This is a genomic window from Actinopolymorpha pittospori (genome assembly GCF_014873875.1).
Lineage (GTDB): Bacteria > Actinomycetota > Actinomycetes > Propionibacteriales > Actinopolymorphaceae > Actinopolymorpha > Actinopolymorpha pittospori.
The window spans coordinates 2,512,620-2,743,305 of the sequence record NZ_JADBEM010000001.1; the positions used below are offsets into that span (position 1 = coordinate 2,512,620).

The following is a 230,686-nucleotide window of genomic DNA, read 5'->3' on the forward strand; positions in this document are numbered from 1 at the left end:
TAATGCGTCCCTCGTTGCTAACGCGATTGCTAACAGAAGAGCTGGACGATCATGGACGGCGGGGGACCGAACTGCAATGAACTGAGCCTGCGCCGAGTCGCCATTGGACCCCCATGGATGGCCCGCCCCGGATTTTGGGTCTGAGGACGTTCGTCTGCGCCCCTGCAACTCATGGATGTTAGCCGCGTGGAGGTCGTGACGCTCACCAGCGTCGATTCCGGAGCCAGTGTACCGGGCATGCTTCGACGCACTGGTCAGGCACCGGGTGAGTTGATCGGCTTGAGTGATGCCTGGATCTGATCGGCGCGTGCCTCTGCCTCGGCCGCGGAGTGTGAGGCAACGGCGATCGCCACACCGGCGTCACCTACATCAACCACGAGCATCACCTCGTGAGCCTCAACGTTGACAGTCTTGATCGTAACCGTGTATGGCACGCGGGTAACCTCTCCAGCAGGGCTGGACACGTGCTCGAATTCTCCGATGCTGCCGCCAAGAGTAGCGAGCTGCAGCTTGAGCTGGTCGTCGTTGAAGTTCCCCGGCATCCCAACACTGTTGACGTTGTCCAAGAACCCCTCAACGGCCCCCTGGTCGGTGACCGAGAAAGTTTGGAGAGACGAACCCACGGTCTTCAAGAACTGCTCAGGTGTAGTGCCCATCCGGCCAGCGATCTCCTTGACCACAGGGTTGGAGGAGTCCACCACGTTCTTGAGATTGAGCGTCGTCCAGCCCTTCGGAAGCTCGAAGGAGATTCCGTACTTCTCGACCTTGATCACCTGGGCGTCTGGGCTGCTCGGACCGCCTTCCACCGGCTCGACTGATGCCGATGCCGATGCCGTGGGGGCTGGCTGGTGAGCGTCGGGACGGGCGGCGTCGCTGCCGCAACCGGTCAGTGTGAGTCCGGTGATGAACAACAGCGACAACGTGCACAGCGCGCCCGAGAACCGGCCAATGGTCATTGCGGAGACTATAGGCCCGGGGCTCCGGACGGGTCCGCGTGGTCATGTTCGTCTCTGCTTGGTCCGTCGCCGCCGCAAGACCCGGGGCCATGCGCCGCGTCGGTGGCGCACGTCGGCGGTCGCCGGCTTCTGTGGCACAGGACGTGTGTGACAGTCGGCGCCTGCCTGTCTGAATGTCACCTGTCACTCTGTCGCTCGACCTGCTCTGATCTACGGAAACGTGAGCGATAGGGGTGTGACCGTGAGCAGGCAGAGCACTACCCGCCTGGTCGGCCACATCTCCGCAACGAACGAGATGCCGTCAACACCGACTGTCGCGAGCGCGCTCTGCACTCGCTGCGTCACGCCTGGCCTGCATGTGCTCGACGTAGAGAGCTCGCTCTGGGGGAGGGAACCGCGGCGGCAGAGGCAGGCTCCACCCGCCGCCGCGGTCGATCCGTCTCGCCAGGTGGCCGCCCGGGGCAGCGAGACTCTGCGCGTTGCCCGCCCGCAAAAGCCTCAGCAACGGTTCCCACGTCGCGAACTCATGGAGCAATGGCACAGCGCCTCCAGCAATTCGGGAACCTGCTGAGGGTGGGTATCACGGTCGGCTCGCCGGACGGTACCTCGGGTGAGGTCCGGCGGCTGGCGAGCAAGTCAGGCGTCCAGCCGGGGTTGCCCTGTTGGGCGAGGCGTGGTCTACAAGCGGTCCGTGCACCTCCCCCTCCTCATGTCAGACGCGGATTCGGGCACTCGAGTCGTGTCCAGACTCGGACACCGAGACGCCGCGTAACCAAATCAGCTCGGGCGCCGTTACTCCACCCGGGCCTTCTCCGGTTCGCGTGCCTTCGGTTGGGGTGGGGAGTCGTATGTCTGCCTGGGTTCGTCGTGCTCGAAGTGCCCGGTTCGGCGGTGCCGCCACGGTGCGGAGGCCGTGGTCGTTGCCGCGGCGGATGCTGGTGGTGACGTCTGCGCTGGGGTTGTTGCTGGGGTTGCTGGTGCCGCCGGGGTCGGTTTCGGCGTGGGCCGGTACGACGGCTTCGGCTCAGGCGGGCGCGTCAGTGCGTTCCGGTGGGTCCGTCTACAGCGGCGGAGCCGCGAGGGCGGGCGCGCCGTCCCAAGTGGTGACGTCGAAGCGTGCGAGGGCTGGGGTCTCTGAGACTGGGGTTCAGGCGGGTGCTCCGTCGGCGTCTTCTGGGACGGAGGCGGCTGGTGGGGAGTATGTGCCGCTGCCGCCGACCAGGATTGTGGACACACGAAGCGGTCTGGGGACCGCGAAGGCGCCGTTGGGGGAGTCGGCGTCCCGTACCTTCCACATCACCGGTGCGGCTGGTGTCCCGCTGTCGGGGGTGTCTGCGGTGGTGTTGTCGGTGACGGCCACCGACGCCTCGACGGACACGTGGTTGACGGTTTGGCCATCCGGTGAGTCGCGCCCGACTGTGTCCCAGCTTTCGGTTACTGCGGGGAACATGGAGGCGAACACCGTCATCGCGAAGATCGGCGCCGGCGGTGACATCGAGGTGTTCAACCGGTTCGGCCGGGTGAACGTGATCTTCGATGTGCAGGGGTATTTCACCGACTCCACGGTCACCACCTCGGGTGGAACGTTCGTGGCGGTGTCGCCGAGGCGGATCTACGACACCAACCTTTCTGGGCGCGCCCCGCTGGTAGGTGGCGAAATCCGCGACATCCAGGCAACAGGGCTGGGCGGCGTTCCCACGAGTGGGGTGTCGGCTGTCGCGGTGAACCTGACAGTCTACGACCCGACCGTCAACACCTCCTTGCAGACGTTCCCTTCGGGCGGCTCCCAGCCGGGCGTGTCGACGCTGCAGGCCTCGGCTGGGCAGATCGCGTCTGCTCTGGCGCAGGTGAAGCTTGGCGCGGGCGGGAAGATCAGTGTGCGGGCGAACTCGGGTCAGATGCGTCTGATCGTGGATGTCGAGGGTTACTACCTAGACTCCGCTCAGGGCGGCCGGGATCTGTATGTGCCGCTCAGCCCACGCCGGATCTACACCAGCAGCACGGATCTGGCCGCGGGAGAGACGCGCGCGATTCAGATCTCTGGTGCCAAGGACGTGAGCGGCAACGTGGTCGTTCCCTCCACTGGGGTGACGTCGGTCGTGGTGTCGGTGACGGCGGTGCAGCCGGCGGCGAGGGGGATCATGATCGGCTGGCCGGCGGGCCAGCCGAAACCGGTTGCTCAGATGCTGAGTTACAACGTGGCGGACAACAACGTCACCGGCACCGCGATCCTGGCGTTGGGGACTGGCGGGAAGCTCAACATCTACTCCTCGGCCGCATCGGGGCTGTTGATCGATGTGCAGGGCTACTTCGAGTCCGCCCACACCCCGGACCTCGCCTTCTCGTTCGAGGGAGGCGGCGGGGAGATCTCCTACCTGGGCGGCAACGGCGCGCGTGGCTGGGAACAGGCCCGAGCGACCAACATCGGCACCGCCACGGCGCACGGCGCACGTTTCACCTTCCAGATGCCGCCAGACGCCTTTCCTGGCGCCTCGACAGATTCCGACCCAGCCTGGGACTGTGACTTTTCCACCTCGACCTGGGTCTGTGAGACTGACCGGGACATCCCACCTGGCGGGTCGGCCTTCTTCAACCTCTACCCCTACTTCCCGGCCGGGACCGTGGGCGATACCAGGACGGTGACCGGTTCGGTGTCGACCTCGACCCTCGAGCGGTCGCTGGCGAACAACGGCGGTACCACCACCTTCACCTACGTGGTGCCGCCCCCAGGCGACATCCGCCTCTACGGTATTGGCGTGGTCGGCGGTGTCACGCAGTTGAGGGCGAACTTCGAGTTCGACCTGGCCGCCGCCGTCGATATCTATGGCGGCAGCCCAATGGAGAACGTCAGCGTCCGAGTTCCGCTCCCAGCGACAGTCGAGCCGATCTCCATCCACCCTGTATCGGTCCAGGATGGCAGCGAGGACGCCAACTGGACCTGCCGATTCAACGACGCAGCGCACGACCGCTTCGCCGAATGCACCCGTCCTTTCTGGGATGTCGGCACACACGGCATGTCCATGCGGATGAAACTCAAAGTCAATGCGGGCACCCCGGACGGTCCGTTGTCCTTCACCGCGACCGCGTCCTCGTCCACCCCTGATGCATCGGTGGAAAACAGCACCGCTACGACCGCCGTCGCCTACGTCGCCCAGGGCACCATCACTGGTCACGTCTGGCTCGATGTAGACCGAGACGGACAACGTGACGCCGACGAACCGATCGCCATGGACTCGGTCGGCAAGATCAACGTCGTGCCAGAGTCGGGCCAGCTGCCGTGGGGCCAGGACCTCCTCTCCACTAACACATTCACCGGAAGGTACTGGGGCGACCTGCCGCCGGGCCGGTACACGGTAGTGGTCTACCTGGATTCGGGCAGCACTGTCCAATTCACCACACCCGACCAGGGAGACGATGCCACCGACTCCGACATCATCACCAGGATCAGCGACTACTGGAACCCCCGCGGGCTCAGCGCCGTGGTGGAGGTCCGTGACGGCGCAGAGCCTGCGGTCGACGTCGGACTGCTGCCGCAGTCCTGATCCGATATCCGGCCCCTGCCGAAGAGGATGAAGGTCCTGCCGGGCAAGGGCACGCTGACTGGGGACCCGCGAGTGTTCGTTCAGCGCGCGGGGACCGGGACGCCGCTCGGCAATGTGGCCCGCGGTGAGCCGGGGTCGGTGAGTCGGGGTTCAAGGAACGGATCAACTTCGGCGAGGTGATCGGGCAGTCCGCCGAGCGGGATACGGGCGAGCTGATCCCGACGACGGTGGGCATCCTGCACCACGGATCTCGTGGCGTTCACATCGTTGCGGCTCGTCCGTTAGGGTGGCGGCGATGGATTTCCGTGTATCGGTCCTGCTGTCGGTGCAGCGCGGACTTTGGGACATCGTGACCCCGAATCTAAGGGGCGTGGCCGTCCTAGCGAGATATCCCGACGTCGTTGTCCGGTTCCTTTTCGAGGATGATCCAGGCGAGGAGGATCGGGAGAACGTGTCAGAGGCGGAGACCTATGTCATGGCGGACTTCCTGGATGAGGTCTCTGTTGCGGCACAAGCGGAGTGGGTTCCAGCGTCCCTGCCACGGGAGTTGAAGTCGGGCGAGGAGTGGGTCTATCTCCGCAAGGAGTCTGCGTGACAGCCGGGGATCGACGCTGAGCCTGTCGACCTGAGCCCGTGAGTTCACCAAGGTCGACTCACGGGGCTCCCTTGCCATCCGTGGCCGATCAGCTGGCTTGGCCGGTGAGGCTTGGTGAGTGTGGTGGCGTAGGAGTGCGCCTTCGATACATGCTGACAGGACCCCTCCGAGAACTCGATCTTGGGATTATCCCTTCTCCGTCCGGTGCGGGTGCGCTCGTGCTGCACGGGGAGGAAGAGGTGGATTGCCTTGTCGTGTTCATGGCCTTCAGACCGGCAGACCACAGCGACACAGCCGCGCTCGCCACGTTCAGCGACTGTCCTCGACTCCGACTGGGCCCATCGACGGACGCAGTTCAACCGACTCCGGTTCCCTGACACCGAACCCGACAGACACAGCCGCCACCAGGCGAAGGGCGCGCCGACACGGCTGACTCGCGTGGACGCGAAGATGCGGGATGCGAACGGGCGAGCCGCGTTGCGTGGCCAGTCGCCGGCGCCTGCTGGGCAGTCGCTGGACGAGTGTCGCTTTGCCTGCTCGGCTCAGGGCGGCTGCGGTTCGTTCGCTCGCTCGGTTCCTAATAGTACTTTGTTAGGTGTGTCGTTTCGTGTTCTGTGGTTGATGTTCTGACATGGTCGGTGCATGACTCCTGATCAGATAGCGGAGTTGCGGCCGAGGCTTGGCGAGTTCGCAGCCGACATGCTGGGTTGTCTTGCGCGTTCGGATCAGCGTGCCACGGGTGAGTTGTATCTGCGTGGCCTGTTGACTGATGGTCGGCGTAAGTCGATGCAGCCGATGGCGGAGCGGCTGGGTGTGGATCATCAGCGGTTGCAGCAGTTCGTCACCTCCTCGACATGGGATTTCACCGCGGTGCGGCGCAGGTTGAGCTCGTGGGCTGCGCAGGCGATTGGGCCGCGGGCATACGTGATCGACGACACCGGATTCCCCAAGGACGGGCCTGCCTCGGCGTGTGTGGCCTGGCAGTATTCCGGGACGTTGGGCAAGACCGCCAACTGCCAGATCGGGGTGAGTGTTCACGCGGTCAACGACACCTGCTCGGCGGCGGTTGACTGGCGGTTGTTCTGCCCGGAAAGCTGGGACGACAAGGCCTGGGATGATCCCGAGCAGGCCGAGAAGGTCCGCCGGAAGCGAGCCGAATCCAAAGTCCCTGACGACGTGAGGCATATCGAGAAGTGGCGGCTCGCGCTGGACATGCTTGATGAGCAGACCGAATGGGGGTCGCCGAGGCTTCCCGTCGTTGCCGATGCCGGATATGGGGATTGCACCAGGTTCCGGCTCGGCGTGGAAGAACGTGGTCTGGACTATGTGGTCGCACTCAAAGCCGGCACCAGCGCCCACCCCGGCGAAGCGGAGCCGGTGAGACCGCCACGTAACGGTGGTCGTGGCAGACGTCCCAAGCCCCACTACCCGAAGCCGGCATCGAGTCTGCGCGAGATCGCCATGGCGGCCGGCCGCGATGCCTACCAGGAGGTGGCGTGGCGGCAGGGGACCAGAAAAACGAAAGGTAATCCGAGTGCTGCCATGACCTCGAAGTTCGCGGTGTTCGTGGTACGTCCGGCCAACCGCGACATCCCTCGCGCAGACGATGGGACCTTGCCGGCGAAGCTGCTGCTGGTCGAATGGCCCGATGAGGCGAACGAGCCTACCGACTACTGGCTTTCTAACCTGCCTGCCGACACACCGATCGATCAGCTCGTCGACCTGGCAAAGATCCGGTGGCGGATCGAACATGACTACCGCGAACTGAAAACCGGGCTCGGACTCGACCACTTCGAAGGACGCTCCTGGACCGGCTGGAACCGCCACGTCACACTCGTCGCGATCGCCCAAGCTTTCTGCACCATGGTCAGACTCGACCCAAAACAGGATGCGCCGGCCTGAGCTTGTACGCAGTCGTACACGAGCTACAAATCGTGCTCGCCCTCATCGCCGGCGCATGCCCCACCTGCCGACAAGAAGTCACCATCGACCACATCGAAGCACTCGCCCCACCATGATCGACATGACAAAGTCCTACTAAGGGGACGTCCAAGTATTACTTGGTCGTTCCGTGGCGGGCTTCGTTGTTTTGAAGGGCTTCCGGGATTGGTCGAGAGTGGATGGTGTAGTTCCATTCGCCGTGGAAGTCGTTGTGGGTGATCGGGACGGTCTTCATCTGGGCGTTGGTGATCTTTTCTCCGGTCGGGTATGTGTTGGTGTCCAGGATCGCCTCGACTCTGAACCCGGTCTTGGTGGTTGTGGCACCGATCGTCTCCACGATGACCTGATAGTCGGTCAACGGCCGGCCACGCCAGTTGATCGAGATGAACGAGAACAGCCGATGGTGAAAGTCGGCCGGGGGCGCGGTTGCGGTCTTTCGACCGCCCCGTTTCCCCAGGCCGCATTCCCGCACCCGGCGTGCCAGTCTCCCGGCACCGGGCGCTCCGCAGGCCCCGTTGCACGGCCGTGTTTCTGCCTCACCCGACTGGCCAGGGCGATGGGATCTTCGTTCCCCGGTATTGGTAGCGCGTGGTGCGTACCTTGCCTGGGTCGAACAGCTCCCGTTCGTTGCTGGCTGGCCACCACCGGCCGCCGCAGTAGCGGCGACGCAGTTCCTTCCAGGAGGTTCTGCGGTGTTTGCGCTTGAGCCACTTCATGACCCGCTTCCACACGTAGGAACTTAGGTACTGGAAGGTCGCGCTGGACACGCCGGGGCGAAAGTACTCGCACCAGCCCCGCACCATCTGGTTGATCTCGATGAGCAGGGTGTCCAGCGGCAGGCTGGTGCCTGTCTTGCGGCACTGCGTCTTGACCTTGGCCATCACGGCCGTGAGGGCCTTATGTGAGGGGTAGGTGTAGACGTAGTACCGGCTGGTGCCTCGCTTCCGGCGGCGCTGGATCCGCCACCCGAGGAAGACGAGACCCTCGTCGATGTGGGTGATCAGGGTCTTCTCCGGCGACAGGCGTAGGCCCATCGTGGTGAGGACCCTGGCGATCTCCTCGCGGAGCGCTTCGGCGTCGGCCTTGGTGCCGTTGACCATCAGGCACCAGTCGTCTGCGAACCTGACCAAGCGGTAGGTGGGCAGACCGTGCCGTCGCCGCTTAACGCGCTCCCACCTGCTGGCCGCCGGACCCCCGGGTGCCTGGGCGATGTGTTCGTCCAGGACCGACAGGGCCACGTTACTGAGCAGCGGTGAGAGGATCGACCCCTGCGGGGTGCCGGTGTTGTTCTCCCGCAGCAGGCGATCCTCGCCGAGGATGCCCGCTTTGAGGAACGCCTTCACCAGGGCCAGGACGCGCTTGTCTCCAACACGTCGCCGCACCCGGTCCAGAAGGGCCGAGTGCGAGATTTCGTCGAAGCAGGCTTTGATGTCGCCTTCCACGATCCACTCATACGACTTGGATGCCAGGAAGCGCACCTCGGCCACCGCGTCATGGGTCCGGTGGTTCGGGCGGAACCCGTAACTGCACGGGTGGAAGTCCGCCTCGAAGATCGGCTCCAACACCAGCTTCAAGGATGCCTGGACCACCCGGTCGGTGATGGTGGCGATCCCGAGGCGACGCAGCTTGCCGTTCGCCTTCGGGATCATCCGTTCCCGCACCGGTAGCGGGCGGAAGCTCCGGTCCTTCAACGAGGTCCGCAGCTCGTCGAGGAACTCCTCGACGCCCTGCCCGACCTGGATGGACACAGCGGTGTGCCCGTCCACCCCGGCCGTGCGGGCACCCTTGTTGCCCCGCACCCGATCCCACGCCACCAACAAGAACGCGGGATCGGCGACAAGATTGAACAGATCATCAAACCTGCGGTGAGGCTCGTCACGAGCCCAACGGTGCAGCTTCGTCTGGATCTCCAGTACCCTTCGCTCGGCCCGGAACAGTGCCGACTCCAGCTCGTCGGTATTCACCGGCGACATCCTCCTGGTCCTCCAGTTCCTCGACTGCCGACTTGCTGGTCCCCTTCGCCATGTACGTGCCTCTCGCACGCTCGGACTACTACGGGACCTCCGCCACGACCCGCCGCCATCGGCGGACGACACACCTACCCACCACCGCAGCGGGAGGGAACGACGGGTCGCTTCCCACGTTCATCACCGTTCGGTCGACCGGTGAGGCGGCCAGCTCTACCCCGGCAGCATCGCCACGCCTACGCCGCAGACTTTCAGCGTGGCCTTCCCACCGGCATCGAAAGACCGGCTTCGAAGTCGCCGCCCGCAGGCGGCGTGCGCTGCATCCCGGCCCACATCCGTCAGATTCGAGCCGGTGGAACACTTACGAGGCTTCAAACACTGGTTTCTCTCGTCCACCTTCCGGTCTTGCTCGCCGGACCCGGGCCATCTGACAGTGCTGGCCCGCCCCGGCTTTGTCAGGGCTGCTCCCACCCCGCCGCGTGTCTCCGCGCCGTGGCTGCCCTCAGCTTCCCCACGCTGCTGCGACAACACAGGGGAAGGGGTCTTGCACCCCCTCCCGAACCGGTGACGCCTCGTGGCGCACTTCGACCTTGTTCCACTTCGACGTGCCGGGCGGGAAGTGGCACACCCAGATGTCCAAGCCGATCTCGGCCGCCAGTTTCACCAGCTCGACTTTCCACCCTCGCAGCCGGTAGCCGTTGGAACCGCCCGCGTCAGCGGTCAGCATCAGCCTGCTGGCCTTGGGGTAGCGTTCGCGGCCGACGTGTTCCCACCAGGTGCGGATTGCGTTGACTGCGAACCCTGCCGTGTCATGGTCAACGCCCACGGACACGAAACCGTCGTCTGCGCCGAGGTCGTAGATACCGTAGGGGATCGCTTTGGGCACACCGGTGGGAAAGTCATGACCGTTGACCTTCACGGGTTGTCCGGGCGGGGCCCACTCCCGACCGTTGTTGGCATACTCACCCACCAACTCCTTCTTCTTGGTGTCCACACTGATGACCGGGTCACCAGCAGCCAGAGACTCGGCCGCGGTGTCATTGATGTGCCGGAACTGGGCATCCCGGTCCGGATGCGAGGCGCCTTCTTTGGTTTTGAACGTCGACTGCAGCCGGTACCCGGCTTTTTTGAGCAGCCTGGTCACGGTCGTCTTGCCCACCGTGAAACCGTTGGCGGTCAAGCCTTTCACCAACTGGGCTGCCGACTTCGTCGTCCACCGCAGCACAGAGGAAGGATCCCCACGGGTCTCCGGCGCGACAAGCTCCTCCAACGCCTCGGCAACGCCAGGCTGGGCATCCTCAGTCGCCGGGCGCCCCGCACCAGGCGCACGCACACGCGCATCAGGCTCGGCACCGGCACGGACCTCGTTCACCCCAGCCTGAACCGTCGAACGCGACGCACCAGAAAGCCGCGCCACCAACGCGATCCCGCCCCAACCGATCGCCTCCGCCTCAGCCCCCAGCAGCAACCGCCACTGCCGCTCGTCCAGGTGCGGCTTGAGCACGGCAAGCTTCTCGGCAAGACCCCGTTCTGTAACCATGCCCTCACAACGAGTAGATCATGAAAGAGTCACGCCCATGTAATTTACGGACGCCCCCTAAGGGTGAGCAGAGCTACCAGGGTGGCGTCCTGAGTCGGTTCTTCCAGAACTATGGTCTGCAACCAGACGATCCCTTCAACGTGATGTTTGGACCGTGATGACTGACGCCTTCCCCATGCCTCTCGCTGCCATCGAGACGGCGCTGCAGCGCTTCGATCGGCAAGTTCTCCTACATTCGCTGCAGGCGGGGCTTCCGGCCGAGGTGGTGCGGTCGTCTCTTGGGGCTGCAGGCCTCACTTCCTCCGCTGGGCTTGAGTCGCTCTACGGTTGGCGGAACGGGACGTCGACGGCGGGAGGCGTGGCACTCGACGACATCCACATCGTTCCCGGCTTCTACCTGCTTTCGATCCAGGACGCGATCGCGAACTGCCGCGCTTTCGCGACCGACTCCCGCTGGACGCCAGGGTGGCTTCCGCTCTTCGCCAACGGCGGCGGGGACTTCTACGTTCTCGACCTGAGTTCGCCGTCTGGGAGCCCGGTACGCCATTTCCGGATCGAGGAGCCTGAGCATCCGATTGAGTTCGGCTCACTGCGGGCGCTGCTGACGACGCTTGCTGAGGCCTTCGAGCGAGGAGTCTTCTTCGTCGACCCCAACGGCTACCTGGAGATGGATGACGTCGTGTTCGGAGAGCTTGCCACCGAGTTGAATCCCGACGTTGGCTGGTGGCGCGACTAGGGGCTCTGCCGTCAGCGGTCTGAGGTGGGACTCAGGTCCGACGGCAGCTCGCGGGCTTGGGCGCGGACCTGGAGGTTCCACCGAACCACGTCGGCGATGTCGGACGTTGTGTTGGGCTAGTCGCGCGGACCGGCGTGAGGTCGGGAAGGTCCGGACGCGTCTGCTTGCGAAGGTCGACCAGCAGCGGACGGGCTCGACGAAGGTGACGCTGGGCTACACCATCGACGCGTGGCTGCAGGTGCACGAGGCTGACGAGCGGACGCTGGAGGGGTACCGGGGGTATGCCGAGCGCACCATTAAGCTGGCTTGGGCGACGTCTCCATCGCGAAGGTCAGCGCTCGGGTGTTGGAGCAGTTTTACGCGCAGTTGCGGCGCTGCCGGGCCCCGGTGTAACGGCAGGGGCTTCGTGGAGCACTTCACGGATGAGGCGCACGAGTGCGACCAGGTCGTTCGCGCCGACGACTTTGGAACGAAGGTCCACAGACAAGCAGCTCGTGATCACAGTGCCCGTCGCCGCGAAGGAGCACCCCCGAGCTGACCCACGGTCTTCCCGCCGTCCTGGCCGGTCCGCAGTAGGGTCCAGACAGTTGGCCGCATCCGCCCCTTGTCCCAGGTGTAGCCCCGTTGCCGCCACCTTTCCCTCGAGTTGCGAACGGCCTCCAAGGTGGCATCCTGATAGCCGAACTCGACCCGTTTCAGGCGAGGATGTGCGCATGAGCGTCCGGATGCCTGATGGCTATGCGAGCCTTCCGCTGATCCAGCGTTACGTCGTCTGGACCGTCGATCGGCCTGGTGGACAGCGGTACCTGCGACTCCTGGGCAGCGCTTTGCGGGAGGACGTACCGGACCGCGACGCATTTGAACGTGCGCTGGCTGAGGACGCGCGCGAAGTCACGGACGAGGACCTGGGCGAGCTGTTGGAGTTCGAATGGCGAGGACGCCTCACCGCCGCCTGGCTGATCGGGCTCGACCAGCGAACCCAGTTCCGGCGGGCCATCGGTCGCCTCCTGCTGGCAAGTGAGCTTGCCTACGCCGGGCAGGGATACTGCTTCGCGCTGGCTCGCTTCGGACGGCCCGAGGACGCTGAAATTCTCGTGGCATACCTGGACAAGTACCTGCAGAGGACGGACTGCCACTGCGACCAGGACCGCGCCATCGGTGCGCTGCTCCACATAGACAACAAGCTCGGCACCAACCATGCCAACCGGTTCCTCGCTCGGTCAGGAGTCTGGGGCCAGTCCGCGTTCGCTAACCGCGACCCGCTCGAATGTCGGGACAGGATGGCAGAACTCTGCAGCTTCGCTGATCGACTCATGAGCGGCCGCTGAGCGGCTAATCCTGGAAGATCTCTCCAGCCACCTAGGTCCGGCGGCGCCAAGCATGTGGTGGCACGGATCCGTCGCGCATCACCTGGCACACGACAAGAGGTCAGGCCCGGTGTCCTCCGTCGACTGATGCGCGACACTCGTCCGCCGGGTGATCTGCGACAGTGCGAAGCCCGGATCGCGGCAGATGAGTGCGCCTGAGCTACCAGATCCAGTGGGCGTTCGGGATGTCGAGTTCAACCTGGCCCGGTCGGAACAACCGCACCGACTCAGGACCCTTGGCCGAAGGACCGCCGATTGGGAATGCCAGACGGTTGTCGCCCGAGTCGATGGCGACGTACTCACCCTCGACGACGGTGAGGTGGTCGACCGGCTTGCCGATGAGGCGCACCAGTGACGCTGGCCCGATCCCCTGGCAGCCGATCACCCCGAATGGCCGCGTGTATCCAGTCAGCGTCACGTCGCCGATGTGCACCTCGATGAAGTCATGCATGAAAGAGACGCCGATGATCTTCAGCCCCCGTACGGCTGCTTCTGCGTCCTGCCGCGTCGTCATGATTGAAGTATTGCCGAGGGTGTCCGATCCGCTGATGTACGTCACTGGGCCATGCGCGCGCGCCACAATCGGCGTGTGGACATTTGGCCCGAGCATGACCGGTGGACGGCGATCGAGGGCGAGCACGGGTACATCCGGGCACGATTGTGGCTGCTCAGCACAGAGGATGGTGGACGCAAAGGCCCGATCGCCTCTGGCTACCGCTCGTGCTGGGCGTTCCCTCCCGAGGTCCACGACGAGATGCATGACGCCCCGCTGACTCTCGAATCGGGGGTTGGAGAATGGCTCGCCCCCGGAGCGGAGGCCATCGTCCGACTTCATCCCTTGGCTCCAGACCTCTGGCCGCCAATCACGCCGGGTATTCGACTCACGATGGTTGAGGGTGCCCGAGTCGTTGGCATGGCCGACGTGCTCGAGGCGGTTCCGCCGGCCATCTGACCGAGTTCCCGAGCGCGCGATCATCAGCATGATCTCGCGCTTCACTCTCCGCGGCATGTGCGTGCGCTCCTGAGAACGACCCATCACGCATGGTCACCTCTTAGGCTTGCGATTCGTGGAATGGGTGACGGTGTACGACCTACGGCGGGACAGGCAGCGCATCGATGCTGTTCAGGAGGCCACGCTGCACCGCCCGGGCTACGGTTTGGATCCCAATCCTGCCGTGCTCGGCACGGACGAGTGGTGGCGTGCCGTAGCCGATGGGCGGATACCTAGCCGGGTCGATGAAGGCGTCGTCGGGCATGTCCGGTGGGGCAGCATGGGCGACTGGCCCGAGTGGACTCTCCGTCGTGACGACGGGCAGGAGCGGACGTGGACACGGGAGGGCGACCACACTCGATACGTCGATGGGCTCAGAGCGCGGATTCGGGTGATCACAGTCCGCTGGAAGCCGGACTCGCCGTCGGTCCTCCAACTCGGGCAGGATCCCGAGCACGACATGCTGATTGCCGTCGAACTCGAGGCGAGCGACCATCGCTCGGACCGCCTAGGACCCGGACCCTTCCCCGGCGCGTACGACGATCTGGCGCCACGGCGCACGCTCATCGGCTACCACGACCGCGCGCGGATCGCGGCATGTGCGCGCACCAGCCGCGAATCAGTCCCCGACGAACCACAGATAGCGGTGGACTCTTTCTGTGGCCAGCGCCATGAGGCGTTCTAGCTCGTCAAGCATCTCGACTGCGCCTGCGTGGCTCAACTGCTGTCGCAAGTAGGTGACTTCGCGAGGAAGTTGACGCTCGATCTGGAAACGGTTGAACACGGTGTCGCCATACGGGTCCACAGCTACCAGCAGCGGCGTGTCCCGAAAGTTGAGAACGCCATCGGGGACCTCCCAAGGGACGGATCCCTCGTCTAGCCGGTCTCCTCGCGCGGGCATCTCCTTGCGAACCCACATGCTGATTGGCACGGGCCGATTCTCACATGGCAGGGGCGACCTCACATCGGCATGATCGCGCGGACAGCGGCATGGCTACGGATTGCTGAAAGACGCCACGGCGCCGTCGGCGCCGCCCTCGAACGGGGGATCGCGGCATGAGCGTAGGACGGTGCCGGCGAGTCAGTCCTAGGCTGTCGGCGTGACCTTCGTGCCACCGGCTGTGATGAAACTGGCGGATCGTCTTGCCGAGCTCGGATGGGTGCTCGACCTTTTCGTGGCCGGGTCCTTGGCGACCGGGGACTACATCCAGGGTGTCAGCGACCTCGACCTCGTTGCTTTGACCGATGGCCCGGTCGACGAAGCGCGTCAAGCGGTCCTGAGGGATTCCCACCAAGATCTGGACCGCAGTGTCGCGGCCGGGTTCGACCTGGGGTGTGTGTACGTCGACGTGAACGAGCTACCCAACGGTGACGCACCGCATCCGACCTGGACTCACGGCTCACTCGTGCACCGCATCCTTTCTGGAGTGACGCGTGCGGAGCTGGTACGGCATGGCTTCGCGATCATTGGGCGTCCTCCGGCCACCGTGTTGCCGGACGTGACAGACGACGATGTTCGCCGCGCCGCGCGTGCCGAGCTTTGCGGGTATTGGGCGTGGGCCTCGCGTCGGCCGCTGATGTGGCTGGATCCGGTGATCGCAGACCTGGGGCTGACGTCGATGGCCCGTGGTCGCCACGCCTTGGCGACCGGACAGCTCCTTACCAAGACCCAGGCCATCGAGCGAGCGCACGCACCAGCGTGGCTGAGACAGCAACTTGGCGCCCGTCGACGGGGAGAACTGGTCGTGTCCCCTCGTACCCGGACAGCGTTCATCGCCTGGCGCGACGCACGACGAACTGTGGTTCGGGCCGGCCGCAGCACGACGGTCCCGCCGAGCTGACTGCCACGCACGCTCATCGGCATGACCGCGCATGGACAGCGGCATGTGCGTGACCAGAGCCGGAACTCACCGGGCACCGCCAGAAGATCACCGACCCGCCGGACGCCGCCGCGATGGTGTTGGAGGCAACGAAGCTGGCCGTCTACCGGTACGAGGCACGCATCCTGCTCGACGTCGAGTACGAGACGGCCGTGCAGGCATTCCGTGGCCGCATCGTCGAGCCGGCGCCGGACGGTCGGGCCATCTTGCGGGTGGCCGCCAACGATCTGGCGGGACTTGCGTCCTACGCCGCCGGCCTGTCCTACGACTTTGAGGTGCTCGACCCGCCCGAACTACGGGCCGAGTTGCGACGCCGGGCGCTGGAGATAGCCGCCCGCCACGCCGCCGCAGCGAGCTTCACCGATGGCGGCGCATTGACCAACCCGTTCGACCAAGCCGCGCCAACGTTGAGCAACGACGCGGCCGCGACCATGTGTGACGACGATATGGCTTCCGCTGCGTCGCACCAGCAGACGACCTCGAGCGGCTGCTGAACGACACACCTCGACACCCAGCTCGCTTGTCGCACATCAACTGTCGGACGCGTGTTGCACAGCAGCCGACGGAGCACAAGGTCGATGTCGCGCCAGCTGCTGTACTTGCCTCTTTAGTAGTCAAGGCGCCGCTGACGCAGCGCAACGCCCGGCCGCCCTGCGGGCGGTGCGGGGGCGCCGTCCTCGGGCTCACCGGGCGGCCACGAAGTCAGGGTGCCGTGGCTGAGGTGGTCGCTGGACCGTCCGGCTTTACCCACCTCCCTCGGGTCGGGTCCCTAAGACCGGGGGGCCGCCTCGGGCCACAACGGGCAGGCCAGAAACCCGCCCGAGCCGCGGAAGCTTACGGCCCCCGGTCTCCGTCTCCGCGACCCGATGCAGGACACCGGGCAAACCCTGCCGCTCCTCGACGGCTCGCCCATGCGATAAGCGGTCGCGCAGGAGTCATCCGTCAGGGGAGGAAGGCGAAGGAAATCGACTTCGCAGAAGCGATTGTGGAAGGTCAGCCGCGCACCTTCGCAAGGAGTAAACGGGCCACCCCAGCTGGCGTGATCAGCGTCCGGGAAGCAGGCGACCAGGCCGGCCTCCAACTCGCCCGAGTGTCCGACGACCAGGGCGGCGTCTTGGTCAGGCAGTGGGGTGAGCAGGTCTCGCCACAATGCGGCCAGTGAGTGGGCATACCTGTAGTAGGCGCCGCCAGTGTTGATAAGAGACGCCAGTGCGGCAAAGGGATGGTCAGCGAGCCACCACTGTGACGCATCCGACTCCGCATAGATGTCCGCGTCTGAGGCCAGCGTGACGACCTCCTGGTCGACAGCGAAGCCCATCGCGAGCGCGGTCTCACGAGCCCTTGGAACGACGGATGTAGCCACAACCGCGAACGGCCCCATCGAATCGCCCAGCTTGCGAGCCAGCTCCACGCCGGCCTGAGAGAGCTGCGAGCCGCCCGTGTCCTTACGAAGGCTGTGCCGCCGGATCTCAAGAGTCGCCACGAGTGGTGAGGGTACCTGGGCCGGGGTTGCGGTCGAACGGCGTCGACGTACGCGCCATCGAGTAGCTGGGCTACCGCTCTGGTCCGCTCAGCAGTCGGTCCCGGCCGGCTTCGACGCCGGGGGGAAAACCCGTCACGTGGTAGTGGCGCAAATACCAGAGCCCGTGGAGGAGCCAGAGCGCACGGTAGGTGCGGTCGTTCGAGGGCTCGAACAACGAGTGGTCGCCATAGCCGGCCTGTATCCACTCGACCGGGAAGCGCGCCCCTTCTCGGAAGTCCCACTCGGCGAAGTCGTTCGCCGCGGGTTCGGCTGCGACCACACCGAAGTCGATGATCCCCGACAGCCTCCCCTCGTGCACCAGGACGTGAACGGCCAAGAGATCGTTGTGGCTCATCGTCACCCGAGGCGGGGCTACCCGGAACGAGTCGACGATCTCACGGAGCCATCCTCGGATCGTCGCCGGCTCGAGTCCGACGGAGCGGCCAGCTTCCTCGAACGCATGCGCCTCCGTGGCCACGTTGGCCAGCCAGTCATCCAGCGTCTCGAACTTGCCGACGCCGGAGCCGTCGAGGCTGCCGAAGCCTCGCACCGGGATGGCGTGGAGCTGCTTCAGCCATGCTCCAACCTCTTCCAGCACGCGGCGAACGTCGAGTTCGTCGGGATCGAGGTCGCTGAGTCGCTCACCCGGCAGCTTCTCCATCACCATGACGGACCGGAGCTCGCTCCCGACCTCGACGCGACGAAGGGCGTGAACCCGAGGCACCCGAATGCCCCGCGACGCGCACTCGCCGATGACCCACGCCTCCCGGTCGTGCCCCTCGGGTCCGTCATGCGAGATGCGCACGATCAAGGACGAGCCCTGCTCCAAAGTGACGTCGTAGACCTCGCACTGCTCGCCGTCAACGATGCGGCGGAAGTCCACGACCGGCGCCTTCGCCACCTCGCCGACCACAGCCGCCACGACGTCCAGCGGCGTCGACCACGCGCTGTGCAGCGCGGCGAGGTGCTGACTGCTGTCGACCTCGGATGGTGACCTGACTTCGCGCTCCGGCATCCCCCGACCTTAACGTCGGACCACAGAAGCATCGTCGTCGCTCGGACGGAGATCCGCCCGCTGTCCGTGCAATCCACGTGCAACAGCGGGCGGTCAAAGAGGGTGATCAACGGGCTTTGGCGGGCAGTCGCGTTCCGCCATATTGCCTGGTCAGGGTGGTGGGCAGGGCGGGGTCGAACCGCCGACCTTCCGCTTTTCACTCGGAGTTGCCCGCGGTCGGAACTCCGCCATCCGGTAACGAGTAGCGGTGAAGAGTGAGCCCCGGTGGAGCGAGGCTGTTGAGGTCATCGACCGTTAGAACCTGGTGAGGGCTGAGCCATTCTTGCCCTGGCTTGTGCAGTACCCAGCCGCCACCAAGAGTGACCGCCGCATGCGTGATGTTACCTTCCGCGTCGCGCGATACCAGCACGGTGCCGGGCAGGTCGTCGGTGCCACCCGCCGTGCAGTTGGCGGCTAGCCAATCCTCGAACAGCTGATCGTCGGCGTCGGGGGCACCTGCTGCCGCCATGACGGTGGCGAAGCAGTTTGCTGCGCTTCCCCGGGCGAAGACGCTTCCTCTGCTCCCGGGAGCGTAGGTTCCGCTGAGTTCTCGGGCACGAGGAAGTACGGATGCGGCCGCACGCCAGATCTCCTCCGGTACCAACATGCGCTGACATGGCAGCTGCCACTCGCCGAAGACGCGCTGGAAGACGGTCTCGAGATGATGCTCCACAAGGGTCGGCCACCATACGAACCGATTCCCGTCGGCCTGCTCGCGCAGCACCTGCGCATCAAAGATGTCCGTCCAATCGGTGACGGAGGGCACTGCTCCTCGCCCGTGTCTGACCTGCGCGAGTACGAGCTTGGCGCGAACCTCTTGCGGCTGAGCATGGAACGCGTGTTCGTCAAGCCACACGGTTTTCAGGTCCTTGGCGAGGTTCCACGTCTCGTAGGTGTCGCGAAGTTCCGGCGAGAGGGCGTCTAGGAGACCACCCTCCGAGGTGAGTCCGAGTTCGGCTGCTTCGGCGGCGGTCAAGAAGAACGGCTGACAGGCTGGCGCCAACCAGGCAGCCCACCGTCGCACCAGTGCCGTCTCGACCTCGATCCCCAATATGTCCACCGCCGCATGGTACGAGCCTGTCGACTCCGAGTGCGACACAGTTAAGCGGCTGTCGCGAACGGAGACCATGCCCCTGACGTGCCCCGAACAGCCGTCACCAGCCATCAACAAACCCAAACCTGCCAGGACGAGTCCACGGTCAGCCATGCCCGGATCGAGCGGTGACCCGCGCACGGGAACCGGGTCTGTCCCAAATTCCGTGAGGCGGCGGGCGCGGTGGATGCACGTTAAGCGACCCCGACAGTTTTTGTAATAACCAACTCTTGACTATGTCGGCGCGTGTTAGTCGGGATAAGAAGAGCCCTTCTTGTGCAGGTTCGGTTTCGACCAAGAAACCCGTCTCCACAAGAAGGGCGACCTTGAGTGTACCTTTCGTTGCCGCTGCTGCTACCGCATCTGACCAATGTCATCGCTACTGGCGTCGAACTCACATCCGCACTGGAGGTATCCGCGCGAACCCGAAGCACAGGTGCCGCGTGCCCACGGTGTGGATCCGTATCGCGGCGGGTGCACAGCCGCTACTTACGCCAGCTCGCCGACACGGCGATGGGTGGCCGGCCGGTCCTGATCAAGCTGCAGGTGCGTCGCCTCTTCTGCGCAACTGCCACCTGTCCCGCGGTGACGTTCGCCGAACAGGTCCCAGGACTGACATCCCGCTATGCGCGTCGCACCCCGTTACTGCGCACACTGTTGGAGAGAATCGGTGTCGCGCTGGCCGGTCGCGCAGGTGCCCGACTAGCCGCACACCTGGGCATAGCCGTCAGCCGCTCCAGCCTGCTACGCCTGGTGCGAGCCTTACCCGACCCGCAGATCGGCTCCCTCAAAGTCCTCGGCGTCGACGACTTCGCGCTGCGTCGTGGGCACGCCTACGGCACGGTCCTGGTCGACATCGACACCCACACACCGGTCGACCTGCTTGCTGATCGCAGCGCCGACACGTTCGCCGCATGGTTAGACGAACACCCGGGCATCGAGGTCGTCTGCCGGGACCGAGCCACCACCTACGCCGAGGCCACCCGCAAGGCAGCCCCGAACGCGATCCAGGTCGCCGACCGCTGGCACCTCTGGCACAACCTCGCCGAACACGTCGAGAAGACCGTCGCCGCACACCACAGCTGCCTCCGCCACCACAACGACATCCCATCGAAGCCGCCTGGCGGATCAGGCCCGGCCGCTGACCTCATCCAGGCAGCCAACCTCGCCCAAGCCAGCCGAAGGGAGAACTCCACACTGGTCACGCGCACCAAGGCCCGCTATCAGGCAGTCCACGCCTTGAAGACCCAAGGCAAGGGCATCAAAGCCATCATGGGGGAACTCGGGCTGTCCAAGGACACCGTTCGGCGCTTCTACCGCGCCGGCACCGCCGAAGAACTGCTGGCCATCCCCGCGCCGGCCGGCCCAGCGCCCTGGACCCCTGCAAGGCCTACCTCAACCAACGATGGAACACCGGACTCACCAACGCGAGCAAGCTCTACCGAGAAATCACCGAGCAGGGATACCGGGGCAACCGGGCCACCGTCGCCCGCTACCTCGCACCATTCCGTCCACTCCGCGCCGCACCACCGCCAACACCCCCAATACCAAAGGTCCGCCACATCACCTCCTGGATACTCCGCCACCCCGACAACCTCGACAACGACGACCAAGACAAGCTGAAACACGCCCTGGCAGCCTGCCCACACCTGGCCGCCACCGCGACCCACGTCACCGCGTTCGCCGAGATGATGACCGGCCTACACGGCAACCGCCTAACAGCATGGATGAACACCGTCGACGCCGACGAACTACCCCACCTGCACTCCTTCACCACCGGACTCCGCCGAGACCTGCAAGCCGTCATCAACGGCCTCACCCTGCCCCACAGCTCCGGCCCTGTCGAAGGCATCGTCAACAAAATCAAATACCTCAAACGTCAAATGTTCGGCCGCGCAAACTTCGACCTCCTCCGGAAACGAGTACTACTCACATGACACCACCACCAACAATCACCGACCGTCCCCACCGCCTCACGGAACTTGGGACAGACCCCGAGAACCCACTCGTAATGCGGAGCTCGCTGGCTCACAATCAGCGAGTGGCGGCTCGCACCGACGGGCCGTTTGACGCATAGCGACCGAGGTCGCATCCTCGTTGCCATGTCCGTAGCCGCCGCGCAAGCGAGTGCCTTCTACGAAGAGTTCCTGACCAACGGGCAGGTCTTCGCACTGAGAGACGACGCAGGATTCCCAGCTCCGCTCAACAGCGAAGGTGTTCGTGCCATGCCGTTCTGGTCGAAGCGGAGCCGAGCCGAGAAGATCATCGCCAACGTTCCGGCCTACTCCGGAATGGAGCCAGTCGAGATCCCTGGGCAGGACTGGCTGGAGAAGTGGCTGCCCGGCCTGGAGAAGGATGGGCTCCTCGTCGGACTCAACTGGAGTGGAGTACGCGCCATCGGATACGACCTGACCGTAGCGGACGTGCAGAGGAACCTCGATGCCCGCCGTCGGCTGAGATCCGCCAGGCACCACCCGAACGCGGAGTAGTGGTGTCGAGCAGACAACGAGATCGGCGTGCCCGCTACGTGCCCGATCGTGCGGCGAGCAGGGGCCAGTCGCGGTCACCAACGGTCGATTGTGCCGGACCGTAGAGCGCCGACTCCTCAGGCGAACAGCCCGCGTGACGCGATTCGGCGGACGTTGACAGAACCTTACGGCCCCCGGTCGCCGCGACCCGATGGCAGGTGACTTGCCAAGGCTCGGCGCTCCTTCGACGCTCTGGTCGCGCGCCCTTACGGCGGGATTTGGTACACCCGACCAAGCTGGTTGAGATCGAGGTTGATCACTCTGTCCGGAATCGGGTGACCGGGCGATGCCGGCCCGGAGTGGCCACGGGCTTGGAATGCCGGCGTGACGTAGATCGCCAGCCAGGTGCCGCTTTTCTGGTCAGGCCTCCTACGAAAGTCGCCGTCGACTACGACGAGGTAGACAGGGCGAGGATCGGGTAGGAATCTCAGTTCTCCGAGTCCGCCTTGGATGGCCGCCCTGGCGGCGTGGTGAGTGGTGAGGACCACGCGCATGCTGCGTAGGGAGCCTGAAGTGCTGTCGAAAGTGATCTTCGACTGCTCGGTGAACGCGGTCGAGGTCGTCCGGGAAATTACGACCCTTGGGACTCCGATCATGTGTCTGATCTCCCATCGAGATCAATGCTGTGCACGCGACCAAGCTCGTTGAGGTCGAGGTTCACGATTCTCTCGGCCTCGGGTGGTGCGAGCCGATACCCCAGTACGCCGAACGCGGGTGTGACGTCGACTGCTAGCCAGCATCCGCGTCGACCAGAAGTCCGCGTTCGAAAGTCACCTTCGAAGACGACCACGTAGACGGGGCGTTCGTCGGGTGGGTCGAGAGTCGGTGCGCCGGGTCCGCCCGAGATGACCGTTCTCGCGATCTCGTGGGTGGTGAAGACCACGCGGATGCTGCTTGGAGATCCGTCGATGTTGGAACGAAGGTAGTCCTCGGCAGCCTGGCGGACCCGGGCAAGGTCCTCGGGCGGAATGTCCTTCCTCGGCACCTGGGCCATGAGATGAACCTACCCGGCCGGGCGATGATGCCAAGGTCTTCCCGTAGCCCAGGCGACCGCCTATGCCGACGACATGCTCGGGCGGCCACTATCAAGCATCGCCCGAGGCACGAAGTGACTCTTGTGATCAACACAATGTGATCCGACAGTTGATGCGCGACACATTTCCGCCACCTGATGTGCGACACGTCTAGAAGCCTGGCCCAACATTGCCGGCGGGCAACGCACGGATCTGCTGATGACAGTGCGCGCATGCGGAGGCCCACCGAATCTCCTGGCAGGGGTTGTCGGATCCGGAACGTAGTGTTCGTAGAACAGGTGAATGGTGGCCAGTCGAGGGCGCCACAGGGCAAGACAAGGAGTCAGGCGATGACGCGTCCGCGGTGCCTATGTCACACGAGTCCGTCGCACTCAACTCGGGAGGCGTTGTGAAGCTCCTTCTCACATCCGGAGGCGTTACGAACGAGAACATCCGCGATGCGCTGGTCGATCTGCTGGGCAAGCCGATCTCCGAGTCCCGTGCGCTCTGCATCCCCACAGCGCAGTGGGGCCATCCGATGCTCGGGCCCGCCTCGGTGCGAAGCTCCGTCGCCGGCGAGCCTCCGTTTCACATGATGACCAGCCTGGGCTGGGCGTCCTTGGGCGTCCTGGAGCTCACCGCGCTGCCCAGCATCGGCGAGGAGCGGTGGGTGCCGTGGGTCCGAGAGGCCGACGTGCTGCTGGTGGACGGCGGCGAGGCGACGTACCTGTGCCACTGGATGCGGGAGTCAGGGCTGTCGGAGGTCATGGCGTCGCTACCCGAGACGGTCTGGGTGGGGCTCAGTGCTGGCAGCATGGTGATGACACCGCGGATCGGTCACGACTTCGTCAATTGGCCTTCTGCGCCGGACGACTGCACGCTCGGGGTCGTCGACTTCTCGATCTATCCGCACCTGGACCACGAGCTCATGCCGGGGAACACCATGGCCGACGCGGAACGATGGGCCGCCGACATCGCAGGTCCGGCCTACGCCATCGACGACCAGACCGCCATCAAGGTGACCGACGGCACTGTCGAGGTCGTCTCCGAAGGACACTGGAAGGCCTTCCACGCATAGCCGCCGACTGCTATCGGAGTGTCCCAGCGCCCCTCCTGTGCGTCGTGCTGGGTCATGCCGCCGACCGACGGCATAGCCTGACCGCTCATGCCGCGTTCCGCGTGGTCATGCCGATGAGCGGCCGGGCGTCGGAGGCTTAGGATCCTGTTGTGGCGGACGTCGAGCGCAGGCTTTGTGGACAGCTTTTGGGACCTCCGTGACGACGCTCATGACCATCCCGGCCGCTGGCAGGGAGTCACGGCCGAGGTCCTCTTTCAACGGCTCGCCGAGTACGTGGAGCATGCGGAGGAGCGCGGGGAGCCGATGGACTGGCGCGGTGTCGCGGATCGCATGATCGCTTGGCGGGCCAGCAAGGGGGAGCGCTGACGCGAGTCGGCTCGACGCGACGGACCGCAGAAGTGAACTCGTTTATGAGTCGGAACCATCAAACGAAGGCCGTCCGCTCATGCCGCGATCCGGGCTTCGCACTGTCGCAGATCACCTGGCGGACGACTGTCGCAGATCACCTGGCGGACGACTGTCGCACATCACCAGACGGAGCACACCGGGCCTGATCTCTTGTCGTGTGCCAGGTGATGCTTGACACCTGGCACAGGTAACTGAGGGGTCCGTCCGCGGTCGGTGGGGTTGGATGCTAGGCGCTTAGGAGATCGATCCGGACCTTCGCTGCGATCTCGGAGTAGGCGGCTGCAAGTTCACGGTCGATCATGCGGGACTCGGCCGGGTCGAGTACGAGTTCGGCAGCCTCGCTTTCGCGGGCGCCGGCGAACCTCAACCGTAGGTGCGTAGGCGGATGTGTGGCGTCCACGCGGAGGGACTCCCGTTCGGCAACTCGGGCGAGACGTTCGAGCTCGGTCCGCGGAATTCCGGCCACGAACTCGCGTTCGACCTGCCAGATGCCTCCCGTATCCCTGCTGCGCTGAGCCGCGAAGGTCAGGGCTCTCATGCACCCCGGACCCAGCATGGTGGCCCGCAGCACTCCGGCCGATGCCTGACTGGACGCCAGCCGAACGGCCAACGCGTCTGCGAGGTACTCCGCCCGTTGCCCCGCTCGCAGGGTCAGCAACGCGAGCGTGATGAGGAGCGTCGCGGGAAGCATGCTGAGTAGGCGGAGTGGTACGCGCACGAGGAATGTGAATCCTCCGAGGATCTCGTCGCCTCTCATGTCCGCGGCTTGGCGTAGCAGCAAGTGGAGTTCTCCGACGGCGTTAAGCGCCGTGCCGACCACGAGCCCTCGCCTCAGGTCGCCGTTGACGAAGTGGCCGATCTCGTGGCCGAGAAGGGCGAGCCGCTCCGCGGGCGACAAGACGTTCCACAGTGGCAGACCGAGGGTGAGCACCCGGCGCTGGCGAAGGCCGACCCAACCAGCAGACGCGTTGAAGTGCTGATCGACCACGATGGCGTCGAGCGGGCGGCCGCCGAGCGCGTTCGAGACTCGGTCGAGCAGTCCGTACAGGGTGGGCGCCTCGGCGCGTCTCAACACTCGGCTCCCAGCCGGAAGCTTTGGGAACCGTGGTCGCATCTGGACTGCGAGGGCGATGACCAGCAGTCCAATGACGATGCCGACGGGAGATGGCCAGGTCGCCACCACCAGCCATCCGCCGAGGACCGCCACGGCCAGAGTTGTGAGATGGATGAATGCCGCGACAACATACGCCGCGACGGCGGCAAGGTCAGGTTGGCGCGCCCGCTGCGAGTCCTGTCCGGAGACCTCCTCGAATAGCGACATCACCAGGCGGTGTTCCACCCGCCGTCGGAGCCGTCGCAACGGGCCGGACCGACCGGTCCGGTCGGCGGTTGGATCAAGGTTCCACTCACATGCGCCGCACCACGCTACGAACTTCGGATCGATCGCAGCGATGGCAACGCCACACTGAGGACACCGGGAGGGCCTCTGAGTGCCGGAGGTCGGGGGCACGGACACTGACACGCCGCACATCATGGCATCGTGCCGACAAGACGACCAGTGCCAATCCCGGTCTCCCCCGAGTCTCTGGCGCCCCACGGCGACGTCGGGCTCAGCGTGCCCGAGCCGGTCAGTGTCAAGCATGTGGTGGCACACGAGTGTCAAGCATCACCACAGACGAACGACCGTCGAAGGATGCGGGGGTCGGCCTGGCAGGGACGCTGACCGCCCCGCCTTCCTCGCGCGCCGCCTCCGGCCTCCACTCCACGCGTCAAGGGCGCCTTCGGCGTCACTACGTGATCGGCTCCGCCGACGCTTGACCCGCTCCGCTCCGACCTTCAATCTGGCTGGCTGCGAGGGCGACGGGGAAGAGTGGTCCGCGACCGCCCAGATCGGCGCGCGGCCCCTCAGCGTTGTGAGCGTCATCCCCGCCGCATGAGTCGACTCGCGGCCTCTAGTACGTCGTGGCCTCGTCGCCGCCGATGTCAGGCTCCCCGGGCGGGAGTTCCCCGGTCATGTACGAGAACAGGAAGGTCGCAGCTCGCCGCTCGGCGTACTTCTCGTTCGTCGGCTCACCCTCTTCGTCAAGCTCAAGGTTGTTCACGAAGACCGCGAAGAGAGTCTCCAGCGAACTCGCCTCAGAGCTCAACGTCTCCCAATAGCCATCCACGTCGGAGCGCCCCTGAGGCTTATACTGATCGAACAATGGGTACCCGACCGACCCTCGACCCACCCATCCGGCAAAGCGACGAATCGCGCCCGAGGCGCCGTGGCTGACCTGTGTCGTCATGGCTGAAACCTAGAACAAAGCCTTGCGGTGCAGGCGGCAAGGAACCGGACAGTGGCGTATGGACCGCTGGGTGGAGCACCATCGATTTGTGCCTACACCAGCAATGCAGCCCGATGCTCCCAGTCTGTGCTTCGTCTGCGGGGTCGAGTTCGGCTATCAGGATGCCACCCTGGAGGCCGTTCACAGGTCGAGGGAAAGGTGGCGGCTACAGGGCTACACCTGGCACGACGAGCGCATGCGGCCAACTGTCTGGGGCCCGGAGGCCCAAGCTCAGCCGGCTGCCGCGCCGCGCGAGGTGATGCGCGCCCCCTGACACCAACGACCGGCACCGCCAGCCGATGGTAAGCACCAGGACCGACGACCAGCGGAGCGCAGACGAGCAGGTCGCGATCGAGTTGCCTGCCTCTACGGATCTAGAGGTCGGCCGGTTCCGGCGCGTCGTCGTGCAACTCGCGTGCAATTAGGCACGGCCCTCGGCGGTCATGAACGGTCTGTCAGGAGTAGCCGCCAGGCGAGACGGGAGGCGCGACCAGGGGTCCGCGTCAGCCTTCCAATCTCATCCTTCCGTGGCGAGCTTGCAGGGCGTCTGCCACCGTCCGGTGATTGATCAGACGCAGGCCTGGCCGCGGTCGAGAACGGCGGCGAGATCGTCGAGGGTCGTGGCGAACTCCGCGACCTCCATGTCGATCTCGAAGACTGTTCCCGCATGTTCGGGATGCTTCACCAGGTGCTCTTCACGCCAGAACTGGAACGTGATCGCCAGGCGCGTCCCTTGGCGAAAACCGAGGGCCGAGATGTTGTCGGTCGTGGGTCCCCACTGGAGGATCCAGAACTCCTCGCGCAGCCCGTCGTCCTCCTCCGGGTCGATCGCGAACCCGGCGAGCAGCCGCCGATGCGTGGCTGCGACAGGTAGGCCGGCGAAGGGCGGAGGCGAGCCCTGGCCGGACCGCACCCAGGCAGCGGTGTCGCTCACAGAGCTGCGGAACTGGCGGACGAAGACCGTGTTGTCGTCACAGGTCAACCACTGATCGGCGGCCCACAGGTCTACTCGACACAGGTTCGGACTGACCCAGTCGCCGATCTCGGCGGCGAACTTGTGCTTGTCCCCCAGCAATGCCTCCACTCGGGCAGCGTGGCAGAAGCAATGTCGAGGGCACAACCAGGGCCACGCACAGCGTCGGGCCTGCTAACGCCGTTGCCTAACACAAGACCTGGACAACCATGGACGGCGATCGCTCGCGCGGGCCGCTCACACCCTGGATGCTCGCGCAATATGGACGATCATGGACCGGGCTGGCAGGTCGTCGGCCTGCTTGTAATCGGGTGACTGCTGAACCGATCTCTCTTGAGGTCAAGAGCAACTGAGACCATGACGTCCATGGCTACTGACCCGCCGCATTTGCGAGCTATCCCTGGGGCTGGTCCACTGTGGGATGACCCGTCCGAGGACCTGATCTTCGAGCTCTTCATCACGTCTCGCTCCGCGGGACCAGGTGCGTGGCTGGTGCCGGGCCGGAGGCGTTAGCCACCTCGCTTGGTCCGGGACCCTACGAGCGGCGGCCCACGGCGGGCGGTTACGGGCGGGCAGCCAGCTGCCCGCCTGCGCCGGGACAGGCTACGAGCCGCCACTCTCCCGGACCAAACGAGGACACCGGCCAAACCCTCCGGCCCGGCTGCGACAGCTGGCGCTTACACGTCGAGGCAATGGCCACTACCTGCGCGTGGGCGACGTTACTCGGCCTCGCCTTGGTTGTCTCTTGAGGCGAGTAGCCGGCGGAGTCGTTTGATTTCGGCGATCAGGCGGGGGATGTCTTGGCGGGCGTTCGCGATGAACAGGGCGTTTTCGTCCCAGCATTCGTCCGCGACGTCGACGTAACGGTGAGGGCCTTGGACGAGCGTTGCGGCCACGATCTCGCGGTGATCGAAGTCCGGCCATCGTTCACCGTGACCGCTGTCAGGGACAGTGCTGATGGCCACGAGGTTCATAGCTAGGTCGTCATCGAGAGCGCGGACGAACCATGGCCCCGGAGTTGCAGCCTCGGCGAGTTCTTCGATCGCGGTCAGTTCCTCATCGGTCAGCGGCTCAGGAGTGGTCATCATCAGGCTCCCGCTCCTCACGTTCGACCATACGTCCCTCTTCGAAGCTGGCCCCGGTACGGACCCGTAGGACGAGCTACCGACCTGCCCAAGATCACCCGGAACCGTGCTGCACGAACCGTCACTTCGTCCATGCGGCCTGAAGTGTAGACGGCAAGCTGAGCCCGAAGCTGCTTCCCCAGCGCTGCTTCGTAATGCGTAGGTCCTGGGCGTGACTCCCACTGCCCGGTCCACCTGACACGGGGCTTGACCTGCTGAAACGCTGGGATGGGTTCGCTGCCCGCCGAGCCCGGACAGGCTACGGGCCCCCGGTCTCCCGGACCAAGCCGGGCCACCGGCCAACCGCCGCCCCTTCGCGAGCAGTTGGAGCTAGATGACCGTGACTGCTGCAGCCATCAGGAAGGTAGCAGCCGATGACACCAACGCAACCGAGGCTGCGGCGGCCACACGCCGACTTCTCGAAGTTCCTCGGGCTGCCAGAATGGCCACGGCGATGACCCAGGGCGCGGCGGCGATGCAGAGGTCGATGGCGGTGGCTGCGGCGAAGCCCGTCCCGCCCTGTACTTGGTTGTAAACGAAAGTGGCCCAGATCGCGGACGCGTACACGCTGACCGCGACTGCGATGACCGTCAACGCAACGACTCCGACAGTCTTTGCACTCATCGCCATCATCGTCTCCGCCTTGCGCATCTTCGGGAACCCAGGCGCATGGTCCCACCCCAGCGGCGAGCTCCGGTATGAGATCTTGCTGACAGGCGAGCTCCATCGGGCATCGCTTGTGGTTCGCTCGTGCAATTAGCGTGCTATTACCCCGCCTGAAGTTGGCCGCAGCCGGCCAACCCGGCGTTCCGATCCGGCCGGCAGCGTGTCGTGCGAGCTGTACCGTCCACACATGCTGCTGGTCCTGCTGACCATCGTCCTCATCGGCGTCGCCTACCAGCAGCAGGCTGGCGACTAGGCCAACCTCGGGCGGCAGGGCAGCGGCGAGAACTAGACGACGTCGCATTCCACCGACGTCGGGTGCGTGGTCCTGTGATCGGCTGCTCAGCGGAGATCTGGCGGGCGACTCTCAACACGCGCCCTGCGCCACTCGCGATAGGTCCGGCGCTCGGTGCCTTGCTGTCTTGTTGGCCTATGCCTACTGCGTGGGGATCCTCTCGCGATCCCTGACGGTGACCTTCGACGCGTCTGGGCCGGCATGCTCGGCCGGGAGGTCGTCGAGGACGCCGGTGGCGGCTCCTGCCCGGCGACGACACCCAGCTCAGCCTCCGGTCCGTCCCGAGCTGCTCGGAACAGGCGGGGGCGAACCGCGTGCACCTGACCAGCCCAGCCCTGCCGACCAGCAGCACACAGTGGCGACGGCGCTGAAGCTCGGCGGCGATCACTTCGACGTCGGGCAGCGCCCCGAGGAGAAGCACGTCGTCCTGGCCGACCCTGAGGGCAACGAGTTCTGCGTGAAAGGGAACTGACCACAGCGCGGTCGGGTTGCCCAGGCACGGCGGCCTGCTGCCGGACCGCCTCCCTCCGCGTCCGGGTCGCCGCCTTCGTCCCACCACCAGTCGGATACTTCATCACCCAGGCACCGTAGAACCCATCGACCCAGAGCACGCGCCGACTGACGTCAGACAGTTAACCTCTGTAGCCAGCCGTCCAGGACCTATGTGGTGATCCCGGTGCCGGGGGTTCGGGGCAACAGGCCCGGTGGCACACGAGCCGCCGCCCAACCTCGCTGCGGTGCCTGACGAGGCCGTACCACTTCGCTTGTAGCGGCCAAATGGCCTGATCGTTAATTGAGTTCCTGTTCGACCTCGCGAAGCAAACGCCCCAATGCAATGCCAAACGTAGCACGGCCATTCTGGAGCAACTCGATCACTTCATCTGGCGACGTGGCCTCGTAGACACTCTGGCCGTCACTCACAAGTGTAGTCTCCCGCAAGGCATTGGTTGGACGTTCCTTCAGATGCACGATCACCGTTCGGATCTGCGGCAAGGAAACGCCTGCGTCGAGGAGACGCTTGATTACCTTAAGGAGGAGCACGTCTCTGAAGCTGTACCGCGCGTGTTGAACGCTGGCACCCAGAGTCACACTTGGTTCCACCAATCCTGTGTGCGCCCAATAATCCAGCTGCCGCTGAGTTATGCCAACTACCGCGGCCGTCGCCATCGCGTCGTAACTTATCGCATGCGCCGCTTGTGAAGTCCGCTTAGCGTTCCGATCGTCGCCCTCGTTCGACGCTGGGACGCCGCCCTCGTTTTGTTGCGCAGTCAACATGTCGAATGGTTGCGAGCCGCGCGACCAACGTCCTAGTCGCATCTCTATCTCGCGCCAGAGCTCGTCGAGGAGTTCCGTCTTCGCATCTCCTCTTTCAACTGAACTTCGGACTTCCTCAACTGCGACTTCAAGACCCTCGCGGACTCCCGCATCTCGCCCTGCGTCGAACGCCATGTCTATCTCATAGGTGGCATCCACCTTTGTGCCAGCAACCTCAAAGCGAAGTGGTATACGACGCATCAGAGCCACAAGTATTAGCAGTCCACCAACGAGGACCAAGGCGGCAGTTCCAGCCTGATTGTCTCGCATAAACGTCGAGACTACGCCTCCTCCGAGTACGAGCAGGCCCACTGCCCAGCACGCCAACACGCTGCCCTGAGACAGGCTGAGTGAAGTTACAAGGCGCGATGCCTCGCTGGCTGTCGTCCCTTCGTTATCCGGCATCTGAGTACTGTAGCTACCGCGGTGCACAGCTTGAACCAGCCCTTGGTCGGCGCACCAGTCTGCCGAGCGTGAGAACGCGGTGCACGCGTTCGGTCGCGCGGTAAGGGTGTGGACGACCAAACCTACAATCCGTCCGGCGCCGGCGCCGGCGCACAGAGGTGCAGGTCGTCCACCAGACCTCCTCTGGCTCGTAGTAGTCGGAGAGCCGGCAGTCCCGTACGGGACCGGCCGCCGCAAGGCGAGAACGAACGGTGTCGTCGGGCGGAGTGGGCCAAAAGACGCCAGTCTCCAGCGATCCGCGGCGTGGGCCAACGTCGTCAGCTGATGGCCTAGGCAGCAGTGCAGCAATGCAGTAGCCCAGTACGGGTCCCCGCTGTCCTCGGTTGGCGGGGACCTTCCACCCCGCGGGGTGGAAGAGCCTCATGCGATCTCGACGGCCGGGGCTCCGAGCAGACCGAGCTGGTGGTGCGCTTGGCGGGACCCCGACCCCCTGCCCAGGACTATCGGCGCCAGGCGCACCGGCACGCGCATCGCTGAGACCACCCCCAGCGTCGAGCCCGAGATGCGCTCACGATGGCTCTCGGACAAAGAAGCCCCCGATATGGAGGCCCTCTGAGAGCGCGATTGGTGCTGGCTTCTCAGCCGAGCTCGGCCCGGTGCTGCAGGATGAAGGATCTGGTGCGCTTGTCAACGGCCCGGAATGCCGCACGCGTTGTCAGCGGTCGATCCGCAGAAGAGGTGCGCCTCGCGGACGCACAGCGGCTCGTCGCAGCTGCGCATGACCTCGACCCCGGCCTCGATCGGGTCGTGGTGTGCCGCGTACGCGAACCGGTGAGGTCGCTAGGGCTTGGCAGGCTCCGTCCCCCGGGCTGCAGGGATGATGGTGGCCGCGGATCGCGGCGGGGTCTGCCCAGAACTGTTCGTCCCCGTCGTCTCGTGAGCGGGGCCACCACAGCATGCACCTGTGCGCCACGACGTCGGTCTTGGCGACGAAACGCGCCCATGCCTGGGGCTCGGCGTACGGGGCCGCAGTGACATGTTGGGCTTGACTCGTTTTGACGGAATCCAAGATCTGGGGCTTGACCCCGGGGAGGATGTTCATCGCGGAGAGTACGGGGAGTAAGAAGCGGCCTCGGCCGCGTCGGTCGTTCACGGCCGAGTTCAAACGTGCGTGTGAGCTGTTGAAGGTCTCCCGTGCCGCCTACTACACCCACCGCGCCGCCAGGCCTTCGAGCCGTGCACGGATCGATGCGCAGCTGACGGCCAAGATCGCCAGCATCTACCGCGACTCCCGTGGCACCTACGGCTGCCCGCGCGTCCACGCCGAACTGGCCGCCCACGGCCACTACCATTCCCGCAAGCGGGTCGCCCGGCTGATGCGCACCGCCGGCCTGGCCGGGCGGTCGCCGAGGCGGTGGGTGGCCACCGCGATCGCTGATCCGGCCGCGACCAGGCGGGCGGACCTGATCCGCCGGGATTTCACCACCGACGCCGCCGCCGTCAACACCCGCTGGTGCGGCGACATCACCTACATCCCGACCTGGCAGGGCTGGCTGTACCTGGCCACCGTCATCGACCTGGCCTCCCGCCGGATCGTGGGCTGGGCCACCGCCGACCATCTGCGCACCGAGCTGGTCACCCAGGCACTGACCAACGCCTGCACCAGCCGCCACCCCGACCCCGGGCTGATCTTCCACTCCGATCGCGGCTGCCAAGGCGGATTCAACTGGTCGTCGCAACACCTCGATCCTGGAGGGGTTGATGGGCAGGCCGGCTGGCTGGATGAAGGAGTTGACGGGCAGAGCGCCGATGAAGTCGCCGGGGAAGCCATCGCTTCGTCGCGAAGTGGAGCGGTTGTTCTGGCGTGAGATCGCAAAAGGACTGACCAGTGAGGACGCCGCCGTGGCGGTCGGCGTGTCGCAGGCGGCGGGCGCTCGTTGGTTCCGCAAACGTGGCGGCATGCCGACGTTCATGCGCGCCCCCGTATCGGGGCGGTATCTGTCGTTTGAGGAACGAGAAGAGATCGCCGTGCTGAGGGCACGTGGTCTCGGCGTTCGAGGGATCGCCCGCCAACTCGGCCGGAATCCATCAACCGTCTCGCGAGAGCTGCGCCGCAACGCCGCCACTCGAGGCGGGAAGCTGGACTACCGGGCCTCGGTCGCGCAGTGGAAGGCCGAGCTGATAGCCCGACGCCCTAAGACTAAGACCGCGAAACTCCTGGCAAACGGACGACTCCGCGAGTACGTGCAGGACCGGCTTTCGGGCCAGGTGCGTCGCTCTGACGGGACACCGGTGCCGGGAGCACAGACGGCGCCCTGGAAGGGGCGCAACAAGCCGCGGCGCCAACACCGCAGGTGGGCGACGGCGTGGAGCCCGGAGCAGATTTCGAACCGGCTGAAGGTCGACTTCCCCGATGATGAATCCGTGCGTATCTCGCACGAGGCGATCTACCAGGCGCTCTACGTCCAAGGCCGCGGCGCGCTCAAACGCGATCTCGTCGCGTGCCTGCGCACCGGCCGCGCGCTGCGAGTTCCTCGCGCACGTGCACGGCGCCGCGCGAGTGGTCACGTCACTCCCGAGGTGATGATCACCCTGCGCGCCTACACCGCGTGGATTGCCGAATCGGGACAGAGGCGCAGAGGCCCCCTCCGCAGCGGTTAGTCGCCATGTAGGCAAATCGCGTCCACGCAGGATATCTTAAGCGACAGAGGCGAATGCTCTAACGTCACACGAGGTATCGCCTCGCAGCCGGGCTACTGTGCAACCACGTATAAGTATTGTAATGGGTGAATCCAAGCGGACTCGGTGAGGCTCCGACTGAGAAACCGAAGGAGTGCGTCCATGACCCCGTGGGACTGGTATCTCTGCCTAGAGTAAAGGGGCCAAGCGAGAGGTCAGTGCTGCTATTCCATCCTACGAGGTCGGCCACTTTTCCGGACTGGCTCACAATTACCTCGAAGCTGACGCCCAGATCGACTGATGCGCCATATGACAGATCGTTCCCAGAGCCGACAAGGACCAGGACGGGCACGTCGAGAGCGGCCAGTTGGTCCATCAGGGGCACCGGACGCGAAGGTTGGTTGGCCAGGCCGGCGGACAACGACCAGGCCGACGATTCGCCAAGCAGCATTGCTTCAGGGTTGCCAGAGACGTCATCTGTGGGGAGCGCCGCGGATGACTGGGGTTATCTCGTCGGCGATGAGACTCCGGTATGTCTCGACGTCGAGAACTCTGGCGCGGAGGCGATGGTGCAGTCGACGCGTGCGCACCAGTTGCGGCCCGGCTGCGAAGAACTGAAGCGCCGCTTCGGTGTCGCGGCGCAGCGCCGGCTGCATGTACTCCGGTCGATGGGACGCGGCGTGGAGCAGTTCGTGGGCCAGTCGAGGTCTTGTTCCGGACAGGAACCGGTGCAGGCCGTCCTGAAGGGCTGACGGGGCTGGCACCGTGAACGACGGGGGCGCCGATCTGGTGATCGAGGCGGGCACGTGGGTGCCGGTGCCTGCGGCCGCCCACAGGAGACGCAGGAGTGCGGTGTAGCCGTCGCTGCACGCGATTCCAAGACGGGTCCCAAGGCCTTTGCCCAGGTGGGGGAAGCATCCGTAGGCCCGTCCAGTCGGGGGGAGATCGGGTTCCAGGCTGAAGCTGAGCGTCCCGGCTGCTACCTCGGCGACGATGATGTAGGGGACGTGCGCGTCCTTCCCGACCAGATCAGGTGCGCGGTCGTCCAGATTGCCGTTGAACGCGGGGCGAAGCGCGAAGATCAGATCCTCTTCTCGCCAGGCCGCCGCCTCCTCGCCAGCAGCGATCTCCCGCACAACGCGACGTACGAGGTCGTACTTGTGGTGCCGGGGTGACTCGTGATGCTTCGTCGCCGCGTGTTGGCGCAGACGCTGGCGCAGGTTGGCGGCCTTCCCGACGTAGAGGACTTCGTTGTTCTCGTCGAGGAAGAGGTAGACGCCGGCCTGGCGGGGGGCGTCGGAGGCCGCGGCGGCCAGCACGCTGAGACCGACCTCGCCCCATCCATTCGCTTCACCCATGAGCGGCGCTCTCCCAACCGGCTACGCGACAGCTATGCCGACGGGGGTAGCCAGCACAGGCAGAAGGGGTGGCCGGCGGGATCGGCGTAGATCTGGACACCGTGGTCGGCAGTACGGTCGTTAGCGGCTTTCAGCAGGCGCCCGCCCAGGCTGATCACCTCATCGTGGGCGGCGTCGAGGGCCTGGATGTTTTCGACGTAGAAGTCGAGATGGATCTGCTGGGGAGCGCCGCCGGGCCACTCCGGCGGCACGTGGTCCGGCGCATGTTGGACTCCGAGCTGCCAGTCCGCATCGATCCAGATGTTGCGCCACCTGTCGCCACCCTCGATCTTGCCGCCCAAGAGCCCCGCCCAAAATGCGCTTTCCGCCTCGACGTCGGCGGCATCGAAGACGATCATCCGGTTCCCCAACTTCACGAGGTCTCACTCCTCAGGTCTGCGTTGTGTTCGTCTGGTCGACAGGACGATAGACGGCTTCGCGGTCAGATCCCGGCCGCGAAGCGGGAGAGGATGGCCTCATGGATCCTGCTGTCCGTCTGCTCCGGCTGCTGTCGCTGCTGCCGTCCCGGCCCTGGTGGTCGGGGCAGGAGCTGGCGTCCCGCATGGACGTCTCGTCCCGCACCCTGCGCCGCGACGTGACACGGCTGCGTGAGCTGGGCTATCCCGTCCAGGCCAGCGGTGGCCACGCTGGCGGTTACACGCTCGGCGCTGGTGGCCGGCTGCCCCCGCTGCTTCTCGACGACGATGAAGCGGTCGCGACCACGGTGGGGCTTCAGATGACTGCGGCGAGCGCGGTCGCTGGCATCGAGACCGCCGCCGTCGCGGCGCTGGCCAAACTCGGCCAGGTGCTGCCGTCGCGGCTGCGTGAGCGGGTGCGGGCGCTGCAGGAGGCGACGGTCCAACTGGCGGCCGAGCCGGTGCTACCGGCTGTCGACCCGACCGTGCTCACCGCGTTGGCCACGGCATGCTGGCGTACCGAAGCACTCCGGTTCTCCTACACAGACCACGCCGGGCGGATCAGCGTGCGCATTGTGGAGCCGTACCAGGTCGTGCGGGCGGGTGGGCGGTGGTACCTGGTCGCCCGGGACCGCGACCGGCAGGCATGGCGGACGTTTCGGATCGACCGGATCGCCGAGCCGGCACTGACTGGGCACCGCCAGCAGATCACAGACCCGCCGGACGCCGCCTCGATGGTGTTGGAGGCAACGAAGCTGGCCGTCTTCCGGTACGAGGCACGCATCCTGCTCGACGTGGAGTACGAGACGGCCGTGCAGGCATTCCGCGGTCGCATCGTCGAGCCGGCGCCGGACGGTCGGGCCATCTTGCGGGTGGCCGCCAACGATCTGGCGGGACTTGCGTCCTACGCCGCCGGCCTGTCCTACGACTTTGAGGTGCTCGACCCGCCCGAACTACGGGCCGAGTTGCGAGGCCGGGCGCTGGAGATAGCCGCCCGCCACGCCGCTGCGAGGAGCTCCACCAGTGCGTAGCCTGTGCACCACTTCCGGCCGCACCATCCACGGCTCCACGACGCCCGCCGTGACCAGCCGACGGCGAGCTTTGGCCAGGACTCGCCTGCCGCGACCATGCCTTGCCGAAGCAGCCGTGTCCCTCGCACCGGTGCGACCGTATCGCTGAAGTGCTCCGCGCCGGGATCGGCGCCGGACTGTGCGAGCCTGTCCCGGCCATCAACGTCGACCGGCGCTCACCTGTGCGGGTCGATGGCTAGTGTCATGTAATTGAATTCACTTTACTTTCAATGGTGCTTGTGAAACAATTTTGGTATGCAGCAGCTTACGGAGGAGCGGCGTAGCGAGTTGGAGTCGGTTGTGTCTGTCGGGTACGACGGCTCGGAGTCGATGCGGGCACAGATGGTGCTGGCGTGGTTCGATGGTGAGAGTGCCGCGGATATTGCGAGGCGCTTCGGAGCGTCGAAGCCGACGGTGTATAAGTGGGTGGACCGGTTCGAAGAGGCCGGCGTAGCGGGGTTAGAGGACCGTACGTCGACTGGCAGGCCTCGTTCTGTGTCTGATTCGGTGCGGTCGCGGATTGTGGCGTTAACGAAGCTCGGCCCGCCGAAAGAAACGGGGCTGACGCACTGGTCGAGCTATGAGATGGCCAAGTATCTGAGACGCCGTGAAGGTATCAGCGTCTCGCACAACTTCGTCGCCGAATTGTGGCGTGAGCACGGCTTGAAGCCACATCGGCAGGGCACGTTCAAGACCTCCACCGACCCGGAGTTCGCGACCAAAGTGGTCGACGTCGTAGGCCTTTACCTCGATCCGCCCGAGGGTGCGGTGGTGCTCAGCTTCGACGAGAAGACGCAGGTCCAGGCTCTGGACCGGACCCAGCCGCTACTGCCGATCAGCTTCGACAAGACCGAGAAGCGCACCCACGACTACGTCCGCCACGGCACCACGAACCTGTTCGCCGCCCTTGAGGTGCTCACCGGAAAAATCACCGGACAAACCTTCCACCGAAAGCGGACCAAAGAGTTCCTACGCTTCATGGAACGACTGGTCAAACGGTACCCGGCAGAGCAAGAAATCCACGTAGTCCTCGACAACCTCAAAACTCACAACAACGGCGACGTCAACGAATGGCTGGCCAAACACCCCAACGTGAAGTTCCACTTCACGCCGAAAGGTAGCTCCTGGATCAACCAGATCGAAACATGGTTCGGCATCATCACCCGGCAATCCATCCGCCGCGGCTCCTTCAAATCCCTCGCCGAGCTGATCCGCCATATCGAGAACTACATCGACCACTGGAACGAAGACGCCGAGCCGTTCGAGTGGACAGCGACAGCCGATCAGATCCTTGAGAAAGTAGCCATGCTCGACCGCGACTACGTGAAGCTGGTCGCCAACAACTACAACCCCAAGTAAAGCACTTTTAATTACGACACACTAGTTGTTGGCCACGGCGATTCCGAGGTCACGCAGCTGGATCCGTGATCACGCCTTCTCAGCTCGACGAGCTGTAGCCGTTCGTTGCGTCACGGGTCGTTCGCAGGCGTGCGTAGTAGACCATGCCTTCCCAGTCGGGCTGATCGTTTAGGGGGCGGTAGCCCGCCTTCGAGAGGCACCGGATCGAGGCTGCGTTCCTCCGGTCGACGCCGGCGACAAAGAGCCGGATCTCGTGCAGCTCAGGAGCCTTCGTCACTATGTCCAGCAGGGCGGTGCCGTACCCCTGGTGCCGGAGTTCTGGACGGATCACGTACCCCAGGCTTGCGGTTGGCAGAGGAAGGGTGTCGATGACGCCCCGGCCGTTTTCGCCGCCCTCCCACTCAGTGAAGCGATCGAACGTTCCGCAGTCGATGTACTCGACAGGGCACTGACCCTGCCACGCTAGCCATCGGTGCCTGCCCGTTTGGGTCTTCCCGCGGAAGGTCCCAAGCGGAAGGTCGGCGAGGTCGAGCATCTCCCGTGGCCACGCAGGTCCGCCGAGCCATCGTTGGGTGTCGGCGTCGTGGAACCAAGGCTCTACCAGGTGTAGCTGCTCTCGTTCGAACGTCTTGAGCACGACCTTCGACATTCCTTGATCATAGGAAAGCACACCCGAAGGCCGCCGTGACCAGCCCGCACTAAGCAGCCATGAACGGCGCCTCCCGTAGGCTGGCGGCGCCGGCCTTGGTGGGTCCTCCGCGACGGCCGTTAACGCCGGAGGAGCTGAAGGAGCGGATCCCGGCGGGCGGGGCGAAGCGGTTCGGGTCGCCGAGACGGCCGGGGATGTGTCTTCCCAGGACGGGTCTGCCGACCACGCCCGCCGCGCCGACCTATCCCTTACCGCGAAGTACCACCGCCTGATGACCCAGGCTGGCAAGCACCACACCTCCGCGCTCTGCCACCTCGCGGCCGTCGTAACCACTGCGGCCGGCTGCCGATGACTGAGCCGCCTACTTGGAGCGAAGTTCCTGGCTGAAGGCGGTTGTCCTGCTTGCCCCAAGCCCCCGCGCGCCGCGGAGGTGCGGCGTCGTGGACGGGAGGCCGCAACTTCTTCGACGGCGAGTACGCACTCGGCACGGAGATCCAGCTGGGCACTCATGGCGGTCGCCGGCAGCGGCTGGCTGGTCGCCGGCGGCGACCCAGGCCCCTCGGCAAAGGGGGGATCCGGCCAGCTCGTCGTTCACGTCGTCATCGGCGGGGCGGCTTTTGGTCGTCTGGTCGCGCACTTGGAGTCGTGCTGGCAATGAAGTGAAGAGGGACCGGAGTTGCACGCTCCCGTCCCTCCACGGCTCGGCAAGCACTAGGATTAACCTCAATGTTCCGAACCCTAGGTTGAACACTAGAAACGTACCTCAGGTCGGCTCAGCGCTCGCGCTCGACACGGGTGCGTGCGGTGTGGGGTGACGTAATTCAGGTCCGGTCGCTTCTCGTGCCGCTACACGTCGGTTACGCGACAGGAAGGGAATTACAGCCAAGATGCGCAACACAGATCCGACACGGGCCGTCGCGCTCGTCGGAGCGGTAGCCGCGGCGGTAGCCAGTGGGAACCCATGGGTGTCCCTGCTCACTGGGGTGATCCTGGGCTTGGTGGTTAAGGATGACAACGATCGCGGCCACCTGACCACCTAACCGGAGTGCGGCCTGTGTTCTCGCGAGCATGAGGCGGGGACACAGGCCGCCTGTTCGCGGCATGTCAGACTCCGCTCCGTCCTTGGGGGCGGGCGACGTCCAGACGTTGATTGTCGCTGACGAGGCACACACCAAGGCCATGGCGCGGTACCGGAAGGCAGACGAGGATCGGCGTGCGAAGGACGAGGCCGCGTACGAGGAGGCTCAACTTCGTCGTGCGCTGGACATGAAGGTCCAATGCACGTTCTGCGGGTCCGAGTTCGGGAAGGTGTGCCGCGCCACAGGGAAGGGCCCGGGCCGTCTACACACCAGGCGTGTCGCCCGCTGACCGTAGTTCCCGACGAGCCCGTTCCGCCTCCGCGCGACGATCCGGCTCGACCCGGATATTCAGTCGCCCAAAGTGACCTCGTAGTCTTTCCCTATGACTCCGCAGCTGTGGGCAACGATCGCGGTGGCTGTGATCGGCGTTGCTGGCACGTTGGCTGCCGCTCTGCTCACCCAGACGAAGGCAGCAAATCTCGAACAACAACGGTGGAGCCGGGAAAGGGATCGCGAAGAAGCGCGGTATGAGATGGAACGTGCTCGGGATCACGAACTCTGGCTTCGCAATAATCGTCAGGAGATATACGCGGAACTAGTTCGTGCGAGTTCTCAATTCTTCGTCAGCCTTCCGGGGCCAGGTTTATTGGCGGATCGTTGCGAGGATACGACGTCTGAGATATACGTGGGGCGCGAAACATTCTTTGAGGTGCTGTACCGCGCAAGATTTATCGCGGGGCCCGCATTGCAAACGGTCATTCGTAGAGCGCTAGATAACGCGGAGAATGTAGGGCATGACCCATACTTCGGTGATCCGCCCAGGCAGCGCACATTCCAGTCCGAGATGATTCATGAGGCGTATGCCGTGACAAGGGAGCTTGAGGTCGCCGCCCGTGCCGAGTTGGGATTGCCTCCACCCGTTCAGGACAGCGAATAGTGGTCGACTAATCCTTGGCACTATTCGAATCGGAACTGAAGTGCAAGGAAGGGGTTCCGTAGCGGCTGATGAGCCTCTTCCTTGGCTCTCGAAGCGCAGGCTACCAAGGTGACCCTTTCAAAGGGTACTGGAAACCGTCTAGGGTGAACGCTAGCCGGTGGCACCCGAAGTGGGCCCTGATCTGCGAAGACGCTGGGTCCGGTTCGCAGTCCACCGAGGCGACCGAGGCTGCCGACATCCGGTCCCCTGGGCCGAGCCTGGCCAGCGGTCATCGCGGCCGGCCATCGTATGCCGGCCGGTGCAAGGGTCTAGTGCCAGTCCGTGGTCTGTTTCAGCGCAACATCGACGATCTTCGTGTGCGCATAGCGGGTGAGTTGGTCACGTGACACCCATGCGGCCATGTCCGAGGTGCCATCGACTTCGTAGCGCAGCTCGCCATCGACAATCTCGACGCGGTACATCACGTTCACGCTGTGGACCCGCTGTCCGGCAAGGGTGGTCCAGGTGTTGGAGTGGATGCCGATCAGGTTGCGTACCCGGGCCGCGTAGCCGGTCTCCTCCGCGAGCTCCCGGATGACGGCCTCTTCAGGGTGCTCGCCGTGCTCGACGCCGCCGCCGGGAAGAGTCCATGTCCCAGACGTGTAACGAGACAACAGAATCGAGCCACCGTCGGCGAGGCACACGGCGTAGGCACCGATTCGTTGGATGCGCGGGCCTGATGATGTTTCGCCGGAAGATGGCATGATCAGGACCATACTGTGGTTGCTGGCGCTCCCGCGAGGCAGACGAACCAAACCTTCTCATCGGTAGGAACATGCGCCGTGATCACGACATGCTCGTCAGTGCTCCGCAGGTCGCTGGGCTCGGTCGTGCACGAGAACGGGTCCCGTACGAAGCGAGCCGGCTTCGACGGCGTGGAGGTGCCTGTCTACGGCGACCTGTTCAACGCAAAGCACATGGTCACTACCAGTCGAACTCGTAGCCGATCAGGTCGGTCACTTTGTCGTAGGCCCACGAAGCGCCCTGGCCAATCTTTTTGCCGCCCCAGACCACGGGCTCTACGACCACCACGCCGACCGACGTCACGACTATGCCGGCCGTGTAGCCAGCGCCCGTGCGAATGATGCCGGGGTCGTCGCCCATGATGAAGTTTGTGACGCTGGCGCCGGCATGCCCGGAGGCTTGCCCCCAGCCGGTCTCCTTGGCGATCCAGCGGCTGGCGTTGTAGGAGACGGCGAACGTCCCGGTGGCCACCAGCGCGTAGGGGTTTGACGTCACCAGCATCGTGACGCCGGTGGCGGTGTTCCCGCCGCTGCCGATCGCGTCGCGGGCATTGCCTTGCGACACGTCGTGTACGAATGTGTATCCGGAGACCACGGTCAGGCCAAGCCCACCGCTGTAGCGCGCGACCGTGCCTCCAAGCGCCATCATCGACGTCTCGGTGGTGAGCGCCCCGCCCAGGTACAGGGTTCCGCCGAAGGCCTCGGCTGTGCCGGCAGCCAACCCGACGCCCTTCACGTAGGGGTTGTCCACGTGCGCGGCCGCCCACAGGTTCAGTAGTGCGCCCGCTTTCATACCCAGCGCGGAGACGGTCCCCCAGGTCTGCACTGTCGGGATCTCGTGCTGGAACTGCACCGTCCCACCGGGGTTGGGATGGGTGTCCAGACCCCATGACTTGACGGGCATCCCGGCGAGCGAGGCCTGGCGCGCAAGGGTACGGGACCGCCCGACCCAGATGTCCTCGAAGACGTCGCGCGGCATGTTCTGGCCGGGGTTCTTGGCGTGCCACGCCTTTTCCAGGTCCTCGGCGTCGACGTGTAGCTTCGTCTGCTCCATGACCCAGCCCGGCGCCTGTTTCGCCTGCCCAAGCCCGACCTGACCGGACCACAGGTTGTACTGACCCTGCAGCGGTCGTCCGCTCAAGTCCACCGGAGTGCTCGCCGCTCGGGCTGTGTAGAGCCCGGAGTTGACGGTCTGCTCAGGACGGCTTTCCAACCCGTCCGGGTCGCGGAACAGTAGCGGGTTGTTCCTCGCGTAGGAGTAGAGGTTGCTGCCGTCGACGTATCCGCTGGGGTCGCGCTGCATGAACCTGCCGAGCGTCGGGCGGTAGGTACGGAACACGAAGTCGTAGTCGTCGGTGTCGCCGAGCAGGCGCTTGCCCGCAAACCGGAAGGGGTTGTCGTCGCCGGCGGAGTGCTCGCTCTCGACGTTCCCGTACTCGTCGTAGCCGTAGAAGCTGCTCGGGGTCGGCCCATTGAAGGTGTAGCGGATCGAGCCGTCGGGGTCGGGTAGCAGGTAGAGGTCCTGGCCGCCGCCAGAGGAGGCCACGATCCCGTCCCGAGTGGTGTCGGTGACCACGCTGCGCACCAGCCCTGAGGCTGAGTACTCCTCAAGCGGGTTGTGCCCGTCGCCGATCGTGATCGCGAGTGCTGAACCCGATCGTCGTGCGCAGCGTCTGCCGAAGTAGTCCATGAACCACTCGTCCTCGTGGCCGTCTGCCTTGCGGATCACCTTTGTCAGCTGGTCGCGGTGGTCGTAGCCGAACTGGAAGGCGGCGTCCTCGGTCAGGTTGCCGTTGGCGTCATAGGTCAACGCGTCCCCGCCGACCTCTTCGTACTGGTCCACCGGATTGGGCTGGTACGTCGTCGTGATGCCGCCGGTCGAGGTGACGAGCCGGTTGCCGGCAGGGTCCAGGTCGTAACCCGTCCCGGCGCCGGTCGGCACGGCCGCCATCAGAGCGTCGACCTCGGGCTGCCGATCGGGCAGCGGATCGGGCGGTGCGACGGGAGGCGGTGCGATACCGGACAGGTCGACCAGAGCCGGGGTGTTGGAGGCGCGGGTCTCGACCAGACGGGACAGAGTATCGTAGCGGTAGCTGCGCATGCCTGCGAAGTTGGCTCCTGTCTCGGTCCGCTGGCGCATCTGTCCGGCACCGTCGTACAGCATCTGGCTGGTGAGCAGCGGTACGCCGCCGGCCTGGTGCTCGACCTGGACGATCCTGCCGCTGACGTCGTACGCGAAGGAAGTCGACGTCCCGTTGCCGCGGGTCATGCGGCCCAGTTGGAGGCCCTCGAATTCGAAGCCGGCGATGACGCCGGAGTCCGGGGACTGGGAGTCGCCCGGATAGTCGGCGCCGCGGGCCAGCTGCCGAATCTCCTCGACCCGGTCCAGGCGGTCCCGTGCGTAGACAATGTCCCGGCCGTTGGGATAGATCATCCGGGTGAGGGCACCGGTTGCGGAGTACTCCCGCCGCAGCACAAACTGCCGTGCCGGATCGGCTCCGGTGGCCGCGGTGACTCGGGTGGACTCCTCTAGCACGCGGTCTATGGAGTCGTAGCCGAACTCGCGGACGATGAAATCGTTCTCCGCACGTCGGAACCTGCCGAGCCCGTCGTAGTCGGCCCGGTAGCTCGTCGCACCAGCGAAGTCCGCTTCCGGCCCTAGGCCCGTCGAATCGACCTCCATCCGCGTGGGTCGTCCGAGCAGGTCCCACTCCAGCGCGCGCCGCAGCCCGTTGCGGTCCGTGTGGCCGACCAGGTTCCCTGCCCGGTCGTAGATCGACGAGTCCGACGTGCCGTCGGGTAGCACGGTGCCGACTGGGCGACCAGCCGAGTCGTAGCGGTAGCTGGTGACCCGGCCAAGCGCATCGATGTGGCGGGTCCGGCGGTCGTCGAGGTCGTACTCGAAAGAAGTGACCACGGGCTGCGGCTGGTCACCAGGCTGCGGTGGCGGCAGTAGCTGCCGGCTCCCCACGAGTCGACCGAATACGTCGTAGGTGTTGTGGCTCTCGTTGCCGAGCTGGTCGATCACCGTGACCGGGTGGCCGCGGCTGTCGTATCGATAGCGCACGCGGCCCGTAGACGTACGATGCTCGGCCACACGGTTCAGCTCGTCGTAGTCGATGACCTCGGCGAAGTGTCGAGAGGCCACGACAGCACCGGCGGCGTCCAGCGTCACCTCCCGCCGGTCGACGCGCAGGACGTTGCCCTCCTTGTCGTGACGGAACCTCAGCTCGTTCCCGTGCGGATCAACCGTACGCACGAGCCTGCCGAGCAGATCGTGCTCCGCGAGGGACTCGCGGCCGGCCTGGTCGACCACCTTGGTCAGGTTGCCGACGTTGTCATAGAAGTACTGGACGGTTAGCAGGTCACCCGGCCCACTAGTCACGAAGGCGTCTTCGAGCTCCGCCTCGCTCACGGTTGGCGGGGGCTCGGCGAACCTGTTCACCCCCGCGACAACCAGTCGGCCGAGCTCGTCGTAGCCGAACTCCCTGCGGGCCAGCAGCACGAACCGGTCGGCGCCCGCCCGCTCGTAGCGGCACTCGACGACGAGGTTTCCTATCTTGTCGAAACGGCGGCGGACGCGATTGCCCAGCGCGTCGCGGGTATCTACCAGACGCCCGAGCGCGTCGTATCCCAGGTCGGTCGCCGCACCGCGTGGGTCGACCAGCCGCACCAAGCGGGCATCGGCGTCGAAGAAGCTCCGGGTCACGGCGTGCACGCCGCCGACGTCGTCGACAGTTCGCGCGACCTGTGATCGCTCGTTGAAGTACATCTTCTGCTTGCGGCCGGTCGGATCGATCGTGAAGTACGCCCTGCCCGCGCGGTCGAAGAGTACGAAGGACCGCTTGAGAGTCCCACCGGCAGCAGCGCCGACCGTCTGGGCGGTCTGGTGCAGCTCCTCGTCGTAACGGTTGGCGATCACGGCGGACCCGTCGAGGGCGTTCGACTCGTTCTTGAGCTGCGTCTCCACCTTCTTGACGGCGCCGGTTCGGAAGTATTCGTAGCGCGTCTCGACGGAGAACGGTGCCGTGCTGGTGGACCGCACCACGCGTCCGAGTCTGTCGTACGCATACGCCGTGAAGAAGCGGTCGTCTCCGATGTCGAAGAACGGTGGACGGAACACTCGCGTGGCGCGGCCGAGAGGATCCCGCTCGTAGCCCTTGCTGATGGCGAGACCGGCCGCGTCGAACGTTGTCCTGGTGAGGAAGCCCTCCAGGACCCCGTCCGCTTGGCCGGCATAGGTGTTGACAACCTCGAGCCCGTTCGGCGCCACCATCCGAAGCCGCCGGCCGTGGTCGTCATGGTCGGGGAACCGGGTCAGCACCGGCAGCGACGCGGTCCCGTCCGGGAGGGTCGGCGTCGGCATCTCGATCGACTCGAGGAGCGACCGGGGGCCCGTCGAGCCTGCGTCGGTGTAACCGAACCGGGTCAGCCTGCGCTCGTACTCCGCCCCCTCCGCGAACCCCGGGTCGGCGCTGCTGGTCACTCGCGGGTCCGAGAGGGTAACCGCCTGGGTGAACTCCGGTTCGTAGGTCATCTTCTGGATAACGTCGTCTGCGTCGGTCTGCACGATGTCGGGGAACACGCTCTGGGACCAAAGTCCCGCGGCGGCGCTGAGGTCGAGGATGTCGTGGTAGCTGCCGCGCTTCACCACCGCCAGGAGGTTGTCGAACTGGCGGCGCTCCCGCTCGGTCAGCTCGGGATCGGTCTCGGGCCGGTAGCCGTCGTCGGCTGGGAAGCGTCGCTCGTACAGCTCGCGTCCGTAGAGCATCTGGGTGACTACCCCGAGCGGGCTGACCATGCCGACGAGGTTGCCGTCCGCGTTGTATCGGTAGTGGGAGGACACCAGCCGAGGAATACCGCCGATCCGTACGTACTCCTCTCGGAAGAGCATGTGTCCGAACCGGTTGAACAGGTAGCGGATCTGGCTCCCGTCCCGTTCGGTCACAACTGTCTGATGGGTGGGGCGCTCGTGCGAGGCGTAGGGAAACGGGAACTCCTCGAGAACGTCCTCGTAGTCGAACAGGACCTCGCCACCGCCCTGGCGTTGGCGCACGACGCGGCGGTAGCTGACCAGGCTGGGTACATCGCCGTACTCGTTCTCAAGATAGAGACGCCCGTCGGCGTCGAGTATCGAGACCAGCTGGTGCTGCTGGTCAGGGTCTCCGGTCAGCTCGGAGCTGTACTCATAGCGCGTCGTTGGCCCGGACACGGCCTCCTGCGGAGCCGGCGCTGTGACAGCGACGAGGTCGCCGAGGTCGTCGTACTCGTAACGCCACTGGCGGCCGGTGTGGTCGCGCACGGCAACGATCCGGTCCTCCGTGTCGTAGCCGATGTCCACGACTCTCTGGGGGTGGTTGACCTCGACCCGGGTGAGGAGCCCGTCCGTGTAGCGCAGGCCGATGCGGTTGCCGAAGCGATCCGCCAGGCTCGCCGCAACGTGGACGAAGGGACCGAGCGTCGGATGTGGCTGGTAGTTGACCAGGTGACCGTCGGGCAACCGGTGCACGAAGGAGGCCCCGGCTTCCAGCAGCACACCGGCGGCGCCGTCCACGGGCAGCCAGTACGCGTGTTGCTCGTGCCGACGGTAGGTCTCCTCGTGTACTCGGCCGTTGGATCGGCGGATGACCAGGCCGTCGCCGGACACCCGCAGCCAGAGGTTGTAGTTGTGGTCCCAGTTGGACCCGAGCGGCCCGCGGTAGGCGCACATCTGTGAGTAAGTCCTCGTGAGCGCGAAGTCCATTCCCGCGCCAGCGATCTGCATGTCGGTCGCTGCGTAGACGAAGTCGCCGTCGAACAGGTTCACCGGATCCGCGCCCTGCGCCACGTTGGCACCGACGCTGCTGGTGGCCGGCTCCGGACGGTTCAGCTGGTAGGAGTCCTGTGCCGCCGCGGCCGGGTTCGCCTGGATCTCCGCGAGGTGGTCGGACATGATCGTGTTGACCCGGTCGGCGAACTGGGTGTCACCGGTTGGCGAGCTGTACGGCAGCACGTCCGCGCCCTGAGCGACGAGGTTGTCGACGACCTCGCGCCACTGCGCCGCCAGCCGCTCATCGTCGTACGACTTCATCTCCTGCTCATCGGCCGGAGACACGCCGTACACGTTGCCGTTCTGGTCCGGGCTGGTGCTCGGATGTTCGTTCTCCTGGTCCGGCATGTCGCATCACCCCGCGGCGGCTCGGCGTTTCACCCGACCTGCGGTATCGCCGTGAGGCTGGCGATCGCACGGCTTCGAATGTCCGCCGTCGCCGCGGAATCGGCATCACTCATCTCCATGGCGAACAGCTCGCTCATCGTGCGGACCTTGCGAGACTCCAGGTCGCGCAGATCCCGGTCAGTGAGGTGCCCGGCACGAACCAGCTCGGCGACGGGGGTGGGGTCCTCGCGGGCCGCATTGGCGACAAGGGACCTGAAGGTGTCGGTGTCCGCAAGGTCCCGTGGCTCGTAACCCACGGCGGTGTGCCGGTCCATCATCAGCCGAGTGACCTGGGTCTGTACCGCATTCAACGCGTTCGCAACCCCGGCTCGGTTCGCCGTGGACGGATCGCTGGCCAGCCGTGCGTACGCCACCTGTGTCGCCACGTCGACGATGCCGATCTCACCGTGCACGATCGGCCGGGGCGGTGGCGGTTCGCTGAGCTGGTTGATCTGCAGCAGACCGTTCTCGTCGAACGTGCCACAGCTCTGCACCACCCTGCGAGTCACCACCAGCTGCCGGATCGGCGTCGCCGGCGGCGGCGTTGGCGGGTTCGGCGGAGGTACCGGGGGCACCCCGCCTCCGTTGGGGAGCGGTGGTCCACCGTCATCGATCCGGCGCGCCATCAGCGAGTGGTAGGGCACCAGGGTGGTCACCTGGTGACCTGTGTCCAGACCCGCCTGCAGACAGAAGCCGGGCAGGTCTTTGGGCATGTGCACGACGACGAAGACCTCCTGGATGCCCTCCAGCTTCCGAGCGCCGTCGATGAGGTTGAACTCGGTCTGGCTCTGGTCGGAGACCGTGTGCGGCCGGGGTGCGACGACGAACAGTGCCCGGTTGCTGCCAAGGTGGTAGCCGTTGAACAGCTGGTACATCTGGCTGCTCTGCGTAGTGCGACTGAGTGTCTCGCGGGCCTCGCGTGAGGTGTCGGTCGTCTTCTGGTTGATATTCGTGTCCGACGACGTATGTGTCACCGACCCGCTGGCGCCGAACCCGCCGATGCTGAAGCCCGCGCTGCCGCCGATCTCGAGTCCGCTGACGCTGGTGCTGCCCTTGGTGATCTCCGTCTTGTCCTGCGACCCCGACAGGAATTCCGAGCCTTCGCTCACCGACTCGTACATCTCCCGCTTCTTTGGCTCGAAGTCGAGGATGTACGGGTAGTCGTCGGGGTCAACATCCCCGCCGCCATTGGGGTACACGGCCAGCTGCATGATCGCGCCCAGGCATGGCCAGTACTTGGCGGACCAGCCGCTCGCGGTAACGACTTCCCACGTCGATCGCTGCAGGTCGTCGAGCGCCCCGGACTCCTCGGCGATCTGCTTGGCGCCGGCCAGTCCCTCGGAGGGGTTGAAGCCGGTGATGCTGCAGGTGAGTTTGAGGTAGACGATCCTGGAGTTCGGGTACGCGTCGGCGGTCTCTTCGTCGGGGACGACGTAGTAGTAGACCGCAAGCGACGAGCGCCACTTGGGCCCGAACGTGGCATCGCCGAAGTTCGTGTCGATCATGTCCCGGGAGAACGCGATGCGCGTCCAGGTGATGTCCAGCGGCGGCGTCAAACTCAGCACCGACATGGCAGCCTCCTTGCGGCGCGAAGCCCGCACGCCGAGCGGGAGCGCCTGGTTGTGGCGTCCGGGCGGATCGGCCTCGTTCGTTCCGTCACGCCTGCGAACCTCCAAAGTCGTCTTCGCGGCGCGGACAGTCAAGAGGAAGACTTCCTCGCCACCGGTTGATCGAAGACATCGCCTGCGACGGCTTCGTACGCTTCATGAGTCCCGATGCGAACCGGGGTCGTGGGTGGTGGGGAGGCGGTCTGAGTAACGTCGCAGATCGATCCGTCGTTCTGCACGTACCGTCACGGAGTCGTGCCTGGAGGATTCGGAGCGTCGACAGAGGCTGCTCAGCATCGACTTCATTGATGGTGCCCGCGATCGTCGGTCGGCGATGAGTGCCGCGATGTTCCCGAGGGCGCTCGTGGCCGGGTGTGACCGGCTTCAGTGCGAGGTTTCACTGGATGAGCTTCGACCAGATCTCGCGATGCTTGAGCAGCACGACACGGACGAGACGCACGTGCGTCGGCGCGACCGCTTCGTGTAGCTCATCCTGTCGGGGGTGCCGATCCTTCCGCTGATCGTGCTTGGGCCTGGGTCGAGCCTCGTGGACGGCTACGCGAGGTACAGGGCGCTGCGGGTTCTCGGCGTCGACCAGGCCGAGGTCCTGCGAGGACGCACGGCGCCATCGAGGGCTTGAGACGGCCGCCGCCCTTGCTGTCGCCAAGGCGTTGGCGCTGGAAGGTCTGTCAATGGTTTTGTCAATGAAACGCCGTCGTCGGGTGCCATCTGTGACAGGTCAGACAGGCAAATGGCCCGATCAGCAGGCTTGGGACGGCTCCCTCGAGGGTGGTCGGCCCTCTTTTAATCCGCGGGTTCTGGGTTCGATCCCCAGGCGGCCCACCGCACCTGACCTGCGCAAACGCTGCCGTCGGAGGCATGACCGGCCGACCGTCTGTCAATGGTTCTGTCGGTTGCCCCGGGGGCTGAAGGTGCCTCGGGCGGTGTATGCGTGGCTTCGTCCGCCAGCGCGGCAGCTCGTTCCGGGCCCTCGTCTACGCCGGACCCGACCTGCTGACCGGCAAGGACACCTACCTCACCGCGTCCACGCGCGACCGTCGCCAGGTTGAGCCGATCCGCACCCGGCTGCTCGCCAAAGTCGACCAGCAGCGCACCGGCTCGACGAAGGGCAACCCTCGGATACACCCTCGACGCGTGGCTGCAGGTGCACGAAGCAGACGACCGGAGGGGTATCGCGGCTACGCCGAGCGCACCATCAAGCCGGCGCTGGGCGACGTCTCCATCGCGAAGGGCAGCGCGCGTGTGTTGGAGCAGTTCTATGCGCAGCTGCAGCGCTGCCGGGCGCGGTGTACCGGCAAGGCCTTTCTAGAGCACTTCACGGATGAGGCGCACGAGTGCGGCCAGGTCGTTCACCGTCGGGTGCGGGACCACGACTGCGCCGCGGCGAGGTGCCGGGTGCTGGCGTGCAAGCCGCAGGTGTGCAAGCCGATGAGTGCCTCAACCGTCCGCCAGAGCCAAGAGGGTCGGGCGGTGGTCAGTTTGCTTTCGACTGAGTACGCCGGGCGTAGGCGCGGGCGGCGCGGGCGCGGTCGCCGCAGCGGGTGGAGCACCAGTGGCGGCGGCCTCGGCGCAGGAGGTAGCGATTGCAGGGAGTGGAATCGCAGGCGATCAGGATTTCGGCGTCGGGGCCGGTGAGCAGGTCGGCCGCATTGGCCGCGATGACCGCCAGAGCGTGGTCGAGGATCTCGTTGGTGGGGCACGCTGCCGCCCGGTGGGGACCCCTCTTCTCGTCCCAGAGCAGTAGGGCGGTCGTGGGGACCCTGCTCAGCGCATCGTTGACGGCGGACAGTGCTGCGGGCAAGGCGGGAAGCCCGGCAGTGTGGGCGGCGAACAATGCCCTGACGTGTTCGCGCAGCGAGCGCAGTTGGGTCACACACATCTCCTGCACTCCCGCACCGACCGGAGCGAGGCTGCGTTCCCTGAGCCAGTGGCTCGCTGCTTCAGGCGTGCCGAGGAGATCGATGAGTTGCCCACCGGTTAGCGAGATGGCGCTGTTGACGAAGTCGAGAGCGAGGTATTGCTCCGCCCCCGGCGCGGACGGCAGCACAGGCTCGGCGGTCAGGCTTTCGCTCATGCTTCTCATGGTACGACTTGCATTCATCCGTGAGGACGAGCTAGTGTCACCTCACGGATAGGCAGGTTCTCATCCGTGAGGAGTTTTTCGTGACGTTTGCGGACAAAAACATTGAGAAGATCTTCGTTCGTGTCTTCGGCGGCCCGACCGCCCTCTTCGAATACGGTGGACTGAGGTTCCTTACCGACCCGACCTTCGATGCTCCTGGCGACTATCAGCACGGGGTTCGTCTGACCAAGACCGCGCCTCCGTCTGGCAGTTCCGCAGACCTCGGCCGCATCGACGTGGTCCTGCTCTCCCATGACGAGCACCCGGACAACCTCGACAACTCGGGCCGCGCCCTACTCGCCGACGTCCCACTCACTCTCACCACTCCCGGGGGCGGGCAGCGCCTGGGAGGCAGCGCCAAGGGGCTGGCCGACTGGGAGTCGATCGAGCTGGACCGCCCCGGCGGCGGCACCATCACCGTGACGGGTGTGCCCGCCATCCACGGACCCGGCGCACGGGAGGACGTCGAACCGTTCACCGGCCAGGTCGTCGGATTCGTCTTGACCGGACAGGACCTTCCCACCCTCTACGTCAGCGGCGACAACGCCTCGCTCGACCCCGTAAGGGAGATCGCGGAGCGCTTCGGACCGCTGGACACCGCCATCCTCTTCGCCGGTGCTCCCCGCTTCCCCGGCGCTCTCTTCGACGGTGCGCTCCTCGTCCTCGACAGCGCCCAGGCCGCCGAGGCCGCCAAGATCCTCGGTGCTCGCCAGGTGGTTCCCGTCCACTACGACAGTTGGGCCCACTTCACCGAGGGCCGCGAACAACTCATCTGCGCATTCGACGCGGCTGGGCTGCTTGACCGGCTGGATCTGGGCGACCCACGCTGACCGGAGACGATCCGGCGGGCCCGACTCCGGCAGGCCGAAGCCGCCCTCGGAGACCGGACGGGTGATCAACTCCCACCCCAGCTCGATCGCGCGTTTCTTGAAGTAGTCGCTGCTGTTTCTCGCCGCGGCGACGCGTCCCTGACGCGCAAGAGGCGGAGCGTCAGACGACTATCGCGCCCGCCAGTGGCATCCATCCCCACCGTGGGGCGCGAACACGGCCGTGGCGAGGCCCTGGAAGCTGGTGTTCGCACGAGCTGCGGTCCCAGGCCCAGCGGAAGGAAGCCCGATGGTTGAACGACCGCGCCGCGCGGGCAGGTTCGCCATCCAGAGCGGACGGATCCAAGTCTCTCACCGAAGTGGGCGTGCTCACGGACGGCCGGGGCGAGGAGGTGCCGCCCCGGCCGGTCGGTGTTATCGGTGTTCTGACTGCACGATGGCGTTGGGCGCTGGTGTGTCGGTGCCGGGTCGGGAACCTCGCAGCGTGGCGGCTGCGATGAGGCCGCCGGCTAGCGCGATGCCGGCGGCGCCGAGGAATGCAGCGGAGAATCCGTTCGTGAGTTGAGTGGGGTCGTCGAGTTGGCCGGCGCCGCTGCTGGCGGCCACGGCGGTCATCGCGGCTAGTCCGAGGGCAGAGCCGACCTGGTAGCTGGTGTTGACGATTCCCGATGCCAGACCGCCTTCCTGCGGGGGTGCGCTGGAGATGGCGGTGCCCAGGGACGGGATGAAGGCCAACGACATGCCGAGGGCTGCTACCAGGGAGGCCGGTAGGACGTCGACCCAGAAGTTGCCGTTGGGGCGGACAAGGGACAGCCAGCCCATACCGACGGCCAGGACAACGAGCCCGGTGACGATCATCGCCTTCGGCCCGTACCTGGCTATCGCCTTCGGTGCGACCGCGATCATGCCGATCATGATGAGGGCCGTCATCGGCAGCAGCGCCGCTCCGCTGGGGAAGGCCGCGTAGCCCAGGACCTGCTGCAGGTAGAGGTTGAGGAAGAACCACATTGGGATCCACGCGCCGCCGAGCAGCACCTGCGCGATGTTGGCCGCCGCCAGGTTCGGTGTACGGAAGATCGCGAGCCTGACAAGGGGTTCTTGGCGGGCTGCTTGAACGACGAGGAAAGCTGCAAGTAGGACGACGGCCGCCCCGAGGCCGCCGAGGGTCTGCGCTGAGGCCCAGCCGACCTCAGGAGCACGGACGATCGCATATACGGCCGCACCCAAGCCGAGTGTGACTGTCAGTGCCCCGATCAGGTCGAGTGACCCTCTGCGGGCGCCGCCGGCCGGCATCAGCGCCGGGGTGGCGATGAGCGCGACGAGAGCGATCGGGATGTTGAGGTAGAACACCCAGGGCCAGCTGATGTACTCGGTGATGACGCCTCCGAGGAAGACTCCTGCCGTCCCGCCAGCTGGGGCCGCCGCACCGTACAGCGCGAGGGCCTTGGTGAGCTCGCGTGGCTCGGAACCGAAGAGCATCATCAGCAACGTCAGCGCCGATGGTGCAATCAACGCCGCTCCGACGCCCTGGACCGCGCGACCGGTCAGCTCCACGCCGACCGAGCCGGCTGCACCGGCCACCACGGACCCGGCGAGCAGGACCAGCCAACCGGTGGCGAACACACGGCGGGCGCCGAGGAGGTCGGACAGACGACCTCCGAGCAGCAGCAGGCCGCCGAACGCGACCACGTAGGCGTTGAAGACCCACGACAGGTTTTGTTGGGAGAACCCGAGGTCTTCCTGGATGCGTGGCAATGCCACTCCGATGATCGAGGTGTCCGTGATCACCATGAACTGGGCTGCCGCGATCAGTGACAGCGCCCACCAGCGTCGTCTGGACGTCGATGGACTTGTTGACTGGCTCACTGTTCCACTCCTTACAGGTACTGGATGTCGCACTCCGCCGAGGCGGGCCTCTGAGGTGTGTGTCTCGCATCGGACCGGCAGGGATTCCCGTGCCGAAGGAATCCAACAGCTCGATACCCTAGGGGGGTAGGGCATCCGTAGGCAAGTGTCGCCTCGACCAGGCTCCTACCGGTAGGGGGTGGGGGTATAGCGGCGTGGGCGATGGGGGAGTGTGCCAACCATGAGACAGAACGACGCGGCAGGGCACGGCTACATCGCAAACAAGGACGACTACCTCAGGCGGCTGCGCCGCATCGAGGGCCAGGCGCGCGGTTTGCAGCGGATGGTCGACTCGGATGAGTACTGCATCGACATCCTGACCCAGGTGTCGGCGATGACGAAGGCGTTGCAGTCGGTCGCCCTGGGTCTGCTCGACGAGCACCTGAGGCACTGCGTCGTCCAGGCCGCTGCCGGGGGTGGGCCTGAGGCTGACGAGAAGGTGAAGGAGGCATCCGAGGCCATCGCCCGCCTCGTACGCTCCTGATCGCCGATCCAACGCAAAGCGCCGTCGCTCGCCATGGGGCCGCGTCTACGGATACCGGTAGGGGGTAGGGGTTGACTTTCCGGGCCGGCTCCTGCAGGGTGGGTCGCGGAGGTACCCCCCCGGGGTACCGGAACAGGGAGGTCCCCCGATGAGCACCAGCACCTACGTCGTGGCCGGCATGACCTGCAGCGGCTGCGCCGGGAGAGTCAGGTCCGCGGTCGGAAAGGTGGCCGGGGTCACCGATGTCGGCGTGGACCCGGTGACCGGACAGGTGACCATCGCAAGCGACGGCACGCTCGATGACTCGAAGGTCCGCGACGCTGTCAAAGCGGCCGGCTACGAAGTGAAGGACTGAGGCATGAACACCGCGACCAAGCTGGGGGCGTTCGCCTTGGGCCTGGCCGTCGTTTTCGGCGGCGCTGTCGGGCTCGGCCGGATGGTCGGTCCCGTCGGCGCCACGGCCGAGTCCAGCGCGCATGCCGGCGGCGTACAGGGAGGACACGACAAGACCATGGTGCCGAGCACGACGCCCGCGAACACCAATGTCCCAGGCGGGCTGCAGATCTCTCAGGACGGCTACACCCTGACCCCTCAGACGACCACCGTGACGCCGGGGCGGCGCACCGACTTCCGGTTCACGGTGACCGGGCCCGACGGCCGGCCGGTCACCCGGTACGCCACGCTGCACGAGAAGGAGCTGCACTTCATCGTGGTGCGGCGGGACCTTTCCGGTTTCCAGCACCTGCACCCGGTCCACGCCGGGAACGGAGTTTGGTCGGTACCGCTCACATTGCCCGCGGCGGGCAACTACCGGGCGTTCGCCGACTTCCAGGCCTACGGCGTCAAAGACGGCGTGACATTGGGGATGGACCTGTCCGCGCCCGGCGACTTCTCACCCAAAGCCCTACCGCGTCGCACCACGACCGCCAGCGTCGACGGCTATGCAGTCGCGCTCAAGGGCAACCTGGTAGCCGGCAGGACCAGCAAACTCACCCTCACCGTGAGTAGAGACGGAAAGCCGGTCACCGACCTGCAGCCCTACCTCGGCGCCTACGGGCACCTGGTCGCACTGCGGGCCGGGGACTTGGCCTACCTCCACGTCCATCCGGACGGCGAGCCCGGCGACGGGAAAACCAAACCAGGTCCCGCCATCACGTTCTACGCGGAGGTTCCCAGCGCCGGCTCCTACCGCCTCTACCTCGACTTCCAGCATCGACGGGCCGTGCGTACCGCAGAGTTCACCGCCATCGCCCACGCCGCCGGCACCGAGGCCACATCCACCCCCTCGTCACCGTCCCCCTCGGACGGGGACGACGAGCACGGCCACTGAGGAGGAGTCATGGTATCCGTCACCGGCGAGCAGTCCGGGCAGATCGAACTCGCGATCGGTGGGATGACCTGCGCCTCCTGCGCGGCCCGGGTCGAGAAGAAGCTCAACAGGATCGAAGGCGTGACCGCCACGGTCAACTACGCGACCGAGAAGGCGAAAGTCAGCTTTCCAGTCGGGGTCACCCCCGCGGACCTGATCGCCACAGTCGAGAAGACGGGCTACACCGCCGAGGTGCCCCCGCTCCCCAAGACGCGGGCGTCGGCGGGGGAGCACCCCGCGGCGGCCGGGGTCGACGAGCTGCGTCCACTACGCACCAGGCTGATTGCCGCCCTGGTCCTGTCGGTCCCCGTGGTCGCGATGGCGATGGTCCCTGCCTGGCAGTTCACCAACTGGCAGTGGCTGTCGCTCACGTTGGCCGCGCCGGTCGTGACCTACGCGGGTTGGCCGTTCCACAAAGCGGCCTGGACCAATCTGCGGCACGGCGCTGCGACGATGGACACGCTGATCTCGGTCGGAACCCTCGCGGCGTTCGGCTGGTCGCTGTGGGCGCTGTTCTTCGGTACGGCGGGGATGCCGGGCATGCGGCACGCCTTCGAGTTCACGATCAACCGCTCCGACGGCTCGGTAAACATCTATCTCGAGGCGGCTGCCGCGGTGATCACGTTCATCTTGGCCGGGCGCTACTTCGAGGCCCGGGCCAAGAGACGAGCCGGCGCAGCGCTGCGGGCCCTGCTCGAACTCGGGGCCAAGGACGTCGCGGTACTGCGGAACGGACGGGAGGAGCGCATCCCGACCGACGAGCTCGTGGTCGGGGACGTCTTCGTCGTCAGGCCGGGAGAGAAGATCGCCACCGACGGTGTGGTGGAGGAAGGCTCCTCCGCGGTCGACGCGTCCCTGCTGACCGGTGAGTCGGTTCCGGTCGAAGTGGGGCCGGGCGAGGCTGTGGTGGGCGCGACGGTCAACGCCGGCGGCCGGTTGCTGATCCGAGCGACCCGCGTCGGTGCCGACACCCAGCTGGCGCAGATGGCCAAGCTGGTGGAAGACGCGCAGACCGGCAAGGCGCAGGTCCAACGCCTCGCCGACCGGATCTCCGGGATCTTCGTACCCATCGTGATTGCCCTGTCGCTGGCGACACTGGGGTTCTGGATCGGGACAGGCGCGGGCCTGACGGCGGCGTTCGCGGCAGCGGTGGCGGTCCTGATCATCGCCTGCCCGTGCGCGCTGGGCCTGGCCACACCGACCGCGCTGATGGTCGGCACTGGGCGCGGCGCGCAACTCGGGATCCTCATCAAGGGCCCAGAAGTCCTCGAGTCCACCCAGACGATCGACACCGTCGTACTGGACAAGACAGGTACCGTGACGACCGGGAAGATGGCTCTTGTCGACGTCGTCACCGCCGACGGAACATCAGAGGATGAGGTGCTCCGCCTCGCCGGTGCACTGGAGGACGCCTCCGAGCACCCGATCGCTTCCGCCATCGCCAAGGGCGCGACCGAACGCGTCGGCGAGCTGGGAACCGTCGAGGACTTCGCCAACGTCGAGGGCCTCGGTGTGCAGGGCGTCGTTGACGGGCATGCGGTGCTGGTCGGCAGGCCGCAACTCCTTGCGGACTGGTCCCAGCACCTCTCACCGGAGCTGGAGCGGGCAATGTCGGCCGCACAGGCGCGAGGCGAAACGGCCGTCGCAGTCGGCATCGACGGTCAGGCTCGCGCGGTGCTTACCGTGGCCGACCAGATCAAGCCGACATCCGCCGACGCCATCACCCAGCTGAAAGCGCTTGGACTACGGCCGGTGCTCCTCACCGGCGACAACGAGACCGTGGCCCGCACCGTCGCCGCGTCCGTCGGGATCGACGACGTGATCGCCGAGGTCCTGCCCAAGGACAAGGTCGATGTCGTCAAGCAGCTCCAGGTCGACGGGCGGACGGTTGCGATGGTCGGAGACGGGGTCAACGACGCCGCCGCACTCGCCCAAGCCGACCTCGGTCTGGCCATGGGCACCGGCACCGACGTGGCGATCGAAGCGTCCGACCTGACCCTGGTCCGAGGCGACCTGCGGGCAGCGGCCGATGCCATCCGCCTGTCCCGGCGTACATTGCGGACTATCAAGGGCAACCTGTTCTGGGCGTTCGCCTACAACGTGGCGGCGATTCCGCTGGCCGCGGCCGGGTTGCTCAATCCGATGATCGCTGGCGCGGCGATGGCCTTCTCGTCCGTCTTTGTGGTGAGCAACAGCCTTCGTCTGCGCCGGTTCAAGACGCTCAACAGCAACGACAGCGCCGTCCCGGTCGCTGACAGCACCACGCCCGAGACAGTCCCTGCCGGGAGCTGAACCTTGCAATGAAGTCGCGCTGAAAAGGGGAGTTGATGATCGCCGACAGTTATCTCGCACGCGAGAGCGCGAGGATCGCCTACCAGTTCGAAGGTCGCGGAGCGCCGGTCAGATTCGCCCATGGCGTCTCCCTCGGCCGGGCCGCCGTCCGACGCATACACCTGGCGGACTCCTCGGGACAGAGCGAACGTGCTACTTCGTAGGGGTGAGCCGGAGGATGTGGACGTCATCGCCGAGATCTGGCATCTCGGATGGCGAGACGGACACCTTGGCTTCGTTCCGCAAGAACTGGTCGAAGCCCGAACGGAGGAATCGTTCCGAGTTCGAGCGTCGGAGCGAGTCCGCAGGGCTACGGTGGCCGTTGTACGCGAAGCGGTCGCAGGCTTCATCATCGTCGTTGGCAACGAGGTCGAGCAGGTCTATGTCTCGGCCCCGCACCGAGGGACCGGCGTCGCCGACACACTGTTGAAGGAGGCCGAGCGGCAGGTCCGGGAAAACGAACACTCCAAGGGCTGGCTTGCGGTCGCTGCAGGCAACGCGCGAGCTCGCGCCTTCTACCAGCGAGCCGGGTGGCTCGATGAAGGGCCGTTCGAGTACGCCGCCGCCAGCGAGAACGGACCGATCATGGTGCCTTGCCATCGGTACACGAAGCACCTTTAGGTAGATCCTGAGCCGCGTCAAGCGGTCCACCCGCCACCCGTGACTGCCGCAACCGGTCTTCCACAGCTCGACTGCCGCCGTAGTCGGCAAGCCGTCCACGATCAACGGCCACAGGCGCCAGATCGATTGCTGTCAACGGTCCTTTGAATGGGCGTCCTTGACGTCCGGTCGCAGCCCGGCGACGGTGAGCGTGGCAAGTCGCTCTGCCGCTGACGGATTGAGCCCCGGGACCAAGCTGGTGCTCGGTCCCGGGGCTCTTCGGATCACGCTTGCGGCCCGGCCTTACCCGGTCGTTTCGATGTGACTGCACTGCGTTGGACGGCCTGGGATCAGCCGAAGCAGTTCGGCACCTCGCCGGTGCTGCCTTCGCAGTTGGTCGGCCGGTTCTTGACGATCTCCGACTCGTCGTCGACGGTGACCTCGTCGTTGTTGGTGAAGATTCCGCCGGGCGGGTTGGTCGCGAAGTTCTCGACCACCCGGGTGTTGGTCAGGCTTAGGGTTCCGTCCTCGTTGGAGATTCCACCGCCGACCGAGTCCGGACCGACAGCCCTGTTCCGGCTGACGCTGGAGTCGCGAAGCACGACCGTGCCGTCTTCGTTGTCGATGCCGCCACCATTCCCGAAGGTGGTGTTCTCGTCAACCTTGCTGTCCTCGACCACTGTGATGCTGTCGTCGTTGTCGATACCGCCACCGTCCTCGGAGGCAGTGTTGCCCTTGACCACGGTGTCCCGCACGAAGGCCTGGGACCCGCCCTGTTCATACAGACCGCCGCCCTCGCCGCCACTGGTGTTGTCGGTCACCCAGCTGTCCTTCAGCCGCGTGATCCCGCCCTCGTTGGTGTCGATGCCGCCGGCGTCGCTCACCGAGTCGTTGTTGTCGACGCGGGTCTTGGTGAAGGTCGCGACCCCGATGTTTTCGACCGCGCCACCGAAGTTGCCGGCCGCGTTGCGAGTCAGGCGTGCGTTCTCCACGGTGAGGCTGCCCTCGTTGAAGACCGCACCACCGTTGTCTTCAGCGCTGTTGTTCTTGAGCAGCATGGACTCTTCCTTGCCGTCCTTGCCGTCCTTGCCGTCCTTGCCGTCGTCCTTCTCGCCGATGAGCTTGGTGACGCCGAAGTTGGAGACGGCGCCACCGTCGGAGTCGGAGCGGTTCAGCTTGAGAGTCGAGTCCTCGACGGTCGCTCGGCCACCCTCCTGGACCAACAGCGCACCGCCACCACCCTCGGTGCGGGCGTCGCCACCCTTGAGGGTCACGTCGTCCAGCTTCAGGTTCCCGCCGACGCCGACATTGAAGATCCGGAATGGTTCGGCGTTGGCGGCCCGCACGATGGTCGCACCGTTGCCGTCGATGCTGACCCGCTGGGTGATCACCGGGAGACCGTTGCCATCCTGGAACGCCGTGAGGGTGTAGGTGCAATCGCGAGCAAGCTCGAGCCTCGCCCCGTTGTCGGCGTTCGCACGCACCAACGCCGCGATCAGCTCGTCCGCGTCACACTCCACCTCCTTGACCTTCTTGCCGTCCTCCCTCTTGCCGTCCTCCTTTCTGTCCTTCTTGTCGCCCCCGTCCTTGGAACCGTCAAGGCTGGCTTGGTTCACCTGCCCTGCAGCCGATCCGGTCGGCGCGCTCTGACTTGCCACGGACGCCTGGCTCGTGAGAAGACTCACCGCGGCTACGCCGGTGACGCCGACCAGGCCGCCGGCCGCTGCCACGTACCAGCGCCGTCTTTTACGACTTGCACTGAACTGCATTATCGACCCCCGATTTCGAAAATTGCAGACAGCAAAAGGCTACGGAACATTAAGCGATTCACTCAAAGAGAGTCGGCTCATCGATGAATCTGGGTTAATCTTTGCCACGACGAAAATCGTGGCTGCCCAATTCGAACCACTGATTACTGGGCGCAGTTCGACCTTCGGCGTCAATGCGACTCCTCCAGGCCCACTGAATACACATGGGCGAATTCGTGCTTCTGGAATCGTCGTGCAGATGGCCGACAGTTCAGCGGGACGCTTGTATTTGTGTCCGCACACCGATGGTCGTGCGCAACCTGTGACGGCCAAGCCGACAGCCGGAAAAGCGTGATGCAGGCGACGGGGCGAGCCGTGGAGATCGCCCTTCGCGGGCACAACACCGGAGACACCCGTCGTCGGTGAGATGTGGGATCAGGGGCAGGGGAGCCCTCGCCACATGCCCGGTCAGGGCTCCTCCGTAGGCGCGGGTGCCCGAGGTCCCGTTCACTCACCCTCGGAGGTTTCTCCGTCGTCTCACCCACCCACCACGGTTCGTGGTCCGAATGGACGAGTGAGGCGAGCGATCGGGAGGCGGGGATGGATGGTGCAGCGGGTTGAGTCAACCGAAGTCGGGGCAGACGCCTCCTTGTCGGAAGCCTCCTGCGTTCTGTCAGGCCTGGACCTCGCGCAGCTGCGCGGTCACGACGTCGTAGACGAAGCCCCGGACCGACTCAGTGTGCGGGATGAAGGGGTCGCTCCTGATCCGCCCTATGGACTGGGCGACGTCCTCGGCCGGATCGGTGGAGGCCTCGGCCGCCCAGTCGGGCTTGATTCCGACCTCCTCCTCGATCTGACGTTTGAACACGTCGTCGGTGAAGGTGGCCAGTCCGCAGTCCGCGTGATGGATGAGAATGATCTCTGTGGTGCCCAGGATGCGCTGGCTGATGGTGATGCTGCGCCGCTGGTCGGCGGTCACGACGCCGCCGGCGTTGCGGATGACGTGCGCGTCGCCCCCGCTGAGCCCGAGCAGCCCGTATGGATTGAGGCGTGCGTTCATGCAGGTTAGTACGACCACGCCGCGTGCGGGTGGCATGGGCAGAGCACCCTTGTCGAAGGTTTCCGCGTAATGCTCGGCGTTGGCGAGCATTCCGTGACGCCGTCAGGGGGTGGGCTCGAGGTACGAGCCCCGCACTCGGCGGTGCAGCTCGTGGAGCGAGCCGACATCAGGCTCGCCGCGCTCCAGGAGTACGCAGGGCCTCAGTCGTTGCACAGATGACGTGCCTGTCGCCTGACCGCAGTGGCGGTGCTCGACCAGATAGAGCATCCGCGAGTTGGTCGACGCGGTGCATCTGAAGCCCCAAGACGGCCGCCACCTGCCACCGATCTCGCTGACCACCTGGGTCTCCAGGTGCTGTGGTGCACCAGCGCGGTACGCCCAACTGCGGAGGTTCGAGCCGTCGGTCGAACGATGAAGCTGGCCGCGGCCCGCATGGGCCGCAGCGCCGGCTTCCGGGAGCATTGGATTGACTGCGGGTTGCGGACGCATCTATCCCGCTCCGCGCTGGCGTTCGCTGATGTTCGTGTACCGGCTTCCATGAGAAGTCCTAGACGACCCCAGGAGCGATGCCGGCGCGCCAAGGCCTGTCAATGGTTCTGTCAATGAAACACCGTCGTCGACCAGCATCCGTGACAGGCCAGACAGGTAAACGGTCAGGTCAGCGTGGGTGGCGTCGACCTATGAGGATGACAGTTGCTTACGCATCACTGTGATCATCGTTTCGTAGCGGGTAATGGTTCCGTCCGGGGCTTCCTCATCCCACGCACCGGGTTGGCGGCCTACGGCGATGTAGCCGAGCCGCTCATACAGTGCTCGGGGCCGTGACTTGTTCTCGTCCACGCCCAGCTCGACGCAGGTCAGGCCGCGGGCGCGGATCCGGTGCTCCAAAGCCTCGATGAGGATCGTGCCGATCCCGCACGACCGCAGCGCCGCATCAACTGACAGTTGCTCCAGCGATCCGCCGCCGGGTGGCCTCGTGTAGTCGACCGCGCCAGTCGCCACTGGCACGCCAGAGGGTGGGCAGACCGCGAGGAAGTCGATCTCGCCGCGCCGGGCACGTTCCAACGCCTCGGCAGTGCCCGCGACGTGGGTGGCAGACCACCCCCAGGTGCCGGCATGCAGGTGGAGGTCCTCGACGGTCAGGTCTCGAACTGTCAGCGGTAGAACAACCTCGGGCATGCGCATCACCTTCTCAGGATGGGTCGGCCAGCGCGAAGGGGTTTCGACGCGTCGGTCTAGGGAGCCGAACCGGTCGACGTCTGCCGCACTGACGCTGGGTCCTTCTTGGATCAGGTCGATCACACCGTGGGTGATAACCGTGAGGGGACAGGACATCGGCCGGGTCGCCACCTTGACGAACTCGCAAGCTTCGAGGATCCGGTCGAAGAGCCCTGGGGGACTGAGCTCGCGGACGTGCCTGAGACGAGCGGGCGTTCCAGTCGTCGTCCAGCCGCTCTGGTTGCGCGTCGACCAGCACGAGGCCAGCTACTTCCTCAGGATGCCGGGCAGCGAAGGTCCGGGCGCTGTGGCCACCGATCGAGTAAACCTGCCGCTCCTTCGTGGTGGGTGACCACGGCCATTGCGCCGCAAGCGATGGCTTCAGCACTCGTCTTGACGTCGTTTCCGGCCCGCGACAACTGCCCAGCCTGCATCCAGCTGAGCGAGGGCCCCGAACAGTTGGCGCGGCCGGTGACTTCGTACGTCAGCGAGATCGGGGTGGTTGGGGTTTGGGCGTCGATCCAGTCCTCGAACGCAAGCATCATCTGCGAGTGATACCGGTCCCAGTCGTCGTGGGATGCGACGGTCATGCCGACGGGCGTCAAGCCGAGTCCAACCATCGTCGTGAGCATGCCTCGGAGGGTGAGGGCGGCACCCTCTTGATCGGGCCGCGGTTCGCTCGGTTCGAACACATCGCCTATGACGACATGGCCGCCCAGAGGGACAGCGGCCCGAAGTGCCTCGGCTGTCCCGGCAAAGCCGCCAAGGATCCATGCCGCTCCGAAGCAGACAGCCGCGTCGTATGCTCCTCGCTCGATCGAGAACTCAGTCACGTCGGAGATGACGTACTCGATGAGATCGGAAACGCCGGCCGCCCGAGCGCGCTCCCGTCCCGCTTCGGCGAAGCTTGAGGAGTTCTCGACGGCCGTCACGCGGCACCGGAAGTGCTTGGCCAGGACCACCGCCGGTCCGCCGGTTCCGGCGCCCAGATCGAGCACCTCTTGACCAGGCCTTAGCTTGTCGTTTAACCTCTGGTCCTTTCGTCATGAGGTTGGTTGGTGTGTTTGCCGACGTTGTGGCGTGGTGCTTGTTGGCGGTTTTTGCGGCCTGGTGGGCGTCCTGGGCCTGGCCGGCTGGGTTTTGGTGCGCGGGCGGGGACGGGTAGTTTCCGGTGGATGTTCCGATAGCCGCGGTGTACTTGTGCCGGTGTGAGCGGGCGGCCTGCTGGTTGGCGGGGTTCCCAGGGGCGACGGATGTGGTCAGTGCGATCGCGGGCAAGTCGTAGCTGGGTGTAGGCGACGACGATGAGCCAGGTCCAGCGGTCGGCCGCTTCGGGGTGGCGGATCTTCGGTTTGGTCCAGCCGAGGGTTTGTTTGAGCATGCGGAAGGTGTGTTCGAGATCGAATCGGCGCAGGAATGCCCGCCAGGCTCGGTCAACGGTTTCAGCGCTCAGGTTGGTGGATGATGTCCATAGCCACAGCGGTTTCGGGTCACGCTCGCCGGGCAGATGGTCGACGGACAACCGGATCAAGCTGCCCTCGGTGACCGGGAGTTCGCCTTCGTGGCCGGTCCAGGCCGCGCGGCGGGTGAGCCGCGGGTGTAGCCGGTTCCAGCAGCTCGCGGTTGCGGTGCCATACCGGGGTGTGTCGTTGGCTGTTGCCACATCGGGGGGCGTCCAGGTGTCGGGGTCGGGCAGTGAGAACTCGGGTCCGTGTTTGGGTGGGCGGCCGCCAGCGCCTGGTGTGCGTGGTGGTTTCGGGTGTCGCAGTACGCGGTCTGAGCGCAGCCGGCCCACCAGCTGCACGGGCAGGTCGTCCAGCAGATAAGCCAAACGCGTCACGTCGTAGCCGGCGTCGAACACGATGAGAATGTCTGGATCACCGGGCTGCCACTGTCTGGCTTGCACGAGCCGGGTGACGACGTCACGGACCTGGCGTGCGGTGGCCTCGGTTTCATCGTCGGTAGGTCCAAGCCGCACCACATCGAGGATCTGTGTCCAGGAGCTGGGTCCGCTCTCCAACACTGCGACGAAGGAGTACGGCCAGCCCGGGATCATCTGTGCCTGGTTCTTGCCGCGGCCGTAGGTGTGGCAGAACAGTCGTTCCGCACTGGTGTCGGCGTCCGGGCGTAGCCAGTTACTGACATCGACGGCCAGCACGATCCGCCCATCCCGGTCACGGGGAAGCGGCAGCCCACTCAGCGAGTAGCTCAGCCTGGTGATGTCGATCCGTCCGGCATTCAACCCGTCATACAGCGCGCCATGCCCGCGCCGGTGCTGTGCAGCAAGGCACAACTCGACCAGCGTGTTCACCGGTCCCTGCTCACACAACACGGCGTCGGCCAGCTCGAACAAGGCATCCGCACGCGCGGTCAAACAGTCATAGAACACGACCCGGAACCGGGAAAGATCCACAACAGTGTTGGTGTCCTGCTCGCCTGGACACGGTACATGAGGCACACTGATCTGCGCGGCCATCGCTTGCCACCTTCGGACGTTCTTTGGTCGGAACCCGAAGAGCATCAGGCGATGGCCGTTCCATCACCACAACGACACGCCGAACAAGGTCAGACCCGCACCCCGAGCAGGACTCGGGAGGTTAAACGACAAGCTTAGGCGAAGACTCTCCCCGATTGCGCGGATCTTCTCAACGGTGATCGGACTCTGGATGCCGTCATGGTGCTCGCAGACCTCACGGATATCGATCATGCGGCGCGAGGCTAGTGCTGCCAGGTAAGGCTGGCGACCGGATTTCAGTCGTCCATCACCACAGCCGGGATCATCCCGACCAAGCCCGCTGGCGGATCCTGCAGGGGAAGAAGTGCGCCCAAACCGGCGGGCCTGGGCCGGGGCCTTGCGGGCCGGGGCCCTCGACTTGACCCCAGCGTGACCCAACGGGCGGCAACACCGGGCGACGATGTGCGCTAGGTCGACGGTGACCTCCGCACAAGTGTCGTGCTCGTGATCAAGATGCCCGTGTCTACGGATCTGATGGTCGCCGGGTCTTGACGCCAAGTCCGGTGGGAGTTCTGCGGCAGGGGTGCCGGGCTCCTCTGCCTCATCTCCGACCCGGCTCAGGGGCGCGGTGCCTTAGGTGGGTTTGAGGTGCTGACGCAGGCGCTCAGCGATCTCATCGGTCTCGCCGATCGATAGCTTCGGGACCCTTCCCCAATCGGTTCCGCCTCCGGGCAACGTCCCAGTCACGTGGAAGTGCAGGTGAGGTACGGATTGGTGCGCCGGCACCCCGTTGTTCTGCCACACGGCTACACCTTCGACATCGAAGGCTCCTACGATCGCGGCCGCGGCACGCTGCGTCAGTTCCAGCAGAGGCGCCAGCTCATCCGGTTGGAGGTCAAGCAGAGTGGGCCGATGGGCAGTCGGAATCGCGAGCACATGCCCAACACCCCGCTGTTCCCGGGTGACGAGCAGAGCAACCTTGGCCAGGCGCTCCAGCACGGTGTATGGGCGGCGCCCACGTAGGTAAGCGCAGAACGAACAGTCATCCTCGACAGGAAGGATCAATGTCACCGGAAGAGTGTGACCGGACCGCTCCGGGATGTCCACCAGTATGGCGACCGCGCGAGCAAGCGACTGCAACATGAAGCGACGCCAGCCAGGTTAGCGGGCTGCCGGTTTCCTGTCGCCTATCCGCGGACCTGGCACCATGTCTCCATGACCACCGAACGGATCACCACGCCGCTACGGCCAAGTGGCGCCATGGTCGCGGTCATCAGCCAATCACCAGATGGTCCGCGCTATCTACTACTGCACTCTGCCGAGTACGTGCCAGGGAAAGCCGGCGACTGGGAATGGGGACCTCCGTCAGGGTGTATCGAGCCCGACGAAGACATCGCGACTTGCGCAACTCGTGAGCTGTTCGAGGAGACAGGCATTCGCGGTGAACCTCAGCCGGTCGCGACCGAGGACATCGGATGGGCGCTCTTCTTCCTCAACGTGCCGTGGGGTACCGCCGTCCGTCTGGATGCCGCGGAGCACAACGACTTCGCATGGGTCACATTCGAGGACGCGTGCAGAATGTGCCGGCCGGAACGGGTCGCGGAAGGCTTCCGGATCGCCGTGGAAGCTGCCCGCATGTCACACCGTGGGCCGTCCATCTGACCGCGCGACGGTGTGCCGTGCCACAAGGGTGCCACACCGGGCGCCGCCGTCCGCGATCCGTTCGAGCACCACGTCGACGGGCCCGTCCTACTGGTGGGCTCGCGTAATCGACCGTCGAGTATTTCCTGCGAGTGAGGCTTCGTGGGCACCGTGAGTGGTCACCGGTCGAGTTCAGCCAAGGTTCCGCCCGGGACCTTCGCCCCGTGGCGAGCGGTGACCCAATTCACACGGGGCGAAGCCGGCCCGCCAGACTTGACAGGGTGGATCGCCATCTGGTCCGCCCTCGTCCCAGCAGCCGGCCGTGAAGAAGGTCCCCGTGAACGAGAGCATCCTGCGCTTCGGTATCTACCTTCCGCCGTTCGGACCGTTCGGCGACCCAAAGGTCCTCGTCGAACTGGCGGTCCGCGCGGAGGCCGCCGGGTGGGACGGTGTGTTCTTGTGGGATCACGTCGTCACCGACATGATGCCGATCGCTGATCCCTGGACCACGTTGGCCGCGATCGCGCACGCCACCGAGACTCTGCTGCTCGGCCCGACGATCACGCCGTTGGCCCGGCGCCGGCCCTGGATCGTCGCCCGCCACGCGTCTACCGTGAGCAGGCTGTCCAACGGACGGCTCATCGTCGGCACCGGACTGGGCGTGGACGAGTCCGGTGATTTCAGCAGCTTCGGGGAGCCCACGGACCTGGCGACCCGCTCGGCGATGCTGACTGAAGGACTCACGTTGATGCGGGCGATGTGGGCTGGCGAGGCCATCCAGCACGTCGGCCCGCACTATCAGGTGAACCTGACCGCCGCGGAACCAGAACCGCACCGCATCCCGGTCTGGATGGCCAGCTCCACCAACAACCCGCAGGTGATCCACCGTGCCGCCGGCTGCGACGGGATCTTCCCCAACCCGGACGACCAGGAGCTGACCCCGGAGGAGATCGCCAGTATCCGCCAGGACCTGCACCGTGCCGGTCTGCCCACCGACCGGCCATTCGACGTCGCCGTGCGCGGCAACGCAAGCCCCGCCTGGCAGGAAGACAAGGACGTGGACCTCAAGGGACTCGCCCAGGCCGGCATGACCTGGTGGATGGAGTCACTGATCCACTTCGACCCGCTGGCGCTGTCGATGGCGGTCGTCGACGCCGGTCCGCCTCCCGTGTGACGGGAGTCGGCACTGATGACGTCTTGCATTTCGCGATGACCGCCTCGCCCGTGAGCGCGAGGTTCACCATCGCGTCGACGCCATCCGGGTGGAGATAGCACCGACACAGCCTGTACCAGTAGGGGACCTGACCAGTCAGGTCGAAGGTGTGGACATGCTGCTCGTCCTCGAAGTCATGTCGTCGCCGTCTACCGACCCGCTGCTGCTGGTTGGGCAAGGGTGCGGCGTCGTAGCCAGATCCAGCCGACCGCCGCGGTCACGGCCGCAGCGGCAACGGTGAATGCCCATGCGGCACCTGCGCGGTCGGCCACGAGGCCGGCGACCGCGTTGCCGGCGGCGTTGGCGACCAGACCAATGCCGACCATCAGGGTGTAGGCGGTGGTCAGAGAGCTCGCTGGCGCCACGTCGTCGAGTAACGCAGAGCACGCGACGGAGATCGCGGCACTGGCAGCCCCGCCGATGAGGAGTACGCAGAACAAGGCGGGAAGCGAGCCGGTAACCGGTGCCGCGAACCACGACGCACCCGTGGCGGCCGCCAACGAGACGATCAGCTGCCTGACCTTGGTCGAGCGCCACCGGATGACGCCATAGGCCAGGCCGCCGGCCAGGTCGCCGACGGACCGAGCGGCGAACCCGATGCCGGCAACGGCACCTGCACCCTGCGCGAGCGCGGCCGCAGGGAGTGCGACCGCGACGACGCCGCCCGAGAATCCGAGGGCAATGTTGGCGACGACGAGCGTGGACAACCCTGCTGGTACGCCGAGGCGGTTGCCTTCCGGGGCGGCTCCAGGCTGCCAGCCGCGCGAGGCGGGAGTCAAGGCAAACCCCAGGCCACCCGCGCCGACGACGAGAGCGGCCACCAGAACGGCAGTCGCTGGAGTCGATACCGCGATCAGAGCGGACGCGAGCAGTGGACCGGCGACCATCGCCAGACCGAAGGAGACGGCGAGCAGCGCATAGCCGCTCATCCGCAACTGCGGGTCGGTGATGAGATCCGCTGTCAGCACCCGCATGCTGCTGATCGTGGCCGGGAAGGCGACACCGGCGAGCAACGCGGATCCGGCAAGCGCGAAGGTGTCCTGCCAGACTGGCAGCACACCGGCCGCCATGGTGATGGAGCAGAGCAGGCTCGCGGGAATGAGGACGCGGGCTTGGCCGAACTGGTCGATCAACCGCCCTTGGAGGAGCAGACCCATGGCGTTCCCCAGACCGAACGCGGCCGGGATCAGGCCGGCCTGAGCGATCGAGCCCGAACGCTGCTGAGCCGTGAGCAGCAGGGCAAGCCCGACCATGCCGATCGGTAGGGCTGCCGAGAGGCCAAGGAGGAACGAGGCGCGGTAGCCAGGAGTACGCAGAACACGCAGGTATGGGCCGAGCACCGGGCACACCTTTCGATGGGCCCACCCACCCGGGATTCGCGGCTCAGAAGTGAGCCACGGCCCAAACGACGCCGATCCCAGACCAGGACCAGCGACAAGACGCTAACACAGCTTGTCCTTACGACTCGCTCGTGCCCTTCGAACGGGAAGACGTCACCGCACTGCTCTACTTCGGTTCTGCGGGCGGCTTCAACCCGGCATAGATCAGCACGATCGGCGCAAGGACTACGGCGGATGTGACGAGGGCCGTGGAGACAGCGGTTCGATTCGCGAGTCCGCCCAGTTGTGGGCCTCCTGTACCGGCAGATCGATCCGGCCGTACCTGGCGGTGGCACGTGGTCAGGTCTGGCGGTGAATCCGGAAGCGGTTCGTCCGGAACGGGGCCTAACATCTGGCCATGGATCAGGAGTTCACCGGCGAGGTCATCGAGTGGCGTGGTCCGGCGCCGTACTACTTCGTCTCCGTGCCGGAGCAGGAAAGTGTCGCGCTGCGGGCCGCTGCCTCGGCCGCCAGCTACGGCTGGGGGATGCTCCCGATCCGCGCTCGGATCGGCAGCACCGAGTGGAAGACGTCGCTGTGGCCAAAGGACGGTGGCTACCTGCTCCCGCTGAAGGACGCCGTGCGCAAGCCCAAAGGGCTGGACGCAGGCGACGCTGTGGACGTTCGGCTCACGTTGGACGCGCTGCCCCGCAAAGAGAAGCAGCAGAAGCTGCCTCCGCCCAAGCGGGTGCCCGTTCCCCGCGCGACGGGCTCGCGGGAGCCGGTCACCGCCGAGCAGCTCACGATCGTTCCGGCCAACCAGGCCGCTTGGGAGGACCTGCGGGCGGTCTTCGGCACGACCGGCGACACCGCACGGTGCTGGTGCCAGCGGTTCCGGATGCTGCCCAAAGAGTCCTGGGCGTCTGAAGGTCCCGAAGAGCTCTCCGCCCGCCTCCGCGACCAGACCGCCTGCGGGGACCGAAAGGCACGGGCGACGAGCGGCCTAGTCGCGTACCTCGACGGCGAGCCCGTCGGCTGGTGCGCCGTCGCGCCGCGGGCGGACCACCCGCGGCTGCTACGCGACTGCCGCGTCCCCTGGTTGGGCCGCAACCAGAACAAGGCCGACACCACTGTCTGGGCGGTGACCTGCTTCGTCACCCGCGTCGGCTACCGGCGCCGAGAAGTCAGCCGCGCACTCGCCCGCGCCGCCGTCGGGTTCGCCCGTGAACGCGGCGCCTGCGCCTTGGAGGGCTACCCGGACTTAGTGGACGGCGGGTCCGTCGGCACTCTCGCCATGTTCGCCGATGCCGGGTTCGCCGAGGTGAGCCGGCCGGGCAAACGCCGCGCCGTCATGCGTATCGACTTCTGAGCCTTCTGGGCCCTGTTCGTCCAAGACCCCCCAGGGGGCAGGCGTTGCTCCCGGAGCGGGTTCCCGCACTCTGCACCAGCCCGTGACAGGGGCGAATCCTCCTTGGCGAGGCGATCGGTCCGGCGTGCCAGACATGACCTGGCTGGCACCGTAGGCACGCTGGAAGGTGGGGTCTGCTGAGTTGCACCGCCGCTTGCTCGCACGACTGGACGGGCTACGGGCGTCCGGGGGAGTGGCCTGCGAGAAGTCGTCCGAACCGGTGCAGCGCGGCCTCGGCCTGGTCGAGCATCTCCTCGGCGTGCGTTGGGCTGAACCGCTCGGCGACGGCGCCAACGAACATCGCATTACTTATGGCCCTCGCCCAGGCGTGACCAGCTTCGGCCTGCCACGGGTCGAAGGGACAGCCAGCCACGTCCTCCCAGGCCCGCAGGTAGGCGGAAAAGCCGGCCGAAGACCTCTCCGCGGACATGGCCACGTCGAGCATAATCGGGCCGACCCGTGCACCTCCCCAGTCGATCAGACGAGGCGGCAAGCTCTTCTCATGTGCAACGACCACGTTGAGCCCGTACGCGTCGCCGTGGAGAAGGGTGGCCGGTAGCACGTCCAGCCCGGCGTAGATCCGCTCATCATCGGACCATCGGTTGAGCAGGCTCAGGGCACGGTCGTGCATCGGATGAGGATCCTTGCGCTGGGACTTACGAAGCCACGATGGGGCAAAGTCCGTCAACGCCCGTCGACAGTACGTCTCGTCGACCCGGGGAAGGTCTGCAGGCAGCGAGCCTGCAGACCCGAGATGTCGAAAGTGCAGCCGCGCCAAGCTAGCGAACACCGCCTCCGGAGCCTCCGCATCCCACGGCATCGTCGAGCCCGGATAGAACGGCATCACCACCCACGGCCCGAACTCATCAGTACCCGCGTCAATCAGCTCCGGGAGGGCATCAGCGCCAGGTATCGCCGCGATCTCACGCAGGGCGACCACTTCAGCCGACGATGCACGCTTCGCGACGACCTCGAACCGAGCTCGCAGACCGCCCGACCCTACGGGGGTGACTTCGACCCGCTCGACGAGGGGTGAGCCCACCCCACCGGCCAAGCGATGCCGCCGGCCAATCTCAACAGCAGCGAGATCGGGGTGAGTGGGCCTGAGCCATTGGGCGATGGCGACCGACCGAATCGGAACGGTCATGTCGACCGGCGCCGTCATGTGCAGGAGACCCCTTTTCTTGCAGGGGTGAGACGTCTGCCTCGGACTCACTCACCTGCCAGCACAGTAGCCCTGACGTCGGTTCGCAACGCAACGATTTTCGTCCGAGGGTAGGCGAGCGCCGCCTGGGCATGTCCCCCAGGTGCCCCCGAGCGACCCGCATCAGCCCTCAAACGTGAAGTTCGCCAGGTCAAAGAGGTGCACGACTCCGAGCTTCGAGGCCAGGCGGCGAGACGGCTGGTTGTCTTCGAGGTGGCTGTAGAAGGCCACCCAGGTCAGCACCCCTACGTGGCCAAAGCGTCGCATTGCTCTCCCGTCGCGTTCCAGGCATGCTCCCACCTGACGCGCAGTACACCAAGCGTGACGTCCCTGGTTGGATAGCGCTCTCCGGGCAGACGGGCAATCCGTCTCTCTAGTTGACTGGCGATGGTGGTCGGATGTTCGCGTTGGCGCGGTTCTCGATAGCGGTGGCACCGTGGGTTGGTGGCGGGCTGCTGACGGTTGCGATCCTGAGCGCGGTGACGAGCCTTGTCGTGACCGTTCTGGTCGGTCAGGTAGTGGGCGCGGCGCCGGACTTCGTGGCCGGAGGTCCGGATGCGCCGTCCCTGATCGCGTTCTCGCTCATGGTGGGCGCGCTGGTCCTGATGTTCACGGTCGATGGCGTGCTGACCGTGGTGTCGAACATGGCGACGACGCGGCTGACGTACGACTCCGACCTGGTTATCAATCGCGCGATCTCCGCGACGATGACGGCATCGTCCAGAATCGGCCATCTGGAGTCACCGGCGGTGTCGGACGAGTCCCGCCGGGCCCGGGGTATCGGGAACCGCGCGATCTGGGTGGGCTTGGTTTCGCTGGCCGACCTTGTGCGATCGCGGCTGATGGCGATCGGTTCCGCCGTGCTCGTGGGGGTCTTGTTCTCATGGCCGATCGCCGTCCTGCTGCTGGCGACGTCGGGCCTGGTCGAGTGGTGGTCTGCGCGGATGTCGGCGGTGGAGGGCGTGTCGTGGCGCAGCGGCACCAAGAGCGGTCGGGAAGCTGACTATGCGTACGAGCTGGGCATGGAGACGGCGGCCAAGGAACTGCGCGTGTTCGGCTTCGGCCCATGGCTGATGGACCGTTACGTGCGCGACTGGCGGGCTGGGATGGTGCCGCTGTGGCGGGTTCGTCGGGTGGCGGCGTTGCGGACCATGGCGGTCTACGCGGCTCATCTCGCCGCGTTGGCGATCGCCGTCTGGGTCCTGGTGCGGGATGTGAACACCGGAGCGCTGGGGTTGACCGCCGTCGCGACCAGCTTGGCGGCACTGTTGCGACTCGCGATGTCGGCGAACGGGGTCGCCGCGGCGTCCGTGGAGCGCGCAATGTCGCCTTTGCAGGCCTTGCGCTCGTTGCCGGAGACAGCGCTGGCCGCACGGGAGAGCGGCCACGGGAATGACACACCACAGGTGAGCGGGGCTAAATCGTTCTTCGTGGATCCGCCTCGCCCGCTGTCGGGTCCGCCAGAGGTGCGGTTTGAGGGCGTGTGGTTCCGCTACCCGGGCTCAGACGTCGATGTCCTCCGCGGCCTGGACCTTCGCATGGGCGCGGGCGAGGCGATCGGCCTTGTCGGATTGAACGGTGCGGGTAAGTCGACGCTGGTGCACCTGCTCGCGGGTGCCTACCGCCCGTCCGCAGGGCGGATCGTGGTGGACGGGGTGGACCTGGCCGACTTGGACGACCAGGAGTTGGCGGCGTGGCAGCGGCGGTTGGCGCCCGTCACCCAGGACTTTCTACGGCTACCGCTCACCGCGGCGGAGAACGTGACCCTCGCTGAACCCGTGAACCAGGAGCGCTTGGCCACGGTGGCGGCGACCGCGGGAGTCGATGCGGCGGTAGGGAACCTGCCGCGCGGTTGGGACACGATCCTCGACCGCTCGGTCAGCAATAGCGGGGAACTGTCCGGTGGCCAGTGGCAGCGGCTCGCGTTGACGCGTGCCCTGTACGCCGTCGAGGGCGGCGCGGGATTGCTGGTCCTCGACGAGCCCGCGGCTGCGTTGGATGTCCGGTCCGAGGCGGAACTCGTGGACCGCTACCTACGCCTCGCCACGGGCGTGACGTCGCTCCTGATCTCCCACCGGTTCTCCGTGGTACGCAACGCGGACCGGATCTGCGTACTGGAGCACGGCGTGATCGCCGAGCAGGGGTCACACGACGAACTACTGAAGATGGACGGCCGCTACGCGCGGATGTTCGAACTGCAGGCGGCGCGATATGTGGACGGAGGCGCGGATGCGTGAGCGGTGGGACTCACTGGTGGCCCTGGTACGCATCACCGTCGCGGCGTCCCCCTGGTTGGCCGCGACCGAGTTGCTGCTCGTGGTGGTGATGGCAGTCGCGGGGCCGCTGCAGGCCTACGGCGTCGCCCGAATCGTGAACGCCGTGACCGGACAGGGCTCGGTCACGGCGGGTGCGATCATCCTGTTCGGAGCGCTGGCAGTCGCGTTCGGTGGCCTGGTGCTCTCCGATGCCGTACGGCATCGACTCGAGGACGGGATCGAAATCGGGCTCCAGAGCGAACTACTGGACCTGGCCACCAAGCCGCCAGGGATCGGCCACCACGAGCAACCTGAGATCGCCGACCGGCTCGGCGCTGCCCGGGAGGAGTTCCGCCGGCTGAAGGGCACCGCGGGCACCATCGGCAGCGGACTGGCCGTCCTGATCACTACCGCTACCGTCCTCGTCCTCCTCGCGGGCATCCACCCGCTGCTGTTGACGCTGCCTCTGCTGGGAGTCTTGCGGCTGTGGGCGTCTGCCTATGGTGCTCGCCAGTTTCGGCACGCGATCACCGTGACCATGGAGTACAACCGGCGCCAGGCCAAACTGTTGGATGTCGTCAGCCATCCGGGTCATGGTCTGGAAGTCCGCGCGTTCGGTTTGCGTGGAATGCTCACCGACAAGATCGCGGAACAGTTCCGTCTTCAGAACGGTCCGCGTTGGCGGGCCCGACGCCAGGGCCACCTCCTGGAGATCGCCGCCCGCGTACTCTTCGGCCTCGCCTACGGTGCCGCGATCGTCTTCGTCCTCTGGCTGGCACGAGCAGGACGTGCGACGCCGGGAGACGTGACGATGGTGATGCTTCTCGCTCCGCAGACCGACCAGGCCGCACAACGCCTGTCCGACTCCGTACGCGTGCTCATCGCGATGCTCGACGTCGCCGGCCACATCCAGTGGCTACGGCGACACCTCGGCCACCAGGTCGCGTGGGCAGGCGCCGAGGAACCCCCGACCACCCTGCGACACGGCATCGAACTGCGCAACGTCTCATTCGCCTACCCAGCTGCGGAACGCCCCGTGCTTCGTGATCTCAGCGTCTATCTTCCGGCCGGCAGCACGGTGGCACTGGTGGGAGACAACGGCGCCGGCAAGACCACCATGGTCAAACTCCTCGCTCGCCTCTACGACCCCACCGACGGCAGCATCCTCGTGGACGGCGCCGACCTACGCGCCATCAACCACCAGGCCTGGCGCAGCCGGATCTCCGCCGGGTTCCAGGACTTCGTACGCTACGAATACACCGCTCGAGAAGCCATCGGACTCGGAGAACCAAGCCGCCTCGGCGGGCCGACCCAACCCCGGGCGGGAGCCGAATCGGAAGTCCGTACAAGCGGCGACGCCTTCACTGACGACAGCTATGACGCGGCAATCGACGCCGGCGACGCCCGTGCCGTGATCGACCGGCTCCCCGACGGCCTTGACACTCGCCTGGGCAAACGCTTCGGCGGCACCCAGCTCTCCGGTGGCCAGTGGCAACGACTCGCACTCGCACGCGCGTTCATGCGCGAACGGCCACTGCTCGTTCTGCTCGACGAACCCGCAGCCGCCCTCGACCCGGAGACCGAACACGCCCTCCTGGACCGCTTCAACGCCGCCTCCACCGCCACCCGTGAGACCGGCGGCATCACCCTCCTGGTCTCACACCGCCTCTCCACCGTACGGATGGCAGACCTCATCCTCGTCTTCGAAAACGGCGAGCTCACCGAGTCCGGCAGCCACGAGGACCTCATGGCCACCGGAGGCTCCTACGCCGAACTCTTCGAACTCCAAGCCAGCGCCTACCGATGAGCAACGCACTCCCGTCGCGCACCCTGATCCCGCCCATGCAGACGTCGAAGCGTTCCTTCGAGCTGGACACGCGCTCGTGATCGACAGTGCGTCATCTCCTCGTCAGGAGGCTTCGGTCATAGGCGGTCCGGTCGACTCGCGGAATTCGATCCGCGTGAGCGGGGTCGTCGGCCCTGCGGGTTCGGGTCGACCCTCGACGGCCGCGATCAGTCGCCGCATGGCGTGCCGACCGGCAGTCTCTCGATCGACAATCACGGTCGACAAAGCAGGAGCCGCGTAGCGTGCAAGTAGACGGTCATCCCAGCCGGTGACGCTGAGTCGGCCGGGCACGGCCCAGCCCCGACTGTGCGCTGCACCGAGGACCCCGACGCCGATGTCATCGCTGGCGGCGACCACCGCCGTGACGGGAGTGTCGTCCGGCAACGCGAGTATCCCCTGTCTTCCCGTCTCCGGGTGCCAGGGTCCGGACGGCTCGCCGTGGGTGCGAAGGCCATATCGCCGACACGCCTCGAGGTAGCCCGCCATCCGCAGACGTGCCGACGGCCAGCCCTGCGGTCCCCCGACGTGCAGCAGGTCCCGGTGTCCGAGTTCGGACAGCCTTCGCACGATCTCGATCATGGTTTCCTGATCCTCGGCCACGGCATCGACTGCACGGAGCCGATGGTCGTACTCATCGACCTGCACCACCATGCCGGCAGGAGCGAGGTCCGCCGGATCCATCGGCGACACCGAGAGCACCCCCTCGACCTGCCCGCTCGCCAACAGTTCCTCGACGCGCGCCCACAACGACTCCGGACCTTCATCCAGTCCGATGACGATCTCCACCCGATAGCCCGAACTGCGGGCTTCCTCGCAGGCAGCAGCGACAGTTCGTTCCGGGCCAACCCAGCCCGGCAGAACAACGCCGAGCATGCCGCTCCGCCGTGTCCGCATGGAACGAGCGACCAGGTTCGGCCGATATCCCAGGGTCTCCACGGCAGCCCTCACCCGCTCCGCCGTTTCCGGAAGCAGGCCGCTGTTCGGGCGGAAGTACCGCGACACGGTCTGGTGCGAGACCCCCGCCAGATCGGCCACCTGGCGCAGGGTCGGGCGGCGCTCAGTGTTCATGCCGCAAATGCTACTTGCGAATCGAGTGAACGATCACTTAAAGTCCCGCGTGATCGTTCACTCTCGAACGCTGCGACCGTCCGGTTCGCACTTAGTGACGCATCACAGGAGAAGACATGCCGCGCCCCCGTACGCCTCAGCCCGTCGCTTCGATGAGTCGCCGCACAGTGCTGGCTGCCTCGGGGGGTGCTGCTGCGCTGACGGTCATCGGCAGAACCGCGTACGCCGCGCCGCGCCGCGGATATCAGAACCCCGTCGAGTCGACGAGCCATGCGGACCCTGCCGTTCTGCACGCCGACGGGGCCTTCTATCTGTACTCGACGAACGGCAGCATGGGGACGATGCCCGTGCTGACGTCACCCGATCTGGTCAGTTGGACCGAGGTTGGGAACGGCATGCCGGTGATCGCTGACTGGTCGGTGTCAGGCCGGCACTGGGCCCCGGAAGTGATCAGGGTAGGGCGCGACCGCTACCTCTCCTACTACACGGCGCGGCGCGCTGACATCGCGCAGCAGGCCGTGTCAGTGGCCGTGTCGGACTCGCCCCTCGGACCGTTCTCGGATGACCGCTCCACACCGCTGGTTGGTCAAAGCGACGAAGGCGGCAGTATCGATTCGTCGCCGTTCCGTGATCACGACGGCTCGCTGTGGTTGCTGTGGAAGAACGACGGCAACGCAGCGGGACTGCCGTCCTATATCTATCTGCAGCGACTCTCCGACGACGGCCTCGAACTGCAGGGCGAGCCGCAGCGGATCATCGGCATGGACCAGTCGTACGAGACCTACACCATCGAGGGTCCGTCGGTGATCATGCATCGCGGCACCTACTACTGCTTCTACTCGACCGGTCAGTACTGGAACGACAGCTACGGAGTCTGCTGGGCGACGGCGCCGCGTATCACCGGACCATGGACCAAGCCAGGCGACGGGCCGATCATGATCAGTAACGATGTGGCCACCGGCCCCGGACACGGGATGCCGATCAAGGTCGGACCGCACTGGTGGTACGTCTATCACGCGTGGGAGCCGGACGGTGAGCCCGAGGGCCGGCTGATCTGGCTGTCCCGGTTGACGTTCGGCGGCGACGGACCAGTCATCGACGGGCCGCACGTGGACAACCCGTTCAGGCCCATCGTCTGAGGCGCCCTCAACTCGGTGACTCACCCTCGACTGCGATTCGGGCGAGTTCCGACGCATGTCGTTGCCGGTGATCAGCGCTCCGTAACGGAGCGCGCGTCTCACATGTCCAGCTCAGCCAGGAGACACCGATGGTGATTCAAGAGGTCTCGGAAGGTTCGTCGGGGAGCCAGGTCTCGCAGACGGCCTCCACACCCGGACCCGGTAAACGCCGGCAGCGGAAGGTCTCACTTGTCACGCGGTTGCGGCGTGACTACCCGGTCCTGCTGTTGGCGATCCCGGGAATGTTGATCATTCTCGCCTTCCAGTACTACCCGCTGTACGGCAACGTCATCGCCTTCCAGGACTTCCAGCCCTATCTAGGGGTCAGCAGGAGCCTCTGGAACGGCGTTGAGAACTTCGATGTCATCATCAACGGTGATCCGGAGTTTCTGAACGCGGTCAAGAACACCCTGATCCTCACCCTGATCCAGACCGTGATCGTGTTCCCGGCGCCCATCGTCGTCGCGATCACCCTGCACACACTGCTGTCGAACAAGCTCCGTCAGCTGGTTCAGTCGATCCTCTATCTCCCGCACTTCATGTCCTGGGTAATCGTGGTCGCCGTCTTCCAACAGGTGCTCGGTGGCACTGGAATGATCAACAACTGGCTCCGGAGCCACGGCTACGACGCGCTGCACATCATCGGAAATGCCGAGGCGTTCCGCGCTCTGCTCACCTCCCAGGTGATGTGGAAGGACACCGGTTGGGCCACGATTCTCTTCCTCGCAGTGCTGTCACAGATCGATCGTTCGCTGTACGAGGCATCTGCCGTCGACGGTTCGACCCGCTGGCAGCAAATCCTGCACGTCACCCTGCCGGGCTTGAAACCGATCATCATCCTGCTGCTCATCCTCCGACTCGGGGACTCCCTGTCGGTCGGTTTCGAGCAAATCATCCTGCAGCAACCCGCGGTCGGCAAGGAAGCCAGCGAAGTGCTCGACACCTACGTCTACAACAACGGAATCCTCGGCGGCGCCTGGGGAGTCTCCGCGGCCGTCGGGCTGGTCAAGGGCATCATCGGACTCGCCCTCGTGCTGACCGCGAACAAGCTCGCCCATCGACTCGGCGAGGAAGGGATCTACCGAGGGTGACCAAGCGTCGATATGCAGTGATTGACGGCATGCCAATGCCGAGCTGGACAGAAAGGATCACCAAGGGGATATTCCTGACCGTCATCTGCGCCCTCGTCGTACTCCCGTTCGTCGGCGTAATCTCGACCAGTCTGGCCACGCCCGACGAAGTGAACCGGGCCGGCGGATTCGTGATGTTCCCGACGCACGGCATCGACCTGTCGGCCTACCGATCCATCTTCGCCGGCGGAACGGTTACGCAGGCCCTGCTGGTGAGCGGATTCATCACCGTCGTCGGCACCGGTATCGCGCTGACCCTGACCTGCACACTCGGCTGGGCCCTCAGCAGACGCGCAACCCTCGGCAACAAGCCCTTGCTGATGCTGGTCCTGATCAGCCTCCTGTTCAACCCTGGTCTCATTCCGACCTATCTGGTGGTCCAGCAGTTCGGTCTGCTGGACAGCCTGTGGTCGGTGATCATCCCGACAAGTGTCAGCGCGTTCAACGTGATCGTCGTGCGTGCGTACTTCACCGGGTTGCCGGCTGAGATCATGGACGCCGCGCGAATCGACGGCGCATCGGAGTGGAAGATGTTCCGGCACATCGGACTTCCACTGTCGAAAGCGGTCATCGCTGTCATCGGACTCTTCTACGGCGTCGGCTACTGGAACAGCTTCCTCAACGCCATGCTCTACATCAACGACGCCAGCAAATGGCCGCTGCAACTCGTGCTACGCACCTACGTCGTCAACGGCGTCGAGCTCGGTGGCCAGGACCTCGGCGTGGGAGCCGAGGCCGTCCCGCCGCAGACGACGATCCAGATGGCGATCCTGATGATCTCCGTACTCCCGATTCTGTGTGTCTATCCATTCATCCAGCGCCACTTCGCCAAAGGCGTACTCACTGGCGCCGTCAAGGGTTGATCGAAGAGTTCAATGCCACCTGCGAGAGGTTTCACGACAATGACGATGTTCGAATCCCGGCCTCTGTCCCGACGAGCTGTGCTTGCAGCTGTCGGGGCCGTCGGATTGTCCGGAGCCTTGGCCGGATGCTCCAACGCAGGCCGCGGCGGAGCCACCGGAGCCAACGACGCGGCCTCGAAGTCGAAGGTGCGGCCGGCCTACATCCGGTACCAGGGTGTCGAGCCTGACATGTCCGGCGCGGAGTACAACATCCCGGACGCGTTCAACCGGTACCCTGCCCAACCGGTGCAGGCGATCGCCGATGCGCCCGGGGACGGCAGGCCGATCCAGGTCATGACCTTCACCAACACGCCGATCCCGCCGAAGCTGTCGGGGAACCAGTTCTGGCAGGAGTTCAACAAGCAGGTTGGCTCACCGGTGCAGGTCAACCTCACCCCCTCGGTCGACTACGACCAGAAGTTTGCCACGGCGGTGGCCGGCGACAAGCTCGGCGAGCTCTTCATGATCGGTGGCGTCCCGCAGAAGCCGCAGATGCTGGAGGCCAAGGCGGTTGACCTCACCTCTCACCTGTCCGGCGACAGGATCAAGAAGTATCCGTTCCTGGCCAATCTGCCCGAGACCAGCTGGAACTCCGCGATCTTCGACGGCAAGATCTACGGAGTCCCCATCCCCCGGGGAGCAATTCAGTCTCAGGCGCTGTATGCGCGCAAGGACATGCTGGAGGGGGCCGGACTCCCGGTCGAGGTGAAGAGCGCAGACGAGTTCATCGAACTCTGCAAGGCCCTCACCGACAAGCGCAAGAACCGGTTCGCGCTAGCCGCCGTGCCAACGCAGTACGTCCGCAACATGTTCGCCATACCCAACGGCTGGAGCGAGGAAGGCGGCAAGCTGGTCAGCAACCTGGAGGACCCGGCACAGGAGGACGCCCTGCAGATCCTCCAGAAGCTGTGGAAGGCAGGCTACATCCACCCCGACGCGTTCACCGGACAGAACCAGGATCTGAAGACGCGATTCGGCAACGGGACAAGCCCCCTGGTGTTCGACACCTTCAGCGGCTGGCCGACCTACCTGCAGACGATGGACAAGGAAGCGGAGATCGCGATCATCGCCCCGCCGGCACACGACGGCTCCGGGGTCGGCAGGACCTGGCTGGGTCCACCGACAATCTCCGTCACCGCCATCAGCAAGAAGGCTGAGGACCGGGTCGAGACACTGCTGGCCTACCTGAACTTCCTCGCGACACCGTTCGGGACCAAGGAGTACCTGTTCCGTAAGTACGGCATCGACGGCGTCGACTACAAGACCACCGACGGCAGCCCGGTGCTCACCGACAAGGGCTTCAGCGAGGTCCAGCTCGGCCTGCAGTACCAGGCCGACGGCCCGTGGACGATCTTCCTTCCCGAACGGCAGGGCAGCGCCGAAGCGTGTTTCAACGCGATGAAGGAGCTATGCCCCCAGTCGATTCAGAATCCAGTTGCGGGCATGTACTCCGAGACCGACAACCGCAAAGGTGGGCAGATCGGCGGGGACATCAATGACGTCACCAACGACATCATCCAGGGCCGCAAACCGGTGTCCGCCTGGGCTCCGGCAGTAAAGAAGTGGAAGCGCGACGGCGGAGACAAGATCGCCGAGGAGCTGTACGGCGCACTCAAGGTCTCGCGCTGATCACACGAGTGGCTGACGCCCTCGCCGACGTCATGGGGCCAGCAGTGCGTGACGCGGTGCGGGAGGGGTTGGCGGATGCGGTGGTAGACGTGAACGTCGCCGGCGAAGCGGTGCCCGTCGACGGGCCGAACTAGGGCGCACACCACAGCCGACAAACGCCGGTCTGGCCGCGCCTGCGGCGCTTGTCGGCTACGCCTTCCGTCGTCGAAGCCTCGGTTGGCCCTTGGGCGGGTGAATTCGCCAGGGACTCGACAGCGCGCCCATCATCCAGGTCATGGCCCGACCCGGGCGAGGTCGTCGCCTAGCGGATGGAGTCGATGGATTACGGTCACGGCCCCGTCGGCCCCCTTGTCGTCGGTGCCATCGATAGCCATGGGAGACCAAGCTACCCGCCTGCCACTGGGCACAGGTGTTCCCGCGGATTGGTCGTCATAGATCCATGTAGAAGAGCACCTCGTGCTGCCTTCCGTGCGAGGGGGGCGGAGCGCTCGGGTAAGAGGGGGAGTCGCCCGTACTTGATGAAGCCGAGCTTGCGCATGGCCGCGGCGGCAGCGGGGTTCTCGGTCGAGGTCTCGAGGCGGACCAGACCCCACGCCTGGGCCTCGGCGATGACGGCGCGGCCGAGGGCGGAGCCGACTCCCTGACGTTGGTGATCGCCGGCAACCACCCAGTCGTCCAGCCGTCCGACATGCGGGTCGACGCGTTTGCGGCAGAGGTCGATCTGCCCACCGGCTTCGACCGAGGCGTGCGCCCCCTTCAGCATCAGCATCGCTGTCCCGACCACCTGGCCGTCGACTTCGGCAACCAGATGTTCGAGCACTCCTGGCCCCCGATCGGGGGCCGTCCAGCGGACCTGCTGGTCAACCTGTTCCAGTGTGCCGCCCTTGCACCCGCGAACCCCAGCCTGGTCGCCTGTACGGATGGGGCGGACGACGATCGCTTGGCCGAGCCTGGTGCGCTCACCGCTCACGATGTGACCTGCCGACCAAGGAAGCACGCGCGCATTCGGCCTTCTTTCCCGTTCGGTCCGAGCTGATCGGCCCTCGGCTGACCTCATACTTGCGGAACATGCCTCTGTGATGATCATGCCCCGCGGACAGCACATGAATCGCGCTAACTAACCGGGTATGTACTTCACAAGAAACGTGCATGGGTCCTCGACAACGTGCCTGACGCCGGCATCGTCCTTGTAGCTCCACACGTCGACATAGCGGATGCCGGTGCTTTAACTGAGCCTCTCGTACAACGCCATGGCACTGGGATTGTCGTCGCCTGCGCCGACGCCGATCCACTCAACGCCACGATCTCGAGCGCGGTCTTCGGCGGTGCGGATGAGCGCCGTTCCGATGCCTCGGCCCCGCATCTCGGCGCGGTAGACGAGCAGCCCATTGATCTCCGGACAGCCTGGGTAGGCGTTCCGGACCTCCGCGCTCTTGCACTCCTGCCAGAGAACCTCGCAGTGCCCGAGCGGAACATCGCCATTCCACGCCACCAGGTAGGTGTACTCACCCATCCGCTGCCGCTCCACCTTCAGCGCGTGGTGGCGGTTCGGACCAGTCGGCGACGCCTGCTCCAACGCCTCCACATCCTCGGCGGTGCACTCCCGTATCAGCCCGCCCCAGCACGCTACAAACCAACGATCCGAGGTCGCCAGTCAATAACCGAGGGGTGGCCGGGTGCACGCCCGCCCTCCTCGCACGACGGTCCCCGGCCTCCACCTCGGCCCTCAAGGGTGGCGCCTTCGGCGTCACTGCGTGATCGGCTCCGCCGACCCTTGACCGCCTCCGCTCTGATCTTCAATCTGGCTGGTTGCGAGGACGCGGTGGCAGTGCCATTGGCACGTGTTCATCACACGCACTCGCCTGCGAGCACTGCTGTTTTGGCTGGACTGCTCGGTTCCCGGTTCCGGGCCGCCTCTGCCGGCTGTCCCCATCCCAGGGGCGACCTTTGATCGTCGATGGCTGGTGAGGGCCATTCGGGGGCGCGTCACGGGCACGCTCCCAGCGGCCGGCGGCGTCGCTAGGGTTTGTAGATCTTATGCCGCACATTAGGTGGCGCGAACCATCACCAGTCAGGCGGACTCGAGTCCGCGCTTCAGCAATTTCCTGGCGCGGTGATAGCGGCTGCGGATCGTTCCCTGCCGTCGGCCCAGGACTCCGGCCACCTCGACCAGGCTTAGCCCTTCCCAGTGCACCAGGCGGACGATCTCCTGGTCGAGATCCGGGAGCCTCGTGAGGGCTGTGTGGAGGTGGTCCAGGGGTCCGATCTTGTCGTCATCTATGCGTCCCGGCTGGATGGCGAGCTCGTGGCGCAATCGGTCTGCGAGCGCGCTGCGGCGGTTGGACGCACGCCGGTGGGTGGCAAGAACGCGGCGTGCCACCCCGTACGTCCACATCCGCGCGGCCGCGTGGTCCTGCGGAACCGCGTCGGCGCGGCGCCACAGGACAAGAAATGTCTCCGCGAGGAGGTCTGCAGCGTCCTCGATGGGGCTGACGCGTCTCATGAAGTAGGCAAGCAACCCCGCCGTCTCGCGCTCGATGACTCCCTCAACTAGGAACGCCGTGTCGACGCACGCAGCACGCTCCGTAGCGCTCCCCACCGTCACTTCCCGACCTCCTGGCACGAGGCCCCGTGGCCGGTGAACGTCGGCTTCTCTCCGTCTTCGCGGTCGAGTAGGCCAGGTACGACTCCAGCCGCGAACTCGTAGAGACGTGTATCCAGCGCCCTGGTCAAGACCTCGGACTGGCTGCGGGGGACTCCGGTTTCTGCCGCGCGGCCTACGAGCAGGCGTTGTCGCTCGGGGGACCAATCCAGGTTCGCGACAGCGTTGTCGATCCGTTGCAGCTGCTCCCGGCTCAGGTTCTCGAACTCCATGAAGACCTGGCATCGGACCGGGGCCCCATTGGCTCGCTCTTAGTCGAGCGGGATCGGGGAATCGACGCGCTGGAGACCGGGCGGGAGGGACTGGAACGGCGGGATGCTCATCTGGTATGCCGCCACACTCGCGCCCGCAGACAACACAGCGACACCTGCGAGTACGCCCCCGGCGAGCACGAGCCGCCGCGACCACGGGCGTTGCTTGACAGGTCGAGAGTTCACCAGCGGCGCGTCAGCATGGGCTCTCGTCCGCTCGGCCAGCTCGGTCGCTGCAGCGGTCGCCGCGGCGGAGGGTCGCGCTGCGCCGAGACGTAGCAGTTCGTCGAACTCGTGGTCCTGCATCGGAGTCTCCCCCTGGTCGGCCGGTGTCATCCTTCCCATGGCCGGACAGCTCCGGATCGTCGCACGCTGACACCGGCGTTTGTGCGGTTTGTTCTGGCGTGTCAGTTCGCCTTGGCGGCGCGCCCGAGGCGGATGGCCGAGATGAGGAAGAAGATGCCGCCGGGGATGGCGTAGCCGATCGCGTTGGTCAGCACGGGGTTGTCCGCGGCGGCACTGGCGATGAACGATCCGCCGGCGAGCACGGAGATGCCACCGCTGATGATCATCGGCCACTGGCCGCCCATCTTGCGGCGCTTGACACCCACGATCAGCTGCACCAGCCCGGCCACGACCGCCCAGGCACCCCACACGCGCAGGACCGCCGGGATGCCGGACGTGCCGGCGACGGCCAGGCCAGCCGCGGCGAGCAGGCTGACCACGACGTTCACGTACAGCAGGGTGGGCGATCCGGTGGCGCGTGACGCGCGGGCGTCGATGGCGGCCGCTGCCACGTCGAACAGCGGGTAGATCACGAGCAGTGCCACGGCGAGCGGCCCGAGGTGCGTGGCGGTGGAGAACATCGCGAGGGCCCAGACGATGGCGAACACGAAGCGGACGAAGTACAGCCGCCGCAGGGTGGACGCCGTCGTCGAGATGCCGGGTGCGGTGACGGTGGTCATGGTGATCCTTTCGGTGGTTATTGAGGGGGACCGCGACGAGCGGGTGCGGTCGGAACACCATCTTGAAGAACGAACGTTCTGTCTCGCCAAAGGTAGCGATCGTGCGTCGACCCGTCAAGATAGAACGTTCTACCCACCTCGTGCGACCACCTTGCACTGCCGGCCGTCGTGCCGGAGGGTAAGCGCGTCCGTCGCGCCACCGACAAGGCGTGGCCGGACCCGATGGCCCGAAGGTCGAGACCGAACGTTCTGTTCGCTACCATGGGCTCATGGCGGGTAGCGAGACTGGCGTCCGGCCGTCCGAGGCGCGACAACGGCTCCTCAACGCGGCGACCAGGATTTTCTACGGAGAGGGAATCCACTCGGTCGGCGTCGACCGGATCATCGCCGAGGCGAAAGTGACCCGGGCCACTTTCTATCGGCACTTCCCCGGCAAGGAGGATCTCGTCCTCGCTTATCTGCAGGCGGCCGACCAAGCCATCCGCGACCAAGTGGGCACGGCCTTCGCGGCCGGCCTACCGGCGCCCGATGACGTCCTCCGGGCCGTTGCGGAGTCGATTGCCCGGAACATCCAGTCCGCCGGCTTTCGCGGCTGCGCCTTCCTGAACGCCGTGGCCGAGTATCCCGACCCCGACCACCCCGTGCACCAAGCCGTCCTCGCGCACCGTCAGTGGTTCCTCGACACGATCAACACCTTGCTGGCGAGCATCCAGGAAGCCGAGGCCGAGCCCGCCGCGCAGCACTTCGTCATGCTCCGCGATGGCGCCATGGCGGCCGGCTGCCTCTTCGACCCTGTACTGATCTGCGAGACCTTCCTCCGGGGCGTCGAGGGACTCATCCGGACTCACGCCGCACGCCAGCCATCTTGAGCTGCGATGAGCCTGCGTGGCCGGGCGATCTCTTTCACCCCGGCGTCGGCCACACCGGATGCGCTCGACAGAGTTTGTGGCCGTAGGTTTTGATCCCACCCCTCGCCGGGGGAACTCTGTAGGCGTGTAGTCGGGACCCGGCTCCGGCGAGGATTCAGTCGTCCTAGAGGCCGGCTGAGTGCGCCCTCGTCGCGCCGTGGCGCAGGCCGTCGAAGAGGATCGCGGTGATTTGCTGAGCCTCCTCCTGCCAGCCGTTGGTGGCGCGCATCTCGCAGACGCCGCCCATCGCGCGCAACAGTGTGCGCCCGGTGACGTCACCGCGGATCGCTGCCGCTGCCGCACCCGCGGCGAGCAACTGATCGAGTGACTGCTCCATCCGCGTCCGGCCGTCGTCGAAGACTGGAGAGTCCGTCGTCATGATGCTCTCCAACGCCTCGGCCATGCCTTTGCCGATGGCGGCGTGGTCGACGAGCAGCAGCATGAAGCGACGCAGGGCCTCGTCCGGAGTGTGCTGGGCGAGGAGTTCCGCGGGGGCGGCGCACAGTTCGTCGACCTCCTGGCGGTAGACCGCCTCGATGAGGGCCTCGCGCGTGTCGAAGTGGCGGTAGAGCGTTCCGACCGAGACTCCGGCCTGCCGCGCGATCTCCTCCACCCCAGTGTCGGCCTCGCCGCCGAGGAACATCGCCCGCGCCGTGGTCAGCAGCGCCTCGCGATTGCGGCGGGCGTCGGCGCGCAGCGGCCGTGACGTCGGCAACAGAACCTCCAGAAGCCCATAAGGTGAGTCGGACTCCGGTTGTGCTAGCTTTCCGGAGTCCGATTCACCTTACTGCAGAGGTTTGACCATGACGATCTCGGAAGAGGGCCTCAGCGGCCTTCGGGTGCTGGTCACCGGCGGCAGCCGCGGCTTGGGCGAGGCGACCGTCCGCCGGTTCGCTGCCGCAGGAGCGACGGTTTTGACCGCCTCGCGGGGCACGCCCCCGGCGGACCTGCCGGCCACCCACATCCCTGCGGACCTCGCGACCGAGGAAGGGGTGGCCGAACTCGGCTGGCAGGTCATCGACCGCGTCGGCGGGGTGGACGTGCTGGTCAACAACGCGGCCGCCGCGAGCGCGCCCGCGCCGACACTCCAACGGACCGACAAGTCGTGGTACGCGGACTTGGAGATGAACCTGCTCAGCGCCGTCCGGCTCGACCGGGCGCTGGTTCCGGGCATGGTGGAACAGGGCTCCGGCGTCGTCGTGCACGTCTCCTCGATCGCCAGCCGGCTGCCGCAACGCGCCGAGGCGTCGTATGCGGCGGCGAAGGCGGCACTCAACGTCTACAGCCGCGAACTTGCCACCGAGGTGGGCGGGCACGGAGTCCGTGTGGTGTGTGTCCTGCCGGGCTTCGTGGCCACCGCCGGCGCCACCGAGCACCTGACCCGCATCGCCGACCAGCAGGGTATCGGCGTGGACGCGGTCAAGCAGCAGATCGTGGACCACCTGAACGTGCCGATGGGCCGGCCCGGCGACCCTGAGGACGTGGCCGAGATGATTGCGTTCCTCGCGTCCCGGCGTGCGAAGTGGCTCACCGGCGCCGAGTTCCGCGTCGACGGCGGCATCATTCCGGTGGTGTGACCATGACCGTCAACCTTGCCGCCATCATCATCGACGCCGCCGACCTGGACGCCGAAAGCGCCTTCTGGCACCGGCTGCTCGGCGGCTCGATCACGAAAACCGAGAACCACCACTTCCTACGCGTCGACCGGTTCCCCGCCTTCGTGATCGAGCGAGCTCCAGGACACATTCCACCGGCATGGCCACAAGTCGGCGCCCAGCAGATGCACGTCGACCTGACCACCGACGACCTCGCATCAGCCGACAGAGCAGCACTCGAAGCCGGCGCGCTCCGGCTAAGGCCCGCCGATGACGCCGAGCTCGCCAACCATCAGGGCGCGCGGGTCTACGCCAGCCCCGCCGGACACCCCTTCTGCCTGCGGCCCGCCTGACACCCTCCGCCGCAGCGTGTTGACCTGCGAGCGCCGTTGACGGCTGCGCGCCTGGGGCCCTACTAGTCGTACAAACGCCGCCGTCGGAGGCAAGCGACGCGGTGTGATCTCCGTCGGCCGGGATGAGCGTGGAGAAGATCTTGCCCGCCCCGTTGGGGCCGAGGAGCGCGTAGGTCCTGCCTTCGTCGACATGCATGTCGAGGCCGTCGAGGACGACTTGTTCGCCGTAGGACTTGCGCAGTCCGGTCGCCGCGATCGCCTGGTTGGTCATGATCGGGCCCTTCGAAGTCATGTGGTCTTCTAGGCGGCGAGTGTCGACGTCAACCCCGACTTGCTCATCCGCGATTCGCCGTCCTGTGGCCCGCTGAACAGTCGCGGGTCGGACGGGGTTGCGGATGAACAAGGTGTTCAGTGGGCGGCCAACTGGCGGGGCTCGGCGGTTTCGGCAGCCACGGACGGAACGCGTTGGGCTCTGATGATCACCAGCGCGGTGGTGACGGTCGTGACCAGCAGCACGGCGGCGAAGGCGACGAGAGTCATGGCGTCCGGGTGGATCAGGGACTGGCCGCGCCCGGCTTGCCAGGTCACCACTGCGACCAGCCCGGAGTAGCCGAGGGCGGCGCTGCCCACCAGACGAGCACGTACCTGCTCGTCGCGCAGCCACGCGTGCTTGGTGGAAAGGGCGGCCAGCGCGGCGGTGATCAGGAGTAGCGCCTGGATGCCATGGAGGGCGAAGAAGTGGGGTACTCGGAAGTCGCCGCCGGTCACGCTCCATTTGGTGATGGGCATGCCGTGGCCGTCGGGGTCGCCGATGCCATGGCCCTGGTACATCGGCACGCTGTTGCCGTTGGCGTCGGTGACGGTGCGGGGGTGGATCTCGGTGAGCATCCAGTAGAGCGGGATGAGCATGCCGGCGGTGGCCAACCCGAGCCCGGCGCGGATGGCTCGGTTCAGGGCCGGGCCACCGGTGCGCTGGATGAGTACGACGATCGCGATGATCAGCTGCGCGATGACGATGATCATGACGCCGTAGGTGAGGATCGGTTCCACGGCCAGGGTGACCGGATCGGTCTGGTCGGCGTTGAAGTGGCTGAAGGTGCCCCGCGCCGCCTGGAGTGTGATGACGCCGACTTCGGCGATGGCGGCCAGCGCGAAGACGGTGCCGACCCACCAGCCCAGACGCCTTCCCTTGGTCAGCTTGGTGAGGAGCCATGCCAGCGTCCCGGCGTAGAGGGCGAAGGCGAAGCCGAACTTCATCGGCTTGACCCATACCGACTCGTCCAGCAGGGTCCGGCTGTCGACGATCAGCCCGACAGCGCAGATGACCAGGAGACCCAGCATGAGGGCGGCACAGACCGCCAGCGGGCGATGCCATGTGCGCCAGGGGGTGAGCAGGGATGTCATGAGGCTCCAATCAGAGGTGACGACACCAGGGCCGCTCCCGTAGTCACGATCGCGACGCGCAACGTTCAGCGCGAATCAAAAGCTAACTTGCATTCACAGATTCGTCATGAATAGAAGGCGTCTCTCAGGCGGAAAACTGCCAACTACTTGCAATGACAATGAGATCGAATGCAAGTGAAGGGCCGACCTGTACTTGCAATGAAGTGCTGGAGAACGAAAGACTGTCCCCGGACTCGAAGATCAGCGGAGCGCAGCGACAGGAGGCGACGCCCATGCCCGGAGGCAGGCTGACCTACCAGGACCGACAGCGGATCGCCGAGGGACTTGCCGAAGGGCTCACCCCGACCGAGATCGCCGCTCGCCTGGAAAGGCCACTGTCGACCATCACCCGGGAGGTCAGCCGCAACGGCGGTCCCGACGGCTACGAGGCTGACAAGGCACACCGGGCCACCAGCGAACGCGCGCACCGGCGCCGGCCGACGGCCGTGCCACCGGCCCGCGCCGAAGCATCAGGACATAACCCCGAGGCGATGCATGACCTGGAGGAGAAATTCACCGCGATAATGATCAACACGGGGCTGCCGCGGATGACCGCCCGCGTGCTCACCTGCCTGTATCTCACAGACAGCGGCAGCATGTCGGCGGCCGAGCTCGTCCAGCGGCTCCAGGTCAGCCCCGCCTCCATCTCCAAGGCCATCGGCGAGCTCGAACAACAGGAACTGATCCGTCGTGAACGTGCCCCCCGCCGACGGCACGACCGGTACGTCATTGACGCCGACGCCTGGTTCCGCGGCTGGATGGCCAGCGCCCGCCAGAACGCTGCGTTGGCCGATTTCGCCCGCCAGGGAGCCGAAACTCTCGGCGCGACCTCACCCGCCGGCGCCCGGCTGCAGGACATCGGCGAGTTCTTCGAGCACGTTGGCCACGCCATGCTCCAGGCGGCCGAACAATGGCGGCAGGCCTACGTCGCGCGACCAACGCCCGACGGCGACGCGGCGTAGGTGCCGATCGAGGCTGAGTGCCACCACGGGGAGGCCTCTTCACACATGCAGAAGGGATGCCCAACCGGGTCGGCGAAGATGTCGATGGGGTAGACGTCGCCCTTGTCCGCAAGCTTGGTCCCGCCCAACCTGAGTACGGTCCGGGCCGCGACTTCGAGGCCGTCCACGATGAGATCGAGGTGGGCTTGCTGGGGATATGCTGCGTCTGGCCAGCGGGGCGCTCGGTAGTCCTTCACTCCCGTGAATGCGAGGTAGGGGAGGATGCCCTCCTCCCTGCCGATCATCACCCAGTCCTCGTAGGCCTCCCCTATGCGTTTCATGTCTAGAAGTTCGATGTAGAAGGAGGACAGGGCGGCGGGGTCAGGACCGTCCAGTACGAAGTTGGAGACGACTGCACGCACTCCAACCTCATCTCTCCGGCTTTCGTGGGTGCCTGTGACGCTACTGAGGCTCTATGACAGGTGACGTCCTATTCCCTTCGCGTCGACGAGGAACCCGAAGGAGCGTCGGGCTTTGACCGGTGTCCTGCATCGGGTCGCGGAGACCGAGGGCCGTAAGCTTCCGCGGCTCGGGCGGCCTCTTGGCCGGGTCTTCCTCCAGTCAGGGGCGGCGCGCAGCCTGGACGCGTCGAGCAGATGGTGGCTGAGAGCACCGATCCGGCAACACACGAAAGTCGTTTGCTGGGGCGTTGCGGGGTTTGTTAGCGTCCCGGAGTCAGGTCTGGAAAGGGGGTGACGCTCATGTCTCATCAAGTGACGGCGTCGCCTGAGAGCTGCCTCTAGTCTGACAAGTGCCGGGGCCTCGCTGCTGAGTTCACAGTGGAGGCTCCTTCATGCGTCTTTCTCTCTTGTTTCGCCTGCGCCTGTTCCTGTCCCGGCAGCGGTCGAGGGTCGCTGCCTACATCGGATTGCTGCTGATCGCGGCGCTGCTCGCCGTCCTGGTCCCGCTGGCGTTCCAGCGCGCCGTTGACGACGGGCTGACGGTCGGCGCCACGAAGACCGCGCTGACCTGGACCGGCGTCGCGCTGGCGCTCGGCCTCTTTGCCACCGGAGCGGGCGCCGTCGCGAACGCCATGGGCGCCGAGATCGGTGCCAGGGTCTCTGAGGCCCTGCGGCGGTCGCAGTTCGACACGATCACGGCCCAGCCGTACGCCTTCCACGCGCAGTCCAAGGCGGGCGCGGTAATTTCCCGGCTGACCCGCAGCCCCTCGGCGGCCCAGAACCTCATCCAGTCGGTCTTCGGCACGCTGGTCGGGCAGGGAGTACTGCTGATTCTGGCCGTTGCCATGTTGGCCAGGTTCAGCGTGACCGCGTTCGTGTTCGTGCTGGCGATGGCGCCGCTTTTTATGATCCCGTTTCGTGTGTTCAACAAGCGGCTGTTCGCCGCGGGACGCGAACAGACCGCCGCGACCAGTGAGGCCGAACACTTCCTCACCGAACGGCTCAACGTCGAGGGCGCGGTGACCCGCCACCTGCTCCACTCACACCCGGCGGAGTCCACGGCCTTCGCTGCCCACGCGGCCAGGATTCGGGCAGCCCTGGTTCACCGCAACGGCAGCTTCTACGGATCCCAGTTCGTCACCTCCGCCCTCGCCGCCCTCGGTGTGGCCGGCGCCTACGCCGCGGGCGCTCTGCAGGGCGCATCGGTGGGACAGGTCGTGGCGATGGCCGCCCTGGTCAAGCTCGTCTATGACCCCCTTGTCCTGATCAGCATCCAGGGGCTCGGCCTGAGCGGCGGCATCATCGAACTGGAACGGATCTTCGCGGTGCTGGACCTGCCGCGCCACCAACTGGCGGGGCGTCGGGAGCTGGACGCGGCGGCCAGGCGACTCAGGTTCGAGCAAGTGTGGTTTCGTCATCCGGCTCCCGGAACGGCGACCCTGCCCGACCTCGCCGCCGACGCCCCCACCGTCGGCGAGGACGACTGGGCGGTTGCCGACCTCACGTTCGCACTCGTGCCGGGCAGGACGACAGCGCTGGTCGGCCCCAGCGGCGCGGGCAAGACCACCACGGCGCTGCTCGCCGTCGGCGTCCACCAGCCGACCGAAGGCCGGATCACGATCAACGACGTCGACCTGGCCGACCTGTCCCCGGCCGCACGGCACCGGGCTGTCGGCATGGTGACCCAGGACGTCTTCGTCCTGCATGCCAGCCTCCGCGACAACCTCAGGCTGGCCCGACCTGAGGCGACCGACGCGCACATCGTGGAAGCCCTGCGCCACGCCCAACTCGCCACCCTGATCGACACGCTGCCGCAGGGACTCGACACCACGGTCGGTGACCGTGGCTTCCGGCTGTCCGGCGGAGAACGTCAGCGCCTCAGTCTGGCCCGCCTCTTCCTGGCCGACCCCGACATCGTGATCCTCGACGAGGCCACCGCCCACCTGGACACGCTGACCGAAGCCGCGCTCCACGAGGCGATGACTCGCCACCTCACCGGGCGCACCATGCTGGTCATCGCCCATCGGACCAGCACGATCGAGAACGCCGACCAAACCATCCGCCTCGACCACGGCCGCATCGCCGTCATTCACCACAACCGCTGGGCGCGCAGCCAGCAGAACCTGGTCTAACCCGCGGCTGAAAGCTGAGCTGTTCTTCACATCCCAGGGGACGGACACCGAAACAGCACGCGGCGGTGAGGCCGGCACGCGTCCATGACCGCGCGCAGGTTGCCGCAGCCGTCGGTGCTGTTTCGGTCTCCGGTCCATGCTCCGCGACCGGATTCGGCTGGTCGGGATCTCGAGCTGTTGCGACCGTCCTCCGGGGCGAGACGGGGTGAACCGTGATGAACCTACCTAGCGGGGCGACGGGGGAGGCGCCCTCAAGCTCGATTCGAGACGGTGCGCTAGTCAGCGTCAGGCGCGGGCCAGTCCAGGTGCTGGACTGCGGAGCGGGCAGTGGCCAGCTCCGCGCTGGTCAGTAGCGCTTCGGCGTGTGGTGCCGCGCCAGCCTTAGCCTGGATCCGTGGACCGGGTGGGTTGGTGATCTTGGTTGTGGGTTTGGTGGTGTGGGCTGCGGCTGGGCAGGTCGGGCTCGCTGGTCTGCCCAGCTTTCCTTTGGTTTCTGGTCGGGCCTTGACGGCGGGTGGGCAGGTTTCAGGCGAGGCGTGGTGGCCCGGTCGCAGGGCGGAACACGTTGTTCCACAGGGTTTTCCAGTGTTGGGCCCAGGGCCAGTGCTCGGGCAGGTGCAGCACGGTCCGGCGCCCGGGGCGGGCCAGTCGTGCAGGGACGGTGACGATGTGACGGCGAAGCGTCGCGCCGCGGGCGAGGGCGTGGCGGGGGCTGGTGAGGGTTCCGGCGGCGCGGAGCAGGTTGTGGCAGATGGCGGCGCAGATCGCCCACGCGCTGTTCGCGGCGAACCGGCCTGAGGGCAGGTGCGCCAACGGCCCGTCGATCAGGTCAGCGAACACCGTTTCGATGATCGCGTGCCGGCGGTGGGTGATGTCAGCATCGGCGGTGGGTTCGGTGTTGTTGGTGAAGAACGGGTGATGACGCCATACCGGGAACAACTCCTCCTCGCGGGCGCAGTCACGGACCCGGCGCACGACCAGCCGGGCGGTGACCGGGTGCCTGGTCGAGGCGAACGCCGTGAACTCCACCTCCGCGACCTCAGCATCCGAAATCAACTCACCGGTATCGTCATCGACGACCGCACCGGGGTAGTGCACCGGTGTCCAGGCGTCTTCGGCGATGCTGGCGATCGCGGCGGTGACCGCCGGGTTCTTGGTGAGCACCACCGAGAACCGCACGCCTGCCTTCACACACGCGCCGACCACGGCGTGGTTGCCATACGCCGAATCGCCCCTCACCAGGATCTGCCCGCTGGCGCCGGCGGCGCGGGCGGTGGCGATCGCCTCCTTTGCCATGCTCGCCGCTCCTTTGCCGGAGCCGGCCCGTCCGGCGCGCAGCCGGATCCCGGCCACCACCGGCGCCCCCCTGGATCGTGCTGATCGTGGTCGCCAGCGGCGACAGGCCCCGGCGCAACACCTGCCGGCCGCCGATCTTGGTGTGCCCGAAACTCCCGCCCTGCTTGGCGTGCCCATAGACCGGGCGCAACAGCGAGTCGATATCGATGAACGCCTGGGTCTCGATGCCGGGCAGCAGCCCGCTGGCCTGGACAAGGTTGACCAGATGAGCCCGCGCGACCGACGCCAACTGCATGCAGTGGCCGTGGGTGAACTCCCGCAGAAACTGGCCAAGCGTCGCCGGCGCATACACCCCGCCGAACAGCCGGCGCATCCCACCAGACCGGATCACATCCAGATCATCGATACAGTCCGCGCCGGCAGCCATCCCGGCAATGATCGAGGTGAGCTTGCCCGCCGGGTTGGCCGCCGCCGAAGCCACCGTCGTGGTCCGGATCGCGACCCGCTCCTCCACCAGCTCCGACAGGCCCGCCCGCTCGGCCAACGCCATCACCGGCACCAGCCCCGCACACGACACCAGGTTCTGCTCATCGAACACCGGCGTGGCCCGCGACCACCCATACGGTAGTTTCACTCTCAGTGCCTTTTGGATCGGGTTGGATCAGGACCTAGACACTCCAGATTCTCCCGATCCAGAAGGCACTTCCTCTGCTACCACGCCGAAGGACCACTCACCCGGTCCACGGATCCAGGCTTAGAGGCTGGAGCTCTGGCGGTGAGCCCAGGGGCATAGCCCGCGAGGTCCGTGCCAACAATCAGGGGTCCTGGGCCGCGTCCCGATAGGCATCTGGCAGCGGTGGACTGCCTTTGTGTACCCGGTCGTGAGCGATCATCACAGTGTCGATCTCCCGACCCGATGACAGCCGGACGACGGGGTGCCCATTCGGCCAGACCTGCCACATTGCGCCCGGCAGTGTGTTCACCAGGACGCTCCCGAGGTAGGTCCCGGCCTCGTTACCCAGCCACGCGCTGATCACGTTGCCGTGCGACTGGCCGATGAGTCGATCAAGGCGAGCAAGCGACTGCTCGCTGCCATCGAGGTCAACACCGATCGTGGCGGCCAGGTCCCGCAGTTGGCGGCACTGCGCCAGGTGTCCGGCGAGCTGCTCAGGATCCTCAGTGCTGGGACCGTAGACCGCGAGTCCCCGCGCCATTCCATGGCGGTGCCGCCGTCGGCGGATGAAGTCCAGGCCTCTCATGCATCGACCATAAGCGTCCCGACTCATGGCCACCCAGCTTTGCTAACGGCACGGGGCCGCAGGCAACGCCCGTCCGACACTGGATGGTCAAGCAGGGTGATCACGGGCATTGGCGGGCAGTCATGCTCCGTCTGATTCGGGCCAGAGTTGGATGCTTTGGTCCGCTGCGTCCAGGATCAACTGAGCGTCGATCTCGGCTCTGCTCTCTGTGAAGCGCCCCGGGTCTGGTGGAGGCTCTCAATCCATGGAGGATGAGAGTCATGGCGGCACCGAGGAAGTACGGCGACGAGCTGCGTGAGCGGGCCACCCGGATGGCGGTGGAGGCGCGTAAGGACCCGGCGAGTCGGCCGGGTGCGATCGCTCGGATCGCGGAGCAGTTGGGGATGCATCCGGAGACGTTGCGTGGATGGGTGCGCCAAGCCGAGATCGACGGCGGGGTCCGGCCCGGCACGAGCAGCGACGAGTCCAAGCGGATCGCGGACCTGGAGCGAGAGAACCGTGAGCTGAAGCGAGCCAATGAGATCCTGCGAACGGCGTCGGCGTTTTTCGCGGCCGCGGAGCTCGACCGCAAGATCAAGTAAGCGTGCCGACAGCGGTGCTGGTCGACTACATCGACGCCCACCGCGACAGGTTCGGGGTCGAGCCGATCTGTGAAGTCCTGTCCTCTGGCGGGACCAAGATTGCCCCGAGCACCTACTACGCAGCCAAGACCAGACCGGCCTCGGCCAGAGCGATCCGAGACGCCGAACTGGTGCCCGTGATCCGTCAGGTCCACACCGACAACCTCGGTGTCTACGGCGCCCGCAAGGTCCACGCCGAGGTCAACCGGCAGGGCACCCTGGTCGCCCGGTGCACCGTCGAACGCCTGATGAAAGCCGAGGGGCTGGCCGGGATCAGGCGGGACAAGACCCGCAAGACCACGCTGAGCGAGGGCGCCGAGACCAAGCGTCCCGAGGATCTGGTCAAGCGTCAGTTCCTCGCCCAGGCTCCCAACCAGCTCTGGGTGGCGGACCTGACCTATGTCCGCACCCACTCGGGCTGGGTCTACGCCGCGTTCGTGCTCGACGTGTTCTCCCGCATGGTCCTGGGGTGGCAGGTGTCTACCTCACTGCGCACCGACCTGGCCCTGGATGGGCTCGACATGGGTCTGTGGGCCCGGCAGCGAGCCGGGCAGGACGTCACCGGGCTCACCCACCATTCAGACCGCGGAGTTCAATATCGAGCCATCCGCTACACCCAGCGGCTGGCCGAGGCCGAGGCCGTCGCCTCGGTTGGTTCCAAGGGCGATTCGTATGACAACGCGATGGCTGAGGCGTTCAACTCGCTGTTCAAGGCCGAGTGCATCCGCAACCCGGCCATGCGCCCCAGCGGGGGCTGGAAGTCCGTCGGTGACGTCGAGATCGCCGTCGCCGAGTACATCGACTGGTTCAACCACCGACGCCTCCACGGCGAGATCGGACTGATCCCGCCGGCAGAGTTCGAGGCCAACCACTGGGCCAGCCTCACGACCGAGCACTACCCTGAAACACCCGTCCCCGCAGCGGTCGGATCCAAGTAACCGAGTCTCCACGAAACCCGGGGCGCTTCACTGGTATGTCGAAGGCGGGCCACTGGCACACGAACGTCAGCGGGCCCGGTGGTGGAAGCGGCCAGACCCACAGGCGCCAGTCGGCGAAACGGCGACCGCCGCCGGTCGTCATCATCTGAAGGGTCGGGTCGTGAGGCTCGGTGTCCCTCATCCGTGGCCCGCCGACGGTCAGGTTGGTGCAGCGGCGGCCGTCGGCGAACTGGATCCCGAACCGTAGGAACTCCGGCCGGACCTCCTGGCTCTCTTCGGTGTCGCTGAGGAGCATGGTGGTGCCCAACGGACGCTGCTTGGATCTCAGGGTCGCGACGAGCCAGAGGTCGAACCCGTTCGGGTAGCCAGATAGGCCACTGATCGCTACCGCAGCCTCGTCGGTACGGGCCAGGACGATCCCGGAAGTCGCGACCGCAGCTGGGATCGCGGACTCGGGACGCTCCCATGCCATGCGGGGCCGAAGGCGCGGAAACTCGGGCTGTACGTCGTCGAAGAACCCCACGTCATCGACCCTAGATCCCAAACGAGATCTCCGTGGCACGCCGGGTGCTGATTCCAACAAGCTGCGAGGCAGGACAACGATGGGCACCTAACCTCAACTATTCACGGAAATTGATCTAGTGGTGATGGATTCTTGTTTGGGCTTGCGTGGTTGTGAAAGCTGCTTGCGGGTAGGCTGGCGCGCCCGGCGGCTGGGCGCCGGTTGTTGTTGTTCAGTGGGGGTTTGCGGGTCTCCGTTTCTGCGGCTCGCGAGGTGGTCAGGGACGGCGGGTGTTAGCCGAAGGCCGTACGGATGCGCGTCCAGCCTTTCTCGATCGCGGGGCTGGGGGTCCAGGAAGAGTCCAGTTTCAGATACAGCTGTCGGGCGGTGGAGACGATTTTTCCGGCGACGTGTAGGACTTTGTAGCGGAAGGTTTCGGGTGTGGCTTTGGCGATCCCGGGGTGGTCTTTGAAGCCGAGCAGTTTCGCCCAGCTGATCAGATCCGCGGCGGCGAGCGCTATCTCGAACCAGGCCTGGTTGTGGCAGAACGCGTCCAGCGGCAGGTTGCCCAGGCCGAGGTGGCCGGAGTCTTTGATCCGTGCTTCGACGTGGGCGTGCTGGCGGTGTCGTAGCTCCAGTCCCTGGATCTGGTGGGGGACTACACGGGCCGGGGTGTCGGTGATGAACGCGGTCAGCCGCATCCCGTCACTGGTGGTGTTGTGCAGTTGGAGTTGGGCGCCCGGATGCGGGCGTTCCTTGCGTAGGATCAGCCGGGTGCCTTGCGGCCACTTCGACAGATCCACACAGTGTGTGGCTTCGAACACCATGGCACCGTCACGGATCCCGTCGTCTTCGATCGCGGTCGCCCACAGCTGCTCGTCCACCGCGTCGGCGATCCCCACATAGGTGGGGGTCGACTCGGTGGAGAAGCTGAACTCGCAGTGTTTCTGCCGGCAGTAGGCGGCGAAGTCGTAGGTCGCCCCGGCCGCATCGGCCCGGATCAGGATCTCCGGCGCACCGTCGACGCCAGGCCGGTAGGACTCCGGGAGCGCTTCAAGGGTCAGGTCCAGCAGTGTCTTGTGGTCGGCGATGGTGTTCGACCCGGCGTTTCCGGGCCGAAGGATCCCAGCCAGCGACTCCCCGCCGGAGATCTCGGGCCGGTCCAGATAGGAGTGCAGCGGATGGAACCCGAAGCTCTTCTTCCAGGTCGGTGCAGCGCCGGACTTCTCGCTGTGAGCGATGGTGATCGTGGCATCGAAGTCGATGTGCAGATACCCACCGGTGGCCTCCAGGTCCGGGGCCGCTCCCGCCTGCCAGGCCCGCTCACGCGCCTTCGCCCGCGCCTGGCGCACCAGCCCCAGATGCTGTTCATCGATCCTGTCGACCAGCCGCCACACGGTCGGCTGACTGGCCACCGCCCCGTGCAGTTGCGGGCGGTCCCGCAACACCGCGATCCCCGACGTCGACGTCGCCCCATCGGCGATCGCACACGCCTGATCAGCGAACACCTGCCCCGGGGAGTGAAGCCACGGGCCCCGATACGTGTCAGCCAACGCCTGGGTGACGAACCTGGTCAGACCCACGAACTCAGCGAGCTCGCGCAGCATCGACACACCCGCATGCGAGGCCAACCCGTGCCCATCCGAGCTGACCCGAAGCCGCGGCCCAGCCACGCCACCCCTGCCGCCAGCCGAACCATCCTTGCCTCGGCGTGCCTTCTTCCCACCCGACGAACCCTTGCTACGCTTCACCTACGGAGTGCCTTTCTGCGAGAAAGATCGTTGTCCTCAAACACCGATTCTTCCTTACAGGCAAGGCACTCCGCCGCATTTAGACCCCGTGCCGCCGACCCACGTGAATAGCCGAGGCTAAGCGACGACCCTACTGACAGCGCGACCTTGAAGCTCACCGCATGGTCGACTCCGAGGCTGGTCGCTGGAGCGACGGCCGCCACCATCATCGCCAGTCTCAGTCCAGGCACACCGGTAGGTACCCGCCCTCAACCACGACCCCATCACCGTAGCGCTCCGCTACCCGGGCACGAATCTCATTCGCGTCCTCGGCAATGCCAAGGACCACCACTCCGCGAGTCACATCGGGCCCACTTCGACGGGGGGTGACCCCGTTGGCGCGCCACAGATCCCAGTCGCCGCTGACTCGCTCCGCCAAGGCGAACAGGTCAGCCCCGTTCCGAGGGGAGTCGACGAACCTGACACGTACGGCGGGGAAGCGCTCAGTCACCGCCGGGTCCAAGTCTGGCGCGGCGTGCGACGTTCGGTGGACCACGACACTGTCGTGATCCACCACTACAGCAGTGAACGAGGAGGGGAACGCCGTTCTGGCGAACGCCTCAATCTCATGCGCGGCCTCGCTAGTCGCGGCGCTGGCGCGCAGCTTGGACATAGCGTCGTCGCTGATTGCCCCGGGTGCGGATGCGCCTGGCGGTGGCGGCTTTAGTCGACCGATGGACGTGAGAGGGCCACCACATCCGTTGGCCATGCCTGGCTGCCCGGCGGCGTCACCGACAGTTCCTCCCAGGAGCAGAGCCGGCATGATCATCGCGAGCAAGACTCGGGACCTCCTGGCCGCGAACAGCCGCATGACTCCATGCTAGGGCAAGGCCCGCAGCATTCTTGGGCGGTACCTCAGACGTTTCACACGAGAGGCGAGCCGCGCCTAGTGTCCGCCAGCCTTCCAAGGTGTCAGCTGTGAGGGTTGGCCATCAGATACCCCCAATGCCGTTGGGGGTCGAGTTGCAGGACGGTCTGTGGAAAGAGTCGCTCACTCGGAAAGGAGGCTGGTGCGTTGTGTGGTAAGCCAGGCTGCTTCCTCTTCCAGTTCTGCAAGGTCGCCCCGGGCAAGGAAGTCTTGGAAGGGGGCGATGCCTGCCGCTCCGAGTGTCGCGACTCGATGGTGTTCTGTGGTCTGGAGCTCGACGAGTGCGTCGAGAACTGCTTCCCGTTCGGCTCCGTAGGCCTCGCATAGTGTGGCGAACCGGCGGCGGTGGTCGGGCTTGGCTGTGAAACCGCAGGGCTGCCAGCCGGCTTCGCCTCGGTAGAAGGGAACCGCGTACCACGCCGCTTGGGCGAGGTCCCACAGAGGCGGCGCGGGTTCGGCGAAGTCCCAGTCGATGAGTCCGACGAGCCGGTCCCCGTCCCAGATCGTGTTCCACATTCCTACGTCGCCGTGGCGAATGCTTCCACCTGGCAGGGGAGGGCCTGCCGGGCTGGTACGCCAGACCGCCTCGGTCGGGGGAACGAAGTGCTGGAGGGCATCGGTCAGATCCCGCAGCATCCGGCCAAGGGCGTGCAGGCCCTCCTCGGAGCGCAGCGCGGGCGGCCACGGGCGCATCGCCGGCGTGCCCTCGATGTAGGTCAAGATCTCACGGCCGTGCTCGTCGATGCCTAGTACTACAGCCGTAATTCGTGATCTCGGCTGGTCGGCGGAGTTTCGATGCTCGGCGTGTTGCTGTGACAGCGCGCGGCCGCCGCGACATTGTCTGCGTTTGTGAAGACGATAGACATTGAGGCGGCGGCCGCTGCTCTCAGCGTAGAGGTCGCTGGGTGGGAGCGGGAGTTGGACGCGCTGATGCGTCGGGTTGGGTCGTGCTTTGTCCGGCCGGAGACCGCTCGGACGGCGCGGGACGTGGTCGACGGTCTGCTTGCGGGCCTGCCCAGGGCTAACTGCTGGACGCTGGCTGAGCATGCCGGGCACCGCAGCCCGGATCGGATCCAGTATCTGCTCGGCCGTGCGGTCTGGGACGACGCGGCGGTGCGAAGTGAGTTGGCCGAGTACGTGGCGGCGAACCTGACCGACGGCGTGGATCCGGATCGGGTGGTGCTGGTGTTCGATGAGACAGGGGATCAGAAGAAGGGCAGCCACACGGTGGGGGTGCAGCGGCAGTACTCAGGCACGTGTGGTCGGATCGAGAACTGCCAGGTCGCGGTGTTCGCCACCCTGGCCAGCCCGCGCGGGCACGCGTTCATCGACGTCGGCCTGTACCTGCCCCAGTCCTGGACAACCGATCCGGGCCGGCTGGCGGAGGCCGGCGTGCCTGAAGATGTGGAGTTTCAGACCAAACCGCAACTGGCGCTGGCCATGACCGACCGGGCGTTGGCCGCCGGCATCCTGCCCGGGTGGGTCAGCGCCGATGAGGCCTACGGCGACAATCCCCGACTGCGACAAGCCTTCGAGGAACGACACCTGAACTACGTCATGGCAGTCTCATGCGACACCCAGATCCCCACTCCAGCAGACACGAGCACCGGCACAGGCACCGGCAGAATGCGAGCCGATGAGTTCGCCGCGCAGTTACCGGCAACCGACTGGCACCTGGCCTCGGCCGGCAAAGGCAGCAAAGGCGAACGGCTCTACCACTGGGCCCTCACCCGTCTGGCAAACCTCAGCCGAGCTGGCTACCGGTGGCTGCTGGTCCGCCGCCATCCGGCCACCGGCGAACAGGCCTACTTCCTGTGCCATGCCACCACCGACGTCAGCCTGGCAAGACTGGCCACGGTCGCTGGAACTCGCTGGCGAATCGAGGAGAACATCCAAGTCGGCAAAGGGTGCGCCGCACTGGACGAGCACCAAGTCCGTACCTGGACCTCCTGGCACCGCTGGACCACCCTGGCCATGCTCGCCCACGCCTTCCTCGCCGTCCAAGCAGGCCCAGACAGCCATCCCGACCCCAGCAGAGCAATGGTTCCCCTAACCTGCAACGAGATCCGGCACCTCAGAGCCACCATCACCCACCCAAGCCACCCCCTAACCCACACCATCCGATGGAGCCGATTCCGCCGCCACCACCAACACCACGCCCGACTCTGCCACTACCGACGACGAAACCAAGATTACGAATTACGGCTGTAGTACTAGTAGGACTTTGTCATGTCGATCATGGTGGGGCGAGTGCTTCGATGTGGTCGATGGTGACTTCTTGTCGGCAGGTGGGGCATGCGCCGGCGATGAGGGCGAGCACGATTTGTAGCTCGTGTACGACTGCGTACAAGCTCAGGCCGGCGCATCCTGTTTTGGGTCGAGTCTGACCATGGTGCAGAAAGCTTGGGCGATCGCGACGAGTGTGACGTGGCGGTTCCAGCCGGTCCAGGAGCGTCCTTCGAAGTGGTCGAGTCCGAGCCCGGTTTTCAGTTCGCGGTAGTCATGTTCGATCCGCCACCGGATCTTTGCCAGGTCGACGAGCTGATCGATCGGTGTGTCGGCAGGCAGGTTAGAAAGCCAGTAGTCGGTAGGCTCGTTCGCCTCATCGGGCCATTCGACCAGCAGCAGCTTCGCCGGCAAGGTCCCATCGTCTGCGCGAGGGATGTCGCGGTTGGCCGGACGTACCACGAACACCGCGAACTTCGAGGTCATGGCAGCACTCGGATTACCTTTCGTTTTTCTGGTCCCCTGCCGCCACGCCACCTCCTGGTAGGCATCGCGGCCGGCCGCCATGGCGATCTCGCGCAGACTCGATGCCGGCTTCGGGTAGTGGGGCTTGGGACGTCTGCCACAACCACCGTTACGTGGCGGTCTCACCGGCTCCGCTTCGCCGGGGTGGGCGCTGGTGCCGGCTTTGAGTGCGACCACATAGTCCAGACCACGTTCTTCCACGCCGAGCCGGAACCTGGTGCAATCCCCATATCCGGCATCGGCAACGACGGGAAGCCTCGGCGACCCCCATTCGGTCTGCTCATCAAGCATGTCCAGCGCGAGCCGCCACTTCTCGATATGCCTCACGTCGTCAGGGACTTTGGATTCGGCTCGCTTCCGGCGGACCTTCTCGGCCTGCTCGGGATCATCACAGGCCTTGTCGTCCCAGCTTTCCGGGCAGAACAACCGCCAGTCAACCGCCGCCGAGCAGGTGTCGTTGACCGCGTGAACACTCACCCCGATCTGGCAGTTGGCGGTCTTGCCCAACGTCCCGGAATACTGCCAGGCCACACACGCCGAGGCAGGCCCGTCCTTGGGGAATCCGGTGTCGTCGATCACGTATGCCCGCGGCCCAATCGCCTGCGCAGCCCACGAGCTCAACCTGCGCCGCACCGCGGTGAAATCCCATGTCGAGGAAGTGACGAACTGCTGCAACCGCTGATGATCCACACCCAGCCGCTCCGCCATCGGCTGCATCGACTTACGCCGACCATCAGTCAACAGGCCACGCAGATACAACTCACCCGTGGCACGCTGATCCGAACGCGCAAGACAACCCAGCATGTCGGCTGCGAACTCGCCAAGCCTCGGCCGCAACTCCGCTATCTGATCAGGAGTCATGCACCGACCATGTCAGAACATCAACCACAGAACACGAAACGACACACCTAACAAAGTACTACTAGCACCCGTGGAGAGTAAGGAAAGCCGACGACTTCCAGGTGGTCTAGTAGCGAATGGATAGCAGGCGTCCAGGGCCCGGTCGTGCGACGCACGGTCTGCCCGACTCGCACGACCGTGTTGACCACACCTCCCGTCAGGTTCTCCTCAAAGCTGTCAGCCACGTCCGTCACCTTGCCCGGGGAACCGAAGACGTGCAAGCCGCTGGCTGTGGGCTGCACCTCGTGTGTGGGCTGTTGATGGCTCGTGAGCGCCGTCCAGGGGCACGTCAGGAGCGTGGTCGCCTGGACGATGCCGGACCGCGATATCCCGTGGCCTTCCCGGACGCGGCATCACTAACCTGCCATGGCCGGTGTAGGCGCGACCTTCGAGAGGAGATCCGCATGAACGCAGATGCTGTAGCCGCGGACGGGCGTAAACCCGCGTCACGGCATAGGCCCGTGGGTGGGCTGCTGCGCACGCGGAACTTCGGCCTGCTGTGGGTCGGGGAGTCCACCAGTGCGGTTGGCTCCTCGATCACGTCGGTGGCGCTTCCGCTGGTGGCCGTCTCGACCCTGCAGGCCAGTCCGGCCATGGTCGCCATGCTCACGGCCTCCACCTGGCTGCCGTGGCTGCTGATTGGGCTTCCGGCTGGTGTCTGGGTCGACCGATGGCCGCGCCGACGCACACTTCTGGTCGCCAACCTCGTTTCGGCGGCGGTACTCCTCCTCATCCCGATCGCGGCTTGGACCAACGTACTGACCATGCCCATGCTGCTTGTCGCCGCGCTGCTCGCCGGGACCGCCGGCATCTTCTTGAACGTCGCGTTCAACGCCTTCCTGCCTCATCTTGTCTCCAGGGAAGACCTCATGGAAGGCAACTCCAAACTCCAGACGAGTTCCTCGGTCGCCCGAGTTGTCGGTCCGGGTCTTGGAGGGCTGGTGGCCCAGGCGGCCGGCGCAGTGAACGGGATCGTCATCGACTCCTTCACCTTCCTGGTGTCGGCAGCCTGTCTGCTCGGCCTGCGGCCCGAGCCGGAGCCGCGCCCCTCCCCGGGCGATCGCCCCGGCATGCTGCGCCAGATCGCCGACGGGATCCGGTTCATCCTGCGCGGACGCTTGCTGCAGGCCATGTTGGTGGTGGCGGCGGTGACCAACTTCGCGATGCTGGGCATCACGGCACTGCGTGTTGTCTTCCTGGTTCGCACCGAGGGTGCTGGGCCGGGGACTGTGGGCTTCGTGATCGGCGCGGCCAGCCTCGGCGCTGCACTCGCCTCGGGTGCGTCCCGGCGTTTCGGTAGCGCCCGCACCTACCTGGTGGCGAACGCCGCGACCGCCCCTTTCGTGCTCCTGCTGCCGGTCGGCGGGGACGGCTTGGGCCTGACGCTGTTCGCGGTGGGCTCATTCGTCGTCCTGGCCGGATCCACGATGGCGAACGTGATGACCATGACGTTCCGCGGCAACTTCGTTCCCGCACATCTGCTCGGACGTGTCACGGCAGCATCGAGGATCTTCGTGTTCGGAAGCATCCCACTCGGCGCGGCGACCGGCGGCTTCCTGGCCTCGGCGTTCGGGACGCGGGCTGCCATGTGGGCACTCGCCGTCCTCTACGTCATCACCCCTGTGTCCCTGCTCGCCACATCGGTCCGCACACTGCGCGACTTCCCGGCCCAAGCCGCCCAGGACGCTGCACCGTGACTCACCGCCGGCCTCACCCTGGGCGAGACATCTTCGCTGCACCAGGACTCTGGCTGATCACTCGACCGCGCTGTGCCGAGCACCTGGTATCCCATGGTCCGCTGACTCCCGTCGACCCGCCCGGGGTCAGCGGACCATGGCCTACACCTCCGACGGTGACCTCCTGCACGGTGACCGCGGTGTCGATCGGCTCGCCGGCCGCAACGCGCGCGGGAGGCTACATCCCGGCCACGTTTGCGGCCTCCTTCGCCAGGTGGGCGACCTGGGCCGTGCTCACATCGTCGGTGACGTCGATGACGCCGACCCGGGGGCCCACGGAGAAGACGACGTATCCACCGGCGGCCGCATCGGAGTCGTAGGCGGGGAAGTAGACGACCTTTCGACTCGAGTTCGACTGCACGGTGACCGGTGCGCCGTATCCGAAGTCGCCCCCGGCGATGCCGGCACACTTGTCGACCAGCGACACGATCTCGTCCGCGGTGGCTCTCGCCTCGCCTGTGGCCCGCGTCTGGGCCACCTGTTCGACGACGTTCGGACCGCCGTCTCCGACGAGCTTCGAGCCGATCGTCTTCACGCCTCGGCGCGGCAGGACGTCGGTGAAGGTTGTTTCACCCGTGCACGGGCCCAGGGTCTGCGCGGGGTCCGGGGCGACTCGGGTGAACGAGTGTCCGGTCACGTCGAAGTAGAGGCGTTCGCGGATGACGTTCTCCTCGGAGAGAGGGTCGTGGGGCGTTTGCGTGGCCGAGAGCGTCGGCTGGGCCGCGGGCTCGTAGTGGCCGTTCGTGGCCTGGGCCGCAGCGGCACCTCCGCCGACGCCGGTGACCACAGCGGCGAGCACGGCGAGAGCCGCACTGGTGAGCTTCATGTCGTTCCCCCTGGGGGAGTCGGGCGGTCCATTTCCGCCGTTCACTCATCCCGATGCACGCGCGACGCATTTCGTCGGTGCTCAGGGTGTGTGAGCTGGTCATAGTTTGGTTATCAGTGCGGACCGCATGAACTTCCGTGCCACGTGGATGCGCTCACGGACCGTGGCGAGCGAGGTGCCGGTGATCACAGCGATCTCGTCGTAGGGCAGCGAACCGAGGTCCCGCAGCACGAAGGGCTCCACGACCTGAGGCTTGCTCCGCTCCAGTTCGGTGAGCGCCTCCATCAGGTCAAGGCGAGTTCCGGCCACCACGCTCGTGGTGCGCGGGTCGGCCGTCTCGGGAAGTTCGGCCGCGCCGCTCTCGACCGCACGTCGACGCAGCCGTCGGTAGGTCATCCGGGCACGGTTCGAGGCGATCACGGTGACCCAGCCCTCGAACGAGCCGCTGCCGGTGTAGCCGTTGAGATTCCGCGCGATCGCGACCAGCGCGTCCTGGGCAGCCTCCTCGGCATCGTCGATGTGGGGCAGAAAGCGTGAGCAGCGCCGAACGAGCAGCGGACGGATGACGCCGAGCAGGTCCTCGAGAGCGTCGCGATCGCCCGAACGGGCGCGCGCGACCAGTTCAGGGAGCGACATAGGGTCTGAGGAGGAGCACATAGGACAATCATGTCCTCATGAGGCAGGTCGGGCGTTACCGAATGCAGCGCGTGCTCGGCTCCGGTGCCTTCGCGACGGTGTGGCTGGGCGAGGATCCAGCCCTCGAGGCGCACGTCGCGATCAAGGTGCTCGCCGAGAACTGGGCGAACAACGCGGACGTGCGGGAGCGGTTCCTGGCGGAGGCGCGGCTGCTGCGTCGCGTCGACGACCCCCGCCTGGTGCGGGTCTTCGACGTCGGAGTGAGCAACGACGATGAAGCGCGCCCCTACTTCGTGATGGAGTACATCCCCGGCGGCGCGCTCGCCGACAGGATCAGCTCGCTGAGTACCCGGGAGGCGCTGGCGTACGGCGTGGCGGCCGCCGAAGCCGTCCAGGTGCTCCATGACGCCGGCGTTGTCCATCGCGACGTGAAACCGAGCAACCTGCTGATCGACGACCGCAGCACGCCGCCTCGGCTCCTGGTCTCGGATCTGGGGAGCGCCAAGGTGCTCGCCGAGGCCTCCGGCGTCACGGTCACGACCGGCACCCCGAGCTACATGGCCCCCGAGCAGATCCACCAGACCGACGGCTTCGACGGCCGAGTCGACGTGTACGCCGTGGCCGCCGTCACCTATCACCTGCTCAACGGGGAGCCGGCCTTCCAGGACCGCACCGCGGCAGCGGTGCTGGACCGCCGGACCGACAGCAGGCCGCCGCCCCTGGCGGCACGCCTGGGCCAGCCCGCGGCGCTCGACCGACTGCTCACCCGCTCGCTGAGCTGGGACCCGGCGAAACGGCCGGCCACCGCGGCGGAGTTCGCCCGGGAACTCGAGCGCTTCCTGACCGACACCCCGCACCGCCCACGACGCGAGGTGCCGACCGGGCCGACGTTGGTCTTCTGCGTCGTCCTTGCAGTGGTGCTGTTCGCCGCCACCTACCTGTGGTTGTCTCGGTGATCGAGCGCCTGAGCGCGACGTCTCACCGCAGCAGGGAACCTTTCGGCCGGCGCTCGCCGTCGTCGCGGCTGGAAGGGTCCTTCGGCATCGTGGTCGCCGCCCGGCGGCGTCGCAGTTCCGAACCGCACCACAGACCAAACCCGATGATCGACAAGGCGACTCCGAGCGTGGTGACACCGGCCCAGCCGGAGTCGTCGTACAGCAACCCCGACAGCGCCGATCCGACTGCGCCACCGACGAAGACACTCCCGATGAAGACCGTGTTGATCCGGGACCGGGCGTCGGGCCTGAGCTGATAGATCTCCTGCTGGCTGAGGACCAGGTTGCCCTGGACGGCGAGGTCGAGCAGGACGCCGGCGATCGCCAGGACGACGAGGTTGTGCGAGCCAATCCCGGCGACCGCCATCGCGACCGCGGCCAACGCGAAGACCACACCAGTAGCCGGTCGGCCGAGACCGCGGTCGCCCAGGCGCCCGGCGATGGGTGCGGCCGCGGCGCCGGCGGCGCCCACCAGGGCGAAGATCGCGATCTGGGTCTGGGAGAGGTGGTGCTCGTTGATCAGCTCGTACGCGATCGACGTCCAGAACGCGGAGAACGTCGCGAACATCAGAGCCTGCAGCGCGGCGCGGCGACGCAACGCCGGCTCGGTCCGGATCAGATGCCCGATCGAGACCATCAGGCTGCGGTAACCGTCAGTGTGGTCCGGCTTGCGCTTGGGCAGGGCTGTCGCCAGCACCACCGCCATGATCAGCATCAACCCTGCCGAGACGACGTAGACCGAGCGCCAGCCCCAGAGGTCGGCGAGCAGGCTGGAGACGGTGCGAGCCAGCATGATTCCCAGCAGTAGGCCGCTCATGACCTGCCCGACGAACCGCCCGCGCTTTGCTTCGGGCGCCAGGTGCGCCGCGAACGGGACCACGATCTGCGCGACGACGGAAGTGAAACCGAGCAGCACGGAGAAGACGAGGAAGATCGACAGGCGCGGGGCGATCGCGGCAAGCCCGGCCGCAACCGCCGTCACGATCAGAACCCGCGACGCCAGGGCGCGGTTCTCGATCAGGTCCCCGAGGGGCATCAGCACGATGATCCCGGCCGCGTAGCCGAGCTGGGTCACCGTCACCACGATCGCGGTCGAGCTCGCGGTGGTGTGGAACTCCTGGGCGATCAGATCGAGGAGCGGTTGCGCGTAGAAGATGTTGGCCACCGACAGCCCGGACGCGGTGGCGAGGATGAACGTGAGCACGCGAAGGCGGCGCGCGCTGATGACCGAACCTGGCGGGGCGGGGTGGCTCTGAGAGCTCATGCGTGTGGGTCCTACCGATCGATGTGACTCGTGCGCCGTGGATGGACGAGCTCACGACTGGCATCCAAAGCGAGAATGCTCATTCTCGCCGCTGGTCTGTAGCCTAGAGAATGGTTGTTCTCATCGCCAACTGAGGAGGTACGTACGGTGGCAACGGCGACCCCCGCCCAGGAGGCCCTGCGCGGGCAACTGCTCGACGCTGCCGAGCAGGTCTTCTACGCGCGCGGCATACAGGCGGTGAACATGAACGAGCTCCGGACCGTCGCCGAGTTGCCGCTGAGGCGCATATATCAGCTGTTCCCCAGCAAGGACGAGCTCGTCGTCGCGTTCCTCCGACGGCGCCACGACCGCATGATGGGCGCGATCGAGGACCACGTTGCCGACATCCAGGAACCGCAGGCCCGGGTGCTGGCGATCTTCGACTACCTCGACGAGTGGTTTCGCGAGCCCGACTTCCGCGGCTGTCCGTGGATGAACGCATACGGTGAGCTCGGTCCCACCAACCCGGCCGTGGCGGCTGAGGTCCATCACCATCAGCGGGCGTTCCGCACGCTCGTCACCGGCATCGTCACCGAGGCCGGCTATCCGCACGAGGTCGCGAACGCCATCTACCTGTTGGTCGAGGGATCCGTGGCGACGTCAGCGGTCCAGCACACCGCCGGCCCAGCCGGCGAGGCTCGTCGCGGGGCGGAGATGTTGCTGACAAGCGACCGGTGACCGGTCTCCCAATCGCCGCGCGCGCACGCGGTGACCGCCGCATGTCCCCGCTCTCGTCCCTCGTAAGCCGGACCTCACGACAGCACCCGCTCGATGAGGTCCTTCTGCTCGCGTGCGTGTCGCTTGGACGAGCCTGTGGCGGGGGCGGCTGAGGCAGGTCGAGAGACCAGCTGGAGAGGCTTGGGCAGGCTTGGCACGAGCTCGGAGAGCAGGAACGTCCATGCTCCCTGGTTCTTGGGCTCCTCCTGAGCCCACACGATCTCGGCGTTCGGGTAGGCCTCGAGGCGCCGGTTGAGTTCGTCGATCGGAAGCGGGTACAGCTGCTCGATGCGCAGGAGGACGATGCCCGGGTCGGGCTGCTTCGCCAGCCGTGCGGAGAGGTCGTAGTAGAGCTTGCCCGAGACGAGGACCACCCGTCGCACCGAGTCGGTGTCTCCCGAACGCCGGTCATCGAGGACCGGCTCGAACCGACCGCTGGTGAACTCGTCCAGGTCGCTGGTCGCGGCGCGCATCCGCAGCATCGACTTCGGCGTCACCACGACAAGCGGTCGACGGGGTCGCGCGTGAGCCTGCCGACGCAGGAGGTGGAAGTACGACGCGGGACTCGACGGCTGAGCGACCGTCATGTTGTCCTCCGCGCAGAGCTGCAGGAAACGCTCGAGTCGCGCGGAGGAGTGATCCGGCCCCTGACCTTCATGTCCGTGGGGGAGGAGGAGCACGACGCCCGAACGCTGACCCCACTTCTGTTCCGCGCTCGAGACGAACTCGTCGATCACGATCTGCGCACCGTTGACGAAGTCTCCGAACTGCGCCTCCCACAGAACGAGGGCGTCATCCCGCTCGGCGGAGTACCCGTACTCGAACGCGAGCGCCGCGTACTCGCTGAGGAGAGAGTCGTACACCGAGAACTTCGCCTGGTCAGGCGTGAGATTCGCCAGCGGTGACCATTCGTTGCCGGTGGCGCGGTCGTGAAGTACGGCGTGACGCTGGGCGAAGGTGCCGCGCCGCGTGTCCTGTCCGGCCATTCGCACCGGAGTACCCTCGGCCAGCAGCGAGCCGAGTGCGAGGACCTCGGCGAAGGCCCAGTCGACCGAACCCGAACGGCTCATCTCGCGGCGCTTCTCGAGCAGCGTCTGCAGCTTCGGATGGACCGTGGACTCCTCGGGCTCGTTCACGAACGTGTCGCCGATCAGCTCGATCATCGCGGCCGGGACACCGGTCGTCTCGGGTTCGCCTGCGGCCTCCTGCTCGCGTGCCATCATGCGTTCGAGCTCTGCGACGCTCGCGGCGCCCTCCGCAAGCACGGGAATCCTTCCGGCCTCAGCCGCCTTGGTCTCCGCGAAAGCGCGCTCCAGCCGACCCTGAAAGTCGCGGTTGGACGCCTCGCACTCATCCGCGCTGATGTCACCGCGCCCAAGCAGCGCATCGGCGTAGAGCCCACGCACCGAATGCTTGGCCTCGATGAGTTCGTACATCCGAGGCTGGGTCATCGACGGCTCGTCGGCTTCGTTGTGGCCGCGCCTGCGGTAGCAGACCAGGTCGATGACGACATCTCGATGGAATCTCTGGCGATAGGCGAAGGCCAGCTCGGCGACTCGCACAACTGCCTCCGGGTCCTCGCCGTTCACATGGAAGACGGGCGCCTGCACCGTCTTGGCCACGTCCGTGGAGTACGTCGAACTGCGGCCCGCCTCGGGCAGCGTCGTGAACCCGACCTGATTGTTGATGTTGATCCGGACCGTACCGCCCGTGCGGTAGGCAGGGAGCTGCGACATCTGCAGCGTCTCCACCACGACGCCCTGACCCGCCAGTGCGGCGTCGCCATGAATCAGGATGGGAAGAACGCCGAAGCTGCCCTCGACTCCACGATCCTGCTTCCCGCGCACGATTCCCTCGAGCACGCCGTCGACGGCTTCGAGATGGGAGGGGTTCGCCGCGAGGGACACCGGGATCTCCCCGCCTTCGACGCCGCGGTAGGTGCCTTCGCTGCCGAGGTGGTACTTGACGTCGCCGGAGCCTTCCTCTCCGCCGTTCAGTCCTTCGAACTCGCGGAACAGTTGCCCGTATGTCATCCCGGCGATGTTGGTGAGCACGTTGAGCCGGCCGCGGTGGGCCATGCCGATCGCCACCTCCTCCAGGCCGGCACGCAGCGACTGCCTCATGATCGTGTCCAGCAGCGGAATGAGGGATTCCGCACCCTCCAGGCTGAAGCGCGTCTGCCCGACGTACTTCGTCTGCAGGAACGTCTCGAACGCCTCGGCCTCGTTGAGCTTGCCGAGAACCCGAAGCTGTTCGGCCTTCGAGGGTTTGGCGTAGGGGCGCTCCACCTGCTCCTGAATCCAGCGCCGTTGCACTGGATCCGCGATGTGCATGTACTCGATGCCGATGGTGCGGCAGTAGGACTCGTGGAGCACCCCGAGGATCTCGCGAAGCGACGCCGAGGCTGTCCCGCCGAACCCGCCGGTCGCGAACTCACGATCGAGATCCCAGAAGCTCAGGCCGTGGCTGGCGAGCTCCAGGTCCGGATGGGACCGCTGGTGATACTCCAGCGGATCCATGTCCGCCATGAGGTGGCCGCGCACCCGGAAGGAGTTGATGAGTTCCTGCACCCGGGCCGTTTTGTCAAGGCCGTTCTCGGCCTCGGCTCCGTAGTCGGTGTCCCAACGAACCGGTCCGTACGGAATGCGAAGCGCAGCGAAGATCTCGTCGTAGAAACCGTGGCCGCCGGTCAGGCGCTCGTCGATCAGCTTGAGGAACTCACCGGACCCGGCGCCGTGGATGACGCGATGATCGTAGGTGCTGGTGAGCGTCAGGGTCCTCCCGACGCCCAGGTCGGCGAGCGTCTTCGGCGACGCTCCTCGAAACTCGGCCGGGAACTCCAGTGCCCCGACGCCGATGATCGAACCCTGGCCGCGCATCAGTCGGGGCACGGAGTGCTCCGTCCCTGTTCCGCCCGGGTTGGTCAACGAGATCGTGACCCTCGCGAAGTCCTCCGCCGTGAGCTGGTTCGCGCGGGCCCTGAACACCAGCTCCTCATAGGCCGCGACGAACTCGTCGAAGCTCATGGCGTCGGCCCGCTTGAGGGCGGGGACGACGAGTGCACGGTCACCGCCCGGTTTCGCGACGTCGATGGCGATGCCGAGGTTGATGTGAGCGGGCGTGAGGACCGAGGGCTGCCCGTCGATCTCCTGGTAGTAGACGTTCTGGCTCGGGAACTCCTTGAGCGACTGCACCAGCGCCCACGCGATCAGATGGGTGACCGAGACCCTGCCTCCACGCGTCCTGTGTAGATGGTCGTTGACGACCCTGCGGTTGTCGGCCATCAGGGTGGCCGGGACTCTCCGGACGCTTGTCGCGGTCGGCACCGAGAGGCTGGCGTCCATGGTGCGCGCCAGGCTCTTCGCCGTGGCCCTCAACGGAGTCGCGGCATCCTGCACCTCGGCGGTCGCTTCGGTGGGCGTGCTTCGCGGCTGGGGCGGGTCAGCGGGAACGCGCTGTGATCTGACCGGTGTGGATGTCGTCTGCGAAGCTTCACCGTCCGCGGCTGCCGGCGAAGGGTCGTCATGTTCCTGGTTCGCCACCCCTGGCTTGTAGGCCTCGAGAATCGGCCACCAGGACCGTTCGACCGAGTCGGGATCGAGCAGATACTTCTCGTACATCTCATCGACAAGCCACTCGTTGACGCCATATTCGGTGGACGGCTCGCCTGCTGGTTCGGTCGTGCTCATCGACACGATTGGTCGCTCTCTTTTCACTACTTTTCCGCGTGGCAGCCCGCACGGACGCCAGATTTGGTGTGTGAGTCGGGTAGATGGCTCGCAGGCCACTAAAGACCCTCGATCGTCGCGTCGATGCTGCGGAGCACTCGCTCGTGATCGGTCCGGGCCTTCAGCAGGAGGCTCGTCCCGATCACCATTGTCAGCAGGGCGCATGCGTCTGCTGCGGCATCACGTGCCGCGTTCAACTCCCCGTCGCGTTGTCCACGCTGGATCGCCTCACGGAAGGCGTCCTCAACGCGGGCGAACAAGCTGCCGGCGACTTCCGCCACCGCTTGGTCGGTGCATCCCAACTCAGCTGAGGCGTTGACGAGAAGGCACCCTCGATCGTGGTCGCCGTACCCCGTGAGAACCCTCACCGCCTCTCGCAACTGGAGGCGCACCGGCGCGATGCTCGAGAAGTTCTCCGAAAGGAACTCCGTGCGCCACCCGCTGTATCTCGCCATCGAGAGGACGAACAGGTTGTGCTTGCTCCCGAACGTGTTGTAGAGGCTTCCCTTGCCGATTCCGAGTTCGGTCGTCAACGCCTGCGGCGTCGTGGCGGCGTACCCGTTGCGCCAGAAGACTCCCATCGCCGTCTCGACCGCGACTTCCGCATCGAACTGCATGGGTCTTCCCATGCAATGGAGTCTACGTCGTTCTGTACCTAGGGGTCAACTATGGTCTCGTCGGGGCTCGGTCACTGCGAAGTCGGAGTGATCGTGACGCGCGAGACCAGGGAGCGTTGGGATTTGAGGAAGGCGACATCCTCACGGTGGGAGGGTGTCTCGACCAGCATCGGCACGCTCGCCAGTTCGGGACTGAGGAACAGGCCCGCGAATGCCTCCACGCCGATCTGTCCGTTCCCGAGGGATTCGTGTCGATCGCGCCGAGAACCGCTCGCGTCGCGGCTGTCGTTGACGTGAATCAGCCCGACGCGTTCCGCGCCGATGCTGGCGGCCACTCTGCCCACGGTGTGTTGGACTCCCGTGGCCGTGGTCATCGGTTCGCCGGCCGCGTGCAGGTGGCAGGTGTCGAGGCAGACTCCCACCCGCTCGTCGTCCAGGGCCGCGAGGTATTCGATCGTGCTGTCCACGGTGGAGGCGAGTGCCTCCCCTCCGCCTGCCGTTGGTTCGATCAGCAGTTGTACCTGTTCGCGAACTTCGTCCAGAAGGCGCCCGACGAGGTCGTGGAGTGCCCCCAGTGCGACCTCTCGACGCCCGCGGGAGACGGAGGTTCCGGCGTGGACGACGACCCCGCGGGCTCCGAGATCCGCGGCGCGTCGAAGTGTGTGCGCGAGCAAGGTGATGGAGCTCTCGCGCGTCTGCGCGGAGGGGGATCCGAGGTTGATGAGGTGGGATGCGTGGACGAAGACCGGAACGGAGAGCTCCGCGCAGCGCTCACGAAACAGCACGTCCAGGCGCGGATCGACCCGCGACGGCCTCCACGCCCGAGGATTGCTGGCGAAGATCTGGATGACTTCGGCCTCGACCTCTTCGGCCTCGCGCAGTCCCACGCGAACGAGACCGCCACCCACGGCGACGTGCGAACCGATCGCCGGTCGGGACCGCTCCACCGGCATCGACACGATCCCCGCGTTCCCGCTCATTAGAGGACCATCCCTTCTGCAGCCCTCACGGGTAGGGTTGTGACCTCTCGGTCCCGGTGGGTGCATGGCCAGTAATGCGAGCTGTTCGACGGCCAGCATGAGTTCCGCCAGCCCCGCCGGGCCGAGGTCGTCTGATCGGCTTCAGGGACACGCCCCGCAGAGGGCCGATTAATGAGCTCCCGGCAGACGACCTCACCACCGGGCAGGTGCTCCTCGAACCGCCTTGGAGTACGACGCAGGTGTTCATCGGATGGGATTGGGCGAGCGAAACCCATGACGTGACCGTCATGGACGACACCGGCAAGCGCATCGACCGGTGGGAACTGGCCCACACCGAGGAAGGGTTCGCCAAGACCCTGGCCCGACTGCGCAAGCACGGCAACCCGGCCGGCCTGCCCGTGGCCATTGAGACCACCCGGGGCCTGGCCGTCGACCGGCTGCTGGCCGCCGGGCACCCGGTCGTGCCGGTCCACCCGAACGCCTTCCACGCGATGCGGGCGCGCTGGGGCGCTTCGAAGGCCAAGACAGATGCCGGCGACAGCATGAAGCTCGCCGATTACCTGCGCACCGACGGCCACTTGCTGCCGAGGCTGGAGCCCACCGAGCAGGCCACCCTCGACCTGCAGGCCCTCGCGCGTCAGCGGGCCGACCACGTCGAGGCCAAGGTCGCCGCCGTCAACCAGCTCGCCGCGCTGCTGGACGAGCATTGGCCCGGCGGCAAGACGGTCTTCGCCAGCCTGGACAGCGACATCGCCATGGCCTTCCTGGAGCGGTACCCCACCCCGGCCTCGGCCGCCAGGCTCACCGCGGGGCGCCTGGAAGCCTGGTGCAAGCGCCGCGGCTACTCCGGCAAGAAGCCCGGAAGCGTCCTGATCGAACGTCTGCGCGCCACGCCGAAGGCGGCCTCGCGTCTCAGCGAGGCGATAACCGGGCAGCTGGTCCGCGTTCAGGTCCAGCTCGTGCAGGGCATCCGCGGAACCATCCGCACACTGGACAAGGCCATCGCCGAGGCCACCAAAGCCCACCCCTACGCGCCGCTGTTCGCCACCATGCCGCGCATCGGCAAGGTCAGCCTCGGGCAGGTCATCGAGGAGATCGGCCCGATCCTGGAACGCGCTCAGACCTGCGAACAGCTCATCGCCGAGGCCGGTGTCGTCCCCCTCACCCGCGCCTCGGGCAAGTCCCGCACGGTCGCCTTCCGCTTCGCGACGAACCGCCGAGCCCGCGTCGCGCTGACCACCTTCGCCGACAACAGCCGCCACGGCAGTACCTGGGCAGCGAAGATCTACAACGACGCCAGAGCCCGCAAGAAGCGACACCCCCACGCGATCCGCATCCTGGCCCGCACCTGGCTGCGGGTGATGTGGGCCTGCTGGCGCGACGGCACCTGCTACGACCCCGCCACCCACCAGGCCAACAGGAAGATCAACACGCCCGCGGATAAGCCTCTCGCGACATAGGGGTTGACTCAGGAAACTCATGCGTCCACCTCGGCCGGCGACACGTTCTCTCCCCAACTGCTTATTTGACCCGTGAGTACAAAACTGTAGCCTCGGCGATCGCGGTATGCCAGGCCTTCGCCGCCGGCGTGAGATCAGCCCAGCGGCGGCGGAACGAATCCGCCGTAGCTCTGCTCGAGGAGTTGGGCGAAGTGGATGGGGGTGAGGTCTTCGTACCTGGGCCCGATGATCTGGACGCCGATCGGGAGCCCGTCGCTCGCATGCGCAATCGGTGCGACGGTGGCCGGCAGCCCGGGGGCACTGGCGATGCCGGCCCAGACGAGCTGGTCGGGGTAGTCGTAGCTCATGCCGTCGATCAAGACGGTGCGCGCCCACTGGTCGGCACTCTGGTCATGCCCGAACGCGGGCGTCGGTGCGGGCGGGCAGAGGACGATGTCGAACTCGGCGAAGAGCTTGGCCCATGCAGCTCGTTGGCGGACGCGGATCGCATCCGTCTCGATCCAATCGCGGTAGCTCAGGATCGCACCGCGTGCCCGCTCCGCCGCGAGGCTCGTGTCCTCGGGGTCGACGCGTGCCGCGGCGACGCGAGCTTGTTCGTATGCCGCGGGCGGGTAGGACGCCGCGATGGAGGCGAGCAGCAGCCGCATGTAGACCCGGGCCGTCTCGACCGGATCGGGGAGTAGGTCGCTGTGCCGGCTCACCGGGACGCCGGCGGCCCGAAGCTTCTCGGCGAGCTCGCCCAGCGCCATCCGCACGTCGGTCGAGGTCGGGATGAGTGGATGGTCGTCGACGACGAGCACCCGGAAGGCGGCCAGGTTGTCGTGCCGCGGGGGCCTCATCGCCGTCCGGTGCGCGATGCCGATGCCCGTCTCGTCGGCGTCGGAGAGGACACCGAACAGCAGGGCAAGGTCTCGTGCGCTGCGCGCCATCGGGCCGATGGTGGTGAGGTCGCGGCTGTACTCCAGCGGTGCGCTCGGCGGTGCGGTGTGCCCCCGGGACGGCAGCAGTCCGAAGGAGGACTTGTGCGCGTAGATGCCGGTGAAGTGCGCAGGTACTCGAAGGGATCCGGCGATGTCGGATCCGATGGAAGCGGCCCCGAACCCGGCGGCGACGGCTGCCGCCGACCCTCCTGAGGATCCCCCCGGGGTCCGACCGAGGTCCCAGGGATTGTTGGTGGTCCCGTAGATCGGGTTGTAGGTCTGCAGATCCCCGAGGGCAACGGGCACGTTCGTCTTCCCCAGGATCACCGCGCCGGCCGTCTTCAACCGCGCGACCACGAGGGCGTCCTCGGCCGGCACGAAGCCGGCGAACGGCGGGATACCCCAGGTGGTCGGCAGACCGGCGACGTTGAAGGACTCCTTGACGGTCATCGGGATGCCCAGAAGGGGACCCCTCTCACCACGGGCGCGCGCGGCATCCGCGGCGTGGGCCGCCTGGAGCGCGCGGTCGAAGTCGTGCACGACAACCGCGTTGATCTTCGGGTCGAGACGCTCGATCCGCTCGATCGCCTCCTCGGCGAGCTCGACCGCCGACACCTCGCCCCGATCGAGGAGCGCCGTCAGTGCGGTCACTGTGCGATAAGCGTCGTCACCGTCGTTCATGGCGTCCTCTCGAGCGGAAGCACTCTCGGCCCGCTCCTGGCTGACTTGATGAACGGATAGTCAGAAGTTAGCATCTGACTACTCGTTCGCATAGTCAGGGAGGGTGCATGCCGGTCACGTTCGAGGGCGCGCTCGCAGACCGCAGCACCTGGCGCGTGAACCACTGCTCGATCGCGATGGCGATGGAAGTGATCGGCTCGCGCACGGCGATGCTCGTCCTTCGTGAGGCGCTGTACGGCACGACGCGCTTCGATGACTTCGTGCGCCGCACGCAGAGCACGGATGCGGTGGTGGCATCCCGGCTGAAGCAGCTCACCGCGCTCGGTGCGCTTGCGAAACAGCCCTATCGAGAGGCCGGCAAACGGACCCGCGACGAGTACCACCTGACCGCGAAGGGGCGCGACCTCCTGCCGGTGGTCTTCGGACTCATGCAGTGGGGCAGCCGGCACCTGCAGCCCGACGGGCACGGACCTCTGACCCTTGTCGAGCGCGGCACCGGTGCCCGTGTCGTCATCGAAGCCCGGTCCGAAGACGGCAGGTCCCTCGATCTGGACGATCTGGCGATCGTCGCGAATTTCGACGCGGGCGAGGAAACCGAGGATCTCGACGTCCTCGACTGATTCGTCCCTGTCCACGACATCATCCGAGCGCACGCCACCTGCCTCCCCGGCAGGCCTGGCGTTCGTGGGCGTTGCGATCCATCGGCTGCACCCAGGCGTGCCCTTGACACGGCAAATGGCGGGTCAGAGAGTTGATTACTGAGCGTAGCAATGAAGCTCGTCAGCTCACGGCTCGCCTCAACCCGGTGAGCCGCATTCGCAACGGGGGCCACCAAATGAGTTTGCTCACGACTTCTGCGGCATCCATCCACCAGTTAGGCGCGGCCGCCGCGCTGGTCGGCGATCCACAGTCCCCTGGCACCATCACGACAGGTCGTGACGGTGCCAGGGGACTGTTCAGCAGGTACGACGTCGCGGCGAACACGATGCTTGCCGGGGGCTGGCTGGTCGAGCAGCACACCCTGAGGACACAACACCACCTCGACCAAGCGACTGACGACGCGGTCAGGCTGAAGGATCTCGCCGTCATCGGATCCGCGCTCACGAACGTCGCCACCATCGCCGCGGGTCAACTCGTCAAGCGTGAGTTTCCAGACGGACCGCCGCTGGACGCGGAGGGCCACCTCACCTCCGACGCCTCCGAACGCGGCAAACGTTACTACCGCTGCCTCACGATGATGAAGATGCTGAACCGCGCCTTCGCGGCCGGCGCGATCGGGCTCACTCCTCAAGTGAACTTCAACATATTGCGCTCGTACCGACCCGGAACGATCTTCCGGCTGTTCACCTGACGAAACGGCGGTGACGATGATGACGATCGTGCAGACCGCGGCCGCTTCGGTCGGTCGCCTTGGCTTGGCCGCCGCCGCGTTCGGCGGACCCGCGCTCGCCCGTGCCGCCCAGCGGCCCGGAGCCGGTGAGTCCGCGGAGTCGGGTACCGATGCTCGGCTCAGCACGAGCGGCACCGTGTACGAACTACTCGTCAACGCCGCGATCGCGGCCGGTTGGCTGAGTGAGCGAAGAACTCTTCGGGGCCGGTCCCTCGACAAGGACGCGAAGGTCATGGTGACCACCAAGGACGTTCTTGTCGCGGGCACGGTTCTCACCGGCGCAGCGACCTTGGTCGGCAAGGTGGTCACGCGACACGAACCCCCCGCCGACCGACCTGGCTCCGGGGAGGAAGAGCCATCGCCCGACGCGGCCGTCGACGCCGATGGCAATCACCGTCGCCTGCACACGATGACCGAGCTCAACCACACCTTCGCCCTGCTCGGAGTGGCCGTTACCCCCTTCATCAACTTCGCGCTGTTCGACTCCTACCATCCCCACCCACTACGCAGCTTCTTCTCGCTCTGGTAGGAGGACAACGCATACGCACGGTCCTACGTTCCAGGCGCCAAGATCGACGCTGTCTTCGATGTGCTGGCCGACATGGGACCGCAGCTGGTGGTGTGCCGGCACGAGCAGAACGCGGCGTTCATGGCCGCGGCGATCGGTCGGTTGACCGGAGGGCCGGGGGTGGTGCTGGTCACGTCCGGGCCGGGCACCGCCAACCTGGCTACCGGTCTGCTCACGGCCAACACCGAGCAGGATTCAGTGGTCGCACTGTGCGGCGCGGTGCAGCGCGGGGACCGGCTCAAGCGCACGCACCAGTCGATGGACGCCGCCGCTCTGTTGAAGGCGGTGACCAAGTTCACCGGTGAGGTCGATGATCCGGACAACGTGCCCGAGACGGTGGCGAACGCGTTCCGTGCCGCGATGGCGGAGCCATGTGGAGCGAGCGCGGTGGTGCTGCCCGCGGATGTCCAGGCAGCCACGACCTCCGCCGGGGTGGCCCGGCCCGTGCGGGTGCCGCCGCTGGGTCCGGCACCGGCGGAGGAGATCTGGCGTGCGGCGCAACTCGTTCATGGAGCCGAGCGACCAGTACTGCTGGTCGGGGCACGCGGAGCTGACCCCGAGTCCTGTCTGGCGCTTCGCGCCCTGATCGCCGACACGGATCTTCCGGTGGTCGAGACCTTCCAGGCCGCCGGCGTGGTGTCGCGAGACCTGGAGGCTCGTTACGTCGGCCGGGTCGGGCTGTTCCGCAACCAGCCCGGCGATGTCATCGTGGGCCGGGCGGATGTGGTGATCGCCGTTGGCTATGACGCGGTGGAGTACGACCCGGGGCTGTGGAACGCCGATGTCGCTCGCACGATCCTCCACATCGACTCGGTTCCCGCGGACATCGACAACCACTACCAACCTGCGCTCGAACTGCGCGGTGACGTGGCTGCCACCCTCACCGAACTGGCGAAGCAGCTGTCCGGCCATCGCCTCGCCGACGGGTTCAAGTCCGAGATCACCCGGCAGCAGCGGGTGCTGGCCGAGATCGACGAGACGGCCAGGACCGTCGGGCATTCGTCTGTCGGGCTCAACCCGGTCGCGGTAGTGCTGAAGCTCCGCGAGATCCTCGACGACGACGCGACGATCGCCTGCGACATCGGTTCCAACTACATCTACATGGCCCGTCACTTCCGGGTGTATGAGCCACCTGCTGTTCTCCAACGGTCAGCAGACCCTGGGCGTCAGCCTGCCGTGGGCCATGGCAGCGAGCATGGTGCGCCCTGGCACGCAGGTGGTCTCGGTCTCGGGTGATGGTGGGTTCCTGTTCTCCGCGCAGGAGCTGGAGACCGCGACCCGGCTCGGCCTGACCTTCACGCACGTGATCATGCGCGACGACACCTACGACATGGTCGGCTTTCAGGAAAGTACTCAAGTACGGGCGGAAGTCCGGCGTCCAGCTCGGTGACTACGACATCGTCAAGTACGCCGAGTGCTTCGGAGCCCACGGCCACCGGGTCAGGACGGAAGAGGAGTTCGTTGCGGCGCTGGAACAGTCACTGGCCGAGGAGGGTCCGTCCATCATCGACGTGCCGGTCGACTACAGCCGCAACACCGACCTCGGCGCCCACCTGCACGAGGACGTCTTCGAGTAGGAGCGCCTGCACCGAGAGACACGAAAGCTGGAAAACATGAGCACAACCGAGACCGCCAGTGACCGCTTCCGCCGGTGGGCGCGGACGATGCTGGCCCATCGGTCTGGTGCCGGTGACGTCCAGCACAGCGCCGACCGGGCCCGGGAGGTCTACCAGTCATCCACGATGGGAGCCCTGCTCGACGGCGTTTACGACGGCGACGTCACGATCGCCGAACTGCTGACCCACGGTGACTTCGGCCTGGGTACGTTCAACCACCTCGACGGCGAGATGGTCATCCTCGACGGCACCTGCTACCACCTGCGTTCGGACGGCAGCGCGAGCCTCGCCGCCGGTACCGATCTCACCCCCTTCGCCGCCGTCACGTGGTTCACGACCGACACGACCATCCCAGTTCCCTCGGGCACGAGCCGGGCGGAGGTGATCGCGCTCATCGACGAGGCGATCCCCAGTAAAAACCTCATCTATGGCATCCGGGTCACCGGAACGTTCAGCACGATCAAGACCCGGACCGTCATGGAGCAACGGCCCCCTTATCCGCCGCTGACCCAGGCCACTGCCGGCCAGGCGGAGAGTGAATTCTCCGGGGTGGCAGGTACGTTGGCCGGATTCCGCACGCACGAATACGAGCAGGGGATCTCCGTGCCCGGCTATCACCTGCAGTTCCTCGACGAAGCGCGTACACGCGGCGGACACTCGCTGGACTTCCGAGTGGAGCAGGGCGAGATCGCGATCAGCGCCGCCTCCGAATTCCACCTGAGCCTGCCCAGGTCGGGCAGTTCCTCGACTCGGACCTGTCGCCGGCCAACGTCGTGGATCAGATCCACAAAGCAGAAGGCGACTGAGGACCAGGCCGTGTGCCGCCAGCGCTGGCCACTGGGAGGATCTCGCGTGTCGACGTTCGTGCTGATTCCCGGCGCCTGGCATGCCGGGTGGGCGTGGCGGCCCGTGGCCCGCCGGTTGCGAGACGCGGGTCACCAGGCGCTGGCGCTCACCATGCCCGGCCTTGCCGACGGTGACGATCCGACGGGTCTACGTCTCCAGGCCGCTGTCGACCATGTCGTCGCCGAGGTCGAACGCCGGGACCTCGCCGACGTGGTCCTGGTCGCCCACAGCTGGGGCGGGTACCCGCTGACCGGTGCCGCCCACAGCCTGGCGGAGCGCCTGTCGAAGGTCGTCTACTACAGCGCGTTCGTTCCTGCTCGTGGTCGCAGCGCGTTGGACGAGTTGCCGCCCGAGTTCGCGGCGACCGTGCGTACAGCCATCCGGTCCTCGTCCGACTGGACCTGGGCGCCGACGTTCGAGATCGTCCAGCGTGCGTTGATGCAGGGGGAGCCGGAACAGCTTCAGCGGTTCCTCTTCGAGACGCTCGTTCCCCAGCCGGGTAACTACCATCTCGACGCGCTGGACGTACCGGAGGTGACGAGCCTCGGCGTACCGGTCGCGTACGTCCTCAGCGCGGACGACCACGGACTGGGCCGGCCCGACGCCGCGGCGGACTTCATCGGACGACTCGGCGTCGAGCCGATCGTGGTTCCGGGCCCGCACGAGTCCCTCCTGACGAATCCGGAAGGTGTCACGCACGGACTGTTGCGGGACTGATCGGGGGACTGGGCTCCCACTGCCCCCCCGGGGTTGCATGGTCACGGTCGTCGCTGTCAGTGCTGTTTGAGATGGTGCTCGACGTGCGCTATCCAACGACGTATCCCGCTGCCGCCGCCGACCAGCACGCAACTGACCTCGCCGGACGGCCCTGCCCGCGCCTGACCGGTCCGCTCGAGCTCGCTCGCCGACTGGCTGAGCTGGACGAGCAGTACATCCGCGCCCAGTTCGTCGAGCTTGACAAACTGGGCGCTTCACGGGACGGCGGGACGCAAGCCGTCCGGAAGCTGATGGCCGACGGCCGACTGCCCCAGCCCGCCTACCGGCTGGTCGACGGTACGGACATGGTCGCCGGCGACTTCTTCGCTCCGCTGGATGCCGCAGGTGGCGCGGAGGCTCTGCCGGAGTGGTTCCGCAGCCGCTACCTGAGCGCCGCGCGTCGGCTTGGGCTGTCCGACAGCCCTGCCGAAGCCGACGGGCAGTGGACCGAATACCACTCCGGTGGTTACGGGGTGTGCCTGAAGCAGGCCACGCCGGAGGCGATAGCCGAGAAGGCGCTGTACGTCACGACGATCGAGCGCCTCCTCCTCAGCCCTCAGCCAGATGACGCGTCCTGGGCCGAGCAGCTTCGTACCGCAGTGGACTCACTGGCCGCGATCGAGCGGCCGGGCGCGGCACTGGACCCTCCGCGCTGGGGCGGCCCTATGTCGCCACAGTGGTATGGCGCCTACCTGCGTGCGTACTTCCCGCAGGTGTTCACCTCACCCATCGGAGTGGCAAGCTGACCGCGGCCGAGCACGTCGGAACGCAGGGGCACCTCGAACGCTGATCAACAATTCCCGCCATATCGCGAGGAACGCGGTGCCGCATCACCCGAGGTCCCCGCGGTGTGTATCGACGTGTCCATGAGGAGCTTGCTGGGGGGTGCAAGGATGTGGGGATGGCTGCGTTCTTGGTGCTCCCCACGGGCTCGGGTCTCACCCTGGCTGACGTCGAGGCTTGGGTCTCACGGGCGCGCACGCTCGGTGCCTCCGCGGTCTCCCAGGTCCGTGTTGGCGATTCGCCGCTTGCCGCAGGGCATGACGGTGGCATGACACTGAGCGTTCCCGTCACTGCGAGCCGCAGGGTCCTGCCGGAGACGGCTGGGCCGTACGAGGCCTCGGCCGGGACCGGGACTGGGACCGACCACGATCGCGTTCCCGAGACGGAGGCCGACGGCGATCGCGTTCCTGAGTCGGAGGCCGACGGCGAGCGCGTTCCTGAGACGGAGGCCGACAGCGATCGCGTCTCCGAGACGGAGGCCGACGCCGGGAGCGTCGCCGACGGCGCGGGCCACACTGCTGTCGAGGAGAGTCCCGCTCCGCGCGAGGCGCCTGCCCTCCCGCGGCCGCCCCTGCCAGTCTTCTCCCACCCCTCGTAGGGGCGACCGGCTCGGCTCCTGTCCCGCCGGAGGCCACCGCGCGCGGCGTACGCGGAACTTGTGCGGACAAGCTGTCCGACCGCCGGGAGGGAAGCGCTCAGTCCCGAGGTATGGCAGATGCCGCGCTCACCGATTGCGAAGGCGTCCAGCCGGTCTCCCTCGCCCATCGCTCCGCAGCGGCCATCAGTACATCGGTGGCCGGGTCTTTGATCTGGCCGTACGTAGAAAGGTCGGCGGGCACCGCGCGTGCTAGCCGTCGCTTGAACTCTGCCCAGGCCTCGCGGGCCGCTTCGTCCTCGGTCAGGAAGTCGCGGAAGAGCAGGGCATACCGCTCGTTGGGGCGGCCGGCAATACGGACGTGAACATTGCCCGTCCGGGTGCCTGCGGGTGGGCGGAACACGAGCTTGTCCCAGGCAGCCGGATCTCCGTCCCAACGTTCCGGGACGTGATCCCGATATTCCCCGGCGCCGGGCGACCTCGTGAATCCCGCGCTCAGCAAACCCTGGGTGAGCTGCTCGTCAGAGAGGCTGCGCACGATTGCCTGTACATCGATGCAGTCCTTGGCCACCATGCCCGGCACAGACGTCGAGCCGATGTGGTCGACCCGCACCACCGAGGAACCGGCTGCCTGTCGGATGCGAGCAGCCAGGACGTCGAAGTCCTTCGCCCAGTCGGGCTGCCATTCGATGAGTTCGACGAGCTGCACGGTGAATCCTCCCGACCGCTGAGTCCTGCCTCTTCTGGCCCAGCAGCAGTGCGTCGCTCGGGCCGACCCCATCCTGTTTCCTCGCGGGCCGCAGGAGGTCGCACAACCCGTCCGGGAGCTGGCCGACTTCGGACCTTGAACGCTAGCGGCAGACATGTCCGCGTGGCTTCGGCCTTCCCTCTCCAGAGTCCAATTGTCCACTTTGGTCCCTATCTCAGGGCCGGTCAAGATCCCCCGACCTGGCCTGAAGCACGCAAACCGGACATGGCAACAGTTCCTGTCGGTAGGCGCGCAGTTTGTGTGAACTTTTGTCGGATGGCCTCCGTGGCCGCCTCTCCTTCGTGTAGACATAGCGCCGTTTTGGATCTCTGTGAGTGGGTGGGGGAATGGCCTGATGGCGTGGTCGGGGTGTGCCCGGAGGGGCGGGCTCGTTGGTGGCGTCAAGCGTTGGTCTCGTGGCCGAGCGGTCCTGACCGGGTTGGCGGTCGCGGTCGTCTCTCCGCTTCTGGCGGTGGTGCCGTCGGCGGCGGGAACGGCGTCAGCAGCTCCGGTTGGGGCGGCGACCCCCGTGCGGACGGCTCCGGCTGGACCTGTGGAGGTTCCGGAGCTCACGACGGAGACCCGTCGGGTCCTCGCGAATCCGGACGGGACCTTCACGGCCGAGGTTTCGGCGGGGCCGGCTCGTGTCCGCAGGGACGACGGATGGGTGAAGGTCGACCCGACGTTGGTCCGGCGGTCTGATGGGTCGGTGGGGCCGAAGGCCGTCCCGGTCGGGCTGACGTTCTCGGGTGGCGGTTCTGGACCGCTGGCCTCGATCGCTGACGAGGGCAAGTCGCTCGGCCTGGGGTGGCGCCGAGCGTTGCCGGAGCCGGTCCTGTCGGGGCCGACGGCGACCTACCCGGCCGTCCTACCCGATGTCGATCTGGTGCTCCAGGCCGGTGTCGAGGGGTTCTCGACGTACATCGTGGTCAAGACGCCCGAAGCTGCGGTGAATCCGGAGTTGGCCGAGCTGAGCTTCGCCCTGTCGGCGTCTGGTGTATCGGCCACGGAGAACGCCGATGGCGAGTTCGAAGCCAAGGACGGACAGGGGCGGCTGATCTTCGCCGGACCTCAGGCGCGGATGTGGGACTCCTCAGGACGAGACAGCGCTCGGGCGCAGCCGAGCGCAGCTGACCGCTCGCCGAGCCCGTCACCGACCGCGATGTCGCAGAAGAAGACTTCGTCGCCCGAAGTCGCGCTGGACATCGATCCGGGGGACGTGATCGAGGAGCCGATGGAGTCGCGTTCGGCGGAGATGCCCGTCGAGGTGTCTGGTTCGCAGCTGAGTGTGACGCCGGACCACGAGCTGCTGCACGGGTCGGAGACGGTCTACCCGGTTGTCATCGACCCGGGCATCTCGAAGGCGGTCCGCCGCACCTACTGGACGATGGTGTGGTCGAACGGCATGAAGTTCCCGAACCACGCCACCGAGCACGCCAGGGTCGGGTACGACGATTGGGAGGACGACAAGAAGTCCCGGGTGTTCTATCGCTTCGACACGACGGCGTTCGCGGGTAAGCACATCCTTTCGGCGGTGTTCACCCACAAGCAGATCCACAGTCCTCAGTTCGCGTGTGGTGGCACGGCGGCGCCAGCTGTGCAGTTGGGACGGACCGCGGCGATCTCCTCTTCCACGGCCTGGCCCGGTCCGACGTGGTACGCGACGCTCGACTCGAACTCCACCATCCATGGACACCGGGATACTTGCGCTGGTTACACCCTGCAGGAGTGGAACGCCGAAGCTGGGGTGGAGCAGGCGGCGGCGGCGAAGTCGTCGCAGCTCACGCTGGGGCTTCGTTCGGCGGATGAGACAGACAAGTGGGGTTGGCGCAACTACGACAACGACGCCTCGTATCCGGTGTTGTCGGTCGTGTACAACTCCATTCCGAACAAGCCCTCGAGCGTGAAGATCTCCGAACCGTCGACGTCGTGTGTGGCGTCGGCGGCCAACGCACCCGTGATCAGTGATGCGACGCCCACTTTCCAGGGCTACCTGACCGATGCCGATGGCGCCAGTGCGGATATGAAGGCGCGGTTCGAGGTGTTCACCTCGAGCGGCACCTCACCAATCTGGCAGGTCATGCATCCGACAGCGGTGGCCTCGGGGACCACTGTCCGCGTGACGATTCCTACGGGGGAACTGGCCAACAACACGGTCTACAAGTTCCGGGTGCGGGCGGAGAAGTCGATCGCGACGACGCCTGCGGAGGCCACGGACTTCGGGCCCTATTCGGGCTACTGCTACTTCAAGGTGGACACGAGCCGGCCGGCGCCGCCGAAGATCACTTCGACTACCTATCCTCCCCTCGACCCCGACAACGCGGTCGGCTACGGCGGGGTCGGCATCCTGGGAAGTTTCACCTTCGATGGCGATGCCGATGTGATTGCCTATCAGTACCGGGTCAATGACCGGGCGCTGCAGTCGGCGACTCCCGCGACGCCGGGTGCCCCGGCCACAGTGTCGATCTGGCCCGACAAGTTCGGCGTCAACGTGCTCCATGTTTACTCCAAGGACGCAGCAGGCAACATCAGCACCACGTTGGACTACGGATTCAAGGTCGCTCGTGGCTCGGCCCCGGTCGGGGTGTGGAAGTTCGACGAAACCGAGGGTTCCAGTGCTGCAGACATGGCAGGCGGGCCAAATCCTCGCCCGATGACAGTGGCGGGTGGACCCGCGGGATGGTCGCCGCAAGGACGCCTCGCGGGTTCGTTGCAGCTGGACGGTGTGGACGACTACGCCTCGACCGCGGCGGCGGCGGTGAGCACGCACAACAGCTTCACGGTCGCGGCGTGGGTGCGGCTGGATTCCACCGAGAGCTACGCCGCAGTGGCACGTCAAGCCCACAACGGCCACCACGCGTTCCTGCTGTACTACTCCAAGAGCGCGAACCGGTGGGGGTTCCAGCGGCAGGATCCTGATGATCCGGCCAAGTCGTCGACCGCGATGTCGACCTCACCGCCCGCTGTGGGGGCGTGGACGCATCTGGCTGGGGTCTACGACGGTGCGTCTGGCCGGTTGTCGTTGTACGTGAACGGCGTGCCTGAGGGCACCGCGGCGTACGCGAAGTCCTTTCATGTGACCGATCCGTTCGAGATCGGCAGGTGGAGCTACCCGGGTGTCGCTGGGGCGCCGTTCAAGGGCCGGATCGATCAGGTGCAGCTATGGAACCGCTATGTGGCTGCTGAGGAGTTCGCCAGCGTCATTGACCTGAACGACGCAGATGACAAGGAGCAGCCGGCGCTTGTCGGCCACTGGAAGTTCGACGAAACAGCTGGGACCTCCGCGGCCGACTCCTCCGGGTACGGGGCAACGGCAACCTTGGGCTCGGGTGCGTCGTGGGTGTCGGATCCGGTCCGTGGCCGGGTGCTGCGGGTTGACTCGAGCTGGAACGGCTACGCCAGGACGGCCATCAACGTGCCGGTGATCGACGGCGAGGGAAGTTTCACCATCACTGCCTGGGTGAAACCGACCAGCCCCACCGCCCGGGGAGCCGTCGTCGCGCAGGGCTCGCACAGCCCGGTACCTGGTGGGGCGCGGGAGAGCTACGGGCTGCGGCTGAGTCGTGAGAATCCGACCCGATGGCGTTTCGACCGGCTCGACTCGAAGTGGACGAGTACGGCCAGCCTCAGTTCGGATCGTGTGCTGGAGCCTGAGGACTACGGCGAGTGGGTGCATCTGGCGGCGGTCTACGACCGGGTGCAGGGTCGCATGTTCCTTTACGTCGACAGCGTTCGCCAAGGCGATCCGGAGGGATATGAGTTCTCTGAGCCATGGCACGGTGCGACCGGTCCGGTGTGGTTCGGCAGCGAGCTACCGGGGACGGACGCGGCCACCACGTTCGCCGGCGAGCTCGATGACGTCCGGATGTACACCGGCGTGATGTCCCGAGAAGAAATCTTCCTGCAGTGGATGAACGGTTGAGAGGGGCTTCGGTGAGCGGACGTCGGTCGCGCGGGTCGATGACGCGGATGGGCACGATGGCGCGGCTGGTCGCGGTCGCTACCGCGATCGTTCTGACAGCCACGACGATGCAGGCGGCTCCGGCGATGTCGGACACCGGCGACTGGACACCGCCTCCTACGCAGCCGGTCAAGTCGGTGCCGGTGCGTCCGGTGCACGCCAAGCTTGACACCACGCCTGACCCGGCGAAGCGTGCCACGGTGCGTTCGGTACCGAAGGCGACCTGGCCAAGCGGCGCGGCTTCGGTAGAGCTGCCATCGGCCGCACGGACGGCGATCACCGGCTCAGCCGGTGCCATCCGTGCCGGCTTGCTGCCCGTCTGGATCCAGGCGGCTCCATCCGACAGCGCAAGCACTGCGAAGAAGCCCTCCGCGGGTCTCGCTCCTCCGTCCAGCGTGGACCGGGTGCGGGTCGAGGTCGCCGGACGGTCCGCCACCGACCGCGTCGGTGTGACCGGAGTCCTGCTTCGGCTCGAACCGGAAGAGGCCGGCGAGATCGGGAGCGAGGTCGCGACGCCGGAGAAGCGCGAGACGGCAGCGCGGAAGGGCGGCGCTGCCAGCCAAGGCGTGAGGCTGACTCTCGACTACTCGATGTACCAAACGGCTTTCGGGGCCGACTGGTCACGCCGGTTGCGGCTGGTCCAACTGCCCGAATGCGCGTGGTCGACTCCGGAGCAGGCGGCATGCCAGCAGGTGACGCCGCTCACGTCGGAGAACGACGAGTCCAGTCGACGGCTTTCTGGCAAGGTCGAGCTCACGACTGCTGGTGGGCCGACGGTCATCGCGGCGTTGGCGGGGTCGTCGAGTGACGCGGGGGACTTCGCCGCAACGTCGTTGACGGCGTCGTCGACGTGGGCGGCTGGTGGATCGAGTGGAGACTTCACGTGGTCGTATCCGTTCCGGGTGCCCCCGGCCGTCGGCGGGCCGGAGCCGTCGGTGGCACTGTCGTACTCCGCCCAGAGCGTTGACGGGCGTCAGGGATCGACGAACAACCAACCGTCCTGGATTGGTGAGGGCTTCGACCTGGGCATGTCCTACGTCGAGCGGAAGTACGGCTCATGCGCGGACGACGGACACGCCGGCAAGGGCGACCTGTGCTGGAAGTACGACAACGCGACCTTGTCTCTGAACGGCAAGTCGACCGAGCTGGTCAAGGACGACAAGACCGGCGCGTGGCGGCTGAAGGATGACGACGGCTCCCGGGTGCAGCGGTTGACGAACCCGATCGACAACGGCGACAACGACCGGGAGTACTGGAAGGTCACCACGACCGACGGCACGCAATACCACTTCGGGTTGTATCAGCTGCCGGGCTGGACGTCGGGTAAGCCGACCACGAACTCGGTGCTGTGGGCGCCGGTCGCCGGTGACGACGCGGACGCCGGCGACGGCAAGAGCGAGCCGTGCTACAGCTCGTCGGGCTTCGCGTCGTCGTTCTGCAACCAGGCTTGGCGGTGGATGCTCGACTACGTTGTCGACCCGAACGGCAACGTGATGAGCTACTACTACGGGCGGGAGGGGAACTTCTACGCCAAGAACGGCGTCGCGACCCCCGGCACGCAGTACATGCGGGGTGCGATCCTTTCGCGGATCGAGTACGGCCAGCGGTCGAACACCATCTATTCGACGCCTACGCCGTTCCGGGTGCTGTTCGGTACGGCTCAGCGGTGCGTGCCAACCTCGACCGAGCCATGCACGACACTGACGAGCACGAATCAGGGTGCCTGGCCCGACGTCCCGTTCGACCAGCTCTGTGCCTCCGGTCAGGCATGCACCGGCAAGACGTCGCCGACGTTCTTCTCCCAGCTGCGGCTGTCGACGATCAGGACACAGGTGTGGGTGTCGGGCACGACCTACCGTGACGTCGACACCTGGACGTTGACCCAATCGTTCCCCTCACCAGGTGACGGAACGAGCGCCGCACTGTGGTTGACCTCGATCGCACAGACCGGCAAGGTGGGCGAGGCGGCCGACGCGATCACGTTGCCGAAGGTCGTCTTCGGCGGAACGCAGCTGACGAACCGCGTGGACGCGCTGGAGGGCATCGCTCCGCTGCGGAAGTGGCGGGTCCGCACGATCACTTCGGAGACCGGCGGTCGGCTTCAGGTCAACTACACGGCCACCGAATGCAGCCGGTCCGCGCTCCCGGCCGTCGACACAAACACCAAGCGGTGCTTCCCGTCGTACTGGACCCCGCCGGGCAAGACGCAGCCGGAGCTTGACTGGTTCCACAAGTACCTCGCGGCGCAAGTGCTACAGATTGACCAGACTGGCGGCGCGCCGACCGTCCAAACCGGCTACAGCTACCCGGCCAACGGTGCAGCCTGGCACTACGACGACACCGACGGCATCACGCCGAACAAGTACCGCACCTGGTCGCAGTGGCGTGGTTACACGCTGGTTACGACGACGCTCGGCGACTCGCTGACTGCCACGAGGTCACAGTCGACGGCGCGGTACTTCCGGGGCATGGACGGTGACCGGCTCTCCGGGGGCGGGACGAAGAACGCCGTGGTGACCGACTCCGAAGGTGTATCGGTCGACGATGCCAACCACCTGGCCGGCATCGTTCGGGAGACGAGGGTTCTCAACGGAGTTGGTGGCGCGGAGGTGTCCGGGGAGATCTCGGACCCCTGGGTGCGGCAGACCGCCTTCCGGGACCAGCCGTCAGGCGACATTGCGGCGCACATTGTCCGGGTCGGCAAGAGCCGCACGCGGACGACGCTGGACGGCGACCGGGGAGTGCGCGGGACCACGTCTGTCAGCACGTTCACCGACGACGGGTTGATCGCCACTGTCGACGACCAGGGTGACGACGCCACGACCGGCGACGATCAGTGCACGCGGACGACCTACGCCCAGGACACCGACACCTGGATGCTGGACTACCCGTCCCGGGTGGAGACGGTCAGCGTGAAGTGTGCCGGAACGCCTTCACGGCCCGACGATGTGATCTCGGACGTTCGGACCGCCTATGACACTCAGGCGGTGGGTGCGGCGCCGACCAAGGGCGACGCCACGAGGTCGGAGCGGGTGGCGTCGTACTCCGGGGGGTCGCCGGTCTACCAGACGGTCTCGACGTCCACCTACGACGCGCACGGCCGCGTGCGCACGGTCACAGACGCGGACGACAAGACCACTACGACGACGTACACGCCGGCCACCGGTGGCCCGTTGACGCAGACGGTGGAGAAGAACCCGCTCGGCCACACGCTGACGACGAAGCTCGAGGCGGCGTGGGGGTCCGCGACGTCGATCGTGGACACCAACGGTGAGAACACCGACCTTGCCTACGACGCATTGGGACGGCTGAAGTCGGTGTGGCTGGCGAACAGAACCCAGGAGCAGCAGCCCAACCTGAGGTTCGCCTATAGCGTGACCGCGACCGCACCGCCGGCAGTTGCGACGTCGACGCTGCGTCACGACGGAACCACCTTCAACACCAGCTATGACATCTTCGACTCCTGGTTGCGGCCTCGGCAGACGCAGCGCCCGGGGGCCAATGGTGGTCGGGTGGTCGCGGACACCATCTACGACAAGCGCGGTCTGGTGGAGAAGACCAGGGCCGACTTCTACAACTCCGCGGTGCCAGGCGCTGGTTTGGTATCGGTGACCGACGCGGGCACGCCGGCGTTGACGTCGTTCACCTACGACGGCGTCGGCCGTGAAAGTGCGCAGACACTGACAACGAGCGGACAACAGCGCTGGCAGACGACCACGCGCTACGGGGGTGACCGGACCTACGTCGACCCGCCGACAGGCGCCCCTGGCGTGACCACAATCACCGATGCTCGCGGAAACGTGGTTGAGCGGCGGGAGCACCCCGGTGGTGCGCCGTCGGGAAGCTTCACCGCCACGACGTACTCCTATGACCACGCCGACCGGCTGGCCGGCATCAGTGACGTGGCCGGGAACGACTGGACGTACACCTACGACCTGCGTGGCCGTCAGACCAGCACGTCGGACCCGGACAAGGGCACGACGGTCTCAACGTATGACGACCTCGATCGCGTGGCCACGTCGACCGATGCCCGAGGGGAGAAGCTCGCCTACTCCTACGATGCGCTGGGCCGCAAGACCGGGCTGTTCGCGGGCTCGACCGCCGGGACGAAGCTCGCGGAGTGGACCTTCGACACCATCCCCGGTGCGGAGGGGATGCCTGTCGCCTCCACGCGCTACATCGACGGTGCGGCCTACACCAACAAGGTCGTCACCTACGACGAGCTGTATCGGCCCACCCGCGAGGAGACAGTCATCCCCGCGGCTGAGGAGGGCCTGGGCGGCACCTACCGGAAGGACTACACCTACAACCTGGACGGAACGCTGGACACCGCGATCCTGCCCCAGGCCGGTGGACTCCCGTTGGAAATCTTGACTCAGAGCTACAACGACCTGGGAATGCCTACGACGCTGGAAGGCAGGTCCAGCTATGTGAAGGACACGGTGTACTCGCCGCTGGGCGACCCAGAGCAATACATCCTGGCTCGGGCGCTCGATTCAAAGCACGTGTCTCTGACGATGGAGTACGAGGACGGGACACGGCGGCTGAAGCGCGCGTACGCCGATGACCAGACCAACACGGAGTTGCCCACCGACCGGTCGTTCACCTACGACGCGGCTGGGAACGTGCTGTCCGCGACGGAGGTGGCGGGGACTCCAGACGAGGTGGAGTGTTACAGGTACGACGGCTACCAGCGGCTGGCTGATTCGTGGACGCAGGCATCTGGCGGATGCTCGGCCGGGCCGAGCGGGGCAGTGCTGGGTGGGCCGGCGCCGTATTGGACGTCGTGGACGTATACCTCGACGGGTCAGCGGAAGACTCAGACCGCGCACCTGAGCTCGGGCGATGTGACGTCGACGTTCGTGTATCCGGCGGCTGGCAAGCCGCAGCCGCATGCGGTGCAGTCGATCACGAACGGTTCGACGGTGAAGAAGTACGTCTACGACGAGGCGGGCAACACGACCTCGCGGGTGAACCACTCCACGGGTGCGACGCAGACGCTGGACTGGGACGGCGAAGGGCGTCTGGAGTCGGTGACCGAGGGCGGGGACGTTTCCGGGTTGGTGTATGACGCGGACGGCACCCTGTTGTTGCGTCGTGATGCGGCGGAGACGGTGTTGTATGTGGGGGAGACGGAGGTTCACGAGTCGGCCGCCGGTGCGATCTCGGCGCAGCGTCACTACAGCCACAACGGGCAGACGGTTGCTGTGCGGGCCACTGATGGTGCGGGTGGCACCAAGATCTCGTGGCTGGTCGGGGACCCGCAGAACACTGCGCTGGTCGCGATCGATGAGGGGACTCAGCAGGCCAGCCGGCGTCGGCAGAATCCATTCGGTGTGTTGCGGTCGAACCCGACCTGGCCCTCCACCCGCGGCTTCGTGGGTGGGGTGCCGCACAAAGAGACGGGTTTGACGCACCTGGGTGCGCGTGAGTACGACCCAGCCACAGGCAACTTCCTGTCGGCGGACCCGGTGCTGGACCCGACCAGTCCGCAGTCGTTGAACGCGTACTCCTACGCGGGGAACAACCCGGTCACCTTGTCTGACCCGTCTGGGTTGTATCCGATCGATGAGTGGGGTGACCCGTATCCCGCGCCGCCGCGGGTTCCGGCTGGTGACGGCGCGCCTTATGACGGCGGGCAGTCCAGGGCTCACCGCGAGCAGGTTCGGGAGGTTCAGCACGCGAACCAGCAGGTGACGCGCGCCCGTGGTGCGAAGGAAGTCGCGCGCAAACAGCTTGTGAAGGCCGCGCAGGCGGTGGTCACGTTGATGGCGGACGAGCTGGGGATCACCGATGCGGTGGACTGTTTCACTACGGGTGACACCGGGTCGTGTCTGTCGACTGCGGGCACGGTGTTGTTGTCGTTCGTTGGTGGTGTGGCGGGCAAGCTGGTCGTGAAGTACGGGGCGCCGTGGAAGTGGCGTCGTGCTGCAAGGGTGGCCGGGGAGCTGGGTCGGCTTAGTGGTGACCTGGCGAGTGGGCTTCGTGCGTATGCGAAGCATTCGGATGAGTTGGCCAATGCGGAGCGGAACCTTGCCCGGGTCGCGTCGGCGTGTGGGATGCGAAGTTTCGCTGGTTCGACGTTGGTGTTGATGGCCGGCGGGAAACTCAAACCGATCGCTGACGTCAAGGTCGGGGACCGGGTGGTCGCCACCGACCCGCAGACAGGTGAGCAGCGGGTGGAGCCGGTCACCGCGGTGTGGGTGCATCAGGACAAGCTCGTCGACCTGCGCGTCGACGCCGGGGTGGTGACGACCACCGAGGACCACCCGTTCTGGAACGCCACCGACCGGGAGTGGCAGGACGCGGCGAACATCGACCCCGGCGACCAACTCCTCGCCGCCAACGGCGACAAGACCCGCCTCGGTGGGATCGCCTGGGCCACCCAACACACCGACACCGCCTACAACCTCACCATCGCCAACATCCACACGTACCATGTACTAGCGGGCACCGCACCGGTACTCGTCCACAACACGACGTGTCCGTGGACTTCTTACCGGAAGTTCGATGGCGATGGTCATCCGGTTGATGGAACCCAGCTACCGACAAACGAAGCTCTTGACGCGGCGGAGAGATGGGTTGGCCCAGACTACTCCGAACCCGTGGCGGGCAGTGGGCGATATGTCTCACAGGACGGCGCCCGTGTTGCTAGGATGGGCGACTCCGATATTACAGGTAGGCACGGGGGTGGTCCGCACATGAACTTTGAGAGGTTAGGGCCGAACCCTAGGAAGCCTGGGAAGTCGATGGTTATCGAGAATCGACACGTCTATCTGCAATAGAGTTACACGGGCGGGGAGTCTTGTAGGAGTGCTTCCTACAAGACTCCCCGCTAACTTTGTCGGTGTAGAGGATGGCGGTGTGAGTGGTGGATCAGATCATCAATGTTCCTGAGTATCGGACCGATGAGGGAATTCGTTTCGTCTGGGATGATGATTTCGAAATCGAATTACAGATCGATTTAAGGGAGGTTGTCATCAAGGCAAATCGGACCGGATTGACCTCGCTGGCGCGTCATCTATTGACTCTCGCGCAAGAAGGAGTTCGCGAAGGGGCCCATATTCATTTGACGGCGGACCAAGAGATCGAATCGTCCTACGATCTCATAGTTGAACGCAGAGCTTAGGACTGGATGGACAGACTCGTGTCCACCACGCGTCCCTTACGGAAACGCGAGTACTTAGGGGGTCCAGCAGTGCTCCCTGATGCCGTGTCAACCGACGGTATAATGCCGGGGAGAGGTCGGTGGGCATTGAACTGGCACGCACGCCAAGACGGCTTGATACCGCTGCTCCGTCGTCTTCGTCTCTCCGCAATACTTGGCAGAGTGTCGTGCACGATCGGATTCCCTTCAGTCGCGCAGGTGGCAGTCCACACGCTCCCGGCTCACATCCCACCAAAGCGCGTAGCCGTTCTCGACGGAGTCGCCTGAATAATGATTAACTCGACCGACCCCGACTTCCGCGTGTGTCAGATCAGTTTCGATACGCTGCTCGAGATCCAGTCGGAGGCGGAGGACCGGGGCTTGGCCACTCGGTGGACCTCGGTGGATGCACTACGCGGCCAGGTCAAGGAGGAAGTCGTCGTCCTCGAGTCGTTGATGCGCGAGATCCAGGGAGGCTCTGTGCGAGCCTACCGATGCCTCCTGTTGTTCTCGAAAGTGGATGGCAGGGACGCGGGCGGAGTTGCCACGATCGATCCGGAGCCTAATGAGAGTTACCGGGTCAGCCGCTGGCAGACTCGGTGCCCGGTAGCCGTCGGCAGGTGAGCACTCTCGGAGCCAGGACATGAAGTCCTATTGACAGATCGTGCCCCTGCCGGTGGTCGGGAGGATGGACCGCTGATGGGATGTCGTGCCCGCCGTCGTGTGGCGTGAGCACTTGATCATTAGGTTGCGGAGGTTCTCCCGCGGGCTGCTGATGGTGGCTGTCGAGGACGGGAGAACAGGTGCTGTTCGTCGGGGACGACTGGGCTGAGGATCATCACGACGTCGAATTGCAGGACGTGCAGGGGCGACGGCTGGCCAAGGCCCGGCTGGAGGAGGGCATTGCTGGGATCGCACGGCTGCACGAGTTGATCGGGCGGCAGTTGGATGAGAACGCCGAGGCCGACCAGGTCGTGATCGGGATCGAGACCGACAGGGGCCCGTGGGTGCAGGCGCTGATCGCGGCCGGCTACCGGGTTTATGCGATCAACCCGCTGCAGGTTGCCCGGTTCCGGGAGAGTACGTCGGTGTCGGGGGCCAAGAGCGATCCCGCCGATGCCCACACCATCGCCGACATGGTGCGCCTGCAGCATCACCAGCTACGGCCGGTTGCCGGGGACACCGCTGAGGCCGAGGCGATCAAGGTGGTCGCCCGGGCGCACAAGACGTTGATCTGGGAACGTAACCGTCACATGCTGCGGCTGCGGCACGCGCTGCGGGAGTTCTTTCCCTCTGCCCTGGCCGCGTTCGGTGATCTGGCCGGAGCTGATGCTCTCGAACTGCTGGCCAAGGCGCCCGACCCGGACTCGGCGGCCCGGTTGACGACCGCCCAGATCACCGCGGCGCTCAAGCGGGCCCGTCGCCACCATGTGGCCGACAAGGCCCAGAAGATCCGGGCGGCGCTGCGCGCCGAGCAGCTCGGTCAGCCGGCCATCGTGACGTCGGCCTACTCAGCCACCGTCCGCGCCCAAGCGGCCATCCTGACCACGCTGAATGAGCAGATCAAGAGCATGCAGGAGCAGGTGGAAGCACATTTTGGGCGGCACCCGGACGCTGAGATCATCGTGTCTCAGCCCGGTCTGGGCATGATCCTCGGTGCCCGGGTGCTTGCCGAGTTCGGTGACGACCCCGACCGCTACGCCAGCGCCAAAGCCCGCAAGAACTGTGAGGATCATGGCGTGTCGTCCCAGGCCGTGGCCTGACCCGCGCAAGAACTGGCCGTGATGCCTTCGTGTAGATCTGTCGGCCACGGCCTGGGACGGTGCGTGCGGCCGCCGGACCGGCGGGGCGTGTCCCGATAGGGGCCTTGCCGTGAACAGGGCACCATCACAGTTCTGACCGCCCACGCCTGGACCGGCGGTGGCCTTCCGTCCCCATGGCGATCAGGAGTCAGACGACCATGCCCAGCATGTCCCAACCCGTGCGGCGCGACCAGGATGAGACCAACCTAGACGACGTCGTCGTCGGCGTGGATACACACAAGAACACGCACACCGCGGCGGTGGTCACGCTTCTGGGTGCGCTGCTGGCCACCGCGACGTTCCCCGCGACCACCGCTGGCTACCGGGAGCTGGTGGCCTGGACGCGTGGTTTCGGGACGCTGCGGCGGGCCGGCATCGAGGGCACCGGCTCCTACGGCGCAGCGCTGGCCCGGTACTTGCGCTGCAAGGGTGTCGAGGTGATCGAGGTAAATCAGCCTGACAAGGCCACCCGCCGCCGGCGGGGCAAGACCGACGTCATCGACGCCGAGTCGGCCGCCCGCGCGCTGCTGTCGGGCCGGGCCACGGCCGCGGCGAAGACCGGGGACGGGCCCGTGGAGATGCTGCGGATGTTCAAGCTGGCCAAAGCATCCGCCCTCAAGGCTCGCACCCAGACGATCAACCAGCTCAAAGCCGTGCTCGTCGCCGCCGACCCGGCTCTGCGGGAGGCGATGTCCGGACTGAGCAACACCGCCCTGGTCCGGCACTGCGCAGCGCTGGAGGCCAGCACGCCCGACGATGTCGTCAGCGCCGCGGCCTACACGCTGCGCATCCTGGCCCGCCGGATCCTCGCGTTGACCACCGAGATCAGCGACCTGGAGCAACGCATCACCGAGGCGGTCAAAACCCGAGCACCCAGGCTGCTGGACCGGCCCGGCATCGGCCCCGACAACGCCGCGACCCTGCTGATCACGGTCGGCGACAACCCCGAACGGCTGCGCAGCGAGGGATCCTTCGCGTCGCTGTGCGGTGTCAGCCCGGTCGAGGCGTCCTCCGGGCAGACCACCCGCCACCGCCTCAACCGTGGCGGCGACCGCAACGCCAACGCCGCGCTCTACCGCATCGCCCTGTCTCGCCTGCGCTGGGATCCGGCCACCCGCGACTACATGCAACGCCGCATCAGCGAAGGCAAGACCCGACGCGAGGTTCTGCGCTGCCTCAAACGCTACATCGCCCGCGAAGTCCACCAGATCATCACCAAGTCCACACCAGACACAACCGCCAGTCCCGCAGCGGGCCGCCTCATCGACGCGCTCGGCCGCCAGGCCTACGCCGCGATGATCTGCTCGCCCGGTTCCCGCGCCTACTACGACCAGCAGCGAGCCCGCGGCCTCGGCCACCACGCCGCCGTCCGCCAGCTCGCCAACCGGCTGGTCGGCATCCTGCACGGCTGCCTCAGGACCGGCACCACGTACGACGAAGCGACCGCATGGTCACATCGCACGGAACAAGTCGCTGCTTGACAACTTTCGACTTGGGATGTCTGTCAACCTTTCTGAGACACGTTCTTGAAGCTATTACTGAGTCGGTTCTTCCTTGTCCTGGGGTTTGTTGATCCATGCCGCGGCGGGCAGCTTCGGTGACTGGGGTGGCTTGCGGACGAACCGTTCGGGGTGTGCTGCGTGGGCGGCGTCCAGGACGCGGCCGCGGGCCTCGCTGACGGTGTGAGCGCGCCCGTAGTGGACGTCTGCGGGGGTATGTAGACCGATTCCGGAGTGCCGGTGGTCGTGGGCGTACCAGGCGAAGAACCGGTCACAGAACACGCGGGCGTCCTCGATGCAGCCGAACCGGTCGGGGAAGTCGGGCCGGTACTTCAGGGTCTTGAATTGCGCTTCGGAGTACGGATTGTCGTTCGAGCAGTGCGGCCGGCTGTGGCTCTTGGTGACTCCCAGGTCGGCGAGCAGGAACGCGACCGGCTTGGAGGCCATCGAGGAGCCCCGGTCGGCGTGCAAGGTGAGCTGGTTGCGGTCGGCCTGCTGCTTGCGGACCGTCTCGGCGATCAGCCGCTCGGCCAGGGTCGCGGATTCTCGGGAGGCCACCATCCAGCCGACCGGGTAGCGGGAGAAGATGTCGAGGATCAGATACAGGTAGTAGTAGGTCCACTTCGCCGGGCCTGCCAGCTTGGTGATGTCCCAACTCCAGACCTGGTTGGGGCTGGCCGCGACGAGCTCGGGTTTCACCTTCGCCGGATGGGTGGCGTGCCGACGCCGATCCCCGGTTTCGCCCCGCTCGCGCAGCAGCCGGTACATCGTCGACTCACTGGCCAGGTAGGTCCCCTCGTCCAGCAGCGTGGCGTAGACGGTGGCCGGTGCGGCGTCGGCGAACCGCTTGGAGTGCAACACCTCCAACACCGCGGCCCGCTCCGCCTCCGACAGCGCACGCGGCTGCACCTGTGGCTTCCGCTCGGGTTCCGGACTCGGCGCAGCCGTGGCCTTACCAGCCGGGCGAGCTCGGTAGAAGGACGCCCGCGCCACACCGACCGCCGCACAGCCTGCCTTGGCGCCGACCAGGGGCACCAACTCGCCCACCGCATCATCGACCGCGGCCGCGATCGCCGTGCTCATCTCGCCGGGTCCTCCTCGGCCCCGCTGCCAGTGGCGAGCTGTTCCAGCAGCGCGGAGAGCTTTCCCTGCACCTCGATTACCCGCCGAGACGTCTCCAGCTCGGCCTGCAACTTGGCGACCTGGGCGCGCAGCGCCGCGTTGTCTGCCTCCACCGGGTCGACCGCAGGCCGACCCCGAGTCTTCCCCAGCGCTTCCAGCGCGCCCTTGTCACGCTGCTTGCGCCACTCACTGATCAGCGAGGAGTACAAGCCCTCCCGGCGCATCAACGCGCCCCGGCCATCACGGTCCAGCCGGTCGTACTCCGCCAGGATCCCGGCCTTGTACTTCGCCGTGTACGTCCTACGCGTGGCCCGCTCGGGCACCTGCGGATCAGGCACTTCCTCCACCCGCACAGCATGGCGCACTGGCGGCACCGCCGTCGTGACCGTCATCGAACCTCTCTCCAGATCTCGCCCTCATCAGTCAGTAATTCCTACCGGATGGGGTGTCTCAGGAGAGGTTGGCAGAGAGGGATCTTGATCCGGCGAGGTTCGAATCCCTGGAACGCCTCGATCGAGATCCGGAGGTTCGGAAGGTGCTCACCCGGATATTTTCCCTTGCGCTGGGCGGGATTTCAATGGTCTCGAAGAAGTAGTGAGCTGTGCTGACGTCTGCAGCAGGTTTGCGGGAGCAACACCATAACGGCGCTACAACGACAACGCTGCATGCGCCGACAGGGTTCCCCATAGTGTGGGTTGTGGTGCGAATCGGCGGCGGTTGGTGTGGTTCCGTTGGCTGTGGGCATGAGATTTGGCGAGGTTGCTGGTGAATGCCCTGGCGGGCTTTGGCAGGGCATCTCGTAACGCGTAGGTCGTGGGTTCGATTCCCACAGGCGGCTCCAATGTGATCTCTCAGGGAATGACCCCGAACCCTCTTTGGCTTCGGGGTCGCCTGCGTTTGAGCCTGGTGGGTGGCCAGTGGGTTGGAGTTTCTCGGTGGGGTCCAGGACGAGCTCGCGGAGGAGCTCGTCGGTGGTGTGGCGGGCAAGCTCGTCGTGAAGTACGGGGCGCCGTGGAAGTGGCGGCGTGCGGCAAGGGTGGCCGGTGAACTGGGCCGGCTCAGTGGGAATCTGTCGAAGGCGCTTCGAGCCTACGCGAAGCAATCCGATGAGTTGTCGGCTGCGGAGCGGAACCTCGCCAGAGCCGAGTCCGCCTGTGGCATGCGAAGTTTCGTTGGTCCGACGTTGGTGTTGATGGCCGGCGGGAAACTCAAACCGATCAGTGACATCGAGGTCGGGGACCGGGTGGTCGCGACCGACCCGCAGACCGGTGAGCAGCAGGTGGAGCCGGTCAGCGCGGTGTGGGTGCACCAGGACAAGCTCGTCGACTTGCGCGTGGCTGCCGGGGTTGTGACCACTACCGAGGACCACCCGTTCTGGAACGCCACCGACCGCGCCTGGCAGGACGCGGCGGACATCGACCCCAGCGACCAACTCCTCACCGCCGACGGCGATGGGACCAGCGTCGGAGGTATCGCCTGGGCCACCCAACACACCGACACCGCCTACAACCTCACCATCGCCAACATCCACACGTACTATGTGCTGGCTGGGCGCACGGCAGTCCTCGTGCACAATGACGGCGGATTCGACTGGGAGAAAGGGCTCGAGGACCTCAAGAAGGGCTGGGACCCAGGCGATCTCGATGATGACGGCTACCACGCGCCGCGAGGAAACCAAGCAGAGAACAAGGAATTCAAAGGTGCGATGCGCGAGGTCGAACGAAGCCTCGGCCGGCAGATAACGCCGGCGGAGCGCCGGTCGCTACACGACAGAATCACCGGACAGGGGTACGACTTTCACCGAATCGTAGAAGAGGGCAAAGGAATGTTCGGTGGCTGCTAACGATGAGATGACTGAGATCCGACAACTCCTCCAGGGTGCGACAGTTCGCTCCGTCGGCAGGGCGGCCGACATGAGTGTGGTTGAGTTCATCAGCCTTCGTGGCGAGGCGGTCAATGCCCATATGCAATGTCCTTTCCGCATCGTGCAGCAAGGCACGATCATTATGGGGTCTCGTGACATGACGTACCCGCAGCGGGGAGCGGGGGTGGAAGCATTTGACCAGTTCAAGACCATTTATGATTCGCGGGCTGCGACATTGAATGGGATCCTTGAACAGCTTCGGCCGGCCGTGGCAGGGGTCATCTTTGGCGACGCCGGATACGTTGCCCTAGAGTGGGACCCCGGCTTTCGGGCGGAGATATTTCCTGACTGTTCCGGCACAGTGGAAGCCTGGCGAGTTTCGGTGCGGGGTGGTCTACATTATGGGTTCCCCCAAGGCTCCGTCTGATCTGTGATGGACCGGAAGGATCTCCGAAGGTGTTACTCCGGCGCAGGCGCTGACGGTTAATCGTGCAACGCCAGTAAGCTTCGCGAGCCTTTGTTGGCGAGCTTCTGCCGCTCTTGAAGGCAACGGTGACGGCAATGCCGACGGACGGCCGCTGCGGCTGGTGGGTCGCAAGGGTCGTTCTCGGCGCCGCCAGCGCTTCGTTTAGGATCTCAGGGTGTCCATGGCCATGTCCATGGCCTTGACATTGGGGGCGGAGTCGGGTTGGCGTAGCCCTGGTGACAGCATCGGGAACATTTTCGACTATCTCCAGGGGAGCGATGACGGAAGAGTTGGAGGATCGCTGGATCCTTGGACTGCGAGGTAGCACAGTTGTTTCCGTTGCTGAGACTTCTGAGCATCAAGGGCTTGTGCTGAGGTTGAACTGCGGGGCAGAGGTGACAATCAGAGGCCCGGTGCTTCTGACCTATGGGTCAGCAGTTGCCCCGAGCGTAGTTCCGTTATCCGGTGAAGAGTGGCAGAGACTGGTGGGTACTGCTGTTTTGTCAGCGGTAGCATTCAAGTCCGGTGCGTTGCGGGCAGTGTTCAGCACGGGACACCATCTGAATGTTCGAGGAGGGGGGCCCGAGATAGTGGTGCATGTTCGCAAGCCAGAGGAATTCGATTGGTTACATGAGGGTGGAGTGGGGGTCATGAGATTGTTTGGCGCCACTACTCCGTAGCGGCTCGGCAACTGGCCGTGGTAATGGGGTTCGACGCTTCAGAAACTCCGCCAAAAGTTCGCCAGTGGTGCTTCTGAGGCGTCTGACTGACGTCGTTGACGGTAACCTCGGCGGACGGAGGACCGTGTTCAGGGATTCGTCTGCCCCGTAGAGGTCCATCGTCATGGACGCGGTGGAGCCCCAATGACCGTGACGGGGTCGCCCATGCCGCCGGCACTCCAAGGTCTGCAGATGGTTCTGTCAGTAGAACCCGTCGTCGAGGGCATCTGTGACGGCCAGTCAGGTAAGTGGCGAGGTCAGCATGCATGAGACTCCACACGCACGGGCCACTGGACGGGCGCCCATAAGCCGCCGAATAGGCTGAATCCAAATGGTCCCTGGACGCTCTATCCTCACTGCAGAGATTGTTCACGCCGACAGGGTGGAGTGGTTAACGGATCCTTAAGGAGTGGTGTGACTTTTAATTTATCAAATGTGGCCTTGCTGGCGGATAGCTTTTACGGCGCTGGCATGGTCAGGTTTGCGCACGGCCTCCTTGTTGCATCGGCTCCCACCAGCACGGACGCTCATAACGAATGGGACCCGGGTGTCGCACCTATTCACGCTGGACCGGATTCGCTCTACATCTCGGTGCGGCAGGCAGCTAGCGGGCATGTTGGCGTAGTCTGCATCGAGGGGCCGTATTCCCCCCCAGGCCTCGACAAACTCTTCGCAGGAGAGATCAGCCTTCCGGACGCCAGCCTGGCGATCTATGATCCGAATGGCGCAATGGGCCTTCGCCTTCCCGTAGCTGGAAAACGGAATAGGATTGAGGTGTATGGCGACGATCCAGAGGAGTCCTCACAGGTCTGCATCGTCCTCACTGAGATAGCTTGATCCTCAAGCTCGTCCATGCAGCAGTTTTAGCTGGGCCGCAGCATTGAAGGCTCTGGACATCGCCGCATCGCCCCGTCACTGTCTCCGGTGTGTGGCCGATCTGCCTGTTGACGTGAACGTCTCGGGTCCGGTAGCGGCTGATCGTGGCCGAGGAGACCCTGAGGTGATGACAGTGTTGCAGGTGCCGGGCGATGGTCGCAGGGCCGGCGTCCAGGCCTTGTTCGGATAGTTCCTTGCGGATCCGGACGATCAGCTCAACGGTCGCGTCCTTGACGGCGGTTGGTGAGGTGTTCGGGCGCCGTGACCGGGGCTCGAACGCGGCCTGTCCCTCGGCCCGGTATCGGGCCAGCAGCCGGCTGACCCGGCCCTGGGACACCCCGTACTCCCGGGCCACCGCACTTTGGCTACGGCCTCGACAACAACAGCCGTGATCACAAGACGCACCTTCGACATCGACAGACGGTGACGGACCACCTATTCGCATGTCTTGCGGCACGCCATTCCGATGTCCTGAAACAGAACCCCCGCCAGCCCACCGCACCTGACCTGCAGAAACGCGGTGATAGGCGGCCGGAGGCCTCAGCCATCTGTCAGTGGTGTTGCTGGTCGCCCCTCCACCCCGTCGAAGTGCGTCGACTGGCGTTCGACGGATATCGCCGCCGCGTCGCGGTCCCTGTGAGAAGCATCGTCATCGATCACGGTGTCACGGAGCCCCTATCGGGACCATCCGCTGGCGCGAATGCCGCCAGGAGCGTCGCCCTGATGTATCGCGGAGCTTCCTCGGGGTTCAGGCGGCCAACGGCGATCTCGTCTGCGGCGCCGTGCATGACGACGTGCGTGGTGGCGAGGAGCCAGCTCACCGGCAGGTCGGTGCGGAATGCGCCCTCACGCTGGCCGCGTTCGAGGAGCCCACGTACGTGGGCTTCGGCCTTCTGGTGGAGTTCGCGGATCCGTGTCGGCGGCAGTTCCTTCTGAGCCGCTGTGAGCAGTGCACGTGACTGGTCGACCAGCATCCAGCTGGACTCGATCAGTGCAGCGAAGGCCTTGCGGGGGTCGCCGCCGAGTTCCAGCCGGCTGAGGACCTCGTCGCCGCGGTCAAGTGCGTCGAGGAGGGCAGCTTCAACGAGTTCGGCGCGCGTCTTGAAATGTCCGTAGAGCGTCATTCGTCCGACCCCGGCGGCGGCTGCGATGTCGGCCACCGAGGCGTCGGAGTTGTTTCCCAGCGATTCGACGGTCGCGCGGACGATCGCTGTCCGGTTGCGCTGGGCGTCCGCGCGCACGTTGGCACCGAGCCGCCGTTCTGAGGTCGAAGAGGCGCCGGCTTTCGGCGTGGTCGTGCGCTGCCTCTTCGGCATCTCGTCCAACCCCCTAACTCGTACGGGAACGTACGAGTTAGTATAGCCGTTGCAACTCGTACACGAGTGCTTGAGTTAAGGAGGAGGAAGGCCATGAGCAGCTACCCCAGACGTTGGCAGGTGCTGGCGTTGCTCGGGATCGCGCAGTTCATGCTGATCTTGGATGTCACCGTGGTGGCGATCGCGCTGCCACTGATGGGTGCCGATCTGGGGCTGGAACGGCAGACGCTGACCTGGGTGGTCAGCGCGTACACGCTCACCTTCGGTGGCCTGATGCTGCTTGGCGGGCGGATCGCCGACCTGATCGGGCCGCGGATGATGGTGATGCTCGGTTTGGCGCTGTTCACGATCGCGTCGTTCGCCACCGGCGCCGCACAGGACGGCGTCGTCGTGCTGGCCGGCCGCGTGGGACAGGGCCTCGGCGCAGCGATGCTGTCGCCGTCTGCGTTGTCGATGGTGGTGCGGATGTTCGAGGGTGACGAGCGCAACCGTGCGCTGGGCATCTGGTCGGCCCTCGGTGGCGGTGGTGCCGCGGTCGGCGTACTGATCGGTGGCCTGCTGGCTGCGGGCCCCGGCTGGCCGTGGGTGTTCTTCGTCAACGTTCCCATCGGTGTGGTCGTGTTCATCGTGCTCAGCAAAGTGCTTCCCTCGCTGCCTCCGGTGGAGACCGGCCAGCGGCTGGGCGTCGACGTGCTCGGGGCGCTTCTTGTGACGGCGGCGACCGGCTCGGTGATCTACGCGATGATCGGAGCCGGGGAGGTCGGCTGGCTGGCCCCGCGGACCTGGATCCTCTTTGCCGTTGGCGTCGGGCTCTACCTGCTGTTCGGGTGGCGCCAGCGGGCGACGGTATCTCCACTGATGGACCTGGGCCTGCTGTTTCGGCGTCCGGTGCTCGCGGGCACGTTCGTGATCGCGATCGGCACGGCGCTGATGGTGGCGGTGTTCTTTCTCGGCTCGTTCTACCTGCAAGGACATGCGCAGCTCGGGCCGCTGGTCACCGGGGTGCTGTTCTTGCCCGTCGCCGTGGCGACGATGATCGGTGCGCAGCTCGGCGGGCGGATCATCGGACGGGTGGGCGGCCGCACCCTCGCGACCATCGGCCTGGTTGTCGCCGCCGCCGGGCTCGCCGTGCCAGCCTTCACGCCCACCATGGTTGGCGTGGTCATTGGGGTCAGTGTCGCCGCGGCCGGAATCGGGACCCTGTTCGTGGTCGCCTCGGTCACCGCGCTCGGGCAGGTCGCCCCGCACGAGGCCGGCGTGGCCTCGGGCATCGTGAGCACCTTCCATGAGTTCGGCGCCTCGATCGGCGCTGCCGTGACCTCCAGCGTCGCCGCGGCCAGCCTGGCCACCCAGGCCGAGGGCGGCTACACCGCCGCGTTCACCGTCGCTGCCGTCGCCGCCCTGGTGGGGGCGCTCATCTCCGGTGGCCTGATTCCAGGACGCCAGCCCGCCCCGGCGGCCATGACGCCAGCTCGCTGACCGACCCGCGGCCCGGCACGCGGCTCGGTCTTGGGCCGACCAGGCCCTTGAATGTCGCCCTTCATCCGGTCGGGACAGGTATGACCGCTTCTGTGTCGCTGACTTTCTCGCACGCTGACGTACTCATCGTTGTTCGCCGGTGGACACGCGAGTCTCTGAGGAGCCTTCCGTACCATGGTGCCGGTGAACCTCCGGCAGATGACGCGACTACGGGGTGGTCCGTGTCTGCTGATGCTCCTCCTCGTGGTGGCCGGGGTAGTCGCCATGCATGGGCTTGGCCCTGCGGTCATGCCTGACGATGAGAGCGCCATCTCCGCTCACGCGATGCCTGCCCATGCGAACGCCACGACTGGTGAGTTCGAGCATGTACGTACCGCTGGCGGCTGCGAGGTCCCTCAACACGGCGGCGGCCATGCCGACCATGTTGACGCCATGTGTTCGGCGGCTGGGGTAGCGGGCGCCCCTGCGTTGCCCGCACTCGTCCCGATCGTGATCGACGCCGTGAGCCCGCGGCCCTTGACGGCATGGCCAGTTGGTCCCGAGAACGCCGGACGGGCCCCGCCGTCCCTGTCTGAGTTACAGCTCCTGCGCATATAGGCACACCGCACCGGCGGCGCCTGCTTCACGACGTCGCTCGCCTCGGCATGCCCAGTACCAGATCAACAGCACAGGGAGCAGTATCACCATGAGCACCAACCAAGGGATGTCCAAGCGAACCTCCATTCGCTGGCTGGCCTCGGCTGCGGCCGCCGCCACTACCGTCACGGTCCTCGCGGCCTGCGGCGGTAACTCCGAGCAGCCCGACTCCGAGAGCGCCACGCCCTCAGCCTCCACGACCGCCTCGGTGACTGCTGGCGCGCACAACGCGACCGACGTCTCCTTTGCCGAGGACATGATTCCGCACCACCGCCAGGCGGTGCAGATGGCGGACCTCGCCCCGACGCGCGCTTCCTCACCCGAAGTGAAGGCACTCGCCGCAACCATCAAGCAGGAGCAGGGCCCTGAGATCAAAACCATGTCGGCATGGCTGACATCCTGGGGCGAGCAGGTTCCTGAGGACTCGGAACCGGGGATGGATCACTCCGGAATGGACCATTCGGGCATGGACTCCGGCATGGCGGAGATGCCGGGGATGATGACCGCGGAGGAGATGAAGAAACTCGAGGGAGCCACTGGTCCGGCCTTCGACGCGGCCTTCCTCAAGATGATGATCAAGCACCACCAGGGCGCTGTAGAGATGGCAAAGAACGAGACGGCCAAGGGCTCCTATCGGCCAGCCGTCATACTGGCCAGCAGCATCGTCACCTCCCAAACCGCCGAGATCGAGCAGATGACCAAGCTCCTCGACAAGTAGCTATCCGTAGCAGGGGCGTTGCCGTCGGCAGGCGCCTGGTTCGCCTTTGCCAGCTAGGGTGCGTCTCCCGAATCGAGCCGGTGAAGCGAGCGGTGCATCCGCGCCGCGGTGGCGAGGCGGAGGAGGAGCGCGTAGCGGTGTTCTACGCGCGACTAGGACAACGTGGCCAGCGTGGATGCGGGGGCATCGCGCCAGGCAGGATTTGGGAGACGCACCCTAGTACTACAGCCGTAATTCGTGATCTCGGCTGGTCGGCGGAGTTTTGATGCTCGGCGTGTTGCTGTGACAGCGCGCGGCCGCCGCGACATTGTCTGCGTTTGTGAAGACGATAGACATTGAGGCGGCGGCCGCTGCTCTCAGCGTAGAGGTCGCTGGGTGGGAGCGGGAGTTGGACGCGCTGATGCGTCGGGTTGGGTCGTGCTTTGTCCGGCCGGAGACCGCTCGGACGGCGCGGGACGTGGTCGACGGTCTGCTTGCGGGCCTGCCCAGGGCTAACTGCTGGACGCTGGCTGAGCATGCCGGGCACCGCAGCCCGGATCGGATCCAGTATCTGCTCGGCCGTGCGGTCTGGGACGACGCGGCGGTGCGAAGTGAGTTGGCCGAGTACGTGGCGGCGAACCTGACCGACGGCGTGGATCCGGATCGGGTGGTGCTGGTGTTCGATGAGACAGGGGATCAGAAGAAGGGCAGCCACACGGTGGGGGTGCAGCGGCAGTACTCAGGCACGTGTGGTCGGATCGAGAACTGCCAGGTCGCGGTGTTCGCCACCCTGGCCAGCCCGCGCGGGCACGCGTTCATCGACGTCGGCCTGTACCTGCCCCAGTCCTGGACAACCGATCCGGGCCGGCTGGCGGAGGCCGGCGTGCCTGAAGATGTGGAGTTTCAGACCAAACCGCAGCTGGCGCTGGCCATGACCGACCGGGCGTTGGCCGCCGGCATCCTGCCCGGGTGGGTCAGCGCCGATGAGGCCTACGGCGACAATCCCCGACTGCGACAAGCCTTCGAGGAACGACACCTGAACTACGTCATGGCAGTCTCATGCGACACCCAGATCCCCACTCCAGCAGACACGAGCACCGGCACAGGCACCGGCAGAATGCGAGCCGATGAGTTCGCCGCGCAGTTACCGGCAACCGACTGGCACCTTGCCTCGGCCGGCAAAGGCAGCAAAGGCGAACGGCTCTACCACTGGGCCCTCACCCGTCTGGCAAACCTCAGCCGAGCTGGCTACCGGTGGCTGCTGGTCCGCCGCCATCCGGCCACCGGCGAACAGGCCTACTTCCTGTGCCATGCCACCACCGACGTCAGCCTGGCAAGACTGGCCACGGTCGCTGGAACTCGCTGGCGAATCGAGGAGAACATCCAAGTCGGCAAAGGGTGCGCCGCACTGGACGAGCACCAAGTCCGTACCTGGACCTCCTGGCACCGCTGGACCACCCTGGCCATGCTCGCCCACGCCTTCCTCGCCGTCCAAGCAGGCCCAGACAGCCATCCCGACCCCAGCAGAGCAATGGTTCCCCTAACCTGCAACGAGATCCGGCACCTCAGAGCCACCATCACCCACCCAAGCCACCCCCTAACCCACACCATCCGATGGAGCCGATTCCGCCGCCACCACCAACACCACGCCCGACTCTGCCACTACCGACGACGAAACCAAGATTACGAATTACGGCTGTAGTACTAGGTACGCTCACGTCAACGCGGTGTTCGGATCTCCTGCGAGGAGCTGCTCGACGAGGGCATCAGGATCGCAATCCTCGCTGTACAGGACACGCTTGGCCAGGCGCCGGTTCTGATCGTCGGTGACCCAATACTCAATGAAGTCGACGTCTTCGTGGATCCACTCGTGGCCGCGCTGTTGGCACCGTTCGCGCAGGATGCTGACGGATCTTGCCGTGTCTCGAGACGGGAGGAGCAGCACGACGCTTTCGAACGGGCTCAGGGCGGTCGCGACCCGTGCGTGCAGCTGTCGATCGAGGAACGAGGTGTGCCCGGCGCCGAGGTCGAACACGCAGTCGTGGTGGTCGGCTACTACACGCTCGACCGCGTAGGCGAGAGACGGCTCCCAGTAGCGATAGGCGGCAACGAACGACTTGGCCATCAAGGAGTTGTACGTGGGGGCGTCGAAGTCTGGCGCAGCGCGGTAGTACTCGTTCGCGATGGAGTCGAGTTGGACATGCGGAAGCCCGAGGCGCTCGGCAAGCCGTGAGCCGAGCGTGGTCTTCCCTGCGCCCACTGGTCCGATGAGGACATGCTCCGGGCGGCGTGGCTCAACCATGGTCGGTGAGGCTAGCGCAGGCATCCTCGCGGATCTACCCGAACGACCGGTCACACGAGGTCGTACCGGATTCGGCCGACCGTGCAACTGGCGCGCAACTGGCCACGGCACGTGACGGTCCTGAGCGGTCTCTCGCCGGCAGTCAGTTCGAGCGAGCAGCGAGGCTCTCGCGGACACAGGTCGCCGACCTGGCCGGGAGTCTCACGCCTTCGCGCCATACAAGACACAGGATGTCCTATACAGCTGCGATTCTTGACCCACGCCGGGACCAGATCGATGCTCAGTCACCGTCTGCGGTCTGGCACGAGCGCCCGAACGCGGGTCGCGAACGGCAGCAGCAAGAGTCGGCACGAACGACGGAGGTGGCTCCGATGGTCACGGGCGAGATGCGGTTCACGACGAAGGAGTTGTCGAAGCGTACCTGGCCAGACTTCGAGAGGTTCTTCTCCCAGGTCCACGGCTGCGCGTGCACGCTCTATCTGCACGGGCGGCATCTACCCTCGGTGGCCCGTACGGCAACGGAGAGAGCTGAGCGCTTCGGAGTTCCCGACCGATCGCGGAGCGTCTTTCCCGCCAGGGCGTTCGGGCGGGCCCAAGAGCTCTCGGCTGTGAAGGAACTGGTGTGGCAGGGGCGCGCACACGGGATCCTGGTGTACGGCAGGGGAGAGCCCGTGGGATGGTGCCACTTCGGCCGCGCGAGCGCGCTACCGGTTGTGCGGGACGACCGGACTCCGCCAGAGATGGTCGCCAGGCATCCCTCTTCGGACTGGCGGATAACGTGTTTCACCACGCGGATGGACTATCGGCGGCGGGGTGTCGCAACGACCGCGCTGGCGGCGGCGCTCGAGGCGATTCGTCAACGCGGCGGCGGGTGGATCGAGGCAACCCCCATCGCGTTTCCGCACAATGACCCGACGGTGCGTAAGCTCCGGAAGACCTATCGGTGGCGTTCGCAAGAGGTCATCGACTACCTGGAAGAGAACTGGCCGCACAAGGAAGTCCCAGGTGTCGGCAGCGTCAACGCATGCCTGACTACCGCCAAGTCAATGAGTCACGCGGGCACGATGTCGATGTTCGAACGCTTTGGCTTCCAGCCAACCAAGCGCGACGAGTACCGAAGCTCAGACCGTTCGTGGGACCCAGGCGACTCCGTCGTCATGCGCCTGCAGATCTAGGACCGTCTGCCGGCTCCGACGGAAAGAGAAACTTCAGGTCCGCGGCAGGGGACACGCGAACCTCGACCGTCAGGCCCGATCTGCGAAGAGATCGGTGGTCGTGGGGTTTGTCGCGAGGTCGAGATAAGCCCGGCCGCTGTCGATCGCCTCTACAGGTCGTGGTTTCCTCGCCCCTCGCCACCACCAAGTGATCTTTCCGATGGCGTCGCCAGCGATGTAGGAGGCAAACAGTGGTGCTAGTAGGTGGCGTTCGTCCGCTGTCAACTCCCGAACAGCCGAGTAGGCATCGATCAGGTTTCTGATTCGCGTCCCGTCGAGGTCGCCACCAGCTGAACGGCCCCAGTACCAAAGGATCGAAGCCAGATCGTAGATGACGTAGGAGTACAGGCAGTCGTCAAAGTCGAGCAGCGCGGCGACAGTGCCCGCGCTGTCCAGGACCAGGTTGTTGGGTCCGACGTCTCCATGCACCAAGCCAACCCACACGTTGCCTCTCTGGTCCAGCTCGGAATCGAGGGTATGCAGCAGCCGCTTCAGATGATGCAGGAACGCGGGTCCACCTGGTATGTCCAGGAACTCGGGGTCGGCGCCGTCGCCGCTGACCCATCGCGCGAGACGCGTGATCGGGTCGCTGTGCTCGGTTCGAGACCCAGGGAAGGTTCGGCCTTGAGTCACCAGGTGCATCTGAGCCAAGAGGCGGGCTGCGGTGACACCGGAGGTCAGGTCGGCGCAACCTGTTTCCCCCGGACTCTCCCCGGCCGTCCCGTCCACGTAGGTGAACAGGGCGCACGGGCGACCCTCGATGTAGTCGAAGCGTGTTCCGTCCCTTGCCTCGACGACATCTGCGACCGGAAACGTCTGCTCAGCCAGGTATCGCACCGCCGCTAGCCTCGGCTATTCACGTGGGTCGGCGGCACGGGGTCTAAATGCGGCGGAGTGCCTTGTCTGTAAGGAAGAATCGGTGTTTGAGGACAACGATCTTTCTCGTAGAAAGGCACTCCGTAGGTGAAGCGTAGCAAGGGTTCGTCGGGTGGGAAGAAGGCACGCCGAGGCAAGGATGGTTCGGCTGGCGGCAGGGGTGGCGTGGCTGGGCCGCGGTTTCGGGTCAGCTCGGATGGGCACGGGTTGGCCTCGCATGCGGGTGTGTCGATGCTGCGCGAGCTCGCTGAGTTCGTGGGTCTGACCAGGTTCGTCACCCAGGCGTTGGCTGACACGTATCGGGGCCCGTGGCTTCACTCCCCGGGGCAGGTGTTCGCTGATCAGGCGTGTGCGATCGCCGATGGGGCGACGTCGACGTCGGGGATCGCGGTGTTGCGGGACCGCCCGCAACTGCACGGGGCGGTGGCCAGTCAGCCGACCGTGTGGCGGCTGGTCGACAGGATCGATGAACGGCATCTGGGGCTGGTGCGTCAGGCGCGGGCGAAGGCGCGTGAGCGGGCCTGGCAGGCGGGAGCGGCCCCGGACCTGGAGGCCACCGGTGGGTATCTGCACATCGACTTCGATGCCACGATCACCATCGCTCACAGCGAGAAGTCCGGCGCTGCACCGACCTGGAAGAAGAGCTTCGGGTTCCATCCGCTGCACTCCTATCTGGACCGGCCCGAGATCTCCGGCGGGGAGTCGCTGGCTGGGATCCTTCGGCCCGGAAACGCCGGGTCGAACACCATCGCCGACCACAAGACACTGCTGGACCTGACCCTTGAAGCGCTCCCGGAGTCCTACCGGCCTGGCGTCGACGGTGCGCCGGAGATCCTGATCCGGGCCGATGCGGCCGGGGCGACCTACGACTTCGCCGCCTACTGCCGGCAGAAACACTGCGAGTTCAGCTTCTCCACCGAGTCGACCCCCACCTATGTGGGGATCGCCGACGCGGTGGACGAGCAGCTGTGGGCGACCGCGATCGAAGACGACGGGATCCGTGACGGTGCCATGGTGTTCGAAGCCACACACTGTGTGGATCTGTCGAAGTGGCCGCAAGGCACCCGGCTGATCCTACGCAAGGAACGCCCGCATCCGGGCGCCCAACTCCAACTGCACAACACCACCAGTGACGGGATGCGGCTGACCGCGTTCATCACCGACACCCCGGCCCGTGTAGTCCCCCACCAGATCCAGGGACTGGAGCTACGACACCGCCAGCACGCCCACGTCGAAGCACGGATCAAAGACTCCGGCCACCTCGGCCTGGGCAACCTGCCGCTGGACGCGTTCTGCCACAACCAGGCCTGGTTCGAGATAGCGCTCGCCGCCGCGGATCTGATCAGCTGGGCGAAACTGCTCGGCTTCAAAGACCACCCCGGGATCGCCAAAGCCACACCCGAAACCTTCCGCTACAAAGTCCTACACGTCGCCGGAAAAATCGTCTCCACCGCCCGACAGCTGTATCTGAAACTGGACTCTTCCTGGACCCCCAGCCCCGCGATCGAGAAAGGCTGGACGCGCATCCGTACGGCCTTCGGCTAACACCCGCCGTCCCTGACCACCTCGCGAGCCGCAGAAACGGAGACCCGCAAACCCCCACTGAACAACAACAACCGGCGCCCAGCCGCCGGGCGCGCCAGCCTACCCGCAAGCAGCTTTCACAACCACGCAAGCCCAAACAAGAATCCATCACCACTAGATCAATTTCCGTGAATAGTTGAGGCTAGCTCGAAGGCAAGTTCGGCCGCACCTTGCGTGCGTCGATAGTGTCGAGCGACGTAGCTTGCGTTGGTCTTCCCCAGATCCGCTGGCGTCAGCTTCCACGTATCGTTCGTGACGCCGTTGAGTCGCTCCGCCTGCCAATCCGAGACGCCAGCGATCCGGCGATCAAGAAACGCACGCCACTCGCCCTCGGACGTCGAGTTCCACGGGGACTGGTCAGCTGCCATGGCCAGGCATCGTAGATCACCTACCGCGACGGCCGCGACATCCGCCCTGCACGCCTCAAACCTTCTTGTATGGGGACGCGCGTCTGATCGGTAAAGCGATGTACCTCAGCGGCGTGCGGAGGCAGGATCGGCGGATGGTCGACCCTAACCATCCGAGCGAGCCGATAACAAAGCTGCTGGCCCGCTGGGGTGTCCCGGCTGGTGCAGCGGTGACACCTACCGGGCACGGCACGAACAACCGCACCCTGCGGGTGAGCGCCGGGGATCGACGCTGGTCCCTGCGGATCAGCAAGAACCTGACCTCGGCCCAGGTGCGGTCCGAGCACCGGCTGCTGGCCCAGTGGCCCAGGCTGGCCTGCCCTTCGCTGTGCCCGCGCCCGTTCCGTTGCCGGACGGCAGCACCTTCGCCGACACTCCTGGCGGGCCGGCAACCCTGTGCGACTGGATCCCGGGCGTCCGGCCCGACCTCAGCCAGGAGGTGGCGCTGGAGAGGTTCGGCCAGGCCGCGGCGGAGTTGAGCGCTGCGCTGGCCGACGTTGCGCCGCAGGACACGCCGAACGACTGGCAGGGCGGCCCGCTGGAGGTGCTCCCCGACGTGGCCGCGCTGGCCCGGGACCTGACCGCGGCTGGGCTGGACGCCCGGCGGGCCGGGACGCTGCGGGACGGCGCGAACCAAGCGATCGCGGCCTGGGAGGGGATAGCCGGTCGGCTGCCGACCCAGGTGGTGCACGCCGACCTGGACGCGTCCAACGTGCTGGTCAGCCCGGACACCGGGGCCGTGACCGGGGTGCTGGACTTCGAGATGGCTGGCGACTGGATCCGGGCCATAGAGCTGACCGTGGCCCTGGCTCTGTCTGGTGCGGCGCACGGGCCGGACTGGCCGCGCCGGGCGGCGGCCGTGGCCCGAGGCGGTGCTTGGGGTGAGCGGCTGACCGCCGCCGAACTGTCTGCCCTGCCCGACCTGATCCTGGTCCGCGCCATGGGTTCGACGCTGTGGCGCGCGGACCGGTGGCGGCGCGGCCAGTCCAGCCTGGCCGAGGTCGCCAACCGGCTGGACGTTCTGGCCGAGACCCTGCATTGGAGGACCGCCGAGGGCGGCGACCTGGGACACATTGTGGCGGCCGCCGGCCGGTAAAGCAGATCGTCCTCGTTCTCGAACAGTTCGACGTCCGCCCGGCTTCGCCACGGCGATATCGAGGTCACGCAGCTGGATCCGTGATCACGCCGTCTCAGCTCGACGAGCTGTAGCCGTTCGTTGCGTCACGGGCCGTTCGCAGGCGTGCGTAGTAGACCATGCCTTCCCAGTCGGGCTGATCGTTCAGGGGCTGGTAGCCCGCCTTCAAGAGGCATCCGATCGAGGCTGCATTCCTCCGGTCGACGCCAGCGACAAAGAGCCGGATCTCGTGCAGCTCAGGAGCCCTCGTCACTATGTCCAGCATGGCGGCGCCGTACCCCTGGTGCCGGAGTTCTGGACGGATCACGTACCCCAGGCTTGCGGTTGGCAGAGGAAGGGTGTCGATGACGCCCCGGCCGTTCTCGCCGCCCTCCCACTCAGTAAAGCGATCGAACGTCCCGCAGTCGATGTACCCGACAGGACACCGGCCCTGCCACGCTAGCCATCGGTGCCTGTCCGTTTGGGTCTTCCCGCGGAACGTCCCAAGTGGAAGGTCGGTGAGGTCGAGCATCTCCCGTGGCCACTCCGGTCCGCCAAGCCATCGTTGGGTGTCGGCGTCGTGGAACCAAGGCTCTACCAGGGGTAGCTGCTCTCGTTCGAACGTCTTGAGCACGACCTTCGCCATTCGTTGATCATAGAAAAGTACACCCAGAGGTCGCCGTGACCAGCCCGCACGGGGGAGCCGGCGACCTGCACACCGGACGATGATGAGCACCAGGCCGACGACCTTCCGAGCGCGGAAGAGCAACTCGTGGTGGCGACGGGCGGCATTGCCTGCGAGCTGGCGGTGCGGATACCCAGTCGGTCGAGGTGGGTCCTCTGCGTGCACGCAACTTCGCGGAGTCGATTGAGAGCGGGTCGGGTCATGCACGCGTGAAGGACGCGACGGCTGCGTCGTGGTGCTCGTACCACCAGGACAACAGGGCCGATGCGGCGAGGAAGAACTGGTCGCAGGAGGTGTCACCGTGGTCGTAGTGCCAGTCCAAGGGCCAGAGCCCGCAGAGGTAGTCCCACCACCAGCGGTGCGCGGCGTCGACCAATTGCGCGTCGGTAACGGGCCTGGCCGCACGGTAACCGGCGATGAACGCCGGCACCCGGTCCAGATCGACGTTACCTCGCTCGCGGTTCATGAACAGGAAGACCGCCGCGCGTACAACTTCACCGAGTAGTGAGCCGAAACAGAGCCGGTCCCAGTCCAGAACGGCGCTGATGCGCCCGTGCTCCCACAACAAGTTGAACTGCTGGAAGTCGCCATGCATCCAGCCGTACGGGCCCAGCCAGGTACTGCCGACGGGCCGTCGATGCGATTGCGCGGTGATGTGCTCGCGCCGAGTCCGGAGGAACCGGCGGGCCTGCTCGTCGAACTCGTCGGGTGCCGGCCGGTCCTCAATCAGGCTTGCGTAGTGGTCGATGGCGTCCAGCGCCGTGCGTGGATCCGTGGCGGGTACGCGGTGGTGGGATACGGTCGTGTCCGGCTCAGGCGGGAGCACGGCGGCCAGGTGGTGGTGCAGCTCACCGAGTAGTTCGCCGGCCGCAGTGCACTCGGCTGGCGCGAGGTCGACACCCTCGCGGAGTACCCCTGGCATCCATGGGGTGAGGGTGAAACTGCCGCACGCATGGTCGAGCAAGGTGTCACCGTCGGGCAGGGCCAGCGGGCCGGTGCCGGAAACCCCCGCGCTGCCAGGGCATCGAGGACGGCGTGCTGGCGCCTTGCCTGGCCGGGGCTGTGGTCGAGGATCTGCTTGACCGCGAACGTGCCTGCCGATGTCGTGGCCTTCCAGCTGCGATTCATGAAGCCAGTGGTCAGTGGCTTCAGGCTCGAGGGGATGCCCAATCCAAACGCGTTCGTGACGTCGGCTACCAGCTGTTCGTCCGGTAGGACCGGACTCGTCAGCCGCCTCATGCGCTCGCTCTGCGACGTGTCGCCCAACTATGCATCATTTTCGCTATACCCCGAGGTTCCCCGGGTTTCGAAGTCTGGTCACAGGTACTCAGAGCTCGATCACGAACGGTCCGCCCCAAACGCGCTCGTCACCCGTGACGCTCGATCGTGCTCGCAACCCGCTCGAGCATCCAGTGTTCGCGGCTGAACCCATCTCGCGGCGACTGCTCGACGTTGAGCAGCTCCCCGCCCGCCCGCCCAGCCAACGCTCGCGGGTGGCCAGCGTCGTCGGCTCAGTACGCTCGTCGTTCCGCCAAAGGACCCGATGCGGGCTCACTGCGTGGCTGCCCGCTCCAGTAGCGGTATCGCGGATTCGGCCCGGGAAGCGTGGCTGTCTCGCGCTGGATGGCTTCGGCCGCACGGCCGTAGCGCGGATCGGTCAGCATTGCTGACGCTGCCGTCCGCACGATCTCCGCAGTGGCCGAAACCGGATTGAGCACCACTCCGACGCCAAGGGCGGCGCACCGCTCGGCGTTGTGTGGCTGATCGGCTCCGAGCGGAATCAGCAGGGAAGGCACGCCGTGGGCGAGGGCGCCGATGACGGTGCCCGACCCTCCGTGCGAGACGACCAGATCGCAGCTTGGCAAGATCTCGTCTTGCGGGACGTACTGGTGTACGCGGATGTTTGGCGGTTGCGGGCCCAACTCGGCTGGATCGATGTGTTCGCCCACGGTGGCCACCGTGGTGATAGGCAGCTGGCTGAGTCCGGCAAGCACGCGCGAGTAGAGGTCGCCGGACTCCGTGTTGAACTCCGTGCCGAGCGTGAAGTAGACGGTCGGGACCCTTGTCCGCGCAGCAGGTAGCGGCGGCGTGGCCAGGGGACGGATCGAACGAGCGGTAGCCGGCAACGGAAAGCCCGGATGGCGGAAGCTGGGCGGAACCGGTGACAGCACGAGGTGCCTGCTGAGCATCTCCAGTTCTGGATCCGGTGGCAGACCGTACTCGTCTCGCAGTACCCGCAGCGCGTCCCCGACAATCTCCTTGCGTAGGAACGAACCCGCGGCCAGGACGAGCACGCTGGCGTGGGGAATCCCCAGGCGCTCCGCCGCGATCATGCTGCCGAAGTCCATCTCGTCGCACACGAGGATGTCCGGCATCCACTCGCGGCCTAGCTCGTACGTCGCCTCAGCGTGCTTGCGCGCTTCGGATCGGGCGAAGATCTCCCTCGCCTCCTGCTCAGCGCGTTCCTGGTCAGGCTCGAGCAACGGCAGTCGCGGTCGTACACCGTCGTAAGCAGGCTCAGTGGCGTAAGCAGGGAAGCCGGCGGTCTCGATCGCCTTCACCATCGAGCCGCTCCCCGCGATGGCGACGGTGTGACCCGCGGCCGCCGCCGACCGCGCGATCGGGACCAGCGGTTGGAAGTGGCCGTTGCCGCCAACGAACGTGAACAGCACGCGCACACCGGGATGCTACCGGCGGTTCAGGCCCCTCCTGCGCCTTCGAGCACGATTGCGTCAGCGTCCAAACGCCCAGGCCACCATCAGCGGGAACTCGGCCTGCCAGAACGGGTCGCCGTGGGTCCCGACCCGCTCGGTCATCACGACGTCCGCATCGGCATCGCGCAGCGCGTCCGCCCACCGGGCCGCATTCTCGAGGAAGAACGGCTCCTGCGTGCCGGCGACGAGGTAGGTACGCGGAAGCGGGCTCGGCATCACGGCAGGCGGCCGGTAGCCGCCGCCCGGCGAGGCGGAGAAGACCGCACCGTAGACGTCTGGATGCCGAAGCCCCATGGCGAGCGCGAGCTCTCCACTCGCCGACACGCCGCACACCGCGGTGCGTTCGGCCGGCAACGCGACGCCGAAGCGCGACCTCACCCAGCCACGAACGTCCTCGACGAAGAAGCGCTCGTGGGCCGCGAACCGTTCCTCGTCAAACGTCGGTGAGTACTCCTGGATGCGCACCATCTCATCCTCATCGGCCGTCCGGTGGGCACCGACGATCATCGTGGGCGGTACGTCGGCCGCCTCGAGGTACCCGCCCCACTGCGAGATCAGCTGACCGTCACCAGCGAACACGACTGCCTCCGGCGAATCCGGCGGTACGTAGACCGTGACCTGCCGCCCGCCGTCGTACTTGAACGTCTCGATGACGAGCTGTCCCGCAATCGGATCTGCACGAGCGGGTTCCGGCGTCGCTTCCGCACCATCGGAGCCGACGGCTGCTTGGTCATCCATGGGTCGCACCTCGAGCTTTCAGGATCGCGTCAGTGTGATCGCCGGCGCGAGGATGGCACGAACCGTCGGCACGGTCCAGAGGCGCTGGCGGCGGCGAGGCGCGGCTGGTACCGCTCCCGGCCAGACGATCAAGGTCGCCCTGGCTTGCGGGCGAACACGATCTCGGTGTCGCCGGGCCAGTCCCAGAACACGCCGTCCGCCGACCGGGACGCGAGCAGGGCACGCATCTCCTCGGCGAACGCTTCCGCGTGCTCACCGAACAGATGCGGTGCCGCCCAGGAGAAGGAGAAGTACCCGGCCAGGACGCTGTCGATGGTGCGGAGCAGGTCCGGGACGCCCGGAAGAAAGGCCGAACGCGATCCGCCGAAGCGCGTGTGGGCCAGCACGTCCTCGAAGCGATGGTTCCTCACCTGCGATGTGCCCTGCCCGGCACGCCGAGTGGACCCGAGGTACTTCTCCACCAGCGCCCTGATCTCGGGATGAGGGATCGGCGTTCCAGCGGGCGCCGGCCGTGGCCGTCCATCCACGGTGTGGACGATCAGGCCCAACATGCCGCCGGGCTCGAGCATGTCGTAAACGGTCTCGGCGACCTGCTGCTCCTCGGTCCAGTGGAACGACTGCCCGAACGTCACCAGCCGGTACGGCCCTGGTGCGGCGTCGGGCAGGTCCTCGGCGCGGGCCTGGACCCATCGGATGTCCGACAAGCCGAGTTGCTCGGCAGCGCGACGGCCCTCTGCCAACATGTCGGCGTCCGGGTCAAGGCCGACTGTCTCCGCGAACAGCGGAGCGAGCCGCGTGGTCAGAATCCCGGGTCCGCACCCAGCGTCCAACAGCCGTGCGGTGCCGTCCAGGCTCAGCTCCCGGGCGAGAAAGTTCTCGAACTCCGGCGAGTAGGGCGGCCGCCCGAAGCGATAGTGGGTGGCCGCACCAAGGTAGATCGTCGGGTCGTAGGTCACTGGCCCAGCATTGTTGGTCTCCGTGAGCGTGCCAACACGGGGGTGCGCGCCGTGTCGATTCCGGGGCGGGCCAGTTCGCCGATCGCGATGGGGTTCCAGGGGATGAAGGCGAGTCCGTGGCGGTCGCAGTAGTCGAGTTCGGCTTCGGCGTCCCGCTTGACCAGGTTGTAGAGGTTCTGCACGGACACGATCTCGGTGATCCCGCGGGCCTCCTCGATCTGTGCGATCGAGAAGTTGGAGACGCCGATGTGGCGGTTCTTGCCCTGCTCGCGGAGTTCGACGAGCGCGCCGATCTGGTCCGGGAGCGGGATCTGTGGGTCGGGCCGGTGCAGCTGGAAGAGGTCGATCCGCTCCACACCGAGGTGACGCAGGCTCAGCTCGGCCTGCTGTTGAAGATAGGCCGGCCGGCCAATCGGTACCCAGGTCCCGGGGCCGGGCCGGGTGAGCCCCGCTTTGGTGGCGATCACCAAACCCTCCGGGTAGGGGTGGAGGGCCTCACGGATCAGCTCCTCGCTGATCTCCGGGCCGTAGGAGTCGGCCGTGTCGATGAGGTCGACACCCAGGTCGACCGCACGGCGTAGGACCCGGATGGCCTCGTCGTGGTCGGCGGGCGGACCCCAGATGGCTGCCCGTTCGAACGCGTCAACTTGACCTTGCGGCTCGGCGAGATCCCACGCCATCGCTCGACTCGACGACATCGGCAGCGGGTTCCTACGATCCGCCGGACAGATACCTGTGGAAGAACGGAACCACGTCGGCAAGGACGGCCGCGCGCACCGGCGCACCGGGCTCGTGCCAACCACTGAACTCGAAGTGCCCCACGTGCTCGCCCACCGAGTGCCCGTTCGCATCCGGAATCAGTCGCGTGTAACGGCGACCGTTGTCAACCGGCGCCTCCACCTCGTCGTTGTCACCCCAGCGGACGAGAACGGGCCGCCGGATCGCCGCAAGGCTCGCGCCGTCGAGAATCGGGCAGATCGCCGGCGCCAGCAGAACGCCGGCCATGAACCGCTCGTCCCGGTAGTCGGCGAGAGCGCTTGTTTCCACGGTCTCCCTGCCGTATCCGGAGACCAGCTCGGCCGTCTCGGCCGCGATGTTCGGGCGGTCGGGAGGGATCGGCAGGACGGGCTCTCCGGCGTAGAGACGGTGAAGCTTGCCCGCGTCGATCCGAGCACCGAGTACCGCTGCCGCGGTGTACCCGCCGAGCGAGTATCCAACGACGCCGGCCGCTCCAACGTGCTCGGCACTCTGGAGATGGTCGACCACAACGGTGAGGTCGCGGGGCCGCTCCCACCAGAACGAGAATCCCTCGGGCAGCAGGTCGTCCGGGTGGGTGTTGCCGTGATGGTCGACGGCCGCGACCATGAGCCCCTCGCCGGAAAGAGCCTCAGCGAGCCAGGACAGGTCGGCCGCGGCACCGCCGGAGCCGTGCGACACCACGATCAGCGGCGGCGGTACGGCACCTTTCCGCGCCGGTCGCCACAGGTGCGTCCGCACCGGACGCGGACCGGCGCCTCGCCAGGCCGGGCGGGTTTCGTCGTACAGGTCGAGGATCTCAGCGGCACCCATGCCGGGTCAGACTAGGTCACCCACCCCAGACAGGTCACCGACGACGACCTCGCCGGCCTGCGGTGTGACGTCGCGCTTCCTTGACCGTGGTGCGTGCGCGGACTACCTTCCCCTTTAAACCGATCGGTTGAAACAAGGAGGATGGTGCCGGCCGACGTCCTGTCAAAAGTCTTCACCGCCCTGGCCGACCCGACCCGGCGCGACATGGTGGCCCGGCTCGCGGTCACCGACGCCACGGTGAACCAGCTCGCCGAGCCGTACCAGATCAGCGTGCAGGCCGTGTACAAACATCTGCGGGTGCTGGAGCAGGCAGGCCTGGTGACCCGGTTGCGCGGCCCCCAGCCACGGCCGGTGCACCTAGAGACCGGGGCGCTCGACCTGCTGAACGACTGGATCGAGCGGTACCGCCGACAGGCCGAGCAGCGTTACCAGCGCCTGGACCGCGTGCTGGCCGAGATGAACGAGGCCGACAAACACAAGGAGCACGAGGCATGACCACGATCCAGGCGGACCGCACGGTCCCCATCATCCGCATCGCGCGCGAGTTCCAGGCCACACCTGGGCAACTGTTCCGGGCACACGTCGACGCGGAGTTGTTCAAGCAATGGGTCGGCCCGGACGCCATGCGCACACGCATCGACCACTGGGACGCGCGCTCCGGCGGCAGCTTCCGGTACGTCTCGGTCGCCGGTGACGGAGCCGAGTACGCGTTCCGCGGCTGCTTCCACGAGGTACGCCCGGACCGGATCGTGCAGACGTTCACCTATGAGGGCGAGCCCGATGGGGTGGCCCTGGAGACACTGTGGTTCGACGACATCGGCAACGGCCGGAGCGGCCTGCGCACCCAGTCGCTGGTGGACAGCTTCGAGGCACGCGACGCCTGGCTGAAGAGCGGTATGGAGACCGGCGTGGAAGACGGCTACGCCAAACTCGAGAGGATGCTGACCGATGGCACTGTCTGACCTGAACCCCGCTGAGCGGCACCGCCGGATCGCCGCCGGGTTCACCGATAGCGTCCGCGGTGCCAAGCGCTGGGACGCCCCTGCGCCGGTCGCCGGCTGGACCGCTCGCGACGTCGTACGCCACCTCGTCGAATGGTTCCCACCCTTCCTTGCCGCCGGCACCGGCATCGAGTTACCCGCCGGACCTGGCGCGGACGACGACCCGGTGGCGGCCTGGGAGACACAGTGCGCCGCGGTGCAGAAGCTGCTGGATGACCCTGAGACCCCGCAGCGGTTGTTGGTCAACCCGCACATCGGTGAGGTCCCCCTGGACCAGGCGATCGATCGGTTCTACACCTCCGACGTGTTCATGCACACCTGGGACCTGGCCCGCGCAACCGGGCAGGACGACCAGCTCGAAGCCGAGTTCTGTGCGGCGCTGCTGGCAGGTATGGAGCCCATGGAGGACCTGCTCCGCTCCTCAGGGCAGTACGGTCCGGCCGTACCTACTCCCGACGACGCGGACGCCCAGACCCGGATGCTCGGCTTCATCGGCCGCGACCCCTCCTGGACACCGCGCTGACGTGCTGTGCATGGGCCTCGATGGGCACTACCCCAGCTGGTCGCGGCGGCGGGTCAGGTAGGCGGTCTCGGCGGTGTTGCCCGCCAGCTCGATGGCTGTGTCGTACGCCGCGCGCGACTCCTGGCTGCGGCCCAGCCGGCGCAGCAGGTCGGCGCGGGTCGCGTGGTAGGCGTGATAGCCGGCCAGCCTGTCCTCGAGCCGGTCGACGGTCGCCAGCGATACCTCCGGGCCGTCAAGCTCGGCGACCGCGATGGCCCGGTTGAGGGCGATGATCGGCGAGGGGTCGACGCGGACGAGCTGGTCGTAGAGGGCGACGATCTGCGACCAGTCGGTGTCGCGTATGTCGCGGGCGGAGGTGTGCACGGCGTTGATCGCCGCGAGGATCTGGTAGCGACCCGGAGCCACCCCGGCGGCCAGGCGCTCGCGCACCAGCCGATGCCCCTCGGCGATCAGCGCCGCGTCCCAGGCTCCACGGTCCTGCTCGTCGAGGGTGACCAGTTCGCCGCTCGCGGAAACCCGGGCGGGGCGGCGGGCCTCGGTGAGGAGCATCAGCGCCAGCAGCCCGGCCACCTCACCGTCCTCCGGCATGAGGGCACGGATCAGGCGAGTGAGCCGGATCGCCTCGGCGGTCAGGTCGTGGCGTACGGGATCGGTGTCGGAGCCGGTGGCGAGGTAGCCCTCGTTGAAGACGAGGAAGAGGACGGCGAGTACGCCGGAGACGCGTGCCGGGAGATCCTCCGCGGACGGCACCCGATAAGGGATACGAGCCGCCTTGATCTTGGCCTTCGCACGGGTGATCCGCTGGCCCATGGTGGCTTCCTGCACCAGGAACGCACGGGCGATCTCGGGCATGGTCAGACCGCCGACCATGCGGAGCGTCAGCGCCATGCGGGTCTCCATGGCGAGCGCCGGGTGACAGCAGGTGAAGATCAGCCGGAGCCGCTCGTCGTCGATGGCTCCGAGGGGCTCGGGCGGCTCGTCGTCGTAGACCATCTGAGCCTCCCTCTGCTTACCGTCGCGCTTGCTCTCGCGCCGGATCCGGTCGATGGCCTTGCGGTTGGCGGTGGTGGTCAGCCAGGCGCCGGGGTTGGGGGGTACGCCGTCGGCCGGCCACCGCTCGACGGCGGTCGCGAACGCCTCGGCAGTCGCCTCCTCGGCGATGTCGAGGTCACCGAAACGCCTGGTCAGGGCGGCGACCACGCGCGCCCACTCCTCGTGGTGGGCCTGAGTTATCGTCTCCCGGACGTCGACCACGCTCACAGGAACGGCCGCACCTCGACCCTCCGGTTGCAGTGCTTCGAGCCCTCGGCGGCGAGCTTGAGCGCCACGTCGAGGTCGGGTGCCTCGAAGATCCAGAAGCCGGCGAGGTACTCCTTCGTCTCCACGAAGGGCCCGTCGGTGAACACCGCCTCCCCACCGCGGTTGTCGATGACGGTGGCCGAGCTGGGGTCCGCGAGGCCGCCGGCGAAGACCCAGTGGCCCTCGGCCCGGACCCGGTCGTTGAACGCTTTGACGGCCGTCATCTCGTCCGGGGTGGCCGAGCCGGCCTTGTCGTCGATCACGGAAACCAGGTACTGCATCTCGGATCATCTCCTGTGGCTTTGGCCCGCCCCTCGTGGCGGCCACTCACCCCTGCTACGAACACCTCTGCCCCGATCCGACACTGCCTCCCGGACTTCTTTCGAGGGCTGTCCGATGCGTCGGTCGTGAGCGGTCCGACAGCGACGCTATCGCGTCCGGTGATTCGGGGCGGTCATGCCACGGTGGTGGGTCGGTAGACCGGGATCGTCACTTTCGTCCGGAACGATCTTCCGCCGCGCTTTCGTCGCTAGGATCGTCGACCCGACGGTGAGAGGAGCCCGTGCCGGTGAACGAGGACGCCACGATCAGCCGACGGATGGCCGAGGTTGCCCACGAGGTGATGGCGAAGCTTCCAGACGACGACGTGCGCGCCGCGTTCGTGTTCGGCTCGGTGGCGTGGGGCGACGCCGACGAGGCCAGCGACATTGATCTCATGTTGTGTCTGGACCGACCCGCGGACTACCGCGAGGTGACGCGCGTGCGGGTGGCCGATCTCCTCGGCCGTACCGACCCGGGCACGCTGACGTCACCGGTGTTCGCCGACATCGACCGGATCTCTGCCGAACGTTTCGCGAAGGCCGTGACCGACGGCGTCTGGCACGCGCGGGTGGCTCACTCGCTGGTCCTCACCGACACCGACGGGTGGTTCGCCGACCTGCGGGCCCAGGTCTCCGCCACCTTCCATGCCCCGGAGTCAGGTGCCCGGCGAGCCCAACCCTGGTACGACGCGAGCCTCGCGCATCTGGACGCCGCCCGCCACGCGCTCGCGGACGACCTCACCCTGGCGACCTTGCGCGCCCGACTGGCCTTGGAGAACGCCGCCGTCGGACTGCTCGAGGCCTGTGGGCTGCGGAACTCCACCACCCACTTCCTGGACAGCGCCCGCCGCGCGTTGGAGCTGACCGAGCAGACCGACCTCTACCAGCCTCTGTTGCGGGGTCTCGGCGTCGACGTCGACCTCGCCACCGCGGCCCGCGGGGTCGAGACGTTCCACGTGCTGGCCGAGGCGTTGCGGGGATGGATGGCCGATCCGGAGGTCGCAGGTCAACTGAGGCCGGAGGACGTGGCCTGGGCGGCGTTCACCTACGCCGACGAAACGTATGAGGAGGTCGCGCACAAGGTGGCCGCCATGCGCGGCGCCGGACGCTCGGCCGCCCTGGCGGCCTACGTCGACGGGCTGCTGAAGACACCCCTCCGGATGAACCTGGGCAAGGTCCTCAACCTGCGGCTGACCGGCTCGTCGCAGATCCTGTCGATCACCGAATTCCACCTCGCCCTTCGCCGTGAGACCGAGCTGTTCGAGCACTGGTGCCGTGGACTGCGGCTACCCGCCAACCGGGCCGAGATCGCCGCGGCACTCGAGCTGGCAACCCACCTGCGGGACTGCATCCCTTCGGCAAGCAACTCCCTTTGAACGAGTTGCGGCCTGGGTCACGTGGTCCCTGACTCGGGTTCCCTGCCCGTGATGTGCACGAGCATCATTCGCGGGGCGTCGAGGACGTTCGGTGCCGGGGCGTGGAGTAGCCGCGAGTTCATGAGGACGACGTCGCCCGGATCGCCGGTGAGTTCCACGACGTGAAGCGGGACACCGTCGACGACGGCGCCATCGTGGAGGAACCTCCGGGTTCTGTCGCCTGCTGAACTCCGCGTCCAAAGGTCGCGAAGCCACACGTGCCGGGACGCCAGTCGAGCTTTCAGTTCCGATGAGTGCAGGGGAGTATCCGCTGGAGACGCGGCGATACTTTGCCGAACGAGGTGGTGCGACCCAGTGACGACGACCGTCCCGCCTCCACCGGGCGCCGTTGGCGCCAGGAAGGCGAACGCGGTAACCGCATGCAGGTCCTCCTCGCCGCCAACCCCGTCGGTGTGCCAGCTCGTGGATGGGACCTCCCACGCGGCATTCACCTCGGGAAACGTCACCAACGGGCGACCCCAGACCTTCGGCCGGCGCCAGTTTTCCGTCCCCAGCAGCTCGTCAAGGGCGGTGGTCACCGGGCTCGAACCCATCGCGTTGAACACTCCAGCCCGGCTGAGGGTCTGGAAATGCCACGGCTTCTCAACTGTCCAACTCATCGGATCGTCGCGCTTGATCCCATGCGTACCGGACAGGAGCTCCCACACCTGGTCGCACATCGCTGTGACATCAGGCAGCGCGATCGCCTGGGGGAGACGCACGATGCTGAGTCGGTCGAATTGTTGGCGTTGGGCGTTCGAGAGCACGACGCCTCCTTCATCGAGCCAGGGAGAAGTGCACCAATGGGGGCCCGTAGACATCGAGTTGCCCGACGTGACGGTAGCAACGGGCCGGATCCGTGTCACCGCAGTTTCTTGCCGGCGCCTCGGGGGATGCTCGCGGGCGTGGTGATGTTGTGGCTAGCGAAACCGATGAGTTCCGCGCCGCGCGGCGGTCTGTACACACAGACTCCAACCAGGACGTGAGCGAAGGGAATCGAGATGGGCAAGACGGTCATGGGTGCGGCGGCGGTCTCGCTGGACGGCTTCATCGCCGACGACCACGACGGTGTCGGGCCGATGTTCGACTGGCTCGGCAACGGTGCCGTGGCCTGGGCCTTCGAAGGCACCGACGTCCAGGTCCACACCACGCGGGCCTCCGCCGACTTCATGCAAACCCACTACGCCGGCGTCGCCGCGAACGTCATCGGTCGCCGGGTGTTCGACATGACCAACGGCTGGGACGGCAAGCCCGCCGCCGGCGAGCACGTGTTCGTGGTCACCCACGAGCCGCCGACGGACTGGGAGTACGCCGCCACGGCGCCGTTCACGTTCGTCGACAGTGTCGAGGCGGGCATCAAGGCGGCTCAGGAGTACGCCGGCGACCGGCTGGTGGACGTGGCTGCCGGGCAGATCGGAGGCCAGGCACTACGGCTCGGCCTGATCGACCAGATCGTCGTCAATCTGGTTCCCGTGGTGCTCGGCTCGGGCCGCCCGTTCTTCGCGACGGGCACTCTGTCCGATCCGATCCCGTTCGGCAACCCCTCCCGGGTCGTCCAGGGCGACCGGGTGATGCATCTCGTGTACGACGTGATCAAGTAGCGCTCGACGGATCCGTACGTTCGGCCCACGTCCGCCTGTCTCCGGGTGAGCCCGGCCCGGGGAGCCTAGGCTGGCTCCGCTACGGAAGGGCGGTGCCATGGATGCTGACTCCCGGACCAGGGCCGCGATCGAGGAGCACTGGCTGGCCTCGGAACGCGGGGACACCGAAGCCGAGCACGCCATCTATGCCACGGACGCGATCCTGGACTACCCGCAGTCAGGTGAGCGGTTCCGGGGTCGCGCGAAGATCTCGGCGCAACGCGGTGGGCACCCGGCCGACCGGCACTTCACCGTCCAGCGGATCACCGGTCACGCGAATCTGTGGGTGAGCGAATGCACCATCACCTATGACGGTGTGTCTTCGCACTCGGTGAGCATCATGGAATTCGCCGACCAGCATGTGGTGCACGAGACGCAGTACTTCGCCGACCCGTTCGGCGCGCCGGCCTGGCGGGCCGCGCTCGCGGAGCCGATGCCGGGCCGATCCATCGCTGAAGGCTGATCCTTGGCCTCACGCCGGTCTGCCGGCTGACCAGCCAACTCCGTAGGCGGCCGATGCAGGTGACGCCAACGAGAAATGCGGATGCAACGGATGGCTGACGGCGGGTACCGTCTGCCGCGGCGTCCGACGTCCGGTCGATCCCTGGGTCGACCGGCGATCCTGGAGAGGGGTTCACGGCGAGCGATGGGTGAGCTGACGGCGACTCAACTGTATGCGTCCCGTGTCATCTCCCGGTCCTGCGGTGAGCCTGCTGAGGTGTGGCCACATGAGACGTATCGCCCCGAGTCAGTTGTGGTCGGGGCGCGGCTCGCGGACGGTGAGGAGGTCGTCCTGAAGGCGAGCGGGCACAGGTCGGGCGGCGCGGAGGCCAACACGCTCCGCCTGGCTGCCGCCGCCGGTGTCCCGGTGCCGCCGGTGCTTGATGAGGGCGAAGACCCTCGGCTGCCCGGTGGCCGTTGGATGCTCATCCGCAAGGCTCGGGGGCGGCCATGGGCGCTCCCCGCCCCCAACGTGCGCGCATCTGCTCGCACGCAGGCAGACCTCGGCCGCGTCTTTGCGCTTTTGCACGCATGCAAGCTCCCTGGCTATGGCCCGCTCAACGAGAAGGGCGAGGGCAGCTACACGCGATGGTCTGACTTTCTTCGCCAGTCCTTGACCGAGCCGTTGCGGTTTCTGCACACGGGTGGACACTTCGACCGCGAGCTTGTCACCCGCGTCGAGAACCTCTTCTCCAGCCACGCACCGATGCTGGACAGCAGGCCCGGAGTCCTCGTCCACGGCGACCTGGGAAACATGGAGATCTTCGTGGATCGCAGGAACCGAGTCGTCGACATCGTCGACTTCGGAGATGCCGTGGTCGGCGACCCGCTCTACGACTTCGCTCACTTCGTTCGCGGCGGCCCATCCGATGACCCGCGCTCGGCTGCGATCCTCCCGGGAGTACGTAGGTCCTACGCAGCCCACGGAGGCGCGGAGCCGAGAAACTGGGACCAGCTGTTCTGGATCTACGACATCTTCAACGCCGTTCGCAACGCCGAGTTCTCCGTTCGGGTGGACCTTCCTTGGGTTTCAGGCCTTCGGAACAAGGTCGATCAACTGCTCGACCAAACAGACGATTGCCCATCGCTGCGCTGAATCGACGCGGCGCGCCACCGCCACGGTGCTCCTTCGAGGATCCCGAGGGACAGGTGTGGCTCCCGGCGAGGGGCGGCGACCACGCTTAGCGACCTGGCCGCCGCCATCGGTGTGACCACCGCGTGACCGGTCCACCTTAGGCCGCCTACCCGGGAACCGGCCGCGCGGTGGAGGTCCTACTGTCGAGGGTGTGTTCGCGCCCTACGCCAGTCTGCTTCGCCAACCCGGCGCTCTGAAATTCTCCGTCAGCGGACTGCTCGCGCGGCTGCCGATCTCGATGGTGTCGCTGGGGCTCGTCGTCCTGGTCTCAGCGAAGACGAGTTCGTACGGCCTGGCCGGGACCGTTTCCGCGGCCTACGTCGTCCTCCGGGCGGTCGGCTCGCCACTGCAGGCGCGGCTGGTCGACCGGCACGGCCAGCACCGGACCCTGCCCTGGATCGCGGGGCTGAACGCGGTGGCGCTTGGCGGGGTGGTCGTCGCGGTCGAGGTGGACACGCCGCTGGTGGTGCCGATCGTTCTGGCCGGTGTGGCCGGGGCGAGCTCGCCGTCGATCGGCTCGTACGTTCGCGCGCGGTGGAGCCACATGCTGGGACGGCGGCCAGAACTGCAGACCGCGTTCGCGTTGGAGGCGGTGGCGGACGAGCTGCTCTTCATGGTGGGGCCACCGGTGGTGACGTTCCTGGCCACCGGGATCAGTCCGAACGCTGGCATCCTGGTCGCCCTCGGCTGCGGCCTGGTCGGCACCCTGGTCCTGGCCGCCCTGCGGGACACCGAACCACCCGCCCACGGCCGCGGCGGGGGCGGCGCGGCGCTGACGCCGCTGGGGTGGTCGGCGCTGCTTCCGGTGATCGCCGCGAGCGTGGGGATCGGAACCCTCTTCGGCGCGTTCGACATCTCGGTCATCGCCCTCGCCACCGAGGCGGGTGCCACGGCGTGGTCCGGCGTCCTGCTCGCGATCACCGCGACCGGTTCGATGATCTCCGCCGCGGTCCTCGGCACCCGGACGCTGCGCAAGCCGCCGTTGACGCGATTCCGGATCGGCGCGGTGGCGATCACGGCGGCGATGGTGCCGTTGCCGTTCGTCTCTCACCTGGGCCTGCTGGTGCCGATCGTGTTCCTCACCGGGCTGACGATCTCGCCGACCATGATCGCGAGCGTGGCCCGGGTGGAGGAGGTCGTGCCCAACAATCGGCTCAGCGAAGGCATCGCCTGGTCGACGAGCGCGCTGGTCAGCGGAATCGCCCTCGGTGGAGCCGTCGCCGGCCAGGTGATCGACGGCCACGGGGCGAACGCGGGGTTCTTCGTGTCGCTGACCGCGGGCGCGCTGGCGATGATGCTGGCGTGGTCCGGCGGCCTGCGGGCGGTGGCTCCGCGCGGGTCGACTCCTTGACTCCCGAGCGGTCGTTGAGCGCGTACGACGGGTCGGTGTCACCACGGCGGCGGCCACGTCGATGCCGCCCGGCGGCGCTGGTCAGTCGCCGGTGCCGGCCGCGTCGAGGCGTTCCAGGTGGGCGGCGTCGAGTACCAGGTCCAGGGCGCCGAGCTGCTCCTCCAGCTGCTCGACCGTGCCGGCCGCGGTGACCGGGATGATGGCCGGGTCGCCCTGCATCATCCAGGCGAGGACGACCTGGTTCGCGGTGGCACCCAACTCCTTCGCCACGGCGTTCAGGACGTCGAGTCGGGCGAGGTTGCTCGGGTGCTCGTAGGCCAGCTCGAACGGCCTCCGATCTGCCCGGGTGTAGCCGCCGCGCAGCAGCGGCTTGTAGCCCAGCACCGCGAAGTCCGGCTCGGTCCGGGCGTAGTCGACCAGCTCCGGCGTGACCACGCTCCCGTCGGCCCGGTCCGGGCGCGGCCAGAGGTAGGTGTGCAGCTGCTGCACACAGGAGTACGGCGGGAGCCCGGCGGCGCGGGCCAGGGCCCGGGCGCGCTCGATCCGCCAGACCGGCGTGTTGCTGCATCCGATGACGGAGGCAAACCCTTCCCTGGCGAGTTGGCCGAACGTCTCGACCGTTTCCGCCAGGTCCGGAGCCCGGTCGTCCCAGTGCGCGTAGTAGAGGTCGATCCGGTCGACCCCCAGCCGCTTCAGGCTGCCCTCGACGCCCGCCCGTACGGCCTTGGCCGACAGGCCCTCCCAGTTCTCGAACGCCGGGTCGCCGGGCGACTTGGTAGAAAGCGCACCGACCTTGGTCGCGACCACCATCTGGTCGCGGACGCCACGGCTGCGCATCCAGCGGCCGATGACCTGCTCGCTCTCTCCGCCCACGCCGTTGTCGGCCCACTGGTCGTAGTTGTTGGCCGTGTCGAGGAACGTGCCGCCGGCGGCATGGAAGCGGTCGAGCAACGCGAACGAGGTCTCCTCGTCGGTGCTGGTCCCGAACGGAATGGTTCCCAGACACATCTCGCTCACCGCGATCGTGCCGTGCTCGTCTCCCAGCTTTCGCTGCCGCACATCCGCCTCCTCGTAGCCGGCTCCGGTATAGGCAACCAGTCGGCCGAACGGTGTGAGCGTACGGGCGAGTCGGCGCGTTTCCGCGAGCCAATCGACGGCGCTGGTCCCGAACCAATCGGCCTGGGTCCGGCGCCGGCGAAGACGCTCGCCCTTCGCGAGGACGGCACCCGCCACCTGGATGTCGGGTGAACGAGGCAGGACTCAGGAGGTGGCGGCGGCGGAGCCTCGGACTACGAGGCTGGTTGCCAGTTCGACGTGATGGGAGTCGACCTTCTCGCCGGCGGCGAGTTGGAGCGCGGTGCGGAGAGCCACGGCGCCCATGTCTTGGAGCGGCTGCTTCACCGTCGTCAGCGGTGGAGACGCGAGCCGGGCCACCTGGGTGTCGTCGAAGCCGACGACGCTGAGATCCTCCGGCACGCGCAGCCCCCGGGCACGCGCCGCCTCGATGACTCCGAGCGCGGCTTCGTCGGTTCCGGCGAAGATCGCGGTCGGCGGATCGGGCAGGTCGAGCAGGATTGCCCCGCCTGCCAGGCCGTCGTCGTACCGGGAGTCCTGAAGTCGGACGTACTCCTTGGGTACGGCCGCGCCCACGGCCTCCATCGCGCTGCGGAAACCACTCATCCGCGCCTTGGCGCAGCCTGAGGTCGCTGGACCGCCGAGGTAGGCGATGCGCCGGTGCCCGAGCGACAGCAGGTGCTGGGTGGCTGCCATCCCACCGGCGAAGTTCGTCGACCCCACACTCGTCACGCCCGGCGCAGGGGTGTTGGCCGGGTCGACGACCACGAAGGGCAGCCGGGCTCGGGACAGCGCCGCCAGGTCGGCGTCGCTCAGCTCGCTGGAGATGCCGATGGCTGCGCGGCGGCCGGACGCGATCAGGTCCTGGATCCAGCGCGCCGCCCGGGCCGTGCTGGACGTCTGCGGGTGCGGGCGCGGCGGCCGCGTGGTCAGTACGACGTCCACCCCGGCGAGCTGGCCGGCTTCGACGACTCCCTGGATCACCTCGAGCGAGTAGCTGTTCACGACACCCTGGTAGAACAGCTCGACCGAACCCCGCTCCGCCGGCTCAGTCCGCCGTCCGACGTACCCGTGCTTCTGGAGTACGTCCTGCACTCGTCTGCGGGTCGCGAGCGAGACATCGCTCCGTCCGTTCAGCACCTTGGAGACGGTGGCGATCGACACCCCTGCGGAGGTGGCGACGGTGGCCAGGGTGACCGGGCGCTTCACACGCGGCACCTGCTCACCCTCCTCCTGCTACTCCACGTCGCCGGTGATGGGCGTCAGGTCGACCGGGGTCGTCATTCTACGGTCGTGCTCCACCGCTCCTCACGTCTCCCGTGATCCACGGCAGGCGGCGTCGGTCGCCGCGTGCGGCTCCGGTGTCACCCCGGCGGTGGGCCGCACCCGGGCGTTCGGAGGGGCTGCGGCAGAGCTGGGAGTGATCAACAAGGAGTTGCCGAACTTCGGCTGATGCCATGACAAATTTCGAAAAGTTTCGAGGTTTCTGTGCTGGGTTGTCGTAGTCGTCACGGCTACCCAGAAAAGAGTAGTTTCCTACATCACTAATTGGCTATTCCACGATGTAGGCGGCTATTCCGTGGTGCCAACTGTGACCCGGAACTAGGTCTAGTTCAAGTCTTGACAGCGAAACAATGCGAAACCTAGGTTACGAAACATTGTCTTGACCGGCAGGTGCTTCGGCTACCTCGTGGGCAGCCGGCACGGGCGTTCCCGTGCCGACGACCCCCGCACCTGGAAACCACACGCCGTGGAGTGGTCCTGCGGCATCGAGCACGGAGAGCACTGTGGAGTCCTGGACGACATCTCGGCGTACCTTTCTTCGCCTGACCGCCGGAGGCGCTCTCGCCGCCGGTCTGGCAGCCTGCGGCACCTCTGGCCCGAAGACGTTCGGCACCACCACCGGCGGCGGCACCGGTGCTGGCGACGCTACGTACTGGTTCCTCACCGGCCAGCCCCAGCAGGCCATCCTCGAGGCCCAGGTCAAGCGGTTCAACGCCGCGAACCCGGACACCCAGATCACCTCGACCGAGTTCCAGAACGACGCGTTCAAGCAGAAAATCAAGACGGCCATCGGCGCCGGCCAGGGCCCGACGCTGATCTGGGGCTGGGGAGGCGGCGGCCTCAGGTCCTACGTCGATGCCGGCCAAGTCGAGGACCTGACCGGCTGGTTCGGCCAGAACGCCAAGCTGAAGAACTCCATCTTCCCGTCCTCCTTCGGCGCGGCCACCGTGAACGGCAAGATCTACGCGATGCCGGTCGAGACCACAACTCCGATCGTGCTGTTCTGGAACAAGCGCGTCTTCGAGAAGGTTGGCGTGCGGCCCCCGAAGTCGTGGGGCGACATCATGGACCTGGTGCCGAAGTTCAACCGACACGGCATCGCGCCGTTCTCGCTCGGCGGCCAGTCGCGCTGGACCAACATGATGTGGCTGGAGTTCCTCTTCGACCGGATCGGCGGCACCGAGGTCTTCCAGGCCATCTTCGAGGGCAAGGCGAACGGGTGGTCCCACCCGTCGGCCCTCAAGGCGCTCGGCGAGATGCAGAAGCTGATCAAGGCAAACGGCTTCATCAAGGGCTTCTCCTCCATCACCGCCGACTCCAACGCCGACCAGGCGCTGCTCTACACCGGCAAGGCCGCGATGATGCTGCACGGTTCCTGGACGTACGGCAGCATGAAGGACGCCGGCGGCGACTTCGTTACCGGCGGCCACCTGGGCTACATGAACTTCCCACCGGTCGAGGGCGGGAAGGGCGACCCGAGTAACACCGTCGGCAACCCGGGCCAGTACCTCTCGATCTCCTCCAAGGCGAGCCAGGCGGAGAAGGACACCGCGAAGAAGTTCCTGTCGACGTCGACGCTGGACGACGCGTCCGTCGAAGCCTGGGTGAAGTCCGGCAACATCCCGGTGGTCACGAGCGCCAAGGACAAGTTGACGTCGGTGAGCGACAAGAACGACGCCCACTGGCTCAGGTTCGTCTACGACACCTCGGCCAACGCGAAGGTGTTCGCCCAGTCCTGGGACCAGGCGCTCAGCCCGACCCAGGCCGAGATCCTGCTCGACAACATCGCGAAGCTGTTCCAGCTGTCGATCTCACCGCGGCAGTTCGCGGACAACATGAACGCGGAGATCGGGAAGTGACCGCGACCGCACCGCCCGTCTCACCGACAGCCGCCCGTCCCGCCCCTTCCGGTGCGGGGCGGCGCGGACCCGTCGCCTGGATGGTGATTCCGGCGCTGGTGATCTTCCTCGTCTTCGGTGTCGTCCCGCTGGTCGGCGTCGTGCTGTTGAGCTTCACCCGGTGGGACGGCCTCGGCGCCATCCACGCCGCCGGCCTGTCCAGCTGGCGCTCGGTGCTCACCGATCCCGACCTTCCCCACAGCATCTGGGTGACGTTCGAGATCATGATCTTCTCCTGGGCGGTGCAGACACCGCTCAGCCTGCTGCTCGGGACATTCCTGGCGGGACGCCAGCGCTACCGCGGAGTGCTCGCGGTGATCTTCTTCGTCCCGCTGCTGCTGAGCTCGGCCGCCATCGCCATCACCTACAAGGCGCTGCTCGACCCGAACTTCGGTCTCGGCGCCGGCCTGCACATCGGTTTCCTGACCCAGGACTGGCTGGGCCAGGGCAACCTCGCCCTCGGCGTCGTCATCTTCGTGGTCTCCTGGCAGTTCATCCCGTTCCACTCGCTGATCTACCAAGGCGGCGTACGGCAGATCCCCACCTCGATGTACGAGGCGGCCTCGATCGATGGTGCTGGCCGGGTGCGGCAGTTCTTCAGCATCACCGTTCCGCAGCTGAAGTACACGATCATCATGTCGTCCACCCTGATGGTGGTGGGCTCGCTGACCTTCTTCGACCTGATCTTCGTCCTCACCGCGGGCGGTCCCGGCGATGCCACCAGTGTGCTCGCGCTGGACATGTACAAGCGCGGCTTCCAGGCCAACCTGATGGGCCCCGCCAGCGTGATCGCCGTACTCCTCGTGTTGCTCGGTCTGGCTCTGGCCCTGTTGCTGCGCCGGCTCGGCGGCAGTACGACGGCCAGCCAGCAGGAAGGTGCGTGACATGGCGGTGACGACCAGCGGCACGAGTACGGGTGCAGGTACGGCTTCGGCCAAGGCGGCGGCGCACGCGCACAGCGGCGAACTCCACGCCCGCAAGCTGCTCCGGCTGAACTGGTTCGGCGGTTCGGCGAGCTGGCTGTGGCTGGTGATCGTGATGGTGCCGCTGTACTGGATCGTCGTCACCAGCTTCAAGGACCAGACGGCGTACTTCACCCAGAACCCGTTCGCGCTGCCGTCCGCGCCGACGATCGAGAACTACCGGCTCGTGATCGAGTCCGATTTCCCGCGGTACTTCCTCAACAGCGTGATCGTCACCGTCGGCACGATCGTGCCGGCCGTCGCGATCGCGTTCATGGCGGCGTACGCGATCGTCCGCGGCGCCGGCAGCAGGTTCCTGGCCGGCGTCAACGGCCTCTTCCTGATGGGGTTGGCGATCCCACTGCAGGCGACCATCATCCCGGTCTACCTGCTGATCATCCGGATGCACCTGTACGACAGCCTGCTGGCGATCATCCTGCCGTCGATCGCGTTCGCGATCCCGCTGTCGGTGCTGGTGCTGGCGAACTTCATCCGGGACGTGCCCAAGGAACTCTTCGAGTCGATGCGCGTCGACGGCGCCACCGAGTGGGGCATGCTGCGCCGCCTCGCGCTGCCGTTGACCAGGCCCGCGTTGGTGACCGTCAGCATCTACAACGGCCTCAGCGTCTGGAACGGGTTCCTGCTCCCGCTGATCCTGACGCAGAGCCCGGACATGCGTACGCTGCCGCTGGCGTTGTGGACCTTCCAGGGGCAGTACAGCATCAACGTCCCGGCTGTCCTCGCGTCGGTCGTCCTCACCACCCTGCCCATCGTTCTTCTCTACGCCATCGGCCGCCGCCAACTCCTCAGCGGCCTCACCGCCGGCTTCAGCAGGTGATCGCGTCCGGAGCCGGCGCGCGAGGCCCGCGCGCGAGGCTCGCGTGACGCCCGCGCGCCGGGGATACTTCGACGTTCCCCACCATCGGCGATCTTGGCGATTTAGTCTCAGGGCATGATCGGACGTCCCGCCCAGGAGGTAGCCCGATGCCGCCCATCAACGCACTGACCGCCGCCCAGTTCTCGATCATCGTCGATGGCTACTCCGTCGGTTCGTTCTCAGAGCTGGTCGGCATCACGACCGAGGTGGAGCCGTTCGACTTCGACTCCACCGACCAGGTGGTCGGCCCCAGGAAGCTGCTGGGCAAGCCCAAGCCGCCGACCGTGGTCCTCAAGCGTGGCCAGACGCCCAGCATGGAGTTGTGGAACTGGCACGAGGCGGTGGTGTCGGGAAACATGGCGGCCGCCCGCAAGGACTGCACGCTGGTCATGTACGCCGTCGACGGCAAGCCGGTGGCCCGCTACCAGCTCTTCAAGGCGTGGCCGTCCAAGCTGGAGATAGTGACGCTGAAGGGCGGCCCGACCGAGGCGCTGTTCGAGACGGTCACGCTTGTCTGCGAGCGTCTCCAACGCCTGGCGGTCTAGCGACAACAATCGAGCGCCGGCCCGGCCTATGCAGGCCCGGGCCAATCGTGTCTCGCTACGGTGTCGCTGTGACCACTACAGAGTCGAGCCAAGCGGACTTCGGAGCGTCACTCCCTCGCAAGCAGATGGCAGCAGGGGCGCTTCTTTTCGACGCAGCTGGCCGAATCCTTCTCGTCCAGCCTACGTACAAGCAGGTGTGGGACCTTCCTGGTGGGGTGGTCGAGGCCGACGAGTCGCCGCACACGGCTGTCTGTCGGGAGTTGAAGGAAGAGCTTGGCCTGCACCGCGCGTGGCTCGATCTGCTCACTGTCGATTGGCAGTCGCCACAGGACGGAATGCTTGAGGGCATGAGGTTTGTGTTCGACGGTGGCGTGGTCCAGCCCGATGAGATCTCGGCGATCACTCTGCCCGCGGACGAGCTGCGCGGCTGGGCGTTCTGCACTCCGGAGGAGGCAAAGGGGCTCGTGTCGCCGCGGCTTGCGCGCCGGATCAGCGCTTCACTTGACGCACGGTCTGCTGGCAGAGCCGCCTACTTGGAGAATGGGTATCCGCTCGATCGGCCATGGCATGACGAGTAGTGCGCACGATGTCTCTTCAACGGCGGAGATTCCGCCCGCGTTGGCAGGTGCCGTTGAAGCCGAGATTCGAGGACGTCGTACCAAGCGAGCACAGGAGGCGATGCGCATCGACGCCAGCAAGTTCGACCAGCTACTCGCTACAGCGACACCGCTGATCCTGGCTGGCGGGCATCGACGTGACACCCCGCCGGTCGAGGGTGGTCGCTGGCCTGTGAGCGCTGTGTTTCGGCCGCGCCCACGCAGCGTGGTCGGGCAACGGCTTGATGAGCTGACTGCCGAGGCCGCTCGGCTCGCCGGCGCTGGCCATTGGCAGACCGGCCAGGCTGGCTCGGCCCATCTCACCATCCGAGCTCTGGAGTGGTACCGCAAGCACGTCCCGGCATCCGATCAAGCCGTCCACCGCTACCAGGCCGCCCTGGAGACTACGGCAGCCAAGGTCGGTCCGGTCGGATTCGAGGTCACCGGCCTCACGTTGACTCCAGGCACGGTGATGGCTTGCGCTCAACCGCTCGACGACCGGCCGGAGCAATTTCTCGACCTGTTCGCGGAGGTGCTCGGCAACGACGCCTGGCTGGAACGTGACCACTTCTCTCGCCGCGACATCTGGTACATCAACCTGCTGCACTTCACCACGAGGATCGAGCAGCCTGATGCATTGGTCGACTGGGTGGCAGCGCGGCGCACACAAGCCGTCGGGCGCATTGATGTCACGTGCGCCGAACTGATCCGGTTCCGACTTCGTGCCAACGATCGGCCTGCCATGTGGCCGGAGGTGCTGGGAACTGCTCGGCTCGGCCAAACCGTAGCCGCCAACCCGTGAGCGCTCACGGGTCTTCCCGCGCGCTGCGTCACTGCGGCCCCGGTATCGGCGTCCGGTGCGAAGCCGGACGCCGATACCGGGCAGGTCAGGTCAGGAAGGTGACACGCCGACCCGGCCGAGATGCCGGGCCAGGAACTCGTCGTCGAGCCCGAACCAGCGCACGTTGCGATGATCGCCCGGGTTGGCGTGCAGCGTCTTCTCCTTCGAGGCGAAGGCGTCGAACAGTGCGAGCGAGGATTGACGGTCGACGTGCTCGTCGTCCCAGGGGAGCAGGAACTGGATCGGGACGGTGATCCGTCTCGCCGCCTCGATCAGTTCCTGGCGCACGACAAACCCGCCACCGAAGATGGCGGCGGTGATCCTGGGTTCGACCGCCGTCAGCGGCATCCCGATCGCGGTGCCCAACGTGATGCCACCGCCGTAGCCGATCGGTGCTTCGGTGCCGATCTCGGGAAGTTGCTGCAGGGCGTCCAGAGTCGCCTGCCATTCCGGTACGGCACGCTCGGCCAGTGAGGTGCCGTAGCGGACGCTGACCGCTTTGACGCGCTCGGTATCGCCCGCCACCATGGCCTGTCGCAGGTCGGCACGTGCTTGCTCGTCCTCCGCCGTGAGCGGGCGGTCGCCGTGTCCGGGCGCATCGATGGCGACCACGGTGAAACCCCAGGTGCTCACGGCGTCATGTGCGCGGGCCATGAGTGCTGGTGTCTTCTTGTGCAGGCCGCCACCATGACCCATCAGCACCAGGGGCGCGTGATCGGAGCCGGATACGGGCGACCAGAGCACACCTGGGACCTCGCCCACGATGAAGTCGCGTTCGACGACACCGTTCGACGATGTCTCCGCAGTGAAGTGCACAGAATGCATAGGTTGTTGCCTTTCGGGAGTGCCTTGTTGGTGAGGCGCTCCCGGTGACACCTACGTCAACCGCCAGACCGTAACGAAGCAGGGGAGCGCCCACGTGCGTGCAGCGTTCATGGGTCTCACCTCCTCGCGTGATGTCACGGCGTCCGCACGTTATCAACCCAAACCCGGCGGCGTCGCACAGCCCCCGATCGCCTCGACGTGCCAGATCTACAGGGTTCGACCCAGCGCAATGATCTGCTCGAAAATGTCGTGTGCAGCCGAGCCGGTATCCGCCAGCAGGAGGCAGGTCTCGCGGGTTGAGTGTTCCCTCATTGCTACCGGGAGGCTGTGGTTGAGGCTGTCCCGGACCTGTGTAGCGATGTAGCCGAGGGCATCCGGAAGGCCGCCGTAGGCCTCCGCCTCACCGATCATTGCGTGGCCGCCGGCCGCACGGTACGCGCGGAGGGTCTGGCGTGCGCCCTCGGTGTCGAAGCGGTCGTCCCGGACGTGCCAGGTGTAGAGCCGGCTCGCGAGCTCCCGACCGGGGTCGATCGGTCCAGCGCCATCCCAGTCCAGCAGGACGAACTGCATGGTCGTTGGGTCGAAGAGCACGTTGGACGGCTGGACGTCGTGGTGGCTGAACACCAGCCGACCCCTGTCCACCGGATGGGTCTTGGCTCCGAGCCTGGCCAGCTCTGGCGCGGCGCGAGCGAGGTCGGCCGCCCACGGTCGTCCGGCCGCTTCGCCCTGCACCGCGAGGTCCAGCCACAGGGCCAGATCAGGGATGGGTGGATCACTGAGCGCGTGGTCGGGATCGACCGGGTGCTCGAGTGTGTGGAGCGTGGCGAGGGTTCGACCCAACCACTCAGAAACCCCCGGATCCTCGGGACGAGGTTCACGACCGTTGACCCAGGACGACACTCGAACGACAGCGCCGCCCACCTCGGCCAGGTACCGTCCGTCGACTGTCCGCAGGTTCTGCGGTGCACGGATTCCCGCCGCCACCGCCAGGTCCCGGAACTCGACTTCGGCGGCGATTCGCTGCTCGTCACCGCCGGCGAACAGTTCCTTCACCGCAACCGAACGTGGAGGTCCGTCGAGATCAAGCCGCCACACCTGCCCCTGACCCCCGCGCGAGATCCGGGTGAGCCGGCGTGGAACTCCCTCGAGCCCAAACACCTCGACGAGACAGGCCAGCGTGTCTTCACCAGGTTGGAGCAGCTGCACGAGCACCTCTCATGACCTCGCGATGGTCAACGCGTGATCCACCTTGTGACGTTCGCACGTTCGCACGTTCGCACGAGCCTGCCGAGGAACAGTGAAGGCCCTCCGGGTCACGCCGGCGTCATTCAACCGCATGCGCTTCTACGGGTTGCCGCAGAATCGTCCTGAGCTTGGCGGGGCCGGTCCTGCGTGGGTCGCTGAGGTAGATCTCGTGGTGCAGCCCCGTCTCCCGCAGGTTGTTGGCGGGGAGGTACTCCTGGTGCAGCCTGGTCAGGGTCGGTGTCTCGTCGTCGTAGGAGCCTATGTGGAGGACCTGGGCGCTGGTGCCCTCGTGCAGGGTCGTGGACCGAACGTCTGGAATGGCGGGAAGGCTCTTCTTGGTGAGAGCGGTGTGCTTGGCGTCTTCGATCATGTCCCCAGTGATCCAGTCGGGGACGTTGATGAGCAGTCTCCATTGCCAGTTGTCCTTGAGCCTGGCCAGGAAGTCGTCCAGGTCGTCCGCCCACCACAGTCCCTCGAGTGGGCCCACCACGAAGTCCTTGCCGAGGTCGCCTTCGCTCGCGAACTTGACGGTGTAGGCGACCGCGTAGAGCGCCTCGACCGTGTGGCGGTACGCGGCGCTGGTGTTCGGGTCGCCGTGCCCGTCGATGGCAAGGAAGCGGAGCTCGGGGACGTCGACGAGCTCCCAGTCGGTGTTCTTGGGTGCGTAGCACTTCCTGAGCTCGCGCTTGACGTCGTACTTGGCGGTCACGCCGAGGCTCCTCCCTGGTGCATGCGGCTCAAGCCTTTCGAGTTGATCCCGCCTCGCGGTGACGTGCCCGCCAAGGTCTTCCGCGGTCGTAGCCCGCATGCACCGCCCGATCGTCTGGGTCGAGGTCGGCGAACACGACCTGAGGGGTTCCATCGGCTCGGCCACGTGCCAGCCATCGATCTGGGGCGGCGACGCCTGAGGTCACGGATTCCGGGGCAGTACCGGGTACGGCGAACGCGATCCACATGTCGGTCAACAGCGCGTGGGCCAACGGCCGGCGATCATCCAGTGACTCTGCTGCTGGTCCGTCACTGTAGCTGGCCAGCAGTACGCAGTCCGCGCCCAGCGACTCGTACTCGACGAACACTTCCGGCAAACGTGCTTCGATGCAAAGGGCGCATCCGAAGCGCATCCCATCGACCGAGAAGATCGTCGTGTGGTCACCGGCCGCGTACATGAACGATGACTCGGTGTTGGAGAGATACCGCTTGTCGTACCTGGCTTCCACGACTCCGACGTCACTGATCACATACAAGCTGTTGAACGGCCGTCCAGAGTCGGACTCGCGGTGCACCGAACCGACCACGGTCCACAGTCCAAGCTGTCCGGCTCGCTCGATCGTCTGCTGCCGCTCAGCGGCGAGTACCTGCCAGTCCACTCGTGACCAGTCCGACTCGGCCAGCCGATCCGGATCGCTCGACATGAGCCGCTTGCCGGGATACCCCGACAGCGCCCCCTCCGTGAACAACAGGAGCCGAGCACCGCCCTCGGCGGCCAACCCCATCAGCTCCCGAACCCGACGCCCTTGCTCCCGAATCGATTCCGCATCCGGAGAGTTCGTTCCGACACCCTGCGCCACCGCGATCCTCAACACCGCCACAGCACCCGATCATCGCGCACACTCGCAGTCAGGCACCAACCGGCACAGCGTCTTCGACGCTACTTCTGCAATCCACCCGCAGGCGGTGTCAAGCCAGAAGTTCGGCCACCTGCTCATACCCCGTGACGATCCAGGTTTGCTTGGCTGCCTTACGGCTGTGATGGGCCCCCATCGCCGCCTGAGCCTGCGCCCAACGGACGGCCCGTTCACGGTCTATCTCGGCGGCGTCGGCAAAAATGGCCAACCGCCGCCGCAGTTCGACCTCCGGGTCGTCGGCTTGGAGCAGGCTGTCGGCACCGCGGAGGAGCACCTGGAGTGCGTCGGAGGCGAGGTCTCCGGCCAGTCCGGAGGGGTCGATCACCAACCATGGCTCGCGTTGGGCGCGTACGACGTTTCCGAAGTGCAGATCGCCGTGGAGCATGGTGTCAGGTTGCTTGCGGGCGAGGTCCTGAATGGTGGCGAGCGCCGCGCCCAGCGCACGCTGCGACAGGGGATGGCCCAGCAGGTCGGCACTCTCACGAAGCGACTGCTCCCACCCCTCGGCCCGATCGGCCAACCGGGGAATCCCAGGCGGGGCGGGGACTGCGAGTCGTCGGGCGAGCTGTCCTGTCACGGCGGTCGCCTGGTCGACGTCGCCGAGGTCCTCCAGCGTCTGCCATTCGCCCTGCTCCAGCAGCATGGCGAACCTCGCGTCGTCCCGTTCGTACATCAGCACAGCACCACGCCCACCCCAGACGGCATAGGCGTGAGGTTCGTACACGTTGGCTGGATGGGTGAAGGAGATCTTCAGGACCGCGGGGGTGCCGTCGTGACGCCGCACGGGCAGGATGATCCCGAGATGGCCACGTGTGATCGGCTCGGGCTGCCTGCAGTGCCAGCGCTGCAGCAGTTCCTCCACCAAGCCTGGCAGGGACGCCAACCAGGTTCGGCCGGGATCGCCCTCACGATGGATGAGTTGCCTCGCGAAATCCTCCGGGATCTCGATCATCGCGGCAGGATAGTCGTCTACCCTGCGCCTCCGGCATAGCAGCGACGGTTGCAGGCCGTTCCGTCCAAGAGCGGTTCACTGCTGGTCCCGCGGCGATTCGTCCGCAGGGGGTCGCTTGCGCGCGGCGCGCCACCGGAACAGCCACGCCGATCCGACTCCGATGATGAGCAGGAGGCCCAGGACCTGGCCGCCTGGCGCGTCATCGATCCCCCCGAGCACGATGGCGGCCAGACCGATCGCGATGGTGAAGACGGCGAGAAAGGGCTTCATCGGGCTTCCTTCCACCGGTCGGACCCGCCGCCGCCAAGGGGCGTCAGCAGTCAGGCCGCGAACCATCCGCCACAGGATGGCGAGGGCGATCCGCCGGTCGCTGGTCCCATGGGCCCGTGCGTGGGCGATGTGGTCGTGGAGGTCCGCGTCGATCTCGCTGATCCGACGTTCGGCGATGGGAGTGGGCAGGCCCTGCGTGTAGGACCGCGCCCACCAGGCAACCAGCTTGGCGACGCGCTCCGGTGTCATGCGGGCTCCTAGGAGACGCGGGGGACACGTCTGCCAGCCTGACCGGTGTTGTCGGCATGGGCTCGCTCCGCCACCTGGGCCCCCTTCCCGGTGAGTTCGTACAGTCGTCGGCGGGGTCGTCCCTCAGCCGCGGCCGCGTCCTCCCACCGAGAACTGAGCAGACCGAACTCCTCCAGCCGGCTCAGGGCCTTGTACAGCGTTCCGTGGGCCGTCAAGGAACGTGACCCGCGCTGCTCCCGCATGGTCTGGGCGAGGCCGAATCCGTGGAAGGTGGTTTGGCCCGACCGCGACATCACCAGCGCCGTCACGAGGACCTCTTCCTCGAGGCGGAGCAGGGTTCCAGGCTTGCGTCGCGGCATGGGCCCGGTAATAGGAAGATATCTTCCTATTGGTCAAGCGCGACGACCCCAAGGCCCGCGGGTACGGTGCCGCGGCCCATCCTAGGCCGGGTCAGTTAGCGGCCGATCATGGAAAGGCTGCTACCGATCAGCGCTCTGCTTTGGTGTGCGTTGCCTCTCGAGGCGGGTGCGCAACAGCGCCTTGCGGTGTGCGTTTCCGTGGAGTTCCAGGTAACGGGTCCCGAAGATGGCCAGGAGCGCGTCGTCGAGCCTGCGGACAGCGCCGGGAGGATATTGGTAGCCCATTCGGGCGTTGATCGCGGAACTGTCGACAGAGGTGAGAAGCTCGGCGAGCTCCTCCAGCGACGTGATACCCAGCTCGAGCAGCAGGCCGGAAACCCATGCGTAGTGATCGGTTCGGGACCATCCGGCATCGGCGTACTGGCCGGCGAGGAAGGTCGCGAGGTTCTGCGGACTGATGCGTGGGTCGGCGACGTCGGGTTCGGGACTCTGGTCCACGGCCGAGGCCTGGAGGCGGTCCTGGATCACCGAGAACTCGTGATCAGCGAGCTCCAGGAGTCCGGCGGCCAGGGCGAATCTCCGGTCAAGGTCTGGCACATGCTCCTGCGGGATCGTCCCCTTGTAGCGGATGGCGTGCTCGAACTCCGCCCAGGCGTGCTGAAGCACTGTCCGCACCTGGACCTGGGCGCGCCGCTGCAGGAGGGTCTCGTACGCAGGAGGCGTGCTCCGCGCGGGATCAAGGGCGACGAGCAGATGCCTGCTGGCGTAGCCGAAGCGCCCTTCCCGTGCCGTCTCCATCCCCATGTCCCGGTCGTCGAGAAGCACGAGCTGGTCGCGCAGGAGGTCCGCCACTGCTGTGACGTCGCTGCGGAGGTAGGTGATGACGCGTACGCCGATCTGGTCCGTGATCTCCACGAGCGGATCCGAGTACGCCGGTGTGCCGGCGGCGCGCCGCTCGGCCTTGGCGGCGAATGACGCCACGCTCTTCGCCCGCCCGGTCACGCTCAGGTAGTTGATCCCTGCGTCGTCGAGGAGCGTGGTGACCAGGGCGACGAACCGGTCGGTCGCGTCGCGTAGCTCGGGCTGCATCGAGGCGTAGGTTTGCACCGCCTGACGGACGTGATCGTTCTGATCGGTGGTCGGCTCAGGAGGCTGTTCGAGGAGCCGTGGTGCTCGTGGTGACGGTCGGTGCCCCTCCGGGAGAGTCGGCGTGACGATGTAGCCGGAGGTGAAGTCGCCGTAGGTGGTGGTCATGGCTGGCCGCCGTTCGGCGAACATCGCGACGTAGGCACACACGACCGCGTCGACCTGGTCCTCGGTTCGGCGCAGGTCGCTCTTGCGTTCCGCGGATTCGATCTGGGCCACAAGGGCCTTCCACGCTTCGTGCTCGTCGAGGAGCAGAGGGAGAGGCGAGTCCCTGAGCCCTTCCAGCAGTCGGGTGAGTTCCAGGAGCTCCGACCTCAGCAGCGACAGGGGACGGCCAGACTTGTTCTTGTACTTCAACGTCCGCCCGAGGCGGAACAGAGCCACCGTCGCGGGATGGGGGTAGACCTCGATGGCGCGCCGACGCGAACGGGACGCCGGATCCATGTCGAGGCCGAGCGTGGTGGCCAAGCGCGCCCCTCGCGGGGGACTCGAGAGCTCGCGCTTGCCGGTGTTGGAGGGATGCGCGCCGGCGTCGAAGCGCGCGAAGTCGCGGTTGAGCGCGGTCTCGCAGGGTCGGTTGCCCGTGGCGTTCTTCACCACGAGGGGGGCGTCGATCGCGACGAGGCAGTCGCCGTCGACGTAGGGCGTCAGCGAGGCCACGATCGCGTCGTCGTGGACCTGTGCGGACACGTGCACCAGCCGTCCGTCGGCATTCAGGACCGCCAGACCGCTCTGCTTCTCGTGACCCCACGCGAGATCGACGCCGACGTAGTACATGCGCATAGCCTGCCTGCTTCAGGCGTCCGATGCACCCCAGATCCCGGCTACGACCACCGCGGCCCCAGGGCGTTCATCCCGAGCCTGCCAGCGGCGGCATGGGGCCAGCCGCGCCCACGCAAGATGACCAGATCACCCGACACGTCGCTCCGCCCTCCAGCGTGAACGCCGCCAACTGGGCGACGCTGATCAGGCGGCCACGCGGACGGCGACCTCCCTGCCGCGCCGGCCAACAAGGCGACGCAGGCCTGACCACACAACGACTACGGCCGCCGAGGCCAGGGCGAGGTTCACCGCGAACACTCCCACCGACACGTGCGTTGGATTCTCCTGCGGGAGACTGAACCGTAGATCGAGCGCGGCGCCGGCCGGTGGATCCATCGACGAGTGGTCCTGGTGCACCCACTCGAACGGGAGTCCCAGGCGGACATCGGCCAACTCGCCCGCGGTGCCGACTCGGCTGGAGTCGACCAGGAGCCCGAGGACGACCAGAACGCACGCCAGCGCCGCCACAGCGAGCGCCTTCCAGACCAACCGCCCAGAGTTCCGCACCGTCGCCATCCCTCCGTCGTTCGCAGCAGATCACGACTGTATGACCATGCCTGGGTCGCCGCTGATCTTTGGCCCAAGCGGGTGCAGTTGGCCTGCGCCGATGCTGCGGGGGTGCCCTATGCCATGAAGCCTCCGTCGACGTTCAGGGTCGCGCCCGTCAGGAAGGTCGCGTCGGGGCCGACGAGGAAGGAGATCGTCCCCGCGATCTCCTCGGGACGTCCGTACCGGCCCAGCGCGTTCATCGACCGTTGGGTGTCGGCGAACGGTCCGGTGTCGGGGTTCATGTCGGTGCTGACGGAGCTGACCTGCACGGCGTTGACGGTGATGCCGCGAGGTCCGAGGTCGCGGGCCCAGCCGCGGGTGTATGCGGCCACCGCGGCCTTCGTCGCCGAGTAGTCGCCGAGTCCGGGGAACGGCGTCCGGTCGGCGGCCGTCGAGCTCATCGACACGATCCGCCCGCCATCGCTCATCACCCGCACCGCGGCACGCGTGGTGGCGGCGACGCCCCACACGTTGGTGGCGAGCTGGCGGTCGAACGCGTCCAGGTCGGTGTCCTTGGCGTCGACCGGGCCGGTCACGAACACGGCGGCGTTGTTGATGAGGATGTCGAGCCGGCCGAACGAGTCCATCACCAGGTCGACCAGGTGCGCGGCCTGTTCCGGGTCGGACTGATCCGCCGCGAAGGCCGCGCCTCGTACTCCGAACTTCTCGATCGCCTTCACTACGTCCTCCGCCTGCTGGGCGGCGGACCGGTAGCTGATGGCGACGTCAGCGCCCTCGCGGGCGAGCCGGATCGCCGTGGCCGCGCCGATGCCGCGGGATCCGCCCGTGACCAGTGCGGCCTTGCCGGCCAGTGCTCGCTCGGTCATGAGTCCTCCAGTCTTGTGGCCGCACCATCCGGGCCAATAATTGAATGTGCGTTCTTATTGAATGTACACTCAACATTGAAGCGCTCCGACCGAGACCTGTCAACCAGGTGGACATTTCGGGCGAGAGGGCGATTTCGAAGCGCCGCGCATGCGCCGTCCAGGGCGCACTCGGTCACCGGCTGACGCGGGGAGCCAGGCACGGCGTGGTGGTCGCCTTCGGTGTCGCCACCTCCGGACGCGGGGGTGTGGGGACGTCGGCGCGCCGAGGGCGTGGGATCGCTCCTCGGGTGGCTCATGCCTCCCAGGGCAGGCGTCGAACGGCGAGATCGACGAGGTTCAGCAGCGCTTCGCGGCTGGCGCCCGACGCGGCCTCCACGGCGATACCTTCCGCGAGGGCGACCACGTACCGTGCGGCAATGCGGGGTTCGACATCCGCGGAAAGGTCACCGCTCTCCTGCGCCTGGGCAAAGCGCTCGGTGAGCATGACCCGGGCGGCCTTGCGGCGATCGGTCAGGTCCTGACCGACCTCCCGGGCCGCGTCTCCGGTGACGAGCGCGCCCTGCACCAGAAGGCAGCCGGCAGGGGTCGTCTCTCCCGTGGCGCTCTCCGAGGCTCCGGTGAGCCAGCGACGGATGACCTCCCGGACGCTGTCCGCTTCGACGCTGTGTGAGCCGTAGGAGAAGGCGGTGGCGACGTATCGGTCGACGACCTGCTTGAACAGTCCGGCCTTGGAACCGAAGGCGGCGTAGATACTGCCGGGGTTGAGGCCGGTCGCTTCACTGAGGTCGGCCATGGTCGTGCCCTCATAGCCCTTGCCCCAGAAGACGTTCAGTGCCGCCTGGAGGACCTGGTCGAGGTCGAACTCGCGGGGACGCCCCCTCGCCATCGCGCACCTCCGATTTGCGAAGTGTTCATTCAATATAACGCTCTGTCCCGGCTGGTCGGCCGGCAGGCCAGGCCGCTGACGGGTCGACGTGCTGTTCGCCGTCGCGGCCACGGGCGTCAACCCGATTGATGTCTCAACCTCGCGGTTGGCATGGTGAGGTCATGCTGAGGATTGTGACGCTCACCTCGCCCCGCGACGTGGCCTTCGGTCGCTGGCATGAAATCTCGGTCGCCGTGCGCCGTCACGACGAGGTTGACCCGCCACTCCTGGGCTTGGATCGCCAGCGGGACCTCTTCGAAACCGATAGCAGCGCGCAGAGGCGAGAACTACTCCTCGCCATGCAGGATGAATGCCCGGTCGGGGCCGGTGAGATCCTCCTGAGCCTGAAGGACCACGCACATCCCGTCGAGTTTGCGATCTGGGTGCTCCCTGACCTGAGAAGACGGGGCATCGGCTCCGAACTTCTCGACCACATCAGGCGACGAGCTACAGAGGAGGCCCAGACGAGGATGCTCACAACGGTGATCGGTCCGCCAGATCGCGTCCTTGCGGACGCGAAGTTCCTGGAGCGAAGCACGTTCACGCTCGCCAACACCATGGTCGGTCGGACCCTGCGACTCCCGGTGGGCGACGCGATGTTGAACGAGCTTGCGACGAAGGCGAACGCTCGAGCCGGGTCGTACCACATCGCCAGCTGGGTTGGGCCTTGCCCAGGCGCGTATGCCGAGCGCTACGCGCGGCTACGGGGCCTCCACCTCAATGACGCCCAGACCGGCGCAGTCGATGTCGACCGAAAACGTTGGGACGTCGCACGCCTACGTGAAGAGGAAGAACAGTTCTTTCGGAGCGGCCTCAGGGTCTACACGACCGCCGCACTCGACGCGACGAGCAATCTCGTTGCCTACACCCGCGTCTTCGTACGCACCGACGAACTGAGTCTGGCCTCTCAGGGCCAAACCCTTGTCGTGCGTGAGCACCGCGGCAATCGTCTCGGTCTCGCCGTCAAGGTCGCAAACCTTCGCGCCGTCCAGGCTGCAGAGCCGATGGTGAACCGTATCGGCACAGCGACCGCCGAGCACAACTCCGCCATGATCGCCATCAACCAAGAACTCGGCTTTCAGGTCCACGACGGTCAGTCAGGAGTGGCAGCGCACGGTTGTGTGAACCCGGCTGAGGCCAACGAGTTGCACCCAAGCTGAGCGTCAACGGAAACTGCGGCACGCACCCGGTGAACGGCGGGCTCGTCCGTACTGCCTATTGCCTCGTCGGCTCTGTGCCGGCCAGCCGGATCAGGGTCCTGTCATCGCCTTGGCCGATGACGATACCGATCCAGACTCTTGTGGGGCCAGGCCACCTTGTGGGGCCGGGGGGCTTCTGTGGTCCAGGGACGAGTTGCACTCGCCAGTTTGCCCAGTCGAGCACCTCAGGCACGTCCACGACGGTGACGTCGTAGGAGTCCAACTCCCACTTCATCTGATCCTGTGGGATCTCGGGTAGGGCTGCTTGCTGGCGCCAGAGATTGACTCGGTAAACGGGATGGTCGTCCTCGTGGGCAACATCTGGAGGATCGACCTTCATGGCGACAAACGCTGGTCCCTTTCCCGCGTTCTCGATGATGGAGGAGATCCGGGCGGCCAGGTGTTGTTCCCGCGTCGCGTGGCGACCTTCGACCGTCGAGGCCTGTCGCCCCCACGGCGGGACGTGCGCGGCGGGATTCGCGAACACGTCCTCGCAGAACTCCATGACCTCTCGCAGCAGGGCCTCGGCGCGGTTGGCGCGCGCCTCCCAGTCTTCACTCATGTTGCTGCCCTCTTCGTGGCCAGGCGACAGGTCCGCTATCGGCGACCATCATCGCCCTCCGTGCCTGATGGGCGCAGGCTTGCCAAACACCACCAACGGGCAAAATCGCCAGCTTTCGCCGCTGTGAAAAGGGTGTCCAACCCTCGACTCGGCCGCTAAGTCTACGAGTGTTGACATCCTCGAAAGCCGATGTCTACACTCGTAGACATCCGGCGGGTTCGCTGCCGGGATTCGAGAACTTCGAGGCGAAATCATGGATCTTCAACTGGCAGGCAAGCGCGCTCTCGTGACGGGGTCGAGCTCAGGGCTCGGCAAGGCCATCGCCGAGCGTCTCGCGGCCGAAGGCGTCGGGGTGGTGGTGCACGGCCGCGACGTGGCAAGGACGGAGAAGGTCGCCGCGGAAATCCGTGGCGCCGGCGGACGGGCCGCCGTCGCGATCGGGGATCTCAGCACCGACGAGGGCGCTGAACTCGTGGTGGGCGCGGCACTGGCAGACGCGCCGATCGACATTCTGGTCAACAACGCTGGTGCGTACGCGCAGCTGTCATGGGCCGAGGCCACCCCGGAGACGTGGCGAGCGACGTATGAGGGCAACGTGATCTCCGGCGTGCGGATGATCCAGCGCCTGGTGCCGCAGATGCGGCGCCGCGGATGGGGCAGGGTGATCACCATCGGGGGCGGGTTGGCGACCCAGCCGATGGCCTCGCACCCGCAGTACAACGCCACTTTGGCCGCGCGTCACAACCTCGCCGTCTCGCTGGCGCGCGAACTGAAGGACACGGGTGTGACCTCCAACGTCGTCGCGCCCGGGGCCATCCTGGTGGACCACGTCAAGGAACTCCTGACCGGAATCGCGCCAGCCCGAGGGTGGGGCGAGACCTGGGAGGAGATCGAACGCGGCGCCGTGCGGGACACCATCCCCAACGACACCGGCCGGTTCGGCAGGCCGGAAGAGATCGCCGCGGCCGTCGCGTACCTCAGCAGCCCGCTGGCCGACTACGTCAGCGGCGCCAACCTGAGGGTGGACGGCGGGACGATCCGCAACGTCGCCTGACCACGGCCGCGTCCTGCTGTGGCGCGCGGAGCCCAAGCGAGTAGGGGAGGACGTCGATGTCGCCTCCGTACATAACAGCATCGCCAACCCCGACCTCGTTGAGCGCTACCGCAACGGTTGGACTCTCACCCGTCCGGATCCAGACACCTACTACAGCCAGGGCGGGGAAGGGCATGTCGACTACCCGCGCTTCGCCGACACCGACCCCGCTACGCAGGTCTCGCCCGACCGACCATGATCCGCAGGGCGACCTAGTCCAGGAGCACCTGGAAGAGTCGCTCGAGTATCCGGGTCAACTCCGCCTCGTCGGCCTCGTTCAGCGCTGTACTGCCGACCACCTTGCGCATCATCCAGAACCCGTTGATCAACGCGAGGGCGATCGCTGCCCGGCCGCTCTCGCGGGTGGCGGGGGCAATGTTGAGCAGGTGCTGTTCGACGTGCTTCTCGATGCCCGCACGGAGGATCTCCGCGGCGCGGGGGACGTGGGCTGAACGCAGGAGGAGGAGGAACGGGTCCAGGGTGTCCGCATCCGCCGCGGTACGGCGGACCAGGGTGGCCGCGGCGTCGTGGGCCAGTGTGGCCGGGTCACCGCTCAGCACGGTGCGCTCGGTCAGCGACACCTCCACCACCTCGGCGAAGAGCCCTTCCTTCGAGCCGAAGTAGCGGTTCACCAGCATGGCGGTGACGCCGGCGCGCTGCGCGATCTCGCGGACGCCGACGCCGTCGTATCCCGCGCGGGTGAACGCCTCGACGCCCGCGCGCAGAATCGCCTCTCGGGTGGCGGCTGCGTCTCGGCGGCGTGGTTCAGTCATGTATACGAGTGTAAACATGATCGGCTCGGTTGACCCGCCCGGACCTGCCCGAGGGGGACGAGGGGCGACGCGGCTACAACCGGCGCCCGAGGCCCCGGAACTGGTACTGCATCACGCGGTAGACGCTGTTGTCGCCGGTGTTCCACTGGCTGACCGTGAGGTGCAGGTCGTCCAGCGTCGACCCGGGAATGACGTAGCTGCCGTACAGCTGTGCGACGTGGTTGGTGTCCTGCGCGTCCCAACTCGTCCCGTGGAGGAGTGTGACCCGCTCGGTCTGGCGCAGGTCCTGGGTGGGATGGTCGAGCACCATCGCGTCGATCCGGTAGTTGTCCCGGTCGAACCAGGTGAAGACCCACCGCTTGCCGAGCTGACGCAGAGACATCTCGCCGATGATGTCGTCGATCACGGTGTCCGGTCCGGCGCCCCATCGCCAGGTGTCGCCGTCCCGTCCCCAGGGCTCCCACGCGTCGGGGTTGGTGAGGTCCTGCGGACGTACGCGATGCAGGATCATCGGGCTCTCGCGCAGGAACTCGGCGGTGTAGACGTACACCCAGCCGTCATCGCCGAGTTCCCAGGTGCACAGGTTCCACATCTTGTTGTACGCGTCGCCGGGGAACCGGGCGCCCGAGTCCTGCCAGGTGGCGCCGTTGTCGGTCGAGGTCCAGATGCCGCTCCAGATCACGTTGCCGAAGCCCTGGTTGACCACGGCGTGGAGGTGCATCGTGTCGCCGAGGGTGATCACATCCGAGGGGATGATCGTGGAGATCTCGTCGCCGTGCTCGTACGGGATGAGTTGCGCGGCCGGGACACCACCGACGGCGCCGGAGAACGTCACCCCGGTCCTGAGTAGGCGGGTGTTGGACCACAGCGCCGTCGGGGAACGCCAGTTGTCGCCCCAGTTCGCGCCGCCGAAGCTGTCACCGAAGACGTACAGCGACCGGCCGTCGGGGCAACGGGCCACGCAGCCGAGGTCGACCCAGTCGAGTCCGAACTTCCCGGTGATGTCGGGGCCGGTGAGGTTCTTGACCTTGGTGATCTTGAGCCCGTCCGCGTAAACCGGTGGATACTCCAGCCGGTCGGCGGCGGCGGCGGGTGTCGCGACACCCGCGGCCAATCCGGTACCGATCGCACCGGCGGTGCCCCCGAGCAGAAGGCGCCGCGAAATGCTCGAGGACGGGCGACCAGGCGACGGCATCGGATCAGACATGTGTGTGCTCACTTTCTCGCGCCAGAAAGCGATTTCCCGCTCGGATCGGAGCGTACCGGATACGCATGGTCGACACGAGGCGTACGAGCGTGGACCGATGAGTGCTGCCCCGCCTTGGCCACAGGTCAAGGGATGCCTGCATCCCGGGGGAACAGGGGGACGCAAGTAGCCTGTCACGCGTGCCGCATCTGTTCTCGTACGGAACCCTGCAACAGTCCGATGTGCAGCGTGCTCAGTTCGGCCGTCTTCTGATTGGTCGGCCGGATTCCCTGCGCGGGTATCGGCTCGACTGGCTGACCATCACCGACCCGGCTGTCGTCGCCGTCAGCGGCAGTGACCGGCATCCGGTCATGTCCCGGACCGGCCATGCTGGTGATGCGGTGGCGGGGACGTTGTTCGAGATCACCGAAGCTGATCTGGCGGCGGCTGACGACTACGAGGTCAGTGACTACACCCGGGTCGCTGTTCGGCTCGAGTCCGGCATCGACGCATGGACCTATCTGGCCGTCGAGGTGTCGCCCGGCGACGGCAGTGAGGGAGTCGCATGAGGGGACCTGCTCAGACCACGGATCTGCGCGCGCTTCTTCGGAGCGTGCCGACTCTGACCGGAACCGCGCCCGCGTTCGATCCTGCGACCGCGCCGCCGGATCCGGCCGCACTGTTTGTCGACTGGCTTCTGGCCGCGATCGACCAGGGCGTTCCGGAACCCGCCGCGATGACCTGTCGACCGTGGACGCGGAAGGAAAGCCCTCGGCCCGGGTGCTGATCCTGAAGAACGTCGAGGAGGCCGGGTGGCAGTTCGCGAGCAACTCCACCAGCCGCAAAGGTCTCGAACTGGCCGAGCGACCGGCCGCGGCGTTGACGTTCTACTGGGTACCGATGGCACGTCAGGTACGGATCAGTGGCACTGTCGTGGCGTCGGAGCCGGATGAGAGCGCACGCGATTTCCTCGCCAGGTCCGAGTCTGCTCGGGCTGCCGAGCTGATGGGCAGGCAGAGTCATCCGCTCGGCGCCCAGACAGACATGGACGAGGCCCTGGCCAAGGCCTCGGCCCGGATCGGCGAGGACCCCGACACGGTCGCGCCAGGCTGGACCCTCTACACCCTGCGGCCTGAGGAGGTGGAGTTCTGGCAGGCAGACCCGGATCGGCGCCACCTACGCCTGCAGTACCGACGACACGACTCGGCCTGGACCCGCACCCTGCTGTGGCCGTGACGAGTTAGCGCCGATTCTCGTGTCTAGCGGTGGCGCGTCGGTGGCTCCAGGATGTTGGGCGGCTCCGGGCTGCTTTCGCCTATGGGCATGTGATTGTGATGGTCGTTGCGCCCGAAGCGGGTGATCGGTCAGGGTCGATCTGACTGCCTGTTGTGGCGGATTTCGGATTGTCGTCCGACCCGGATGTGATGAGCGAGCACGATCTCACTTGGAGTACGACGGCGGGAGAGACGCAGCGATGGCTGCCGTTGCGCTCTGTCGCCGCCAGTGATCGGCGTGTCATGTTGACCGCGATCGTGTCGCTTGCTGTAGTTGAATCGTGGAACAAGCAGCGATATCCACCCCCGAAGCGGCCCGTCGGGGCAGTGAGTACTTCGCCGCCCCAGCAGCGGCGAACCAGCGTCGTTACGAGGCACTGCGCGCGTACCTGTTCGAGGGAGTCTCAGCGGCGGAGGCGGCGACCCGCTTCGGCTACACCCTGACGACGCTGCAGTCGCTGGTGCGGGACTTCCGGGCCGGACGCTGCGAGTTCTTCCAGAGCTCGCGTCCGGGCCCGAAGACGGCCCCGGCCAAGGAAGCGGCCCGCACCAGGATCATCGAGCTGCGCCGGTTGGGCCACTCGGCCCACGAGATCGCTGCCGCGCTCGCCGAGGAGGACACTCCGCTCAACCGCACCGGGGTCGCCGAAGTCCTGGCCGAGGAAGGGTTCCCACGCTTGTGGCCCCGTCCGCACGCCGAGCGCGGCCTACCCCGACGCGAATCCCAGCCCCGCACCAAGGTGATCGACTTCGCCGTCCTGCCCGCCCACGCCGACACCCGGATGGCCGGGCTACTGCTGACCATCCCCGATCTGGTGGCACTGGACCTGCCCGGCCTGGTGCGGGCCGCGGGCTATCCCGGCACGTCTGTGATCCCGGCGATCAGCTCGATCCTGTCGCTGCTGGCGATCAAACTCACCACCACCCGCCGCGTCTCCCACATCGACGACATCGCCACCGACCCCGGTGCGGCGTTGTTCGCCGGGCTGACCAGCCTGCCCAAGGCCACCGCGCTGACCACCTACTCCTACCGGCTCGACCACACCCGGCAACAACGATTCCTTGCCGCACTGGACAAAGCCAGCCTCGCCGCAGGGCTCGCGCACGGCGAGGCGATCAACCTCGACTTCCACGCCGTCATGCACTGGGGCGCCGACCCCGCGTTGGAAAAACACTACGTGCCCAGACGTTCGCAACGCACCCGCTCAGTGTTGACCTTCTTCGCCGAAGACGCGGCCACCCACACCCTGCTCTACGCCAACGCCGACCTCGCCAAAGCCAACCAGAACAACGAAATCCTCGCCTTCGCCGACCACTGGCGCACAACCTCCGGAGCGGACCCGAAACTGTTGATCTTCGATTCCAAGGTCACCACCCAGGCCCAGCTCGCCGACCTCGACGCCCGCGGCATCGCCTTCATCACCCTGCGCGCCCGCACCCCGAAACTCACCGAACACCTACATGCCTTGCCCGCCAAGGACTGGACACCACTCACCATCGCCCGAGCGGGCGGGAAAACCCGCCGTGTCCGCGTGATCGAAGACCCCGCCGCCACACTCTCGGCCTACCCCAGCACGCTACGCCAACTCGCCATCACCGGACTCGGGCACGACGAACCCACCATCCTGATCACCAACAATCGCACCACCCCGACCAAACACGTGATCGAGGCCTACGCCAGGCGGATGAACATCGAACAACGCCTCGCCGAAGCCATCCGCTCCTTCGGCCTGGACGCCCTCGCCGGCGCGGTCCCCCTCAACATCGACCTCGACGTCGTGCTCTCCGTACTCGCCCACACCATCTGCGCCGCGCTCCGCCGACGCCTCCCCGGCTACGCCACCGCCACACCCGACACCCTGCAACGCCGATTCCTCTCCACCGGCGGCACAATCGAAAACCGCGATAACGAAACCATCGTCCGCCTCGACCGACGCGCCTACTCACCCGTCCTCCGCCACGCCGACCTCCCCACCACCGAAGTCCCCTGGTGGGGCGGACGACACCTCCGCTACGAATACGAGTGATCAAGCTGGGGTTGAATCCGCTGCGCGAGAATCAGCGTTAGCGTCCTACTCCGCTGGGTATGTGCACTACCTGCCGGAGTCCCCGGCAGTGTTCGCGAACGGATTCCGCCATGCGTCTGTCCACCCGTAACCAGCTCACCGGCAAGGTCGCCTCGATCGAGGTGGGAGCGGTGATGACTGTCGTCAAGGTCGATCTCGACGGAGGTCAGCAGGTGACGGCCTCGATCACCAAGGACGCCGCCGAGGAACTCGAGCTCGCCGTGGGCACGCCTGTCACCGCGCTGATCAAGTCCACCGAGGTCATGCTCGGTGTCGAGTAACACGGCCCAGCCATGACTCACCACGTTCCTCGACGGCGGTGCGGCGAACGTAGCGCGGCGGATACCCGACCGGATTGAACCGGCGACGACCTACGGGCAGTCTGTAGGGATGACGTTCACGGCACACCTGTCGGAGGATGCACCGCGGCGCACCGGGACACCTCCGCGGCCACCGGCAGAGGGTGTGCCCTGGCTCGAGGCACGAAACGCCGCGCACGCCGCGCCGGACCCCCTTCCCGCGCGGCGGGTGGATCTCGAAAGCGCTGCCGGCCTGACTCTCGCCGAGCCCATCGACACACCAGTCGCCCTACCGGCGTTCGACACCGCCGCGATGGACGGGTTCGCGGTTGCCGGCGACGGACCGTGGCAGGTGGTGGGACGCGCGTCGGCCGGGGAGGTCTGGTCCGGTCACCTCGCGGCGGGCGACGCCGTGGTGATCAGCACGGGCGCACAGGTTCCACGTGGAGCCGACGCGGTGCTACCGGTCGAGCAAGCCCACCGTGACGGTGACCGGGTCAGCGGCAGGCCGCAGCCTTCCAGGACCCACATCCGTCGTCGCGGCGAAGACGCGCCGGCCGGACGACGGTTGGCAGAGGCAGGCGTCAGGATCGGTCCCGCACTGCTCGGGTTGGCAGCCACGTGTGGGCGGGACGCCCTGACGGTCAGGCCGCGCCCACGGGTACTCCTCCTGGTCACCGGTGACGAGCTCAGGAACCACGGGGTCAGTGGTGGCGGGCAGGTCCGGGACGCGATCGGCCCAACCCTCGGTCCACTGGTGCACGAGTTGGGCGGAGAGGTGACCGGGCGACGCTACGTGCCGGACCGGCCCGTCGGGCTGCTGGCGAAGGAACTCGGGACGTCCGCGGATCCTGGCCGCGAGGCGGACGTGGTGATCGTCAGCGGCTCCACCTCGGTCGGCGAGACCGACCAGCTACGGCAGGCCCTCCACTCCTGCGCCGCGCGATGGATCGTGGACACGGTGGCCTGCCGCCCCGGACATCCGCAGATCCTGGCGAGACTGCCCGACGGACGTTGGCTGGTCGGACTTCCAGGGAACCCGTTCGCCGCGCTGGCATCGGCGTACACGCTGGTTGCGCCGCTGCTCGCCGGTCTCGCCGGTCGTTCCCTACCTGGTCTGCCACTCGCGGCCGTGACTGGCGACGTCCGACCCGCGCGTGGGCTGACCCGCCTGCTTCCGGTCACCTGGGACGGCGCGTGCGCCCGGATCATGTCCGGGCACCGTGCGGCGTTCCTGCACGGCGCCGCGCTGGCGGACGCACTGGCCGCCCTCCCTCCGGACTGGACGCCCGGCGCGCCCGCGCCGCTCGTTCTCCTCCGGTGAGTGGTACCGAAGGGGCCGTCCGTCATTCCGACAGCTGGCGGACCTGATGGTCGGCGTCCTCGACTGACGGCGCATTCCAGCTGGCGAGGATCCGCAGTTTCTCTTCCGACGGGGAACCCCGGTCAGCTCGATAGACGACGATGCGCTGGCCCTTGCCACCGGGAAAGGCCATCGTCTCGTAGTGCAAGGTCATCTCGCCGACTGCTTCGTGGAAGAACTTCTTGATCCGTACGAGTGTTCGTAGAGTCGGTATTCTGCCCAGAACCGTGCGAATTCGGGCGACGCCACCGCGATCTCGCCCACGATCTGCTCGAGTACGGGATCTGCCGCCCGGTCGGCCGCGAGTTGGCGCAGGAGCGCCTGGACCGAGGGGACGTGCGGTACCGGTTCGTCATCGACGTCTCCACTCTCGGCGCCTCGAACTAGGTCGCCACTCCCCACGAGGGCAGCGCCAGTCTCGACCTACCGCGTGTGCTCGTCGGCCTGAGCCTGGTGACCAGACCCTGGCCCCACAAGCGGACCCACCGTCGCTTGGACCTCCACCGTGGCGAGTCGTTTGGAGAGTACTCGCTTGTTGAGTTCGTAGGCGGTGATGGCAAGCAGGTAGAACACGGCGTCCGCGCCGAACTTCGCGACAATGACCGCGACGGCGTGGTGGTCGGTGAACATGAGGGGCAACAGGTAGAACAACCCAGGGCGCACGACGAAACTGTCCAGTGCCTCGGCAGGCCCGAACTCCATCAGGGCGTCACGCAAGCCGTGTACGCCCGTGAGCCACAAGCGGCGTGCGGTCGCGTGGTGGGCGTGTAGCCGCCAGTAGCGGACCACTTCGCGACCGACGGCTATCGAGTAGTAGCCGATGTTCTCGCAAAGTACGGCCGCTACGGCCGCGACGGCGAGATGTTCCGTTATCCAGTACGCAACCCAGTAGCCCGCGAGGGCGGTGGCGGTACCAGCGATCTCGGCTGGGGCATACCTGACAAACCACTCGCGAAGCTTGCGCATTACGCGGCCACGTTGCACCGTCATGACAATCCTTTGTTTCAAACCACAGTTTCACGGCTGGTCCACTGGATTCAGCGCCTTGTTTTCCTCTACGCCGCCTGCGGTCTGCGTGGCCGAAAGTTCGGGCAGAAAGGTAGCATTCCTTACGCGGTATCTGGCCGCGTGCAGCGTTCGATACGCGCAGTTCACTGTCAACTTGCCCCAGTGCACTGTCCCGTTCCCCGCAAGGTCGCTACCGGGCCATTGGTCAGATGGGCCTGGCCTGAATACGACGGACCGCCCCGTCGACTGAGAGCACCTCGGCGAAGCCGAAGGCCATGACGGCAAGGACGGCGCGTTGCAGGTCGTCCGCGTCGACGGGCCCGGTTCCGGTACCGGGGAGCGTGAAGCAGGCGGTGCCGTCAGAGAGAAACAGCACCTTGAAGTCACGGGCGGCCGCCTCTCGTGCTGTGGTGTCGCAACAGGCATGTGTGGCGATGCCGCCGATGAGCAGGGTGTCGATCTGTGCCGCGCGCAGAATGAGGTCGAGGTCCGTTCCGTAGAAGGCGCCGAAACGGGGCTTGCGGATGAGGATGTCCCCGGGGTGGATGTCGGCCAGGGGATGGGGTTCGGCGAGCGGATTCTCCTCGTCGATCATCCCGTCTGCGACCGGCGGCAGTATCTCGCTCAGGATGCCGGTGTTGCTCCCGTCGGCGCGTACGACATGCACGGTGTGAATCACGGTGATCTGGTGGTCGCGGCAGACGCCGGCGAGCCGGCCGAGTCGTTCCGCGACCGCAGGACCGTCTGGAGCGGCCACCGGCGACCCCTCCACGAACACCCGCTGCAGATCGACGAGTAGCAGGGCGGTGCGAGTCGGCTCGATGGGGAAGTGAACCATGCCCGGGTCCTTCCTGAGCATCGTGTGGCATCACCGCGGACGTGAACGTTCGGCCGCGCCCGAACCCCCGTGCCGCAGGCGATCCCTATGAGCCCATTCATCGCAAAAACGTCGGCCCTTGGCCATACCGACGTGGAAGGCATCGATGTTCCTGTCGGCGACGCTTGGTGATCGTCGTCGTGGCCAGGTTTCGTTCGAGGTGCGTCGTCGGTGACCGGCAGTTCCATGATGCCTTCGGGACAGGAGAAAGCCAGGAAGGACCCGAGCGAGTGGCGCCGTACCAGCGCGCGCGAGGCAGGTGTCAGAACCGCCAGCGGGTCTGGCTGAACGGCTGGCCCTTGCCGAAGCCGAAGGCCGTCGAGGGTGCCACTTCGTAGACCAGCGCGTCGCCGCCCCGGATGCTGTCGCTCAGGCCGTGGAACGTGCCGTCGGGTGCGGTGAAGTGAGGGCCGTACTTGGTCTCGTAACCGGTGGCGATCCGGTCGAGCGTCGCCTTGTCGTCCACGGTCCGCGCGTCGCCTTCCACCACGATGTCGTAACCCTCGTCGAGGTCGTTGCGGCCGGTGGTGAGGATGCAGTGCGGGCGGCTGGCCAGGTTCTTCGCCTTGCGTTCCTCCGGGCCGGTGCAGAAGTGCAACGCGTCGTCCAGGAGGACGCCGATCAAGGGCGTGACGTGGGGTCGACCGTCCGCGCGTACCGTCGTCAGCCAGTAGATCTCCGCGGCATCCAGGTGCCGTCGGGCGTCCGCCCAACTGGTCGGTGTGGCGTCCTCGTTGCCGTACCTCGGGTCAAGGGCGGTCACCGGGTCCTTGGTGGCCATCGTGTCTCCGTTCCTGGTGGACGTGTCTGCGAGTTGAGACGTCGCCCAGGGCGGAAACTCATCGGTCGCCGAGGTCGCGGACAGCCCAGTCGTTCACGGCCAGCCGTCCGGTGGTGCCGAGGTCGATCCCGCCGCTCGGGGCGATGATCTGGGTCGGTTCGCCTGGAGCCGGTGCGATCTCCAGGTAACGGCCGTCCGTGGCCCGCACCGTCGAGTCAGTCACCGTGTTGCGCCACAGGATTCGCGCCGTCACCTGCTCACCTGGCCGCAACGTCACCGGGCGCGGCGGGACGTCATAGCTGTCCGGCGCACTGACCGGGGAGGATCCGTTGCCGACCGTGATGTCGAGCGGCTGCCGGTCCTCGTCCAGGACCCGGACCACCGGATAGCCGTTCGCGGTGTAGTCGCGGGTGCCGCAGTTGGTCAGGCTGATGCCGAGTGCTCGCAGACCCATGGCGCTGTCCACCTCACCCGCGGTGATGGCGACTCCCGACTTCGGGCAGGCGGCAGCCGTGCTGGTCGGGGACGGGCTGGGTGGGACTGGGGGCGGAACCGGGGCGGGGCCGGAGCAGGCGACGAGCAGCGCGGTCCCGGCGAGCAATGCGGTCCCGCCGAGCAGCGTGCGGACGCGGCGGATCGTCATCGCCGGGTCAGGGTGGGCGTCGAGGTCACCGGACCGAGGATCCCACGGCTCCTCGATGAGGCGGTCGTCCGGCTCTGGAGAGGCAGGGCGCGGGTTCGCCACCGCACCCGGGGCGGTCGCCGAGCGCTGGCCTCACGCGTTGGTCCTGGTCGCGACGGGCCGCTGGTCTCGTGTCCTCGCCGCTCACCGGTGCCTACCGTGCCTGGGAGACGGCATCAGTTCTCGCGTCCGCCGAGCCGCAGAGGAGAACCCATGCTGAAGAAACTGCATGATCTTGGAATCAAGTCGGAGTACGCGTATATCGCCGGCATTGTCAGTATCGGGCTCGCGGCCGCGTCCTGGCTGGTCTCGAACCGGAAGGAACGAGCCGGGGTGGACCGTGCCGACCGATGGGGAATCTTCGTCGGAGAGTGGGCGCCCACCTTCATCGCCCTGGGGAACGGCCTGCGCAGCTACGAACTTCAGGAAGAACTCCAGGAAGAGGGAGTGACGAAGATCCCGCAGCAGGCGACCGAGGAGGAGCGTCGCGAGCGGGCCGGGGTGTCGTCGTCCTGACGCCGGGCCGCTGATCCGCTGGCGGGCCTTCGGGCGTACGCGGCTCGTCAGCCTTCGTGGCCGTTGAGTTCGGCGCGTACCCGTGGGGCGACCTCGGTACCGAGCAGTTCGATGGAGGTGAGGACGTCGCGGTGAGGCATGCCGCCGATGTCCATCTGCAGGAACTGACGATCGTGGCCGAGGTGCCGATGCAGATCGATGATCCGCTCGGCGATCTCCGTGGGGTCGCCGGCGAAGGTCATCCCGCCGGGTGAGTAGTTCTCCTCGACCTCCTCCCAACGGGCGGGGAGGGACCGGCCGGCGAGGGCGAAGGACGCGACCTCGTGCTGGTGGAAGCGCTTCTTGGCGGCCAGTCCGTCGCGGCCGACGAAGCCGTGGCTGGCGACGGAGATGGCCAGCCGCTGCGGGTCGACCCCCGCCTGTTCGGCGCTCTGTCGGTACAACTGCCCCAGCCGGCCCCAGTGTTCGGGCGCGCCACCCAGCGCACCGTAGGAGATCGGCAGGCCGGACGAGCCGGCCCGCACCGTCGAGCCGGGATTGCCGCCCGTGCCGAGCCAGATCTTCAGCGGTTCCTCGGGCCGGGGAACAACCACAGCCTCCTCCAGCGGGGGCCGGAACGGGCTCTTCCAGTCGACGCGTTCCTGGTCGTTGATCGCCAGCAGCAGGCCGAACTTGTCGGCGTAGAGGCGGTCGTAGTCGGCCAGGTCGTAGCCGAACAGGGGGAAGGAAGCCGTCGAGGAGCCGCGACCGGCGATGATCTCCACCCGGTTGCCGCTGACGATCGCCGCGGTGGCCGCCTGCTGGTAGAGCCGGATCGGGTCGTCGGTCGACAGGACGCTCACCGCTGTCGAGAGCGTGATCCTCGATGTCGTCGCGGCCGCGGCGTTCAGAACGGAGATCGGCGAGGACACCGGCACCTGCTCGTGGTGATGCTCGCCGACGCCGAAGAAGTCCAGGCCGACCTGCTCGGCGAGGCGGATCTGCTCCAGCACGTTCCGTACGGCCTGCGCATGAGTGACCAGGTTGCCGTCACCGTCGCGTCCCGCCACACCGAAGCTGTAGGCGCCCAGCTCAAATCTCATCCCGCTGCTCATTTCTCGGCAGGGCCGCCTCCGTCCGGCGCCGCCTGGTGGTTACCTTCGGTTCCCTAGTACCTTGAAGGAACCACGCGGCGGGAGTCAATCAGGCACTTTGACCTGCCCGGGTAACCCGGAGGTAACCATGACCGGTCCCGCCACCGCCGCACCTTCCGCGCCTTCCGCGCCTGCCACACCCGCGTCACCCCTGTCCGGGCCGAGCGGCTGCCGGGCACGAGAGGTCCTCGACCTGGTCGCCGGCAAGTGGTCACTCGCCGTCGTCGACACCCTCGGCGCGGGTCCGATGAGATTCAGCGAACTCAAGCGCGCGATCGGCGGCATCAGTCAGCGGATGCTCACCGTCACCCTGCGTGGGCTGGAGCGGGACGGGATCCTCACCCGCACCGTGTACGCCGTCATGCCGCCCAACGTCACCTACGAGCTCACCACCATGGGCAGGACGCTCCTCGAGGCGACCCGCCCCGTCGTCCAGTGGAGCCTTGAGAACATCGCGGCGATCGACGCGGCGCGCGCGGAGTTCGACGCCAGTGCGGAGCCGTCCTGAGCCCACGAGTGAAGTAAGGCTGCCCTAAGCTGTCGGTCATGACTGAGTCGAAGGTCGGGCACCGGCGTCGTGATCTGCTCCGATTCGCGGGTGTGGGAGCGGCAGCGGCACTGCTCGGCGGCTGCGGTGCCGCTGGCGGCGACCGAAGTGCCGACGAGTCCGGTGGAAGGTCGCCGTCCCCGTCCACGGCGGGTCGCGGTGGCGGCTTCCCGGTCACCATCGACGGCGTCGAGGGAGCGATCACCCTCGACGCGGCTCCGACCCGGGTGGTGTCGGTGGGCCAGTACCGAGACACCGACGCCGCCGTCGCGTTGGGTGTGGTTCCGCTGGCGACGCCCAACCTCGATCACTTCATGCAGGGCGGTATCTCTCCGTGGGTGCGCGAACGCCTCACCGGTGAGCCGCCGGCGCTGTTCGAGTTCGCCGACGGGTTGCCGTTCGAGCAGCTTGCCACGTTCGCACCGGACCTGATCCTCGCCACCGACCACGTGGACCTGGACAAGGACTACGCGACGCTCACGGGGATCGCTCCGACCCTTTCGAAGGTGTCCGGCTACCGGGATGCGGGTCAGTGCTGCGCCTTTCAGGGCGGGGGAAGGGTTCGTGCTGGGAGGGCCATCACGGCGCGAGCAGTGTCTTAGTTAGGTCGGGCGGTTTTGTTGCTCGATATATTGCTTCACGACGCTCAGGGGGTGGCCCGCCCGCGGAGGCCGCGAGGTTGGAACCCGATCAGGGTTTGTTGGCCTGGTAGTGGTGGGGTAGGAGGTCGGGGAACTCCTGTCGCAGGTGGTGGGAGGGGACGCCTTTGAGGCTGTTGACCGGCCGGGCCATTGCCGTCTTGGGCGGGTGGTTGACTCCGTAGGTGTGCGTGGTTGTTCTCGCGGTTGAACTGGACCAGTTCGGCGTCGAGGGCGGCGCGCACGTCCGCAATGATCTGTTCGATCCGGGACGGGTGCCGGTTGCCGAAGACTTTGTGCGGGAACTTCGTGACGAAGACCAGGACGTGTGTCGCGAGAACACGGTGTCGGCCGGTGCGGATGTCTTGGAGTTCGGCCATGAATCATTTGTAATGTTGTGTGGTGCAGCTTCGGTACAACTACCGTGTCTATCCGACGCCTGGCCAGCGGATCGGGTTGGCCAGGGCGTTCGGGTGTGCGCGGGTGGTGTTCAACGACGGGTTGCGCCTGCGTCAGCGGGCCCGTGAGGCAGGCGAGAAATACATCTGCGACGCGGAGTTGTCGGCCCGTGTGATCACCGAGGCGAAGCGAACCCCTGAGCGGGCGTGGCTGGGGGAGGTGTCGGCCGTGGTGTTGCAGCAGGCGCTGGCGGACCTGAACAGCGCCTACCGCAACTTCTTCAACTCGGCGTCAGGTAAGCGCAAGGGCCGCAGGGTCGCCCCGCCGAGGTTCCGTTCGCGTAAGGACAACCGCCAAGCTGTCCGTTTCACCAGGAACGCCCGGTTCAAGGTCTGCGACAACGGCCGGCTCAGGTTGGCGAAGATCGGTGAGGTGGAGGTGGCCTGGTCGCGTGGCCTGCCGTGTGAGCCGTCGTCGGTGACGATCATCGCGGACGCGGCCGGCAGGTACTTCGCGTCGTTCGTCGTCACGACCGGTCATGGGGAGGCGCTGCCGCCGGTCGATTCTGAGGTGGGGATCGATCTGGGGTTGACACACTTCGCGGTCCTCTCAGATGGCCGGAAGGTCGCCGCCCCGAAGTTTTTGCGCCGCGCGGCCCGCAAGTTGCGCCGGTTGCAGCAGGGGCTCTCCCGTAAGAAGAAGGGTTCGGCCAACCGGAAGAAGGCGCTGACCCAGGTCGCTCGTGCTCATGCGCGGGTTGCCGATACCCGGCGTGACTGGCAGCACAAGCTCTCGACCCAGATCATCCGCGAGAACCAAGCGGTCTACGTCGAGGACCTGTGTGTGGTCGGTCTGGGCCGGACCCGGCTCGCCAGATCGGTGCACGATGCCGGGTGGGCCAGTTTCACCGCCATGTTGGAGTACAAGGCGGGCCGGTACGGGCGGAGGTTCGCCCGGGTGGACCGGTTCTTCCCATCTACTCGCCTGTGCTCGGCCTGCGGGCTGGTCAACAACAAGATGGCGTTGAACCTCCGGGCGTGGGACTGCGCCTGTGGAGCGGCGCATGACAGGGACGTCAACGCCGCGAAGAACATCAAGGCCGCTGGACAGGCGGACTTCAACGACCGTGGAGCGCAGGTAAGACCAGTACGTGTGCTGGCACCGCGCGGCGAAGCGGTAACCCACCCAGACGCCACGCGTTCCACGCGTAGCGTGGAGGGAATCTCCGCCCTCTAGGGCAGAGAGGATGTCAAAACCGCGACCCCTGGCAGCTCTCACCACGACCAGGGTCGGCAAGGCGCTCGGCCGCTCCGACGCGGCCACAGCAGTGGTGGCCAAGGTGGAGAACGCGGTCAAGACCGCGCGCGAGACCAACCCGGGCTTCGCCGGCAGGACGTTCACCATCGGACCCGTCCAGCCGGACGGAACGATCTTCACCATCAACAACGCCACGGATTCGTCCGCGCTCTTCAAGGCCCAGCTCGGCCTGAAGCTCTCGTCCAAGCTGACCGGTCTGCCGCCGGGTAACTTCCCCGGGCGCGCGACGGTCAGCCGCGAGCGCCTGGACGTCCTCGACGCCGACGTCATGATCCTCACGTTCAACACCCCGCAGGCACGCACCCGGCTCGAGGCGGACCCACTGTTCAAGCGAATCCCCGCGGTCAGGCGTGGCGCCTACATCCCGCTCGACCTGCCGACGGCGATCGCGATGGCTTTTCCGACGGCGCTCAGCATTCCCTACGCGCTGGACCGAAGCGTCCCCAAGATCGCCAAGGCGCTCGCCAGCTGAGGACCGCGGTCAGCGGACGAAGGGAAGGTCCGGGGTGCGGGCGGCACGGCTGGCCTTCGCCGCCAGGTAGCCGGCGTTGGCGGGGGAGAGGTACACCCCGGTCGGCACACACTCGGTCACCGTCAGGCCCAGCTGGACGAGCTGCTCGGCCTTGTCCGGGTTGTTGGTCAGCAGGGCGACGCGCTCCGCGCCCAGGGTGGCCAGCATCTGGGCGGCGGCGGTGTAGTCACGCTCGTCCTCACCGTGGCCGAGCGCGACGTTGGCTTCGTAGGTGTCCAGGCCGGCGTCCTGCAGGGCGTAGGCGTCGAGCTTGGCGTACAGGCCGATGCCGCGTCCCTCCTGGCGTAGGTAGAGCAGGAAACCACCGGCGGCGGCGATGCGTTCGACCCCCTCGCGCAGTTGCGGGCCGCAGTCGCAGCGCTGGCTGCCGAACACGTCGCCGGTCAGGCACTCGCTGTGCGGGCGGACGAGTGGGGGCCCGTCGGTGTGCTGCCGGTGGAGTGAGCCCACCCAGTCACCGAGTCCGAAGGCGAGATGCTCCCGACCGTCCACCAAGCCGTCGAAGGAGAACACCCGCGCGGTCGTGGCGTATCCGTCGGGGAACCGCAACGGCACCGTGACCTGGGTCCGAACCGTCGCGACGGGCAGTCCCTCGTCCATCGTTCTCCTTCGTTGAACCGTGCCGAACCGCGATCAGCAGGACGGCGGCGCCGGGAAGGCTCGCGACGAGCACCAGCGCGCCGTACACCATCGCGGTCGCGATGCCCTGGGCGGCGGTGAGTCCGGCCGCGCCGAACGCCCAGGCGGCGACGCCCTCGCGAGGCCCGAAGCCGGCGACGTTGGCCGGCACCCCCATGGCCAGGAGGGCCAGAAACGTCAGTGGCACCAGTTGCGACAGCGGTGCGGTGGCGCCCGCGGTCCGCGCCGCGACCAGGAACGTCGCCAGGTGCCCCGCGACGACGACGGTGGAGGCGAGCAGGACGCCCAACCACTTGCCGTGGGCGAGCAGGCCGTCGTGGACGTCGGCCCGGGTGGTGCGCAGCGCCTGCGCCCACCGCGCGTGCCCACTCCGGGACACTGCCCGAACCAGCAGGACGGCACCGAGCCCGCCGGCCAGCACCAGCCCGGTCGCGGCCGGCAGATACGACCGCACCGGTGACGGGAACGCGAACAGGACGGCCAGCGCGATCCCGGCCTGGACGACCTGGCCGGCGGTCCGTTCCCACACCACCGCGCGGATGCCACGGCCGACATCGCCGGCGTCCCGTCCGTGGCGAACCGCCCGGTGGACGTCGCCGAGCACACCGCCGGGCAGCGTCGAGTTGAGGAACACCGCGCGGTAGCAGTGGGCAACCGCGGTACCCAGCGGCAACCGGACGCCGAGGCCTCCGGAGACGAGGCTCCAGCGCCAGGCGCAGCACACCGTGGTCAGCGCGCCGATACCGAGCGCCACCGCGAGCGCCCAGCCGTCGATCAGGCGGAGCCCGTCGAGGAACGGGCCGGTGCCCAGCAGGCAGAGCAGGAGGGCGAGGATGCCCAGCCCACCGACCGTTCGCACCAGGGCCCAGTTCGACCGCGTCACCGGGACGCCGCCCGGCCGCTCGGGCGAAGGTGCCATGGACGTGGCGCCGGAACCTTTCGCATGGGGCCTCCCAAGAAGAATCTCTTCTCGGTACACGTGCCGCAGCGATGAAGGTTCATTCACAGTTGGCGAGAAGGTCGAGGTGCTCGACGACGACTCCGAGCCGGCCAGCGGCCGCGTCCGCGAGACGGCGCTGGGCGTACGTGGTCGCCCGGTCGGTCAACTCCGGCTGCTGCTCGGCGGCCGCGCCCAACCAGCCCTCGAACCACTCGGCGGTCAGGTCGGCCCGGTCCGCGCCGAGCCGCCAGGGGCTGGGCCGTACCAGCACCTCGACCCCACGCCGGCCGAACGCCTCGATGGTGGCCTCGACCGCGTCCGGCCCGAGCAGCGTCCGGCCGCCGACCGTCCGGCGCTGGTGGGCGTTGAACGCCTCGGCGACCTCCGCGTCCAACGGGTCGGACGGGGTGAGCGTCACCCGGCCGATGACCGAGATCGTCAGCAGGGTCGGGCAACCGGCGGCGGCCCACACCGCCACGATCCGCTCGATCTCCTCGGCGGTGAGCATGTCGAGCAGCGCGGACGCCGTGACCAGGCCGGCGCCGGTGAGGTCGTCGGCGTTCAACCGGGTGATGTCGCGCTGCCGGGTCTCGACGGTGACGGGTGCCCCGTCGGCGCCCGTGTGGATCATCTCGGCCCGGGCGTGTTCCAGCAGGTCGGCGTCTCGGTCGTACATGACCCAGTGCTGCGGGCCGGGCAACCGCGGGGCCAGCCAACGGCCCATGGATCCGGTGCCGGATCCGAGGTCGTGGACGACGGTGCGCGGGGTACCGGCCAGGTGCCGGCGGACCCGTTCGACGAACTCCGGCGCGCGGGCGGCCGCGTCGGCGGGCTCCCGGAGCCCGAGCCAGGCCGCACTGACGCGGCCGATCTCCTCGGTCATGCCGGCCTCCTCGGTCACGCGGCCCTGCTCGGTCACGCGGGCCTGCTCGGTCATGCGGGCCTCCCCGACGTCACCAGCGCGGCACCGAGGACGTTCGACAGCAGCGCGGAGGTGACCGCCCAGCCGGTCAGTGTGCCGCGGCGGCCGCGGGCCGAGCGCCGCACCTGCTCGCGCAGGTCGGCGTCGCCGAGCCAGCGCCGCAGCGCGCCGGCGAGGGCGGCCGGATCGGGTTCCACGAGCAGGCCGGGCCGGCTGCCGTCCGGCGCGTGTCCCAGGGCCTCGGGCAGCCCGTTCACCGCGCTGGCCAGGACCGGGGTGCCGCGCGCCAGCGCCTCGGTGACCACCATGCCGTACGTCTCGCCGCGCGACGCGAGTACCAGCAGGTCGGCGGCGGCGTACGCGGCGTCGAGGTCGTCGCCGGTACGCGGACCGACGAGGCGCACCCTGCCCGCCAGGCCGGCACCGCTGATCTGGCGCCGGAGCCGGTCGACGAAGTCCGGGTCGAGGGTCAGCGAACCGACGCACTCACAGGTCCACGGCAGGTCGGCGACCGCCGCCAGGGCCGACGCCAACACGTCGTGTCCCTTGTGCGGGGTGACGGCCGCGACGCACAGCAGTTCCGAACCGGCAGCCGATCCGGGCACCACGGGTGCCTCGTCCACTCCGGGTGTGGCGACGTGGACCCGATCGGCGGGCAGGCCGTACAGGTCGATCAGCCGCTGCCGGGTCCACGCGCTGGTCGTGACGACGGCGACCGCCGCGGCGAGCGTGTCGCCCTCCGCGTGGCGCGGTTCCACCGCCGCCTCGCCCAGCGGCAGGTGCACCAGGACGACCAGGCGCAGCCGGCGCGCCTGCGGCACCAGCACGTCCGGTACGGCGGAGGCGACCAGGCCGTCGAGCAGGACCACCGCGTTGTCGGGCAGTCCGGCGAGGACGCGGGCGAGGTCGGCCCGCTCCGTCGCGTCGGGCCGGGGCCAGCCGCCGTGGACGGCGTGTTCGTGGACGGCCCATCCCGACGCGGCCAGCCCCTGGCAGATCCGCCGGTCGTAGGCGTTCCCGCCGCTCGGCGTGGTCGGGTCGTCGATGTCGTTCGGCAGGATGACGTGGACCGCCCGCGGGCCCGCACCGCTCGCGGTCACAGCGTCCGCTCGTAGCTGGCCCACGCGATGTGCGACTCGTGCAGCGTGACCGCGATGCCGTCCAGCCCGCGGGCGCCCTCGCCGAGGGCTCCGGCGTGGACACGGTCGGCGAGCCGGTCGGCGATCACCTGGGCGAGCGCCTCGGTCGAGGTGTTGATCCCGGCGAACGCGGACTCCTCGTCCAGGTTGCGGTAGTTGAGCTGGCCCAGGACGGCGTTCAGCTCCTGCGAGGCGAGCCCGATGTCGACCACGATGTTGTCGGCGTCGAGCGCGGCCCGGCGGAACGTCGCGTCGACGACGAACGTCGCCCCGTGGAGTCGTTGTGCGGGTCCGAAGACCTCGCCCCGGAAACTGTGGGCGATCATGATGTGGTCGCGGACGGTCACGCTGAACAAGGTCACTCTCCGTAGGTGATCAGGTGGCACAGCGCGGGCAGGGTGCCCGCGGCCAGTCGAGGGAGTACGTCCGGGAGCTCGTCGAGCCGGGACGTGCCGGTGATCAGGACGTCGAAGACGGGATCGTGCAGCAGTTCCAGGGCCAGCGCCAGGCGGTCGGCGAAGGTCCGGCTGGCCCGTCGGGCCGGGGAGACCATGCCCACCTGGCTGCTGCGGATGCTCAGCCGCCCGGAGTGGAACGCCCCGCCCAACGACAGGTTCACCGTACGGTCGCCGTACCAGCTCAGGTCGACCACTGTGCCCTCGGGCGCGAGCAGGTCCAGCGACCGCTGGAGCCCGGCGGGCGACGCGCTCGCGTGCACCACGAGGTCACGCCCCTCGGCTGCCTCCGGCGGCAGCGCGAACTCCACCCCCAACGCTTCGGCGACGCCGGAGCGGCCCGGATCGGCGTCGACCAGCTGCACCTGGACGCCGGGAAACCGGGCGAGGAGGGCGGCGACGCAGCAGCCGACCATGCCGGCGCCGACCACCGTGATCCGGTCGCCGACGAGGGGCGCGGCGTCCCACAGGGCGTTCACCGCGGTCTCCACGGTTCCGGCCAGCACCGCTCGGGCGGGGGGAACCCCCTCGGGCACGGCGACCACGGCGGAGGCCGGGACGACGTACGCGCTCTGGTGCGGGTAGAGGCAGAAGACGGTACGCCCGAGCAGGTGTGCGGGGCCCTGCTCGACGACGCCCACGTTCAGGTAGCCGTACTTCAGCGGACCGGGGAAGTCGCCCTCCTGGAACGGTGCGCGCATCGCGGCGTACTGGCTCACGGGCACGCCCCCGGAGAAGACCAGGGTCTCGGTGCCCCGGCTGATCCCGGAGTACCGGCTGCGGACGAGCACCTCGTCGGCGCCGGGGTCGGGCAGCGTCACCGACCGGATCTCGCCCACGCCGGGCGATCGCAGCCAGAAGGCGCGCGCGTCACGAGTCACCGGCTCCTCCTCACCTGAAAACCGATCGAACCGACGGGCCACATTGTGCGTGGTTCCCTTTCAGGGACGTCCACAGGACAGGAACGGAGGCGGCGTGCGCACGGTTCACCGTGGGGCTACCCCGGATGCGAGACCCCCCGCCACCGGGCGACCGGCGGGCCTGATCCGGGACGACACTGCCCCCATGCTGTTCGCCCAGGGCCGGGCCGGCGCACACGAGGAGACGCGGACATGAGTCAGTTCGAGGCTGTGCTGTTCGACGCGGGCGACACCCTGATCCGGCTCTCCGGTAGCGGCGAGACGCTGCTGCACCGGGCGGCGGCCAGCCTCGGCGTCGACCCGCTCGACCCGGAGGAGACGGCCCGGGTGTGGCAGCGGGTGCTCGCTCGCAGCAGTACGGCCGAGGAACTGGCGAAGGGCCGCGACCTGTCCAACGCCCGGCACCGCGAGGTGTGGACCGCGCTGTACACCTTCGCCGGCTGTGAGCAGCTGGCCCCCGGGCTGAGCGAGGAACTGTACGCACTCACCGTCAGCGCCGGGTCCTGGGAGGCGTTCCCGGACACCCTGCCGATCCTCATGGCCCTGCGTGACCGAGGGCTCCCGGTCGGCATCGTCAGCGACACCGGCTTCGACCTGCGCCCTGCCATGGACCTGCTGGGGCTGTCGCCGTTCGTGGACACGGTGGTGATGTCCTTCGAACAGGGGATCTGCAAGCCCGCCGTCGAGGTGTTCCTCACCGCCTGCGACCGGATGCGGGTCCGTCCGGAACGGACCCTGATGGTCGGCGACAATCCGCTCACCGACTCCGGCGCGGTGGCCGCCGGACTGCACGTCTTCCTGTTGCCGCCGCCGGTGCGGACCGGTCCTCGCGGACTTCGCCACATCCTGTCCCTGGTCTGACTCCGCCCGGAGCGGGACACCGAGGCGACACGGAGGGGGACACCGAGGGGGGTACGCAAGTCCCGCTTGTCACCAACGGGGACCCACTCGGAACGGGTAGCCGTCCCGGCACAGGGGAATGTCAAACCTCGGGGGAACGCGGTATCGAGTTTTTGTCTCTCCACATCATTTCCACCCGACGGACAGCGGATGGAAATTCCACGGGCCGCTCGAAACCGATGAGGCTGGGTCCGGACAACTCCTGACCGGCGAACGCCGGGCCCGCGGACGACACCGGGTTCGGCGCCATGGAGGGGCGGGGTGGAGTTCCAGTACATCGCCGATCTCGTCGGCAAGGGTGTCGACGGCGTAGGCGTGGTCGTGATCGTGGTGGGCGTGCTCGTCGCGACGGTTGTTGCCGTCGTCCGGCTGGCTCGTCGTGAAGAAAGGATTTACCAGGCCTACCGTCGACGCCTCGGACGGTCCATATTGCTCGGGCTGGAGTTCCTCGTCGCCGGCGACATCATTCGAACCGTCGCGGTCGCACCGACGTTCACCAGCGTTGGCACGCTGGCCGTGATCGTGGCGGTCCGCACCCTCCTCAGCTTCTCCCTCGAACTCGAGATCACCGGGCGGTGGCCATGGACCAAGTCCTCCGGCGCGGCGTCCACCGGCGCCCCGAAGGACGGGTGACCGCCGGCGACCGTGGCCGGCTTCGTACCGCCGCTCGGGTAATTGGCCGCCCGACAGTGCCACGATGGGGGTAAGCCGACACAGGGTGGGCGGGTAACGGAGGGATCAGCCATGGACGCCGATCGGCCGGTGTACCGCGTCCAGCCGGAGCGGGGCCGCTGGAAGCTGAGCCGGAACGACGAAATGCTCGAGATCTTCGAGGCCAAGTTGGACGCGGTCGAAGAAGGCCGTAAGCGGGCGCGCGCCGAGCATCCCAGCCAGCTCGTCATCCATGGTCGTCACGGCGTGGTCGAGGTCGAGTCGATCTACTAGTACACGTCGTTGACGTTCGAGCGGTTTGAAGCTAAGTTGCCCAGGCAACGCAAGGGCGATTGTTCGCTATTCGCTTTCTACGATGACGTTTGAACATCCTCGGCCGCATTCTCAAGGGTGTTCGGTTCCGGCGGCACAGGCGACGACATCGGCGTTACGGTTCCGGTGGCGACCAGCGAATTTCGCAATGCCTTCGACGGGTCTTCCCCGTCGGCCGGCCACGGCAATGATCCCTGTCCCAGACCGCGAAGGACACATCATGGACCCTATCGACCAGCGTCATGGCCTCAGCAGGCGTCGGCTTCTCGCCAGCTCTGCCGTGGCCGCCGTCACCGCCACGATCCTTCCCGCCTGCTCCGAGTCCTCCACCGGTGCGAGTCGCGGAGGAGAGGGTGGCTCTGCCGCCGTGAACCGCAAGGGCTCTCCGACCAAGCCCATAGCACCACCCACACAGTTGAAGGAAGCGCCGGCACTGGCCAGCCGGGTCAAGGCCGGCGAGCTTCCACCGCTCGAGAAGCGCATGCCGGCTCGCCCCTACGTCGTTCCGCATCGCTGGCTGCAGGTCGGGAAGTACGGAGGTTCGCTGCGCATGCCCGCGTCCGCCTCCGTCACCTTCTCACCGTCCACCCTGTTGTACGGGCACGCGCCGCTGCGCTGGCTCAACGACTCCCAGGACCTCGCGCCTGGTCTCGTGGAGTCATGGGAGTCCAACGACGACGCCTCGCAGTGGACGCTCCACCTGCGTCAGGGCGTGCGCTGGTCCGACGGGACGCCGTTGACCGCGGACGATGCGATGTACTGGTGGAAGGACCTCGTTCTCAACGAGGACTATCCCGCCGTCGCGCCGGACAGTGGACGGTCGAGCAAGGGAACGCCGATGACGCTGTCGGCGCCTGACGCGCATACCCTCGTGATGGACTTCGACAATCCGAGCGCGGTCGTGATCTTCCAACTCGCCCGGTACATCCAATGGGACGTGTGGTTTCAGCCCAAGCACTACCTGAAGCAGTTCCACGCCGCCTACAACAAGAAGGTGGGCAAGGACTGGGCCAACATCCACGCGGACAGGATGAACACCGCACAGAACCCTGACTGTCCGACCCTGACCGGATGGAAGCTGCACTCCTACCGGGAAGGGGTGAGCATCACCTGGGAGCGCAACCCCTACTACTGGTGCGTCGACCCTGACGGTAACCAGCTTCCCTACATCGACGAGCTCGTCATGCCGCTGTTCCAGGACCCCGAGGTCGCCAAGCTGCAGATTCAGAACGGCCAGGCGGACTACGTGGGCGGCTGGGGCTCCTCCGTGCCGATGACGCTCGCCGACGTCAGTGGACTGAAACGCTCGGCGAAGAAGAGCAGGATGCGGGTCCTGCTCTGGAACACCGGCACCGGTGGAACTCCGGCATTCTTCTTCAACTACGACTACCCAGAAGAAGCGATGCGAGAACTGATCCGCAAGCCGGAGTTCCGGCAGGCGCTCTCGCACGCGCACAACCGCGAGGAAGTGCGGAAGACGCTCTACTTCAACACCGGGGAGATCACGACCGGGACGCACAGCCCGCAGTCGGTCGAGTACCACACCACGGCAGAGGGACCGAAGATGTACCGGTCCTGGCGGGACAGTTACGCCGCATACGACCCCGAGAAAGCCAAGCAGATGCTCGACAAGCTCGGGGTGGTCGACTCCGATGGCGACGGAATGCGGAACATGCCCAACGGCGACAAGCTGACCGTGGTGGTCAGCTACTCGGCGGAGAGCACCGCCGAAAGCATCACCTACAACGGTCTCCTCAAACGTGACTGGGAGCAGATCGGCATCTCGGTGCAGCTCGATCCGCAACCACCGACGGGATTCGACGAACTGTGGCAGCGTGGCGAGCTCATGTCACAGGGCGGCTGGGGCCTGACGACCCTGCACGACCATCTCCTCCTCTACTACTGGTTCTGCTCGACGGAACCGACCGTCTGGGCGCCCTTGCAGGCGCAGTGGTGGAAGGTCCGGGGTACGCCCGCCGAGCACACCGAGGCCGACGTCAGCCCCTGGAAACGCACCCCGCCCCGACTCGAACCGGAAGCGGGCGGGCCCATCGATCGGCTCTGGAAGGGACTTGCCCAGGCGCTCTCCGAGCCCGAAGCACTCAAACGGACCCAGCTGGTGTGGGACATGATCAAGATTCACGTCGACGAGGGCCCGTTCTTCCAGGGTTCGGTGGCGAACTTCCCTGTCCCGGTCGTCGTGCACGAGGATCTCCGCAACGTGCCCGAACGTGACCAGCTCGCGTTCGGCGGCCTCGTCAACACCTGGTCCCACCCGACGCCCGCCGTCTACGATCCCGAGACCTACTTCTGGGCGAATCCCGCAGAGCACACCTGACGCTGGTCCGTGGCCGTGGCCGTGGCCGTGGCCGTGACGCAGCCGACGCGGTTCGCCGTCAGGCGGCGCTTTCCGCCGAAAGGGTGGGGTAGTCGGTGTAGCCCTCGTGGTCGCCGCCGTAGGCCCGGCTGTGGTCGGGAGCGGTGAACGGACCGCCGAGGCGCAGCCGGTGCGGCAGATCCGGGTTGGCCATGAAGAGCGCGCCGAAGGACACCAGGTCCGCCGCGCCGGACTCGATGAGCTTGAGCGACTCGGGCCCGGTGTGGGCGTCGGGGGTGTACGGGTTGAGGATCAGCGTTCCGTTCCAGTGCTTCCGTAGCCGGCCGGCGAGCTCGGTGTCAGAGCCTTCGGAGACATGCAGATACGCGAGACCGAGCGGGTCGAGCGCGTCGGCCAGCGCGAGGTAGGTGTCGTGGAGGCCGTCCTCGACGATGTCGTTGTACGGAGCGCCGGGCGTGACGCGCAGCCCCAGCCGATCCGCGCCCACGGCGTCCGCGACGGCCTCGGCCAGTTCGACGACGAACCGGATCCGGCCCAGAACGCCGCCTCCCCACTCGTCGTCGCGCTGGTTGGCGTTCGTGGACAGGAACTGGTGCAGCAGGAAGCCGCTGCCCCCGTGTAGCTCCACCCCGTCGAAGCCGGCCGCGATCGCGTTACGCGCGGCTGCCGCGAAGTCCGCGACGGTCTCCCGGATACCGGCCTGGTCGAGCGGCAGCGGCGTGACGAACTCCTGCGGGCCGTCCATGGTGAACACCGTCCCGATCGCCCGCACCGGCGACGGGCCCACCGGCACCGCCCGCTCCTCGTGCAGGCTGGGGTGGCCGACCCGGCCGGCGTGCATCAGCTGCGCGAAGATCAGGCCGCCCCGCTCGTGCACCGCGGCGGTCACCGACCGCCACGCCTCGACCTGCTCGGGGGAGTGCAGGCCTGGCGTGTTCGGGAAGCCCTGGCCGATCGGCGAGGGCTGGGTGCTCTCGGTGATGATCAGCCCGGCGTCGGCGCGCTGGGCGTAGTAGGTCGCCATCAGCTCGGTCGGGCTCGCTCCCGGCCCGTACGCACGGTTCCGCGTCATCGGGGCCATGACCACCCGGTTGCGGGCGGTGTACCGGCCGATGGTGACCGGTTCGAACGCGTGGGACATGTCTTGCTTCCTCATGGTCTGGTTCGCTTCGGCGAGCCGGTGGCGGCCACTTCGGTCGGCCGCGACCCGTGCAGCCCTGGTCACGCACTTTCTGTTCGTAACGCCATCGTGCAGGAGAAGCAGGGCCCCTACAAAAGGCACATGTATGTGCGTGGAAGCCCTACGCCAGAAGGGAGTCGTGGTCGCAGACGGGTGAATGCGAAGCGCGGCCAAGCCGTCAGGACGCGTCCCGGCGGCAGAAGCTGAGCGCCCCGGCACCGAGCGCGACGACCACGTACCCGACCAGCACGGCCGTCGCGCCAGCCTGTGACAGGAGGTAGGGGTGGTTGTCACCCGCGAGCTGTGGCGTGAGGTTCGGGAGGAGGATCGAACCGAACCTCAGCTGCCACGTCGTCGGCAGGAAGTGCGCGAAGACCGGCGCCACCAGGACGAGGCCGCCCATGGTCACCAGCGTCGACGCGGTCGAGCGGAACACAGCGCCCAGCCCCAGCGCCACGGCGTTGGTGACCAGGACGACCAGCGCCCCGCAGAACACCGTCAACAGTCCGTCCGCCCAGTTCGGCCAGGGGTTCAGCGGCGCGGGGCGATCGCCCAGCAACAGGGTCGCGCCGGCGAAGGACACCAGCGCGAACAGCAACCCGCCGAGGACGCCCACCGCGGCGGCCACCGTCGCCTTGGCGCCCAGCAGAACCCGGCGCCGCGGCACGGCCAGCAGGCCGGGACCGATGGAGCCGGTGGTGAACTCGCTCGTGATCACCATGGCGCCGATCGACCCGAGGAAGAACATCACGAACGGCATGACCACCACGGTCGTGTCGGCCGTCTCGTAGTTCGCCTGGGCGGCCGCGGCGTCCTGATCGAAGGACTGGATCAGGAGGAACAGGATGAGCATCCCGACCAGGGTCGCCGCCACGCCGCCGGCGAGGAACGCCCACGTCGACCGGATTGTCCGCATCTTCATCCATTCGGCGGCCACCGCGTCCCAGAACACCCGCGAGCGCGACACGGTCGGCGCCGCGGCACTGGCGGTGGCGGCCGTGGCGGCCGGCAGGTCCCCGAGTGTGGTCATGGTCGTGCCGTCCTCTCCACGGCGGCCTGGTAGTCGGCCACCTCACTGGTCAGATCCAGGTAGACGTCCTCGAGCGTGGCGCTGCGCGACGTCAGCTCGTGAAGGGGAATCGACGCCGCAGCGGCGGCGTCGCCGATGGCGGACGCGTCCACGCCGACCGCGACGAGCCCACCGTCGTCCGTCGCGGTGACGGACGCTCCGAGACCGGCCAGGATGCCGGCGAGCTCGGCTGCCTGCGGAGACCGCACGAGCACGTCACGTTCGAACCGGTCGCGCATCCGCGTCATGGACGTCTCCTCCAGCAGCCGGCCCCGGCCGATGATCAGCACGTGGTCGACGGTGAGCGCCATCTCGCTCATCAGATGGCTGGAGAGCAGTACGGTGCGTCCTTCCGCGGCCAGCGACCGCAGGGTGGAGCGGATCCAGCGGATGCCGGCCGCGTCCAGTCCGTTGACCGGCTCGTCGAGCAGGATCACGGCCGGGTCGCCGAGCAGGGCGCCGGCGATCCCGAGGCGCTGCCGCATGCCGAGCGAGAACCCGCCCACGCGCTTGTGTGCCACGCTCGCCAGGCCGACCCGCTCCAGTACCGCCGTCACGCGGGCCTTGCCGATGCCGTTGCTGCGGGCCAGGCAGGCGAGGTGGTGGAAGGCGGTCCGGCCGGGGTGGGCGGCATCGGCGTCGAGTACGGCGCCCACCTCGTGCATCGGACGGCCGATCCGGTCGTAGCGACGATTGCCGATCAACGCCTCGCCGGAGGTCGGATGGTGCAGGCCGAGGAGGATTCGTAAGGTGGTGGACTTGCCCGCTCCGTTGGGACCGAGAAAGCCTGTCACCACACCCGGACGGACCTCGAAGGACAGCTGGTCCACTGCCAGTGTCGGTCCGTATCGCTTGGTCAGTTCCCTCACTACGATCATGGGGGAGACGGTTTCAGGGGCGGGCGGTCCCGCGCGTCTGACCGTGGTCAGACATCCGCGTCATACCACGGTCAGACGCATAGTCCCGGTCGCCGCTATAGCGTGAGCGCGTGCGTTCCAGGCCCTTCGGACCAGAGGTACGCGGCGCCGTGGTGGACACCGCGGTCGCCGCCGGACTGGCGTACCTCCTGGCCTATTCCACGCTCGACCCGCCGGGTCCGGCGTTCACCGGCCCGGAGTGGGTGGCGTGGTTCGCCGGTGCCGCGGTGGGGCTTCCGCTGGCGGTTCGCCGCCGCTGGCCGTTGCCGGTGCTCGGCTGGATGGTGGTGGCCGCCGCGACGGCGACCGCGTTCGGCGTCGTGGGAACCGGCGTCATCTGGGTGACGTACGCACCCCTCGCGTTGGCGCTCTACACGGCGGCCACCGCGACGGGCCCCGTCGTCGCGGTGGTGGCCCTGGTCGCCGGCCTGGCCGCGCCGGCGGCCACCATTCCGTGGCTCTACGACAGGCTCGGGATCGCGCCGTCCGACGCCCCCCAGAGTGAGATGCCGTTGTGGTGGCAGGTCGAGCTCGGCATGGTCACCGTGGCAGTGACCGCCGCCTGGGCCACCGGCCGAGTGGTCCGGTGGCGCCGGATGGTCCACGCCGGCATCGCGCGCCAACTCGCGCTTGACGCGGTGGCCGCCGAGCGGCTGCGGATCGCCCGGGAGTTGCACGACATCGTCGGCCACAGCATGAGCCTCATCGCGGTGAAGGCCACCGTGGCCAACCACATCGCCGCGGAGCGACCCGGCGAGACCCGTGCCGCGCTCCTGACCATCGAGCGGACCAGTCGCTCCGCGCTCACCGAGATTCGACGGCTGCTGGACGTGCTGAGGTCGGACACCGATCCGGCCGCCGACCTCGGTCCCTCACCCGGGACGGCCGACCTGTCCGACCTCACCGACCGGCTACGGTCCGACGGGCTTCGCGTCGACCTGCGCCTGGACGGCGCCGACGACCTGCCGCAGGCGGTCGACCTCACCGTCTTCCGGATCGTCCAGGAGGCACTCACGAACGTGATGAAGCATGCGAACGCCGGCCACTGTCAGGTGACGGTGCTGGCCCGGGACGGCGGCGTACACATCGAGGTCTCCGACGACGGCCGCGCGCACCGGTCGTCCGGCCGGTCGCCTACCGGGCAGGGCCTCATCGGCATGCGTGAACGGGTGGCGATGTACGGCGGGACGCTGAGCACGGGGCCGCGACCCGAAGGTGGGTTCCGGGTGGTCGCCGACATTCCGTACGTCGCCGTGGAGGAGACCGCATGACCGAGGACACCGCGACGGAGGACACCGCGACCGAGGACACCGCGACGGAGGAGCCGTCCGCCTCGGACCGGCCATCCTCGCCGGACATCCGGGTGCTCCTCGCCGACGACCACGCCCTCATGCGGGAAAGCTTCCGGGCCCTGCTCGACGTGTCGCCGGGCTTCGTCGCCGTGGGGGAGGCCGGCACCGGCACCGAGGCGGTGCGGCTGGCCCGGCAGCACCTGCCCGACGTGGTGCTGATGGACGTCCGGATGCCCGACATGGACGGCATCGAGGCGACGAGGCAGATCTGTACGGGGCCGGAGACCGCCTCCGTACGGGTGCTCGTCCTCACCACCTTCGACCTGACCGAGTACGTCTACGCCGCCATGCGCGCAGGCGCCAGCGGCTTCCTGGTCAAGGACGTCACGGCGGGGGAGCTGCTGGACGGCATCCGGGTGGTGGCCTCCGGCGAGGCGCTGCTGACACCCAGGGTCACCCAGCGACTGATCGCCACGTTCACCCGGCGGACCTCCGGTGCCCCGACCGGACTGGAACTCATCACCGAGCGGGAACGCGAGGTGCTGACCCTGATCGCCCGCGGGCTGTCCAACACGGAGATCTCCCAGCACCTGCACGTGACGCTCGGCACCGTGAAGACCTATATCGGACGTCTGCTCAGCAAGCTCGGTGCGCGGGACAGGGCGCAGCTCGTGATCACGGCCTACGACACCGGTCTCGTGACGCCGAAGCCACGCTGAGTGCGGCGGAATCCTCAAACGCTGTCGAGCTTCTCGTCCGGCATCACACTTCCCCGGCCTGTCTCGTCCTCTCGGTAGAAGCGCGGACGAGCACGGAAGAACGGAAGTGCCATGAACGAAACGCCCAAGGAAACGCCGCTGCCCGGTGACCTCGCGGCCGCGATCGTCAACGCAGCCGGAGATCCGGACCGGATCACCGCGCTGCTGTCGGAGGACGTGACCTGGTGGATCACCCGTCCGTCCCCGACGAGATCATGAACAGCCTCAGTCACGGCCGGGAGGAGGTACGGGGCAACCTCGAGCGGGTCTTCTCCCTCCTCTACGACCGCGACTCGGTGCGCACCACGGTGCACCATCAGATCAGCCAGGGCCCCATAGGTGCGGTGCGGTGGTCGATGACCGGCTCGTTCGCGACCGGCGGGACGTTCGCGAACGAGTACTCCCTGTGGGTCGAGGTCCAGGACGGGCTCGTGGTCAGGGTCTGGGAGTACACCGACGTCGCGCACTCCACCGGCCAGATGCGAGCGGCACAATGCTGATCGCACCCGCCGTCGCGACGGTTCCCCCTCGGGGGCGGGCGACTCCCTCGCAAGGGGGAGTGATGTCCGGTGTGCCGCCTCTACGCTCGCGGTCATGGTTGACCTCGAGCGCCCGCGACGCTGGCCGGCGTACGCGCTGGCGGTGCTGTTCCTCGGCTACGCCGTCGGCAAGGCCGCCTTTGCACTGCAGGACCGGCTCGGGCTCCCGGGCGGCCCGCCCGTGTCGGCCGCCGAATCCGAGAGCTACTTCCTGGACGCGGCCGCGGCCCAGTGGCTCGCGGCCGCGTCCGGCGTCTTCGCCGCCTGTGTCGCCATCGCCACGGTCACGGCGCTGGGCCGTCGGGTACCGCGAGGACTCATGCTGCTCGTGCTGGCCGGGATGCTGCTGGCTGTCGGGTACGGCGCCGGGGTCATGATGGTGGACGGGTTCGTCGGCATCGGCGTCGGCTGGCGGTGGTACCACGGCGTGCTCGGAGCCGTCGCGCTCGTGCTGTTTCTGGAGACGACCCGCTCCTACGCGACGGCGACGAGACGCGGCGCGGGCTGATCAGGCGTGACCAGGCGTGGACGGGCTGCGGTGATGTGGCGGGCGGTGGCGTGGTGGCGCCCGGTCGATGCGCCGTTTCTACCGCGCAGACAGGTGATCGCTCGCGATCTTGTCGAGCACGGCTTCGTCACCGGCATAGACGCCGGTGGCTCGTGGCCAGTGCGTCACCACGTCGGTGAAGCCGAGTTCGGCCGCCCGGCCCACCGCATCGGTGAAGTACTCGGCGCTGGAGAGCGCGAACGGTCCGGCGCTGTCCAAGGACAGGTAGCGGTCGATCGTGGCCGGTTCGCCACCGTCCTGGGCGATGATGTCGTCGAAGCGGGTCGTCAACTCCGCGATGCCGCGCCACCACTGCTGAGTACTGTCGTGCCCGCCGGCGCCGGTGGTGGCCCAGCCCTGGCCGAACCGCGCGGCGAGCCGCAGGGACTTCGGGCCGTTCGCCGCGACGACCATGGGAAGTCTCGGCTTGTGCAGGCATCCCGGTTGGGTTCGTGCGTGAACAGCCGTGAAGTAGTCGCCGGCGTAGCTGACGTCGTCCTCGGTCAGCAGGCGATCCAGCAACTCGAGGAACTCCCCCAGGCGCGCCACGAGGCGAGGCGGTGGCAGGGTGTCCTCGCCGAGCACGGTCGAGTCGAAGCCGGTGCCACCGGCGCCAACGCCGAGAAGGAACCTGCCCGCGCTGATGTCGTCCAGGCTGAGGACGTCGCGGACGAACGACACTGGATGCCGGAAGTTCGGCGAGGCCACGAAGGTCCCCAGCTGGATCCGTGAGGTCACCATCGAGGCGGCGGTCAGCGTCGGGACCGTGCCGAACCAGGGCCCGTCGGCGAGGCTCCGCCACGCGAGGTGGTCGTAGGTCCATGCGTGATCGAAACCGTAGTCCTCGGCACGCCTCCACAGCGGGGCTGCCTGCGGCCAGCGATATTCGGGGAGGATGACGATGCCGTAGCGCATGAGGCCCCACTGTAGAGGACCGGCCAGTGCCTCAGCCCTTGCCGCCAGCGCCGTCCCGGCCCCGTCTCGGCACGGGCGCCGCCGACGTTTGCGCCACGCAACCGCGGAGTCTCGGACAGGTCATCGGCGCATCGATTCCTTCGGTGTCGACCCAAACGGGATGAACCCGAGGAAATCAACAGAACAAGCGAGTCAGCTACGGGACGATGACCAGCTTCACCCCGCCGGTGCCGGCCGCCTGCCGGCTCCACGCGTGCTGGACCTCTCCGATGGGCACCGCTTCCACGTCGACGTGCAGGTCGCCGGAGGCGCAGGCTTCCCCGAGCTGTGCGTAGGCCGCGGCGCGTACGTCCTGCGGGGCGTGGAAGACGGCATGCCCGCGGATGTCGATCGCGCGGCTCCGCAGGAGCGGGGCCGCGACCGCGGTTTCGGCGGCGGCGAGCTGGCCGACCTGGATGAGGCGTGCGCCGTGCGCGGCCTGGGTGAGGGCGGCGACGGCAGGCTCACCCCACAGCAGGTCCACGATCACGTTGGCGCCGGCGAGCGCACCCGGAAGGTCGTCGACCGCACCGAGTTGCACCGTGGCATCCGCCCCCAGCTCGGCGGTGTGCGCCAATTGCTCGGGGTCGCGCCCGACGGCCACGACGCGGCCAGCGCCCAGCAGGCGCGCGATCTGGACGGCGAAGCGTCCGACCACCCCGGTGGCGCCGAGTACGACCACCGTCTCGCCCGGCTGCAGTCCGGCGCGCCAGTGCAGGGCCGTGTGCGCCGCCAGACCCGCGTTGCCCATGCCGGCCAGGATCACCGGATCGACGTCTTCGGGGGCGGGGATCAGCGAGTCCTCGGGTACGAGGGTGCGCTCGGCCATCGACCCGAACGGCCCGACAGTCGTGTCGAAGTACACCAGACGCCCATCCGTGCGACGTCCCACGCCGTCGCTGCCCACAACCGACGGCAGCGGCGGCGGACCGGTGTAGAAGCGCCCCGTGGCCTTCGCCAGGTCCAGGTGGTTGACACCAGCCGCCACGACCTCGACCAACGCGGCACCGGAGGCCGGCTCTGGATCACGGAACTCCCCCGGGACCGGAGTGCCAAGCTCTTCAAGGACAGCTGCACGCACCCGGCAAGTCTAGAGTCGCCTCACGCAGCGATGTCACAGCTTCGCGGCATCGCCGTCCCGGCTCACCACGTTCCTTCCCGAGCCGGCAGGAATCGCCGGAGTCAGGTCCAAAGCCGTCCGGACCGGGCCGATTCGCCGGACCGCCAGGCTCTCCCGGCGCAATCGCGGCAAGCGAGGTCTAGCTGCTCTCCTCGTCCACGTTGATGTCGACCGACACGGAGTCCGCCAGCGCCGCCCGTGCCCCGGCTTCCGACGCTTCGCGGACGGCCCGGGCGAGGGCTTCGACATCGACGTTCTCGGCACCGGCGGCCAGGGCGTTCGCCAGGGTGTCGATGGTCGCGCGAAGGGCACCGATGTGGGCGGCGTTGGCGACAGCCTGTTCGTACGCCTTGGGTGCGTACCACGCGTCGGAACGGATGTGCGCCAGGTACGTCTCGGCGGTGGCCCTGTTGCCGGCGAGGCTGGTCAGAGAGTGCGCCCAGACGGCGTCGGCGATCTCGTTGGCGGTCGGCAAGTCGTCCTCCGTGGGGGTCATGTCGTAGTAGGTGGGCGCGAGCCTTCGGAGGGTCGCGAGTGTCGCCACGTCGCCGTCCAGGTGACCGGAGACGCCCGACACGGTGGTCCTGTCGGTCCACTGCCAGATCGATGCACCCGCGGGCATGTCGTCGTCGGCGTCCGGCCACGGGCCACGGGGGCTGGGCCACCTCGCGAGCCAGAGCCAGCGCCCGGCGAGCAACTCGGAGCCGTGCGTTCGGTTGTTCAGGTAGTCGGAGTTGACGTAGAGCCCGCATCGCATCGCGCCGGTGAGTTCGAGCCGCCGGTCGACCTCCCGCATGAAGGTGAGTGCCCACGCGGTCAGGGCGGACCTCCCGAGGCCGCCGGACTGCTCGAGGTCCAGGACCGGGGGCAGCTCACGACCGGACCGCCAACCGGCGGCCCGAAGTTCGCTCACGTAGTGCGCGGCCTGCGCCCTGGCGTCCTGGTCAGGGTGGGCGAAGTGGTACGACCCAGCGAGGAGCCCGACCTGGCGCGCGTCGGCGAAGTAGCGTCGCCACGTTCTGGAGGTGTAGCTCTGGCCCTCGGTCGCCTTGACGACGACGAACCCGACCGCGCGCTCGAGCCGGGACCACGACGTGATGGTCTGGTACGCGGACACGTCGACGCCGCGGATGATGGTCACCTGGGACACCTCCTCACCGTCAGACTGCGCCGGTCAGGATACGGAGCAGGTACGCCACGAGGAACCCCCGCGGAAACATCCGGCCACCCGGCCCGGTGCACCCCTCGGCGGGGAGCGCCGACGGGTGGACCCTCGTCCTGGACCAGAGGATGTGCGGCATAGGCTGGCGCGGCCATCCTGGCGAGTGAAACCGAACTGGGCATGGAGGTTTGGTGGATGACCGAGCTGATCGAGCCACCACGGCTTGTCCGGCCGACCGTGGCGGTGAAGGACTCCTACCTCGCCGGTGAACGAGCCACGTGCCTGGCTGAAGGAACCGAGCTCGACTGGTTCGAGCCGGCGCGCGACGACTTCGAGGGGTTTGTCGCCGCACGCAGCGGGATCCGTGTTCGATGGGGCGTTCCCTACACGCACTACTGGTACGTCTCCGGTGAGCACTATCTCGGAACGCTCGTCATCAGGCATTCGCTGACGCCGGAACTCGCTGAGGCGGGTGGCCACGTCGGCTATCACATCGTTCTCCCCTGGCGCAGACAAGGGCATGCGACCAGAATGCTGGCGGCAGGCTTGGCCGAATGTGCCCAGTTGGGTCTTGGCCGGGTTCTCCTGACCTGCCTGCCTGACAACGTCGCGTCTCGCCGGGTGATCCTCGCGAACGGCGGTGTTCCCGACGGTCAGGCGCGTGGTGAGGATCGCTTCTGGATCGACGTCGCGAACCACGATTCGACCTCTGCGCACGGCATCAGCTAGGGCGTGCACGTCCCGTCGTGACTGTTCGAAGCGCTCCCTGCGGTCAGTTCACCAGAGCACGGCGTCGAGCGTCGCGGATGATGTGATCGGCGGTCTGGTCGGGCGAGAGGGCGGCTGTGTCGAACCACCATCCGACATCGCCAAGCTCGCGCTTCATGTCGGCGTCGAGTGCGTCGTAGCCGTCGAAAGTGAACTGGTCACGGGGATCCCTGATGGTGTTGCGGTACTGACAGACCTCGATGCCCGGTGCGAGAACGACGAACGAAACCGGCCGAGGGCCGAGGAGCGCGACGAAGAACTCCAGTTGCTCCCGTGAGGGGATCACCCAGTCGATCACGGGCGTGAAGCCGGCGTCGGCGAAGTTGTTCGCCAACCCGCACAGGTTGCGGTTGCACAGCTCCACCTGCCGCCTCGCCTCGTCGCCAGGCTCGCCCAGGGCCCAGACTCGACCCCTGACGATCATCCGGTTGAGGTCGTCGCCGTCGAGCCGGGCAGAGCGCGGCAGTCGTTCGGCCACCAGCCTGGTCACGGTCGACTTCCCGGCCCCCGGCATCCCCGTCACGATCAGGCAGCCTGGCACGTCGGCACTGAGCACGCCGGCCATCGTGTCAGCGTGCCTGCTGGGCCAGCAATGCCATTTCCACGGCCCTACGACGCTTCACGAACTGGACCACGCACGGGTGGACAACACCAGCAGATAGCCGTCCGGGTCCTGGAACGTCACGCCCCACGTGTCCCAGTACGGATTGTGCGCGGGCACCCGCTTCCCGCCGTGACGTTCGAGCCGTTCGACCAGGGCGTCGGGAACCGGCTCACCGAGATAGATCACCAGCAGGTCCTCGGGTGTCGGCCGCGGTTGGATCGGAGCGACGGGATCGTGGACGAGTTCCAGGTGCCAGGAAGCATCGAGCCAGCCGACCATGAGGAGTGAGTGCTCTCCGTCAGTGCCGTCGGTCGTGTACCGGTACAGGACATCGAGCCCGAGACCCGAGGTCCAGAAGTCCTCCGCGGCTTGGAGGTCACGTGACGGTCGGGCGATGCGTATGTGAGCCGTGGCGTCAGCCGGCATCGTGCTACCTCCTGCTGGGCGCGGGTCCTCGTGGACCGACGGATGAAACTTCACTGCCCGGACGCTACCCCCGCGAGGGCGGCGCGGATGCGACGACGATCGTCGGCGTCGAAGTGC

The 230,686-nt window shown here is 66.8% G+C and carries 210 protein-coding genes and 9 pseudogenes (1 of these 219 running past the window's edge); 107 read left to right on the plus strand and 112 right to left on the minus strand.

Translation table 11 applies throughout. The annotated features are described in order from the left end of the window. Positions 1-254 precede the first annotated feature (254 nt). Entirely contained in the window at positions 255-956 is a 702-nt protein-coding gene (locus HEB94_RS11915) for a hypothetical protein (protein ID WP_192749954.1), read from the minus strand. Between the two features lie 1,147 nt (positions 957-2,103). Then, positions 2,104-2,334 carry a hypothetical protein gene (locus HEB94_RS11920; RefSeq protein WP_192749955.1) on the minus strand — a complete coding sequence of 77 codons (231 nt, stop codon included), beginning with the start codon at positions 2,332-2,334 and terminating at the stop codon, positions 2,104-2,106. A 70-nt stretch (positions 2,335-2,404) separates the two neighbouring features. On the opposite strand from HEB94_RS11920, the gene HEB94_RS11925 reads away from it, so the two are divergent. The 4 genes and pseudogenes from HEB94_RS11925 to HEB94_RS11940 all read left to right on the plus strand — a co-directional run bounded on the left by HEB94_RS11925 (position 2,405) and on the right by HEB94_RS11940 (position 6,995). Beyond that, complete coding sequence (locus HEB94_RS11925) at positions 2,405-4,498, plus strand: SdrD B-like domain-containing protein (protein WP_192749956.1); 2,094 nt, start codon at positions 2,405-2,407, stop codon at positions 4,496-4,498. A gap of 155 nt (positions 4,499-4,653) precedes the next feature. After that, a pseudogene (locus HEB94_RS54525) lies at positions 4,654-4,851 on the plus strand (polymorphic toxin type 50 domain-containing protein); the annotation flags it as partial. Then, positions 4,794-5,093, plus strand: coding sequence for a MafI2 family immunity protein (locus HEB94_RS11935; RefSeq protein ID WP_192757194.1), 300 nt, complete (start codon positions 4,794-4,796; stop codon positions 5,091-5,093). The pseudogene HEB94_RS54525 and the gene HEB94_RS11935, both read left to right, overlap by 58 nt. A gap of 642 nt (positions 5,094-5,735) precedes the next feature. Then, entirely contained in the window at positions 5,736-6,995 is a 1,260-nt protein-coding gene (locus HEB94_RS11940) for an IS701 family transposase (RefSeq protein ID WP_192749958.1), read from the plus strand. Between the two features lie 154 nt (positions 6,996-7,149). Here HEB94_RS11940 and HEB94_RS11945 read toward each other — a convergent pair whose 3' ends face one another. From HEB94_RS11945 to HEB94_RS11955, 3 genes and pseudogenes are all read right to left on the minus strand, one after another. Further along, positions 7,150-7,506 carry an ISAzo13-like element transposase-related protein gene (locus tag HEB94_RS11945; RefSeq protein WP_192748801.1) on the minus strand — a complete coding sequence of 119 codons (357 nt, stop codon included), beginning with the start codon at positions 7,504-7,506 and terminating at the stop codon, positions 7,150-7,152. Positions 7,507-7,570: 64 nt separating this feature from the next. Next, positions 7,571-8,998: a group II intron reverse transcriptase/maturase gene (ltrA, locus tag HEB94_RS11950; RefSeq protein WP_192749959.1), complete on the minus strand. Its 1,428-nt coding sequence runs from the start codon at positions 8,996-8,998 to the stop codon at positions 7,571-7,573. A 580-nt stretch (positions 8,999-9,578) separates the two neighbouring features. Further along, a pseudogene (locus tag HEB94_RS11955) lies at positions 9,579-10,541 on the minus strand (ISAzo13 family transposase); the annotation flags it as partial. Positions 10,542-10,899: 358 nt separating this feature from the next. Here HEB94_RS11955 and HEB94_RS11960 point away from each other — a divergent pair. After that, complete coding sequence (locus tag HEB94_RS11960) at positions 10,900-11,277, plus strand: SMI1/KNR4 family protein (protein WP_192749961.1); 378 nt, start codon at positions 10,900-10,902, stop codon at positions 11,275-11,277. A gap of 713 nt (positions 11,278-11,990) precedes the next feature. After that, positions 11,991-12,605 carry a DUF6000 family protein gene (locus HEB94_RS11965; protein ID WP_192749962.1) on the plus strand — a complete coding sequence of 205 codons (615 nt, stop codon included), beginning with the start codon at positions 11,991-11,993 and terminating at the stop codon, positions 12,603-12,605. 199 nt (positions 12,606-12,804) lie between these two features. Here HEB94_RS11965 and HEB94_RS11970 read toward each other — a convergent pair whose 3' ends face one another. Then, the gene (locus tag HEB94_RS11970) at positions 12,805-13,641 is read right to left on the minus strand and encodes a hypothetical protein (protein WP_192749963.1); all 837 of its coding nucleotides are present in this window, start codon (positions 13,639-13,641) and stop codon (positions 12,805-12,807) included. A gap of 61 nt (positions 13,642-13,702) precedes the next feature. Between HEB94_RS11970 and HEB94_RS11975 the strand changes: the two genes are divergently transcribed. The 3 genes from HEB94_RS11975 (at position 13,703) to HEB94_RS11985 (ending at position 16,009) form a co-directional block, all read left to right on the plus strand. Further along, a complete protein-coding gene (locus HEB94_RS11975; RefSeq protein WP_192749964.1) occupies positions 13,703-14,320 on the plus strand; it encodes a hypothetical protein in 618 nt (205 codons plus the stop codon). 439 nt (positions 14,321-14,759) lie between these two features. Next, positions 14,760-15,476 (plus strand): nucleotidyltransferase domain-containing protein, encoded by a 717-nt coding sequence (locus HEB94_RS11980; RefSeq protein WP_192756389.1) that lies wholly within the window; start codon positions 14,760-14,762, stop codon positions 15,474-15,476. A 113-nt stretch (positions 15,477-15,589) separates the two neighbouring features. After that, positions 15,590-16,009, plus strand: coding sequence for a WYL domain-containing protein (locus tag HEB94_RS11985; RefSeq protein ID WP_192749965.1), 420 nt, complete (start codon positions 15,590-15,592; stop codon positions 16,007-16,009). 275 nt (positions 16,010-16,284) lie between these two features. Here HEB94_RS11985 and HEB94_RS11990 read toward each other — a convergent pair whose 3' ends face one another. From HEB94_RS11990 to HEB94_RS12000, 3 genes are all read right to left on the minus strand, one after another. Beyond that, the gene (locus tag HEB94_RS11990) at positions 16,285-16,998 is read right to left on the minus strand and encodes a histidine phosphatase family protein (RefSeq protein WP_192749966.1); all 714 of its coding nucleotides are present in this window, start codon (positions 16,996-16,998) and stop codon (positions 16,285-16,287) included. 70 nt (positions 16,999-17,068) lie between these two features. Next, on the minus strand, positions 17,069-18,052 hold the full coding sequence (locus HEB94_RS11995) for a phosphotransferase family protein (protein ID WP_192749967.1): 984 nt from the start codon (positions 18,050-18,052) through the stop codon (positions 17,069-17,071). A gap of 196 nt (positions 18,053-18,248) precedes the next feature. Next, positions 18,249-19,298, minus strand: a complete 1,050-nt coding sequence (locus HEB94_RS12000) for a hypothetical protein (RefSeq protein WP_192749968.1) — start codon at positions 19,296-19,298, stop codon at positions 18,249-18,251. Between the two features lie 216 nt (positions 19,299-19,514). On the opposite strand from HEB94_RS12000, the gene HEB94_RS12005 reads away from it, so the two are divergent. From HEB94_RS12005 to HEB94_RS12010, 3 genes are all read left to right on the plus strand, one after another. Further along, entirely contained in the window at positions 19,515-20,807 is a 1,293-nt protein-coding gene (locus HEB94_RS12005) for an ISL3 family transposase (protein WP_202896294.1), read from the plus strand. Then, on the plus strand, positions 20,804-21,121 hold the full coding sequence (locus tag HEB94_RS49195; RefSeq protein ID WP_238362159.1) for a transposase: 318 nt from the start codon (positions 20,804-20,806) through the stop codon (positions 21,119-21,121). The genes HEB94_RS12005 and HEB94_RS49195 overlap by 4 nt, the downstream gene beginning before the upstream one ends. Before the next feature lie 165 nt (positions 21,122-21,286). After that, positions 21,287-21,673, plus strand: a complete 387-nt coding sequence (locus HEB94_RS12010) for a DUF2750 domain-containing protein (RefSeq protein WP_192749969.1) — start codon at positions 21,287-21,289, stop codon at positions 21,671-21,673. Between the two features lie 631 nt (positions 21,674-22,304). On the opposite strand, the gene HEB94_RS12015 is transcribed toward HEB94_RS12010, so the two are convergent. Then, positions 22,305-22,706, minus strand: a complete 402-nt coding sequence (locus HEB94_RS12015; protein WP_192749970.1) for a hypothetical protein — start codon at positions 22,704-22,706, stop codon at positions 22,305-22,307. Positions 22,707-23,134: 428 nt separating this feature from the next. On the opposite strand from HEB94_RS12015, the gene HEB94_RS12020 reads away from it, so the two are divergent. Continuing rightward, entirely contained in the window at positions 23,135-23,803 is a 669-nt protein-coding gene (locus HEB94_RS12020) for a Type 1 glutamine amidotransferase-like domain-containing protein (protein WP_192749971.1), read from the plus strand. Positions 23,804-24,437: 634 nt separating this feature from the next. Here HEB94_RS12020 and HEB94_RS12025 read toward each other — a convergent pair. From HEB94_RS12025 to HEB94_RS12045, 5 genes are all read right to left on the minus strand, one after another. Then, positions 24,438-25,532 carry a M48 family metallopeptidase gene (locus tag HEB94_RS12025; protein WP_192749972.1) on the minus strand — a complete coding sequence of 365 codons (1,095 nt, stop codon included), beginning with the start codon at positions 25,530-25,532 and terminating at the stop codon, positions 24,438-24,440. Between the two features lie 631 nt (positions 25,533-26,163). Continuing rightward, on the minus strand, positions 26,164-26,499 hold the full coding sequence (locus HEB94_RS12030; RefSeq protein ID WP_192749973.1) for a DUF7677 family protein: 336 nt from the start codon (positions 26,497-26,499) through the stop codon (positions 26,164-26,166). Between the two features lie 607 nt (positions 26,500-27,106). Next, a complete protein-coding gene (locus HEB94_RS12035) occupies positions 27,107-27,622 on the minus strand; it encodes a hypothetical protein (protein ID WP_192749914.1) in 516 nt (171 codons plus the stop codon). Between the two features lie 608 nt (positions 27,623-28,230). Then, positions 28,231-28,599: a hypothetical protein gene (locus HEB94_RS12040; protein ID WP_202896283.1), complete on the minus strand. Its 369-nt coding sequence runs from the start codon at positions 28,597-28,599 to the stop codon at positions 28,231-28,233. 366 nt (positions 28,600-28,965) lie between these two features. After that, positions 28,966-29,286, minus strand: coding sequence for a hypothetical protein (locus HEB94_RS12045; RefSeq protein WP_192749974.1), 321 nt, complete (start codon positions 29,284-29,286; stop codon positions 28,966-28,968). Positions 29,287-29,825: 539 nt separating this feature from the next. Here HEB94_RS12045 and HEB94_RS54530 point away from each other — a divergent pair. Beyond that, on the plus strand, positions 29,826-30,065 hold the full coding sequence (locus tag HEB94_RS54530) for a VOC family protein (protein ID WP_420481528.1): 240 nt from the start codon (positions 29,826-29,828) through the stop codon (positions 30,063-30,065). 317 nt (positions 30,066-30,382) lie between these two features. Here the strand turns inward: HEB94_RS54530 and HEB94_RS53460 are convergent, their stop codons facing one another. Further along, positions 30,383-31,312 (minus strand): MerR family transcriptional regulator, encoded by a 930-nt coding sequence (locus HEB94_RS53460; RefSeq protein WP_337917624.1) that lies wholly within the window; start codon positions 31,310-31,312, stop codon positions 30,383-30,385. A 1,079-nt stretch (positions 31,313-32,391) separates the two neighbouring features. Between HEB94_RS53460 and HEB94_RS12060 the strand changes: the two genes are divergently transcribed. Together HEB94_RS12060 and HEB94_RS12065 are read left to right on the plus strand one after the other, a co-directional pair. Continuing rightward, positions 32,392-33,180, plus strand: coding sequence for an IS3 family transposase (locus tag HEB94_RS12060; protein WP_192749975.1), 789 nt, complete (start codon positions 32,392-32,394; stop codon positions 33,178-33,180). After that, a pseudogene (locus tag HEB94_RS12065) lies at positions 33,095-33,910 on the plus strand (transposase); the annotation flags it as partial. The gene HEB94_RS12060 and the pseudogene HEB94_RS12065, both read left to right, overlap by 86 nt. Before the next feature lie 554 nt (positions 33,911-34,464). Here the strand turns inward: HEB94_RS12065 and HEB94_RS12070 are convergent. Both HEB94_RS12070 and HEB94_RS12075 read right to left on the minus strand, forming a co-directional pair. Beyond that, positions 34,465-35,349 carry a nucleotide excision repair endonuclease gene (locus tag HEB94_RS12070; RefSeq protein ID WP_192749976.1) on the minus strand — a complete coding sequence of 295 codons (885 nt, stop codon included), beginning with the start codon at positions 35,347-35,349 and terminating at the stop codon, positions 34,465-34,467. 32 nt (positions 35,350-35,381) lie between these two features. Beyond that, positions 35,382-35,747, minus strand: coding sequence for a VOC family protein (locus tag HEB94_RS12075; protein ID WP_202896297.1), 366 nt, complete (start codon positions 35,745-35,747; stop codon positions 35,382-35,384). Between the two features lie 119 nt (positions 35,748-35,866). On the opposite strand from HEB94_RS12075, the gene HEB94_RS12080 reads away from it, so the two are divergent. Beyond that, positions 35,867-36,835: a helix-turn-helix transcriptional regulator gene (locus HEB94_RS12080; protein WP_192749978.1), complete on the plus strand. Its 969-nt coding sequence runs from the start codon at positions 35,867-35,869 to the stop codon at positions 36,833-36,835. A 294-nt stretch (positions 36,836-37,129) separates the two neighbouring features. After that, complete coding sequence (locus HEB94_RS12085) at positions 37,130-38,233, plus strand: IS630 family transposase (protein WP_192748912.1); 1,104 nt, start codon at positions 37,130-37,132, stop codon at positions 38,231-38,233. A gap of 79 nt (positions 38,234-38,312) precedes the next feature. Here the strand turns inward: HEB94_RS12085 and HEB94_RS12090 are convergent, their stop codons facing one another. Next, a complete protein-coding gene (locus HEB94_RS12090) occupies positions 38,313-38,882 on the minus strand; it encodes a GNAT family N-acetyltransferase (protein ID WP_192749979.1) in 570 nt (189 codons plus the stop codon). Between the two features lie 1,461 nt (positions 38,883-40,343). Here HEB94_RS12090 and HEB94_RS12095 point away from each other — a divergent pair. Then, positions 40,344-40,898 (plus strand): hypothetical protein, encoded by a 555-nt coding sequence (locus tag HEB94_RS12095; RefSeq protein ID WP_192749980.1) that lies wholly within the window; start codon positions 40,344-40,346, stop codon positions 40,896-40,898. A gap of 308 nt (positions 40,899-41,206) precedes the next feature. Here HEB94_RS12095 and HEB94_RS12100 read toward each other — a convergent pair whose 3' ends face one another. The 4 genes from HEB94_RS12100 to HEB94_RS12115 form a co-directional block, all read right to left on the minus strand. Further along, positions 41,207-41,653 carry an NUDIX hydrolase gene (locus HEB94_RS12100; RefSeq protein WP_238361498.1) on the minus strand — a complete coding sequence of 149 codons (447 nt, stop codon included), beginning with the start codon at positions 41,651-41,653 and terminating at the stop codon, positions 41,207-41,209. A 208-nt stretch (positions 41,654-41,861) separates the two neighbouring features. Continuing rightward, complete coding sequence (locus HEB94_RS12105) at positions 41,862-47,837, minus strand: RHS repeat-associated core domain-containing protein (protein WP_192749981.1); 5,976 nt, start codon at positions 47,835-47,837, stop codon at positions 41,862-41,864. A gap of 29 nt (positions 47,838-47,866) precedes the next feature. After that, complete coding sequence (locus tag HEB94_RS12110) at positions 47,867-49,447, minus strand: hypothetical protein (RefSeq protein WP_192749982.1); 1,581 nt, start codon at positions 49,445-49,447, stop codon at positions 47,867-47,869. Between the two features lie 1,531 nt (positions 49,448-50,978). Beyond that, positions 50,979-51,578 carry a CGNR zinc finger domain-containing protein gene (locus HEB94_RS12115; protein WP_202896298.1) on the minus strand — a complete coding sequence of 200 codons (600 nt, stop codon included), beginning with the start codon at positions 51,576-51,578 and terminating at the stop codon, positions 50,979-50,981. 89 nt (positions 51,579-51,667) lie between these two features. Between HEB94_RS12115 and HEB94_RS12120 the strand changes: the two genes are divergently transcribed. Further along, positions 51,668-52,456, plus strand: coding sequence for an MBL fold metallo-hydrolase (locus HEB94_RS12120; protein ID WP_192749984.1), 789 nt, complete (start codon positions 51,668-51,670; stop codon positions 52,454-52,456). A 411-nt stretch (positions 52,457-52,867) separates the two neighbouring features. Here HEB94_RS12120 and HEB94_RS12125 read toward each other — a convergent pair whose 3' ends face one another. Then, positions 52,868-54,319 carry an MFS transporter gene (locus tag HEB94_RS12125; protein ID WP_337917625.1) on the minus strand — a complete coding sequence of 484 codons (1,452 nt, stop codon included), beginning with the start codon at positions 54,317-54,319 and terminating at the stop codon, positions 52,868-52,870. A 220-nt stretch (positions 54,320-54,539) separates the two neighbouring features. Here HEB94_RS12125 and HEB94_RS12130 point away from each other — a divergent pair, with 220 nt between their 5' ends. The 5 genes from HEB94_RS12130 (at position 54,540) to HEB94_RS12150 (ending at position 59,163) form a co-directional block, all read left to right on the plus strand. Then, the gene (locus HEB94_RS12130; RefSeq protein WP_192749985.1) at positions 54,540-54,842 is read left to right on the plus strand and encodes a metal-sensitive transcriptional regulator; all 303 of its coding nucleotides are present in this window, start codon (positions 54,540-54,542) and stop codon (positions 54,840-54,842) included. 148 nt (positions 54,843-54,990) lie between these two features. After that, entirely contained in the window at positions 54,991-55,197 is a 207-nt protein-coding gene (locus HEB94_RS12135; protein ID WP_192749986.1) for a heavy-metal-associated domain-containing protein, read from the plus strand. Between the two features lie 3 nt (positions 55,198-55,200). Continuing rightward, the gene (locus HEB94_RS12140; protein WP_192749987.1) at positions 55,201-56,172 is read left to right on the plus strand and encodes a hypothetical protein; all 972 of its coding nucleotides are present in this window, start codon (positions 55,201-55,203) and stop codon (positions 56,170-56,172) included. A gap of 9 nt (positions 56,173-56,181) precedes the next feature. Then, positions 56,182-58,503 carry a heavy metal translocating P-type ATPase gene (locus HEB94_RS12145; protein WP_192749988.1) on the plus strand — a complete coding sequence of 774 codons (2,322 nt, stop codon included), beginning with the start codon at positions 56,182-56,184 and terminating at the stop codon, positions 58,501-58,503. A gap of 219 nt (positions 58,504-58,722) precedes the next feature. Beyond that, the gene (locus HEB94_RS12150) at positions 58,723-59,163 is read left to right on the plus strand and encodes a GNAT family N-acetyltransferase (RefSeq protein WP_337917626.1); all 441 of its coding nucleotides are present in this window, start codon (positions 58,723-58,725) and stop codon (positions 59,161-59,163) included. A gap of 329 nt (positions 59,164-59,492) precedes the next feature. Here HEB94_RS12150 and HEB94_RS12155 read toward each other — a convergent pair whose 3' ends face one another. Continuing rightward, complete coding sequence (locus HEB94_RS12155; protein ID WP_192749990.1) at positions 59,493-60,758, minus strand: hypothetical protein; 1,266 nt, start codon at positions 60,756-60,758, stop codon at positions 59,493-59,495. Positions 60,759-60,813: 55 nt separating this feature from the next. On the opposite strand from HEB94_RS12155, the gene HEB94_RS12160 reads away from it, so the two are divergent. Next, on the plus strand, positions 60,814-61,245 hold the full coding sequence (locus HEB94_RS12160) for a hypothetical protein (RefSeq protein ID WP_192749991.1): 432 nt from the start codon (positions 60,814-60,816) through the stop codon (positions 61,243-61,245). A 318-nt stretch (positions 61,246-61,563) separates the two neighbouring features. On the opposite strand, the gene HEB94_RS12165 is transcribed toward HEB94_RS12160, so the two are convergent. From HEB94_RS12165 to HEB94_RS54535, 5 genes and pseudogenes are all read right to left on the minus strand, one after another. Then, positions 61,564-62,040 carry a carbonic anhydrase gene (locus HEB94_RS12165; RefSeq protein WP_192749992.1) on the minus strand — a complete coding sequence of 159 codons (477 nt, stop codon included), beginning with the start codon at positions 62,038-62,040 and terminating at the stop codon, positions 61,564-61,566. A 588-nt stretch (positions 62,041-62,628) separates the two neighbouring features. Continuing rightward, positions 62,629-63,252, minus strand: a complete 624-nt coding sequence (locus HEB94_RS12170; protein WP_337917627.1) for a GNAT family N-acetyltransferase — start codon at positions 63,250-63,252, stop codon at positions 62,629-62,631. Between the two features lie 191 nt (positions 63,253-63,443). Further along, positions 63,444-64,175 (minus strand): annotated as a pseudogene (locus HEB94_RS12175) (SAM-dependent methyltransferase); the annotation flags it as partial. A 17-nt stretch (positions 64,176-64,192) separates the two neighbouring features. After that, positions 64,193-65,581: an NF041680 family putative transposase gene (locus HEB94_RS12180; RefSeq protein ID WP_337917608.1), complete on the minus strand. Its 1,389-nt coding sequence runs from the start codon at positions 65,579-65,581 to the stop codon at positions 64,193-64,195. A gap of 675 nt (positions 65,582-66,256) precedes the next feature. Then, complete coding sequence (locus tag HEB94_RS54535; RefSeq protein WP_192749994.1) at positions 66,257-66,766, minus strand: HIT family protein; 510 nt, start codon at positions 66,764-66,766, stop codon at positions 66,257-66,259. Positions 66,767-66,838: 72 nt separating this feature from the next. Here HEB94_RS54535 and HEB94_RS12190 point away from each other — a divergent pair, with 72 nt between their 5' ends. Both HEB94_RS12190 and HEB94_RS12195 read left to right on the plus strand, forming a co-directional pair. Further along, positions 66,839-67,285: an NUDIX domain-containing protein gene (locus HEB94_RS12190; protein WP_192749995.1), complete on the plus strand. Its 447-nt coding sequence runs from the start codon at positions 66,839-66,841 to the stop codon at positions 67,283-67,285. 316 nt (positions 67,286-67,601) lie between these two features. Next, positions 67,602-68,438 (plus strand): LLM class flavin-dependent oxidoreductase, encoded by an 837-nt coding sequence (locus HEB94_RS12195; RefSeq protein ID WP_192749996.1) that lies wholly within the window; start codon positions 67,602-67,604, stop codon positions 68,436-68,438. Positions 68,439-68,626: 188 nt separating this feature from the next. On the opposite strand, the gene HEB94_RS12200 is transcribed toward HEB94_RS12195, so the two are convergent. Then, positions 68,627-69,817 (minus strand): MFS transporter, encoded by a 1,191-nt coding sequence (locus tag HEB94_RS12200; RefSeq protein WP_192749997.1) that lies wholly within the window; start codon positions 69,815-69,817, stop codon positions 68,627-68,629. Between the two features lie 397 nt (positions 69,818-70,214). Between HEB94_RS12200 and HEB94_RS12210 the strand changes: the two genes are divergently transcribed. Beyond that, positions 70,215-71,165: a GNAT family N-acetyltransferase gene (locus HEB94_RS12210; RefSeq protein WP_202896299.1), complete on the plus strand. Its 951-nt coding sequence runs from the start codon at positions 70,215-70,217 to the stop codon at positions 71,163-71,165. Between the two features lie 214 nt (positions 71,166-71,379). On the opposite strand, the gene HEB94_RS12215 is transcribed toward HEB94_RS12210, so the two are convergent. Further along, the gene (locus HEB94_RS12215; RefSeq protein ID WP_192749998.1) at positions 71,380-72,369 is read right to left on the minus strand and encodes a phosphotransferase family protein; all 990 of its coding nucleotides are present in this window, start codon (positions 72,367-72,369) and stop codon (positions 71,380-71,382) included. 437 nt (positions 72,370-72,806) lie between these two features. Between HEB94_RS12215 and HEB94_RS12220 the strand changes: the two genes are divergently transcribed. Both HEB94_RS12220 and HEB94_RS12225 read left to right on the plus strand, forming a co-directional pair. Continuing rightward, a complete protein-coding gene (locus HEB94_RS12220) occupies positions 72,807-74,645 on the plus strand; it encodes an ABC transporter ATP-binding protein (RefSeq protein WP_192749999.1) in 1,839 nt (612 codons plus the stop codon). Then, positions 74,638-76,470, plus strand: a complete 1,833-nt coding sequence (locus HEB94_RS12225; protein ID WP_192750000.1) for an ABC transporter ATP-binding protein — start codon at positions 74,638-74,640, stop codon at positions 76,468-76,470. The genes HEB94_RS12220 and HEB94_RS12225 overlap by 8 nt, the downstream gene beginning before the upstream one ends. A gap of 102 nt (positions 76,471-76,572) precedes the next feature. Here HEB94_RS12225 and HEB94_RS12230 read toward each other — a convergent pair whose 3' ends face one another. Continuing rightward, positions 76,573-77,577: a LacI family DNA-binding transcriptional regulator gene (locus HEB94_RS12230; protein ID WP_192750001.1), complete on the minus strand. Its 1,005-nt coding sequence runs from the start codon at positions 77,575-77,577 to the stop codon at positions 76,573-76,575. Between the two features lie 152 nt (positions 77,578-77,729). Between HEB94_RS12230 and HEB94_RS12235 the strand changes: the two genes are divergently transcribed. The 4 genes from HEB94_RS12235 (at position 77,730) to HEB94_RS12250 (ending at position 82,416) form a co-directional block, all read left to right on the plus strand. After that, the gene (locus HEB94_RS12235; RefSeq protein WP_192750002.1) at positions 77,730-78,716 is read left to right on the plus strand and encodes a glycoside hydrolase family 43 protein; all 987 of its coding nucleotides are present in this window, start codon (positions 77,730-77,732) and stop codon (positions 78,714-78,716) included. A 128-nt stretch (positions 78,717-78,844) separates the two neighbouring features. Continuing rightward, on the plus strand, positions 78,845-79,846 hold the full coding sequence (locus tag HEB94_RS12240) for an ABC transporter permease (RefSeq protein ID WP_238361500.1): 1,002 nt from the start codon (positions 78,845-78,847) through the stop codon (positions 79,844-79,846). Between the two features lie 29 nt (positions 79,847-79,875). Next, positions 79,876-80,748: a carbohydrate ABC transporter permease gene (locus HEB94_RS12245; RefSeq protein ID WP_192750003.1), complete on the plus strand. Its 873-nt coding sequence runs from the start codon at positions 79,876-79,878 to the stop codon at positions 80,746-80,748. Between the two features lie 117 nt (positions 80,749-80,865). Beyond that, the gene (locus HEB94_RS12250) at positions 80,866-82,416 is read left to right on the plus strand and encodes an extracellular solute-binding protein (RefSeq protein WP_192750004.1); all 1,551 of its coding nucleotides are present in this window, start codon (positions 80,866-80,868) and stop codon (positions 82,414-82,416) included. A gap of 385 nt (positions 82,417-82,801) precedes the next feature. Here the strand turns inward: HEB94_RS12250 and HEB94_RS52405 are convergent, their stop codons facing one another. The 6 genes from HEB94_RS52405 to HEB94_RS12280 form a co-directional block, all read right to left on the minus strand. Next, positions 82,802-83,386, minus strand: coding sequence for a GNAT family N-acetyltransferase (locus HEB94_RS52405; protein WP_192750005.1), 585 nt, complete (start codon positions 83,384-83,386; stop codon positions 82,802-82,804). 255 nt (positions 83,387-83,641) lie between these two features. Then, on the minus strand, positions 83,642-83,992 hold the full coding sequence (locus tag HEB94_RS12260; RefSeq protein ID WP_238361501.1) for a GNAT family N-acetyltransferase: 351 nt from the start codon (positions 83,990-83,992) through the stop codon (positions 83,642-83,644). 495 nt (positions 83,993-84,487) lie between these two features. Next, on the minus strand, positions 84,488-85,021 hold the full coding sequence (locus HEB94_RS12265) for a sigma-70 family RNA polymerase sigma factor (RefSeq protein ID WP_202896300.1): 534 nt from the start codon (positions 85,019-85,021) through the stop codon (positions 84,488-84,490). After that, on the minus strand, positions 85,018-85,290 hold the full coding sequence (locus tag HEB94_RS12270; protein WP_192750006.1) for a hypothetical protein: 273 nt from the start codon (positions 85,288-85,290) through the stop codon (positions 85,018-85,020). The genes HEB94_RS12265 and HEB94_RS12270 overlap by 4 nt, the downstream gene beginning before the upstream one ends. A 39-nt stretch (positions 85,291-85,329) precedes the next feature. Beyond that, entirely contained in the window at positions 85,330-85,635 is a 306-nt protein-coding gene (locus HEB94_RS12275; protein ID WP_192750007.1) for a hypothetical protein, read from the minus strand. Between the two features lie 101 nt (positions 85,636-85,736). Beyond that, complete coding sequence (locus HEB94_RS12280) at positions 85,737-86,294, minus strand: hypothetical protein (RefSeq protein ID WP_192750008.1); 558 nt, start codon at positions 86,292-86,294, stop codon at positions 85,737-85,739. Positions 86,295-86,563: 269 nt separating this feature from the next. Here HEB94_RS12280 and HEB94_RS12285 point away from each other — a divergent pair, with 269 nt between their 5' ends. Then, positions 86,564-87,163 carry a TetR/AcrR family transcriptional regulator gene (locus tag HEB94_RS12285; protein WP_192750009.1) on the plus strand — a complete coding sequence of 200 codons (600 nt, stop codon included), beginning with the start codon at positions 86,564-86,566 and terminating at the stop codon, positions 87,161-87,163. Positions 87,164-87,326: 163 nt separating this feature from the next. Here HEB94_RS12285 and HEB94_RS12290 read toward each other — a convergent pair whose 3' ends face one another. Continuing rightward, a complete protein-coding gene (locus tag HEB94_RS12290; RefSeq protein ID WP_192750010.1) occupies positions 87,327-87,917 on the minus strand; it encodes a TetR/AcrR family transcriptional regulator in 591 nt (196 codons plus the stop codon). Positions 87,918-88,005: 88 nt separating this feature from the next. Between HEB94_RS12290 and HEB94_RS12295 the strand changes: the two genes are divergently transcribed. Both HEB94_RS12295 and HEB94_RS12300 read left to right on the plus strand, forming a co-directional pair. Beyond that, positions 88,006-88,779 (plus strand): oxidoreductase, encoded by a 774-nt coding sequence (locus tag HEB94_RS12295; protein WP_192750011.1) that lies wholly within the window; start codon positions 88,006-88,008, stop codon positions 88,777-88,779. 2 nt (positions 88,780-88,781) lie between these two features. Further along, complete coding sequence (locus HEB94_RS12300; protein ID WP_192750012.1) at positions 88,782-89,150, plus strand: VOC family protein; 369 nt, start codon at positions 88,782-88,784, stop codon at positions 89,148-89,150. A 408-nt stretch (positions 89,151-89,558) separates the two neighbouring features. On the opposite strand, the gene HEB94_RS12305 is transcribed toward HEB94_RS12300, so the two are convergent. Beyond that, entirely contained in the window at positions 89,559-90,554 is a 996-nt protein-coding gene (locus HEB94_RS12305) for a hypothetical protein (RefSeq protein WP_192750013.1), read from the minus strand. A gap of 272 nt (positions 90,555-90,826) precedes the next feature. Between HEB94_RS12305 and HEB94_RS12310 the strand changes: the two genes are divergently transcribed. Next, positions 90,827-91,555, plus strand: a complete 729-nt coding sequence (locus HEB94_RS12310) for a GbsR/MarR family transcriptional regulator (protein WP_192750014.1) — start codon at positions 90,827-90,829, stop codon at positions 91,553-91,555. Here HEB94_RS12310 and HEB94_RS12315 read toward each other — a convergent pair. After that, on the minus strand, positions 91,516-91,956 hold the full coding sequence (locus tag HEB94_RS12315) for a VOC family protein (protein ID WP_192750015.1): 441 nt from the start codon (positions 91,954-91,956) through the stop codon (positions 91,516-91,518). The two genes, HEB94_RS12310 and HEB94_RS12315, sit on opposite strands and share 40 nt — an antisense overlap. A gap of 431 nt (positions 91,957-92,387) precedes the next feature. Between HEB94_RS12315 and HEB94_RS12320 the strand changes: the two genes are divergently transcribed. Then, positions 92,388-94,127 (plus strand): ABC transporter ATP-binding protein, encoded by a 1,740-nt coding sequence (locus tag HEB94_RS12320; protein ID WP_192750016.1) that lies wholly within the window; start codon positions 92,388-92,390, stop codon positions 94,125-94,127. 525 nt (positions 94,128-94,652) lie between these two features. On the opposite strand, the pseudogene HEB94_RS12325 reads toward HEB94_RS12320, so the two are convergent. Continuing rightward, positions 94,653-96,057: pseudogene (locus HEB94_RS12325) on the minus strand (IS1380 family transposase). A 181-nt stretch (positions 96,058-96,238) separates the two neighbouring features. After that, positions 96,239-96,682 (minus strand): DUF6278 family protein, encoded by a 444-nt coding sequence (locus HEB94_RS12330; protein ID WP_192750017.1) that lies wholly within the window; start codon positions 96,680-96,682, stop codon positions 96,239-96,241. Between the two features lie 260 nt (positions 96,683-96,942). Here HEB94_RS12330 and HEB94_RS12335 point away from each other — a divergent pair. After that, a protein-coding gene (locus HEB94_RS12335) for an IS3 family transposase (protein ID WP_238361380.1) occupies positions 96,943-98,240 on the plus strand; the annotation gives its coding sequence in 2 pieces (ribosomal slippage) (positions 96,943-97,234 and positions 97,234-98,240; 1,299 coding nt in all). On the opposite strand, the gene HEB94_RS12340 is transcribed toward HEB94_RS12335, so the two are convergent. The 4 genes from HEB94_RS12340 to HEB94_RS50500 form a co-directional block, all read right to left on the minus strand. Beyond that, on the minus strand, positions 98,185-98,763 hold the full coding sequence (locus tag HEB94_RS12340; protein WP_192750018.1) for a hypothetical protein: 579 nt from the start codon (positions 98,761-98,763) through the stop codon (positions 98,185-98,187). The two genes, HEB94_RS12335 and HEB94_RS12340, sit on opposite strands and share 56 nt — an antisense overlap. A gap of 272 nt (positions 98,764-99,035) precedes the next feature. Next, entirely contained in the window at positions 99,036-100,415 is a 1,380-nt protein-coding gene (locus tag HEB94_RS12345; RefSeq protein WP_192756397.1) for an IS1380 family transposase, read from the minus strand. Positions 100,416-100,710: 295 nt separating this feature from the next. Next, positions 100,711-101,343 carry a hypothetical protein gene (locus tag HEB94_RS12350; protein WP_192750019.1) on the minus strand — a complete coding sequence of 211 codons (633 nt, stop codon included), beginning with the start codon at positions 101,341-101,343 and terminating at the stop codon, positions 100,711-100,713. Between the two features lie 180 nt (positions 101,344-101,523). Then, on the minus strand, positions 101,524-102,120 hold the full coding sequence (locus HEB94_RS50500) for a phosphotransferase (protein WP_238361502.1): 597 nt from the start codon (positions 102,118-102,120) through the stop codon (positions 101,524-101,526). 210 nt (positions 102,121-102,330) lie between these two features. Here HEB94_RS50500 and HEB94_RS12360 point away from each other — a divergent pair, with 210 nt between their 5' ends. Beyond that, entirely contained in the window at positions 102,331-103,611 is a 1,281-nt protein-coding gene (locus HEB94_RS12360) for an IS701 family transposase (protein ID WP_192756202.1), read from the plus strand. A gap of 141 nt (positions 103,612-103,752) precedes the next feature. On the opposite strand, the gene HEB94_RS12365 is transcribed toward HEB94_RS12360, so the two are convergent. Beyond that, positions 103,753-105,012 carry an IS701 family transposase gene (locus HEB94_RS12365; protein WP_192750020.1) on the minus strand — a complete coding sequence of 420 codons (1,260 nt, stop codon included), beginning with the start codon at positions 105,010-105,012 and terminating at the stop codon, positions 103,753-103,755. A gap of 443 nt (positions 105,013-105,455) precedes the next feature. Between HEB94_RS12365 and HEB94_RS12370 the strand changes: the two genes are divergently transcribed. Then, positions 105,456-106,748 carry an MFS transporter gene (locus HEB94_RS12370; RefSeq protein WP_192750021.1) on the plus strand — a complete coding sequence of 431 codons (1,293 nt, stop codon included), beginning with the start codon at positions 105,456-105,458 and terminating at the stop codon, positions 106,746-106,748. A 217-nt stretch (positions 106,749-106,965) separates the two neighbouring features. On the opposite strand, the gene HEB94_RS12375 is transcribed toward HEB94_RS12370, so the two are convergent. Continuing rightward, complete coding sequence (locus HEB94_RS12375) at positions 106,966-107,613, minus strand: hypothetical protein (protein ID WP_192750022.1); 648 nt, start codon at positions 107,611-107,613, stop codon at positions 106,966-106,968. 99 nt (positions 107,614-107,712) lie between these two features. Continuing rightward, positions 107,713-108,249, minus strand: a complete 537-nt coding sequence (locus tag HEB94_RS12380; RefSeq protein ID WP_192750023.1) for an RNA polymerase sigma factor — start codon at positions 108,247-108,249, stop codon at positions 107,713-107,715. A gap of 38 nt (positions 108,250-108,287) precedes the next feature. Here HEB94_RS12380 and HEB94_RS12385 point away from each other — a divergent pair, with 38 nt between their 5' ends. Continuing rightward, complete coding sequence (locus HEB94_RS12385; protein ID WP_192750024.1) at positions 108,288-109,205, plus strand: serine/threonine-protein kinase; 918 nt, start codon at positions 108,288-108,290, stop codon at positions 109,203-109,205. Positions 109,206-109,227: 22 nt separating this feature from the next. Here HEB94_RS12385 and HEB94_RS12390 read toward each other — a convergent pair whose 3' ends face one another. Continuing rightward, positions 109,228-110,508, minus strand: coding sequence for an MFS transporter (locus tag HEB94_RS12390; RefSeq protein WP_192750025.1), 1,281 nt, complete (start codon positions 110,506-110,508; stop codon positions 109,228-109,230). Positions 110,509-110,655: 147 nt separating this feature from the next. Here HEB94_RS12390 and HEB94_RS12395 point away from each other — a divergent pair, with 147 nt between their 5' ends. After that, positions 110,656-111,225 (plus strand): TetR family transcriptional regulator C-terminal domain-containing protein, encoded by a 570-nt coding sequence (locus HEB94_RS12395; RefSeq protein ID WP_202896302.1) that lies wholly within the window; start codon positions 110,656-110,658, stop codon positions 111,223-111,225. Between the two features lie 74 nt (positions 111,226-111,299). Here the strand turns inward: HEB94_RS12395 and HEB94_RS12400 are convergent, their stop codons facing one another. From HEB94_RS12400 to HEB94_RS12410, 3 genes are all read right to left on the minus strand, one after another. Beyond that, positions 111,300-114,953, minus strand: a complete 3,654-nt coding sequence (locus HEB94_RS12400) for a multifunctional oxoglutarate decarboxylase/oxoglutarate dehydrogenase thiamine pyrophosphate-binding subunit/dihydrolipoyllysine-residue succinyltransferase subunit (protein ID WP_192750026.1) — start codon at positions 114,951-114,953, stop codon at positions 111,300-111,302. A gap of 98 nt (positions 114,954-115,051) precedes the next feature. Next, positions 115,052-115,621, minus strand: coding sequence for a TetR/AcrR family transcriptional regulator (locus HEB94_RS12405; RefSeq protein WP_192750027.1), 570 nt, complete (start codon positions 115,619-115,621; stop codon positions 115,052-115,054). A 59-nt stretch (positions 115,622-115,680) separates the two neighbouring features. After that, a complete protein-coding gene (locus tag HEB94_RS12410; protein ID WP_202896303.1) occupies positions 115,681-116,688 on the minus strand; it encodes a deoxyribonuclease IV in 1,008 nt (335 codons plus the stop codon). 107 nt (positions 116,689-116,795) lie between these two features. Between HEB94_RS12410 and HEB94_RS12415 the strand changes: the two genes are divergently transcribed. Continuing rightward, a complete protein-coding gene (locus tag HEB94_RS12415) occupies positions 116,796-118,049 on the plus strand; it encodes an IS110 family RNA-guided transposase (protein WP_337917629.1) in 1,254 nt (417 codons plus the stop codon). Between the two features lie 134 nt (positions 118,050-118,183). On the opposite strand, the gene HEB94_RS12420 is transcribed toward HEB94_RS12415, so the two are convergent. After that, positions 118,184-119,650, minus strand: coding sequence for an amidase (locus HEB94_RS12420; RefSeq protein WP_192750028.1), 1,467 nt, complete (start codon positions 119,648-119,650; stop codon positions 118,184-118,186). A gap of 107 nt (positions 119,651-119,757) precedes the next feature. Here HEB94_RS12420 and HEB94_RS12425 point away from each other — a divergent pair, with 107 nt between their 5' ends. The 9 genes and pseudogenes from HEB94_RS12425 (at position 119,758) to HEB94_RS12460 (ending at position 126,207) form a co-directional block, all read left to right on the plus strand. Continuing rightward, positions 119,758-120,270 carry a winged helix-turn-helix transcriptional regulator gene (locus tag HEB94_RS12425; protein ID WP_192750029.1) on the plus strand — a complete coding sequence of 171 codons (513 nt, stop codon included), beginning with the start codon at positions 119,758-119,760 and terminating at the stop codon, positions 120,268-120,270. Between the two features lie 215 nt (positions 120,271-120,485). After that, complete coding sequence (locus HEB94_RS12430; RefSeq protein ID WP_192750030.1) at positions 120,486-121,001, plus strand: hypothetical protein; 516 nt, start codon at positions 120,486-120,488, stop codon at positions 120,999-121,001. Between the two features lie 10 nt (positions 121,002-121,011). After that, positions 121,012-121,569, plus strand: a complete 558-nt coding sequence (locus HEB94_RS12435) for a hypothetical protein (protein ID WP_192750031.1) — start codon at positions 121,012-121,014, stop codon at positions 121,567-121,569. A 39-nt stretch (positions 121,570-121,608) separates the two neighbouring features. Then, positions 121,609-122,844 (plus strand): annotated as a pseudogene (locus HEB94_RS12440) (thiamine pyrophosphate-binding protein); the annotation flags it as partial. After that, positions 122,792-122,998, plus strand: coding sequence for a thiamine pyrophosphate-dependent enzyme (locus HEB94_RS49205; protein ID WP_273375430.1), 207 nt, complete (start codon positions 122,792-122,794; stop codon positions 122,996-122,998). The pseudogene HEB94_RS12440 and the gene HEB94_RS49205, both read left to right, overlap by 53 nt. A gap of 7 nt (positions 122,999-123,005) precedes the next feature. Next, on the plus strand, positions 123,006-123,185 hold the full coding sequence (locus HEB94_RS54540; RefSeq protein ID WP_420481585.1) for a thiamine pyrophosphate-dependent enzyme: 180 nt from the start codon (positions 123,006-123,008) through the stop codon (positions 123,183-123,185). Between the two features lie 36 nt (positions 123,186-123,221). After that, on the plus strand, positions 123,222-124,787 hold the full coding sequence (gene budA / locus HEB94_RS49215) for an acetolactate decarboxylase (RefSeq protein WP_202896306.1): 1,566 nt from the start codon (positions 123,222-123,224) through the stop codon (positions 124,785-124,787). Positions 124,788-124,870: 83 nt separating this feature from the next. Next, positions 124,871-125,572, plus strand: a complete 702-nt coding sequence (locus tag HEB94_RS53465; RefSeq protein ID WP_192750032.1) for a DUF6058 family natural product biosynthesis protein — start codon at positions 124,871-124,873, stop codon at positions 125,570-125,572. Positions 125,573-125,727: 155 nt separating this feature from the next. Continuing rightward, positions 125,728-126,207, plus strand: coding sequence for a hypothetical protein (locus tag HEB94_RS12460; RefSeq protein WP_192750033.1), 480 nt, complete (start codon positions 125,728-125,730; stop codon positions 126,205-126,207). A gap of 97 nt (positions 126,208-126,304) precedes the next feature. Here HEB94_RS12460 and HEB94_RS12465 read toward each other — a convergent pair whose 3' ends face one another. Further along, complete coding sequence (locus HEB94_RS12465) at positions 126,305-126,913, minus strand: GrpB family protein (RefSeq protein WP_202896307.1); 609 nt, start codon at positions 126,911-126,913, stop codon at positions 126,305-126,307. 592 nt (positions 126,914-127,505) lie between these two features. Between HEB94_RS12465 and HEB94_RS53470 the strand changes: the two genes are divergently transcribed. From HEB94_RS53470 to HEB94_RS12495, 6 genes and pseudogenes are all read left to right on the plus strand, one after another. Further along, complete coding sequence (locus tag HEB94_RS53470) at positions 127,506-130,874, plus strand: LamG-like jellyroll fold domain-containing protein (RefSeq protein WP_192750035.1); 3,369 nt, start codon at positions 127,506-127,508, stop codon at positions 130,872-130,874. 11 nt (positions 130,875-130,885) lie between these two features. Then, the gene (locus tag HEB94_RS53475) at positions 130,886-137,698 is read left to right on the plus strand and encodes a polymorphic toxin-type HINT domain-containing protein (RefSeq protein WP_192750036.1); all 6,813 of its coding nucleotides are present in this window, start codon (positions 130,886-130,888) and stop codon (positions 137,696-137,698) included. An 86-nt stretch (positions 137,699-137,784) separates the two neighbouring features. Then, the gene (locus tag HEB94_RS12480) at positions 137,785-138,042 is read left to right on the plus strand and encodes an Imm32 family immunity protein (protein ID WP_192750037.1); all 258 of its coding nucleotides are present in this window, start codon (positions 137,785-137,787) and stop codon (positions 138,040-138,042) included. Between the two features lie 309 nt (positions 138,043-138,351). After that, positions 138,352-138,684, plus strand: a complete 333-nt coding sequence (locus HEB94_RS12485; protein WP_192750038.1) for a hypothetical protein — start codon at positions 138,352-138,354, stop codon at positions 138,682-138,684. 179 nt (positions 138,685-138,863) lie between these two features. Continuing rightward, positions 138,864-139,823 (plus strand): IS110 family transposase, encoded by a 960-nt coding sequence (locus tag HEB94_RS12490; protein WP_202896308.1) that lies wholly within the window; start codon positions 138,864-138,866, stop codon positions 139,821-139,823. Positions 139,824-140,029: 206 nt separating this feature from the next. Next, positions 140,030-141,082: pseudogene (locus tag HEB94_RS12495) on the plus strand (IS110 family RNA-guided transposase); the annotation flags it as partial. A 315-nt stretch (positions 141,083-141,397) separates the two neighbouring features. Here HEB94_RS12495 and HEB94_RS12500 read toward each other — a convergent pair. Then, positions 141,398-142,875 (minus strand): IS3 family transposase gene (locus HEB94_RS12500; RefSeq protein ID WP_420481529.1). Its coding sequence is split into 2 segments (ribosomal slippage): positions 141,398-142,509 and positions 142,509-142,875, totalling 1,479 coding nucleotides; the frame shifts between segments, so codons are not numbered across the junction. Positions 142,876-143,393: 518 nt separating this feature from the next. On the opposite strand from HEB94_RS12500, the gene HEB94_RS12505 reads away from it, so the two are divergent. The 3 genes from HEB94_RS12505 to HEB94_RS54545 all read left to right on the plus strand — a co-directional run bounded on the left by HEB94_RS12505 (position 143,394) and on the right by HEB94_RS54545 (position 145,493). Further along, the gene (locus HEB94_RS12505) at positions 143,394-144,326 is read left to right on the plus strand and encodes a polymorphic toxin-type HINT domain-containing protein (protein WP_202896309.1); all 933 of its coding nucleotides are present in this window, start codon (positions 143,394-143,396) and stop codon (positions 144,324-144,326) included. Further along, positions 144,316-144,774: a hypothetical protein gene (locus HEB94_RS12510; RefSeq protein WP_192750039.1), complete on the plus strand. Its 459-nt coding sequence runs from the start codon at positions 144,316-144,318 to the stop codon at positions 144,772-144,774. The genes HEB94_RS12505 and HEB94_RS12510 overlap by 11 nt, the downstream gene beginning before the upstream one ends. A 317-nt stretch (positions 144,775-145,091) precedes the next feature. Beyond that, positions 145,092-145,493 carry a DUF6188 family protein gene (locus tag HEB94_RS54545; RefSeq protein ID WP_420481530.1) on the plus strand — a complete coding sequence of 134 codons (402 nt, stop codon included), beginning with the start codon at positions 145,092-145,094 and terminating at the stop codon, positions 145,491-145,493. A gap of 859 nt (positions 145,494-146,352) precedes the next feature. On the opposite strand, the gene HEB94_RS54550 is transcribed toward HEB94_RS54545, so the two are convergent. Both HEB94_RS54550 and HEB94_RS12520 read right to left on the minus strand, forming a co-directional pair. Continuing rightward, positions 146,353-146,853 carry a helix-turn-helix domain-containing protein gene (locus tag HEB94_RS54550; RefSeq protein ID WP_420481586.1) on the minus strand — a complete coding sequence of 167 codons (501 nt, stop codon included), beginning with the start codon at positions 146,851-146,853 and terminating at the stop codon, positions 146,353-146,355. 211 nt (positions 146,854-147,064) lie between these two features. Continuing rightward, entirely contained in the window at positions 147,065-147,724 is a 660-nt protein-coding gene (locus HEB94_RS12520; RefSeq protein ID WP_192750041.1) for a TetR/AcrR family transcriptional regulator, read from the minus strand. Positions 147,725-147,844: 120 nt separating this feature from the next. Between HEB94_RS12520 and HEB94_RS12525 the strand changes: the two genes are divergently transcribed. From HEB94_RS12525 to HEB94_RS12535, 4 genes are all read left to right on the plus strand, one after another. After that, the gene (locus HEB94_RS12525; protein ID WP_337918523.1) at positions 147,845-149,203 is read left to right on the plus strand and encodes an MFS transporter; all 1,359 of its coding nucleotides are present in this window, start codon (positions 147,845-147,847) and stop codon (positions 149,201-149,203) included. Between the two features lie 231 nt (positions 149,204-149,434). Next, positions 149,435-149,800 (plus strand): DUF6153 family protein, encoded by a 366-nt coding sequence (locus HEB94_RS54555; protein WP_420481587.1) that lies wholly within the window; start codon positions 149,435-149,437, stop codon positions 149,798-149,800. Positions 149,801-149,888: 88 nt separating this feature from the next. Continuing rightward, positions 149,889-150,557 carry a DUF305 domain-containing protein gene (locus HEB94_RS12530; protein ID WP_192750043.1) on the plus strand — a complete coding sequence of 223 codons (669 nt, stop codon included), beginning with the start codon at positions 149,889-149,891 and terminating at the stop codon, positions 150,555-150,557. Between the two features lie 400 nt (positions 150,558-150,957). Next, positions 150,958-152,238: an IS701 family transposase gene (locus HEB94_RS12535; RefSeq protein ID WP_192756202.1), complete on the plus strand. Its 1,281-nt coding sequence runs from the start codon at positions 150,958-150,960 to the stop codon at positions 152,236-152,238. Between the two features lie 12 nt (positions 152,239-152,250). On the opposite strand, the gene HEB94_RS12540 is transcribed toward HEB94_RS12535, so the two are convergent. Beyond that, positions 152,251-152,838 carry an AAA family ATPase gene (locus tag HEB94_RS12540; RefSeq protein ID WP_192750044.1) on the minus strand — a complete coding sequence of 196 codons (588 nt, stop codon included), beginning with the start codon at positions 152,836-152,838 and terminating at the stop codon, positions 152,251-152,253. Positions 152,839-153,224: 386 nt separating this feature from the next. Here HEB94_RS12540 and HEB94_RS53480 point away from each other — a divergent pair, with 386 nt between their 5' ends. Further along, positions 153,225-154,013: a GNAT family N-acetyltransferase gene (locus HEB94_RS53480; protein WP_337918524.1), complete on the plus strand. Its 789-nt coding sequence runs from the start codon at positions 153,225-153,227 to the stop codon at positions 154,011-154,013. Positions 154,014-154,082: 69 nt separating this feature from the next. On the opposite strand, the gene HEB94_RS12550 is transcribed toward HEB94_RS53480, so the two are convergent. Further along, positions 154,083-154,889: a phosphotransferase gene (locus tag HEB94_RS12550; RefSeq protein WP_192750046.1), complete on the minus strand. Its 807-nt coding sequence runs from the start codon at positions 154,887-154,889 to the stop codon at positions 154,083-154,085. 204 nt (positions 154,890-155,093) lie between these two features. Between HEB94_RS12550 and HEB94_RS12555 the strand changes: the two genes are divergently transcribed. Then, a complete protein-coding gene (locus HEB94_RS12555; protein ID WP_192751886.1) occupies positions 155,094-156,473 on the plus strand; it encodes an IS1380 family transposase in 1,380 nt (459 codons plus the stop codon). A 158-nt stretch (positions 156,474-156,631) separates the two neighbouring features. Here HEB94_RS12555 and HEB94_RS12560 read toward each other — a convergent pair whose 3' ends face one another. Next, on the minus strand, positions 156,632-156,880 hold the full coding sequence (locus tag HEB94_RS12560; RefSeq protein WP_192750047.1) for a hypothetical protein: 249 nt from the start codon (positions 156,878-156,880) through the stop codon (positions 156,632-156,634). Between the two features lie 340 nt (positions 156,881-157,220). On the opposite strand from HEB94_RS12560, the gene HEB94_RS12565 reads away from it, so the two are divergent. Next, positions 157,221-158,015 (plus strand): phosphotransferase, encoded by a 795-nt coding sequence (locus HEB94_RS12565; RefSeq protein WP_192750048.1) that lies wholly within the window; start codon positions 157,221-157,223, stop codon positions 158,013-158,015. 94 nt (positions 158,016-158,109) lie between these two features. Here the strand turns inward: HEB94_RS12565 and HEB94_RS12570 are convergent, their stop codons facing one another. The 8 genes and pseudogenes from HEB94_RS12570 to HEB94_RS12600 all read right to left on the minus strand — a co-directional run bounded on the left by HEB94_RS12570 (position 158,110) and on the right by HEB94_RS12600 (position 164,695). Beyond that, positions 158,110-158,679 (minus strand): GNAT family N-acetyltransferase, encoded by a 570-nt coding sequence (locus HEB94_RS12570; RefSeq protein ID WP_192750049.1) that lies wholly within the window; start codon positions 158,677-158,679, stop codon positions 158,110-158,112. A gap of 238 nt (positions 158,680-158,917) precedes the next feature. Then, positions 158,918-159,682: a phosphotransferase gene (locus tag HEB94_RS12575; RefSeq protein WP_192750050.1), complete on the minus strand. Its 765-nt coding sequence runs from the start codon at positions 159,680-159,682 to the stop codon at positions 158,918-158,920. Between the two features lie 38 nt (positions 159,683-159,720). Then, positions 159,721-159,957: pseudogene (locus tag HEB94_RS54560) on the minus strand (hypothetical protein); the annotation flags it as partial. Positions 159,958-160,229: 272 nt separating this feature from the next. After that, complete coding sequence (locus HEB94_RS12580) at positions 160,230-161,396, minus strand: nucleotide disphospho-sugar-binding domain-containing protein (protein WP_192750051.1); 1,167 nt, start codon at positions 161,394-161,396, stop codon at positions 160,230-160,232. 54 nt (positions 161,397-161,450) lie between these two features. Continuing rightward, positions 161,451-162,170: an alpha/beta hydrolase gene (locus HEB94_RS12585; RefSeq protein ID WP_192750052.1), complete on the minus strand. Its 720-nt coding sequence runs from the start codon at positions 162,168-162,170 to the stop codon at positions 161,451-161,453. Positions 162,171-162,298: 128 nt separating this feature from the next. Next, positions 162,299-163,126, minus strand: coding sequence for a methyltransferase domain-containing protein (locus tag HEB94_RS12590; protein WP_192750053.1), 828 nt, complete (start codon positions 163,124-163,126; stop codon positions 162,299-162,301). Next, entirely contained in the window at positions 163,123-163,824 is a 702-nt protein-coding gene (locus HEB94_RS12595; RefSeq protein ID WP_192750054.1) for an aldo/keto reductase, read from the minus strand. The genes HEB94_RS12590 and HEB94_RS12595 overlap by 4 nt, the downstream gene beginning before the upstream one ends. Before the next feature lie 13 nt (positions 163,825-163,837). Next, positions 163,838-164,695 carry an alpha/beta hydrolase family protein gene (locus tag HEB94_RS12600; RefSeq protein ID WP_192750055.1) on the minus strand — a complete coding sequence of 286 codons (858 nt, stop codon included), beginning with the start codon at positions 164,693-164,695 and terminating at the stop codon, positions 163,838-163,840. A gap of 141 nt (positions 164,696-164,836) precedes the next feature. Between HEB94_RS12600 and HEB94_RS12605 the strand changes: the two genes are divergently transcribed. The 3 genes from HEB94_RS12605 to HEB94_RS12615 are packed head-to-tail and all read left to right on the plus strand — an operon-like array spanning position 164,837 to position 166,219. Continuing rightward, positions 164,837-165,190: an ArsR/SmtB family transcription factor gene (locus HEB94_RS12605; protein WP_192750056.1), complete on the plus strand. Its 354-nt coding sequence runs from the start codon at positions 164,837-164,839 to the stop codon at positions 165,188-165,190. Next, positions 165,187-165,657, plus strand: coding sequence for an SRPBCC family protein (locus HEB94_RS12610; protein ID WP_192750057.1), 471 nt, complete (start codon positions 165,187-165,189; stop codon positions 165,655-165,657). Before HEB94_RS12605 ends, HEB94_RS12610 begins: the two co-directional genes overlap by 4 nt. Further along, a complete protein-coding gene (locus HEB94_RS12615; RefSeq protein ID WP_192750058.1) occupies positions 165,644-166,219 on the plus strand; it encodes a TIGR03086 family metal-binding protein in 576 nt (191 codons plus the stop codon). Before HEB94_RS12610 ends, HEB94_RS12615 begins: the two co-directional genes overlap by 14 nt. Before the next feature lie 27 nt (positions 166,220-166,246). On the opposite strand, the gene HEB94_RS12620 is transcribed toward HEB94_RS12615, so the two are convergent. Together HEB94_RS12620 and HEB94_RS12625 are read right to left on the minus strand one after the other, a co-directional pair. After that, entirely contained in the window at positions 166,247-167,479 is a 1,233-nt protein-coding gene (locus HEB94_RS12620) for an RNA polymerase sigma factor (RefSeq protein WP_337917633.1), read from the minus strand. Beyond that, positions 167,476-167,799, minus strand: coding sequence for a YciI family protein (locus tag HEB94_RS12625; RefSeq protein ID WP_192750059.1), 324 nt, complete (start codon positions 167,797-167,799; stop codon positions 167,476-167,478). Before HEB94_RS12625 ends, HEB94_RS12620 begins: the two co-directional genes overlap by 4 nt. Positions 167,800-168,086: 287 nt before the next feature. On the opposite strand from HEB94_RS12625, the gene HEB94_RS12630 reads away from it, so the two are divergent. Then, the gene (locus tag HEB94_RS12630) at positions 168,087-169,214 is read left to right on the plus strand and encodes a nucleotidyltransferase domain-containing protein (protein ID WP_202896310.1); all 1,128 of its coding nucleotides are present in this window, start codon (positions 168,087-168,089) and stop codon (positions 169,212-169,214) included. Between the two features lie 17 nt (positions 169,215-169,231). Here the strand turns inward: HEB94_RS12630 and HEB94_RS12635 are convergent, their stop codons facing one another. Beyond that, positions 169,232-170,020 (minus strand): phytanoyl-CoA dioxygenase family protein, encoded by a 789-nt coding sequence (locus tag HEB94_RS12635; protein WP_192750060.1) that lies wholly within the window; start codon positions 170,018-170,020, stop codon positions 169,232-169,234. 234 nt (positions 170,021-170,254) lie between these two features. Between HEB94_RS12635 and HEB94_RS12640 the strand changes: the two genes are divergently transcribed. The 4 genes from HEB94_RS12640 to HEB94_RS12655 all read left to right on the plus strand — a co-directional run bounded on the left by HEB94_RS12640 (position 170,255) and on the right by HEB94_RS12655 (position 173,880). After that, entirely contained in the window at positions 170,255-170,854 is a 600-nt protein-coding gene (locus HEB94_RS12640) for a dihydrofolate reductase family protein (protein WP_192750061.1), read from the plus strand. Positions 170,855-170,951: 97 nt separating this feature from the next. After that, on the plus strand, positions 170,952-171,356 hold the full coding sequence (locus tag HEB94_RS12645) for a nuclear transport factor 2 family protein (protein WP_192750062.1): 405 nt from the start codon (positions 170,952-170,954) through the stop codon (positions 171,354-171,356). A 255-nt stretch (positions 171,357-171,611) separates the two neighbouring features. Beyond that, entirely contained in the window at positions 171,612-172,490 is an 879-nt protein-coding gene (locus tag HEB94_RS12650) for a phosphotransferase (protein ID WP_192750063.1), read from the plus strand. A 190-nt stretch (positions 172,491-172,680) separates the two neighbouring features. Beyond that, on the plus strand, positions 172,681-173,880 hold the full coding sequence (locus tag HEB94_RS12655) for an MFS transporter (RefSeq protein WP_192750064.1): 1,200 nt from the start codon (positions 172,681-172,683) through the stop codon (positions 173,878-173,880). A gap of 81 nt (positions 173,881-173,961) precedes the next feature. Here HEB94_RS12655 and HEB94_RS12660 read toward each other — a convergent pair whose 3' ends face one another. Together HEB94_RS12660 and HEB94_RS12665 are read right to left on the minus strand one after the other, a co-directional pair. After that, entirely contained in the window at positions 173,962-174,939 is a 978-nt protein-coding gene (locus HEB94_RS12660; RefSeq protein WP_337917634.1) for an aldo/keto reductase, read from the minus strand. A 201-nt stretch (positions 174,940-175,140) separates the two neighbouring features. Next, entirely contained in the window at positions 175,141-176,172 is a 1,032-nt protein-coding gene (locus tag HEB94_RS12665) for a LacI family DNA-binding transcriptional regulator (RefSeq protein WP_337917635.1), read from the minus strand. A gap of 569 nt (positions 176,173-176,741) precedes the next feature. Here HEB94_RS12665 and HEB94_RS12670 point away from each other — a divergent pair. The 6 genes from HEB94_RS12670 (at position 176,742) to HEB94_RS12695 (ending at position 181,918) form a co-directional block, all read left to right on the plus strand. After that, entirely contained in the window at positions 176,742-178,097 is a 1,356-nt protein-coding gene (locus HEB94_RS12670; RefSeq protein ID WP_192750065.1) for an extracellular solute-binding protein, read from the plus strand. Continuing rightward, positions 178,094-179,020, plus strand: a complete 927-nt coding sequence (locus tag HEB94_RS12675; RefSeq protein ID WP_337917636.1) for a carbohydrate ABC transporter permease — start codon at positions 178,094-178,096, stop codon at positions 179,018-179,020. Before HEB94_RS12670 ends, HEB94_RS12675 begins: the two co-directional genes overlap by 4 nt. Position 179,021: 1 nt before the next feature. Next, entirely contained in the window at positions 179,022-179,936 is a 915-nt protein-coding gene (locus HEB94_RS12680) for a carbohydrate ABC transporter permease (protein ID WP_192750066.1), read from the plus strand. Positions 179,937-180,082: 146 nt separating this feature from the next. Beyond that, positions 180,083-180,520: a phage tail protein gene (locus HEB94_RS12685; RefSeq protein ID WP_192750067.1), complete on the plus strand. Its 438-nt coding sequence runs from the start codon at positions 180,083-180,085 to the stop codon at positions 180,518-180,520. A 68-nt stretch (positions 180,521-180,588) separates the two neighbouring features. After that, complete coding sequence (locus HEB94_RS12690; RefSeq protein WP_337917637.1) at positions 180,589-181,098, plus strand: NUDIX hydrolase; 510 nt, start codon at positions 180,589-180,591, stop codon at positions 181,096-181,098. Further along, positions 181,061-181,918 carry a hypothetical protein gene (locus HEB94_RS12695; protein WP_192750068.1) on the plus strand — a complete coding sequence of 286 codons (858 nt, stop codon included), beginning with the start codon at positions 181,061-181,063 and terminating at the stop codon, positions 181,916-181,918. The genes HEB94_RS12690 and HEB94_RS12695 overlap by 38 nt, the downstream gene beginning before the upstream one ends. Before the next feature lie 90 nt (positions 181,919-182,008). Here the strand turns inward: HEB94_RS12695 and HEB94_RS12700 are convergent, their stop codons facing one another. The 11 genes from HEB94_RS12700 to HEB94_RS12750 form a co-directional block, all read right to left on the minus strand. Further along, a complete protein-coding gene (locus HEB94_RS12700) occupies positions 182,009-182,782 on the minus strand; it encodes a dienelactone hydrolase family protein (RefSeq protein WP_192750069.1) in 774 nt (257 codons plus the stop codon). Between the two features lie 207 nt (positions 182,783-182,989). Beyond that, positions 182,990-183,994 carry a phosphotransferase gene (locus HEB94_RS12705; RefSeq protein ID WP_192750070.1) on the minus strand — a complete coding sequence of 335 codons (1,005 nt, stop codon included), beginning with the start codon at positions 183,992-183,994 and terminating at the stop codon, positions 182,990-182,992. A 112-nt stretch (positions 183,995-184,106) separates the two neighbouring features. Then, positions 184,107-184,736: a GyrI-like domain-containing protein gene (locus tag HEB94_RS12710; protein WP_337917638.1), complete on the minus strand. Its 630-nt coding sequence runs from the start codon at positions 184,734-184,736 to the stop codon at positions 184,107-184,109. Positions 184,737-184,764: 28 nt separating this feature from the next. Continuing rightward, a complete protein-coding gene (locus HEB94_RS12715; RefSeq protein ID WP_192750072.1) occupies positions 184,765-185,616 on the minus strand; it encodes a nitrilase-related carbon-nitrogen hydrolase in 852 nt (283 codons plus the stop codon). An 88-nt stretch (positions 185,617-185,704) separates the two neighbouring features. Beyond that, the gene (locus HEB94_RS12720) at positions 185,705-186,604 is read right to left on the minus strand and encodes an aminoglycoside phosphotransferase family protein (protein WP_192750073.1); all 900 of its coding nucleotides are present in this window, start codon (positions 186,602-186,604) and stop codon (positions 185,705-185,707) included. Positions 186,605-186,679: 75 nt separating this feature from the next. Beyond that, entirely contained in the window at positions 186,680-187,123 is a 444-nt protein-coding gene (locus tag HEB94_RS12725) for a hypothetical protein (protein WP_192750074.1), read from the minus strand. A gap of 8 nt (positions 187,124-187,131) precedes the next feature. Next, on the minus strand, positions 187,132-187,482 hold the full coding sequence (locus tag HEB94_RS12730; RefSeq protein ID WP_202896311.1) for a PadR family transcriptional regulator: 351 nt from the start codon (positions 187,480-187,482) through the stop codon (positions 187,132-187,134). Positions 187,483-187,602: 120 nt separating this feature from the next. Beyond that, complete coding sequence (locus HEB94_RS12735) at positions 187,603-189,411, minus strand: DUF429 domain-containing protein (RefSeq protein WP_273375445.1); 1,809 nt, start codon at positions 189,409-189,411, stop codon at positions 187,603-187,605. A 183-nt stretch (positions 189,412-189,594) separates the two neighbouring features. Next, entirely contained in the window at positions 189,595-189,957 is a 363-nt protein-coding gene (locus tag HEB94_RS12740; protein ID WP_192750075.1) for a hypothetical protein, read from the minus strand. A 116-nt stretch (positions 189,958-190,073) separates the two neighbouring features. Further along, positions 190,074-190,826, minus strand: a complete 753-nt coding sequence (locus tag HEB94_RS12745) for an SDR family NAD(P)-dependent oxidoreductase (RefSeq protein WP_192750076.1) — start codon at positions 190,824-190,826, stop codon at positions 190,074-190,076. 292 nt (positions 190,827-191,118) lie between these two features. Then, on the minus strand, positions 191,119-191,712 hold the full coding sequence (locus tag HEB94_RS12750; protein WP_192750077.1) for a TetR/AcrR family transcriptional regulator: 594 nt from the start codon (positions 191,710-191,712) through the stop codon (positions 191,119-191,121). Between the two features lie 161 nt (positions 191,713-191,873). On the opposite strand from HEB94_RS12750, the gene HEB94_RS12755 reads away from it, so the two are divergent. Beyond that, on the plus strand, positions 191,874-192,911 hold the full coding sequence (locus HEB94_RS12755) for a GNAT family N-acetyltransferase (protein ID WP_192750078.1): 1,038 nt from the start codon (positions 191,874-191,876) through the stop codon (positions 192,909-192,911). 55 nt (positions 192,912-192,966) lie between these two features. Here HEB94_RS12755 and HEB94_RS12760 read toward each other — a convergent pair whose 3' ends face one another. Continuing rightward, positions 192,967-193,512: a hypothetical protein gene (locus tag HEB94_RS12760; RefSeq protein WP_192750079.1), complete on the minus strand. Its 546-nt coding sequence runs from the start codon at positions 193,510-193,512 to the stop codon at positions 192,967-192,969. 253 nt (positions 193,513-193,765) lie between these two features. On the opposite strand from HEB94_RS12760, the gene HEB94_RS12765 reads away from it, so the two are divergent. Then, the gene (locus tag HEB94_RS12765) at positions 193,766-194,566 is read left to right on the plus strand and encodes an SDR family NAD(P)-dependent oxidoreductase (RefSeq protein ID WP_192750080.1); all 801 of its coding nucleotides are present in this window, start codon (positions 193,766-193,768) and stop codon (positions 194,564-194,566) included. Positions 194,567-194,817: 251 nt separating this feature from the next. Here the strand turns inward: HEB94_RS12765 and HEB94_RS12770 are convergent, their stop codons facing one another. Together HEB94_RS12770 and HEB94_RS12775 are read right to left on the minus strand one after the other, a co-directional pair. Next, complete coding sequence (locus HEB94_RS12770) at positions 194,818-195,378, minus strand: TetR/AcrR family transcriptional regulator (RefSeq protein ID WP_202896312.1); 561 nt, start codon at positions 195,376-195,378, stop codon at positions 194,818-194,820. Between the two features lie 73 nt (positions 195,379-195,451). Continuing rightward, a complete protein-coding gene (locus HEB94_RS12775; protein ID WP_238361507.1) occupies positions 195,452-196,585 on the minus strand; it encodes a DUF4185 domain-containing protein in 1,134 nt (377 codons plus the stop codon). Positions 196,586-196,686: 101 nt separating this feature from the next. Between HEB94_RS12775 and HEB94_RS12780 the strand changes: the two genes are divergently transcribed. From HEB94_RS12780 to HEB94_RS12800, 5 genes are all read left to right on the plus strand, one after another. Beyond that, positions 196,687-197,133, plus strand: coding sequence for a gamma-glutamylcyclotransferase (locus HEB94_RS12780; protein WP_202896313.1), 447 nt, complete (start codon positions 196,687-196,689; stop codon positions 197,131-197,133). 181 nt (positions 197,134-197,314) lie between these two features. Further along, positions 197,315-197,800, plus strand: coding sequence for a pyridoxal 5'-phosphate synthase (locus HEB94_RS12785; RefSeq protein ID WP_202896314.1), 486 nt, complete (start codon positions 197,315-197,317; stop codon positions 197,798-197,800). A 319-nt stretch (positions 197,801-198,119) separates the two neighbouring features. Then, complete coding sequence (locus tag HEB94_RS12790; protein ID WP_192748203.1) at positions 198,120-199,865, plus strand: helix-turn-helix domain-containing protein; 1,746 nt, start codon at positions 198,120-198,122, stop codon at positions 199,863-199,865. 110 nt (positions 199,866-199,975) lie between these two features. Next, positions 199,976-200,185 carry a TOBE domain-containing protein gene (locus tag HEB94_RS12795; protein WP_192750082.1) on the plus strand — a complete coding sequence of 70 codons (210 nt, stop codon included), beginning with the start codon at positions 199,976-199,978 and terminating at the stop codon, positions 200,183-200,185. Between the two features lie 109 nt (positions 200,186-200,294). Continuing rightward, positions 200,295-201,527, plus strand: a complete 1,233-nt coding sequence (locus tag HEB94_RS12800) for a molybdopterin molybdotransferase MoeA (RefSeq protein ID WP_192750083.1) — start codon at positions 200,295-200,297, stop codon at positions 201,525-201,527. A 22-nt stretch (positions 201,528-201,549) separates the two neighbouring features. Here HEB94_RS12800 and HEB94_RS54565 read toward each other — a convergent pair. From HEB94_RS54565 to HEB94_RS12830, 5 genes and pseudogenes are all read right to left on the minus strand, one after another. Further along, a pseudogene (locus HEB94_RS54565) lies at positions 201,550-201,968 on the minus strand (MmyB family transcriptional regulator). 21 nt (positions 201,969-201,989) lie between these two features. Next, positions 201,990-202,556, minus strand: coding sequence for a hypothetical protein (locus tag HEB94_RS12815; protein ID WP_192750085.1), 567 nt, complete (start codon positions 202,554-202,556; stop codon positions 201,990-201,992). A 223-nt stretch (positions 202,557-202,779) separates the two neighbouring features. Continuing rightward, positions 202,780-203,412, minus strand: a complete 633-nt coding sequence (locus tag HEB94_RS12820) for a cysteine hydrolase family protein (RefSeq protein ID WP_192750086.1) — start codon at positions 203,410-203,412, stop codon at positions 202,780-202,782. Positions 203,413-203,713: 301 nt separating this feature from the next. Next, on the minus strand, positions 203,714-204,232 hold the full coding sequence (locus HEB94_RS12825; protein WP_192750087.1) for a pyridoxamine 5'-phosphate oxidase family protein: 519 nt from the start codon (positions 204,230-204,232) through the stop codon (positions 203,714-203,716). A 58-nt stretch (positions 204,233-204,290) separates the two neighbouring features. Continuing rightward, positions 204,291-204,875 carry a DUF4232 domain-containing protein gene (locus HEB94_RS12830; protein ID WP_192750088.1) on the minus strand — a complete coding sequence of 195 codons (585 nt, stop codon included), beginning with the start codon at positions 204,873-204,875 and terminating at the stop codon, positions 204,291-204,293. Between the two features lie 252 nt (positions 204,876-205,127). On the opposite strand from HEB94_RS12830, the gene HEB94_RS12835 reads away from it, so the two are divergent. After that, positions 205,128-205,430, plus strand: coding sequence for a hypothetical protein (locus HEB94_RS12835; RefSeq protein WP_192750089.1), 303 nt, complete (start codon positions 205,128-205,130; stop codon positions 205,428-205,430). A 47-nt stretch (positions 205,431-205,477) separates the two neighbouring features. On the opposite strand, the gene HEB94_RS12840 is transcribed toward HEB94_RS12835, so the two are convergent. Then, positions 205,478-206,512, minus strand: a complete 1,035-nt coding sequence (locus HEB94_RS12840) for an LLM class flavin-dependent oxidoreductase (protein ID WP_192750090.1) — start codon at positions 206,510-206,512, stop codon at positions 205,478-205,480. A 139-nt stretch (positions 206,513-206,651) separates the two neighbouring features. On the opposite strand from HEB94_RS12840, the gene HEB94_RS12845 reads away from it, so the two are divergent. Beyond that, positions 206,652-207,071 (plus strand): winged helix-turn-helix transcriptional regulator, encoded by a 420-nt coding sequence (locus HEB94_RS12845; protein WP_192750091.1) that lies wholly within the window; start codon positions 206,652-206,654, stop codon positions 207,069-207,071. Positions 207,072-207,109: 38 nt separating this feature from the next. Further along, complete coding sequence (locus HEB94_RS12850) at positions 207,110-207,712, plus strand: TroA family protein (protein WP_192750092.1); 603 nt, start codon at positions 207,110-207,112, stop codon at positions 207,710-207,712. 44 nt (positions 207,713-207,756) lie between these two features. On the opposite strand, the gene HEB94_RS54570 is transcribed toward HEB94_RS12850, so the two are convergent. Then, positions 207,757-208,128: a transposase gene (locus HEB94_RS54570; RefSeq protein WP_202896315.1), complete on the minus strand. Its 372-nt coding sequence runs from the start codon at positions 208,126-208,128 to the stop codon at positions 207,757-207,759. A 22-nt stretch (positions 208,129-208,150) separates the two neighbouring features. On the opposite strand from HEB94_RS54570, the gene HEB94_RS12860 reads away from it, so the two are divergent. Beyond that, complete coding sequence (locus tag HEB94_RS12860; protein WP_192750093.1) at positions 208,151-209,383, plus strand: RNA-guided endonuclease InsQ/TnpB family protein; 1,233 nt, start codon at positions 208,151-208,153, stop codon at positions 209,381-209,383. Positions 209,384-209,393: 10 nt separating this feature from the next. Further along, the gene (locus HEB94_RS12865; protein ID WP_192750094.1) at positions 209,394-209,936 is read left to right on the plus strand and encodes a TroA family protein; all 543 of its coding nucleotides are present in this window, start codon (positions 209,394-209,396) and stop codon (positions 209,934-209,936) included. A gap of 9 nt (positions 209,937-209,945) precedes the next feature. Here HEB94_RS12865 and HEB94_RS12870 read toward each other — a convergent pair whose 3' ends face one another. From HEB94_RS12870 to HEB94_RS12895, 6 genes are all read right to left on the minus strand, one after another. Further along, positions 209,946-210,509: a GTP cyclohydrolase II gene (locus HEB94_RS12870; RefSeq protein ID WP_337917644.1), complete on the minus strand. Its 564-nt coding sequence runs from the start codon at positions 210,507-210,509 to the stop codon at positions 209,946-209,948. Next, positions 210,451-211,554: a lysylphosphatidylglycerol synthase transmembrane domain-containing protein gene (locus tag HEB94_RS12875; protein ID WP_238361508.1), complete on the minus strand. Its 1,104-nt coding sequence runs from the start codon at positions 211,552-211,554 to the stop codon at positions 210,451-210,453. The genes HEB94_RS12870 and HEB94_RS12875 overlap by 59 nt, the downstream gene beginning before the upstream one ends. Before the next feature lie 79 nt (positions 211,555-211,633). Next, the gene (locus HEB94_RS12880) at positions 211,634-212,512 is read right to left on the minus strand and encodes a methyltransferase domain-containing protein (RefSeq protein WP_202896316.1); all 879 of its coding nucleotides are present in this window, start codon (positions 212,510-212,512) and stop codon (positions 211,634-211,636) included. Then, positions 212,509-213,597, minus strand: coding sequence for a glycosyltransferase (locus HEB94_RS12885; RefSeq protein WP_192750096.1), 1,089 nt, complete (start codon positions 213,595-213,597; stop codon positions 212,509-212,511). Before HEB94_RS12885 ends, HEB94_RS12880 begins: the two co-directional genes overlap by 4 nt. Beyond that, the gene (locus HEB94_RS12890; RefSeq protein WP_337917645.1) at positions 213,594-213,998 is read right to left on the minus strand and encodes a 6-pyruvoyl trahydropterin synthase family protein; all 405 of its coding nucleotides are present in this window, start codon (positions 213,996-213,998) and stop codon (positions 213,594-213,596) included. The genes HEB94_RS12885 and HEB94_RS12890 overlap by 4 nt, the downstream gene beginning before the upstream one ends. Continuing rightward, the gene (locus HEB94_RS12895) at positions 213,995-214,972 is read right to left on the minus strand and encodes an NAD(P)-binding protein (protein WP_192750097.1); all 978 of its coding nucleotides are present in this window, start codon (positions 214,970-214,972) and stop codon (positions 213,995-213,997) included. The genes HEB94_RS12890 and HEB94_RS12895 overlap by 4 nt, the downstream gene beginning before the upstream one ends. A gap of 231 nt (positions 214,973-215,203) precedes the next feature. On the opposite strand from HEB94_RS12895, the gene HEB94_RS12900 reads away from it, so the two are divergent. From HEB94_RS12900 to HEB94_RS12915, 4 genes are all read left to right on the plus strand, one after another. Beyond that, positions 215,204-215,872: an HAD family hydrolase gene (locus tag HEB94_RS12900; RefSeq protein ID WP_192750098.1), complete on the plus strand. Its 669-nt coding sequence runs from the start codon at positions 215,204-215,206 to the stop codon at positions 215,870-215,872. A 300-nt stretch (positions 215,873-216,172) separates the two neighbouring features. Further along, positions 216,173-216,544, plus strand: coding sequence for a DUF1622 domain-containing protein (locus HEB94_RS12905; protein ID WP_192750099.1), 372 nt, complete (start codon positions 216,173-216,175; stop codon positions 216,542-216,544). Positions 216,545-216,655: 111 nt separating this feature from the next. Further along, positions 216,656-216,856, plus strand: a complete 201-nt coding sequence (locus HEB94_RS12910; RefSeq protein ID WP_192750100.1) for a DUF2188 domain-containing protein — start codon at positions 216,656-216,658, stop codon at positions 216,854-216,856. Positions 216,857-217,115: 259 nt separating this feature from the next. Next, complete coding sequence (locus tag HEB94_RS12915; RefSeq protein WP_192750101.1) at positions 217,116-219,233, plus strand: ABC transporter substrate-binding protein; 2,118 nt, start codon at positions 217,116-217,118, stop codon at positions 219,231-219,233. Positions 219,234-219,291: 58 nt separating this feature from the next. Here HEB94_RS12915 and HEB94_RS12920 read toward each other — a convergent pair whose 3' ends face one another. The 3 genes from HEB94_RS12920 to HEB94_RS12930 form a co-directional block, all read right to left on the minus strand. Then, on the minus strand, positions 219,292-220,374 hold the full coding sequence (locus tag HEB94_RS12920) for an alkene reductase (protein WP_192750102.1): 1,083 nt from the start codon (positions 220,372-220,374) through the stop codon (positions 219,292-219,294). Between the two features lie 217 nt (positions 220,375-220,591). After that, positions 220,592-221,443 carry an ABC transporter permease gene (locus tag HEB94_RS12925; protein WP_192750103.1) on the minus strand — a complete coding sequence of 284 codons (852 nt, stop codon included), beginning with the start codon at positions 221,441-221,443 and terminating at the stop codon, positions 220,592-220,594. Continuing rightward, a complete protein-coding gene (locus HEB94_RS12930) occupies positions 221,440-222,360 on the minus strand; it encodes an ATP-binding cassette domain-containing protein (RefSeq protein ID WP_192750104.1) in 921 nt (306 codons plus the stop codon). The genes HEB94_RS12925 and HEB94_RS12930 overlap by 4 nt, the downstream gene beginning before the upstream one ends. A gap of 110 nt (positions 222,361-222,470) precedes the next feature. Here HEB94_RS12930 and HEB94_RS53485 point away from each other — a divergent pair, with 110 nt between their 5' ends. The 5 genes from HEB94_RS53485 to HEB94_RS12955 all read left to right on the plus strand — a co-directional run bounded on the left by HEB94_RS53485 (position 222,471) and on the right by HEB94_RS12955 (position 225,496). Then, positions 222,471-223,670: a histidine kinase gene (locus HEB94_RS53485; protein WP_192750105.1), complete on the plus strand. Its 1,200-nt coding sequence runs from the start codon at positions 222,471-222,473 to the stop codon at positions 223,668-223,670. Next, entirely contained in the window at positions 223,667-224,410 is a 744-nt protein-coding gene (locus HEB94_RS12940; RefSeq protein ID WP_192750106.1) for a response regulator, read from the plus strand. Before HEB94_RS53485 ends, HEB94_RS12940 begins: the two co-directional genes overlap by 4 nt. A gap of 111 nt (positions 224,411-224,521) precedes the next feature. Beyond that, positions 224,522-224,668, plus strand: coding sequence for a hypothetical protein (locus tag HEB94_RS12945; RefSeq protein ID WP_192750107.1), 147 nt, complete (start codon positions 224,522-224,524; stop codon positions 224,666-224,668). Then, entirely contained in the window at positions 224,665-224,949 is a 285-nt protein-coding gene (locus tag HEB94_RS12950) for a nuclear transport factor 2 family protein (protein ID WP_192750108.1), read from the plus strand. The genes HEB94_RS12945 and HEB94_RS12950 overlap by 4 nt, the downstream gene beginning before the upstream one ends. A 94-nt stretch (positions 224,950-225,043) precedes the next feature. Continuing rightward, positions 225,044-225,496, plus strand: a complete 453-nt coding sequence (locus tag HEB94_RS12955; protein ID WP_192750109.1) for a hypothetical protein — start codon at positions 225,044-225,046, stop codon at positions 225,494-225,496. A 78-nt stretch (positions 225,497-225,574) separates the two neighbouring features. On the opposite strand, the gene HEB94_RS12960 is transcribed toward HEB94_RS12955, so the two are convergent. The 3 genes from HEB94_RS12960 to HEB94_RS12970 form a co-directional block, all read right to left on the minus strand. After that, the gene (locus HEB94_RS12960; protein WP_192750110.1) at positions 225,575-226,450 is read right to left on the minus strand and encodes an LLM class flavin-dependent oxidoreductase; all 876 of its coding nucleotides are present in this window, start codon (positions 226,448-226,450) and stop codon (positions 225,575-225,577) included. 196 nt (positions 226,451-226,646) lie between these two features. Next, the gene (locus HEB94_RS53490; RefSeq protein ID WP_192750111.1) at positions 226,647-227,570 is read right to left on the minus strand and encodes a zinc-binding dehydrogenase; all 924 of its coding nucleotides are present in this window, start codon (positions 227,568-227,570) and stop codon (positions 226,647-226,649) included. Between the two features lie 178 nt (positions 227,571-227,748). Continuing rightward, positions 227,749-228,750, minus strand: a complete 1,002-nt coding sequence (locus HEB94_RS12970) for a GH25 family lysozyme (RefSeq protein WP_192750112.1) — start codon at positions 228,748-228,750, stop codon at positions 227,749-227,751. A gap of 216 nt (positions 228,751-228,966) precedes the next feature. Here HEB94_RS12970 and HEB94_RS12975 point away from each other — a divergent pair, with 216 nt between their 5' ends. After that, positions 228,967-229,500: a GNAT family N-acetyltransferase gene (locus tag HEB94_RS12975; RefSeq protein WP_192750113.1), complete on the plus strand. Its 534-nt coding sequence runs from the start codon at positions 228,967-228,969 to the stop codon at positions 229,498-229,500. Between the two features lie 43 nt (positions 229,501-229,543). On the opposite strand, the gene HEB94_RS12980 is transcribed toward HEB94_RS12975, so the two are convergent. The 3 genes in view from HEB94_RS12980 to HEB94_RS12990 are tightly spaced (at most 54 nt apart) and all read right to left on the minus strand, a layout consistent with a single transcriptional unit that may run on beyond the window. Beyond that, the gene (locus HEB94_RS12980) at positions 229,544-230,104 is read right to left on the minus strand and encodes an AAA family ATPase (RefSeq protein ID WP_192750114.1); all 561 of its coding nucleotides are present in this window, start codon (positions 230,102-230,104) and stop codon (positions 229,544-229,546) included. A 54-nt stretch (positions 230,105-230,158) separates the two neighbouring features. After that, complete coding sequence (locus tag HEB94_RS12985; RefSeq protein WP_192750115.1) at positions 230,159-230,569, minus strand: VOC family protein; 411 nt, start codon at positions 230,567-230,569, stop codon at positions 230,159-230,161. A gap of 50 nt (positions 230,570-230,619) precedes the next feature. Further along, positions 230,620-230,686, minus strand: partial view of a hypothetical protein gene (locus HEB94_RS12990; protein WP_192750116.1) — the end only. Its footprint extends 605 nt past the window's final position; 67 of the gene's 672 nt are visible here — the last part of the coding sequence; the start codon falls outside the window, past its right edge; it ends in the stop codon at positions 230,620-230,622.

Coding starts and splice junctions, on each gene's coding strand:
- HEB94_RS11915 (WP_192749954.1), bottom strand. CDS start 956: ATGACCATTGGCCGGTTCTCGGGCGCGCTGTGCACGTTGTCGCTGTTG.
- HEB94_RS11925 (WP_192749956.1), top strand. CDS start 2,405: ATGGAGGCGAACACCGTCATCGCGAAGATCGGCGCCGGCGGTGACATC.
- HEB94_RS11935 (WP_192757194.1), top strand. CDS start 4,794: ATGGATTTCCGTGTATCGGTCCTGCTGTCGGTGCAGCGCGGACTTTGG.
- HEB94_RS11940 (WP_192749958.1), top strand. CDS start 5,736: ATGACTCCTGATCAGATAGCGGAGTTGCGGCCGAGGCTTGGCGAGTTC.
- HEB94_RS11965 (WP_192749962.1), top strand. CDS start 11,991: ATGAGCGTCCGGATGCCTGATGGCTATGCGAGCCTTCCGCTGATCCAG.
- HEB94_RS11980 (WP_192756389.1), top strand. CDS start 14,760: ATGAAACTGGCGGATCGTCTTGCCGAGCTCGGATGGGTGCTCGACCTT.
- HEB94_RS11985 (WP_192749965.1), top strand. CDS start 15,590: ATGGTGTTGGAGGCAACGAAGCTGGCCGTCTACCGGTACGAGGCACGC.
- HEB94_RS11995 (WP_192749967.1), bottom strand. CDS start 18,052: ATGCCGGAGCGCGAAGTCAGGTCACCATCCGAGGTCGACAGCAGTCAG.
- HEB94_RS12000 (WP_192749968.1), bottom strand. CDS start 19,298: ATGGCTGACCGTGGACTCGTCCTGGCAGGTTTGGGTTTGTTGATGGCT.
- HEB94_RS12010 (WP_192749969.1), top strand. CDS start 21,287: ATGTCCGTAGCCGCCGCGCAAGCGAGTGCCTTCTACGAAGAGTTCCTG.
- HEB94_RS12015 (WP_192749970.1), bottom strand. CDS start 22,706: ATGGCCCAGGTGCCGAGGAAGGACATTCCGCCCGAGGACCTTGCCCGG.
- HEB94_RS12025 (WP_192749972.1), bottom strand. CDS start 25,532: ATGTCGCTATTCGAGGAGGTCTCCGGACAGGACTCGCAGCGGGCGCGC.
- HEB94_RS12030 (WP_192749973.1), bottom strand. CDS start 26,499: ATGACGACACAGGTCAGCCACGGCGCCTCGGGCGCGATTCGTCGCTTT.
- HEB94_RS12040 (WP_202896283.1), bottom strand. CDS start 28,599: ATGATGACCACTCCTGAGCCGCTGACCGATGAGGAACTGACCGCGATC.
- HEB94_RS12045 (WP_192749974.1), bottom strand. CDS start 29,286: ATGCGCAAGGCGGAGACGATGATGGCGATGAGTGCAAAGACTGTCGGA.
- HEB94_RS53460 (WP_337917624.1), bottom strand. CDS start 31,312: ATGCCGGATAACGAAGGGACGACAGCCAGCGAGGCATCGCGCCTTGTA.
- HEB94_RS12070 (WP_192749976.1), bottom strand. CDS start 35,349: ATGGGTGAAGCGAATGGATGGGGCGAGGTCGGTCTCAGCGTGCTGGCC.
- HEB94_RS12075 (WP_202896297.1), bottom strand. CDS start 35,747: ATGATCGTCTTCGATGCCGCCGACGTCGAGGCGGAAAGCGCATTTTGG.
- HEB94_RS12080 (WP_192749978.1), top strand. CDS start 35,867: ATGGATCCTGCTGTCCGTCTGCTCCGGCTGCTGTCGCTGCTGCCGTCC.
- HEB94_RS12085 (WP_192748912.1), top strand. CDS start 37,130: ATGCAGCAGCTTACGGAGGAGCGGCGTAGCGAGTTGGAGTCGGTTGTG.
- HEB94_RS12090 (WP_192749979.1), bottom strand. CDS start 38,882: ATGTCGAAGGTCGTGCTCAAGACGTTCGAACGAGAGCAGCTACACCTG.
- HEB94_RS12095 (WP_192749980.1), top strand. CDS start 40,344: ATGACTCCGCAGCTGTGGGCAACGATCGCGGTGGCTGTGATCGGCGTT.
- HEB94_RS12100 (WP_238361498.1), bottom strand. CDS start 41,653: ATGGTCCTGATCATGCCATCTTCCGGCGAAACATCATCAGGCCCGCGC.
- HEB94_RS12105 (WP_192749981.1), bottom strand. CDS start 47,837: ATGCCGGACCAGGAGAACGAACATCCGAGCACCAGCCCGGACCAGAAC.
- HEB94_RS12110 (WP_192749982.1), bottom strand. CDS start 49,447: ATGTCGGTGCTGAGTTTGACGCCGCCGCTGGACATCACCTGGACGCGC.
- HEB94_RS12115 (WP_202896298.1), bottom strand. CDS start 51,578: ATGAGCGAAAGCCTGACCGCCGAGCCTGTGCTGCCGTCCGCGCCGGGG.
- HEB94_RS12130 (WP_192749985.1), top strand. CDS start 54,540: ATGAGACAGAACGACGCGGCAGGGCACGGCTACATCGCAAACAAGGAC.
- HEB94_RS12135 (WP_192749986.1), top strand. CDS start 54,991: ATGAGCACCAGCACCTACGTCGTGGCCGGCATGACCTGCAGCGGCTGC.
- HEB94_RS12140 (WP_192749987.1), top strand. CDS start 55,201: ATGAACACCGCGACCAAGCTGGGGGCGTTCGCCTTGGGCCTGGCCGTC.
- HEB94_RS12145 (WP_192749988.1), top strand. CDS start 56,182: ATGGTATCCGTCACCGGCGAGCAGTCCGGGCAGATCGAACTCGCGATC.
- HEB94_RS12165 (WP_192749992.1), bottom strand. CDS start 62,040: ATGCTCGCCAACGCCGAGCATTACGCGGAAACCTTCGACAAGGGTGCT.
- HEB94_RS54535 (WP_192749994.1), bottom strand. CDS start 66,766: ATGTTGCAGTCGCTTGCTCGCGCGGTCGCCATACTGGTGGACATCCCG.
- HEB94_RS12190 (WP_192749995.1), top strand. CDS start 66,839: ATGACCACCGAACGGATCACCACGCCGCTACGGCCAAGTGGCGCCATG.
- HEB94_RS12210 (WP_202896299.1), top strand. CDS start 70,215: ATGGATCAGGAGTTCACCGGCGAGGTCATCGAGTGGCGTGGTCCGGCG.
- HEB94_RS12215 (WP_192749998.1), bottom strand. CDS start 72,369: ATGACGGCGCCGGTCGACATGACCGTTCCGATTCGGTCGGTCGCCATC.
- HEB94_RS12220 (WP_192749999.1), top strand. CDS start 72,807: ATGTTCGCGTTGGCGCGGTTCTCGATAGCGGTGGCACCGTGGGTTGGT.
- HEB94_RS12225 (WP_192750000.1), top strand. CDS start 74,638: ATGCGTGAGCGGTGGGACTCACTGGTGGCCCTGGTACGCATCACCGTC.
- HEB94_RS12230 (WP_192750001.1), bottom strand. CDS start 77,577: ATGAACACTGAGCGCCGCCCGACCCTGCGCCAGGTGGCCGATCTGGCG.
- HEB94_RS12235 (WP_192750002.1), top strand. CDS start 77,730: ATGAGTCGCCGCACAGTGCTGGCTGCCTCGGGGGGTGCTGCTGCGCTG.
- HEB94_RS12240 (WP_238361500.1), top strand. CDS start 78,845: ATGGTGATTCAAGAGGTCTCGGAAGGTTCGTCGGGGAGCCAGGTCTCG.
- HEB94_RS12245 (WP_192750003.1), top strand. CDS start 79,876: ATGCCAATGCCGAGCTGGACAGAAAGGATCACCAAGGGGATATTCCTG.
- HEB94_RS12270 (WP_192750006.1), bottom strand. CDS start 85,290: ATGGAGTTCGAGAACCTGAGCCGGGAGCAGCTGCAACGGATCGACAAC.
- HEB94_RS12275 (WP_192750007.1), bottom strand. CDS start 85,635: ATGCAGGACCACGAGTTCGACGAACTGCTACGTCTCGGCGCAGCGCGA.
- HEB94_RS12280 (WP_192750008.1), bottom strand. CDS start 86,294: ATGACCACCGTCACCGCACCCGGCATCTCGACGACGGCGTCCACCCTG.
- HEB94_RS12285 (WP_192750009.1), top strand. CDS start 86,564: ATGGCGGGTAGCGAGACTGGCGTCCGGCCGTCCGAGGCGCGACAACGG.
- HEB94_RS12295 (WP_192750011.1), top strand. CDS start 88,006: ATGACGATCTCGGAAGAGGGCCTCAGCGGCCTTCGGGTGCTGGTCACC.
- HEB94_RS12300 (WP_192750012.1), top strand. CDS start 88,782: ATGACCGTCAACCTTGCCGCCATCATCATCGACGCCGCCGACCTGGAC.
- HEB94_RS12305 (WP_192750013.1), bottom strand. CDS start 90,554: ATGACATCCCTGCTCACCCCCTGGCGCACATGGCATCGCCCGCTGGCG.
- HEB94_RS12310 (WP_192750014.1), top strand. CDS start 90,827: ATGCCCGGAGGCAGGCTGACCTACCAGGACCGACAGCGGATCGCCGAG.
- HEB94_RS12320 (WP_192750016.1), top strand. CDS start 92,388: ATGCGTCTTTCTCTCTTGTTTCGCCTGCGCCTGTTCCTGTCCCGGCAG.
- HEB94_RS12330 (WP_192750017.1), bottom strand. CDS start 96,682: ATGAGAGGCCTGGACTTCATCCGCCGACGGCGGCACCGCCATGGAATG.
- HEB94_RS12350 (WP_192750019.1), bottom strand. CDS start 101,343: ATGCGGCTGTTCGCGGCCAGGAGGTCCCGAGTCTTGCTCGCGATGATC.
- HEB94_RS12360 (WP_192756202.1), top strand. CDS start 102,331: ATGCGTCGGGTTGGGTCGTGCTTTGTCCGGCCGGAGACCGCTCGGACG.
- HEB94_RS12365 (WP_192750020.1), bottom strand. CDS start 105,012: ATGACTCCTGATCAGATAGCGGAGTTGCGGCCGAGGCTTGGCGAGTTC.
- HEB94_RS12370 (WP_192750021.1), top strand. CDS start 105,456: ATGAACGCAGATGCTGTAGCCGCGGACGGGCGTAAACCCGCGTCACGG.
- HEB94_RS12375 (WP_192750022.1), bottom strand. CDS start 107,613: ATGAAGCTCACCAGTGCGGCTCTCGCCGTGCTCGCCGCTGTGGTCACC.
- HEB94_RS12380 (WP_192750023.1), bottom strand. CDS start 108,249: ATGTCGCTCCCTGAACTGGTCGCGCGCGCCCGTTCGGGCGATCGCGAC.
- HEB94_RS12385 (WP_192750024.1), top strand. CDS start 108,288: ATGAGGCAGGTCGGGCGTTACCGAATGCAGCGCGTGCTCGGCTCCGGT.
- HEB94_RS12390 (WP_192750025.1), bottom strand. CDS start 110,508: ATGAGCTCTCAGAGCCACCCCGCCCCGCCAGGTTCGGTCATCAGCGCG.
- HEB94_RS12400 (WP_192750026.1), bottom strand. CDS start 114,953: ATGAGCACGACCGAACCAGCAGGCGAGCCGTCCACCGAATATGGCGTC.
- HEB94_RS12405 (WP_192750027.1), bottom strand. CDS start 115,621: ATGGGAAGACCCATGCAGTTCGATGCGGAAGTCGCGGTCGAGACGGCG.
- HEB94_RS12410 (WP_202896303.1), bottom strand. CDS start 116,688: ATGCTGGCCGTCGAACAGCTCGCATTACTGGCCATGCACCCACCGGGA.
- HEB94_RS12420 (WP_192750028.1), bottom strand. CDS start 119,650: ATGAACGACGGTGACGACGCTTATCGCACAGTGACCGCACTGACGGCG.
- HEB94_RS12425 (WP_192750029.1), top strand. CDS start 119,758: ATGCCGGTCACGTTCGAGGGCGCGCTCGCAGACCGCAGCACCTGGCGC.
- HEB94_RS12430 (WP_192750030.1), top strand. CDS start 120,486: ATGAGTTTGCTCACGACTTCTGCGGCATCCATCCACCAGTTAGGCGCG.
- HEB94_RS49205 (WP_273375430.1), top strand. CDS start 122,792: ATGGCAGCGAGCATGGTGCGCCCTGGCACGCAGGTGGTCTCGGTCTCG.
- budA (WP_202896306.1), top strand. CDS start 123,222: ATGAGCACAACCGAGACCGCCAGTGACCGCTTCCGCCGGTGGGCGCGG.
- HEB94_RS12460 (WP_192750033.1), top strand. CDS start 125,728: ATGGCTGCGTTCTTGGTGCTCCCCACGGGCTCGGGTCTCACCCTGGCT.
- HEB94_RS12485 (WP_192750038.1), top strand. CDS start 138,352: ATGATTAACTCGACCGACCCCGACTTCCGCGTGTGTCAGATCAGTTTC.
- HEB94_RS54545 (WP_420481530.1), top strand. CDS start 145,092: ATGACGGAAGAGTTGGAGGATCGCTGGATCCTTGGACTGCGAGGTAGC.
- HEB94_RS54550 (WP_420481586.1), bottom strand. CDS start 146,853: ATGCGAATAGGTGGTCCGTCACCGTCTGTCGATGTCGAAGGTGCGTCT.
- HEB94_RS12520 (WP_192750041.1), bottom strand. CDS start 147,724: ATGCCGAAGAGGCAGCGCACGACCACGCCGAAAGCCGGCGCCTCTTCG.
- HEB94_RS54555 (WP_420481587.1), top strand. CDS start 149,435: ATGCTCCTCCTCGTGGTGGCCGGGGTAGTCGCCATGCATGGGCTTGGC.
- HEB94_RS12530 (WP_192750043.1), top strand. CDS start 149,889: ATGAGCACCAACCAAGGGATGTCCAAGCGAACCTCCATTCGCTGGCTG.
- HEB94_RS12535 (WP_192756202.1), top strand. CDS start 150,958: ATGCGTCGGGTTGGGTCGTGCTTTGTCCGGCCGGAGACCGCTCGGACG.
- HEB94_RS12540 (WP_192750044.1), bottom strand. CDS start 152,838: ATGGTTGAGCCACGCCGCCCGGAGCATGTCCTCATCGGACCAGTGGGC.
- HEB94_RS53480 (WP_337918524.1), top strand. CDS start 153,225: ATGCGGTTCACGACGAAGGAGTTGTCGAAGCGTACCTGGCCAGACTTC.
- HEB94_RS12560 (WP_192750047.1), bottom strand. CDS start 156,880: ATGGCAGCTGACCAGTCCCCGTGGAACTCGACGTCCGAGGGCGAGTGG.
- HEB94_RS12570 (WP_192750049.1), bottom strand. CDS start 158,679: ATGGCGAAGGTCGTGCTCAAGACGTTCGAACGAGAGCAGCTACCCCTG.
- HEB94_RS12585 (WP_192750052.1), bottom strand. CDS start 162,170: ATGGATGACCAAGCAGCCGTCGGCTCCGATGGTGCGGAAGCGACGCCG.
- HEB94_RS12595 (WP_192750054.1), bottom strand. CDS start 163,824: ATGTCGTCGAGTCGAGCGATGGCGTGGGATCTCGCCGAGCCGCAAGGT.
- HEB94_RS12600 (WP_192750055.1), bottom strand. CDS start 164,695: ATGGGTGCCGCTGAGATCCTCGACCTGTACGACGAAACCCGCCCGGCC.
- HEB94_RS12605 (WP_192750056.1), top strand. CDS start 164,837: ATGGTGCCGGCCGACGTCCTGTCAAAAGTCTTCACCGCCCTGGCCGAC.
- HEB94_RS12610 (WP_192750057.1), top strand. CDS start 165,187: ATGACCACGATCCAGGCGGACCGCACGGTCCCCATCATCCGCATCGCG.
- HEB94_RS12615 (WP_192750058.1), top strand. CDS start 165,644: ATGGCACTGTCTGACCTGAACCCCGCTGAGCGGCACCGCCGGATCGCC.
- HEB94_RS12625 (WP_192750059.1), bottom strand. CDS start 167,799: ATGCAGTACCTGGTTTCCGTGATCGACGACAAGGCCGGCTCGGCCACC.
- HEB94_RS12640 (WP_192750061.1), top strand. CDS start 170,255: ATGGGCAAGACGGTCATGGGTGCGGCGGCGGTCTCGCTGGACGGCTTC.
- HEB94_RS12645 (WP_192750062.1), top strand. CDS start 170,952: ATGGATGCTGACTCCCGGACCAGGGCCGCGATCGAGGAGCACTGGCTG.
- HEB94_RS12680 (WP_192750066.1), top strand. CDS start 179,022: ATGGCGGTGACGACCAGCGGCACGAGTACGGGTGCAGGTACGGCTTCG.
- HEB94_RS12685 (WP_192750067.1), top strand. CDS start 180,083: ATGCCGCCCATCAACGCACTGACCGCCGCCCAGTTCTCGATCATCGTC.
- HEB94_RS12695 (WP_192750068.1), top strand. CDS start 181,061: ATGGGTATCCGCTCGATCGGCCATGGCATGACGAGTAGTGCGCACGAT.
- HEB94_RS12700 (WP_192750069.1), bottom strand. CDS start 182,782: ATGCATTCTGTGCACTTCACTGCGGAGACATCGTCGAACGGTGTCGTC.
- HEB94_RS12720 (WP_192750073.1), bottom strand. CDS start 186,604: ATGATCGAGATCCCGGAGGATTTCGCGAGGCAACTCATCCATCGTGAG.
- HEB94_RS12725 (WP_192750074.1), bottom strand. CDS start 187,123: ATGACACCGGAGCGCGTCGCCAAGCTGGTTGCCTGGTGGGCGCGGTCC.
- HEB94_RS12730 (WP_202896311.1), bottom strand. CDS start 187,482: ATGCCGCGACGCAAGCCTGGAACCCTGCTCCGCCTCGAGGAAGAGGTC.
- HEB94_RS12735 (WP_273375445.1), bottom strand. CDS start 189,411: ATGCGCATGTACTACGTCGGCGTCGATCTCGCGTGGGGTCACGAGAAG.
- HEB94_RS12745 (WP_192750076.1), bottom strand. CDS start 190,826: ATGACCGAGCGAGCACTGGCCGGCAAGGCCGCACTGGTCACGGGCGGA.
- HEB94_RS12750 (WP_192750077.1), bottom strand. CDS start 191,712: ATGGCGAGGGGGCGTCCCCGCGAGTTCGACCTCGACCAGGTCCTCCAG.
- HEB94_RS12755 (WP_192750078.1), top strand. CDS start 191,874: ATGCTGAGGATTGTGACGCTCACCTCGCCCCGCGACGTGGCCTTCGGT.
- HEB94_RS12760 (WP_192750079.1), bottom strand. CDS start 193,512: ATGAGTGAAGACTGGGAGGCGCGCGCCAACCGCGCCGAGGCCCTGCTG.
- HEB94_RS12765 (WP_192750080.1), top strand. CDS start 193,766: ATGGATCTTCAACTGGCAGGCAAGCGCGCTCTCGTGACGGGGTCGAGC.
- HEB94_RS12770 (WP_202896312.1), bottom strand. CDS start 195,378: ATGACTGAACCACGCCGCCGAGACGCAGCCGCCACCCGAGAGGCGATT.
- HEB94_RS12775 (WP_238361507.1), bottom strand. CDS start 196,585: ATGTCTGATCCGATGCCGTCGCCTGGTCGCCCGTCCTCGAGCATTTCG.
- HEB94_RS12795 (WP_192750082.1), top strand. CDS start 199,976: ATGCGTCTGTCCACCCGTAACCAGCTCACCGGCAAGGTCGCCTCGATC.
- HEB94_RS12800 (WP_192750083.1), top strand. CDS start 200,295: ATGACGTTCACGGCACACCTGTCGGAGGATGCACCGCGGCGCACCGGG.
- HEB94_RS12815 (WP_192750085.1), bottom strand. CDS start 202,556: ATGACGGTGCAACGTGGCCGCGTAATGCGCAAGCTTCGCGAGTGGTTT.
- HEB94_RS12820 (WP_192750086.1), bottom strand. CDS start 203,412: ATGGTTCACTTCCCCATCGAGCCGACTCGCACCGCCCTGCTACTCGTC.
- HEB94_RS12825 (WP_192750087.1), bottom strand. CDS start 204,232: ATGGCCACCAAGGACCCGGTGACCGCCCTTGACCCGAGGTACGGCAAC.
- HEB94_RS12830 (WP_192750088.1), bottom strand. CDS start 204,875: ATGACGATCCGCCGCGTCCGCACGCTGCTCGGCGGGACCGCATTGCTC.
- HEB94_RS12835 (WP_192750089.1), top strand. CDS start 205,128: ATGCTGAAGAAACTGCATGATCTTGGAATCAAGTCGGAGTACGCGTAT.
- HEB94_RS12840 (WP_192750090.1), bottom strand. CDS start 206,512: ATGAGATTTGAGCTGGGCGCCTACAGCTTCGGTGTGGCGGGACGCGAC.
- HEB94_RS12845 (WP_192750091.1), top strand. CDS start 206,652: ATGACCGGTCCCGCCACCGCCGCACCTTCCGCGCCTTCCGCGCCTGCC.
- HEB94_RS12850 (WP_192750092.1), top strand. CDS start 207,110: ATGACTGAGTCGAAGGTCGGGCACCGGCGTCGTGATCTGCTCCGATTC.
- HEB94_RS54570 (WP_202896315.1), bottom strand. CDS start 208,128: ATGGCCGAACTCCAAGACATCCGCACCGGCCGACACCGTGTTCTCGCG.
- HEB94_RS12865 (WP_192750094.1), top strand. CDS start 209,394: ATGTCAAAACCGCGACCCCTGGCAGCTCTCACCACGACCAGGGTCGGC.
- HEB94_RS12875 (WP_238361508.1), bottom strand. CDS start 211,554: ATGGCACCTTCGCCCGAGCGGCCGGGCGGCGTCCCGGTGACGCGGTCG.
- HEB94_RS12880 (WP_202896316.1), bottom strand. CDS start 212,512: ATGACCGAGCAGGCCCGCGTGACCGAGCAGGGCCGCGTGACCGAGGAG.
- HEB94_RS12900 (WP_192750098.1), top strand. CDS start 215,204: ATGAGTCAGTTCGAGGCTGTGCTGTTCGACGCGGGCGACACCCTGATC.
- HEB94_RS12910 (WP_192750100.1), top strand. CDS start 216,656: ATGGACGCCGATCGGCCGGTGTACCGCGTCCAGCCGGAGCGGGGCCGC.
- HEB94_RS12915 (WP_192750101.1), top strand. CDS start 217,116: ATGGACCCTATCGACCAGCGTCATGGCCTCAGCAGGCGTCGGCTTCTC.
- HEB94_RS12920 (WP_192750102.1), bottom strand. CDS start 220,374: ATGTCCCACGCGTTCGAACCGGTCACCATCGGCCGGTACACCGCCCGC.
- HEB94_RS12925 (WP_192750103.1), bottom strand. CDS start 221,443: ATGACCACACTCGGGGACCTGCCGGCCGCCACGGCCGCCACCGCCAGT.
- HEB94_RS12930 (WP_192750104.1), bottom strand. CDS start 222,360: ATGATCGTAGTGAGGGAACTGACCAAGCGATACGGACCGACACTGGCA.
- HEB94_RS12940 (WP_192750106.1), top strand. CDS start 223,667: ATGACCGAGGACACCGCGACGGAGGACACCGCGACCGAGGACACCGCG.
- HEB94_RS12945 (WP_192750107.1), top strand. CDS start 224,522: ATGAACGAAACGCCCAAGGAAACGCCGCTGCCCGGTGACCTCGCGGCC.
- HEB94_RS12950 (WP_192750108.1), top strand. CDS start 224,665: ATGAACAGCCTCAGTCACGGCCGGGAGGAGGTACGGGGCAACCTCGAG.
- HEB94_RS12955 (WP_192750109.1), top strand. CDS start 225,044: ATGGTTGACCTCGAGCGCCCGCGACGCTGGCCGGCGTACGCGCTGGCG.
- HEB94_RS12960 (WP_192750110.1), bottom strand. CDS start 226,450: ATGCGCTACGGCATCGTCATCCTCCCCGAATATCGCTGGCCGCAGGCA.
- HEB94_RS12975 (WP_192750113.1), top strand. CDS start 228,967: ATGACCGAGCTGATCGAGCCACCACGGCTTGTCCGGCCGACCGTGGCG.
- HEB94_RS12980 (WP_192750114.1), bottom strand. CDS start 230,104: ATGGCCGGCGTGCTCAGTGCCGACGTGCCAGGCTGCCTGATCGTGACG.
- HEB94_RS12985 (WP_192750115.1), bottom strand. CDS start 230,569: ATGCCGGCTGACGCCACGGCTCACATACGCATCGCCCGACCGTCACGT.